This window comes from Enterobacter sp. A103, from assembly GCF_034427535.1.
GTDB classification, from domain to species: Bacteria; Pseudomonadota; Gammaproteobacteria; order Enterobacterales; family Enterobacteriaceae; genus Enterobacter; species Enterobacter asburiae_B.
Genome location: NZ_JAXQPQ010000004.1, coordinates 288,358 through 449,979, shown reverse-complemented (window position 1 = coordinate 449,979; position 161,622 = coordinate 288,358). Strand labels below are relative to the sequence as shown.

Sequence of the window (161,622 nt, the reverse complement as noted above, 5' to 3'; positions counted from 1 at the left end):
GTCGCCGCCCAGCACGATGGTCTGCGGTTTTAAATATTCGCCGTACGCGCGGCCAATGCGCCACGCGATGTCTTCATTCAGCTCTTCGCCCAGCTTGCCGCGAATATCGTAGGCTTTAAAACAGGTTAATTTTTCCATGATGACCCCTTTTTCAGGCAACAGTCGGCCCTGACCACGTAATGGCCAAATTGATTTTTTTGTCATTCGCAGGCCCGGTAAGCGCAGCGCCACCGGGCATAATGCAGAGTGCTACACCCGCCCGTAGCGGTCCTGGAAGCGCACGATATCGTCCTCTTCCAGATACGAGCCGGAGCGCACCTCAATTAAGTCGAGAGGAATTTTCCCCGGGTTCTCCAGGCAGTGCGTCGCCCCCAGCGGAATATAAATGGACTCGTTTTCACCCAGCAGTTTGACTTCACCGTCGATGGTGACTTTAGCGGTACCCGCAACCACCACCCAGTGCTCGGCGCGGTGATGGTGCATCTGCACCGACAGCCCCTCGCCCGGCTTCACGGTGATGCGTTTCACCTGGTAGCGATCACCGGAGTCAATGGAGTCATATTTCCCCCACGGACGGTAGACTTCGCGGTGAATATGGTGCTCGTGACGGCCATCGGCCTTGATCTGCTCCACCACTTTTTTAACGTCCTGCACGGCGTTACGGTCGGCAATCAGCACGGCGTCCTTGGTCTGGACAACCACCAGATCCTTCACCCCGACCGTGGTCACCAGGCCGGATTCGGCGTAGACGTAGCTGTTTTCCGTTTTGTGGCTAATAACATCGCCGTGGTGGACGTTACCCTCCGGGGTATGGGCGCTGATCTCCCACAGGGAGGACCAGGAGCCGACATCGCTCCAGCCCGCATCCATAGGTACCACGACGGCGTCCGCCGTACGTTCCATCACCGCATAGTCAATGGACTCTTCCGGGCAGGCGAGGAACGCCTCTTCATCCACGCGGATGAAGTCGAGATCCGGGTCCACCACCGCCATCGCTTTCTCGCAGGCGTTCAGAATATCCGGGCGGTATTTGCGCAGCTCTTCCAGGTAGCGTCCGGCACGGAACAGGAACATCCCGCTGTTCCAGTAATATTCACCGCTGGCGACATACGCCTGCGCGGTTTCCAGATTCGGTTTTTCAACAAACTGCGCCACGTCAAACGCCACGCTGTCGCCTTCACCCGGCGTCACGCTGCCGCGACGGATGTAGCCATAGCCGGTTTCCGGCAGATCCGGCACGATGCCGAAGGTCACCAGCTTGCCGCTCTCGGCGTAAGGGATCGCCGCACGCACCGCGTCGCGGAAGGCGTCTTCCTGCTGGATAACGTGGTCTGCCGCCAGGACCAGCATCAGCGGGTCACAATCCGGGCTGCTGCGTTTTGCCGCCAGCGCCGCCAGGGCGATCGCAGGCGCGGTATTGCGTCCGGCAGGCTCCAGGATGATGTTTTCGGTGAGCTTATTCAGCTGGCGCAGCTGCTCGGCAACAATAAAGCGGTGCTGTTCGTTACAAATCACCACCGGGCTTTCACACTCCACGCCGTGCAGACGGTTTACCGTCGTCTGCAGCATGGTGAGATCCCCTTTCAGGCAGAGGAACTGTTTTGGATAGAGCACGCGGGACAGCGGCCACAACCGGCTACCAGAGCCACCAGCCATCACAACCGGATACAAAGTGGTTTGACTCATGATTTATCCCCGTATATCTGCAATAAATTGGCTCAGCACGTTCTCTTTCTCGAGCGTGCGTTCGGCATATTCACGTGCCACCGTGTTCACTTTTGGCATGGCAAGTGCCTTNGCTCAGCACGTTCTCTTTCTCGAGCGTGCGTTCGGCATATTCACGTGCCACCGTGTTCACTTTTGGCATGGCAAGTGCCTTCTCAATTCCGGTTACCAGCGCCGGGACCGATTCCGGCTCCACGCACACGGCAATCCCCGGATAGCTGTCGCACAGCTGGCCTAATTCTGTTTCGGCTTCTGCCGTGATCACCGCGTTACCGCCCACTGCCAGAATGTTGGTCAGCTTGGACGGCAGCACCGCGTCCGCGGCGCCGCGTTTTTGCACCACCAGATGGCAGTCGCCCATCTTCAGCAGCGCAGGCAATGCCTCGTAAGACTGAAGCGGGAAAAATTTCACGTTGGTCAGGCCACGTTCCCCGGCCATTTTTTCCAGCCGCGCCTTTCCACCGCCCTGCCCGACAATCACAAACGTCCACGGATGTTCACTCAGCAGCTGGGCCGCTTCAATCACGCTTTCCAGCCCCTGCTTTTCGCCGATGTTGCCTGAGTAAAGAATGATTTTTTGATCTTCAGGCAAACCGAGCTGCGCGCGCAGGGCCTGAGCGTCTTGCTCAGTTACATCGCGAAAACGCGCCACTTCGGACCAGTTCGGGAAGAAGATCACCTTCTCTGCCGGAACGCCCTTTTCCTGCGCCTTGTTCATCATCGAGCGCGAGATAGTCGAGACGTAATCAACGTTGTGCAGGCCGCTGCGCTCAAACGCGCTGGCGAGCTTCGCGACCTTGCCGCCTTTACTTTTGCCTGCCATCCCCAGGCCCAGCATGGCGTCAACTTCGTAATCCTGTATGTGCAGCAGAGTGCGCGCGCCGGAGAGTTTGCCCAGCAGGCGCATGCCCGGCGTGCAAAACAGCGTCGGCACCACGCCGATGATGCGATCCGGCTTCCAGCGACGCTGCGCCATCAGCGGGAAGAAACTGCTCAGGGCAAAGCTGCCCAGATGAAGTAACCGTTTCAGCGTTGAGGGCTGCTTAGGCACATACAGCGGGCAGCGCCAGACGGTCGCTGCACCCTCTTCGCGACGGTAGCGCCAGCTTGAGTAGCGCTCCCCGACTTTCCACTCCGGGTAGTACGGCGGCGCGGTAATGACCCGCACGTCATGTCCCTGGCTCGCCATCCACTCGACCATCTCGCCGGTGTATTTCCCGATGCCGGTTAGCTCCGGCGAGTAGTTGATTCCGTACACTAAAATTTTCATAAGCCCGGCACTCCGGACTGACGATCGGCCAGGAAATAGGCACGACTGTTGTCATGCACATTGTCGCTGGCAAGCAGCGCCTCTGGCGTCTGCCAGCGGTAGTCGTCATGCTGAGAATCAGGCAGACGCAGGTCTGCCTCACTCACCTTCAGGCGGAACCCCAGCACGATGTAGTGCGTGGTGAACCCGGTGCCTGAAAAGTTATCGTCATAGAAGTGCTGCCAGACCCCGTAAAACTGGCCCGCTGCCATCGGCAGCTGCAGGCCCAGTTCCGCCAGAGTGAGACGCTCAAACGCATCGCTGAGCCACTCATCCTTCTGCACGCGCCCGCCGGGCACGAACCAGAAGCCCTGTGCAGGACGGTTGGTTCGTTTCCCCAGCAAGAACTCGCCGCGTTCGTTCTCCACGATCAAATCAATTGAGATGAGCGGAGTCGAACGCACTACCGTGGCAAAATCTTCCTGACTTAAAAACATCGTTACCCCCGGAAGCGGTGCTGGTTTTCCAGGAACCACTGGTAGGTACTGGCCAGCCCCTGCTCCAGTGACACCTCGTGATACCAGCCCAGCTGATGCAGACGGGTCACGTCCAGCAGCTTGCGCGGCGTGCCGTCCGGTTTCGTCGCGTCAAACACCACGCGGCCTTTGTAGCCCACTACCTGCGCGATGGTTTGCGCCAGCTCGCGAATGGTGCAGTCCACGCCGGTACCAACGTTGATGTGCGACAGCATCGGCTCGGTGTTCTCCTGCCACACCTCGCGATCCAGTTCCATCACGTGAATGCTGGCGGCAGCCATGTCGTCCACGTGCAGGAATTCACGCATCGGCGTACCGCTGCCCCACACCACCACGTCCGGCGCGTTCTCGGCGGTCGCCTCGTGGAAGCGGCGCAGCAGCGCCGGGATCACGTGCGAGTTGCTCGGGTGGAAGTTGTCGTGCGGTCCGTACAGGTTGGTCGGCATCACCGAGCGATAGTCGCGGTTGTACTGACGGTTGTAGGACTCGCACAGCTTGATCCCGGCAATCTTGGCAATCGCGTACGGCTCGTTGGTCGCTTCAAGCGTGCCCTGCAGCAGTTCGCTCTCGGCGATCGGCTGTTTCGCCATTTTCGGGTAAATACAGGACGATCCGAGGAACAGCAGCTTATTCACGTTGTGCAGATGCGCCGCGTGAATGATGTTGCTCTCGATCATCATGTTTTCGTAGATGAAATCCGCCGGGTAGGTGTTGTTAGCGACAATGCCGCCCACCTTCGCCGCCGCCAGATACACCTGGTCAATGCGTTCGTTAGCAAAGAAGTCCTGTACCGCGCGGCTGTCGAGCAGGTTCAGCTCGTCGCGCGTGCGGACAACCACTTCCACGTCACCGCGCTGCTCCAGCTGGCGAACAATCGCGGAACCCACCATTCCGCGATGACCGGCGACAAAAATACGTTGTTTTGTCATTCTCAGGACTCCAGCGCGATGGCAACCTCGTAGCCATGAGACTTGAGCAGGGAGTGTTTTTTCGCTGCTTCAAGATCTTTGGCTACCATCTCGGAAACCATTTCCTGCAGAGTGATTTCTGGTTTCCAGCCCAGCTTCTCGTGCGCTTTGGTTGGGTCGCCCAGCAGGGTTTCCACTTCAGCAGGACGGAAGTAGCGCGGGTCAACCTGGACAATCACGTCGCCTGGCTTCACGCCCGGAGCGTCGTGGCCGGTCACGGAAACCACGATACCTTTCTCTTCCACGCCGGTACCTTCGAAGCGCAGCTTGATGCCCAGCTGTGCCGCGGCCATTTCAACGAACTGACGTACGGAGTACTGCACGCCGGTCGCAATCACGAAGTCTTCTGGCTGTTCCTGCTGCAGCATCATCCACTGCATTTTCACGTAGTCTTTGGCATGGCCCCAGTCACGCAGGGAATCCATGTTGCCGAGGTGCAGGCAAGACTCCAGACCCTGCGCGATGTTGGCGATAGCGCGGGTGATTTTGCGGGTCACGAAGGTTTCGCCGCGACGCGGAGATTCGTGGTTGAACAGGATGCCGTTACAGGCGTACATGCCGTAGGATTCACGGTAGTTCACGGTGATCCAGTAGGCGTACAGTTTTGCTACCGCATACGGAGAGCGCGGGTAGAACGGCGTGGTCTCTTTCTGTGGGATTTCCTGTACCAGACCGTACAGCTCAGAGGTGGATGCCTGATAGAAGCGAGTTTTCTTCTCGAGGCCGAGGAAGCGGATTGCTTCCAGCAGACGCAGCGTACCCATGGCATCAACGTCGGCAGTGTATTCCGGGGATTCGAAGGAGACCGCTACGTGGCTCATCGCGCCCAGGTTGTAGACTTCATCCGGCTGTACTTCCTGCAGGATACGGGTCAGGTTGGAGGTATCGGTCAGGTCGCCGTAGTGCAGATGGAATTTCGGGTTCGCCGCGTGAGGATCCTGATAAATATGATCCACACGTTCGGTGTTGAAAGAAGACGCACGACGTTTAATACCGTGTACTTCATACCCTTTTTCCAGCAGGAACTCTGCCAGGTAAGAACCATCCTGCCCGGTAACGCCGGTGATGAGAGCGACTTTAGACATGTTTATATTCCTCTACTTATGAATTTAATCAGTTTCAACGCGTTCGCGTATCACCACTGCGGGGTTGCCACGGCAAATTTTATTTGCCGGTAGCGATTTAAAAACGCTGCTGCGGGCACCGACTACCGTGCCATCGCCAACAGAAACACCCGGTGCAACAAAAACATCCGTTGCCAGCCAGCATTTTTCGCCAATCACAACAGGCGAAGCGGTAATATCAAAATGCTGACTCATAAAATCGTGGCTGCCGGTGCACAAATAACATTTCTGTGAAACCACCGAATTTGCGCCAATCGTAATTTCGCCCAGGGTATATAACACCGCGTCATCCCCAACCCATGCGTAATCCCCCAGCGTTAATTTCCACGGATAGGTAATTTTCACAGAAGGTCGGATGACTACGTTTTTTCCGATTTTTGCGCCAAACAGGCGCAATAAAAAAGCTCGCCAGCGGTACATTATTTGCGGCGACCAGGCAAATAACGTTGCCTGAACGGCCCACCACAGCTGTACCTTAATACCGTTCCCGCCCCGAAAACCTTTCGGCACGGAGAAATCTTTTAAATCCTGCATTGCGTTTCCTTATATTCAGGCTTTGTTATATAAGGTTTTCGTTTTGCCTGTGGTACGCAGGCGTAATAAATAGGACAATTCCGCCCAGAACCCCGGCACGCGTAATATTTTACGCTGCACGTTTTTGGCATCCTGGCACAATTCCAGATTATTAGACGTTGACACGCCGCCCATGGAGAATTCAGACACCAGCCCTTTAATTCGACGGAACGGGTAACCTGATTTATACAGGCTGGCTGCCAGCGCATAATCGGAAGACACTTTATACTGCAAATCGTAAGGCTGTTTTTTCAGACCTTTTACCGGGAAGAAAATTGCCTGATGGCTGGCCGGCAGGCTGTGATAGATATACCAGCCTGGCTTCGCGCTGCGGCACACTTTATGTCCGTCGCCAAAATCGAGCAGCGCATCGCCAATATACATGGCGTCCTCTTTCTGGCGAGCCAGCTGACGGGCAAACAGCGCCACGTCTTCATGGAAAATGTCGCCCGAGTTCAGGAAGATGGCATAACGGCCTTGCGCCATGTTGATGCCTTTATTCATCGCATCGTAGATGCCTTTATCTTTCTCGCTGATGTAGCGTAAGTTGAACTCACCGTTGAGTTTTTCCAGAAACTCCGCCGTGCCATCGTTCGAGCCGCCGTCGACCACAATCCACTCAAAGGTGAGGCTTGGATCGCGCGCCAGGTTGCGCAGCGAGCGCCAGGTTTTTACCACCCCTTCGTAATTACGAAAAGCGACAGTAATGACGCTAAGAAACATAAATCACCTCATTTCGTCATACGTTCGTAATATTAAGCGCCTTGCGCAGAATAAACGGACAGACAATCAAGAAAGCATATTCCGGGCTAAATATTGACCCGGTAAAAAACAGCGACACCGGAGTAAACAGATAAAGCTGAACGCGAAAGTTCTGGTTATCACCAAACGCGTTAATCATCATTTTGAAAACTTTAAACAGATACCACAGGGTCAACAGTACGGCGAACCACGAAAAATAAATAATTAACAGATACAGACCATTGTCTATGGTTTTACCGACATCCGCACCGTTAAAGATTCCGAATGATGCAACATATTCGTAAAGTGAGCCGAATCTTACTACCCCATCAATATGGGTTAAGGAATAACCCACCATCACCAGTGGCCCAATGATGCGATAATAGGACGAAGACCCTTCCGTTCCCAAATCACCCAGACGTTCTGAGATGTACGGGAAGGCAAATATCACGCCTACCATAAATACCGTCAGGGAGATAATCGCCAGCGGCAGTTTTTTCTTAATCGCATCTTTGTTCAGGTACTGGAACGCCCACTCCAGCAGGTAAAACAGGATAAATGTCATTACCCCTGAGAACGATCCAGACAGAACAATTCCTGCAAGAATCATAGCATCGGTCTTAGGCGTTTTGATACCAAACTGTTTGATGCTGAGCCAAATTGAGATTAACGCCAGAGCGAAAAACGCCGGTTCAAAATAGAGGGCTGTAGTACGCTTCCCGCCAAACTTGATGAAGTTCAATACATAGCTGTTACTGTAAATGAGATATTTCGAAATTATCTCCATCAGGCTGCTGCCGCCGGTGAGAATAATTTGCGCCATTTCCAGCGCGGCAAGCATAACAATTAACGCAACGGCAATATAAAAGAACCTAAGGATTTTCCGATAATTGTGCGGAGAAATAGTTTTAAACCGAATACTCCAGACCATACCGATAATAATGACAATATAAACAAACAGCATGGTCGAGGTGACGTATTTACTGGCATCCAGCGACTGGCCAAAGATGTAGTTAAACAGCGTCAGGCCCGTGCCCAGCCCTAGGGCAATCATCAGCTTCTTGAGGTTGATTTTATCGACATACAGCAGAAGCAGAACGGGCAGGAAGGTCACGATGGTTATCGGGAAGCTTTCGCCGAGCTGGGCAATTTTGACGTTGACCAGCAGGTAGATCAGCGGCAGCAGCAGATAACTACAGATTCTGATAGAACGAGACATATTCCTCCAGCATCTGTTGTCCACTGTAGGCCTTGCGGCTGCGGTTGCGGAACGATTCCAGGTCAGTGCCAAAAACGATCTCAGCAATCTGCGCCTTCGGCAGCTGTACCAGCGGCAGGACCTCCTGCTCCGTGAAGGTTTTCCCGCCGGACTTTTCCAGCACTTCGCGCGCCGCATCGCTGTGGGTGGCGATCACCGGCACGCCGATAGAGAGCGCCTCGCAGAGGATCAGCGGGTAGTTATCCACGCGGGAGCTGAACACCAGCGCGTCCATTTCATTCAGCGCGCTCATCAGCTTGCGCTTGTCGGTTTCAAACCCGTGGTTCACCACGTTGGCCCCTTCGAACGGTGAAAACTTGCCGAAGGTGTGAAGCTCTATCTTGTCACCCAGCGCCATCATGTCGCGCACCAGCTGCTGGTTGGTTTTACCGTCGTAACGCAGGTCATGCGCAACGATGGCGATTTTCGGTTTGCCCGCGGTTTCCGCCACCGGGGTCAGCTCGGCAAGAATGGCTTCCGTCGCCACGTCGATGCCGTTGTTGATAATCTGACAGCGCCCTGCCCCGTACAGGCTGTTGAAGGCATCGGCCACGTGCTGGCTCGGGGAGATAAACGTACAGCCGAGCGAGAGCATGTCGCGGAACAGCTGACGCTTTCCGGCCACCAGCTGATGCGCGCGATCCACCTTCACCGGCGGGTAGTTGCTTAACGTCGGGCACTTCTGGCAGTTATCTTTCCAGCCTTCGCAGCCGTCGGTAAACGCGCAGCGTCCGGTCACGCTCCAGTGATCGTGCAGCGTCCAAACAAAGCGGGTGTCCGGCTTGTGGGCCTGCACCTTCTGGCAAAACGCCACCACCTCTTCCAGATTCAGCCAGTAGCTGTGCAGCACGTGAAAATGCAGCACAACCGGGCCCGCGGTGCGGGTAACCGTGCGGTAAAGATTGTTCAGATTGCCAAACAGATCGCGGTTAAACAGACGGAACAGCGCAATGTTGGCAATCGAGGTCAGACGCGGCGTGTGCTTGTGCACCTGCGGGAAGTTATCGTGGCTGACGCTTTTCTTGCCGCCTTTGCCGTAGCCGTAAATAAAGCGAGACTGAAGTCCTTTTTGCAGCGCGCGCTGGTGCAAATCCAGGGCCACGCCTGCCGCTCCGCCTTCTGCGAGGCGTACGTTAAATTGCAAAATGTTCATTTAATCACCTTCACGCGGGCTTTTTCTCCCACCACCAGCGCGTTATCCGGAATGCTGTCCAGCACCACGCTGCCAGCACCAATCGTGACGTTATTACCAATCGTAATGTCACCGATGATTACCACGTTCGCGCCCAGCTCGACGTTATTGCCGATGACCGGGCAGGCCAGGCTGTCAGGCCCGCGGTTGCCAATGGTGACCGCATGACGAATGGTGAAATCATCCCCGGCGACCACAAACTTGTTGATCACCACCGCATAGCCGTGATGGATGGTAAAGCGGCGGCCAATAGTGGCAGCGGCCTGAATTTCATAGCCAAAAAAGCATTCGGTAATGATGCGGTACAGCACCAGCACGGGCGCCGCCCAGATATTGTTCAGCACGTTTTTCTTACGCCACACCGAGCAAAAGTGCGCGATGCGGTACGCCAGAACCATGCAGCACGGACGCAGGCTCCAGCTGTTAGCGCGGCAATCTTCCAGAAACATTATTTCCCCCGAAGCCCGTCAGCCAGGCGCTTGCCGTTACGCACGGACAGCAGCGTCAGCAGCGTGCGCCAGTTCATGCGCTTGTTGCGGATCTGATAGAGGGTAAAGAGCTGATATTTACGGCTGGCACGGTCAAATTTGTCCTTGTGCTTGCGGTAAAAATGGAAGTAGCCGGAGAACTTTTTCGGCGAGGAGGTGATTTGCATCTCCCCGTGGTTGATGTGCAGGATCTGGGTGGCCTCTTCCACCTTCCACGGCTCGCCGTATTCCACCACCATGCGCAGGAAGATGTCGTAATCCTGCGCGGCCTTAAGTTCGGTATCGAACAGGCACTCTTTGAAGCGCCACGCCCAGGTGAAGACCTGGTTACCAATAATGTTGCGCTTGTAGAACAGGCGGCGAGAATACGGCGATTTCGGGTACAGCGGCAGACTCGCGGGCTGCGAGTAAACCTCGCCCTGACAGACATAGTCGTTGGCATACAGGAAAGCGTGCGTGACCAGCTGTTCTTTATGCGACAGGAAGATAGACAGGCGGTTCGGCGTCCATTCGTCATCGTCGTCGATCCCGGTCAGAAACTGCCCTTTGGCCTGCATAATCGCCTGATTACGCACCGCGCACGCGCCGGAGTTAATGGCGTTATGCGTATAGACCACCCGCGGGTCGTTGAGGTCAGTCACAAACTTTTGCAGCTGTTCATACGAGGAAGAGCAGTCATCAACGATGATCAGCTCCCAGTTATCGTAATCCTGTCGCAGGACGGATTTGATTGCGCGGATCGCCAGCTGCTGACGATTCCATGTCGGCATATAGATTGAAACTAAAGGGCGTTGTGTGGTCATCTTTTCCCCTCACCCCGGCCCTCTCCCCAAAGGGGAGAGGGTGAAAGGCAGCCAGTGGTTATCATTACGTTCGTCCCCCACATCCAGCACCGAACAGTCCCCTCTCCCCTTTGGGGAGAGGGTTAGGGTGAGGGGTGTGGGGTGTGTTTTGTTATTTACTGTCAGACTTATATTCGTACTCGTAATAGCCGTAATCCTGGTACCCGGTCGCGCGGCGGAAGATGGAGTTCAGGATCACCCCTTTCACCTCAATCCCGTTCTGCTCGAAGCGGCTCAGGCTGGTTTCCACCTCTTTCAGGGTGTTGACCGCGTAACGCGCCACCATCAGCGTGGTGCCAGCGTGGCGGCCAACAACGGCGGCGTCGGTCACGGCCAGAATTGGCGGCGTATCGATCAGCACCAGGTCGTAATTTTTGCTCGCCCACTCCACCAGCTCGGTAAAGCGTTCGCTCATCAGCAGCTCGGACGGGTTAGGCGGCACCTGACCGCGCGGGATCAGGTCAAATTTCGGCACCGTTGTGGGTTTCGCGCTCTGGCTGATTTCACCTTTGCCGAGCAGGATTTCCGACAGACCGTTCACGTTATTGGTGCCCAGCAGCTCGTGGGTGTAGCCCTTACGCATATCGCAGTCGATCAGCAGCACGCGCTTGTTGGTCTGGCTGACCACCGCCGCCAGGTTGGCGCAGACGAAGGTTTTACCGATTGACGGACTCACGCCGGTTAACATCAGGACGTTGTTTTTGGCCTGCATCATGGCGAAGTGCAGACTGGTACGCAGGCTACGGATCGCTTCGATGGCGAGGTCGGTCGGGTTACCCACCGCCAGAAGCTGGCTCTGTTTGTAACGCTTGACGCCCTTGATGGTTTTGACGCTGTCACGGGATTTTTGCCACTCGGACAGCGGAATGCTGGCATAGACGTTGATACCGCTCTCTTCCAGCACCTGCGGGCTTTCGATACCGCGGTTGAACAGGGAACGCAGCAGCACGCCCACGATGGAGAGCATCAGGCCGAGAATAATGCTGCCGAGAATAATCAGCGCTTTCTTCGGCTTCAGCACGCCAGGCTGGGTAATGGCCGGGTCGACGATGCGCACGTCACCGACGGTACTGGCTTCGGTGATTTTCAGCTCCTGCTGCTTGTTCAGCAGTTGCATGTAAACCTGCTGTCCGGACTCCACGTCGCGGGTCAGACGCACGATCTCCTGCTGCGTTTTCGGCATCGCGGTCACACGGTCATTGAGCTTCGCCTTCTCCTCTTCCAGGGTACGGCGTTTCTCCAGCAGCGTGCGGTAGGCCGGGTGACGTTTGGTATAAAGCTTGGAAATCTCCGCCTCTTTGAAGGTCAGCTCGTTGAGCTGCGCATCAATGTTGACCATCGAATCGAGAACCGATTTCGCCTCCAGCGGCAGGTCAACGGAGTCTTTATCCTGACGATAGGCGTTCAGCTTGTTCTCGGCATCATCCAGATGGGCGCGCACTTCCGGGAGCTGTTTGGCGAGGAAGGCCAGGCTTTTCGCCGCTTCCGCCGACTTACGCTCAACGTTCTGCTCAAGATAGTTGCGGGTAATGCTGTTCAGGATGTCGCGGATTTGATCCTTATCTTCACCAGTAAAGGTCATGCTCAGCACGCCGGTGTCCTTACCGTTTTCGGTGACGGTCAGGTTGTTTTGCAGATTGTTGATCATCCCCAGGGTGGAGAATTTGGTGACGGTGAATTCGCCGCCCTCCTGGGCGTTGATGGCGCTGACCATCATGCTGACGCCGTCTTTGGTCAACATCTGCCCCACTTCGCCGCGGGCGCTAAAACCTGCGTCGCTGGTTAGCTGGTACTGTTTCGGGCCTAGCACCGTCAGGGTAAACGTCTGATCGCCTGCCCCTTTTGGCAGCACGAAGTCAGTGACTTTCACCGTGTCGTTGTTGCGCCCCATCAGCCGATCCCAGCCGGCACCAAAGACTGGGAAGGTATTTTTGGTGACGGAGATATCGAGCCCGAGGTCGTGAACCGTTTTACCCAGCACCAGGCGTGACTGGATGAGCTGAATTTCGGCGTCGGATGCCGGCGGCTTGTTCGCCAGCGCGGAACCAATGTCCTGCACCAGCGAGTTGCCGGTATTCTGCTCGATCTGCACCAGCGCATCGGCGCTGTAGATAGGGGTGGCGAACAGCGTATAGACGACGGCCGCCGCGGCGAACACGGCGGTAATGCCCAGCACCCACCACTTTGCCTCTACAACAGTGCCGACCAGGCGCCCAATATCAATTTCATCACTGCCCGAAGTCGGGGCGGCAGAAGGTCTTGTTTTTTCTGTCATTGTTATCCCTGCTGAACTTTCAGTGCCTGCGCCCACTGTTGGGCAGACTGGTCAAGTAAGGTGTAAACCGCCTCAAAGGCCTCATGGCTTTTGCGATACGGATCGGGGATTTCACGTTCATTGTCCCAGTGACCAAACAGCATCACCTTGCCGCGCATCTCCGGAGCGATATCGCACAGCGCATGAATATGGCGTTTTTCCATCGTCAGGATCAGGTCATACTCCCGGCACATGCGGCCAGTGACCTGGCGGGCCACGTGGCCGTCGAGAGAGAGGTGATGATCCCGCGCCACGCTCGTTGCGCGCTCATCGGCACCTTTACCGACCAGTGCACCCAGCCCTGCCGAATCAACGGTCAGTTCGGGCTGGTAGTGTTTCAACAACCGTTCAGCCGTAGGGGAACGGCAAATGTTCCCCACGCATACCACCAGAATTTTGTTAAACATCGCGGATTACCAGGTATGAATGTCGCGCGCCGTATCCGTCATGTAGCGAACGCCACTGATGGTTGGCAGCAACTGGTTGATCAGACGGTTCCAGCGGGCAACCGGCGCGGTAGTGACATACACCACATCGTATGGCTGGAGACGGAACTCCGTTGCCATCACCAGAGAGGTCGCATCGGACATATCCAGCTGGTAGATGTTGGCAATCTTGCCTTTCGCACTGCCCTCACCTTTCAGCGGACGGATAACGAAGATACCGGTCGCGTTAGAGGTCGTCAGATCGATACCCTCAGCATTGCCCAGCGCTTCGGTCAGCGTCATACCGCTGAAGTCCATTTTGAGGGTGCTCTGTTTCTTCACTTCACCCATCACGAAGACTTTCAGATCGTCATTGCGCGGCACGTAGAGGATGTCGCCCGGATAGAGCAGGCGGTTCTGGGTCAGATCGCCGTTTTGCATCAGCGCCTGCAGCGAAATGCGCTGCTCCTTCCCGTTGTGGGTGAGCACCACGTTGCGCCAGTCGGCGCCGTCGGTTAAGCCGCCCGCGGCGTTGATTGCATCCAGTACGGTCAGAGGAACGTTGGTGATGGCCTGCTGGCCGGATTTGTTCACCTGGCCGGAGATATAGGCTTTTTGCGAGCGGAATGCGGCGATATTAACGTCCACCTGCGGATCGGCGATGTACTGCGCTAAGCGGCCGGTAATATCACTACGGATCTCGGCAAGCGTTTTGCCTGCAACATGGACTTTACCAATGTAGGGATAGAACATGGTGCCATCTGACTGCACCCAGTTACCGGTATCGCTTGAGCTACGGTACTGGCCCGCTGGCGTGGTCAGTTCAGGGTGGTCCCAGACGGTCACGTTGATCACGTCACCCGGCCCCACGCGGTACTGGTAGGACGCAATTTCCTGGTCCAGCGACATATTCGGCTGGGCAACATTCGGACGTGGACGTAATTGTTCGACCAGACGAGGCGTAAGTGGATAAACATTCACCATTTTGTCGAGATCAAAATCGGCATCCTGTTGCTTGATCACATCCTTACCCATTGTTGACATATTGCTGCCGGGAAAGACCGTGCAACCACTCATCAAGGTCACAGACACCAATAATGGCATCAATTTCATTTTGGATTTCATCATTGATTATTTATCACTTTGGCAGAGTAATTATCCTGTGCAATTTAAATAAGCTCGAGTCGTATTGGGTTTCAGCATGCAGTTAATCAAATAGAAATATAACTGGCATCAGTCCTAAAAAAAGCTTATTCATCCATTGGCTATTGACAGAATAATCGAGGCTGATTCACACGCTTTCAGGCACGCTACCGCCCTTGGCTTTCAGTTACCAATCCACTGACTAAACAATGTGTTATGGATAGACACCCTCTTGAGTAAGGTCTTCTGGAAATATATCAGTCGCTTGAGAAACCCGACGGATAATGAATAACCATCCCTGAAGACCGAACATTAATAGCAACACCGAGATTTAACATTTGATGCTGGGAGAATTGTTGCAGCTAACCTAATAGCAGGCAAGGAGACAACTGTCCTAATATCGGTTTTTAAGATTAATATTAAGAGCAAATTTTTGACCTTTTAGGAATTTCTTTATATTGACAAAATGAGAGTAAAAATCATCACCTGCGATATATCCTAAAATGCATTCCTTGTAATTAAATATACGTATTTCGCTTATTTACACCCTATTGAGAACGCTCTCTTTTTTACCCGTCGTATTAAGAGAAATCTCAGCCCGGCATTGCAATTTCCCCCAGCTTTATCCATGATCGAAGTGTGACATTCGTCATATAACAGAAGGTATTGCTATTACTATGGAATGGATTGCCGATCCCTCAATCTGGGCCGGGCTGGTTACGCTGGTCGTCATCGAGCTGGTGCTCGGGATTGATAATCTGGTCTTTATCGCCATCCTCGCTGAAAAACTGCCCCCTTCCCAGCGCGACCGCGCGCGCGTGACGGGTCTGCTGCTGGCGATGGTGATGCGTTTACTGCTGCTGGCCTCTATCTCCTGGCTGGTAACGCTCACTCAGCCTCTGTTCTCCATTCACGGCCTGAGTTTCAGCGCCCGCGATCTGATCATGCTCTTCGGCGGGTTGTTCCTGCTGTTCAAAGCCACGGTGGAGCTCAACGAGCGGCTGGAGGGCAAAGACAGCGAGAGTCCAACCCAGCGCCGCGGAGCGAAATTCTGGCCGGTGGTGGCGCAAATCGTGGTGCTGGATGCGGTCTTCTCCCTCGACTCGGTGATCACCGCCGTCGGGATGGTCGACCACCTTGCGGTGATGATGGCCGCGGTGATCATTGCCATCACGCTGATGGTGATGGCCAGCAAGGCGCTGACCCGCTTTGTGAACAGTCACCCGACCATCGTGATCCTCTGCCTGAGCTTCCTGCTGATGATTGGCTTTAGCCTGGTGGCCGATGGTTTTGGCTTCCATATTCCGAAAGGCTACCTGTACGCCGCCATCGGCTTCTCCGTCATGATTGAAGCGCTTAATCAGCTGGCGATATTTAACCGCCGCCGCTTCCTGTCCGCGAATCAGACCCTGCGTCAGCGCACGGCCGACACGGTTATGCGCCTGCTAAGCGGTAAGAAAGAGGATGCGGAGCTGGATGCAGAATCCTCCGCCATGCTGGCCGATCGCAGCGACGGGCCGATCTTCGACCCGCAGGAACGACGGATGATCGAGCGGGTGCTTAATCTGAATCAGCGGACGGTCAGCAGCATCATGACCTCGCGGCACGACATTGAGCATATCGACCTGACGGCACCGGAAGAGCACATTCGCGCCCTGCTGGATAAAAACCAGCACACCCGCGTGGTGGTGACCGGCGGTGAAGAGGAAGAGGAGCTGCTGGGCGTGGTGCACATTATTGACCTGCTCCAGCAGCAGCTTCACGGCGAGGCGCTCAACCTGCGCGTTCTGGTGCGCCAGCCGCTGGTCTTCCCTGAGGGGCTACCGCTGCTTTCCGCCCTTGAGCAATTCCGTAACGCGCGCACGCACTTTGCCTTTGTGGTGGATGAGTTTGGTTCGGTGGAAGGGCTGGTCACGCTCAGCGACGTCATGGAAACCATTGCCGGTAATCTGCCTAACGAGGTGGATGAGATTGACGCCCGCCATGACATTCAGAAAAACGCAGACGGGTCTTGGACGGCTAACGGCCACATGCCGCTGGAAGACCTGGTGCAATACGTGCCGCTGCCGCTGGATGAAAAACGGGAATATCACACGATTGCCGGCCTGCTGATGGAGTATTTGCAGCGTATCCCGCAGCCGGGAGAAGAGGTTCAGGTGGGCGACTATCTGCTCAAAACGCTGCAGATTGAAAACCATCGCGTGCAGAAGGTTCAGCTCATTCCGCTGCGGGATGAGGAAGAGCTGGATTTTGAGGTTTAGGTAAAACAAAACGGCAACCCGGTTGCCGTTTTTAGTGTTTGCGCCCTCTCCCGTGGGAGAGGGCCGGGGTGAGGGCATCAGGCCGCAACGCCACCCGGCGCAACGGACATCAAAGCTTATCCAGCAACTTCTTCACATCCTTACCGTCCTGTGAATCTTTATTACGATCCGCCCAGCCGCTAAGCCGACGTTTCGCTTCATCCTGCAGATGCTTGCGCAGGATCTGATCCACCTGCAGGCTGTAATTCAGGGCCTGCCATTTGCCGTATACGGTCAGCGGGACCGGCGTCTCTTTCAGGAAGTCGATGAGCTTGCTTTCACCCTGCCAGCCGGAAAGTACCCGCACGTTAAAGCGCGTATCCGCCGTCTCTTTCACCAGATCCAGCTTACCTTCACCGGTCATTGATAACAGTGAAGAGGCGCCCTGCATCCCGTCGAGAGTGAGTTGTCCGTTGTCCAGCGTCAGGTCCGTGGTGAAGCTGTCGAGGCGCGTGGCGCTGTCGTAGTTATCCTGGGCCTTCACATCGCTGCTGCGCTCAACCGCCTGCTGCACCAGCTGCTGGAAGTTAAGCCCTTCCATACGGGAATTCTTAAGTTCAAGATGCGCCTGCCCCTGCCACTCGTGGCGGAAAGCATCGGCATCAATTTTCGTGCCTGAGAAGTCACCCGCGAGCGTCAACTGCCCCGTCAGGGATATCGGATAGTTGAACGCGTTCAGGATGGTGCCTATCTCAACGTTGTCGAGACGCGGCTGGAATTCGGCGCTGGCAACGTCTTTACGGACGTCCAGCGTGCCGGGCAGCGAGAGGTTTCCTGCGCCCATCTTCCCGCTCAGTTCGGAGATCACCAGCAAACCGTTATGGTTAAACATCTGGCTGCTCACATCGGTAAAATCAATGCCGCGCCAGCGCAGGCTATTGGCTTTCAGCAGAATATCCGCCGTAAACCCGCGCAGGGCGTTATAGTCAGGCTGATCGAGATTAGACGAGATTACCGGACGTGATACCGGTGCCTGGCTTTGCCCCGTCTGCGTGGCATCGCTGTCCGTGGCGCTGGCGGGCAGAGGCGGCAACAGATTTTCCAGATTGAGCTTGTCAAACTGCAGATTCAGCACCCACTTCGGCTTCTCTTCGAGCGTGACGCTCGCCTGCCCCTTCAGGCTACTGTCATTTGCCTGCAGGTTGAGATTATCCAGCTCGAGCTGCTTTTGCTCTTCGCGCCACACGGCCTGCAGCGTTCCCTGCCCGGTTATTCCCTGGGAGGGGAGATCGGCACCCGTCAGCTGCCAGTTCAGCTGCTGGATGTCGGCCGTGAGCTGATGCGGGTAGTCCGAGGCGTTCACATTAGCATTCAGCGACAGGGTCAAATCGCGCTGATCGCGGTTCACGCGCCCGCTAAATTCCAGCGACGCAAGATGGTGAGCATCCTGTTCCATCTGCAGGTTAATGTTGCGAATGGTCACCTGCTCCTGGTGCTCATGCTGGAAAACCAACACGCTGTCGGCAACTTTCAGCTTGCCGATATCAAAGGACCAGCCGGTATCGGACGGTTCATCGGGCAGAGTATTTTCGCGCGGCGCAACCGGCGCACTGGCATCACGCACGGCTTCGGTTTGCGGGGTGAGCTGAATCACCGCGCCTTTCAGCATCACCTGCTTAACCTGCAGCTGGTGGGAAATGAGCGGGATCAGCGCCACATCGAGGCGCATGTTGTCTGCGGACACCAGCGGCTGGGACGCCCCCGGTGCCGTGAGCGACATGCGGCCAGAGAGAATGCTGAGCTGCGGCCAGACGTGCCAGCGCAGCGGCCCGTCAAGCTTCAGTTGATAACCACTGCGCGCCTCGACCTGCCGCACCATGTAAGCGCGGAAATCGTTGGGGTTAACCAGCAGAACCAACGCCGAAAGGCCAGCCACCAGCACCACCAGCAAAATCATCAGCGTCGTCAGAACTCTTCTCATGGCATCCTCAATGGACTAACGATCAGTCTTTATCAATACGGCTGGCAACCGCGCCCTGCTGGTCGCGATATTTTGCGTCCTGCCGACGGTTATAAGGACGATCTGCCGGACCTGACAGCGGTTCAAAGCTTAACGCGCCGATCATCATGCCCGGACGCAGCGCCAGCGGCAATTTACCGGCATTGAAGAATTCCAGCACGATACGCCCCGACCAGCCTGGATCGATACGGTGCGCGGTCACGTGAACCATCAGCCCCAGTCGCGCCAGCGAAGAACGGCCATCAAGCCAGCCAACCAGGTCCGGAGGCAGGGTGACGGATTCAAACGTCACCGCCAGGGCCAGTTCACCCGGATGCAGATAAAAAGCTTCGCCCTCGTCGATTACGATTTCGTCACTCATCACGCGATCGAGCGCGGCGCTGACTTCGTCCTTCGGCCCGCTGAGGTCAATGAACGGCGCAGTGTGGCCACTAAAGGTGCGGAATTTATTCCCCAGGCGGACATCAACGGTCACGCCATTGATACGCTCAACGGGTGGGCGCGGGGTAATAGACAAACGGCCTTCATCCAGCCAGGCTTCAATATCGCGATCGCAAAGACGCATGCCACTTTCTCCTTTCATGCATCGTACCCTGAGGCGGTAAGCGCTCAGGGTAAAACCAGGTTATCTCTGAACGGTACACAATTCACGCGGGTTATTCAAAAAACTGGCTGATTTTCGCTTTTAAGATATCAATAGCAATGCGGTTTTTACCCCCGCGCGGCACGATGATATCGGCGTATTGTTTGGATGGCTCAATAAACTGCAGGAACATCGGGCGGACCGTTTTCTGATATTGCGCCATGACGGAGTCCATCGAACGGCCGCGTTCGTTCACGTCACGCTTGATGCGGCGCATCAGGCAGATATCCAGCGGGGTATCGACGAAAATCGAGAAGTTCATGGATTCACGCAGGCGAGCGTCGGTCAGCAGCAGGATGCCTTCAAGGATAATGACCTTTTTCGGCTCGATGCGGATGGTTTCCCGGGTGCGGGTGTGTTCTACGTAACTGTAAACGGGCAGCTCAATCGCCTGGCCGCTCTTAAGCGCTTCTAAATGCTGGAACAGCAAGCTGTGATCCATTGCATTTGGGTGGTCATAGTTGGTTTTGACGCGCTCTTCCATCGACAGATGGGATTGATCTTTGTAATAGCTGTCTTCGGGAATGACGCCGATATGCTCATCACCTACTTGTTCACGCAGTTCGCGATAAAGCGTACTGGCAATTAGACTTTTACCTGAAGCCGATGCGCCGGCGATGCCTATAATGACGCATTGATGAGACTTATCAGTCATAAATTTAGCGACCTGATTAACCTGGATGTTAAGGAAGGACGACGCCGGAGCGTCAAACGCGGCAATTATAGGGATTTCGCGGGCGTGATACCAGTCGAAAGCACAGGTTCTGCGAGACTGGCCGAAAAGTGACGCCTTATTCCCTGAGTGAAATTTAAATGAGCGTTTTTTCAGCGTTTAACCGTTTTTTTTCACGGAGCCTCTATTTAATAAGTCTGTGGTGTCAAATTCTGAGCGGTCACCATATGAATTGTAAATTGTTTGTACTAGCATAAACCAAATTATTAAATTCACGCGTTCGGACATCTTCCCTGACGGCATGGCGTCTCTGGATAAAGCGGTAATGAATAAACAATACCAGCGGGTTTTGGTTACCACCCCACATCCTTTAATACGACTTGTCTGTCTGGGCCTGGTCACCTTTATCTTTACCTTATTTTCCCTGGAGCTTACCCGGTTCGGCACCCTGCTGGCCCCGCTCTGGTTCCCCACCGCCATTATGATGGTGGCGTTTTACCGCCATGCAGGAAAAATGTGGCCGGGAATAGCCCTGGCCTGTTCGTTCGGCAATATTCTGGCCACCTGGATGCTGTTTTCGTGGGGATCGATAAGCCTCACCTATACCTCGATTAACGTGGTTGAAGCCTTTACCGGCGCGCTATTGCTGCGCAAATTGCTCCCATGGTACAACCCGCTGCAGAATCTGAATGACTGGATCCGCGTGGCCATCGGCAGCGCGGTGATCCCGCCGCTGGTGGGCGGCTTGCTGGTGTCCCTGCTGGCTCCCGGCCCTGAACCCCTGCGTAATTTCTTCGTCTGGGTGCTGTCCGAAGCCATTGGCGCGCTGGCGGTGGTACCGTTGGGGCTGCTGTTTAAACCGCATTATCTGCTGCGCCACCGTAACCCGAGACTGCTGCTGGAAACCCTGACCACGCTGGCCGTAACGCTGGCCCTCAGCTGGGCAGCCATCACCTGGCTGCCGTGGCCTTTCACCTGCGTTATCGTTTTGCTTATGTGGAGCGCCGTGCGCTTGCCGCGAATGGAAGCGTTCCTGGTGTTTCTGGTCACCGTGATGGTTGTATCGCTAATGATTGCCCGAAATCCTGTGGCGCTGACAACCCAGCACGTCGGGGCGATGCTGAACGCCCCCTGGCTGCCGTTCCTGATGCTGCTCCTGCCTGCCAACGTGATGACCATGGTGATGTATGCCTTCCGCGCCGAGCGCAAACACATCACCGAAAGCGAGGAGCGTTTCCGCAATGCGATGGAGTATTCCGCCATCGGTATGGCGCTGGTCAGCATTGAGGGCAAATGGCTGCAGGCTAACAAGGCGCTGTGCAATTTCCTCGGTTACAGCCAGACGGAGCTCCAGTCGCTGACCTTCCAGCAGCTCACCTGGCCGGAAGATCTGCACACCGACCTGGAACAGCTCGAACAGCTGGTCAACGGCGACATCAATACCTATACCCTTGAGAAGCGCTATTACACCCGCAACGGGGAAGTGGTCTGGGCGCTCCTTGCCGTCTCCGTCGTGCGCCATGCCGACGGCTCGCCGCTCTATTTTATCGCCCAGATTGAAGACATTAACGACCTGAAGCAGACCGAGTGGGTCAACAAACGCCTGATGGAGCGCATTACGCTGGCTAACGAAGCGGGCGGCATCGGCATCTGGGAGTGGGATCTGGAGCCAGACATTATCAGCTGGGACAAGCGGATGTTTGAGCTGTATGAAATCCCGCCGCACATCAAGCCTACCTGGCAGCTCTGGCATGACACGATGCTGCCGGAAGATCGTGCCCACGCTGAGCAGGTGCTGCGGGACTCGCTGATTTCCCGTCTGCCGTTTAAGCTGGAATTCCGCATCCGCGTGAAGGAAGGCGTGCGCCACATTCGCTCCCTGGCGAACCGGGTGCTCAATAAGCAGGGTGAAGTCGAACGGCTGCTCGGGATCAACATGGACATGACCGAGGTGAAGCAGCTCAACGAGGCCCTCTTCCAGGAAAAAGAGCGTCTGCACATCACCCTCGACTCCATCGGTGAAGCGGTGCTGTGCACCGATATCAACATGAACGTCACCTTCATGAACCCGGTAGCCGAGAAAATGAGCGGCTGGCTGCAGACTGAGGCTATCGGCCAGCCGATCCTCAAGGTGTTGCACATCACCTTTGGTGAAAAAGGGCCGCTGATGGAGAATATTCACAGCGGCGATATGTCCCGTTCCGATATCGATCAGGACGTGGTGCTGAACTGCCGGACCGGCGGGAATTTTGATATTCACTACAGCATTACGCCGCTCAGCACGCTGGACGGGCAGAATATTGGCTCGGTTATCGTGATTCAGGACGTGACCGAGTCGCGCAAAATGCTGCGTCAGCTGAGCTACAGCGCCTCCCACGATGCCCTGACCCATCTGGCAAACCGGGTCAGCTTCGAAAATCATCTTAAACGGCTCCTGCAGACCGTTCGCGAAACGCGCCAGCGTCATGCCCTGGTCTTTATCGATCTCGATCGCTTCAAAGCCGTCAACGATACGGCAGGCCATGCGGCGGGCGATGCCCTGCTGCGGGAACTCTCCTCCCTGATGTTGACCATGCTCCGCTCCAGCGACGTGCTGGCGCGTCTGGGCGGAGATGAGTTCGGGTTACTGCTGCCGGACTGCAATATTGAAAGCGCGCGCTATATCGCCGGGCGCCTGATCCACACGATCAATGACTATCACTTTATGTGGGAAGGCCGCCTGCACCGGATCGGCGCCAGCGCAGGCATCACGCTGATTGATGAAAATAACCATCAGGCGTCGGAGGTGATGTCGCAGGCCGATATAGCCTGTTATGCCTCGAAAAACAGCGGGCGCGGCATGGTGACGGTTTACGAACCCCAGCAGGAGCGGGATCACAACGCGCGCAGCATGATGTCGCTTGATGAACAGTGGCACATGATTAAAGACAATCACCTGATGATGATCGCCCGCAGCGTCGCTTCCCCGCGTATCCCGGAAAGCAGTAATTTCTGGCTGCTGTCGTTACGCCTGTGGACCAGCCAGGGCGAAGTCCAGGAAGAGCATGCCTTCCGCTCGGGTCTGGCCGAGCCTGAGCTTTTGCACGCCCTTGACAGACGTATTTTTAATGAGTTTTTCCGCGCCTCTGCCGCACAGGTCGCCAGTAAAGGCATGGGGGTGGCGCTGCCGCTTTCTGAGGCCGGTTTAGCCAGCGTAACGCTGGTCGATGAGCTTCTCGCCCTGCTGGATAAAAGCCCCATGCCGGGCCGTCTCCTGCATCTGGTCATCTCTGCCGACGTGGTGTGCAGCCCGGATAAAAACCTGCAGCGGAGTCTGCAAAAGCTTCGCCAGGCGGGCTGCCGCGTGATCTTCAGCCAGGTGGGCCGCGACATGAACGTCTTCACCCACCTGACCGCCAATATGGCCGACTATCTGATGCTGGACGCGGAGGTGGTAAGCAACGTGTATGGCAACCTGATGGACGAGATGATGGTGACCATTGTGCAGGGCCACGCCCAGCGTCTGGGGATGAAAACCATCGCGGGTCCGTGCAATCAGCCCATCATGATGGATACGCTCTCCGGCATCGGCATTGATTTCATCTATGGCGACACCATCGCCGAGCCGCAGCCGCTGGATCTACTGCTCAACACCAGCTATTTCGCCATCAACTGACGGCGTCCAGCCGTCGGTATACCAGATGTGCAGCAGCGCGTAAGAGCGCCACGGCTGCCAGCGTTCGGCATAACGCCGAATCTGCGCGGGCGTCATCCCGGCAAAGCGTTGCTTAATCAGATAATCATCAGGCAGAAAGACATCTTTCGCCTGCCAGCCGCGCAGGGCCAGGTAGTTTGCCGTCCAGCGCCCTATTCCCGGCCGCTGCTGTAGCGCCTTCATCCCGGCCTCAATATTCTCGGGTGGGAAAAGCGGAAACGTCCCGTCGATGACCGACTGCGCCAGATGAATTAACGACTCCGCGCGTTTTACCGGCATGCCCAACGCTTTCAGCGCCAGCGGGTCCGCTGCCGCCAGCGCGTCCGGCGTGGGGAAACAGAGATAGCCCGGACAATCCGCGATCGGCTCACCGCACAGCGCCACCACGCGCGACGTCAGTTTCGCCGCCATCGCCACGCTCACCAGCTGCCCGAGGATCGCCCGGACGCCCTGTTCGTACGCGTCCATCGCCCCCGGCAAACGCAAGCCCGGCCGGGCAGCACCGAGATCCCCCAGCGTATCCGCGATGTGCTGCGGGTTGCACGCGAGATCGAACAGGCGCTCGATGCGTTCAAGGCACGTCTGCGCAACCGGAACTAACCCCGGAGTGAGCGTCACGGTCAGCGTATGGGTGGCGATATCCGGCGTTACGCGAAATATTCCCTGATGCCCTTCGCAGGCAAAACTGCGCTCGTAGTAGTCGTGGGTGACGGTTTCAATGCCCGTCACCGCACGCGCGCCGAGAAAGCCAAACATCCACTGCCAGTCGTAAGGGGGTTGCCAGTTCAGGGTGTACATCGTCTCTCCTTTTGGGTTCTCCACAGCATAAACGGAAAGGTCCTGTTTCGCCTTGCTTTCATATTCCTGTTGTCGCCATGCGGACATTTCGTTAAAGTCTCGCCCCTTCTCACTGGCATGGGGATTAATCGTGTTTATTGGATTCGACTACGGTACGGCAAACTGCTCGGTTGCGGTTATGCAAGACGGGCAGCCACAGCTTCTGAAAATGGAAAAAGAGAGCACGCTGCTGCCGTCAATGCTCTGCGCGCCGACGCGTGAAGCGGTAAGCGAATGGCTGTTCCGCCACCATCAGGTTCCGGCCACGGCGGCGGAGACCCAGGCGCTGCTGCGCCGGGCGGTCAGCTTTAACCGCGAGGAAGACATCGACGTTACGCCCTCCAGCGTGCAGTTCGGCTTCTCTTCGCTCGGGCACTATATTGAAGATCCTGAAGAGGTTTACTTCGTTAAGTCGCCAAAATCCTTCCTCGGCGCCAGCGGACTGAAGCCGCAGCAGGTGGCGATGTTCGAAGACCTGGTGTGCGCGATGATGCTGCATATTCGCAATCAGGCACAGACGCAGGTCTCCGATGCGATTACCCAGGCGGTCATTGGCCGCCCGATCAACTTCCAGGGGCTGGGCGGCGACGAGGCCAACCAGCAGGCGCAGGGGATCCTTGAACGCGCGGCGCACCGGGCAGGCTTCCGCGACGTGGTGTTTCAGTACGAGCCGGTTGCCGCGGGGCTGGATTTTGAAGCCACGCTGACGGAAGAGAAGCGCGTGTTAGTCGTGGATATCGGCGGGGGCACAACGGACTGCTCGCTGCTGCTGATGGGGCCGCAGTGGCATAACCGTCGCGACCGTGAAAATAGCCTGCTGGGGCACAGCGGCTGCCGCGTAGGCGGTAACGATCTCGATATCGCGCTGGCATTCAAAAGCCTGATGCCGCTGCTCGGCATGGGCGGGCAAACCGAAAAAGGCATCGCCCTGCCGATCCTGCCGTGGTGGAACGCGATTGCCATCAACGATGTGCCTGCGCAAAGTGATTTTTACAGCACCGCGAACGGCCGCTTCCTTAACGATCTGGTGCGCGACGCGCAGGACGCCGAAAAAGTCGCCCTGCTGTATAAAGTGTGGCGTCAGCGCCTGAGCTATCGCGTGGTGCGGACTGCCGAAGAGAGCAAAATTGCCCTTTCCGACCGCGCTGAGCATGCGGTCTCCTTGCCGTTTATCTGCGACGAACTGACCACCGCGATTTCGCAGGACGGGCTGGAGGCGGCGCTCGCGCAGCCGCTGCAGCGTATTCTGGAGCAGGTGCAGCTGGCGCTGGAGAACGGCAAAGAGAAGCCGGACGTGATTTACCTGACCGGGGGTAGCGCCCGTTCGCCGCTGATCAAGAAAGCGCTGGCGGAACAGCTGCCGGGCATTCCGATTGCCGGTGGGGATGACTTTGGCTCCGTCACCGCCGGGCTGGCGCGCTGGGCGCAGGTGATGTTTAGCTAGCATTGTTGCGGTGCGTTCTGGTGCCCTCACCCCGGCCCTCTCCCACAGGGAGAGGGAGAAAACACAAAAAACGGCAACGGATGTTGCCGTTTTGCGTTTACCTCCATTCAGACCATTCCTGACAGTCTTCCATATTTCCTCCATTTTTCCGCTGTGTTAGCTGACTAAACTAGTATCATTCCCCGAAGTCTTCAGGATGAGAACGTATAACGATGAAAGGCAGTAACAAATCCCGCTGGGCAATCGCCGCTGGCATCATTGTGGTGGTCCTTGCCGCCGCCTGGTACTGGCACAGTCAATCCGCGAACACCGCAGCCCCCGCCGGTGCCAATAGTCAGGCACAGCGCCCGGCAGGCGGAGGGCGTCACGGCATGCGCGGCGGCGCGCTGGCGCCGGTACAGGCGGCGACGGCAGTGAATAAAGCCGTTCCTCGCTATCTAACGGGCCTTGGGACCATTACCGCCGCCAACACCGTGACGGTGCGCAGCCGCGTCGACGGTCAGCTGATGGCCATTCACTTCCAGGAAGGTCAGCAGGTTAAAGCAGGCGATCTGCTGGCGGAAATCGACCCAAGCCAGTTTAAGGTCGCCCTCGCCCAGGCGCAGGGGCAGCTCGCGAAGGACAAAGCCACGCTCGCCAACGCTCGTCGCGATTTGGCCCGCTACCAGCAGCTGGTGAAAACCAACCTCGTGTCTCGTCAGGAGCTGGACACCCAGCAGTCGCTGGTCAGCGAAACGCAGGGCACCATCAAAGCCGACGAGGCCGCCGTCGCCAGCGCACAGCTGCAGCTGGACTGGAGCCGCATCACCGCGCCGATTGACGGGCGCGTGGGCCTGAAGCAGGTCGATATCGGCAACCAGATCTCCAGCGGCGACACCACGGGCATCGTGGTGATCACCCAGACTCACCCGATTGATTTAGTCTTTACCCTGCCGGAAAGCGAAATTGCGACCGTGGTGCAGGCGCAAAAATCCGGAAAGGGGCTGGTGGTGGAAGCCTGGGACCGCAGCAACAGGCAGAAGCTGAGCGAAGGTTCCCTGCTCAGTCTGGATAACCAGATCGACACCACCACCGGCACCATCAAGCTGAAGGCGCGCTTTAACAATCAGGACGATGCCCTCTTCCCGAACCAGTTCGTCAACGCGCGCATGCTGGTCGCCACCGAAGAGAACGCGGTGGTGATCCCTACCGCTGCGCTGCAGATGGGTAACGAAGGTAACTTCGTCTGGGTACTTAACAGCGACAATAAGGTCAGCAAGCACCTGGTGAAAACCGGTATCCAGGACAGCCAGACGGTGGTCATCGCCGCCGGCCTTTCCGCAGGCGACCGCGTGGTCACCGACGGCATTGACCGTCTGACCGAAGGGGCCAAAGTGGAAGTGGTTGAACCTGCTAAACAGGGAGCGAAATCCTGATGCAGGTGATGCCTCCAGGCTCTACAGGCGGGCCGTCACGCCTGTTTATCCTCCGTCCTGTCGCCACCACGCTGCTGATGGTGGCGATCCTGCTCGCCGGGATTATCGGCTATCGCTTCCTGCCCGTGTCGGCGCTGCCGGAGGTGGATTACCCAACGATTCAGGTTGTCACACTCTATCCCGGCGCCAGCCCGGACGTGGTGACGTCCGCCATTACCGCTCCGCTGGAGCGCCAGTTCGGCCAGATGTCCGGGCTAAAACAGATGTCCTCCCAGAGTTCCGGCGGGGCATCCGTCGTGACGCTGCAGTTCCAGCTGACGCTGTCGCTGGACGTCGCCGAGCAGGAGGTGCAGGCCGCGATTAACGCCGCCACCAACCTGCTGCCGTCCGACCTGCCCAACCCGCCGGTCTACAGCAAGGTGAACCCGGCGGATCCGCCGATCATGACGCTGGCCGTCACCTCCTCCGCCATGCCGATGACCCAGGTCGAAGACATGGTCGAAACGCGCGTGGCGCAGAAAATTTCTCAGGTCTCCGGCGTCGGCCTCGTCACCCTGGCGGGCGGCCAGCGCCCCGCCGTACGCGTGAAGCTTAACGCGCAGGCGATTGCCGCGCTGGGGCTGACCAGCGAAACCATCCGCACCGCCATCAGCAGCGCCAACGTTAACTCGGCAAAAGGCTCGCTGGACGGCCCCACCCGCGCCGTGACGCTCTCTGCCAACGATCAGATGCAGTCCGCCGATGAATACCGTCAGCTGATTATTGCTTACCAGAACGGCGCTCCGGTGCGTCTGGGCGACGTGGCGACCGTGGAGCAAGGTGCCGAAAACAGCTGGCTCGGCGCTTGGGCCAACAGGCAGCAGGCGATCGTGATGAACGTGCAGCGCCAGCCGGGCGCTAACATCATCGAAACCGCCGACAGCATCCGCACCATGCTGCCGCAGCTGATCGAAAGCCTGCCGAAGTCGGTCAGCGTGAAGGTGCTTTCCGACCGTACCACCAACATTCGCGCGTCGGTCACCGACACCCAGTTTGAGCTGATGCTGGCGATTGCGCTGGTGGTCATGATCATCTATCTGTTCCTGCGTAACGTTCCGGCCACCATTATTCCCGCCGTCGCCGTGCCGCTCTCGCTGGTCGGGACCTTTGCGGTGATGGTGTTCCTCGATTTTTCGATTAACAACCTGACGCTGATGGCGCTCACCATCGCCACCGGGTTCGTGGTGGATGACGCCATTGTCGTTATCGAGAACATTTCGCGCTATATCGAGAAAGGCGAAAAGCCGCTGGCGGCGGCGCTGAAGGGCGCGGGCGAAATCGGCTTTACCATTATCTCGCTGACCTTCTCGCTGATTGCGGTGCTGATCCCGCTGCTGTTTATGGGCGATATCGTCGGGCGTCTGTTCCGCGAGTTTGCCGTGACGCTGGCGGTCGCCATTTTGATCTCCGCCGTGGTGTCGCTGACCCTGACTCCGATGATGTGCGCCCGTATGCTGAGCCACGAGTCCCTGCGCAAGCAAAACCGATTCTCGCGCGCCTCCGAGCGCATGTTCGAGCGGATTATTGCCGCCTACGGCCGCGTGCTGGCGAAAGTTCTAAACCATCCGTGGGCCACGCTCGGCGTGGCGCTGGGAACCCTGGCGCTCAGCGTGATGCTGTGGATTTTCATTCCGAAAGGCTTCTTCCCGATCCAGGACAACGGCATTATTCAGGGCACGCTGCAGGCTCCGCAGTCGGTCTCCTTCGCCAGTATGGCCCAGCGCCAGCAGCAGGTGTCTGAAATCATCATGAAGGATCCGGCGGTCGAGAGCCTGACCTCGTACGTGGGCGTCGACGGCACCAACCCGTCGCTCAACAGCGCGCGTCTGCAGATCAACCTCAAGCCGCTGGATGAACGCGACGATCGCGTCAACGCCGTCATTGAGCGTCTGCAAAACGCCGTCGCGCGCGTGCCGGGCGTTGAGCTTTACCTGCAGCCGATTCAGGATTTGACCATTGATACCCAGGTCAGCCGCACGCAGTACCAGTTCACGCTGCAGGCCACCTCGCTGGACGCGCTCAGCACCTGGGTGCCGCAGCTGGTGAATAAGCTTAACACCCTGCCGCAGCTCGCCGACGTCAGCAGCGACTGGCAGGATAAAGGGCTGGCGGCATACGTGAACGTCAACCGCGATACCGCCAGCCGCCTGGGCATTACCATGTCGGATGTGGACAACGCCCTGTACAACGCCTTCGGCCAGCGCCTGATCTCCACCATCTACACCCAGGCCAACCAGTATCGCGTGGTGCTGGAGCACAACACGGAGAACACGCCCGGCCTGGCGGGGCTGGACTCGGTGCGCCTGACCAGCAAAGACGGCGGCATTGTGCCGCTGAGCGCTATCGCCACGGTGGAAGAACGCTATACCCCACTGTCGATTAACCATCTGGATCAGTTCCCGTCCACCACCATCTCCTTCAACGTGCCGGACAATTATTCTCTCGGCGAAGCGGTGGAGGCCATTCAGGCTGCTGAAAAAGAGCTCAGCTTCCCGTCCGATATTCAGACCCAGTTCCAGGGCAGCACGCTGGCGTTTCAGGCCGCGCTGGGTAACACCATCTGGCTTATCGTCGCGGCGGTCGTGGCGATGTACATCGTGCTCGGGGTGCTGTACGAAAGCTTTATCCACCCGATCACCATCCTCTCTACCCTGCCGACGGCGGGCGTGGGGGCGCTGCTGGCACTGATGCTGGCGGGCAGCGAGCTGGACGTCATTGCCATCATCGGCATTATCCTGCTTATCGGGATCGTGAAGAAAAACGCCATCATGATGATCGACTTCGCCCTGGCCGCCGAGCGCGAGCAGGGCATGTCGCCGCGCGACGCCATCTTCCAGGCATGTCTGCTGCGTTTTCGTCCAATCCTGATGACCACGCTGGCCGCCCTGCTGGGTGCGCTGCCGCTGATGCTCAGCACCGGCGTCGGCGCGGAGCTGCGCCGTCCGCTGGGTATCGGCATGGTCGGCGGTCTGCTGGTGAGCCAGGTGCTCACGCTCTTCACCACGCCGGTTATCTATCTGCTGTTTGACCGCCTGGCGCTGTGGACCAAAAGCCGCTTCCCGAAACGTGAAGAGGAGGCATAAGTGAAGTTTTTCGCCCTCTTCATTTATCGCCCGGTGGCGACGATTTTAATCTCGCTCGCCATTACCCTCTGCGGCGTGCTGGGCTTCCGGCTGCTGCCGGTGGCGCCGCTGCCGCAGGTGGATTTTCCGGTGATCATGGTCAGCGCCTCGCTGCCGGGCGCGTCACCGGAGACCATGGCCTCGTCGGTTGCCACGCCGCTGGAGCGCTCGCTCGGGCGGATTGCGGGGGTCAACGAGATGACCTCCAGCAGCTCGCTGGGCAGCACGCGCATCATTCTGGAGTTCAGCTTCGACCGGGATATTAACGGTGCGGCGCGCGACGTGCAGGCGGCCATCAACGCCGCGCAAAGCCTGCTGCCGAGCGGGATGCCGAGCCGCCCAACCTACCGCAAGGCCAACCCGTCCGATGCGCCGATCATGATCCTGACGCTGACCTCCGATACGTACTCGCAGGGGCAGCTTTACGACTTTGCGTCTACCCAGCTGGCGCAGACAATCTCACAAATTAACGGCGTCGGTGACGTGAGCGTCGGCGGGAGCTCCCTGCCCGCCGTGCGCGTAGGCCTAAACCCGCAGGCGCTGTTCAACCAGGGCGTGTCGCTGGATGACGTGCGCTCCGCCATCAGCACGGCCAACGTCCGCAAGCCGCAAGGGGCGATTGAGGACGGCAGCCACCGCTGGCAGATCCACACCAACGACGAGCTGAAAACCGCCGCGGAATATCAGCCGCTCATTATTCACTACAACAACGGCGCGGCGGTGCGCTTGAGCGACGTTGCCAGCGTCACCGACTCGGTGCAGGACGTGCGCAACGCCGGGATGACCAACGCTAAGCCGGCCATTCTGCTGATGATCCGCAAGCTGCCGGAAGCGAACATTATTGAGACGGTGAACAGCATTCGCGCCCGTCTTCCGGACCTGCAGGAGACCATCCCGGCAGCAATCGATTTGCAAATTGCCCAGGATCGCTCCCCGACCATTCGCGCCTCGCTTGAAGAGGTGGAGCAAACGCTGATTATCTCTGTCGCCCTGGTGATCCTGGTGGTCTTCCTGTTCCTGCGATCCGGCCGCGCGACGCTTATTCCGGCGGTGGCCGTGCCGGTCTCGCTGATCGGTACCTTTGCCGCCATGTACCTGTGCGGGTTTAGCCTCAACAACCTGTCGCTGATGGCCCTGACGATAGCGACGGGCTTCGTGGTGGATGACGCCATCGTGGTGCTGGAAAACATTTCCCGCCACCTGGAAGCGGGCGTGAAGCCGCTGCAGGCCGCGCTGCAGGGCACGCGCGAGGTGGGCTTTACGGTGCTCTCCATGAGCCTGTCGCTGGTGGCGGTATTCCTGCCGCTGCTGCTGATGGGCGGGCTGCCGGGCCGGCTGCTGCGCGAGTTCGCCGTCACCCTCTCCGTCGCCATCGGCATTTCGCTGGCGATCTCCTTAACGCTGACGCCGATGATGTGCGGCTGGATGCTCAAGCGCAGCAAACCGCATTCGCAGCCGCGCCGTAAAGGCTTTGGCCGTTTCCTGATGGCCATGCAGGAAGGCTACGGCAAATCGCTGAAGTGGGTGCTGAACCATACCCGGCTGGTCGGCCTGGTGCTTATCGCCACCATCGTGCTCAACGTCTGGATGTACATCACCATCCCGAAAACTTTCTTCCCGGAGCAGGACACCGGCGTGCTGATGGGGGGGATTCAGGCGGACCAGAGCATTTCGTTCCAGGCGATGCGCGGCAAGCTGCAGGACTTCATGAAGATCATTCGTGAAGACAAAGCCGTGGATAACGTCACCGGCTTTACCGGCGGGTCACGCGTTAACAGCGGGATGATGTTTATTACCCTGAAACCGCGCGGCGAGCGCAACGAAACCGCCCAGCAGGTGATTGACCGCCTGCGGGTGAAGCTCGCCAAAGAGCCGGGGGCAAACCTGTTTTTGATGGCCGTTCAGGATATCCGCGTCGGCGGCCGTCAGGCGAACGCCAGCTATCAGTACACGTTGCTCTCGGACGATTTAGCCGCCCTGCGCGAGTGGGAGCCGAAGATCCGCAAGGCGCTGGCCGCCCTGCCGCAGCTGGCGGACGTCAACTCCGATCAGCAGGACAACGGCGCCGAGATGGCCCTGACCTACGACCGCGAAACCATGTCGCGGCTGGGCATTAACGTTGAGGCCGCCAACAGCCTGCTGAACAACGCCTTCGGCCAGCGCGAGATCTCCACCATCTACCAGCCGATGAACCAGTACAAGGTGGTGATGGAGGTTGACCCGCGCTACACCCAGGACATCAGCGCTCTGGACAAAATGTTTGTGATTAACAACGACGGCAAGGCGATTCCGCTCTCCTACTTTGCCAGCTGGCAGCCTGCCAACGCGCCGCTGTCGGTGAACCATCAGGGCCTTTCGGCGGCGTCGACCATCTCCTTTAACCTGCCCGCCGGTTCGTCGCTTTCAGAAGCCAGCGACGCAATCAACCGCGCGATGACGCAGCTTGGCGTGCCGTCCACCGTGCGCGGCAGCTTTGCCGGGACGGCGCAGGTGTTCCAGGAGACGATGAACTCGCAGGTGATTTTGATTCTGGCCGCCATCGCCACGGTTTATATTGTGCTGGGCGTGCTGTACGAGAGCTACGTTCACCCGCTGACCATTCTCTCGACGCTACCGTCGGCGGGCGTGGGGGCGCTGCTGGCGCTGGAGCTGTTCGGCGCGCCGTTCAGCCTGATCGCGCTCATCGGGATCATGCTGTTGATCGGCATTGTGAAGAAAAACGCGATCATGATGGTGGATTTTGCCCTGGACGCCCAGCGCAACGGCAATCTGTCGCCGGAAGAGGCCATCTTCCAGGCCTGCCTGCTGCGTTTTCGTCCGATCATGATGACCACCCTGGCGGCGCTGTTTGGCGCGCTGCCGCTGGTTATCTCGGGCGGCGACGGCTCAGAGCTGCGCCAGCCGCTGGGGATCACCATTGTCGGCGGCCTGGTCATGAGCCAGCTGCTGACGCTGTACACCACGCCGGTGGTCTATCTGTTCTTCGACCGCCTGCGGCTGCGCTTCTCGCGTAAAAACAAAACCACGGTGACCGAGTAAATGACCGATCTCCCCGCTAACGTTCGCTGGCAGCTATGGATAGTCGCTTTCGGCTTCTTTATGCAGTCGCTGGATACGACCATCGTCAACACCGCCCTCCCCTCCATGGCGAAAAGTCTGGGGGAGAGCCCGCTGCATATGCATATGGTGATTGTCTCCTACGTGCTGACGGTGGCCGTAATGCTGCCCGCCAGCGGCTGGCTTGCGGACAAAGTGGGCGTGCGAAATATCTTCTTTACCGCCATCGTGCTGTTTACCACCGGCTCGCTGTTTTGCGCGCAGGCCAGCACCCTCGACCAGCTGGTGATGGCGCGCGTGCTGCAGGGCGTCGGCGGGGCAATGATGGTCCCCGTCGGGCGGCTAACGGTGATGAAAATTGTGCCGCGCGAGCAGTACATGGCGGCGATGACCTTTGTGACCCTGCCCGGCCAGGTAGGGCCGCTGCTGGGCCCGGCGCTCGGCGGCATTCTGGTGGAGTACGCCTCCTGGCACTGGATTTTCTTAATCAATCTTCCTGTTGGCATCATCGGCGCCATCGCCACCCTGACGCTGATGCCGAACTACAAAATGCAGACGCGGCGCTTTGATTTCTTCGGCTTTATCCTGCTGGCGGCGGGCATGGCCACGCTGACCCTGGCGCTCGACGGGCAAAAGGGGCTGGGGATTTCGCCCCTGACGCTCGGGCTTCTGATCGCGCTCGGCGTTACCGCCATACTGTGGTATCTGCGGCATGCCAGAGGTAACGATAAGGCGCTCTTCAGCCTGAGCTTGTTTAAAAACCCTACCTATCGCCTTGGCCTGTTCGGCAGCTTCGCCGGGCGCGTCGGCAGCGGCATGCTGCCGTTTATGACGCCCGTTTTCCTGCAAATCGGAATGGGATTTTCGCCGTTCCACGCGGGGCTGATGATGATCCCAATGGTGCTCGGCAGCATGGGAATGAAGCGCATCGTGGTGCAGGTGGTGAACCGCTTTGGCTACCGTCACGTGCTGGTAACCGCCACGCTGGGGCTGGCGCTGGTCAGCCTGCTGTTTATGGCCGTGGCGCTGATGGGCTGGTACTACGTTCTGCCGCTGGTGCTGTTCTGCCAGGGGATCGTCAACTCCATGCGCTTCTCGTCGATGAATACCCTGACGCTGAAGGACCTGCCGGACGATCTGGCGAGCAGCGGCAACAGCCTGCTGTCGATGATCATGCAGCTCTCAATGAGCGTCGGGGTCACCATCGCCGGATTACTGCTCGGCATGTACGGCCAGCACCACCTCAGCGTCGACACGCCGGTGGCGCATCAGGTCTTTTTGTATACCTATTTAAGCATGGCGGTCATCATCGCCCTGCCCGCTTTCATCTTCGCCAGAGTGCCGGATGATACCAGCAAGAACGTCGTGATTAGGCGCGGCAAAAGGAGTGGCTCATGAAATTCTGGCGTCCGGGCATTACCGGCAAGCTCTTCGTGGCGATATTTGCCACCTGTATCGTCCTGCTGATCACCATGCACTGGGCGGTGCGGATCAGCTTTGAGCGCGGTTTTATTGATTACATCAAGCATGGCAATGAACAGCGTTTACAGGGCTTAAGCGATGCGCTGAGTGAACAGTACGCCCAGCACGGCAACTGGCGTTTTCTGCGCAATAATGACCGCTTTATTTTCCAGATCCTGCGCTCGCTGGAGCACGATACCGGTGACGATCGCCCGGGGCCGGGCATGCCGCCGCACGGCTGGCGCACCCAGTTCTGGGTGATTGACCAGGACATGCGCACGCTGGTGGGTCCGCGCGCGCCGATACCGCCGGACGGCACCCGTCGGGCGATCAAAGTCAACAACGCGACGGTCGGCTGGGTTATCGCCTCGCCGGTGGAGCGCCTGACGCGCAACACCGACATCAACTTTGACCGCCAGCAGCGCCGGACGAGCTGGCTGATTGTCGCCCTCTCCACCCTGCTCGCCGCGCTCGCCACCTTCCCGCTGGCGCGCGGTCTGCTCGCCCCGGTGAAAAGACTGGTGGAAGGCACGCACAAGCTGGCCGCCGGGGATTTCACCACCCGCGTCGATACCCGCAGCCAGGACGAACTGGGCAAGCTGGCGCAGGATTTTAACCAGCTCGCCAGCACGCTGGAGAAGAACCAGCAGATGCGCCGCGACTTTATGGCCGATATTTCCCACGAGCTGCGCACGCCGCTGGCGGTGCTGCGCGGCGAGCTGGAGGCCATCCAGGACGGCGTGCGCCAGTTTACGCCTGAATCGGTGGCCTCTCTGCAGGCGGAGGTGGGCACGCTCACCAAGCTGGTGGACGATCTCCACCAGCTCTCCATGTCCGACGAAGGCGCGCTGGCCTACCAGAAGGCGCCGGTGGACGTGATTAACATTCTGGAAGTGATCAGCGGCGCGTTCCGCGAGCGGTTTGCCAGCCGCAACCTGAAAATCGACCTCTCCCTGCCGGACAGCGCGGTGGTGTTTGGCGACAAAGACCGGCTGATGCAGCTGTTCAATAACCTGCTGGAAAACAGCCTGCGCTACACCGACAGCGGCGGCGGGCTGCATATCTCCGGCAGGCAGGAAAACGGGCGCTTTGCCCTTACCTTCGCGGATTCCGCCCCCGGCGTGCAGGACGCGCAGCTGGAAAAACTGTTTGAACGTTTCTACCGTACCGAAGGCTCCCGCAACCGCGCCAGCGGCGGTTCCGGACTGGGGCTGGCGATTTGCGTTAACATCGTCGAGGCGCATAATGGCACGATCCGCGCCGCCCATTCGCCTTTTGGCGGGGTTAGCATTACAGTAGAGTTACCTCTGGAACGGGATTTATCGAGAGAAGTATGACCGAGTTACCGATTGACGAAAACACGCCGCGCATTTTGATTGTGGAAGACGAGCCGAAGCTTGGGCAGCTGCTGATCGACTATTTACGTGCGGCCAGCTACGCCCCGTCGCTGATCAGCCACGGCGATAAAGTGCTGGCATACGTGCGCCAGACCCCGCCGGATCTGATCCTGCTGGATTTAATGCTGCCGGGCGTTGACGGACTGACCCTGTGCCGGGAAATTCGTCGCTTCTCCGACGTGCCGATCGTCATGGTCACCGCCAAAATTGAAGAGATTGACCGCCTGCTGGGGCTCGAAATTGGCGCGGACGATTACATCTGCAAGCCCTACAGCCCGCGTGAAGTGGTCGCCCGCGTGAAAACCATTCTGCGCCGCTGCAGGCCGCAGCGCGAGCTTCAGGTGCTCGATGCCGAAAGCCCGCTGATTGTCGACGAAAGCCGCTTCCAGGCGAGCTGGCGCAGCAAGCTGCTGGACCTGACGCCTGCGGAGTTCCGCCTGCTGAAAACCCTCTCCCACGAGCCGGGAAAAGTGTTCTCCCGCGAGCAGCTGCTGAACCACCTGTATGACGATTACCGCGTCGTGACCGACCGCACCATCGACAGCCACATCAAAAACCTGCGCCGCAAGCTGGAGGCGCTGGACGCCGAGCAGTCGTTTATCCGCGCGGTGTACGGCGTGGGGTATCGCTGGGAAGCGGATGCGTGCAGGATAATGTGATTAACGATGATTTACAGCTATGTATAGTACAGTCACATATTTTTAAACAATACAGAAAAGAAGTCTGGTTCTATTTTTTCTTTAAGGAAATATCATGGCAGATAATCTTTTGGAAATGATCGTCTTTGGCCGACCAGCCACGGTTAACAGGAAAGGCCCTAAATCTTTGAAGGCAATCTGGCAATCGAAAGTTTTTAATTCTGCAAGCGCAGAATATACTGGCATGCAGGTTAAGTATAAGACAACTTTTAAAATATTTTATTTCCCACATAACAACTCTTATTCAGACGTAGACAATGGACTTAAATTTACCATTGATGCCCTGGCTCCGGTAGTCATGGAGAATGACAGGCAAATAACGCGCATTATTGCTGAGCGATTCGTGAAGGAGCCTGGGAAATCCCTTGTCGTTCCATTATCCCTAGCTCCCTCAATTGCTAAAATATTAGAAATAAGAGAAAACAACTCACCTGCAGAATATATGACCTTAATTAAACTTGAAAAATATAAATGCAATGAAGGCAAGCTATGGTAAACTACTATGATTATTACCATTACCAGGTTGAATTAATTAAAACAGAATATACTTTAAAAGAGTATATTGTTTATGAAGACTTACCAAGAACACCTTCATATAAAAATTTTCTATTTGATTTAGTTGCAATTAGCAAAGACAAAAAAGAAATTATAATCATAGAAATAGTAAATAAGCGTCACGGTGACCATTACCATAAGCGTATAAGAATGATGGAAGAATTAACCACCCATCCTTTTTTACATCACTATTTTAATGTTGATAAAGATGCTCAAATATTGGTTGACTTTAGATATATTGATAATCGAGAGAGTGAGCAATCGGAAATAAATGCTAAGATCCAAGAGAAATTTTCTGAGGATAATATAGCTATTATTCTTTCCGAAAGAATACCACCACTTTATCTTAATAATGAAAGCACTGCAACCAATTCATTTATTAGAGACTGGATTTATATAGCAAGAATGATTCGTTCCATGATCTCTTTTCACAGAACACAAAACAATCATAATCGAAACAAGAATTCAACCCTTGATTATCTTAACCTGATACTTTACGAATTTGAAATACATCCTCTGGAACAAATTAATGCAGAAGTGAGAGACCTTTACACACTATATTCAATTGTGCTAAGTGTTATCGAAGGAAATAAAGTATCAGAACTTGAAGCCAGAGAAATGAGATGGCATCTAAAATACCTACAGCAGCAACTCAAAATAAAAATTACATCAGAAAAAAATAAATAACAATGCAAATTTAGCCGTAATTAACTTTACGGCTAAAATAAATAATAATTCAATCTTTACCTCCCTGCCCCGCAGCGCTACAATGCCCGCCCTTAAAGTGGGGGATCTCCCCTTACCGCTGCACCTGGTGCACGCGGATCTGACCTGTCATCAGAACGAGAACAAACATGTTTAAACCGGAACTCCTTTCCCCGGCGGGAACGCTGCAAAATATGCGTTACGCTTTCGCCTATGGTGCCGACGCCGTTTATGCGGGCCAGCCGCGCTACTCGCTGCGCGTGCGCAACAACGAATTCAACCACGAGAACCTGCAGCTCGGCATCAACGAAGCGCATGCCCTGGGCAAAAAATTCTACGTGGTCGTGAACATCGCGCCGCACAACGCCAAGCTGAAAACGTTCATCCGTGACCTGAAGCCGGTGGTGGATATGGGGCCGGACGCGCTGATCATGTCGGACCCGGGTTTAATCATGCTGGTTCGGGAGAACTTCCCGGAGATGGATATTCACCTCTCCGTCCAGGCTAACGCCGTCAACTGGGCGACGGTGAAGTTCTGGAAGCAGATGGGGCTGACCCGCGTCATCCTGTCCCGCGAACTGTCTCTGGAAGAGATCGAAGAGATCCGCACCCAGGTGCCGGATATGGAAATCGAAATCTTCGTTCACGGCGCGCTGTGCATGGCCTACTCCGGCCGCTGCCTGCTCTCCGGCTATATCAACAAGCGCGACCCGAACCAGGGCACCTGCACCAACGCCTGCCGCTGGGAATATAACGTCCAGGAGGGCAAAGAGGATGACGTCGGTAATATCGTGCACAAGCACGAGCCTATTCCGGTAACCAACGTTGAGCCGACGCTGGGCATCGGCGCGCCAACCGACAGCGTGTTTATGATTGAAGAAGCCAAACGTCCGGGCGAGTACATGACCGCCTTTGAAGACGAGCACGGCACCTACATCATGAACTCGAAAGATCTGCGAGCCATCGCCCACGTCGAGCGTCTGACGCAGATGGGCGTGCACTCTCTGAAGATCGAAGGCCGCACCAAATCCTATTACTACTGCGCGCGCACCGCGCAGGTGTACCGCAAAGCCATCGACGATGCGGCGGCAGGTAAACCGTTCGATACCAGCCTGCTGGAAACCCTGGAAGGCCTGGCGCACCGCGGCTATACCGAGGGCTTCCTGCGTCGTCATACTCACGATGACTACCAGAACTACGAGCACGGCTACTCCGTTTCCGAGCGCCAGCAGTTTGTCGGTGACTTTACCGGCGAGCGCAAAGGCGCGCTGGCGGCCGTCGCGGTGAAAAACAAATTCACCAAAGGCGACAGCCTGGAGCTTATGACCCCGCAGGGCAACATGAACTTTACGCTGGAGCATCTGGAAAACGGCAAAGGCGAGGCGATTGACGTGGCGCCGGGCGACGGGCATACCGTATGGCTGCCGGTTCCGGAAGAGGTGGAGCTGAAGTTTGCGCTGCTGATGCGTAACTTCAACGGTGAAAGCACCCGAAACCCACACGGCAAATAGTTAATCAGGGAAATTTTTTCGCGCTGGGATAATTCTTAGAATCGGATCACATACCGCTTCGTTCAATACGGGTATTATCCCCCCGCTGAAAAACATAACCCATAAATGCTAGCTGTACCAGGAACCACCTCCTTAGCCTGCGTAATCTCCCTTACGCGGGCTTATTTTTTGCCTTCTCTCTCCTCAACCCAGGCAATAAGCTCGTCGATTTGCCCCTCAGAGAACACGGCTATCCCATGCTCTGCGAGCAACGATGCAGCCACACCCCTCCCCGCTTTATGGATCCCGCGAAAAGATCCGTCATAAATAAACTGACTGCCGCACGTGGGGCTGCCATCGGTTAATAGCGCTGCGCTACACCCCGACTCCTGAGCAGCGCGTAGCGCGAGCCAGGCTGCAAGCTGATACTGCTCAGTCACATCCTGCCCTGTATTTTCAGTAATTCTGGCTTGCCCGTGCATTACGTCTTTGCCATCAGCGGACATAATCTCTGCCGGAGGACGAGGGACAGGCATCCCGGCCGCAAGTTCAGGGCAGTGGATAACCAGACGTTGTTCCTGCTGCCAGCGAGCGAGCAGCTCGTTCATTCGCGCTTTTTCACTTCCGTTATAACGAACCTTAAAGCCCATAAGGCACGCGCTTACCAAAATTTTATTCATCATCACTTTCCTGTGATTACGTTACTACCATCGCTGGAGTGTAACGCGCTTTCGGGCATATTTTATTCCTTTCATCCTGTTCTTACCCGCTTTTTTCCTCTCTGCTATACACTCTTACTAACGCTAAAAAAGGGAGCAGCGCGGATGGCAACCTATCCAGACAGTTTATTGATTCTCAATGGCAAAAGCGCGGGCAACGATCTGTTGCGTCAGGCAATTCAGGGTTTGCGTGACGATGGCGCGCGCATTCACGTCAGGGTGACGTGGGAAAAAGGCGACGCGGCACGCTATATCAATGAAGCCCTCGGGCTTGGCGTCAGCACCATCATTTCCGGCGGCGGCGATGGCACCATCAATGAGATTGCGTCAGCGCTTATCGACCTGTCCCCGGCAAACCGGCCGGTGATGGGTATTTTACCGCTCGGCACCGCCAATGATTTTGCCACCAGCGCAGGGATCCCGGAGGAGCTGGAGAAAGCGCTCCAGCTGGCGATCCTCGGCAAGGCCACCGCTGTGGATATTGCGCAGGTGAATGATAAAACCTGCTTTATCAATATGGCGACGGGCGGGTTTGGCACGCGCATCACCAGCGAAACGCCGGAAAAGCTGAAGGCGGCGCTGGGCGGCGTGTCGTACCTGATCCACGGCCTGATGCGCATGGACACCCTCAAGCCTGACCGCTGCGAAATTCACGGCGAGGATTTTCAGTGGCAGGGTGATGCGCTGGTGATTGGGATTGGCAACGGGCGTCGGGCGGGCGGCGGACAGCAGCTCTGCCCGGAGGCGCTGATTAATGACGGTCAGCTCCAGCTGCGTATTTTCACGGGCGACGGCCTGCTGCCCGCGCTGTTTACTACGCTGACGCAGCCGGAAGAGAGTCCAAATATCATCGCCGGGAAATCGGCGTGGTTTGAAGTGAATGCGCCGCACGGGATGACCTTTAACCTCGACGGAGAGCCGCTGAGCGGAACGCAGTTCCGCATTGAGGTACTGCCCGGCGCGCTGCAGTGCCGGCTACCGCCGGACTGCGTGCTTTTGCGCTGATGTATCACACGGTGAGCAATGATGCCCTCACCCAACCCTCTCCCACCGGGGAGAGGGAGATGGAGCCGTCAGGCAATCGTGACTTTGCTGTCCAGATAGACGTCCTGAACCGCATTGATCAGCTTCACGCCGTCGGCCATCGATTTCTTAAACGCCTTGCGGCCAAGGATCAGCCCCATGCCGCCCGCGCGTTTGTTGATCACCGCCGTACGCACCGCGTCTGACAGATCGGTATCACCGCCCGCCGCGCCGCCGGAGTTGATCAGCCCCGCGCGGCCCATGTAGCAGTTCGCCAGCTGGTAGCGCACGAGGTCGATCGGGTTATCGCTGGTCAGCTTGCTGTAGACGCGATCGTCGGTGTAGCCAAAGTTCACCGCTTTATAGCCGCCGTTATTCTCGGCCATTTTCTGCTTCACGATATCCGCGCCGATGGTCGCCGCCAGGTGGTTCGCCTGCCCGGTCAGGTCGGCCGACACGTGGTAATCCACGCCGTCTTTCTTGAACGCGTTGTTGCGCAGATATGCCCACAGTACGGTGACCATGCCCAGCTCGTGCGCGCGCTCAAACGCCGCGGAGATCTCTTCAATCTGACGGCGGGACTGTTCGGAGCCGAAGTAAATCGTCGCCCCTACCGCCACCGCGCCCATGTTGAACGCCTGCTCGACGCTGGCGTAGAGGGTCTGGTCATATTCGGTTGGATAGCTAAGGGTTTCGTTGTGGTTCAGCTTCACAAGGAACGGAATGCGGTGGGCATAGCGACGCGAAACCGTGGCCAGCACGCCGTAGGTAGAGGCCACGCAGTTACAGCCCGCTTCAATCGCCAGCTCAACAATGTTCTTCGGATCGAAATAGAGCGGGTTCGCCGCAAAAGAGGCGCCCGCAGAGTGCTCTACGCCCTGGTCCACCGGCAGAATAGAGAGATACCCGGTGCCGCCGAGCCGCCCGGTGTTGTAGAGCGTCTGCATATTTCGCAGGACCGCAGGCGGACGGTTGTTATCGATCATCACGCGGTCAACGTAGTCATGACCAGGCAGATACAGCTGGTCGGCTGGAATGGTCATACAACGATGCTGTAAAAGGCTGTCGGCGTCTTTGCCAAGCAACTGCGCAATATCAGTCATGTGATACTCCCGTAAGTCCGACGTCGTGTCGGTGTGTGTTTATCCAGTCCCATCTTTTATGGGCAGACTAAGCCTGGTACCGACTTAACAGATTTTCCACTCTTTGCTTTTTTTTTCAGCACAATCTGCTGGCTCGATTCGTGTACAACAAAACTGTTACATTGATCAAACAATCGCCACAAAGGTATTTAAAAGGTATTATTGAGTGGTATGTTAAAGGCGTACCCTCTCTGACATGCAGGATTAAAAAATGAAAACGAAAGTCCAACTGTCATTCATGATGTTTGTTGAATGGTTTATCTGGGGCGCGTGGTTTGTGCCGCTGTGGCTGTGGCTGAGCAAAAGCGGTTTTACCGCCGGGGAAATCGGCTGGTCTTACGCCTGTACCGCTATTGCCGCGATCCTCTCCCCGATTCTGGTCGGCTCGCTGACTGACCGCTTCTTCGCCGCGCAGAAAGTGCTGTCAGTGCTGATGTTCGCCGGAGCCATTCTGATGTACTTCGCCGCGCAGCAAACCCAGTTCAGCACCTTCTTCCCGCTGCTGCTGGTTTACTCCCTGACCTATATGCCGACCATCGCGCTGACCAACAGTATCGCCTTTGCCAACGTGGACGACGTTGAGGCCGATTTCCCGCGCATCCGCGTGATGGGTACCATCGGCTGGATCGCCTCCGGGCTGGCGTGCGGTTTCCTGCCGCAGATGCTGGGCTACAGCGATATTTCCGACACCAACATCCCGCTGCTGATGACGGCAGCCAGCTCCGCCCTGCTCGGCGTGTTTGCCCTGTTCCTGCCGAATACGCCGCCGAAAAGTACCGGCAAGCTGGATTTCAAAGTGATGCTCGGGCTGGACGCGTTAATCCTGCTGCGCGACAGAAACTTCCTGGTGTTCTTCTTCTGCTCGTTCCTGTTCGCCATGCCGCTGGCCTTCTATTACATCTTCGCCAACGGCTATCTCACCGAAGTGGGGATGAAAAACGCCACCGGCTGGATGACGCTCGGCCAGTTCTCCGAAATCTTCTTTATGCTCGCCCTGCCGTTCTTTACCAAACGCTTTGGTATTAAGAAGGTCTTACTGCTGGGCCTGATTACCGCCGCCATCCGCTACGGGTTCTTTGTTTACGGCGGAGCGGAACAGTACTTCACCTACGCCCTGCTGTTCCTCGGCATTCTGCTGCACGGCGTGAGCTACGACTTCTATTACGTCACCGCGTACATCTACGTGGACAAAAAAGCGCCGGTGCACATGCGCACCGCCGCGCAGGGCCTGATTACGCTGTGCTGTCAGGGCTTTGGGAGCCTGCTGGGTTACCGCCTGGGCGGCGTGATGATGGAAAAAATGTTCGCATACAAAGAGCCGGTGAATGGGCTGACCTTCAACTGGGCCGGAATGTGGACGTTTGGTGCAATCATGATTGCCGTGATTGCCGTGCTGTTTATGCTGTTTTTCCGCGAATCGGATAAAGAGATCGCTGCAATTGCGGTGGTTGATGGCGATGCCGCGCTGACACAAGGGGAAGTTAAATGAAACAAGAACGTGTTCTCGGTGCCCTTTACGGGCAGGCGTTAGGGGATGCGATGGGTATGCCGTCGGAGCTGTGGCCGAGAAAGCGCGTCAAGGCGCATTTCGGCTGGATCGACCGTTTTTTACCCGGCCCGGCAGAGAATAATGCGGCCTGCTATTTCAAACAGGCAGAGTTCACCGACGATACCTCAATGGCGCTGTGCCTGGCGGACGCGCTCATCGAGTGCGACGGGGAGATTAACGCGGACGTTATCGGCAAGCATATTCTGCGCTGGGCGCTCGATTTCGACGCGTTTAATAAGAACGTGCTCGGCCCGACCTCCAAAATCGCGCTTAACGCGATTCGCGACGGCAAGCCGGTTAGCGAACTGGACAACAACGGCGTGACTAACGGGGCGGCGATGCGCGCCTCCCCGCTGGGCTGCCTGCTCCCGGCCACGCGTCTGGAACACTTTGTTGAGCAGGTGGCGCTGGCCTCCAGCCCGACCCATAAATCCGACCTCGCCATTGCCGGCGCGGTGGTGATTGCCTGGGCGGTTTCCCGCGCTATCGACGGCGAAAGCTGGCAGAACATCGTCGATGCGCTGCCGGGTATCGCCCGCTATGCGCAGGAGGCGAAAACCACCACCTTCAGCGCGTCGCTGGCGGCACGTATTGAGCTGGCGCTTAAGACCGTGCGGGAAGCCAACGGGGTTGAGTCCGCCAGCGAGCAGGTTTACCAGCTCGTGGGGGCCGGAACCAGCACCATTGAGTCCGTTCCGGCGGCCATTGCGATGGTCGAACTGGCGGGAACCGACCCAAACCGCTGCGCCATTTTATGCGCCAACCTGGGCGGCGATACCGACACCATTGGCGCGATGGCGACGGCCATCTGCGGCGCGCTCCACGGCGTGCAGGCGATTGACCCGGCGCTCAAAGCCGAGCTCGACGCCGTCAACCGGCTCGATTTCGGCCACTATTGCGAGAAACTGCTGCACTACCGGGAGCAAAGGGAGGGCGTATGAATTCATTTGCCCAACGTCTCGACACCCTGCACGCCGCGCGGCCGGTGACGGTGCTGGGCGCGGCGGTGATTGACGTCATCGCCGACGCCTACGCCCTGCCCTGGCGCGGGTGCGATATCGAACTCAAACAGCAGGGCGTGAATATTGGCGGCTGCGCGCTAAACATTGCCATCGCTCTGAAACGGCTCGGCATTGCGTCGCAAAACGCCCTGCCCGTCGGTCACGGCGTCTGGGCGGATATTATTCGCAACGCCATGGCGAAGCAGGATCTGCACAGCGCCATTGCGGCCGAAACCGGCGATAACGGCTGGTGCCTGGCGCTGGTGGAGCCAGACGGAGAGCGCACCTTCATGTCCTTTAGCGGCGTGGAGAACCAGTGGCAGCAGAGCTGGCTTGATGTGCTTAACATCCCGTCGAACAGCCTGGTCTATTTATCCGGCTATCAGCTGGCCTCACCGTGCGGCGAGCTGCTGACACGCTGGCTGGAGGGATTACAGGACGTGACGGCCTTTATCGATTTCGGCCCCCGCATCGCGGATATTCCCGACGCGCTGATGGCGCGGATTATGGCCTGCAGGCCGATCGTGTCGCTTAATCGTCAGGAAGCAGAGATCGCAGCCGAACGACTGGGCGTAGCGGCTGACAACCTGGGTGCGGAGTGGCAGCAGCGCTTCGGCGCCGCGCTGATTGTGCGTCATGATAAAGACGGTGCCGCGTGGTATGACGGCGACGGTGCGGGCGTTGTTCCGGCGTTCCCGGCGACGGTTGTGGACACCATTGGCGCTGGCGACAGCCACGCGGGCGGCACGCTTGCCGGGCTGGCGGCGGGATGGTCGCTGGCAGACGCCGTTCTGCTGGGGAATGCCGTGGCGTCCTGGGTAGTCAGCCACCGCGGCGGGGACTGCGCCCCGACTCGCGAGACGCTACTCCTCGCACACAAAGACGTATAGATCGCTGCGACAGTAGCTGATGCTGTACTCAATCGGCCGGTGCTGTTGGTCAAGCGCGACCTGCTTGATCACCAGCACCGGTATTTTTTCGTCCATCTTAATGTGCGCCTGAAACTCGCTGTCCGGCATGCGGGCGCTAACCCGTGAACGGGTGCGCTGCGGGAAAATATTCTGACTGCGGAAGTAGTCATACAGCGAAATGCCAATCGCATCCGGATCGGGAATGAGGCCAACCGGCACCCAGGACTCTTCAATCGATACCGCATCGTCATCCACATAGCGAATGCGCTTGAGCAAAAAGACCTCGCTGTCCGGAGGGACCGACAGATGGTTTGCGACCTCTTCCGGGCACTTCACCACCCGCTTGTTGACCCACAGCGTATTAGGCTTTTGGCCGCGCAGCACCACCTGCTGGGAAAAACCGCGCGCCTCTTTCAGCGAATATTCAAAGATATTGTTGATTTGCGTGCCATAGCCACGGGAGCGAGTGACCACGCCCTCTTCCTCGAGCGCCTGCATCGCCTTTCGTACGGTGATGCGCGACACCCCGGTTAACTGGCTCAGATCGCGCTCGCCGGGCAAAATATTCCCGTGCTCCAGCACCCCGCTGCGCACCGCGTTTTTTACCGTTTCGGCAAATTTCAGGTACAGCGGCGTGTTGTCAGGCGCGGCGATCCGTTCATTCAGTTGAGCGATTAACCGGGTATGCGCTTGTTCCATCTCTGTTTTCTCAGGTGTGGTGTTTCCTGCCAGTATACTGGGTTACCACCATGCATGAAAATGATGAACCGGCCCAATACCGTGACCCACTTCCAGAGTATCGGCTTTTGCCAGCGCCGCCGAGAGCCAGGTTTTCGCTTCGCGCACCGTATCGGCCCAGCCTTCATGCCGCGGGCGCAGCGCCGCCAGCGCGGCGGAGAGCGTGCAGCCCGTGCCGTGGGTGTTTTTGGTCTGCACGCGCGGCGCGGTAAAGCGTACTTCGCCGTCGCGGGTAAAGAGCCAGTCCGGGCTTTCAGCGTCATCCAGATGACCGCCCTTCATCAGCACCGCCCCGCAGCCCATCGCCAGCAGCGCGTTTCCCTGCGCTTTCATCTCGCGTTCAGTTTGCGCATGCGATGTGCCTAACAGCGCGGCGGCCTCCGGCAGATTGGGCGTGATAAGCGCCACCTGCGGCAGTAGCTTTGTACGCAGCGTCTCCACGGCGGAGGTGGAGAGCAGCGGGTCGCCGCTTTTTGCCAGCATGACGGTATCCAGCACCACGTTTTGCACCTGATAGCGTTTAAGCCGCTCGGCCACCGCCTCCACAATGTCCGTCTCGGCCAGCATGCCGATCTTGGTGGTATCGATGCGCACATCGCTGAATACTGAATCCAGCTGCGCGGCAACAAAATCCGGCTCAATACGGTAGACCGACTGCACGCCGCGCGTGTTTTGCGCCACCAGCGCGGTAATGACCGAGCAGCCGTACGCGCCAAGGGCCGAGAAGGTTTTGAGATCGGCCTGGATACCCGCGCCGCCGCTGGGATCGGTGCCGGCAATGGTCAAGGCGTTAATCCGCTTCATGCCTGCTCCTCCAGCGTATAGAGCGCATCCAGAAACGCGCTGGCAAAACTGCCAGGCCCACGTGACTGCGCAACGGCCACCGTTCCGGCCCGCTTCATCCATCCGCAGGCGGCAGCGACGTTATCCATCCGGTCGCCCGGCAGCGAACAGCTCGCCGCCACAACGGCAGAAAGCGCGCATCCGGTTCCGACTACGCGCGTCATCAGCGGATCGCCGCCCGTTACCGTGCGTGTGCGTTGTCCGTCGGTGATGTAATCCACCTCGCCGGTGACGACCACAACGGCATTGGTCTGCCGAGCCAGCGCCTGCGCAGCAGGCACCGCGCTGGCTGCGGTATCGGTTGTATCGACGCCGCGCCCGCCCGCGCTCATTCCGGCAAGGGCCAGAATCTCGGAGGCATTGCCGCGAATGGCGGCCGGTTTCAGGGCAAGGATTTGATGGCAAAAACGGGTGCGGAACGTCAGGGCGCCCGCAGCAACCGGGTCCAGCGTCCAGGGCTTGCCTGCCGCCACAGCGCTTTCTATTGCCCGACGCATCGACTGGGCGCGCGGCGAGGTCAGCGTGCCAACGTTAATCAGCAGCGCATCGGCAATCGCGGTAAACTGTTCAGCCTCTTCGGCCTCAATCACCATCGCGGGTGAGGCGCCAAGCGCCAGCAAAACGTTGGCGGTAAAAGTCTGTACGACATCGTTGGTCATACAGTGGGTCAGCGGAGAACGGGTTCGGAAGTGGTGTAAAACGTGTAAATCGAGCAGGTCAGGCTGCATGGGTTCGCTCCTGCCTTGCGTGAAGAAGCGATGACCGGGAAGGCATCTGACTTCCCTACGCTGGCATTATCCAGATCAGGTAATACGGGTATTTCTCAGCCTTCACAAAGAAGGGCACCCCGAGTCAAAATACTTTTAAAACATTGAGTTATGAAACTCATTAACGTTATGTAGTGTAACCGCGGCCCCAGGCCAGGCGCAAGGAGTTTCGATTTATCACGCCGTTGTCACCGCGGAAATCTCCAGGCGCTCTTTCCCGTCATTTACCTATATTTATTACGCTTTAGTTAATTCTGGTTCAGTAATTGTTAATACATTATTGAAAAACTTTATTACGTACTTTTGCTGAGACTATTATTTTTATTTTTATTACGTGCTCATTCCGCTTTTATAAGATAGATAAACTTCTTTCGCATGAAAGAATAAGAAAGTATTAATTTATTTAACTCTATTAAACATTTGTACTTTCATCAATAACTTAACGCTTCCCTTGATTTATCGCACAATCCATAAGTTAATGTATACATTAAATATACCTCCTCGATACAGCACCCTGCCCTTTCATTTATTCATATCATTTATGATTTAGATCAAAATCATAAATTTGAGTTTAATTGATAGTTTATTCACGCAATTAAAAAAGGTCCGGGCAATGAATGTCCTGTATTGAGATACAAAAATACAGACATCTTCATGCTCACTAAAGCCAAAACTGTTCTGCTTAAATTTGTTTTTTTAATACGTTAATGATGTGAGTCCTTCGAATGAAACTTTTCAATAAATCTGTTATTTCTGTTTTTATATTTGGGGTGGTCGCCGGTAGCGCCATGAATATTACCAACGCTGCTGCTGCCGTTTGGGATGACGCATCAATCACAGATATTGTGAATGACCATCAAGACCAAATTACGCAAAACAGGGTTGATAGTATTGCTCGCGATCTCTCAACTGAAAATCGCTTAACGCAGGTGGATAGCGACCTTCAATCCACTAAATTAGGTGTTTTGGTTATTGAGCAAGCCACAAATGACGCTTACCAAAAAGCCTTGCTTGCTGGTGCGCTTGCAGATACCGCCAATCAAAAAAGCGATGCGGCTTTACAGGGCGTTATGACGAACGGCACAGAAATTATCAATATGGAAAACGTTAACAAAGTGCAAGATAACCGTCTTGACAGCCTGGAAAATGCCCCTAAACCCACTAACGGCGTAGATGGCAAAGATGGCGTGACGACCACCGTGACGCACATGCAGGTAGACGCAGCAACACAAACTAAAGTGGCTAATAATACCCAGGCAGTTACCGCCACCGCACAGGATCTGCTGGCAACGAAACAGACGTTACAGGCAATGAATAACAATACCAACCAGCAATTTAAATCACTGCACGATGAAGTAGATAATAATAAGAAGCAAGCTAATGCCGGTATTTCAGGAGCCATGGCGATGGCAGGATTACCGCAGGTACAAACGAATCAGCATGTTATGTTCTCTGCTGGCGGAGCCACGTACAATAGTGAAAGCGCCCTTGCCGTTGGGGCATCCGTTAACTTTAGTTCACATGTGATCGCGAAAGTGAGCTTCTCTGATGATACCGCCAATAATATGGGAGCGTCAGTTGGCGTCGGAATGGGATTTTAACGAAATACAACTTAAGCATTATTAACTTACGCCATTAAGTTAATAACCTGCTTGCCTCCGGCAAGAATAGCGATGACAGAAAAAACATGCTCAGACATATCATTATTTCAGCGACCCTGTATCTGATGCTCATTGGCGTCGGTATTTGGATCGGCATGATGTACGTCTCCTATTATCTGTGCGTTTTATAAGGTGAACAAAAGTTTAGCCATGAAAACTCAATTAATATGGATTGCACTGATGTTGACGGTAGCGACAACACCGGCTCATGCGATTAACGCGCACTATCGTGCTCAATTAGAACGTTCAGGATGCACTGAGATGAACGCGAATGACGGCTCTTGTGATATCCACAAAACAAAAGCCCAAAATGCGGCGCAGCACGCAACAGCTGCGGTCCACGACCCTTTGCGTGAAGCCACTTTCACATCGGATGCGGTTAACGCCACGATTTCAAACGGCTTTTTTAACGCCACCATTAACGGCAAAAAGGCCACCGTGAAACGTCTGAATGCTCATTTCTATGAGATTCACGGTAATGGTTTTGTTATATCGCTAAGCCTTAATGAGAACGGCATTACGGCGGCGTCCTGGAATAAGACGACGGGGCGTAACCACGGCATTTTGCAGGTGTCGCAGAAATAAAGCGAACAAGGAGGCAGTCTGCCTCCTTTTCGGTCAGCGAATGGCACGATTTGTCACACTCTTTTTTATGAATTTACAGTCAGGGCAGAACACACGTAACATTCTGTTTTTCTTTACCATAAAGTGCAATTTTCTTTCTTAAAAAGGGGATATCCCCTCCCCTGAGCGCCATGTCACAAAACAGTAAACAAATTAACCATTGAGCCCCGTGGCAAAAGGCTCTATATTGGCGGCGTTTTTTTCAGGCCCCCATCTGTTTTTTAACTTTTTATTCAATCGTGGCTCATAACGAAGCGGCGGTTGTAGGAGTGATATGATGACGGATAAAGTCCGTATTGACACCGTAGATGCCCACAAAAGCAACGAAACCTATCTGGCCCGTCAGGCCGAGTTTGAATCTAACGTCAGGAGTTATCCGCGCAAACTGCCTTTAGCCATCACTAAAGCAGAAGGCGTGTGGATCACCGATGCAGATAATAAAGAATACCTTGACTGTTTAGCAGGCGCGGGGACCCTTGCGCTTGGCCATAACCATCCTGATGTGCTGAAAAGCATCCAAAATGTCATTACCAGCGGCTTGCCGTTACATACCCTGGATCTGACTACGCCTCTGAAAGACGCGTTTTCTGAATACCTGCTCTCTCTGCTGCCTGGTCAGGGCAAAGAGTACTGCCTGCAGTTCACCGGTCCATCCGGTGCTGACGCCGTTGAAGCGGCGCTGAAGCTGGCGAAAAAAGTGACCGGTCGTAGCGGTATCATCAGCTTCTCTGGTGGTTACCACGGTATGACCCACGGCGCGCTGTCCGTGACCGGCAACCTGTCTCCGAAAGAAGCGGTTGACGGTATGATGCCAGAAGTGCAGTTCATGCCTTACCCGCACGAGTACCGTTGCCCGCTGGGTATCGGTGGTGAAGCGGGCGTGAAAGCGCTGACGTACTACTTCGATAACCTGATCAACGACGTTGAAAGCGGCGTGCGTAAACCTGCTGCGGTGATTCTGGAAGCCGTTCAGGGCGAAGGCGGCGTGAACCCGGCTCCGGCTGAGTGGCTGCAGCGCATCCGTAAAGTGACTCAGGAACACGGCATTCTGCTGATCCTCGACGAAGTTCAGGCTGGCTTTGCCCGTACCGGTAAATTCTTCGCCTTCGAACACGCGGGCATTGAGCCAGACATTATCGTGATGTCTAAAGCCGTAGGTGGCGGTCTGCCGCTGGCCGTGCTCGGTATCAAAAAGCAGTTCGACGCATGGGCGCCAGGCCACCACACCGGTACCTTCCGCGGCAACCAGCTGGCGATGGCGACCGGCCTGACGACGCTGAAAATCCTGAAAGACCAGAACATCGCGGGCAAAGTTGCCGCTCAGGGCGAATGGCTGAAAGGCCAGCTGAAAGAGATGGCGAAACGCTATCCTGTTATCGGCCACGTGCGCGGTCTGGGCATGATGATCGGTATTGAGATCGTTAAGCCACACGAAGCCGCTGACCACATGGGCTGCTTCCCGGGCGACGGCGAGCTGTCTGCTCTGATTCAGAAGAAGTGCTTCGAAGCCGGTCTGATTCTGGAGCGCGGTGGCCGTAACGGTATCGTTCTGCGTCTGCTGCCGTCTCTGCTGATCAGCGACGAAGAACTGAAAATCTTCCTGGATAAATTTGAGCAGGCACTGCTTGCTGCGGGCGTTCGCCCGGCGTAACCGGAGTTATTGATTACGATGTCTGATTCAAACCCAATTTTGTTCTCCTCTGCGCAGAGCATTGAAGCTTACCAGCAGGCGATCGAACAAAGCACTCAGGCTGTGATGCAGTGGCTGAAACAGCCTGAGATGTACCAGGGCAAAACGGTCGCGGAACTGCGCGACCGTATTAAGCTGGATTTCAACCCGAAAGGGCTGGGCAACGAAGCGGCGATTGAACGCGCCGTGGAGTTCTTCCTGAAAGACAGCTTGTCCGTTCATCACCCGCAGTGTGTGGCACACCTGCACTGCCCAAGCCTGGTCGTAAGCCAGGCGGCGGAAGTGCTGATCAACGCCACTAACCAGAGTATGGACTCCTGGGATCAAAGCCCGTCCGCAACCATTATCGAGATTAAACTGATCGAGTGGCTGCGTACCCGCGTGGGTTATCAGGCCGGCGACGCCGGTGTCTTCACCAGCGGCGGCACCCAGAGCAACCTGATGGGCCTGATGCTGGCTCGCGATGCGTTCTTTGCGCGTCAGGGTCACTCCGTTCAGCAGGACGGCCTGGTCGGCGATTTGCGCAAAATTCGCGTACTGTGCTCTGAAAACGCACACTTCTCCGTGCAGAAAAACATGGCGCTGATGGGTCTGGGCTACCAGTCCGTCGTGCAGGTGAAAACGGACGAATTCTCCCGCATGGATCTGACCGATCTGGCGGCGAAAATCGAACAGTGCAACGCGAACGGCGAGCAGATTCTGGCGATCGTCGCAACGGCAGGTACCACCGATGCCGGTGCTATCGACCCGCTGCGTGCGATTGCAGAGCTGGCCGCGAAGCAGAACATCTGGGTACATGTTGATGCGGCCTGGGGCGGCGCGCTGCTGATGTCTGAGCAGTATCGTCACTACTTGGACGGCATCGAGCTGGTGGATTCCGTCACCCTGGACTTCCACAAGCAGTTCTTCCAGACCATCAGCTGCGGCGCGTTCCTGCTGAAAGAAGCGCGCCACTATGAGCTGATGCGCTATCAGGCGGCGTACCTGAACTCTGAGTTCGATGAAGAAGCGGGCGTGCCTAACCTGGTGTCCAAATCTCTGCAGACCACCCGTCGTTTTGACGCGCTGAAGCTGTGGATGAGCCTGGAAGCGCTGGGGCAGGAGCAATACGCGGCGATCATCGATCACGGCGTGACCCTGGCGCAGCAGGTTGCGGCCTACGTGAAAGAGCAGCCTGCTCTGGAACTGGTTATGCAGCCACAGCTGGCAAGCGTTCTGTTCCGCTTCCGCGGACAGGTGCAGATGGATGACGCGGGCATCGCCCTGCTGAACCAGAAAATTGGTGATGCGCTGCTGGAATCCGGCCGTGCGAACGTTGGTGTGACCGAGCACAACGGCGTCACCTGCCTGAAGCTGACGCTGCTGAACCCAACCGTGACGCTGGAAGATATTAAAATCCTGCTGTCTCTGGTTGAGCGCACCGCGCAGGAAGTTCTGGCTAAGTAATACAACACCCCTCTTCCGCCGGGAGAGGGGTTATTTTTATACGCCTACCCACCACATCCTTAATTTTAAACCCCAATAGCTCGTCCAGCCCGTCGTGGTGCTGACCACATTACCCTTCGACACAATGACCAGCGTCGGCGTGACGCTCACCTGCCACTGCTGCGACAACGCACCGTTTTCATCGTTGATCACCGGCATTTTCAGCTGTTTCTTTTCAACCCAGCGCGCAAGCTTTGCGTTATCGCCGGAACGCATGGCAATACTCACCACGTTCCCGCCTTCTTCTGCCAGCTGATTAACGGAAGGCGTCGTGTAACGGCATATGCTGCACCAGGTGGCCCAGACGTAAATCAGCAGCGGCCGTTCCTGGCTCAGTGCCGCGATATCGTGAATATTGGCGTCGATGCTCTGCATCGGTGTTGCACTAAAATTGGCGGGGAGTGTCGGTTTTCGATACCGATCAACCCCCCACACTACGGCCAGCGTCAGCAGAACGAATATGATCCCTTCCCGCGCCCAGCGGCGCAGTCGACTGATTTTGCGGTTATCCATTGTGACCTCATGTTTCAACGAAGGTCATCTTAACGGGCAAAACGCCATCACGCTGTAAAGAAGTGTCGCGCCAGGTTTACTCCTGTGTATAGCCGTAGTCGTAATGGCTATATCCCGAGTTGTAATAGAGCGCAGCCGATTTCACGATATCATTGAGGATCGCGCCATTCACCTGCACACCCATTTGCTGCAGACGCTTCAGGCAGTTCTCGATCTCCTTGACGCTGGTTTTACCAAAGCGGGCGACCAGAAGCGTGGTAGCCGCTGCTCTGGCTATCAGCAAGGCATCCGTTACGGCAAGCACGGGTGGGGTATCGACAATCACGATGTCATACAGTTTGTCTATCTGCGACATTACGGCCTGGAAGCGTTCACTCATGAGCAGCTCAACGGGATGTGGAGGTTGGGGTCCGCAGGTCAATACATCAAAACCGCCTTTCTCAACGCGTTGAATTGCTTCCTGCCACTCAACGGTTCCTCCAAGCACGCAGGATAATCCCCGATGATTGCTCAGTTTGAAAACATTGTGGACATATCCCTTGCGCATATCCGCATCAATAAACAGCACTCGCTGTCCGGCCTGAGCGGCAATCGATGCCAGTGAAGTACTGACCAGGGTCTTTCCGCAGTCCTGCGTGGGGCCAGACACCACGACGATCCGGTTTTTGGCATCCATCATGGTAAAATGCAGACTGGTGCGCAGGCCGCGCACCGCCTCGACAAACATATCTGCCGGACGGTCAACGGGAATAAAAGGTATATTCGACGTCCTGTGCTTCCATCGGGAAGCACACAGATTTCTTCTGCGCAGGTGCGTTTTTTTCCAGAGCCACGTCGAGCGTGGAAGCGTCGCCAGAAGCGGTATCCCCTGCACTTCGAGTTGTTCAGACGAGGTAATGCCCCGCTTAAAGGCTGAACGCACTAAAACCGTTCCTGTAGAGAGCATCAACCCCATCAGCATACCCAGTACAATAATGAACGCTTTGCGCGGTTTGATTGGATCTGGCTGCGTCACGGCCGGGTCAATGATCCGCACGTTCCCGATAGCGCTGGAGCGCGAGATACTCAACTCTTGCTGACGAGTCAGCAACTGCAGGTATATGGTACGCCCGGATTCAACGTCACGACTCAGGCGTAAGATTTCCTGCTGCGTGGAAGGCATGGATGAGACGCGGTTATTCAGACGCGCGCGCTCTCGCTCAAGTGTTTGTTTCTTCTCCCGCAAAGCACGGTAGGTGGGATGGTCCTTTTTGAAAAGCTGGGAAACCTCTGCTTCGCGGAACGTCAGCTCGTTAAGCTGGTTTTCCACGTTAACTACCTGATCGAGGACTGACTTCGCCTCCAGAGATAAGTCGACAGAATCGCGTTGCTCTCTGTAGGCATTCAGTCGCGCTTCGGCTTCATCCAGTTCCCGGCTGATCTTAGGTAATTGATCCTGTAAGAACGTGAGGCTGCGGGAATCTTTCGCTTCCTGGCGCGCAATATTCTGACTGAGAAAATTTTCAGCAATGGTATTAAGCACCATGGCGATCTTGCCGGAGTCTTCACCCGTTAACGTTAATGCGATCATACCGCTCTGTTTAGCCGACTCCACAACCGTAAGTCTCTTCTGAATAGCGTTGATCGCGTCAAGCCTTGTGACGGTTTCGAGGGTAAACTGGGTGCCAGGTTCCGCGCTGAGCGATGTCACCAGAATCGATATGCCGTCTTTAACAAGCGTTTTTCCCACAACGCCGTCTGCTACAAGCATTTTTCCCTCAAGACGATACCGCCCTTGCTCCTGTACGGTGAGTAAAAGCGTTTGTGGCTTACCTTCCAGAAGAGGAATAGTCAGCGTGCCAATCGTTATTTTATCGGATTTACGTCCCCGCACGTGTTCCCATAAAGACCCGATGACCGGGAACAGACGCCGCTTGACGTTGTACGTCAACCCTAACTGATCGACGGTCTCCCCCAGGATCATCCGTGATTTAAGGAGTAAAAGTTCTGGCGCGACATCTGGAGAGAGATCGGCCTCAAACGAGGTCAAGTTCTTGAGCAGCGAGTTTTTCTGCTTCGATTCAACCTGTACCAGGGCATCAGCCTGGTAAACTGGCGTGACGTTGAACGCATATATCCCCGCACATACCGTGAGCAGGAGTGTGATACATGCGATCGTTACCCGATGATCAAACATCTCAGCAAGCAACTGAAGAAGATCGATTTCATTATTCTGCGGTGTCGCAGCACTATATTTATCTGATTTAGAAGACGACATTACAGCTTCATTCCTTATTGACTCAAACGGCGAGCCCATTCCTGACTGGCTTTTCCCAATTGCTCAAAAACATATTCATAGGCTTCACGACTTTTGTGGTACGGGTCGGGAATGTCCCTGGCTTCCAGCCATTGTCCAAAGAGCAGCGATTTTCCCCTGTTCTCCGGGGCCATTGTGGCAATGAAACGGAGGTGTTCCGGCTCCATTACCAGAATCAAATCGGATTTTTGCAACAGGCTGCGCGTCACCTTGCGGGCAACATGCCCTTCCAGCGAAACGCCATGACGCCAGGCGACAGCCTGCGCAGCCGCATCCGCCGGGCGGCCTTCAAGTCCAAAAATACCTGCCGAGGTTACCTGCTTGCCGGGTAATTGCTGACGCAACAACCGCTCACCAATCGGTGAACGGCAAATATTGCCGGTACAGACTACTAAGATTGACTGAAACATTACTGCGGCCACGATCTGATGTAACGAACGGTTTCGGTCAGGTCATGGACGCCACTGATGGTAGGCACCAGCTGGGTGATCACGCGATTCCAGCGTGATAGCGGTGCCGTGGTGACGTAGACAATGTCATACGGTTCCAGCTGGAATTCCGTACCCAACACCATTGCTGACGCATCTTCGGCATTCAGTTGATAGATATTGGCAATTTTGTCCGTGTCGCCTTTTTTCGTTACCTGCCTGATAACAAAAATGCCGGTTGCATCGGCCATATTTTGGTTAAGCCCCCCGGCATTGCCCAGGGCTTCGGCCAGCGTCATGCCGCTACGATCCATCTTAAGCGTACTCTGCTTGACGACTTCGCCCATCACGAACACTTTCAGCGAGTCGTTCCGGGGAATAAAAAGGATATCGCCCGGATAAAGCAGTTTATTTTGGGTCAAATCGCCATGCTGCATAAGCGCATAGAGCGAAAGGCGGGAGTCCTTACCATCATGCGTCAGCACGACGTTGCGCCAGTCTGCATCAGCAGAAAGACCGCCAGCGGCGTTAACCGCATCCATCACCGTCAGCGGAATATTGGTTATGGGTTGCTGGCCTGATTTTTCGACCTCTCCAGTGACATAGGCTTTTTGGGAACGGAAGGCGGCAATGCTGACGTCCACCTGCGGGGTCTCAATGACTTTATCCAGTCGAGTTGTAATCTCTTCACGTACCTGTGAAACCGTTTTTCCCGCCACCCGCAGCTTACCGACGTAGGGATAAAAGAGCGTACCATCGGCATTGACCCAATTGCCGGCATCGCTCGCACTACGATATTGTCCTGCGGGCGTCGTTAATTCAGGGTGATCCCAGACGGTGACCGTCAGGATGTCGCCTGTACCAATACGGTATTCCCAGTTTTTGATCTGCTCATCCAGATTAGGATTTGCCTGAGATTTCGACACGGTCGGAAGTAGCTTTTCAATTAATCCCGGCGTCAGTGGAAAAATCTCCACGCGCTTATCAAGCTGATAATTGACCTCTTCCACAGAAACGACTTTCTTCCCGGACACACTTAAGTTCTGACCTGGGGAAAAAACACACCCCGTCAACTGACTAACAGTAAGAAATAACAGAGAAAATGCAGTTGTATTTTTCATTTATATAAATATTGGTTTTTTTACCGTTGCGTTCATTGTTAATTTTGCAAAAAAATATAAGCTAAGCTATTGAAATTTAATTTTTTTATTTCAGAAACATGCAGTTATAGCATAATAAAATGCAATCCATCCCATTTCTAGTAAAAACAATGAGAATACTCAGCCTTATAAAAACGAAAGTGAGCACGCCTCACCCGAAGTCAATATTAAATGTTGTTCAGTGAGAAAGCATCAATATAGAAGTCCAATTTTGACGTGGAAATTTATTTTTAGAATTGCTCAATGAAATGATAAATATTAAAAATACATAACACATATAACATTCACCACAATGATAAACATCATCCAGTTCGACTACACAAAACCGTCCACTTTTGTTACATTTTTTCTCAAACATACCCTGCGTTGATACTTAAAATGGACTGTCTGCTCCGCTTTGCACGACCTGCAGACGAAAAGTATCTGTAACGATATCACTGGAGAAAAAATGGCTAAGCGTAAATTGCTGCTTCTGGGTGTATTACTGTCTCTGGCGGGATCCGCATTCGCTGCCCCGCAAACGGCCGCTGCGCCATCCGGCATCAAGGCCTATGAAGAACAAGAGTTCATCGCTGACTTTACGAAATTCAAGATTGGCGACACGGCGCCGGCGCAGTATCAAACGCCGGAGTACACCATCAAACAGTACCAGCTGCGTAACCTGCCGGCTCCGGATGCCGGAACCCACTGGACCTATATGGGTGAGAACTACGTGCTGATCGGCGATGCTGATGGCAAGATCTACAAAGCCTACAATGGAGATATTTTCTATCACCGCTAACGCAATTCTGATTCGCCCCTGGCAGGAAAGCGACCGCCCTTTCCTGCGCACGCTCTACCTCCACGCCCGGCGTGAAGCCTGGCCATGGCTGGACAGCGCGGACTGGCAGCTTGAAGACTTTGACGCGGCAACCCGCGACGAAGTGATTTGGGTTGCTGTTCAGAACGGTCATCGCCTGGGTTTTGCCTCCGTCTGGACGAACGATAATTTCCTGCACAACCTGTTTGTCGATCCGCAGTATCAGAGCATGGGCGTCGGGCATGAGTTGCTTGAGCACGTACAGAAAACGTTTACCAGTACGGGTTCGCTTAAGTGTCTGGTGAAGAATGCGCGGGCTATTGCGTTTTACCAGCGACACGGCTGGCACATAGAGGCGACGGGTAATTCTCCGGACGGAGAGTATTATTTGATGCACTATCGGTTGGGTTAAAGTCGGGTGGCGGCTTCGCCTTACCCGACCTACGTGATGGTGCCATTTGTAGGCCGGGTAAGCGAAGCCACCCGGCAATTAGGAGCTGAGGAATTACACCGCGCGGAACGCGATTTCCCCAGGAATGATTTCACCCTGCCAGTAGAGCTGCGCCGCAACGCGTTCCGCCAGCTGGCGATACATTTCCGCAAATTCGCTGTCCGGACGGCTGACCACCGTTGGCTTTCCGCTGTCCAGATCTTCACGCAGGGTAATGTGCAGCGGCATCTGTCCCAGCAGCTGGGTGTGATACTTCGCGGCCAGTTTTTCTGCGCCACCCGTACCGAAGATAGGTTCGTGGTGACCGCAGTTGCTGCAGATGTGCATGCTCATGTTCTCGACGATACCGAGCACCGGCACTTCCACCTTCTCGAACATCACGATGCCTTTTTTGGCGTCGATCAGCGCGATATCCTGCGGCGTAGTCACGACGACCGCCCCCGTGACCGGAATGTTCTGCGCCAGCGTCAGCTGAATGTCACCGGTGCCCGGCGGCATGTCCAGCACCAGATAATCCAGATCAGGCCACATCGTCTCCTGCAGCATCTGCAGCAGCGCTTTGCTGGCCATCGGGCCGCGCCAGACCATGGCGTTATCGTCGGTCACTAGGTAACCGATAGAGTTGGTCGCCAGACCGTGCGCCATAATTGGCGCCATGTGGGTCCCGTCCGGCGAGGTGGGGCGCTGGTTTTCCGCGCCCAGCATGTTAGGAATAGACGGACCGTAGATATCCGCATCCAGAATGCCGACCTTTGCCCCTTCCGCTGCCAACGCCAGCGCCAGGTTAACGGCGGTAGAAGATTTCCCTACTCCGCCCTTGCCCGAACTGACGGCAATGATATTTTTCACGCCGTTCACGCCAGGCTGGTTTTTCACGCGCTTCAGCGTGGCGATGCTGTGGCTCAGCTTCCAGTCGATCGCCTTCGCACCGGTAATACGCAGCAGCTCAGAGCTGGTCTGCTCTTTCAGCGCGTCAAAGGCGCTGGTCCAGACGAACGGCATCTGCAGCTCAATGTGCAGGGTATCGTCCAGCCAGGCAACGTGGTGTAACGCTTTCAGCGTAGTGAGATTGTGCTTCAGGGTTGGATGCTGAAAGTTAGCCAGCGTCCCGGCGACCATTGCTCGTAAGGCTTCCGGTGATTTGGCCTGGGATTGAGAACTCATCCCGACTCCTTTGTTCTTGTGAATAAGACCTTAGATGAACAAGTTTACCTGAAAGGCCGTGGTTTGTGCTTACTTAATAATGCCCCTTTTGGTAATATCAAAAACCCTTTTCACAGTTAAAAGAAGTAATGCCTACTATGACTCAAGTCGCGAAGAAAATTCTGGTAACGTGCGCACTGCCGTACGCCAACGGCTCAATCCACCTCGGCCACATGCTGGAGCATATCCAGGCTGATGTCTGGGTCCGTTACCAGCGAATGCGCGGCCACGAGGTTAACTTCATCTGTGCGGACGATGCTCACGGCACGCCGATCATGCTGAAAGCGCAGCAGCTGGGGATCTCCCCGGAGCAGATGATTGCCGAAATGAGTCAGGAGCATCAGACTGATTTTGCTGGCTTTGACATCAGCTATGACAACTATCACTCCACGCACAGCGACGAAAACCGCGAGCTGTCGGAGCTGATCTACACCCGTCTGAAAGAGAACGGTTTTATCAAAAACCGCACCATCTCTCAGCTGTACGATCCGGAAAAAGGCATGTTCCTGCCGGACCGTTTCGTCAAAGGCACCTGCCCGAAATGTAAATCCCCGGACCAGTACGGCGATAACTGTGAAGTGTGCGGCGCAACCTACAGCCCGACCGAGCTTATCGAGCCGAAATCCGTGGTTTCCGGCGCCACGCCCGTCATGCGTGACTCCGAGCACTTCTTCTTCGACCTGCCGTCCTTCAGCGAAATGCTGCAGGCGTGGACCCGCAGCGGCGCGCTGCAGGAGCAGGTGGCGAACAAAATGCAGGAGTGGTTCGAATCCGGCCTGCAGCAGTGGGATATCTCCCGCGATGCGCCGTACTTCGGCTTTGAAATCCCGAACGCGCCGGGCAAATATTTCTACGTCTGGCTGGACGCGCCAATCGGCTACATGGGCTCCTTCAAAAACCTGTGCGACAAGCGTGGCGACACCGTCAGCTTCGACGAATACTGGAAGAAAGATTCCACGGCCGAGCTGTATCACTTCATCGGTAAAGACATCGTTTATTTCCACAGCCTGTTCTGGCCGGCGATGCTGGAAGGCAGCAACTTCCGCAAGCCAACCAACCTGTTCGTACACGGCTACGTGACGGTGAACGGCGCGAAGATGTCCAAGTCTCGCGGAACGTTCATTAAGGCCAGCACCTGGCTGAACCACTTCGACGCGGACAGCCTGCGCTACTACTACACCGCGAAGCTCTCTTCCCGCATCGACGATATCGACCTGAACCTGGAAGATTTCGTGCAGCGCGTGAACGCGGACATCGTCAACAAGGTGGTGAACCTGGCCTCCCGTAACGCGGGCTTTATCGCCAAGCGTTTTGACGGCGTGATGGCGGCTGAACTGGCTGACCCTGCCCTGTACAAAACCTTTACCGACGCGGCAGCCGCCATTGGCGACGCGTGGGAAACCCGTGAGTTCGGTAAAGCCGTGCGCGAAATCATGGCCCTGGCCGACCTGGCAAACCGCTATGTGGACGAACAGGCACCGTGGGTTGTCGCGAAACAGGAAGGTCGTGATGCCGATCTGCAGGCCATCTGCTCCATGGGCATCAACCTGTTCCGCGTGCTGATGACGTACCTGAAGCCGGTTCTGCCGCAGCTGGCAGCCCGCGCTGAAGCGTTCCTGAACACCGAACTGACCTGGGATGCCATGGCGCAGCCGCTGCTCGGCCACAAGGTGAACACCTTCAAGGCGCTGTACAACCGCATCGAGATGAAGCAGGTTGAAGCCCTGGTGGAAGCGTCTAAAGAAGAGGTTAAAGCGGCTGCGGCACCGGTGACCGGCCCGCTGGCAGACGATCCGATTCAGGAAACCATTACCTTTGACGATTTCGCCAAAGTCGACCTGCGCGTGGCGCTGATCGAAAACGCGGAATTCGTGGAAGGTTCTGACAAGCTGCTGCGCCTGACGCTGGATCTGGGCGGCGAGAAGCGTAACGTCTTCTCCGGCATCCGTTCAGCCTACCCGGACCCGCAGGTGCTGATCGGTCGTCAGACCGTGATGGTGGCGAACCTGGCGCCGCGCAAAATGCGCTTCGGCATCTCTGAAGGGATGGTGATGGCCGCAGGCCCTGGCGGGAAAGATATCTTCCTGTTAAGCCCTGATGAAGGCGCGAAGCCTGGCCAGCAGGTGAAATAACAAAAAAGCCGGAGATAATCTCCGGCTTTTTTTATGGTTTAGGGTGATGCACCCGGTGGGTCAGCCCGCGCAGGAAATTACGCAGAAACTGATCGCCGCACTCGCGGTAGTTTTTGTGGTCCGGCGCGCGCATCATGGCGGTCACTTCCGGCACGGATACGCGGTATTTTTGCTCGGTCATGATCGCCACAATATCGTCCGTTTTCAGCGAGAACGCGATGCGCAGCTTTTTCAGCACCGTGTTGTTGTTCACGCGACGCTCCAGCGCCAGCTCCGGCGCGGCCGGATCTTTGCCACGCTTATCGTAAATCAGGCCGTTCAGGAAACCCGACAGAATAATGTCCGGGCAGCGAACGAAGCCCTCTTCGTCTTCTTTGGTCATCCAGGTATCGAAACCGGCAGACGTGGATTCCATGTCCGACAGCGCAAGAATGCGCACCATGTCGTTGTTGTTTGCTTTCAGGGTGTAGCGCAGGCTACGAAGAATGTCGTTACTTAGCATAGAGCCTTCGAATGTCGATGATGCAATGGCGCGCAGTGTACCAGTTTTACAGGCCAATCGCCTCTTTCAAACTCTTGAGATAGCGACGGCTGACGGGTACCGTTTGCCCGGCACGCAGCACCAGCTCGGCCTGGCCGTTATCTTCCAGGCGGATCTCCTTCAGGTGCGCCATGTTCACCAGATACTGGCGGTGGCAGCGGATCAGCGGCGTGCGGCTCTCCAGCGTGCGCAGGGTCAGCTCGGTAAACCCTTCGTTCCCTTCCGCGCTGGTGACAAACACCCCGCTCAGGCGGCTGCTGACAAACGCCACATCATCCATCTGCAGAAGATAAATTCGGCTGTGCCCGGTGCAGGGGATAAACTTCAGCGGCTGCTGGTTTTCCGGCAGCAGCGTGACGTCCTGTACGGTTCGCTCCTGGCGTAAACGGGTGAGCGTTTTTTCCAGACGCTTCTCTTCAATCGGCTTGAGTAAATAGTCAAACGCGTGCTCCTCAAAAGCCTTAACGGCATATTCGTCGAACGCCGTCAGAAACACGATATAGGGGCGATGCGCCGGGTCGAGCATGCCGACCATCTCCAGCCCGCTGATGCGGGGCATTTGAATGTCGAGGAACAGCACGTCCGGGCGCAGCTTGTGCACCGCGCCGATGGCCTCAATGGCGTTCGCGCACTCCCCCACAATCTCAATATCAGGCTGCTCCTGCAGCAGAACGCGCAGGTTTTCTCGTGCCAGCGGCTCGTCATCCACAATCAGCACTCTTAACATGCGTTTTCCTCCAGCGGCAGTCGTACGGTAATACGGGTAAATCGGTCTGGCTCACAGGCGACGGTAATGCCGCAGTCGTCGCCAAAATGAGCGCGCAGGCGTTTATCCACCAGGCTCATCCCTAAACCGCCCGAGGCGGAAGGCTGATAAAGCCCGGCATTATCTTCAATATCCAGCACCAGATGGTGGTTGAAACGGCTGGCGGCAATGGTTATCTCCCCCGTTCCCAGAAGCTGTGACGTGCCGTGTTTAATGGCGTTTTCGACAATAGGCTGCAGGGTAAAGGCCGGGAGATGCTGATACGCCAGCTCGTCCGGAACGGAGAGCGACACCTGCAGGCGCGACTGGAAACGCGCCTGCTCGATCTGGAGATATGCATTCACGTGCTCAATCTCATCGGCGAGGGTCACGATCTCAGACGGCCGTTTCAGGTTCTTACGGAAAAAGGTCGACAGAAACTGCACCAGCTGCGCGGCCTGATCGCTGTCGCGGCGGATCACCGCTTTGAGCGTGTTGAGGGCATTAAACAGGAAATGCGGGTTGACCTGAGCATGCAGCAGCTTAATTTCAGACTGCGTCAGCAGGGCTTTCTGCCGCTCATACTGCCCGGCGAGGATTTGCGCGGACAGCAGCTGGGCTATCCCCTCCCCCAGCGTGCGGTTGATGGAGCTGAACAGACGGTTTTTGGCCTCATACAGCTTGATGGTCCCCATCACCCGCTGATTTTCCCCGCGCAGCGGAATCACCAGCGTGGAGCCCAACTTGCACTGCGGATGCAGCGAACAGCGGTAAGGCACTTCGTTACCGTCGGCATACACCACCTCACCGGTTTCAATGGCGCGCAGCGTATAGGCTGAGGAGATCGGTTTACCCGGCAGATGGTGATCGTCCCCGGTGCCGGTAAAGGCCAGCAGCCGCTCGCGGTCGGTTATGGCCACCGCGCCGATATCCAGCTCCTTGTAGAGCACCTGCGCGACCTTCATGCTGTTCTCTTCGTTAAACCCCTGGCGCAGGATCCCTTCGGTCGAGGCGGCGACCTTCAGCGCCGTGGCGGAAAACGCCGAGGTGTACTTCTCAAACATGGCGCGCTTGTCGAGCAGAATGCGCATAAACAGCGCCGCACCCACGGTGTTGGTGACCATCATCGGAGCGGCAATACTGCTGACCAGGTGCAGCGCATCTTCAAACGGACGGGCAATGAGCAGAATGATCGCCATCTGCGCCACTTCGGCCACAAAGGTAATGGCACCGGCGGTAAGCGGGCTAAAGACTTTATCCGGACGACCGCGTTTGATCATGTAGCTGTGCACCAGGCCGCCGAGCAGCCCTTCCACGATCGTTGAGATCATACAGCTCAGCGCCGTCATCCCGCCCATGGAATAGCGATGCAGACCCCCGGTTAAGCCGACAAGCCCACCGACGACGGGACCGCCCAGCAGCCCGCCCATCACCGCGCCGATAGCGCGCGTATTGGCAATAGAGTCTTCGATATGGAGACCAAAATAGGTCCCCATGATGCAGAAAATAGAGAAGGTGACGTAGCAGAGCAGCTTATACGGCAGACGTACGGTGACCTGCATCAGCGGGATAAACAGGCGCGTTTTGCTCATCAGCCAGGCAATGACAAGAAACACGCACATCTGCTGAAGCAACAGCAGCACCAGATTAAACTCGTACATACTCAAAACCGCACACGCTAAAAACGCGTAACATACACTGATGCGGGTTTACTTTCTTTGAAGCATCCCAAAAAAGCGCAAAATCGTGTCCGTTATCACACCTTTTTCTGAATATCGCGCATGCTTCGCATTGTTTGTTCAAAAATCAATCAATCCTTCCTGGTTCGCCAAAGTGGGTCTACAGTTAAGCTGGGAACGCGTAAGCCAGGGGGCGAATATGGCGCTTTACACGATAGGTGAAGTGGCACTCCTTTGTGATATCAATCCCGTTACCCTACGGGCGTGGCAGCGACGGTATGGATTGCTTAAACCGCAGAGGACCGACGGTGGGCATCGCCTTTTCAATGAGGCCGATATCGACCGCATCCGCGAAATTAAAAGCTGGATCGACAACGGAGTGCAGGTCGGCAAAGTGAAGTCCCTGCTGAGCCATGATGACCCGGACACGCAACACCTCTGGCGCGAACAACAGGAAACCCTGCTGCGGCTTCTGCAGGCGGGGAATCTTCAGCGCCTGCGCGCATGGATAAAAGAGCAGGGCCGCGACTATCCGGCACAGACGCTGATCAGCCATCTTTTCATTCCGCTCCGTCGACGTCTGCAATGCCAGCAGTCCACCCTGCAGGCGCTGCTGAGCATACTCGACGGGGTGCTGATCAACTATATTGCCGTCTGCCTTGCCTCAGCGAAGAACAAGGCCGGAAAAGATGCGCTGGTGGTCGGCTGGAACGTGCACGATACCACCCGCCTGTGGCTGGAAGCGTGGATTGCGACCCAGAAGGGCTGGCGCGTGGATGTCCTGGCGCACTCGCTGGCGCAGCTTAAGCCCGAGTTTTTCGACGGTCAGACCCTGCTGGTCTGGTGTGGGGAAGTGCCGTCCGCCACGCAGCAGCAGCTGCTGACGGAATGGCGAGAGAATGGTTACCCGGTTTATTCCCTTGGCCCGGATGAGCCATAACGGCATTTAATGGTTCATTAACAGCTGCGCTTCACCGTATAATTGTTCCGTTAACAACAGGAGCACATGATGAAGGCAACCAAACTGGCCATTATTACCCTTTTTGTCCTGATGGCCGTGAGCGGTATCGGCGGCGTGATGCTGGCAGGATACTCGTTTATTGTTCGCGGCGGTGTCGGCTGAGGTACAGCGCCAGCCGCTCAAAAAGGCGATCGACAACGATTGCCGCCAGCGCGACCAGCACCGCCCCCTGCACAATGTAAGCCGTATTAAACCCGCTCAGGCCGATAATAATCGGCGTTCCCAGCGTATTGGCACCGACCGTAGACGCAATGGTCGCCGTCCCGATGTTAATAATCACCGACGTGCGGATCCCGGCAATAATCACCGGTGCCGCAAGCGGCAGTTCAACCTTGCGCAGCCGCTGACCGCGACTCATCCCCATCCCTTCTGCCACGCTCAGCACCGACGCCGGTACCGCCGCGAGGCCCGCCAGCGTGCCCTGCAGCACCGGCAATACGCCGTATAAAATCAGCGCAATAATGGCGGGCTGCTGACCAAAGCCCATCACCGGCACCCCTATCGCCAGCACCGCCACCGGGGGAAACGTCTGGCCAATCGCCGCTATCGTCTCCACCAGCGGACGAAATTCTTTGCCCGCAGGCCGCGTGACCGCGATGCCTGCCCCAACCCCCAACACAACCGCGATGACGCTTGAGAGCGCCACCAGCCAGAGATGCGCCAGGGCGAGATTAATAAAGCTTTCCTGCTGATAAACCGGCCGCGGCAGCCCCGGAAAAAGGGCGTTAAACAGCGCCGCGCTGTGGGGCATCAGAAACAGTAAGGCGACAAAGAGCGCTACCAGCCAGAGGAGCGGATCACGCAGTGCCTTCACGCGTCACCTCCCCGGCCAGCAGATCGCGAAAATGTAAGGTTCCGCACGGCGTACCGCGGGAGTCCGAGACGGGCAATACCTCGCACTGGCGCGCGACAAACGCCGAGAGGGCATCCCGCAGGCTCATCTGCGCCTGCAGCGGTTCGCCGCTCACCGGTACCTCCTCCCGACGCATATAGTCGCTGACCGTCCGCAGGGAGAGCAGCCTCACGCCCAGCTCGCTGCGGCCAAAAAACTCGCGCACAAAGTCGTTCCTCGGCCATGTTAATAGCTCAAGCGGCGAGCCCTGCTGCACCACTTCGCCATGATCCATCAGCACCAGATGGTCGGCCAGGCGCAGAGCTTCATCAATATCGTGCGTCACGAGAACGATCGTGCGTCCGAGAATGCGGTGAATGCGGGTCATCTCCGCCTGCAGCGCCCCGCGCGTGACCGGATCCAGCGCGCCGAAGGGTTCATCCATCAGCAGCACCTGCGGGTTAGCCGCCAGCGCGCGCGCCACGCCCACGCGCTGCTGCTGGCCTCCGGAAAGCTGGTGCGGATAACGATCGCGCAGCGCGGGCTCCAGCCCCAGGAGCGACATGAGTTCATCCACCCGGTCAGCGATTTTTGCCCGCGACCATTTCTCCAGCTGCAGCACGGTGGCGATGTTCTGCGCCACCGTCCAGTGCGGAAACAGGCCGATAGACTGAATGGCATAGCCCATCCGGCGGCGCAGCTCCAGCACCGGCAGGCTGCGGATCTCTTCCCCGGCAAAGCGGATCAGCCCGCTGTCATGCTCCACCAGGCGGTTGATCATCTTCAGGGTGGTAGATTTTCCCGAGCCCGAGGTGCCAATCAGCACGGAAAACGCCCCCTCGGCAAAGTTCAGGTTCAGATGGCTCGCCGCCGGGCGTCCGGCAAAGGTTTTACTGACATCATGAAATTCAATCATTGGCTCTTCTCCTGAGCAGCGCGAGCCATAAGGCAAACAGCGCGTCGACGACAACCGCCAGCGCAATCGTGGGCACCACGCCCAGCAACACCAGATCGAGGGCACTGCTGAGCAGCCCCTGGAACACCAGCGCGCCAAAGCCGCCAGCACCAATCAGCGCCGCTATCACCGCCATGCCGACGGTTTGTACCGCCACCACCCGCAGGCTGCGCAGCAGCAGGGGCAGCGCCAGCGGGAGCTGAATTTTCCAGAAACACTGCCGCGCGCTCATCCCCATCGCATGGGCGCTTTCCAGCACATCCGGCGCGACCTGACTCAGCCCCGCGACCACGCCGCGCACCAGCGGCAGCAGCGCATACAGCACCAGCGCGATAAGCGCGGGCGTTAACCCCGTTCCGGCTATGCCGAGCGTTCCCAGCACCGGAAATGACTTCACCAGCCCGGCCAGCGGGGCAATCAGCAGGCCAAACAGCGCGACGGAAGGTATGGTCTGGATCACGTTGAGTACGGCAAAGATCCCGCCCTGGCGTGAAGGATGACGATAGCACCACATGCCGAGCGGTATCCCGATCAGCAGAGCCGGGATCAGCGTGCCAAAAAGGATCGTCAGGTGTTGCGCCAGGGCGTCATCAAACACCTCCTGACGGTTGACGTACTCTTTCAGCAGCGAGAGATTGTTCAGCTCACCGCTGAACAGCAGGAACAAGGGAATGCACCATATCTGCGCGTTGAGCACCCAGCGCCAGACGGCGCTGGAGATGAGTCGACGAATGGCATCGCTGCTGGCCAGCAGACACAGCGCCAGCCACAGCCAGAGGCCGCTGCCCACCGTGGTTCTCGCCAGCGGACCTTCCGCTGAGGCCATATGCGTCGCCGCCTGCCCGGCCCCCCAGAACAGGATGATAAACAGCCCTTCAGCGAGGAGCAGCGTCAGCCACTGCGCCGTGCGGCCTTGCCAGAGCGATAGCGCAACCCACGCGCCCAGCGCCGCCGCCAGCCACCACGGCGTGAACGCCCACACTTCCCAGAGATAGCGCCCTTCCCCTGACATCAGGCGGTTAGGGGCGACATTCACAAACGGCAGCGCGACTGCCGCGATGGCCACGCAGGCCAACAGCAGCAGTACGCGGTTATGACATTTTATTGGCACAGCCCTTTCCCGTTACTTCACAAGCCCTTGTTGTTTCAGGAAGTCGGCGGCCACTTTTTTGGCATCCAGCCCCTCGACGGCAATGCTGGCATTCAGCTGTTGCAGCGTTTTTTCATCCAGTTTTTCGAAGACCGGCTTGAGCCATTCTGCAATATCCGGATAGGCTTTCAGCACCGCCTCGCGCACGACCGGGGTCGGGGCGTAAATCGGCTGTACGCCTTTAGGATCGGTCAGGGTTTGCAGGCCGAGCGCCGCCACCGGGCCGTCGGTGCCGTAGGCCATTGCCGCGTTAACGCCGGAAGTTTGCTGCGCCGCCGCCTTAATGGTTACCGCCGTATCCCCGCCCGCCAGCGAGAGCAGCTGCCCCTGGTCGAGCTTGAAGTCGTAGGCTTTTTCGAACGCCGGGAGCGCGTCAGGACGCTCGATAAACTCTGCGGACGCTGCCAGCTTAAAGTCGCCCTTCTCTTTCAGATAGCGGCTGAGATCCGCAAGCGTAGTCAGCTTACCTTTCTCCGCCACGTCCTTGCGCACGGCGATAGTCCAGGTGTTGTTGGCCGGGGCCGGCGTCAGCCAGACCAGCTTGTTCTGTTCTGCGTCCAGTTTTTTGACTTTCTCATACCCGGCTTTGGCGTTTTTCCATGCCGGATCGTTTTCATCTTTGAAGAAGAATGCCCCGTTGCCGGTGTATTCCGGATAGATATCCAGCTCGCCGGAGGTGATCGCCCCGCGCACGACGGGCGTGGTGCCCAGCTGAACTTTATTGACGGTTTTCACGCCGTGGCTTTCCAGCACCTGCAAAATAATATTGCCGAGCAGCGCGCCTTCGGTATCGATCTTTGAGCCCACTTTTACCGGCTCCGCCGCCTGTAACGGCAGGCTTAGCGCCGCCAGCAGCACCGCAGATCCCAACATCCCCTTTGCAATCGTCATTCCGCTATCCTCATTTTTTTATCGCCTTTTTCAGAGGCTTGAGAGAAAAGCGTAGCTTAAAACAGCGGATTTACCCGGCAAAATGCCTTTTTAGCATAAGGTAAGACGCATCCCCCGGAAGCCGGGGGATGCAAAGAAGGGAAGGTTACAGCAGCTCGAACTCGCCTTTATTCACGCGGGCGGAATCCACCCCGATAAAGACGTTAAACTTGCCCGGTTCCGCATCGTATTTCATCTGCTGGTTCCAGAACTTCAGCGCGTCCACGTCAATCGGGAAGCTGATGGTTTGGGTTTCGCCAGGCTTCAGATTGACCTTCTCGAAGCCGCGCAGCTGCTTAACAGGACGGCTCATCGAGGCGGTGACATCCTGCACGTACATCTGGATCACCGTTGCCCCTTCGCGCTTGCCGGTGTTGGTCACTTCGACGCTGGCGGTAACTTTGCCGTCACGCTTCAGGGTCGGCGCCGACATTTTCACGTCAGAAACCTTGAAGCTGGTGTAGCTCAGACCGTAACCAAACGGATACAGCGGGCCGTTAGCTTCGTCGAAGTAACGGGACGTGTACTTGTTCGGCTTGTCGGCGTTGTACGGGCGACCGGTGTTCAGGTGGCTGTAGTAGACCGGGATCTGCCCGACGGAGCGCGGGAAGGACATCGGCAGCTTGCCCGACGGGTTGTAATCACCAAACAGCACGTCGGCGATGGCGTTACCGCCTTCGGTACCGGCGAACCAGGTTTCCAGAATGGCGTCAGCCTGCTGGTCCTCTTTCACCAGCGCCAGCGGACGCCCGTTCATCAGCACCAGCACCAGCGGCTTGCCGGTGGCTTTCAGGGCGGCGATCAGATCGCGCTGGCTCTGCGGAATGGTGATGTCGGTACGGCTGGAGGCCTCGTGCGCCATACCCTGCGCTTCGCCCACGACCGCAACAACGACGTCAGACTGTTTCGCGGTATTCACCGCCTCGTCGATCATCTCCTTCGGCGTGCGCGGATCGACCTTCACCGCTTCCTCGTACTGGTTGAGGAAGGTGACGATGTCTTTATCGTTGGTGACGTTCGCCCCTTTGGCGTACACCACTATCGCGTTATCACCCACGGCACTCTTAATCCCGGTCAGCACGGTCACGGACTGATCGGCCACGCCTGCCGCAGACCAGCTGCCCATCACGTCGCGCTTGCTGTCGGCCAGCGGGCCCACCACGGCAATGGTGCCGGATTTTTTCAGCGGCAGCGTGTCGAGGCGGTTTTTCAGCAGCACCAGGCTTTCGCGCGCCACGTCACGCGCTTCTTTGCGGTGCAGACGGCTTTCAGCGTTGGTATCTGCCGGGTCAGAATCCTTCGGCCCCAGATGGCTGTACGGATCGTTAAACAGCCCCATGTCGTATTTCACGTTCAGCACGTGGCGCGCGGCATCGTCCAGCTCCGCCATCGTTACCTTGCCGCTCTTCACCAGCCCCGGCAGGTATTTGCTGTAGTACTCGTCGCTCATGCTCATGTTGATGCCGGACTTGAGCGCCACGCGCACCGCGTCTTCCGGATCGGAGGCGGTACCGTGCTTAATCAGCTCTTTAATCGCGCCGTGGTCGGAAACGGTGATGCCCTTAAAGCCCCACTGGTCGCGCAGGACGTCTTTCAGCAGCCATGAATCGGACGTCGCAGGCGTACCGTTCAGTGAGTTCAGCGCTACCATCACCGCGCCGCTGCCCGCATCCAGCCCTGCCTTGTACGGCGGCATGTAGTCGTTGAACAGGCGCTGCGGGCTCATGTCGACGGTGTTGTACTCTTTCCCGCCTTCAACCGCTCCATAGGCCGCGAAGTGTTTGACGCTGGTCATCACCGAGTAGCGATCCGCCGGGCTTTTGCCCTGCATCGCTTCCACCATGGTTTTACCCATCGTGGAGGTTAAATACGTATCTTCACCAAAGCCTTCCGAGCCGCGGCCCCAGCGCGGATCGCGCGAGACGTCCACCATTGGCGCCCAGGTCATGTTCAGGCCGTCGTCCGCCGCTTCATAAGCCGACACGCGCCCGACGGTTTTCACCGCGTCGAGGTTAAAGGAAGAGGCTAAACCGAGGCTAATCGGGAAAACGGTACGCTGGCCGTGCACCACGTCATAGGCGAAGAACAGCGGAATTTTCAGGCGGCTGAGATCCATCACCTGATCCTGCATCTTGCGGATATCCTCGCGGGTGACGGTATTAAAGATGGCCCCTACCTGCCCGTCTTTGATCATCTCGCGGATGGCCTCTTTCGGATTATCCGGGCCGACGCTGATAAGACGCAGCTGGCCGATTTTCTCATCAACCGTCATTTTTTTGAGCAATTCCGTGACAAACGCATCCCGTGCTTCAGGCGTGAGCGGGTGATTACCAAACAAATCCTCTGCCAGCGCAGGTTGCAGCGCCAGGCTGACGGCGACACCTACAGAACATAGCCATTTCATGTCGTTTTACTCTCTCATCAATAACCGCCGGACGATCTCGGCCATACCGTGCGAAAAGCGCAGTGTGCCACAAACCCTCGAAACGTTGCAGGGTTATTCTCTGATTTTTCTCGTGAATACTCGACCGCTTAACAGTTAATCGCGCTATGCTTTACAGCGAGAAATTTGCCCCACCACAAGGAGTGGAAGATGACTTCTGTTCGAACAAACGATAACACGACTTTTATTAACGAACTGTCGCGCCTGGTTGGCTCCTCTCACCTGCTTACCGACCCGGCCAAAACCGCCCGCTACCGTAAAGGTTTCCGCTCCGGTCAGGGCGAGGCGCTGGCGGTGGTCTTCCCCGGCACGCTGCTGGAGCTGTGGCGCGTCCTGAGCGCCTGCGTCGCCGCCGACAAGATTATTTTAATGCAGGCCGCCAATACCGGTCTGACCGAAGGCTCCACGCCGAACGGCAACGATTACGATCGCGACATCGTGATTATCAGCACCCTGCGCCTCGACAAGCTGCACCTGCTGGATAAAGGCGAGCAGGTGCTCGCGTTCCCCGGCACGACGCTCTACTCACTGGAAAAAGCGCTTAAGCCGCTGGGCCGTGAGCCGCACTCGGTGATTGGCTCCTCCTGCATTGGCGCCTCGGTGGTCGGTGGGATCTGCAACAACTCCGGCGGCTCGCTGGTGCAGCGCGGCCCGGCCTACACCGAGATGTCGCTGTTTGCCCGTATTGACGAAAACGGCAAGCTGACGCTGGTGAACCATCTGGGAATCGATCTCGGCGCGACGCCGGAACAGATCCTCAGCAAGCTCGACGACGATCGCGTGAAGGACGAAGACGTTCAGCACGACGGTCGTCATGCGCACGATCACGACTACGTGACCCGCGTGCGGGATATCGACGCCGATACGCCGGCGCGCTACAACGCCGACCCGGACCGCCTGTTTGAATCCTCCGGCTGCGCCGGGAAGCTGGCCGTGTTTGCCGTACGTCTGGATACCTTCCCGGCGGAGAAAAAGCAGCAGGTGTTTTACATTGGTACCAATCAGCCTGAGGTTCTGACCGAAATTCGTCGTCATATTCTGGGCGAATTCACCCATCTGCCGGTGGCGGGCGAGTACATGCACCGGGACATTTACGACATCGCCGAGCGTTACGGCAAAGATACGTTCCTGATGATCGACAAGCTCGGCACCGACAAAATGCCGTTCTTCTTCACCATGAAGGGACGCACCGACGCGATGCTGGAGAAAGTGTCGCTGTTCAAACCCCACTTCACCGACCGCTTTATGCAGAAGCTGGGCAACGTTTTCCCGGCGCACTTACCGGAGCGAATGAAAACCTGGCGCGATAAGTACGAGCACCACCTGCTGCTGAAAATGGCCGGGGACGGAATTGCCGAAGCGCAGTCCTGGCTGACCGAATTCTTCAAAACCGCCGAAGGGGATTTCTTTGCCTGTACGCCTGAAGAGGGCAGCAAAGCGTTCCTGCACCGTTTTGCCGCCGCAGGCGCCGCCATCCGTTATCAGGCGGTGCATTCCGAAGAGGTGGAAGATATTCTGGCGCTGGATATCGCCCTGCGACGTAACGACACCGAGTGGTTTGAGCACCTCCCGCCGGAAATCGACAGCAAGCTGGTGCATAAGCTCTATTACGGCCACTTTATGTGTTATGTCTTCCATCAGGATTACATCGTCAAAAAAGGGGTCGATGCGCACGAACTGAAGGAGCAGATGCTCGCCCTGCTGCGTGAACGCGGCGCACAATATCCTGCGGAACATAACGTCGGGCATCTTTATAAAGCCCCTGACGCACTTAAGCAGTTTTATCGCGAGAATGACCCTACAAACAGCATGAATCCCGGCATTGGTAAAACAACACGGAAGAAATACTGGAAAGAGAGCGCGGACGCGGAGCAGCGCGTAACGCAAGCGTCTGATTAATTCCTATAGCCAAATTTGAGAGATTGTTTAGCGCGCCTTAATCGTAATAGAGTAACCGTCTGACGCCGGAGGAACGTTTCTCCGGCTTTCTATAACGAGGAGCAGGCACATCATGTCGGCTGTTGATGTTTTATCCGAGACCGAACTGGAAGTGCGCGATGCCCTTCCCGATGATGTGCATGCCATCGCCGCCATCTATGCATGGCATGTGCTGCACGGGCGCGCGTCATTTGAAGAAGTCCCCCCTACCATCGACGAAATGCGTCAGCGTATGAAAAGCGTGGCTGAGAGCGGTTTACCGTGGCTTATCGCGCTGTATCGCGGCATCGTGGTGGGCTACTGCTACGCCACGCCTTACCGTCCGCGACACGCCTACCGCTATACCCTGGAAGAGTCGATTTACGTGGATGCCAGCATAACCGGGCGCGGTTTTGGTTCGGCATTAATGGATGCGCTGATCGCCCGCTGCGAGCAAGGCCCGTGGCGGCAGATGATTGCCGTTGTGGGCGATGGCAACAATAATGCCGGCTCGCTGCGGCTGCATAAAAAGCACGGCTTCGAGATTGTCGGTCAGCTGCGCAGCGTGGGGTATAAGAAAGGCGACTGGCGGGATACGGTGATTATGCAGCGCTCGCTCAACGATGGGGACTGGACGCTGCCGGAATAAACGCAAAACGGTAACCTGGGTTACCGTTTTTAGTGTTTTTCCCCTCTCCCACAGGGAGAGGGTCGGGGTGAGGGCATCAGCGCGCACAAACGACTCAGTCGTTCTGCGCCGTCGCCATCTGTTCCGCTTTCTGCTTTTTATACGTCAATGCTGCGGCCGGAACGGGCTGCACTTTCCCGGTTTCAATCCAGGTACGCAGGCGGCTCGCGTCCGCGAAGTGGGTATATTTGCCGAAGGCATCCATCACCACCAGCGCCACCGGCTTACCGTTAAACACGGTGCGCATCACCAGACAGTGTCCTGCCGCGTTGGTAAAGCCGGTTTTGGTTAACTGAATATTCCAGTTATCGCGGTATACCAGATGGTTAGTGTTGCGGAACGGCAGCGTATAGGCAGGGTTCGCAAAGGTCGCCATCTCTTCACGGGTAGTGCTGAGCTGACCAATCAGCGGATACTGTTTGCTGGCAATCAGCAGTTTCGTCAGATCGCGGGCCGTGGAGACGTTGTTGATCGACAGTCCCGTCGGTTCAACATAATGCGTATTGGTCATCCCCAGCGCTTTGGCTTTCGCGTTCATCGCGCGGATAAAGACGTCATAGCCGCCCGGATAGTGGTGCGCCAGGCTCGCCGCCGCACGGTTTTCAGACGACATCAGCGCCAGCAGCAGCATATTTTTACGGCTGATTTCACTGTTCAGCCGCACGCGGGAGTAGATCCCCTTCATCTCCGGCGTGTGGCTGATATCCACCTTCAATTTTTCGTCCAGCGGCAGATGTGCATCAAGCACCACCATCGCGGTCATTAATTTGGTAATCGAGGCGATCGGGCGCACCAGGTCCGGATGGCTGGCGTAGATCACCTTATTGGTGTTGAGATCGACAATCATCGCGCTGCCGGACGCAATTTGCGGCTGAGCAGCAGCGGCGGTCACCGCGGGCGTTTTAGCGACAGCCGGCACGGCAGCGGACGCGCCCAGCAGCAGAGCCAGGCTAAGTAAAGAGACTCGGAATTTCAGCATGGTGAGACTTCTGATAATGATTCACGCACGTCATGACGTACACCGCCTGTATCAACGGATAAACACAGGCTGGCTTCGGCATCATAGCGGTCACCGGGCGTTGTCGCCAGCGGATAATCGTGAACAGATGCTGCATTGCTGGCATTTACGCCAGCAATGCAGTGAACTCAGAAGAGACGGTATCCGTAACCCCAAAGAATAACCGTCAGCGCCAGTAGCGCCTCCAGCACCAGCACCCCAATAGCGAGTGTTGAACTGGAAAAGCTCAGGCCTTCTTCTTTATTGATATTCAGGAAGGTTGGAACCCCCAGATACAGCAGATACCCGGTGTAAAAGAGGGCAATGGTACCGATCAGCGCGCACAGCCAGACCAGTGGATAGAGCGCAACAATACCGCTTAAGAACAGCGGGGTCGCGACATATCCGGCAAAGACCATACAGTGCGCCAGCGATGGACGTTGCGGGTAGTTACGCGCCATCCAGTGAATGACGCGCCCCATTACCGCCACACCCGCCAGCATCAGGCCATAAAAAACGATAGCCAGATAGAGGCCGGTAAACCAGGAAAGCTGAACCACGGTGCCGTCACCGAAGTTCCAGCCGATTTGTGTTGTTCCGATAAAGGCGCATATTACCGGCACCGCAGCCATCAGCAGCACGTGGTGCGTGTAATGATGCGAGACCGTTTCGTTCTCACTTTTAATGACATGCATTTCACGATCGGGATGGGAGAAAAGTCCCCAGACATGGTTCATAGCGCCCCCTTGTTGTCGGCCCGTCAGCGATACCTTAAGTATAATGCAGGCTTTAGATTATTTTATGTACAGTGGGAAATTTCCGTTGATTTCCCCGCTGTTGATTCATGGGGTATATGATTAAACGAGGTAAGCAGAGGGAGATAACATTCACGTAATGGATATTAACGCACTTATTGAACAATATGGATATGCCGCACTGGTCGTCGGTAGCGTGGCAGAAGGTGAAACCATCACGCTGTTAGGCGGCGTCGCCGCGCATCAGGGCTTACTGAAATTCCCGCTGGTCGTCGCTGCGGTCGCGCTCGGCGGAATGATTGGCGATCAGCTGCTCTACTTTCTCGGGCTGCGCTTCGGGCCCACGCTGCTTAAGCGTTTCGCAAAGCATCAGAAGAAAATCCGTCGTGCTCAACGACTCATTCAGCGTCATCCCTATCTGTTCGTCATCGGCACGCGCTTTATGTATGGCTTTCGCATTATCGGGCCGATACTGATTGGCGCCAGCCATCTGCCGCCAAAAATTTTCCTGCCGCTCAATGTTCTTGGTGCGATAGCCTGGGCGCTGATCTTTACGACGCTCGGCTACGTCGGGGGCGAAGTGATTGGCCCGTGGCTGCATAATCTCGACCAGCACCTGAAGCACTGGGCGTGGCTGATTCTGGTGGTGGTGGCGGTGATCGGGGTCAGGCTGTGGCTGAAGCACCGGGATAAGACGCGGGATGAGGAGTGAGTGCGGTCTCCTCCCCTCACCCCGGCCCTCTCCCAAAGGGAGAGGGTGTTTTTAGTTCCCTCTCCCTTTGGGAGAGGGTTAGGGTGAGGGAAAACTACCCCTCCGGCTTAAACTGTGGGTTCGCCAGCATAAAGCCCCCGTCGACAATAAACGATTGCCCCGTCGTGTAGCTGGCGTCGCTGTCGCACAGCCATGCCACCAGGCTGGCAATCTCTCTGGTGTGGCCCGGTCTTGCCAGCGGGATTTCCGGCATTGAGCCTTCCTTCACTTCGCTGTCGTCCATGTTGTTCATCGGTGTGGCAATGGCGCCCGGCGCGACGGCGTTCACCAGAATGTTGTGCTTAACCAGCTCCATCGCCATGGATTTGGTTAACCCGCCGAGCGCGTGTTTTGCCGCCGTGTAGGCGCTGGCCTCCGGCAGCGGCGTGTGCTCATGCACCGAAGTAATGTTCACAATCCGCCCCCCTTCCCCCTGCTTCACCATCTGTCGGGCGGCAATCTGCGAACAGAGAAACGCGCCGTCCACGTCGACGGTGAAAATGTTCCGCCAGTCGTCAAACGGCATCTCAAGGAACGGCGCTTTGGTCATCGCTCCGGCATTGTTAACCAGCACGTCCAGCCGACCAAAACGCGCAATCAGCGTTTCAATAGCCTTTGCGCCTTCCGGCAGCGTGCTTAAATCAAGATGGATAGCCTCTGCGCGCTGCCCCTGCGCTTCAACTTCGCGGCAGGTTTCCAGCGCCCCTTTTTCATCCGAGTGCCAGGTGACGCCAATATCAAACCCGCGCTCTGCGAGCATCAGCGCCGTGGTTTTACCAATCCCGGAATCCGATGCGGTCACTATCGCTACTCTGGTCATACTCACCTCCTGAAAAACTGCAAAGAGGTAAGTATAGATAATGACCATTTTTAGCCATGATGATAGCCGCCGCCCAGCGCCGACGTCAGCTGCAGCGTGGCGTCGACATACTGGCCTTTCAGCAACAATCCGGCGAGGTCTTCCCTGAGGGCCGGGATCCTGGCTTCACTGACCCGCGAGCCCGCAACAATCCCCGCGCTGAAACGCGCCTGCGCCAGCGCCACAACCCGCGCCGCATCTTTTTCAACCTGCTGCTGATGGCGGTTCTTCGCCGTCAGCGTTTCGACTTCACTGGCCGTGCGCGCCACCTGATTGACCGCTTCGACCACCGCTTTGTTGTAGTTCGCGACCGAGAGATTGTTCTGCGCCTGGGCGATATCCAGGCTGGCGTTCAGCCTGCCGCTGTCGAAGATCGGCAGCGTCAGCCCGGCGGTCACGCCCATCTGCTGCGCTGAAGCGCGAAACAGATCGCTCAGATGGAGGGCATCCTGCTGTAAGAACGCCATCAGGTTCACGTCAGGATAGAAAGCCGCTCTGGCGGCCTCCACCTCGCTCATGGAGGCTTCGATATACCAGTGCGCCTCCTGAAGATCGGGACGGCGTGCCAGCAGTTCATAACCGAGCGTCGGCGGTAGCGCGGCGTCAACCGTCGGCAGCGCATGCCGCGTAAGCGTTACGGAGGAAGAATTCGTCAGCGCGACCAGACGCGCCTCAACGGCTTTCATCTTCCCGTTGACTTCTGCCAGCTGTTCTTCGGTTTTGTTGGCGTCGATATCGGTTTCCACCCCTTCAACGGAGGAGGTGATCCCGTGCTGATACAGTTCGCGATCGGCGCCGATTATGTTGTCCTGCTCATGTTTGATCTGCGCGAGAACCTCCCCTGCGGCGGCCTGAGTTTGCCACTCCCAGTAAAGCCGCGCCACGCTGCTGGCCAGCAGCTGGCGGGTCTGCTCCAGCTCCGCTTTTTGCGCATTCACTTTGCCAATCCGGGCCTCGACCCGGGCGCGATTTTTTCCCCACAGATCGAGATCCCAGCCTGCGGTCAGCCCAAAGGTGCCGTTGGTGTACCACGGCCCGGTGGTGCCTGCAGCCGGGTCGGTAAGGGCGAAAGGCCCCATCAGCCCTTCGGCGGACATTTTCTGGCGTTCCGCATCGGCGGAAAAATCAATCTGCGGACCGTCAGCGGCCATTGCGGCTTTGGCCTGGGCTTCGGCAAGCGTAATGCGCTGACGAGCAATCTGCATATCCGGCGCATCGCTCAACGCTTTCGCAATCAGCCCGTTAAGCTGGGGATCGTTATACGCTTTCCACCACTCATTCTTCGGCCAGTCCTGATGATTCAGAACCGTATTCACCGACGCCGCAGCGGTTTGCGTTTTAATGGGAGACACCGTGGCATGTTCAGGCGCACAGGCTGCCAGAATAAAAGCGAAGGGTGCGCTCAGAGATAAAATAAGAGAACGTTTCATGACGCCATACACTCAAAAAAAATAAAGGCGCACGTTACGCTCGATATCGTTCATTTTTTTAGTAACGCGTGGCAATCCGCAAATTGTCATACATTTTAATACCCGGAAATTTATTCCCAAAAAGAATGATTAAATTCAATGCATTCACGCCAAATATAAATACGCTGCTACACTTATTCAGGACATACATGAGCGGGAGAAAGGAATGAAAATATTACTGTGGGTTATTTTAATTATATTCCTGATAGGGCTCTTAGTGGTTACCGGCGTATTCAAGATGATTTTCTGATCTATTTGCCCGGCTCAGAGCCGGGCAACGTCATTAATATCAGGCTTTCAGCGAAGCCCCTTTGGTGGCAATCACCTCTTTATACCAGTAGAAACTTTTCTTACGGCTGCGCGCCAGCGTGCCGTTACCGCTGTCATCGCGATCGACGTAAATAAAGCCGTAGCGCTTGGAGAGTTCAGCTTTAGACGCGCTCACCAGGTCGATTGGCCCCCAGCTGGTATACCCCATCACCTCAACGCCGTCGTCAATGGCTTCACGCACCTGCACCAGGTGGTCGTTAAGGTAGCTGATGCGATAGTCATCCTGCACCACGCCGTTGGCATCCGGTTTATCCTTCGCCCCCAGGCCATTTTCCACGATAAACAACGGCTTTTGATAGCGATCCCAGAGCACGTTTAACAGGGTACGCAGGCCGATGGGGTCAATCTGCCAGCCCCATTCGGAACTTGCCAGATGCGGGTTAGGCACCATGCTCAGGATGTTGCCGCGCGCCTGCTGGTTGAGGGCCTCATCCGCGGTGACGCAGCCCGTCATGTAGTAGCTGAAGGAGATAAAATCGACGGTCGATTTCAGCGCCTCGCGGTCGTCATCCGTTACCTCAAGCTGAATACCATTGTCGCGGAAGAAGCGCTGCATATACCCCGGATAGGCGCCACGGCACTGCACGTCGCCAAAGAATTGCCACGCGCGGTTTTCCTGCAGCGTCTCCAGAACATCTTCCGGCTTGCAGGTCAGCGGGTACATCAGGCCGCCCAGCAGCATGTTGCCGATTCTGGCATCCGGGATAATCTCGTGGCAGGCCTTCACGGCCAGCGCGCTGGCCACCAGCTGGTGGTGGATCGCCTGGTACACCTCACCTTTGCTGCTGGTTTCTGGCAGGCCCACGCCGGTCATCGGCGCGTGCAGAGACATATTGATCTCGTTGAAGGTCAGCCAGAGCTTCACCTTCTCCTTGTAGCGCGCAAACACGGTACGGGCGTAGCGCTCGAAGAACCCAATGGTCTGGCGGCTGCCCCACCCGCCGTACTGCTTCACCAGCCCCCACGGCATTTCGTAATGCGAGAGCGTCACCAGCGGGGTAATGCTGTGCGCGGCCAGCTCGTCAAACAGCCGGTCGTAAAACGCCAGCCCCGCCTCGTTAGGCTGCTGCTCGTCGCCGTTCGGAAAAATGCGGGTCCAGGCAATGGAGACGCGCAGGCAGCTAAAGCCCATCTCAGCGAACAGTTTGATGTCTTCCGGGTAGCGGTGATAGAAGTCGATGGCGACGTCCTTGATGCCGCTGTCGCCCGCCACGCGCTCAACCACCGGGCCGAAGACACCCTGCGGCTGAACGTCTGAGGTGGACAGCCCTTTTCCCTCCTCCAGATACGCGCCTTCTACCTGATTCGCGGCAACCGCGCCGCCCCATAAAAAATCGTCCGGGAAAGTTTTCATCACGTTCTCCTGTTATTGATGGCTTACGCTGAGTAACGGCGCACCGGCGCTGACGGACGTTGCCGCCACGGTCACCACATCGCGATACTCATCGCTGTTACTGATAATGATCGGGGTCGCCAGGTCGTATCCGGCATCGATAATCGCCTGTCGGTCAAACTCCAGCAGCAGATCGCCGGGCTGTACCCTGTCGCCCACCTTCACGTGGGCGGTAAACGGCCTGCCGTCGAGCTTCACGGTATCGATCCCCACGTGAATCAACACTTCAATTCCGCTGTTGCTGAGCAGGCCGATGGCGTGTTTGGTCTGAAACAGCGAGGCCACCACGCCGGCAAACGGGGCCACCACTTTGTTATCCGAGGGAATAATCGCGGCACCGCTGCCCAGCAGGCCGCTGGCAAACGTGGTATCCGGCACCTGGTCGAGCGCCAGAACGGTCCCGGTCATCGGGGATAAAACATCGTTTTCCCTTGCCATAACCGCAGCTTCCGCCTCTGCGCGTCCCGGCATACCTGCCACCAGCGTCAGGCCACAGCTCAGCACCAGCGCTACCGCGGTGCCGATCACGCCGCCCCACAGCGTGGCGTTTACCCCACCCGGCGGAATCATCTGGGCGATGGTAAAGATATTGGCGAAGCCGAAGGAGTAAACGTGGGTATCGCTGAAGCCGACAATCGCCCCGCCGATAGCCCCCGCCACGCAGCCAAAAATAAACGGGCGGCGCAGCGGCAGGTTTACGCCATAGACGGCCGGTTCGGTAATACCAAATATCCCGGCCGTGACCGATGAACCCGCCAGCATCTTCTGACGGGCGTCGCGGGTACGCAGGAAGATCCCCAGCGCCGCCCCCACCTGGCCAAACACCGCGGGCAATAGCATTGGCAGCATGGAGTCATGCCCCAGCACCGCCAGGTTGTTAATCATCAGCGGCACCAGCCCCCAGTGCAGGCCAAAAATAACGCAGACCTGCCACAGCGCGCCCATCGCCGCGCCCGCCAGCCACGGTGCCAGAACGTAAATGCTCTGATAGCCGTTCGCCAGCATCTGGCTCAGCCAGGTCGCCAGCGGCCCGATAACGAGGAAAGTCAGCGGCACGGTCACGCCCAGACAGATCAGCGGCGCGAAGAAGTTTTTCATCGAGGATGGCAGCAGCCTGGTGCTCTGCTTTTCCAGCCAGCAGCTGACCCACGCGGCGAGAATAATCGGGATCACCGACGAGCTGTAGTTAAACCAGGTGACGGGAATGCCCAAAAAAGCGTCCGATACCGCGCCCGGCTGCTGGCTGGCGTTAAACGCTGCAATCATCATCGGATGGGTGAGCGCCCCGCCGATGACCATGGTAATAAACGGGTTGCCGCCGAATTTTTTCCCGGCGGTGTAGCCCAGCACCAGCGGGAAGAAGAAGAACAGCGCGTCGCTGGCGGCGAACCAGATTTTATAGGTGCCGCTCTCGGTGCTGAGCCAGCCGCACACCACCGCCAGCGCCAGCAGCCCTTTCAGAATACCGGACGCGGCCAGAATGCCGATAAACGGGGTAAAGATCCCGGAGACAATGTCAATCAGGCGGCCCAGCAGATTCCCTTTTTCGCCCCTCTCTTCCACGACGGGCGCGTCATCGGTAAGGCCTGCCTCATGGCGCACCGCCTGCCAGACGTCGTGGACGTGGTTGCCAATCACTACCTGAAACTGGCCGCCGCTTTCGACCACCATGATGACGCCCGGGTTTTTCTTCAGCCCTTCCGCATCCGCCCGTTGATTCTCTTTCAGTTTGAAGCGAAGCCGGGTCGCGCAGTGTACAAGACTGACGATGTTCTCTTTTCCGCCAACGTGGCCGAGAATATCCTTCGCTAAAGCCTGGTATTCCATCTCGATTTCCTTACATCCGATGCCTGCAGGCACCTGTTGACTGAGTACAAAAAATAAAAAAACCCGAGAACGACCTTCTGACGAAGGCCGCGCTCAGGTTTTGCCTGCGTGATGCAGTAACAATCCTGTTTTGAGGCTTAGCGCCCCTCTTTTCTCACCCGTTCAATATGAATGGCGAGGAACATAATTTCTTCGGTTGTCAGCTCACGCTGATAGCTTTTGTTCAGGTGCTGGGCGATTTTCTCGGCGCATTTCCACGCTTTCGCGTAGTTGTCTTTTACTGCCGTATGCAGCGAGACATCGTCATCTTCCACCACGGTGCGGGTCAGCATCCGCTGGGCAAAAAACTTCAGGTGGGTGACGAAACGCTGATAGCTGAGCGACTCTTCATCATACTCAAGCTGCAGCTGATACTTCACCAGCTGCAGGATCTCCTGCATCACCCGCGTCACGTGCATCACTTCCGGCATTTCGCTGTTGAGCTGCGCGGTGACCAGATGCAGCGCGATAAACCCGGCCTCATCCTCTTCCAGCTCGACGTTCAGGCGTCTGGCAATAATGGCCCGCGCCTCCTGCCCTAATTCGAACTCCTTCGGATACAGCCGTTTAATATCCCACAGCAGCACGTTTTTGATGGCCAGCCCGTTCTTCTGCCGCTCAATCGCAAAGTAGCAGTGGTCGGTGAGGGTGATATACAAACTCTCCTGCAGCTTGCCCAGCCGCTGCGCCGCCAGCCCGATGATGCGGTCGCAGGTGGTCATCACCTCCAGCGGAATTTGACTCAGCAGCTCTCCGAGTCGACGCACCAGTTCATCGCTTTGTAACGCAAACACCTTTTCAACCAACGCGGTATCCAGCGCTTCGCCGACGCGCTTCTGAAAGGCCAGCCCGCGGCCCATCACCACCTGTTCGCGCCCGCGCTCATCCTGAACAACCACCACGTTATTATTGAGTATCTTGGCGATTTTCATCTGAACCCCAGAAACAAAAAAACCTGACCTCCGGCAGATGCCAGAAAATCAGGTTTTGCCTGCCTTAGCAGTAACAATCCAGTTCTGGCACTCTATCAGTTTCATTCATAGCCTCAATGCATGACGCATCAGAAACGTGACGCGGATCGAACTTGCTACGGTGATATCAGAAGCTCACCACCGTTTTCAGCTCGGTAACCCAGGCATCCTGGGTGCGACTGACCCCGCCGGGATGGTGCCAGTACTGAATGCCCGGCTGCAGCTCCAGCCACGACACCGGACGGAAGCGATAATAAAACTCACCGTTCAGGGAGTGGCCTGGCTCCGGGTGATACGCCGGATCGTTATAGTCCGACACGCCGCTCAGGCTGTTCATATAGCGCTGGTTGCGGGCGTACTGGCTGCTCATATCAATCCAGGTTAGCCCGAAGCCAATCCAGTCTTCCGGCCGCGCGTCAAACAGCCCGCGGTAGCGCAGCGAGGCGGCGTAAACCTGGTGCATGTAGTTGGTACTCTGATCCGCAAGGCTCATGCTGAAAGAGGTGCTCAACCCGCGATTCGGGTCATCCTGATGCTGCGTAAGCTGCTGGTTCAGCCCGGCGTACATGAACCAGGTCCGGCTGTGGGTATCAAAGCCGTTCGGGTCCGTCGCGCCCGCACCGCCGGATTTGCCGCGAAAGAGATCGGTTTGCGGCGCGTTGGTAAACACCACGCCCAGGTTGTACGCGCCCGGCAGGCCGTTAATCAGCGGACGCGCTTCGATTTCAACCGGCAGTAAGACCCCTTTGCTGCCCTTCGTCGACCAGCTCCACGCGTGGCTGCGGCTGGAGGCCTCGGGATTTTGCTCCATCACGCCACCTTTTAAGGTCAGCGTCGGCGTTAATTTATACGCAAGCGTGGTGCCCCAGGTGTGAACGTTCCAGTTGTTCCACGTCAGCGAGTTGGCTGACTTCCCGCCGCACTGCGAAAGCAGCTGGAAATCACAGGGGATGATTTGATCGAAGGTCTGTACCTTGTTCATCATCCCGATGCGCCAGGTCAGACGCCGGTCGTCAAAGCTGCGGGCAAAGGTCAGCCAGCCCAGGCGGGTAATCGACTGCCCGCCCCAGCTCTCCTGGGTCAGATCGTTAAAGTTAACGCGCGGGTCCTGTACGCGTTTGGTGGTAAGGTCGTCATTGTGGTTACGGTTGACGATGTTCCCTTCGATACGCGCGTCCGGGATACCGGTCCAGCGCTCAAGATCCTGGCTGAAGGTCAGCGCAAACTGGTCAATATAGGCCACGTGGGAGTCGTGGTTATAGCCACCGCCTCCGTTCCAGCCAATTTCATTCAGATATCCGAGATTCCAGGTAAAACCGTTATGGTTGAGGATTTTACGTATGCCGAGCATTTCGCCCAGAACAGGCTCCGGAGGAGCTTCAAAGCCTAATACCGTTCCGTTCCAGTCCTGCGCCACCGACAGCGGGGATATCGTCAATAAGGCGAGCGCATAGAGTTTATTTTTATATGCCATGATAACAACCTGTGATTGAGTATTTTGTGCGTAACCGGCCGCAGGAAATTTTTCTATTTCCTGTCGATATTTCATTTTTTTAAAATCAGTAAAAAGCGCTAAGCCAAATTTCTCTCCTGCGTAAACGAGAGGCAAAAAAAAACCTAAGCGCTCCACAGCGAAAATGCTGTGAAACGCTTAGGTTTTGCCTGTTAACCAGTAACAATCCTGCGTTGAAAACAATGGCACCTTAACACCGTCGCGCCACGTTTAAAACCAGAACGGTTTTCTGATTTAAAAAAGTGTGAGCAATTTAACGCTTATTATTTTGACTGAATCACCCGGGCAATATCAGACGAAGTCTGCAATGTCCGAATTTCCTGAAATAATCCCAGCGCTTCATCGTACTCTTTGCGTAAATAGCTCAGCCACTGTTTAATTCGCGCGACGTGATACAAACCGGTGTCGCCCTGCTTTTCCAGTCGGCTGTATTTTTGCAGCAGCGTGACGACGTCTGCCCACGGCATTCGCGGCTCGTTATATTTCACCACCCGGCTAAGGTTGGGCACATTCAGGGCACCGCGACCGATCATCACCGCATCGCAGCCGGTGGCGTTCAGACAGGCCTGCGCGCTCTCGTAATCCCAGATTTCACCGTTGGCGATGACCGGAATGGTGAGGCGCTTGCGGATCTCGCCGATCGCCTGCCAGTTAATGCGCTCGGCCTTGTAGCCATCTTCTTTGGTGCGGCCATGCACCACCAGCTCGGTGGCCCCGGCCTGCTGCACCGCATCGGCGATTTCAAACTGCCGCGCGTCGCTGTCCCACCCCAGGCGCACCTTCACCGTCACCGGCAAATGCGAAGGCACGGCCTCACGCATCGCCTTCGCGCCGCGGTAAATCAGCTCAGGATCTTTCAGCAACGTCGCCCCGCCGCCGCTGCCGTTAACCAGCTTCGACGGACAGCCGCAGTTGAGATCCACCCCGTAAGAGCCCAGCTCAACCGCGCGGGCTGCGTTCTCCGCCAGCCATTCGGGATACTGGCCGAGCAGCTGAATACGCACCAGCGTGCCGGAAGAGGTCCGGCTCTGGTTGTACAGCTCGGGGCACAGGCGGAAGAAGGATTTTACCGGCAACAGCATATCGACCACGCGCAGAAACTCCGTCACGCAGAGATCGTAATCGTTCACCTCGGTCAGAAGCTCGCGCACGAGGGAGTCGAGCACGCCTTCCATTGGGGCCAGTAAAACACGCATAACAGTACCTGTGAAAAAAGACGCGCTATAGTAGCCGCTCTCTATATCGCTGGGAAGCGCTTCTGTTCAGGGAGAAAGTCAGCCGGCGTTGCCCCCACAATGGCGCGAAACGCCGCCGCAAATGCCGCCTGCCCGGAAAACCCCAGCATCCAGGCCACCTGTTTAACCGGGTATCCGTTGGCGAGCAGGTCCAGCGAGGCACAAATCCTTGCGCGCTGTCGCCAGGCCCGGAAGCTAAACCCGGTATCTTTGATAAAGGCGCGTGAGAATGTGCGTTCAGACATCGCGGCCTGTTCCGCCAGCCTGTCCATTGAAACATCCCAGAGATTGCTGGCAATGATGTCACAGGCAACCCGATGTAACCGCTCATCCACGGGCATCGGTAATTCGGCCGAAATCTGCTGCGCCTCGCTGAGGATTTCGAGCAGCAAAACGGCCATGCTGCGCTGGCTGGCTGGCCGGTATTGCGCACTGAACAGCCCGGCGATCAGCTCTTTGAACAGCGCTGTCGCCATAATCACGTGAACCTCTTCTTTCCGTTTAAAAGAGCCGCATTGCGATATCAGCGTGGGGCTAAACCAGACCGCGCGGAGCTCCGTTGCGGATAACACGCTGTAGGTGTGTTCCTGAAAGGGAGGGATCCACAGCGCGCGCTGTGGCGGTATGACCCAACGCTTATTGCCGGTTTCGACCAGCATCACCCCTTTGATGGCAAACAAAATCTGCCCCTGTGAATGCCGGTGAGGGGGATCCACTTCGCCGCGCGTATAGCTAATTGCCCCTCGGGACCAACCGATGGCATCGTCGTGAATTGGCGTTTTATCGATAACGGTTGGCATTTCACATTCCTCCCTTCCTCTTATGATGCTGCTTGTACACGTAACCGGAGAGAGACGCAATGCACATTCATTTTATCATTCATGAACATTTCGAAGCGCCAGGCGCATATGAAATCTGGGGGAAAAATCGCGGCTGTAGTATGAGCTACTCCAGAGTTTATCAGGGCGATCCCTTACCCGAGGATCTGCAGAGCACAGACTTGCTTATCATCATGGGAGGCCCGCAGTCACCTGCCACCACGCTTCAGGAGTGCCCCTGGTTTGACGCGCAGGCGGAAATACGGCTCATCGGCCGCGCAATAGAGGCAGGTAAAACGGTGATTGGCGTTTGTCTGGGCTCGCAGCTTATCGGTGAAGCGCTGGGCGCAGCGTTTTGTCCTAGCCCGGAAAAAGAGATCGGCAAATTTCCCGTCAGGCTCACAGATGCAGGCAAGGCGAACCCGCTGTTTGAGGATTTTGGCCACGAGCTAAACGTCGGTCACTGGCATAACGACATGCCAGGGTTGACGCCGCAGACTAAAGTGCTGGCTTACAGCGAGGGCTGCCCCCGTCAGATCGTGCAATATGGAGAACGGGTTTACGGTTTTCAGTGTCATATGGAACTGACGCCGGAGGTGGTTGAGCTGCTGATTGAACATTCGCAGAACGATCTCCGCCGCGCGGCTGAATTTCGTTTTGTCGAAACGGCGGAAAAACTTCGCTCGCATGATTATCGCGAAATGAATCAGGTGCTGTTTTCTTTTCTGGATAAACTCGCCGCCCAACGCGAGGCCTGACTCAGAGGCATTTCTCTGGCTCGTCACTTCGCCACCGCACGCCCTTTCCTCTAAACTGTAGCCTGCCCCTGTGCGGTGATACCAGACGTTCCATTCTGGAATGTCTGGTATGCTCAAATTTCATGATGTGATCCATGGCACATTTTTGGGTTTAATTGTATGATGAATGCGTTTCAGCAAGGACTATCACCATGAGCAAATCATTGAACATTATCTGGCAATATCTGCGCGCATTCGTCCTGATTTATGCCTGCCTGTATGCCGGGATTTTCATCGCGTCGCTGCTGCCGATCGTCATTCCCGGCAGCATTATCGGTATGCTGATCCTCTTCGTTTTGCTGGCGCTGCAAATCCTGCCCGCAAAATGGGTCAACCCCGGCTGCTTCGTCCTCATTCGCTATATGGCGCTGCTTTTCGTGCCTATCGGCGTCGGGGTCATGCAGTATTTTGATTTGCTCAAGGCCCAGTTCGGCCCGATTGTGGTCTCCTGCGCGGTCAGTACGCTGGTGGTTTTCCTTGTGGTGAGCTGGAGTTCGCATCTGGTGCATGGCGAACGTAACGTGGTCGGGGAGAAAACAAAAAAATGATGGCCAATATCTGGTGGTCGCTGCCGTTAACCCTGGCGGTGTTCTTCGCCGCGCGCAAGCTTGCCGCACGCTTCAAAATGCCGTTGCTGAACCCGCTGCTGGTGGCGATGGTGGTAATTATTCCGTTCCTGCTGCTCACCGGCATTCCTTACGAACGCTACTTTGCCGGCAGCAAAATTTTAAACGACCTGCTGCAGCCTGCCGTTGTGGCGCTTGCCTTTCCTTTATATGAGCAGCTCCACCAGATCCGCGCCCGCTGGAAATCCATCATTACCATCTGTTTTGTGGGCAGCCTGGTGGCGATGATCACCGGCACCTCGGTAGCGCTGTTGATGGGGGCCTCTCCGCAGATTGCGGCATCGATCCTGCCTAAATCGGTAACCACGCCTATCGCGATGGCGGTCGGCGGCAGCCTTGGCGGGATCCCGGCCATCAGCGCGATGTGCGTCATTTTCGTCGGTATTCTCGGCGCTGTGTTTGGTCACACCCTGCTGAACGGGATGCGTATTCATACTAAAGCAGCACGGGGACTGTCGATGGGGACCGCCTCCCACGCCCTGGGCACTGCCCGCTGCGCGGAGCTGGATTATCAGGAAGGGGCGTTTAGCTCCCTGGCGCTGGTGATCTGCGGGATTATCACCTCCCTGCTGGCCCCGTTCATTTTCCCGCTGATTCTGGCGGTGATGGGCTAAAATTTGCGATGCGTCGCGCAAATTTCATTTTGATTTCATAAGTTGCATACATAATGAGAAGTGGATCACATATAAAGCCCTGACGGCTCCGTAAACTACCGATCCATTAACCTTTATGAGGCAAACGCCATGCACCCACGTTTTCAAGCTGCTTTCGCCCAGCTTGCAGAGAATTTGCAGTCAGCCCTGGCTCCCGTTCTGGCAGATGCACACTTCCCCGCCCTGCTGACCGCGGAGCAGGTCACGATGCTGAAACAGGCAACGGGACTGGAAGAAGACGCGCTGGCTTTCGCACTGCTTCCTCTGGCTGCCGCCTGCGCGCGGGCCGATCTCTCCCACTTTAACGTCGGGGCCATTGCGCGCGGCGTCAGCGGAACCTGGTACTTCGGTGGCAATATGGAGTTCCTGGGCGCGACCATGCAGCAAACGGTTCACGCCGAGCAGAGCGCCATCAGCCACGCCTGGCTGCGCGGTGAAAAAGCCCTGAGCGCCATTACCGTTAACTACACCCCCTGCGGCCACTGCCGTCAGTTTATGAACGAGCTGAACAGCGGGCTGCAGCTGCGCATCAACCTGCCGGGCCGCGCGCCGCACACGCTGGGGGATTATCTGCCTGACGCGTTTGGCCCGAAAGATCTGGAGATCAAAACGCTGCTGATGGACGAGCAGGACCACGGTTACGCCCTGTCCGGCGATGACCTGAGCCAGGCGGCCATTCGCGCGGCGAACAAGAGCCACACGCCGTACAGCAAGTCCCCGAGCGGCGTGGCGCTGCAGTGCCGCGATGGCCGGATCTTTAGCGGCAGCTATGCAGAAAACGCCGCGTTTAACCCAACTCTGCCTCCGCTGCAGGGCGCGCTTAACCTGCTGAGCCTGAACGGCTATGACTATCCGGACATTCAGCGCGCTATTCTGGCAGAAATTGCCGATGCGCCGCTGATTCAGTGGGATGCGACCGCCGCGACGCTTAAAGCGCTGGGCTGCACGACGATTGACCGCGTACTGCTTGCGTAATCCTTCCGGCGGGCAGAAATGCCCGCCAGTTTGCTGAAAAACCCCTCAGTTGAGTCGCTGTTTCTTGCGCTAACCAGGCGGGTAAAGTAGCCTGAGTTAAATTTCATCCACGAACGAGCCATCTCCATGTTAAAGCGCGTTTTTTACAGCCTGTCTGTCCTGGTCGGCATACTGCTGTTGATCGTGCTGGGTCTCGACCGCTGGATGAGCTGGAAAACCGCCCCCTACATCTTTGACGACCTGCAGGACCTGCCCTATCGTCAGGTTGGCGTGGTGCTCGGCACCGCCAAGTATTACCGCACCGGCGTGATCAACCAGTATTACCGTTACCGCATTCAGGGCGCGCTGAACGCCTACAACAGCGGCAAGGTGAACTACCTGCTGCTGAGCGGAGATAACGCGCTGCAAAGCTACAATGAACCGGTGACGATGCGTAAGGACCTGATTGCCGCGGGCGTGGACCCTGCCGATATCGTGCTCGACTACGCCGGATTCCGCACCCTGGACTCCATCGTGCGCACGCGTAAAGTCTTCGACACCAACGACTTCATCATCATCACCCAGCGCTTCCACTGCGAGCGCGCGCTGTTTATCGCGCTGCATATGGGCATTCAGGCGCAGTGTTACGCGGTGCCGTCGCCAAAAGATATGCTGAGCGTGCGCGTGCGCGAGTTCGGCGCGCGTTTTGGCGCCCTGGCCGATCTGTATATCTTCAAACGCGAACCGCGCTTTTTAGGCCCACTGGTTCCGATTCCGGCGATGCACGAAGTGCCGGAAGACGCGCAGGGTTACCCGGCCGTCACGCCCGAGCAGCTGCTGGATATGCAGAAAAAGGAGAAATAACAGGGCCGCCTTTATACTTTCTTTACGCCGGGCCTGACGCTTTTTATCCCCCCTTTACGTCGGCTCTTTTAAGCTGAGTTCACTGCCGCTTCGGCTTCATTGAAGAATGACTATGAACTCAATAATGAATGCGTTTTTCCTCAAAAGTCTCCGCCCGTATTTTAACTTTCCCGGTTTATCACTTCCTGGCGCACTCAATTCCGGTCTCTGGCTTGATGAAAAAATTGACGCCCTGCAGCACAACATTTCAGTGGAAGTGGCAGATTATCTGGAACGCTACCCCCAGACGAAACACATTGACGTTTACCTGAACGATATCAACGGCACGATGCGCGGCAAGCGTCTGTCGGTGGAGAGCATGCTGAGCCTGGAAAAAGGCTGTTATTTTCCCCTTTCGGTCTATTCGATGGATCAGAAAGGAAAAATCGCCGCCCCGCTGCATGATGAGCCGGACCGACTCTGCGTTCCTGTCGCCGGCTCCCTGCGCCCCTGCCCGCAAGATCCGCAGCACAACGCGCAGATCCTGCTGACGATGAAAGACAGCGACGACACCCCCTGCCCGCTTGAGCCGCGCGTGATACTGCAGAACGTGCTGGCCCGCTTCCACCAGCACGGCCTCTTCCCGGTGATTGCCCCGGAAATCGAGTTCTATCTGACGGGACATGACAATCGGGATCCGCAAAATCAGGGCTGTTTTCACATGGATACTACGACGGCGCATGCGGCACTGTTTGACGAGCTGGAACAGCTGGCGCACCTGCAGCGCATCCCGCTGTCCGGGATCGTGGCGGAAGCCGAGTCCGGTCAGTACGAATTAAACCTGAAGCACAGCCATCGCGTCGTTGAGGTCTGCGATAACGTGCTGGCGCTTCGTCGCCTGACCCGGTATGTTGCCGAAAAGCACGGCCTGCAGGCCAACTTTATGGCGAAGCCTTTCAGCCAGCTGTCCGGCAGCGGTTTGCACTTCCATTTCAGCCTGAACAATCGTCACGGCGAAAACGTCTTTGCTTCCCCGGTGAACGCGCTTAACAGCATGATGCGTTTGTGCATCGCGGGGCAGCTGGCGCTGATGCCCGCCTCCGTCGCCATTCTTGCGCCGGGCGTTAACGCGTTTCGTCGCCTGCGTAAAAACCTGACGGAGCCCGTATTTAACTCCTGGGGCTATAACACCCGCTCCGCCGCTTTGCGTATTCCCTGCTCGGATGACCACAACCGTCGTATCGAGTACCGGCTGGCCGGGGCCGATGCCAATCCCTATCTGGTGGCAGCAACTATCCTGACCGGCATGCTGTACGGGCTGGAAAACATCGACGACGAGGATTTGCCCGAACCGCAGCATGATGAACCCGCGCTGCCGCTGTTTCAGCAGGAGGCGATTGAGACCTTTGCCCGCTGTCAGTACCTCACCGACAGCCTGGGCGACGCTTTTTCCGAACAATGGGTCGCCTGCAAGTTCTCTGAACTCGACTGGTTTGAGCGCATCGTGACCCGAGAGGAGTCGCATCTGGCGTAGGGCATAAAAAAGCCCGCTCGATGAGCGGGCCGGATAACGCGAGGAGCAATTACTTCTTACGCGCGTACTTCAGTGAATCCAGCGCAACCGCGAAGATAATGATGGCGCCTTTGATGATGTACTGCCAGTACGGGTTCACGCCGATATAGGTCAAGCCGTAGTTGATGACGGTGAAGATAATCACACCGGTCACCACGCCCAGTACCGTACCCACGCCGCCGCTGAAGGAGACGCCGCCCACCACGCAGGCTGCGATCGCATCCAGCTCGTACATGAAGCCGAGGTTGTTGGTTGCAGAGCCGATACGGCCCGCTTCCAGCATCCCGCCGAAGGCGTAGAACACGCCGGACAGGGCATAAATGATGAGCAGGTTCAGGGCAACGTTCACGCCGGACACTTTCGCCGCTTCCGGGTTACCGCCGATAGCGAAGATGTTTTTACCAAAGCGCGTTTTGTTCCACAGGATCCAGACGAAGGCCACCGCAATCAGCGCATAGAAGGTGATATACGACAGGCGGAAGCTGCCCAGCGCGATGAACCCTTGCGTAAAGGTCGAGAAGCCGCTGTCAAAACCCGAGATTGGGGAAGCACCGACAAAGTCGTAGTACAGGGAGTTGATACCGTAAACGATGATCATCGTACCCAGCGTGGTGATAAACGGCGTCACGTTCAGGTAGGCGATAATGATACCGTTGATCAGACCAATCACCGCACCGATGGCGCAGACAATCAGGATCACCACGAAAATCGGCATGGTGGCCATTTCCGGGAAGACCTTGTTGGCATTTTCCATCGACTGCAGCAGGGTTGCCGCGATAACCGCCGCCAGACCCACCTGACGACCGGCAGAAAGGTCCGTCCCCTGGGTCACGATCAGGCCCGCCACGCCCAGCGCAATGATAATACGCACGGAGGACTGGGTCAGAATGTTACTCAGGTTCAGCAGGCTTAAGAACGTAGGGTCCTGGAAAATGATGATAGCCAGCAGTACTAAAAGAACAACGTAAATACCGCCTTCTTTCAGGTAAGTGAGAAAACTTTTTTTATTTAACGCACTCATGAGGAGCCCCTGATCTTAAAGGTGCAAAGACGCAAGACGCAAAATTTCGTTTTGCGTTGTCGTTTTGGTGTCAACAATACCGGCAACGAGACCATTGCTCATAACCAGAATACGATCCGTGATCCCTAACAATTCCGGCATTTCGGAAGAAATAATAATGATCCCTTTATTCTTTTTCGCCAGCTCGGCAATCAGCTGATAAATTTCAAACTTCGCGCCGACGTCAATACCGCGGGTCGGTTCATCCAGCATCAGAATTTCTGGCTGGGTTAATAACCAACGTCCGATAATGACTTTCTGCTGGTTACCGCCTGACAGCGAACCAATTTGGGTGCGGTGTCCTGGCGTTTTCACGCGCATGGAGTCAATAACCCATTGGGTATCGCTCTTCATGCGGGAGTTATCCAGCAGTCCGACTTTGTTTTTGTAATTGCGAATGTTAGAAATTAACGAGTTAAAGTTAATATCCAGATAGGCATAAATACCGGTCGAACGACGCTCTTCCGTCACCAGCGCAAAACCATTATTAATGGCTTCGTTGGCGTTGTGGTTGTTAATTTTCTTACCGTGCAGCGTAATAGTGCCTTCGGCTTTCTCACGGATACCGAACAGGGTTTCCACGATATCGGTACGTTTTGCCCCGACCAGACCGGCAATCCCCAGGATTTCGCCCTTATGCAGGTCGAAGGAGACGTCGCGAATAGACGGCTGACGCAACGAGGTCAGATTGCGCACTTCCAGGATCACTTCGCCCGGCTTGTTTTCTTTGTCCGGGAAGCGCTGGTTAAGGGAACGGCCGACCATCATGGCGATGATCTTGTCCATGTCCAGCCCTTCCAGCGGCTGCGTGGCAATCCACTGACCGTCGCGCAGAATGGTAATCTCATCGCACAGCTGGAAGATCTCTTCCATTTTGTGGGAGATATACACAATGCCGCAGCCGCGATCTTTTAGCTTACGAATAATGGTAAAAAGGTGATTAACCTCTTTTTCCGTTAATGACGATGTCGGTTCGTCCATGATGACGATTTTCGCATCATAGGAGAACGCTTTGGCGATTTCGATCATCTGCATCTGGGAGACGGATAATGTTCCCACGCGGGCGCGCGGGTCGATATCAATATCCAGCTCATCAAAAATCGCTTTGGTGTCGCGATACATTTTGTCCTGATCGACAAAGACACCCTTGGTTGGATAACGCCCCAACCACATGTTATCCATGACTGAACGCTGCAGCACCAGGTTTAATTCCTGGTGAACCATCGAGATACCGTTTTCCAGTGCTTCTTTCGCTGAATGGAAATCGATCTCTTTCCCCTGAAAAAGAATGCTGCCAGAATCTTTTTGATAGATCCCAAAAAGACATTTTAATAATGTTGATTTACCCGCACCATTCTCCCCCATCAGGGCATGAATAGAGTGAGGACGAACTTTTAAATTAACATTATCGAGTGCCTTAACGCCGGGAAATGACTTGTTGATACCGCTCATTTCCAACAGGTATTCACCGGATGACTGAGTATTTGTGCTGACCATAATTATACCTTGTTGGCCTCGCATATCGCGTTATAAAAGGGCGCAACGAATTGCGCCCAGTGGAGACAGTACCGCTAACTTATTTACCGATAAACTCAGCCAGGTTGGACTGGTCTACGCCCACGTAAGGTACGCGAACGATTTTGTTTTCAATTTTCCAGCTGGTGCCATCTGCAGCGCCTTTGCCATCGGCCAGGTTTTTCGCCAGATCGAAGGTCGCTTTCGCCTGGTTGTTGGCATCGTTCAGAACGGTACCGGCCATCGCACCGGATTTAACCAGCGCCAGCGCTTCTGGCAGTGCATCTACGCCGAACACAGGAATGGAGGATTTGTTGTGCGCTTTCAGCGCTTCTACCGCACCCATTGCCATCGCATCGTTGTTGGCGATAACCACTTCGATTTTGTTCGCGTTAGGGCCGGACAGCCACGCGTCCATCTTATCTTTCGCCTGAGCGGTATCCCACATCGCGGTATCTAACGCCAGCTGCTGGGTTTTCAGACCCTTGTCGTTCAGCTCTTTGATAACGTAGGTGGTACGGGCTTCAGCATCCGGGTGGCCGGGTTCGCCTTTCAGCAGCACGAACTGAATCTGACCGTCTTTGTTCAGGTCCCAGTTCGGGTTCGCCGCCCAGTGTTTCGCGATCAGATCGCCCTGAATAATACCGGACTCTTTGGAGTCAGTACCGACGTAATACGCTTTGTCGTAGCTATCCAGCGCTTTACGGGAAGGTTCTTTGTTGAAGAAGACGATTGGCACGTTCTGGCCGCGCGCTTTTTCAATAACCGTGCCTGCTGCAGCCGGGTCAACCAGGTTGATGGCCAGGGCTTTCACGCCTTTCGCCAGCAGAACGTCGATCTGGTCGTTCTGTTTGGACTGGTCGTTCTGGGAGTCGTTCATCAGCAGCTGAACGTCTGGCGCTGCTTTCGCATCTTTCTCAATCGCTTTACGTACAACAGACATGAAGTTGTCGTCGTATTTATAGATGGTCACACCAATACGGGTATCCGCAGCGTGCGCTGCTGCACCAAAAAGCATGCTTGCCATTACGGCAGACAGGGTCAACACCTTCTTATTCATGGTATCTCCGGTTTTTTTTATGCAGGGTAGTTCTTGTGAATAACGATCGGCGGGCAGGTGTTAATAAAACGTTACTGACAGCCGAAGTTCACTTATAAAATTTCTATCTTCCGTGTTCGGTAACGCTCCAGAAATGCGTTTTATTCGTTGTTTGCGGCACATTGGCTATAGTGAAAGTGAATAATCACCGTTACATAGCGTTTCAGCCCCTAAAACGCTGACATCATAGTCAGCGCCTTGTTAAGATACTGTGAATTTACTCACAGATTGAAAACGGTTACATCACCTCAAGTAATCAGTTAGTGATCGGAACCACAATTTGCCGGGCCGCGACGGAGTGCCGACGCACTAAAGTCGGCATGAAACAGTGCGTTGCGCCCGGATCCAGCAGCCCTGCCGCCCCCTGTAACGCCAGCTCAGTCGCCAGTTTCGCCATAGAGGCAATGGGGTAACGCACCGTTGTCAGCTGCGGGTCGGTGTAACGGGCAATCGGGATATCATCAAAACCAATGAGTGATAAATGCTGTGGCACCGCAATGCCGTTATCTTTCAGCGCCGTCAGGGCGCCTGCCGCCATGCTGTCGTTATAGGCAAACACCGCAGTAAGCTGCAGGTTGCGGCCCAGCAGCTCCACCATCGCCGCCTCACCGCCCTGCATGTCCGGTGTACCTGTGCCTGTCCAGCTTTCTGACGGCGTAATGCCGTGCTCTTTAAGGGCGTTTTGCCACCCCTCGCGCCGCAGGTCGTCATCTTCAATATGATGGCTGGAGGCCAGATAACCGATCCGCTGATGCCCGTTGTTGATGAGCATTTTCGTCGCCATCATGGCGCCGCTGACGTTATCCAGCCCGACGCAGCGATGGGCATAGCCGGGGACGATGCGGTTGATCAACACCATGCCCGGGATCTGATCCATAAAGCCGGTTAGCTCTTCATCGCTCAAGGCTTTTGAATGGACAATCAAGGCGTTACAGCGCTGGCGGATCAGCACTTCGATGGCATGGCGTTCCTTTTCCGCCTCATGATAGCTATTGCCGATCAGGACATATTTCTGATGCTGCTGGGCGACCACGTCGACCGCTTTGACCAGCGCGCCGAAAAAGGCATCCGATACATCCATCACCACCACGCCGATGGTGTCGCTGACCTGCGTCGCAAGCGCCTGGGCATTGGCATTTGGCCGGTACCCGAGCTGGGTCACGGCTTTCATTACGGTTTCACGGGTTTCAGGGCTGACCAGCGCGCTATTGTTCAGCACGCGTGAGACGGTAGCCACAGAAACGCCCGCCTGACGGGCGACGTCACGAATGGTGATCATATTCACCATCCTTCAAAGGATTGCAGCAACTCACAGACACCCCCTGTGTTTAGCAAGGTGGCTATTTTGGCAGCGAGAGAAAGGGGACTACGTGAAGAAGCTCACACTCATGAAAACGCTTACATCCGTTTTGTTAATGATTGTGATCCAGATCGTTATCTGGATGTGTTCCTCAATGATACCCCTGAAGCATGTGCGGTTAACTGACGCCACACCCACTCCAGCGGTCCCTGGCGGAAATAGCGTAGCCAGAGAACAGAAAACGCCAGGTTAATCACCCAGACCGGAATAACAAACGCCAGCAGCGTGAGGCGGTCGAATTTCATAAACAGGCCAAAGCGATAGAAAAGCGTGGTGCATATCAGCGTTTGCAGGAGGTAATTGCTCAGCGCCATGCGGCCCACGCAGGCGATAGCGCTGACGATCCACAGGCGGGAAAGCGTTGGCCAGTAGCCATAGATCAGCGCCGCGTAGCCGATGGTCTGGAACGGCGCGCTCAGTTCGCGCGGCACCTGGAGCAGGAACGCGCACCAGCGGTAATCCCAGTGGATATGCCACTGCGTGATTACCGCCGGGAGGTTAATCAGCACGCCGATCAGCACCAGCCCGACACCCGTTCGCCGATAGTGACGCAGGCTGAACTCCCCTTTCAGCCAGCCGGTGCGCATCAGTGACGCGCCCATCAGCATCATGCCCGCCAGCTGCCAGCCGTATTGCGCGCCCAGCGCAAGGAGGTTATCCCCCAGCATATCCGCGCGGTTGCTTATCGCTTCCGTACCGCCCTTCAGCTTCCAGTACTGTTCGTACTGCAGGTTAGCGGCATCCGGGATCCAGGAACGGTTCGTCGCCTCGCCGGAGATCATCCCCAGCAGCAGCAGGACCCCAAGCCCCATGACATAGAGCATCACGCCGGTGTTAAACAGGCTTTTTACGCTGTGCGCATCGCGAATCAGACGCCAGCAGATGAGCCCGACTAACCCATACGCGAGAAGAATATCGCCGTCCCAGAAGAACAGGCCGTGGATAAAGCCGAGGAGAACCAGCAGCGTCAGGCGCGACTGGATCCAGCGCGTACCGCGTTTGAGGAGGAGTTGCAGACCTGCACCAAACAGCAGGGCAAACAGCGTGAGGAATTTAACCTGTGCGAAGAGATCGAGGACAGCCCAAGTCCAGGCATCACTGCGCGTGATGTCGCCATACCAGGCAGGATTGAGGTAAGCCGCCTTCGGCAGGCCGAAGGCGCTGATATTAAGCAGCAGGATACCGAGAATGGCGACGCCGCGAACAAAATCGAGCGTGACGTTTCGCTCCATGGTTCCTGCCCTGTAAGACTTAGTTGTGGTGACGTACCGCGCGCAGGAACTCCTGACGGGTATTCTGGCTCGATTTAAACAGGCCGCCCAGCGAGGTTGTAGTGGTCGCGCTGGTTGCATCACGCACGCCGCGCGCCTTCACGCAGTAGTGAACCGCGTCGATAGAGACGGCCACGTTATTCGTGCCCAGCAGCGTTTGCAGCGCGGTCAGGATCTGCTGCGTCAGACGCTCCTGCACCTGCGGACGCTGGGCAAAGAACTGCACGATGCGGTTGATCTTCGACAGGCCAATCACCGTATCTTTTGGGATATACGCCACGGTCGCTTTACCGTCGATGGTCACGAAGTGGTGTTCGCAGGTGCTGGTCAGCGTGATATCGCGTACCGTCACCATCTCGTCCACTTTCATCTTGTTTTCAATGACGGTGATTTTCGGGAAGTTGGCGTAATCCAGCCCGGAGAAAATTTCGTCGACGTACATTTTCGCGATGCGGTGCGGCGTCTCCATCAGACTGTCGTCACTCAGATCGAGATTCAGCAGCTCCATGATCTCGGTCATATGACCGGCAATCAGACGCTTGCGGGTTTCATTGTCCAAATCCTGTACGGGCGGACGCAGTGGCGTTTCAAGACCGCGCGCAACCAGGGCTTCGTGGACCAGGGCAGCTTCTTTACTGAGTGATGACATTTTGTTCTCCTGCAGGTGTGGCGTCTTTTGCCCTCGTTGTGGCAAAAGTATGCGCTCATTGTGCGTGAGGCGGCGCACATAATCCAGTATTCACGACGATAATTATTGCAATTGCTGTTGCCTTTCAGCGTGACGATTCCAGACCAGCGCTCCGCCGACGAACAGCGCAACGCCCGCAAGCCCCAGCGCGGGCTCCAGCCTGTGGGTAAGCCAGGTTGATAACGCCGAGGTCATCGGGCCAATCAATTGACCAATCGCATACCCGGTGGTGAGCAAGCCTGCCATATAGCGCGTATGGTTTGGCGCCAGCTCGCGGCCGTATAAAAGAGAGAGCTGGACGGCACACAAAAAACCGCCGCCCACCAGCAGCCCGCCCGTCAGCAAACCGCCAATCCCCGGCAGCAGCCAGGCCGCCAGCACGCCAGCCCCCTGTAACCACAGCACGATAGCCAGCCTGCGGTTAGCCGTTGAGGTGTGGCGTAAAAGAATACTGAGCGCAATGCCCACCACGGCGGCGATACCAAAAATCGGCCAGACAAACTGGGCGAACAGGCTGCCGGGAAAACGCACCGCAGCCATTTGCGACAGGAATGTCGCCGGGAGGATATAGCCAAACCCGGCCAGGCTGTAGCTCCAGACCAGGCGCTTTAAATCCGCCGTCAGCACCAGCGGCTCCGGCGCGGTGCCGGGGCGATGGAGCTGCCCGGATCGCGGAAGGTAGCGCGCCACCAGCGCAATCAGCACCAGCGCCAGCACGCCGTAGATTTGCCATGCCGCCCCGGCCGAAAGGGATTTCGCCTGGATATAGACGGCGAGCAGCCCGCTCAGGGCAATGCCCGCCCCTGGCCCGGCAAACACGGCGGCGCTCAGGCCCGGTTTACCCAGCTGCCCCAGCCGTTCGTTGGTCCAGGCGGCAATGAGTACCATCGACCAGCCGCTCATGCAGCCAATCACGAAGCGCAGCAGGCCGTGCACGACGGCGTTATCCGCCGCCGCGGAGAGCAGCGTCAGCGCAACCGCGCCGGTGATGCCAAGCCAGAGGCGCGTTTCCACAAAGCGGTGCGCGCGCATGGCATCCCATGCGCCCACCAGATAGCCCAGATAATTCATCGCCGCCACCAGACCCGCGCTGGTCAGCGTAAGCTGCCCGGCAGCAATCATGAGCGGCACCTGAGGCGTAAAGGCAAAGCGCCCTATCCCCATCGCCACCACCAGAACGACAAATCCACTGAGCGCAATACGCAGCGCCATGACCGCTCCAATTGTTAAAGAAAAGTAAATTTATGATGCAGCATCTCGCCGTCTGGCGAAAGTGAAAGTTACTCACAGGTCAATGAAAAGGCTGTATTATGGTTTTTATGAATACGCATTCTCATTAAGGAGCCCTGCATGGAACTGCTCGAAGAGCACCGTTGTTTTGAAGGTCGACAGCAGCGCTGGCGGCATGACTCCACCGTCCTGAACTGTGCGATGACGTTCAGCATTTTCCTGCCGCCGACGGAAAATCCGCCGGTTCTGTTCTGGCTTTCAGGCCTGACCTGCAACGACGAAAACTTCACCACCAAAGCGGGCGCGCAGCGACTTGCCGCCGAGTTGGGTATTGCGCTGGTGATGCCTGATACCAGCCCGCGTGGTGATGATGTAGCCGACGATGCAGGATACGACCTGGGTAAAGGCGCCGGGTTTTATCTCAATGCGACCGAGCAGCCGTGGGCAGGCCACTACCGCATGTATGACTACATTCGCGACGAGCTGCCCGCGCTGATTCAGTCCGGGTTTGCGGTAAGCGACCGCTGCGCCATCAGCGGACACTCTATGGGCGGTCACGGGGCGCTGATCATGGCGTTAAAAAATCCGGGAAAATACGTCAGCGTGTCGGCATTTGCGCCAATTGTGAACCCAATGCAGGTGCCGTGGGGGCAGAAAGCCTTCACGAACTATCTGGGTGAAGATGAAGCAAAATGGCAGGAATGGGACAGCTGTGCGCTGATGCTGGCCAGCAGCTCGGCAAATGCGATCCCGGTGCTTGTCGATCAGGGCGATGCGGATCAGTTCCTCGCCGGGCAGCTACAGCCTGCGGTGCTCGCAGAAGCGGCACGCCAGAAGGACTGGCCGCTGACGCTGCGCATCCAGCCGGGATATGACCACAGCTATTACTTCATCGCGTCCTTTATTGAGGATCATCTCCGCTTCCACGCGGAGCATTTGTTTGGGTAAATGCGAGTGTGTGCGCTCTGATGCCCTCACCCTGGCCCTCTCCCACAGGGAGAGGGAACAAATACTAAAAACGGCAACTTACGTTGCCGTTTTGCTTTTACCCTGGCCGCATCAGAACTTGTAATCCACACCGACAAAGTAGCGACGGCCGTCTTCCGTATAGCTGTAATCGTCACGGCTCAGATCTTTATCCAGCAGGTTCTGCACGCCCGCGCGTAGCTTCACGCTTTTCGTCGCCTGCCAGGCGGCGCCGGTATTCCAGATGACATAGCCACCCGGCGTTGCTGCACTGCTGGTCAGCGCGCGTTTCTCACCGGTGTAGTTGCCCTGAACGTAGAACGACCAGTCCTGCGTCGCCTTCCAGTCAACGGTACCGTTGGCGGTGTGGAACGGCAGATCGGACAGCGGCTTGTTGCCGCCGTTGCTGATATCGCGACCATCGTTGTAGGTGTAGTTCAGGGTCAGTTTCCAGTCGTCCGCCAGCGGGAGTTTCAGCTCGGTCTCCACCCCGCGGATGCGCGCCTTGTTAACGTTGTAGTAGCGGAAAATCGGCTCACCGTCCGCATTCAGGCCAACGTAGTTAGGGTAGCCCTGCGCCTGTTTCGCATTGGCCGTACGGCTGATGCTGATGCGATCATCCACATTATTCTGGAAGGTGGTAACGCTGGCCTGCACGCCCTCTAACCAGCCCTCTTCCCCGCTGTAGTACAGACCGAATTCGAAGCTCTCGCTGGTTTCCGGTTTCAGATCCGGGTTACCGACAATCTCACAGGCACCGCGGCACGAGCCGGTGACCCAGTCCGGGCTCAGCTGGAGCAGTGACGGCGCTTTAAACGCGGTAGCCCAGCCCCCTTTCACCGTTACGGTATCGGTCGCGTTGTAAACCAGATAGGCTCGCGGGCTCCAGTGGTCACCGTAGGTATCATGGTCATCCATACGGATGCCGGTGGTCAGCGCCAGAGGTTCAAAGAGACGCCACTCATCTTCAAGGAACAGGGCATACTGGCTTGTCGAGGTACTGCTGCTGGAACCGCCCGTCAGGTTGACCGGATCTTTCAGCTTATCGTGACGCCATTCCCCACCGAAGGTCAGCAGCTGGTTGATTTCACCCAGCGGCAGCACGTATTTTCCGTCCACCGCGTTGCTCTCGGAGGTGATCGGATTGCTGTTACCCGGGTTTTTGTTATCCACCTTTTCGCCGTAAACCTTCAGCTCGCTGTTGCCGACGCCCCAACGGCCGTTGTGGCTGAGAGAGTAGTTCTGACGTTCAAGGCGGTTTTTGTCGAGGGAATCCGAGTCGCGATCCTGACGGTCGAAGCCGTAGCCCGCCGTAAAGTCGTGGTTTTCAGACGGTGTCCAGGCGAACTCCACATTCGCATCGCGGCTGGTGAAGCCCTCAATGCGCGGCGTTTCACCGCTCGCCGTGGTGGAGGACTTCTGCTGACCGTCTTTCTCACGCTTCGCGAGGCTACCGTAGGCTTTCAGCCCCAGCAGGCCGTCCACCAGCGGACCGCTGGTATAGAACTGACCGTTGTAGGTGTCTCCACGGTCGCGGTGCTCCTGAATTGTGGAATCGGCGCTCAGGGTGCCCGTCCACTTCTGGCCGATTTTTTTGGTGATAATGTTCACCACGCCGCCCAGCGCATCGGAACCGTACAGAGAAGACATCGGTCCGCGCACCACTTCGATTCGTTCGATGGCGTCAACCGGAACCCAGTTGAGGTCGAAATCATTATGGCGGAAAACCGCGTTACGCGAGTTAACGCGCTTGCCGTCGATCAGGATCAGCGTGTAACTGCTGTCCAGTCCACGAATACTTACCCCTTTACGGTTGTCCCCTTCGCTCGTGAGCTGAACGCCCGGCACCTCCCGTAACACATCTTTCAGATTCTGAACGGGTTTGCGCTGCAAATCTTCCTGGGTAATCACGCTGATGCTTGCCGGGGCGTCTTTCAGGTTTTGCTCGGTCGCGGAGGCCGTTACAACCATTGTGTCGCCGGATTCCGCTGCGATAACAGGCAGGGCCAGGGACATTGCGGACGCACAAAGTCCTCCCCTGACGAAGGGATTCAACCTAAACATTCCATATCTCCATGAGGTAAATACAACTAAATCAAATCATCATTGCTCACAGCGTCTTCCTTGCCGCCCACATCTGCGGTGGGTCGGTGACACGCTTATTTTCGATAACGATAAAGCAAACGATAATTATTATCAATTAAATTGTTAAGAAATATATCTTTGTATCAGAATGCGGGAATAAAAAAACCCGCTCGATTGAGCGGGTTAAAAGAGAGGAAGTGCGGTTATTGTTTAAATCGTTCCGGGAATTCCATTTCACTGTAGCGAACGAATTTTGTTCCTTTCGTCAGCTTGTAGCCAAACCAGATGACGAGGAACAGCGGAATACCAATGTAGGTCGCCGTCACGGCGCCCCAGTCAATGGTGTCCGCCAGGAACGCTTCATAGTTCTGTCCCAGCGTAATGATCAGGCACAGAATGAAGGCGAAAATAGGACCCAGTGGGAAGAAGCCGGAGCGATACGGCAGCGAGTTAATATCGTGACCCTGCTTGACGAAACCGCGGCGGAAACGGTAGTGGCTAATAGCAATCCCCAGCCAGGCAATAAAGCCCGTCATCCCGGACGTGTTAAGCAGCCACAGGTACACCGTCTGGTTGCCAAACATGGAGGTCAGGAAGCACAGACCGGCAATCACCGTTGTGGCGTAAAGCGCGTTACGCGGTACACCGCCACGGGACAGCTTCGCGAAGATACGCGGCGCCTTACCGTCGCATGCCAGCGTGTAGAGCATACGGGTGGACGCGTACATCCCGGAGTTACCGGCTGAAAGCACTGCGGTCAGGATAACGGCGTTCATCACCGCCGCGGCTGAAAGCAGACCGGCGTGCTGGAAGACCAGCGTGAACGGGCTGACGCTAATGTCTTTTACGTCATTACGCAGCAGGCTTGGATCGGTGTACGGGATGATCAGGCTGATAATCAGGATCGCGAACACATAGAACAGCAGGATACGCCAGAATACCTGACGGACCGCACGCGGAATATTTTTCTCCGGGTTCTCTGACTCACCGGCGGCGATACCAATCAGCTCGGTCCCCTGGAAGGAGAAGCCGACAATCATCGCCACGCCAATCATCGCCGAAAGGCCACCGGCAAACGGCGCATCGCCTATCGCCCAGTTACTCCAGCCCGCAGGTTCTGCGCCTTTGAAAATACCAACGATCATCGCCACACCGACGACGATAAAGATGATGACGGTTGCCACTTTGATCAAAGAGAACCAGTATTCCGCTTCGCCGAAACCGCGCACGGAGATGTAGTTCAGCAGGAAGATGACGGCGAGGAACAGGGCGCTCCAGATCCAGCCCGGCGTATCCGGGAACCACCAGTTCATCACCAGCTGTGCGGCGACAAGATCAACGGCGATAGTGACCGCCCAGTTGTACCAGTAGTTCCAGCCCAGCGCGAAGCCGAAGCCTTCTTCAACGTATTTTTGACCGTAGGTCGAGAACGAACCGGATACCGGCATGTACGCGGCCAGTTCGCCGAGACTGGTCATCAGGAAGTACACCATCAGACCAATCAGGATATAAGAGAAGAGTGCCCCACCCGGGCCGGCTGCCGAAATCGTTGCGCCAGAGGCAACGAAAAGACCTGTACCGATTGAGCCGCCAATGGCGATCATCGTCAGGTGACGCGCCTTGAGTTCACGACGTAGCGTGGGCGCTTCTGTGGTTTTAATTTCTGAAACCATATGAAAATGCTGTCCATTCAATAAATGAGGCGCGATTGTAGCAGACGATCCGCGTTCCTTCCGGCAGAAATACTCAGTTATAAGAGAGCTTCATGACTCGGCCAGGATTATAAGTAAAGCATAAAAATGTAGGGTGACAGGCGCGCGTAGCCCCGGTAAGCGAAGCGCCACCGGGGAACGTTAAATGGCGCAGTAGCGCAGAAAACGCTGCAGAGAGCTGGAAAGGTGTTTCTGACGATGATGGATGCACCATAGCGTGCGCACCAGTTTCGGCAACGGAACCGGGATTTCAACCAGCGACCCCGTCTCAAGCTGTTCGGCAATGACGCGCCGGGAAAGACAGCTGATCCCCAGGCCATGACGCACCGCGTGCTTGATAGCCTCAGAGTTCCCAAGCTCCATCCCTAACTGGAAATGCGGCAGATGGGAAAGCAGCAGATAATCGACAATTTCACGCGTGCCGGAGCCCTGCTCGCGCAGGATCCACTGCGCCTGCGCCAGGCGCTCCAGCGTCACCTCGCCCTGCAATAACGACGAGGCCGGGGACGCAAACACCACCAGCTCATCCTCCAGCCAGGGCTCGGCAATGATATCGACGTTATGGCAGGGTCCTTCGATGAGGCCGATATCCACGCGGAAATCAATCACCGCGTTGATAACGTCCTGGCTGTTACCCACGCTCATCTCCAGCGGCAGGGTCGGGAAATCCCGGCGGTAGCGGGCAATCACTTCCGGCAGAATGTAGTTCCCAATGGTGCTGCTGGCGTAGACGCGGATCGCGCCGTTGTCTTCGCGGAACAGCTGCTCGATTTCGATAGCCTGCTCCAGCAGCGCCAGCGCGCGTGGATAAAGAAGACGGCCGTGCTCGTTGACCACCAGACGCTTCCCTACCCGGTCGAAAAGCTGAACGCCCAGCTGTCCTTCAAGATCGGTCAACGCCGCGCTGACCGCAGACTGCGAGAGCGCCAGCATTTGTGACGCCTGGGTCGTCGAGCCGCTTTTCAGCACCTCGGCAAACACTTCCAGCTGACGCAATGTAATGTGCATGGTTGCTTACCACTTATATAGATTAATTATAAGTATATAATCAATTTTATTTTTAAGCCAGAGCGCCGTAACCTTTAGCCAGACAAAGGAGAAGGTTATGTCAGAAATCACCCTACAACATCATCGTACAGTGTGGCACTTCGTGCCGGGCCTTGCGCTTAGCGCAGCAGTGACCGCCGTAGCGCTATGGGGCGGCAGCATCCCGGCTATCGCGGGCGCAGGTTTCAGCGCGTTGACGCTGGCCATTTTGCTGGGCATGGTCGTGGGAAATACCGTTTACCCGCATATCTGGAAATCCTGCGACGGCGGCGTGATCTTCGCCAAACAGCACCTGCTGCGTCTCGGGATCATCCTTTACGGCTTCCGTCTCACCTTTTCGCAGATTGCGGACGTGGGCGTGAGCGGAATCGCTATCGACGTCCTGACCCTGGCCAGCACCTTTTTGCTGGCCTGCTTTATCGGCCAGAAAGTCTTTGGCCTGGATAAGCAAACCAGCTGGCTGATCGGTGCCGGGAGCAGTATCTGTGGGGCCGCGGCGGTGCTGGCAACAGAGCCCGTCGTTAAAGCCGAAGCCAGCAAGGTGACCGTGGCGGTGGCGACGGTGGTGATCTTCGGTACGCTGGCGATCTTCCTCTACCCGGCGATGTATCCGCTGGTTGCCCACTGGTTTAGCCCGGAAACCTACGGCATCTATATCGGCTCGACCATGCACGAAGTGGCCCAGGTGGTGGCGGCAGGACATGCCATTAACCCGGAAGCTGAAAACGCGGCGGTAATTGCCAAAATGCTGCGCGTGATGATGCTGGCACCGTTCCTGATTTTCCTCGCGGCTCGGGTTAAGCAGCTGGCTCCGGCAGGCGGCAGCGAGAAAAGCAAAATCACCATTCCGTGGTTTGCGATCCTGTTCATCGTGGTCGCTATCTTTAACTCCTTCCACCTGCTGCCGAAAGCGGTGGTGGATATGCTGGTGACGCTGGATACCGTGCTGCTGGCGATGGCCATGGCGGCGCTGGGGGTCACCACACACGTCAGCGCGCTGAAAAAAGCCGGTGCCAAACCGCTGCTGATGGCGCTGGTGCTCTTCATCTGGCTGATTGTCGGGGGCGGTGCGATTAACCTCGCGGTCCATAGCCTGATGGCATAAACCATTTCGTCCTTCTCCTGCTAACCCGCTATCATAAGCGTTTCGGGTTAGCAGGAGTTTTTTTATGAAATATGTTGGAGCGCACGTCAGCGCTGCAGGTGGCCTTGCGAATGCCGCCATTCGCGCCGCCGAAATCGAGGCGACCGCTTTCGCCCTGTTCACCAAAAACCAGCGCCAGTGGCGCGCCGCGCCGCTCACCGCTGACGTGATTGATGATTTCAAAGCCGCCTGTGAAAAGTATCACTACGGGCCAGGCCAGATCCTTCCCCACGACAGCTACCTGATCAACCTCGGTCACCCGGTTGAAGAGGCGCTGGAAAAATCCCGCGAGGCGTTCCTTGATGAAGTTCAGCGCTGCGAACAGCTTGGGCTGACGCTGCTGAACTTCCATCCGGGAAGCCATCTGATGCAAATCGATGAAGATGCCTGCCTGGCGCGCATTGCCGAATCCATCAACATCACGCTGGACAAGACCAAAGGCGTCACCGCGGTAATAGAGAATACCGCCGGTCAGGGCAGCAACCTCGGCTTTAGGTTTGAACATCTGGCGGCGATCATCGACGGCGTGGAGGATAAATCCCGCGTTGGCGTGTGCATTGATACCTGCCACGCGTTTGCCGCCGGATATGACCTGCGCACCACCGAGGCAACGAAAAACACGTTTGATGAGTTCGAGCGCATTGTGGGCTTTAAGTACCTGCGGGGCATGCACCTGAACGATGCGAAAAGTGCGTTCGGCAGCCGCGTTGACCGCCACCACAGCCTGGGTGAAGGCAATATTGGTCAAGATGCGTTCCGCTTCATTATGCAGGACGCCCGCTTCGACGGTATTCCGATGGTGCTGGAAACCATTAATCCGGACATCTGGGCAGAAGAGATTGCCTGGCTGAAGGCACAGCAAACCGCTGAACAGGCGGCATAAAAAAAGCCGGGTGCATAATGCAACCCGGCTTTTTTGTGGTTTATCGCTTACGCTGCTTTCGCCACAACTTCCGCTTCAGGACGTTTCAGCACTGCGTATGACAGACCCGCCACCAGCGTACCGGCAACGATGGCCAGCAGATAGCCCAGGACCGGGGTGATGGCGCCAGGGATCAGCAGCACGAACAGACCGCCGTGTGGTGCCATCAGCTTCGCGCCAATCGCCATGGAGATTGCACCCGTTACCGCGCCACCCGCGATACAGCACGGCAGTACGCGCATTGGGTCACGAGCCGCGAACGGAATCGCACCTTCGGTGATGAAACACAGACCCAGAACCAGCGCCGCTTTGCCGCCTTCCTGCTGTGCTTTATCGAACTTACGACGGGCAATGATCGTCGCCAGGCCGAGCGCCAGAGGAGGCACCATACCTGCCGCCATGATCGCTGCCATTGGCGCGTAGGTCTGGGTACTCAGCAGGCCAACACCAAAGGCGTACGCAGCTTTGTTCACCGGACCACCCATGTCGGTACACATCATGCCGCCGAGAATTGCGCCCAGCAGAACCGCGTTCGCGGTGCCCATGGTTTGCAGCCAGTGGGTCAGACCCGCCAGGATGCCCGCAACCGGCTTACCAATCAGGTAAATCATCGCCAGGCCGACCACCAGGCTGGAAATCAGCGGGATGATCAGAATCGGTTTCAGCGCTTCCATACTCTGCGGCAGCTTGAGCTTCGAGCTGATGAGCTTCGCGACGTAACCGGCCAGGAAGCCCGCGATGATACCGCCGATAAAGCCAGAACCGGTGCTCACGGCCAGCATACCGCCGATAAGCCCCGGCGTCAGGCCTGGACGGTCAGCGATGGAGAAGGCAATAAAGCCTGCCAGAACGGGAACCATCAGTGCGAACGCGGAACCGCCGCCAATCTGCATTAACGCAGCGGCCAGCGTGCCTTGCTCTTTAAACGCGGTAATACCAAATGCGAACGAGAGGGCGATACATAGACCACCCGCAACTACCATCGGCAGCATGTAAGACACACCGGTCAACAGATGGCGATAGGCGCCTGCAGACTCTTTCTTACCTTCCGTCGCGGTTTGACGCGCGCCGGTTGCCTGATACGGCTTCGCTTCCACCAGCGCTTTATCAAACTCCTGCGCGGTCTTTTTCAGCGCCAGGCCGGTAGACGTGCGGTACATTGGCTTACCGGCAAATTTCGCCAGGTCCACTTCGATATCCGCCGCCACGATCACCAGGTCGGCCTCAGCCACTTCTTCTGGGGTGATCGCGTTGCCGGCACCGACGGAGCCGCGCGTTTCAACTTTTACCCACCAGCCGCGTTTTTTCGCTTCGGTTTCAATGGCTTCAGCCGCCATAAAGGTGTGAGCCACGCCCGTCGGGCAGGCCGTCACCGCAACAACGCGTTTCGGCCCCGTGGCCGCAGCCGGTGCCGTCGCGACAGGCGCGCTATAGACAGACGCGTGCCCTTTCGCTTCGCTCAGGAACAGTTCCGGATGTGCCACCGCGCGATTAATATCGCCCAGCCACACTTTTTTGCCGTTCAGCGCACTGTCAGCCGGGATGTTGTCGCCCAGGACAATGACCAGTTCGGCATCGCCCGGGTTATCAATGATCTCGAGATGTGCTTTGTTCGCCGCCGCTCCCAGCAAGGTCTTCGCCATATAGGCGCGAGCCTGTCCGAGACCGGAGTCAATGATCAGCAGCGTTTTCATTATTCCTCTCCTGCTGTTAGTTAAAAGGTTTTAAGTCAACGCGCGCCATCATCGCGGCTAACTGGGTACGATCGGTAATACCGACATTGCTCTGGCTTACGGCCAGGGCAGCAACGGCAGTGGCAAGACGTAAAGTATGTTCACTGGATTCACGCATCAGCAGACCATAAATCAGGCCGCCAACCATCGAATCCCCTGCGCCAACGGTGCTGACAACGTCAACCGACGGCGGTTTGGCGATCCATTCGCCAGAAGCGTTAACCCACAACGCTCCTTCTGCACCAAGCGAGATAACCACGTGAGCGATACCCTGCTCGCGCAGCGCATGGGCAGCGTCAATCACATCTTTTAATTCCGGCAGCTTACGACCCGCCCAGATCTCCAGCTCGCGGCGATTCGGCTTCACCAGCCACGGCGAAGCTTTCAGACCGGCAACCAGCGCGTCGCGGCTGCTGTCAAAAATAATGCACGGGCACTGGCTGCGCAGACGCGTCATCCAGTCGGTAAACGCTTCCGGGCTCACGCCGGACGGCAGGCTGCCGCTGACGCAGACCATGTCAAACTGACCAAGCCAGGTCAGAGAGTCGTTAACAAAACGCTCCCAGTCAGACGGCGTCACTTCGAAGCCAGAAAAGTTCAGATCGGTCACTTCACCGTCTTTCTCCGTCAGCTTGACGTTGATGCGGGTGCGGCCCTGAACAACCTGAAAACGGTTGGCAATGCCCAGCTCGCTGAACAGCTGCTGGAAACCATCCTGGTTATCTTTACCGAGGAATCCACCCACGGTGACGTCGATACCGAGATCCTTGAGCACTTTCGCGACGTTAATCCCTTTGCCCGCTGCATGCAGGCCGGTGGTACGCACGAGGTTGACTTCGCCGCGCTCAATTTCCGGGCAAAATCCTACCAGGTCATAAGCCGGGTTCAGCGTAATAGTCGCAACACGTCTGCTCATTATGCGCCCTCCCCAAGACCTGCCGCGATGGCGTCGCCAATCGCTTTCAGCGCCTGTTCAGCATCAGCACCCTGCGCAGTGAAACGCAGACGGTGGCCTTTCTTCACGCCCAGCGCGACCACTTTCATCAGACTACGGCCGTTGGCCGGTTTGCCCGTGCCATCAAGATTCGCCACGGTGATCTCACTCTCGAATTGTTTAATGGTATTCACCAGCATGGTGCCCGGACGGGCATGCAGGCCGTGCTCGTTGCGTACCACGAACTCCGCGGTCTGCACGTCTTCGATCGGCGCATCATCACTGGTCAGCAGTGCCAGCACGGTGGAGGCATCAGCGTTCAGCAGTTTTTCAGCTTTGTTGTTCAGCAGCAGATCGCCAAGACGCTTCAGCACGGAAACCGGCTGCTCATCGTTCATTGCCACGGTCACCAGCATGGCCGCGCGCTCGCCTTCTACGTCAAACGCATTGGCCGCGCGGCTCACGGCGATAGCGCTGCGCAGGTTGCCTTCAGCACTGTCATTCAGCCAGATACCCTGACCCAGATTCAACGGCTTATCGTTAATCACGCGCGTCACAAACGTGGCATCCGCCGCGCCGGCTTCTTTCAGACGACCCGCGTTCAGCGCCTGCAGCGTTACCAGATCGGAGGCAACCACGTCCAGCGTCAGCGTTTCGTTATCCAGCTTCAGCGCTTCGCTCTGTTTTTCGCCCATCAGCAAGGCGCGCAGCTCTTCAGCTGTGGTCGCGGACTTCAGCTGTTCAGCCACATCGTCATCGCTCAGGACATGCGTCAGCTGACGCAGCAGACCTAAGTGTTCGTCGCTGCTGGCCGCGATACCGATAGCCACATACGCCACCTGACCGTCGCCCCAGAGCACGCCCTGCGGGAACTGATAAACCTGAACGCCGGTTTTCAGCACCTGATCGCGGGTGTCGGTTGTGCCGTGCGGAATGGCAATGCCATTGCCGAGGAAGGTTGAGGTCTGCTGCTCGCGGGCCAGCATGCCGTTTACATAGCCGTCCGCGACGTTACCCGCCTGCACAAGCGCAGCGGCAACCTGGCGAATAGCCTCTTCTTTATCCCCGGCCTGAGCGCCCGGGTGGATATCCTGAACAGATAACTGGAACATGGTTCTCCACTCCTGCTGAACTTGAATCGTTTCAGCTTTAATGAGAAAAAATGCGCTAGCCTGCTCCGTTTGTTAAAACAAGATAGCGCTGAAACGTTTCAAAAAGTCTTGCGCTTTCTGCAATGTCTTGCAAGTAAACTCGTATTTGCGATATCAGAATTTAGAGATACAGCACATTTCTTCTTCGTTCAGCTGAATTTTGCTGAAGTTCAGCAAGAAAGTTTCAGCTAAGGTCAGCCGGGTGGGACGGAAGTTGAAATGCCATTTTGATTTTTCGTGGCATCATTGACCGCACCCACTGTTTATTTTTTAGCTGACGGCGTAAACTCCGCCCCTCTCTGCTACTCGCTAATTATAAAACATGCATAACACCCCTGCGGCCGTCTCGCCGAAGCCCTTTGATTTGACCTCAGCGGCATTCCTGGTTGTTGCCTTCTTCACGGGCATTGCCGGTGCGTTACAGACGCCAACATTGAGCCTATTTCTGACAAATGAGGTTCACGTCCGCCCGGCAATGGTCGGCTTCTTTTTTACCGGAAGCGCCATCATCGGCATCCTGGTCAGCCAGTTTCTGGCGGGACGATCCGACAGAAAAGGCGATCGCAAAAGCCTGATCGTTTTCTGCTGTCTGCTCGGGGTCATGGCCTGCGTTCTGTTTGCCTGGAACCGCAACTATTTCATTCTGCTCTTCGTCGGGGTATTCCTGAGCAGCTTTGGCTCAACGGCGAACCCTCAGCTGTTTGCCCTTGCCCGCGAACACGCCGACCATACCGGACGTGAAGCGGTGATGTTCAGCTCTGTCCTGCGTGCTCAGGTGTCGCTGGCATGGGTGATTGGCCCGCCGCTGGCCTACGCGCTGGCGATGGGTTTTGGCTTTACGGTGATGTACCTGAGCGCGGCCGTCGCGTTTGTGGTGTGCGGCGCGCTGGTGTGGTTCTTCCTGCCGTCCATGCGCAAAGAGCCGAAAGTGACAACGGGCGTGCTGGAAGCGCCGCGCCGCAACCGCCGCGATGCCCTGCTCCTGTTTGTTATCTGTACGCTGATGTGGGGCACCAACAGCCTGTATATCATCAATATGCCGCTGTTTATTATTGATGAACTGCACCTGTCGGAGAAGCTGGCGGGCATCATGATGGGCACCGCGGCCGGGCTTGAGATCCCGACGATGCTCATTGCGGGCTATTACGCAAAGCGCTTCGGAAAGCGTTTTTTAATGCGCATCGCCGCCATCGCCGGTCTGCTGTTTTATATCGGTATGCTGACGGTACATACGCCGGGGCTGTTGCTGGTTTTACAGCTGCTGAACGCCATTTATATAGGCATTCTCGCCGGGATAGGCATGCTCTATTTCCAGGATCTGATGCCGGGCCAGGCAGGCTCTGCCACCACCCTTTATACTAATACCACCCGCGTGGGCTGGATTATCGCGGGCTCAATGGCCGGTGTCGTTGCAGAAATCTGGAACTATCACACGGTGTTCTGGATTGCGCTGGTGATGTGCATGCTGACGATTGGCTGTCTGGCGAGGATTAAAGACGTTTAGGGCGCGGTGAGCGCTTCCAGCTCAAGAAGGTACGTCATCGCCTGCCCTCGCGTGCTGCCACACATTTCGGCCGTGGGCTGAAGCCCGGAGCAGACTTTCGGGCGCAGCGGTGAGCCAAAGATCATGCACAGGTTCGTTTCCGAGAGCTGAACGCAGCGGGTATTGGCAGGCTTGCCCTCCGGCATTCCTGGAATGGGGCTTGAAATGGACGGTGCAGTACAGCACGCGCCACAATCGGGACGGCAATCCATAAATGCTCTCTTTCGCTGACGATCGCCCGCGCAGTCGGGCATCGCGCACAGTAACACCTTTTGCGTATTGATAGCAAAAGCCACGAATTCCTCTTGCCTGAAAGGCCGCGCGCGAGTAATTTGGCGCGATATTTTTTACCTCCCGTAAACAGGATTACTGCAATGCCAAGAGCGAACGAAATTAAGAAAGGTATGGTGCTGAATTACAACGGCAAACTGCTGATTGTGAAAGATATCGACATTCAGGCACCCAGCGCCCGTGGTGCAGCAACGCTGTATAAAATGCGTTTCGCCGATGTGCGTACCGGCCTGAAGGTGGAAGAGCGCTTTAAAGGTGACGATATCGTCGATACCGTGACCCTGACCCGTCGCTACGTTGATTTCTCCTACATCGACGGCAACGAATACGTGTTCATGGACAAAGAAGATTACACCCCGTACATCTTTACCAAAGATCAGATTGAAGAAGAGTTGCTGTTCATCCCTGAAGGCGGCATGCCTGACATGCAGGTTCTGACCTGGGACGGCGTGCTGCTGGCGCTGGAGCTGCCGCAGACTGTCGATCTGGAGATCGTGGAAACCGCACCCGGCATCAAAGGCGCATCCGCAAGTGCGCGCAACAAACCGGCTACCCTGACCACCGGCCTGGTTGTGCAGGTGCCGGAATACCTCTCCGCTGGCGAGAAAATCCGCATCCATATCGAAGAAAAACGCTATATGGGTCGCGCTGACTGATTGCGGCGTTTGTCGGGTGGCGGCTTCGCCTTACCTGACCTGCAAAAACACAAAAACCGGCTCTCAGGCCGGTTTTGTTATAGGCCCGGTAAGCGTAGCGCCACCGGGCAACAGCGCTTACAGAAGCTCCGGATACTTCGTCATCTTCAGCGCCAGCTCAACGCCGCGCACTTCCGCCATCCCTTTAAGCCGGCCAATCGCCGAATAGCCCGGGTTGGTTTTCTTACGCAGATCGTCCAGCATCTGGTGGCCGTGATCCGGACGGAACGGAATAGGACGCACATCGCCCGCCTGCTTGCGACGCGCCTCTTCCGCCAGAATGGCGTCTACCACCGCTACCATATTCACATCGCCGCCCAGGTGCGCCGCCTCGTGGAAGGTTTTTGGGTTCTCTTCGCGGCAGGTCGCACGCAAGTGCGTAAAGTGAATGCGATCGCCAAAGGTTTCAATCATCCGCACCAGGTCGTTATCCGCACGCACGCCATAGGAGCCGGTACACATGGTGAAGCCGTTATAGATGCTGTTTACCGTCTCTTTCAGCCACTGCATATCTTCAATAGTGGAAACAATGCGCGGCAGGCCGAGGATAGGACGCGGTGGATCGTCCGGGTGTACCGCGAGGCGTACGCCTGCCTCTTCAGCAACCGGCACTATAGCGCGCAGGAAGTACGCCATGTTTTCACGCAGCTGCTGCTTATCAATATCGCCGTATTCCGCCAGGCGCGCGCGGAACTGATCCAGCGTATACCCCTCTTCCGCCCCCGGCAGGCCCGCAATGATATTACGGGTCAGCTTTTCGATGTCTGCGTCACTGGCGGCGTTAAACCATTCGAGCGACTGCTGCTGCTCTTCCGCGGTGTAATCCGCTTCGGCGCCGGGACGTTTCAGAATGTGCAGCTCAAACGCCGCGAAGGCGATCTGGTCGAAACGCAGCGCTTTCGAGCCATCCGGCATCTGATATTCAAGATCGGTACGCGTCCAGTCGAGGATGGGCATGAAGTTATAGCAAACCGTATCAATGCCGCAGGCCGCCAGGTTGCGAATGCTCTGCTGATAGTTAGCAATCCAGGTCTGGTACTCCCCGGAATGGGTTTTGATGTCTTCGTGAACCGGGATGCTCTCTACTACAGACCAGGTTAACCCCTTCTCCGCCAGCAGCGCCTGACGCTGTTGAATTTCTTCAACCGGCCATACCTGACCGTTAGGAATATGATGCAGCGCCGTGACGACACCCGTTGCGCCTGCCTGGCGCACATCATCAAGAGAAACCGGATCGTTCGGCCCGTACCAACGCCAGGTTTGTTCCATTGCCTCACCCTCTTAAGTTGTTATACCAATATGCGTTACTGCAATGACGACTACCATACATGTTTACCGCTAAGGGTCAACATACCGCCACACATTGATTGATCAAACTCACAGAACGGGGATATTTACGGCTCACCAATTTTATTTGCTGTCATATAACTTTACACTGGCATTGTTAATTAATGGTTAATCAGGTGTGTATCTCATGAAGACAATTGCCTCCACCGCCCTTCCTGCCCAGGTTCAACAGCCTCGCTACGATCGTCAGCAACTGCGCTCCCGCATCGTCCATTTTGGCTTTGGCGCGTTTCACCGTGCGCACCAGGCATTATTAACAAACCGGGTGCTGAATGAAAAAGGCGGCGACTGGGGTATTTGTGAGATTAGCCTTTTCAGCGGCGACGTGCTGATGAGCCAGCTGCGCGCGCAGGATCACCTGTTCACCGTGCTGGAGAAAGGGGCAGAAGGCAATGAGGCGATTATCGTCGGTGCCGTCCATGAATGCCTTAACGCAAAGCTGGACTCTCTAACCGCCATTATTGAGAAATTTTGCGAGCCTCAGGTCGCAATTGTGTCGCTCACCATCACGGAGAAAGGCTATTGCATCGATCCCGCGACCGGGAAACTCGATCTGCACAACGCCCGGATAATCCACGATCTTGAGAATCCCTCAGAGCCACATTCCGCCCCCGGGATCCTGGTAGAAGCGCTTCACCGCCGCCGCGAGCGCGGGTTGCCTGCGTTTACCGTGCTCTCCTGCGACAACATCCCTGATAACGGGCACGTGGTGAAAAACGCGGTGCTGGGCATGGCGCAAAAGCGTTCCGCAGCGCTTTCTGAATGGATTGACAGCCACGTGAGCTTCCCGGGGACGATGGTCGACAGAATTGTTCCCGCCGCGACGGACGCCTCGCTGGCGGAAATTACCGACGCGCTCGGCGTTGAAGATCCGTGCGCCATCAGCTGTGAACCGTTTATTCAGTGGGTGGTGGAAGATAATTTTGTTGCCGGCCGTCCGGAGTGGGAAGTCGCGGGCGTTCAGATGGTGCAGGATGTTCTGCCCTGGGAGCAGATGAAATTGCGCATGCTCAACGGCAGCCACTCTTTCCTGGCGTATCTGGGGTACCTCGCAGGCTACGCCCATATTAATGAATGCATGGAGGACGCTGCGTTCCGCGAAGCCGCCCGTCGGCTGATGCTGGACGAGCAGGCGCCCACATTACGCATTAAGGATGTCGACCTCACCGCCTACGCCGATAGCCTGCTCGAGCGCTTTGCCAACCCGGCACTTCAGCATCGGACCTGGCAAATCGCGATGGACGGTAGCCAGAAGCTTCCGCAAAGAATGCTGGACGGGATCCGCGTTCATCTCGAGCGAAAAACACCGTGGTCGCTGCTGGCTCTGGGCGTGGCCGGCTGGATACGCTACGTCAGCGGTACCGACGACCGTGGCAACGCGATTGATGTTCGCGATCCCCTCAGCGATAAAATTCGCACGATGGTCAATGCCAGCAGCGACGGCGACCGCGTTAACGCCCTGCTGGGGCTGAGCGAGGTCTTTGGTCACGATCTCGCGCAAAACAGCGCGTTTGTGGAGGCTGTCAGCCAGGCATACCAGCGCATCACCCGCCACGGCGCGCGTCAGGCTGTTATCGAGACGTTAAATATTTAACGATTATTGCGCTTAACGCGAACAGATGAGATCTCCGTTCGCCCTCCCCCTTCTCACCGGTCACGTTTTTCGCCAGGATAGAGAGATTAGTGTTATAGCATCACCATTCTCATCTGGAGCGCACGTGACCAAAACCAACCTCATCACCGGTTTTCTCGGCAGCGGTAAAACCACCTCAATTCTCCACCTGCTGGCGAATAAAGATCCTGCCGAGAAATGGGCCGTGCTGGTCAATGAATTTGGCGAGGTAGGCATTGACGGCGCGTTACTGTCATCCAGCGGCGCGATGATTAAAGAGATCCCCGGCGGGTGCATGTGCTGCGTCAATGGCCTGCCGATGCAGGTCGGGCTCAATACGCTGCTGCGTCAGGGCAAACCCGACCGCCTGCTGATTGAGCCCACCGGGCTGGGCCATCCGAAGCAGATCCTCGATTTACTGACCGCCCCGGTTTACGAGCCGTGGATCGACCTGCGCGCCACCCTGTGTCTGCTCGATCCGCGTCAGCTTCTGGATGACAAGGCGGTGGCCAATGAGAATTTCCGCGATCAGCTCGCCTCAGCTGACGTTATTGTCGCGAATAAAGCAGATCGCGCCACGGCTGAAAGCCAGGCCGCGCTGGACGCGTGGTGGCAACATTTCGGCGGCAACCGCACGCGGGTGCAGACCACCCAGGGGAATATTGATAGCGCCCTGCTTGACCTTCCTCGTCTGAACCTCACCGAGCTGCCTGCCAGCGCGGATCATTCACACAGTCATCCGGTTAAGCAGGGTTTAGCCGCTCTCAGCCTGCCGGAACATCAGCGCTGGCGTCGTAACCTGAACAGCGGCCAGGGATATCTGGCCTGCGGATGGATATTTGATGCTGAAACCGTTTTCGACACCATCGGGATCCTGGAGTGGGCCCGACTTGCTCCCGTCGATCGCGTGAAAGGGATCATGCGCACGCCAGACGGGCTGGTGCGGATCAACCGTCAGGGTGACGATTTCTTTATTGAAACGCAGAATGTGGCGCCGCCTGACAGCCGAATAGAGTTAATTAGTGCGGTTAACGCCGACTGGAATGCCCTCCAGTCCAGCCTGTTGAGGATTCGTTTAAGTTCGGGCGGCTAACGTTGCCCCAGTTTTCACTCTATGCAGAACGTTATGACAACTCGATTTCCCCTGATATTACTGCTTAATGTCGCCGGTCTGGCGCTTTTCTTCTCCTGGTATATCCCGGCGGATCATGGTTTCTGGTTCCCGCTGGATTCTGCCATTTTTCACTTCTTCAACCAGGAGCTGGTGAAGAGCAACGCGTTCCTGTGGCTGGTGGCAATTACCAACAACCGCGCCTTCGACGGCTTCTCGCTGCTGGCCATGGGCTGCCTGATGCTCTCTTTCTGGCTGAAAGAGGATAAAGACGGGCGTCGGCGAATTCTCATTATCGGTCTGGTAATGCTGCTGTTTGCCGTTGTCATTAACCAGCTGGCAACCGCGATTATTCCGGTTAAGCGTTCAAGCCCAACGCTATTCTTCACCGATATTTATCGCGTCAGCGAACTGCTGCATATTCCAACAAAAGATGCGTCGAAGGACAGTTTCCCAGGCGATCACGGCATGATGCTGCTTATTTTTTCCGCAATTATGCTTCGCTATTTCGGCAAAAAAGCCTTTGCCATAGCCCTGATTATTTTTGTGGTTTTTGCCTTCCCGCGCGTAATGATTGGCGCTCACTGGTTCACCGATATTGCCGTCGGTTCGCTCTCCGTGGCGTTGATTGCGCTGCCGTGGTGTTTGATGACCCCACTGAGCGACAGGATAATAGCGCTGTTCGATCGCTATCTTCCCGGAAGAGCGCAACAACAATTAAACAAATAACTAACCTAAATTAACGTAAGCTATCGGGGATCGACATGATCCCTGATAGCGTTCTCGCCGCGATCTTTCCCCACTGTCATATTCTCGTCATCATATTCATGATAAAAATGAAGCAATTGCATACTGGCGCAGCGGATCCGTCGCTATTTTGAGCAATTCTATGTTTTTACTTTCTGTATCACATTTTCTTATAAAAAAAAGGCTTTTTTTTCTCGCAATACCCCAGGCAATCGGTTAATCTCGAACTCGTTTTGCCCCATAGAGATAATTATTTCACTGGCGAATAATTTTGTGCGCTGTGCCACAAATGTGACCAGAAAGAATTGTCTCAATGTGAACAGATAATTAGTCTCGTCACGTTTGGCATTTTTATAACGATATTTGTCGTTAAGGACTTCAAGGGATAATAAACAAAATGGTCAAATCTCAACCGTTTCTGAGATATATCTTACGGGGGATCCCGGCGATAGCAGTCGCGGTACTGTTGTCTGCATGTAGTACATCGAACACCGCAAAGAATATGCATCCTGAGACGCGTGTTGTGGGAATGGAAGATTCCTCGTCACTGCAAGCCTCTCAGGATGAATTTGAAAATATGGTACGTAATCTGGACGTGAAGTCCCGCATTATGGACCAGTATGCTGACTGGAAAGGCGTGCGCTATCGCCTTGGCGGCAGCACAAAAACAGGTATTGATTGTTCCGGTTTTGTACAGCGTACGTTCCGTGAGCAATTTGGGTTAGATCTTCCGCGTTCAACCTATGAACAGCAGGAGATGGGCAAGTCGATTTCACGTACTAAACTGCGCACCGGTGATTTAGTCCTGTTCCGTGCCGGTTCTACAGGTCGACATGTTGGCATCTACATTGGTAATGACCAGTTTGTACATGCCTCCACCAGCAGCGGTGTGACCATTTCCAGCATGAATGAACCATACTGGAAGAAGCGCTACAACGAAGCGCGCCGCGTACTGACCCGCAGTTGATATGACTATTGTATCGTTGGTTATCCCTTGGCTGACGATATGATGAAAAAAAGCACTGCTTCGGCAGTGTTTTTTTTTGCCCGTTACACTGAATACATCCAGCGGCATTTCAGGAATCACGACGTCTATGTTCACCCGCTATTTCTCCAGCAATCGCAAAATACTGATCCTCAGCATCATCACAGGCCTGATCGCCGCCCTGCTCCTGGGTTCGTTGCAATTTTTCTGGAGCTACCACAAGCGGGAAGTTAAATTCGACACCCTGATCCACGATGTGAGCATCTATATGGAGAGCTACTTCGATGAGTTAAAAAATTCTATCGATGTGCTCCAGCCGCTCACGTTAAACAACTGCCACGACGTCAATCAGGAACTTACCTCGCGCGCTGCCTTTAGCGTTAACGTTCGCGCATTCCTGCTTGTCAGAGACAAAATGGCGTTCTGCTCTTCTGCCACGGGGCCGATGAATGTTCCCATGGAGGAGCTAATCCCCGAGCTGCACATCGACAAAAAGATTGATATGGCGTTACTTCCCGGCACCCCCATGTTACCCAACAAGCCCGCGATTGCCATCTGGTACCGTAACCCGCTAGTGAAGGACGGCGGCGTGTTTACCTCGGTGAATCTCAATCTGACGCCTTACCTGCTCTACACCGCGCGCCAGGACGAATTTGCCGGCATTGCCATCATTATTGGCGATCATGCGCTGTCAACGCGGTCCAGCACGCTGGTCCTTGCGCATGATCTACATGAAACTCCGGCCCGTACCGCGACGCTGAAAGACGTTCCCCTGACCATCAATCTGTATGCTGACGCATGGACCAGCGATGAAATTCTCTACGCCCTGTTCTTCGGGCTGGTATGCGGCATTTGTGCCGGATCGCTCAACTACTATATCCTCAGCATTCGCCTCAACCCGGGTAAAGAGATTTTAAGCGCGATTAAGCGCGGTCAGTTTTACGTGGTTTATCAGCCCGTCGTCGATGCTAAATCGCTCCAGATGACCGGGCTTGAAGTGCTGATGCGCTGGAAACACCCGACGATGGGGGAAATTCCGCCGGACGCGTTTATCAACTTTGCCGAAGCGCAGAAGCTGATTGTCCCGCTGACGCTGCATCTCTTTGACCTTATCATTCACGATGCCCCCGTGTTACAAACCCTGTTACCTCCGGGAGCAAAGGTGGGCATCAACATTGCGCCGGGGCATCTGCATGCGGAAAGCTTCAAAGACGATATGCGCACCTTCAAAGCGCTACTGCCGCAGGATTACTTCCAGATCGTGCTGGAAATCACCGAGCGCGACATGCTCAATCATCGGGAAGCCAACAGCCTTTTCGAATGGCTGCATAACGAAGGGTTTGAGATAGCCATTGATGATTTTGGCACCGGCCACAGCGCGCTGATTTATCTTGAGCATTTCACCATGGACTACCTCAAGATTGACCGCGGTTTTGTTAATGCGATTGGCACCGAGACCGTAACGTCGCCGGTGCTGGATGCCGTCCTGACGCTGGCAAGACGACTGAATATGTCGACCGTCGCCGAAGGGGTGGAAACGCCGGAACAGGCCGCCTGGCTGCGCGAACACGGCGTTAATTTCCTGCAGGGATACTGGATTAGCCGCCCGATGCCGCTGGCGCAGTTCCGCGAATGGCGGCCTGATATTTCGCCCGAGGGCGATTAATTTCACATTGCCCGTGACGTCACTTATTATTCAGCTTAACCGAGCCGGTCTGTAAAAGAGGGAGCCGCCGCGAGATGCTTATGCGCTTCATGTTGCTGATGTTGGCACTAACGAGCCTGTCCAGCCAGGCGCAGGCCATCAAAGAAAATATCGCCTTCGCGGTGATTGGCGAGCCGAAATATGCGGTCAATTTTACGCACTTCGATTACGTTAACCCTGCCGCGCCGAAGGGCGGAAAGGTCACGCTTTCCGCCACGGGAACATTCGACAACTTCAACCGCTTCGCCCTGCGCGGCGTGGCGGCCGCTCGGACGGAATCGCTTTACGATACGCTCTTCGTCACCTCGGATGATGAGCCCGGCAGCTATTATCCGCTGATTGCCGAGAACGTGCGTTACGCCGATAACTTCGCCTGGGCGGAAATCTCGCTGAACCCGCGGGCGCGTTTTCACGACGGCACGCCGGTGAAGGCCAGCGACGTCGCGTTCACCTTCCATAAATTCATGACCGAAGGCGTCCCCCAGTTCCGCATCGTGTATAAAGGGGCTTCCGTCAGAGCCATCGCGCCACTCACCGTGCGCATCGAGCTGAGCGAACCGAACAAAGAGAATATGCTCAGCCTGTTCTCGCTGCCGGTGATGCCTGAATCGTTCTGGAAAAATCATAAGCTAAGCGACCCGCTTTCCACGCCGCCGCTGGCAGGCGGCCCATACCGCATCACCGACTGGCGCATGGGGCAATATGTCGTTTACTCTCGCGTGAAAGACTACTGGGCAGCAGACCTGCCGGTAAACCGCGGGCGCTGGAATTTCGACACCCTTCGCTATGATTACTATCTCGACGATAACGTGGCGTTTGAAGCGTTCAAAGCCGGTGCCTTCGATTTACGTGTAGAAAGCAGCGCTAAAAACTGGGCGACCCGCTATATCGGCAAAAATTTCGCCAAAGGCTACATCGTCAAAGACGAGCACAAAAATGAGTCTGCCCAGGACACCCGCTGGCTGGCGTTTAATATTCAGCGTCCGGTATTCAATGACCGCCGGGTGCGCGAAGCCATTTCCCTGGCCTTTGATTTTGAGTGGATGAACAAAGCGCTGTTTTACGGGGCTTATAGCCGTGCCAACAGCTATTTCCAGAACACCGAATACGCCGCGCGCGATTACCCGAAAGCCGACGAGCTGGCACTGCTGGCGCCGCTGAAAGCGGAGGTTCCGCCGCAGGTGTTCACCACCGTGTTTCAGCCACCCGCGTCGGACGGTGACGGTTACGACCGCGACAACCTGCTGAAAGCCAGCAAGCTGCTGGATGACGCGGGCTGGCACCTGAAAAATCAAAAGCGCGTGGATGCCAAAACGGGTAAACCTCTCAGCTTTGAGCTGCTGCTCTCGTCCGGGGGCAACGATCAGTGGGTACTGCCGTTTAAGCACAACCTTGAGCGGCTGGGCGTGACCATGAACATTCGCCAGGTTGATAACGCGCAGATCACCAGCCGCATGCGCAGCCGTGATTACGACATGATGCAGCGCCTGTGGCCCGCGCAGCCGTGGCCCAGCTCCGACCTGCAAATCTCCTGGGCCTCCAGCTACATTGACTCCTCATACAATGCGCCAGGTGTAAAAAGCCCGGCGATTGACGCGCTGATTGCGAAAATAGTGGCGGCGCAGGGGGATAAAGAAAAGCTCCTGCCGCTCGGGCGCGCCCTCGACAGGGTCCTGACCTGGAACTACTACATGCTGCCGATGTGGTATATGGGCGAAGATCGCCTTGCGCGCTGGGACAAGTTCTCCGTGCCTGCCGTGCGCCCTGTCTACTCCCTGGGCTTTGATACCTGGTGGTATGACGTTAACAAAGCCGCCAGACTTCCCGCTGAGCGGCGATAAGGAATCATCATGGGTGCCTATCTTCTCCGTCGTCTCCTGCTGGTCATCCCCACCCTGTGGGCCATCATCACGATTAACTTTTTTATCGTGCAAATCGCCCCCGGCGGCCCGGTCGATCAGGCGATTGCCGCCATTGAATTTGGCAACAGCGGCGGCATGCCCGGCGGCGGCGGTGAAGGGATGGGCGCGAGCCATGCGCGAACCGGCGTAGGGAATATCAGCGAAAGCCATTATCGCGGCGGACGCGGGCTGGATCCGGAAGTGATCGCCGAGATCACCCACCGCTACGGCTTTGACAAACCGATTCACGAGCGCTATTTCAAGATGCTCTGGGATTACATCCGCTTTGATTTTGGCGACAGCCTGTTTCGCAGTGCGTCAGTGTTAACGTTGATCAAGCAAAGCCTGCCGGTTTCGATAACGCTGGGGCTGTGGGGAACGCTGATTATCTATCTGGTCTCTATACCGCTTGGCATCCGCAAAGCGGTGTATAACGGCAGCCGGTTTGATATCTGGAGCAGCACGTTCATCATCATCGGCTACGCCATCCCGGCGTTTCTGTTTGCCGTCCTGCTGATTGTCTTTTTTGCCGGGGGAAGCTATTTCGACCTCTTCCCGCTGCGGGGGCTGGTCTCCGCCGATTTCAGCTCCCTGCCGTGGTATCAGAAAATCACCGACTATCTCTGGCATATCACGCTGCCGGTGCTGGCCACGGTCATTGGCGGGTTTGCGGCCCTGACCATGTTGACCAAAAACGCCTTTCTCGATGAAATTCGTAAGCAGTACGTTGTCACGGCCCGCGCCAAGGGCGTGAGCGAGAAACAGATCATGTGGAAACACGTGTTCCGCAACGCCATGCTGCTGGTGATCGCCGGATTTCCGGCCACGTTCATCGGCATGTTTTTTACCGGCTCGCTGCTGATAGAGGTGATGTTCTCGCTCAACGGCCTGGGGCTGCTGGGCTATGAGGCTACCGTGTCGCGCGATTATCCGGTGATGTTTGGCACACTCTATATTTTCACCCTGATTGGCCTGCTGCTGAATATCATCAGTGATATCAGCTATACGCTGGTCGATCCCCGAATCGATTTTGAGGGCCGCTGATGCCGCGTTTAAGCCCCGTCAACCAGGCCCGCTGGGCCCGCTTTCGCCACAACCGCCGCGGCTACTGGTCGCTGTGGATTTTTGCCGTGCTGTTTGCCTTAAGCATGTGTTCGGAGCTGATCGCCAACGACAAGCCGTTGCTGGTGCATTTTAACGACCGCTGGTACGTGCCGGTTATCGCCAGTTACAGCGAAAGCGACTTTGGCGGCCCGTTTGCGACACCGGCGGAGTATCAGGATCCGTGGCTTCGCCAGCAGATTGAGCAGCACGGCTGGGCGCTCTGGGCGCCGGTACGCTTTGGCGCAAACAGCATTAACTTCGCCACCACGACGCCCTTCCCTTCTCCGCCCTCCGCGCAAAACTGGCTGGGAACGGATGCTAACGGCGGGGACGTGCTGGCGCGCATCCTGTATGGCACGCGAATTTCTCTTCTCTTTGGGCTGATGCTGACTATCTTCTCAAGCGTAATGGGCGTCGTGGCGGGCGCCGTTCAGGGCTACTACGGCGGGAAAATTGACCTGTGGGGCCAGCGGGTTATTGAAGTCTGGTCAGGTATGCCAACGCTGTTTCTGATCATCCTGCTTTCCAGCGTGGTGCAGCCTGGCTTCTGGTGGCTGTTGGGCATCACCGTCCTGTTCGGCTGGATGGCGCTGGTGGGCGTGGTGCGCGCGGAGTTCCTGCGCACCCGCAATTTCGACTACATTCGCGCCGCGCAGGCGCTTGGCGTGAGCGACCGGGGGATCATCTTCCGCCACATGCTGCCCAACGCGGTCGTGGCAACGCTCACCTTCCTGCCGTTTATTCTGTGCAGCTCCATCACCACCCTCACCTCGCTGGATTTTCTTGGTTTCGGGCTACCGCTGGGTTCCCCGTCGCTCGGCGAACTGCTGCTACAGGGTAAGAACAACCTGCAGGCGCCGTGGTTAGGCATCGCCGCCTTTCTTTCCGTGGCCGTGCTGCTGTCGCTGCTGATTTTTATTGGCGAAGCCGTGCGCGATGCCTTCGATCCGAACAAGGCGGTATAAAATGACCCAGCCTCTTCTCAGTATTGATAACCTGTCGATTGCTTTTTCTAAGCAGGACGAGACGCGCACCGTGGTCACCGACCTGTCGCTGCAGATCCAGCCTGGTGAAACGCTGGCCCTGGTGGGCGAGTCGGGTTCAGGCAAGAGCGTCTCAGCACTCTCCATCCTGCGGCTGCTGCCTTCTCCGCCGGTGAGCTACCCGCAAGGGGATATTCTGTTTCACGGCAGCTCGCTGCTGCATGCCGACGAACATACCCTGCGCGGTATTCGCGGCAACAAAATCGCGATGATCTTCCAGGAGCCGATGGTTTCCCTCAACCCGCTGCACAGCCTCGAGAAACAGCTCTATGAAGTGCTCTCCCTGCACCGGGGGATGCGCAAAGAGGCCGCGCGGGGAGAAATTCTGGATTGTCTGGAACGAACGGGCATACGCAACGCGGCCAAACGGCTGAATGATTTTCCGCATCAGCTCTCCGGCGGCGAACGCCAGCGCGTGATGATCGCTATGGCCCTGCTCACGCGACCCGAGCTGTTGATTGCCGACGAGCCCACAACGGCGCTGGACGTGACGGTACAGGCGCAAATATTGACGCTGCTGCGGGAACTGCGTGACGAGCTGAACATGAGCCTGCTGTTTATCACGCACAACCTGAGTATTGTGAGAAAGCTGGCCGACAGCGTCGCGGTGATGCAAAACGGACGATGCGTTGAACAGAATAGCGCGTCCACGCTGCTGAGCGCGCCGCAGCACCCCTATACGCAGCGTTTGCTCGACAGCGAACCCTCCGGAGACCCGGTTCCCCTCAAGACGGACAGCACACCGCTGCTGCGCGTTGAGGATGTGTCCGTCTCGTTCCCGATCCGCAAAGGTATTCTGCGGCGCATCGTCGACCAGAATCCGGTGCTGAAAAACATCCGCTTCTCGCTGCGCCCGGGAGAATCCCTGGGGCTGGTGGGCGAATCCGGTTCGGGCAAAAGCACCACCGGTCTGGCGCTGCTGCGCTTAATTGCCTCCCAGGGCGAGATCCTCTTTGACGATATGCCGCTGCACCGCTGGAACCGCCGTCAGATGCTGCCCGTGCGGCCCCGCATGCAGGTGGTGTTTCAGGATCCCAACTCTTCGCTTAACCCCCGGCTCAGCGTGTTACAGATTATCGAGGAGGGTCTGCGCGTGCATCAGCCCGGCCTGAGCGCTCAGCAGCGAGAGCAGGAAGTTATGCGGGTGATGGCAGAAGTGGGCTTAGATGCCGGGACCCGCCACCGCTATCCGGCTGAATTCTCCGGCGGGCAGCGCCAGCGTATCGCCATTGCCCGCGCGCTGATCCTGAAGCCGGAGCTGATTATTCTGGATGAACCAACGTCGTCGCTGGACAGAACCGTTCAGGCGCAGATCCTGGCGCTGCTGAAAGGGCTTCAGGAAAAGCACCGGCTGGCCTATATCTTTATCAGCCACGATCTTCAGGTGGTGCGGGCGCTATGCCATCAGGTGATTGTGTTGCGACAGGGAGAAGTGGTCGAGCAGGGAGAGTGCCAGCGCGTATTTAGCGCGCCAACGCAGCGCTACACGCGCCAGCTGTTGTCGGCAGACTAGCGGTCAGAACGGGTACTGGCCGGAGAAAGGCTCCGCGATGGCAACGCCAAAATTCTTCAGACGGCAGGTGGCGGCAAACTCGTCCTGGCTCTTCACGAACAGGCACGGCTCACCTTCACACTCCAGCACGGAGCTGTCCACTTCGATATCCGTCAGGGCCTGACTGAGACGCTCCATCACCCGCCATGCATTTTCGTCGCTCGGGCTCAGCAGCTTGAGTGCCACCAGGCAGTTTTCACAGCCCGCGACGCTTTGCGGAATCGGTTCAACTTTCGAACCTGCAAAACCCGCCGACCAGCGATAGCTCTGGGGCAAGCGATGGACAATGGAGAGTTGTAATGTATTCACGTTCGTTCCCCGGAAGCAAATTTACTTCACAATTTATTTACATTTATAGTAACACATCATCGCCAGCCTGCACTATTCAGCGCTTTTTTATCGATATCCAGGCTAGCGTCGGCGCTATATGTACCCGTTTCTGCGATCTAACTCAACCTTTTTGAATACAATGATGTGACTTTTTACACAAATAGATTTTACATAAAATAAACAAACACGGAATAAACGAACGGGGGTTTGGTTGATATGCATCAACAAAAAAGGCCCTGCCGGGCCTTCTCTGTATTTTAGTGGGCCGCTTTTCGCGGTCGACTGGCGTAAAGATAGAAAAGTATCGAGCTGGTTGCGCAAAAAGCCATCGCCCACAGCATGGGCCATGCCGTCGTAAAGGTGGCCATCGAAAGCAACGCCCCGACGATAGCGCCAATACCGAAGCGGAACGTCCCCGCCAGGGAAGAGGCGGTGCCCGCCATATGCGGAAACTCATCCAGGATCACCGCCATCGCATTAGATGACACCATCGACACGCAGCCGACAAAGGCCGCCACGCCGACCACCAGCGCCCAGAAGCCCACGCCCAGAAACGCGCTCATCACCAGCCAGATAGCCATTACAAACTGGATCCACAGCCCGCCGCGGAACATGTTCAGCGCCCCCACCCGCCGGACAAAACGGCTGTTGATGATGGTCATGATGAACAGGAAGACGATGTTAAGCGCGAAATAGTAGCCGAAGTGCTGCGGTGAAACGTGATTCAGTTCAATGTAGACAAACGGCCCGGCGCTCAGGAAGGAGAACATCCCGGCGAAGCTGAACCCGCTTGCCAGCATATAGCTGAGCACGCGCTTGTGGCGAAACAGCGAGGCAAAGTTGCCTATTGTGGTTCGGATGTGGAATTTCTGGCGGCGCTCGACGGGAAGCGTTTCATCAATAAAGAAGAAGATCATCGCCGAGGCCAGCAGCGCGGCCAGGGCCAGGATCCAGAAAATCACATGCCAGCTAAACCACACCAGCACCGCACCACCGGCCATCGGGGCCACCAGCGGCGCAATCGTCGTCACCAGCATCACGAACGACATCATGCGGGAGAACTCTTCTTTCGGGTAAATATCGCGCATCAGGGCGTTAATCACCACGCTTGCCGCTGCCGCCGCCAGACCGTGGAAGAAGCGCATGATAATCAGATGATCGATGGTCTGCGCCAGCGCACAGGCAACCGCTGCGGCTGCAAAGACCAGCGTCCCGCCCAGAATAACGGGCTTGCGTCCAAGGCTGTCCGCCATCGGGCCATAAAACAGCTGGCCGAGGGCAAAGCCGAGAATATAGGTGCTGAGCGTCATCTGCGCGCTGCCCGCCGGAACGCCAAACTGCGCGGAAATGACCGGCAGCGCGGGCAGGTACATATCAATAGACAGCGGCATCAGCATGGCCAGCAGGCCAAGAATGAAGACGATTTTGAACGACGAGTGTGGCCTGGTGGTCACAGAGCTCTCCTGAAATTAGTGCGAAGGCAGACCGACGCTGGCGATCTCTTCTTCCGTTAACGGGCGATATTCGCCTGGCGCCAGGTCGGGATCGAGTTCGATCGCACCAATACGCTCACGATGCAGGCCAACAACGTGGTTCCCCACCGCGGCAAACATACGTTTCACCTGATGGTAACGCCCTTCGCTGATGGTCAGACGGACCTCCGTCGGCGCGATCACCTCAAGCACGGCGGGTTTGGTCAGATCTTTTTCATTATGCAGCTGAACGCCTTTCGTGAATTGCTCTGCCGTGTCATCCGACACCGGCGACTCCAGCGTGACCAGATAGGTTTTCTCGCAGTGGTGACGCGGGGAAGTAATGCGATGCGACCACTGCCCGTCGTCGGTCATCAGCACCAGACCCGTGGTGTCGATGTCGAGGCGGCCTGCGGCGTGCAGCTTGTGCGCCACCGGTTCGTCGAGGAAATAGAGCACCGTCGGGTGATCGGGATCGTCCGTTGAGCAGACGTAGCCTTCCGGCTTATTCAGCATGAAGTAGCGCGGACCGTGCTGCTGGGTCAGCGGATTGCCGTCATACTCCACCTGATGGTCAGGTTGCAGTTTGAACGCGCTGTCTCTCACAATGTCGCCATCCACGGTAACGCGGCTGGCGCGAATTTCGCGCCCGGCAATAGCGCGGCTTACGCCGAGTTGCTGAGCGATAAACTTATCAAGTCGCATGAAATCTTTTTAGCCTTAATGGTGCTGGAAGTCGGACAACAGGTCCGAAAAAAGAAGCAGTCTGGAACGGTTCAGTATAATGGTCTGGTTGCGCCACTCAAGGGAAAAAGTTTCGTGGCATACTATCTATACCCTAAATAATTCGAGTTGCATGACAAAACGCCTATAGCGTTTTGAACAGCGCTTGCGCTGGCCCCGTAGGGGCGAGGCCACAGGCCGAGTCACGCGGCAAAGGAGTGAATCCCCGGGAGCTTACATAAGTAAGTGACCGGGGTGAACGAGTGCAGCCAACGCACAGGCAACTTGAAGTATGACGGGTATATGTGCGGAATAACGAAACCGAGACCCTATGACTTTTACACTTCGTCCCTATCAGCAGGAAGCCGTTGACGCCACCCTCGCCTGGTTCCGTATGCATCGCGAGCCGGCGGCGATTGTGCTCCCGACCGGCGCAGGCAAAAGCCTGGTCATCGCCGAACTGGCGCGTCTGGCCCGTGGTCGCGTGCTGGTGCTGGCACACGTCAAAGAGCTCGTCGCGCAAAACCATGCCAAGTATTGTGCGCTTGGGCTGGAAGCCGATATTTTCGCCGCCGGGCTAAAGCGCAAAGAGAGCCACGGCAAAGTGGTCTTCGGCAGCGTGCAGTCGGTGGCGCGCAATCTGGAGCTGTTTCGCAGCGAATTTTCGCTGCTGATTGTTGACGAGTGTCACCGCATCAGCGATGACGACGACAGCCAGTATCAGCAAATCCTGGCTCACCTGAAAGCGGTGAACCCTCACCTGCGCCTGCTGGGCCTGACGGCGACCCCGTTTCGCCTGGGGAAAGGCTGGATCTATCGCTACCATTATCACGGCATGGTGCGCGGCGATGAGAAGGCCCTGTTTAGCGACTGCATTTACGAACTTCCGCTGCGCTACATGATTAAACATGGCTACCTGACGCCGCCTGAACGGCTGGATATGCCGGTGGTGCAGTACGATTTCAGCCGTCTGCAGGCGCAGAGCAACGGCTTATTCAGCGAAGCGGATCTCAACCAGGAGCTGAAAAAGCAAAAGCGTATTACGCCGCATATCATCAGCCAGATTGAGGAGTTCGCCGCGACGCGCAAAGGGGTAATGATCTTTGCCGCCACGGTTGAGCACGCGCGAGAGATCACCGGGTTACTGCCCGCCGGCGACGCGGCGTTAATCACCGGCGAGACCCCCGGCCCGGAGCGCGACGGCCTGATTGACGCCTTTAAAGCCCAGCAGTTCCGCTATCTGGTAAACGTGTCGGTATTGACCACCGGCTTTGACGCCCCGCACGTCGACCTGATCGCCATTTTGCGCCCGACCGAATCGGTCAGTCTGTATCAACAAATTGTTGGCCGCGGCCTGCGCCTGGCCCCGGGGAAAACCGACTGCCTGATTCTGGATTATGCCGGTAACCCGCACGATCTCTATACGCCTGAGGTCGGCGCGCCAAAAGGGAAAAGCGACAACGTGCCCGTACAGGTCTTTTGCCCTGCCTGCGGGTTTGCCAACACCTTCTGGGGAAAAACCACCGCCGACGGTACGCTGATCGAACACTTTGGCCGCCGCTGTCAGGGCTGGTTTGAAGATGATGACGGGCATCGCGAGCAGTGCGATTTCCGCTTCCGGTTCAAAAACTGCCCGCAGTGCAACGCCGAAAACGACATTGCCGCTCGCCGCTGCCGGGAATGCGACACGGTGCTGGTTGACCCGGACGACATGCTGAAAGCGGCGCTAAAGCTGAAAGATGCCCTGGTGCTGCGCTGTTCCGGCATGGCGCTGCAGCCCGGCGCCGATGAAAAAGGCGAGTGGCTGAAAATCACCTATTACGACGAAGACGGGGCGGACGTCAGCGAGCGCTTCCGCGTCCAGACGCCTGCCCAGCGAATGGCCTTCGAGCAGCTGTTTATCCGCCCGCATACCCGCACGCCGGGCGTGCCCCTGCGCTGGATTACCGTGGCCGATATCGTGCGCCAGCAGGTGTTATTGCGCCATCCGGATTTTGTCGTCGCCCGTAAGAAAGGCCAGTTCTGGCAGGTACGCGAGAAACTCTTTGACTATGAAGGTCGCTTCCGTCGCGCCAACGAATTGCGCGGTTAGCGGGACTTTTCATTGATGTGAGGGGCATTTAAGTATAAAATGCCGCCCGCTTCACATCCGTGAGGCAGAACACTCACCTGCTGCTGGGTCGCCTGTAGCAGGGTTTTAAATACAGAGAGAAATCAATGTTCACTATCGAAGCAGAAGTACGTAACGTGCAGGGTAAGGGTGCGAGCCGCCGCCTGCGTAACGCTAACAAGTTCCCGGCTATCGTTTACGGTGGCGAAGCTGCTCCAGTTGCAATCGAACTGGATCACGACAAACTGTGGAACCTGCAGACCAAAGCTGAATTCTACAGCGAAGTTCTGACCATCGTTGTTGGCGGTAAAGAAGAAAAAGTGAAAGTTCAGGCTGTTCAGCGTCACCCGTTCAAGCCAAAACTGTCTCACATCGACTTCGTTCGCGCGTAATCGCAAACACGTCGAAAAAAAACCCCGCTTCTGCGGGGTTTTTTTATGGCTGTTATTTCCCACCTGAGGTGCGGCGCTGAAGCTGATCGCGCAGGTTCGGCGGCGTACCTTTAATGGTCAGCGTATCGGTGGCCGGATCCCAGAAGATGCGCTCACCCAGCAACATCGCGTCAAAATTGATGGTTAACCCACCGCCGCTGCCGGCAAACTTGGTTAACTGACGCAGCGTACTGCGATCCGCCGGGAAGCTCTCTTCAAGCTCATAGCCTTTCTCCGCGGTGAATTCCTGGAAGCTGACTTCGCTGACGCCCGCCAGCTCTTTTGACAGGGACTCCAGCTCGATCTCCTCCCCTGCCTGCAGCTGTTCGTTGCAGTAGCTGTAAACCTGCTGGCGCACGGTCTGGCGCTCAGATTTATCGAGCTGCGCTTCAGCCGTGAAGTCGTCAACCGCCTGGAGCAGCCCTTTGTTCTGCGCTTTGGCGTTAAGACCTTCGCTGGCACCGAGGAAATCCATAAAGAAATCCGCCACTTTGCGGCCCACGCGCCCCTTCAGGAAAGTCAGGTAGCGGGTCGACTCCGGGTTGGTTTCCCACTCGGTTAAATCAATACGCGCCACGATATCCGCATGGTTGATATCCAGATAATGCGTTGAGCTGATATCCAGCTGCTCGTTCACGCGCATGCTGCTTAAGTTATTCAGCACGGTAACCAGCAGATACTCTACCGCCAGGTAGCGATAGTGGCAGAACAGCACGATCCCGCCGTCGGCGAACGGATATTTCGCCAGCTCATCGCGCAGACGCCCGGTGGCGGCACGGCTAAACGCCAGGAAATCCTCTTCGCCCTGACGCTGCAGGCGCAGGCTATCAGCCAGTTCACTCTCTTCGCTGAACAGGCCATAGGCTTTATTTTTGGCACTGTAGACGCGATGCAGCTCTGCCATCATCTCCACCACGGTCGCCGTGGGTTCCAGTAACGAATCGCGCAGCACCACTTCAAGGGTTTGCTCATCACGCTTGATAAGCTGGTGCAAGGCAATCTGGTTGATTTCCAGACTCATGATAAACTCTCCTTTTAGACCGGGCGGTATTCAACCACCACCAGGACATGTGTGCAACAACAGATAAAAAAGGGGAAAAAAAGCTGTTGCTACGGTAATATGTTGCCCTTTCATCAACAAACTGATTTTGATTTATGCCACAACATTCCCGCTACAGTGATGAACACGTTGAACAACTGCTCAGTGAGCTGGTCAACGTACTGGAAAAACATAAAACGCCGACCGATCTCTCCCTGATGGTTTTGGGAAATATGGTCACCAACCTGATTAATACCAGCGTTGCTCCGGCTCAGCGTCAGGCGATCGCAAAATCTTTCGCCCAGGCTTTACAGTCGTCCGTCAGCAACGACCCGGCCCATTAAGGGATACGAACAACAGTTTATGGTGACGAATCGTCAGCGCTACCGTGAAAAAGTCTCCCAGATGGTCAGCTGGGGGCACTGGTTTGCCCTGTTCAACATTCTGCTGGCGACGGTCATTGGCTGTCGTTATCTGTTTGTCGCAGACTGGCCAACAACGCTAACCGGGCGTATCTACTCCTGGATAAGCGTTGTCGGTCACTTTAGCTTTTTGGTTTTCGCCACCTATCTGCTGATCCTGTTCCCCTTGACGTTTATCGTCATGTCGCAGCGTCTGATGCGGTTCTTGTCCGCCATCCTTGCGACGGTGGGGATGACGCTGCTGCTTATAGACAGTGAAGTGTTCACCCGCTTCCACCTGCACCTCAACCCCATCGTCTGGGAACTGGTGATTAACCCCGACCAGAACGAAACGGCCCGTGACTGGCAGCTGATGTTTATCAGCGTCCCGGTGATCCTGCTGATTGAGATGCTGTTCGCCACCTGGAGCTGGCAAAAGCTCCGCAGTCTGACCCGGCGACGCCATTATGCGAAGCCCGTCGCCGCGCTCTTTTTCGTCTCCTTTATCAGTTCGCACATCATGTATATCTGGGCGGATGCGAACTTCTATCGCCCGATTACCATGCAGCGCGCGAACCTGCCGCTCTCGTACCCGATGACGGCCCGTCGCTTCCTCGAGAAACACGGTCTGCTTGATGCGCAAGAGTACCAGCGCCGTCTTATCGAGCAGGGTAATCCGGAAGCCGTCAGCGTTCAGTATCCTCTGAGTGACCTGAACTACCGCGATATGGGGCGCGGGCAAAACGTCCTGCTGATCACCGTCGATGGCCTGAACTATTCCCGCTTCGAGAAGCAGATGCCGGCGCTGGCCGCTTTCGCGAGTCAGAACGTCTCGTTTACTCAGCATATGAGTTCCGGTAACACAACCGATGCGGGCATCTTTGGCCTCTTCTATGGCATTTCAGCCGGCTACATGGACGGCGTCCTGTCTACCCGCACGCCTGCGGCGCTGATCACCGGGCTGAATCAGCAAGGCTATCAGCTAGGGTTGTTCTCCTCCGATGGCTTTAACAGCCCGCTTTACCGTCAGGCGCTGCTGTCCGATTTCTCACTGCCGACGGCGCAAAATCAGTCCGACGCGCAGACCGCCAGCCAGTGGATAAACTGGCTGCAGCGCTACGCCCAGGAAGATAACCGCTGGTTCTCATGGGTTGCCTTTAACGGCACAACGCTTGCCAACAGCAATAAGAGTGACTTTGCGCGCCGCTACGGTCGCGCGGCTGGCGATGTTGATGCGCAGATAGGCCGCGTGCTTGACGCGCTTCGCGAGTCGGGCAAGCTGGACAATACCGTGGTGATCGTGACCGCGGGCCATGGCATCCCGCTAGGTGACGAGACGAAGAGTATGAGCTGGTCTCGCCCGAATCTGCAGGTTCCGCTGGTGATCCACTGGCCAGGCACCCCGGCGCAGCGCATCAATATGCTCACCGAGCATAAAGATGTGATGACCACCCTGATGCAACGCCTGCTGCACGTCAGCACGCCAGCAAACGAGTATTCGCAGGGGCAGGATCTCTTCAGCGCCGCGCGCCGCCACAGCTGGGTGACGGCGGCGGGGAATAATACGCTGGTGGTGACCACGCCGAAGCTGACGCTGGTGCTGAACAGCAACGGGAATTATCAGACGTATAATCTGCAGGGTGAACGGCTGAAAGACCAGAAACCGCAGCTGAGCCTGCTGCTGCAGGTCCTGACGGATGAGAAGCGGTTTATCGCTAACTGATTAATAATAAACCAGTTAGCGACAGATTCCCTTGCATTCAAAACGGAATCGAGTAGTATTCTTTTTATGCGTCGGCACGTAGCGCAGCCTGGTAGCGCACCGTCATGGGGTGTCGGGGGTCGGAGGTTCAAATCCTCTCGTGCCGACCAAAAACATATTGAAAACCAGCCTGATGGCTGGTTTTTTATTTCGCCTCTTCCGGCGTTTTGCGCAGATACACAAGCGTAGCCAGACAAATCACCGCTCCGGCATAAAACGTATATTCCGCGCCAAACATTTCCCATATCGCGCCGGCTCCCACGCTGGCGATTAATAATCCCACGCCGCTGACCAGACTAAAAATACCGAAAGCCGTGCCGCGCAGATCGGGCGGTGCGGTTTTAGCGATCATTGCCGCCAGTAGTCCCTGGGTCATACCCATATGTATCCCCCAAAGCGCGACGCCTAAAATGACCCCCATCCAGTGGCTGCTCAGCGCCAGAACAACATCTGCACCAATCAGCACCATTAGCCCCCACTGCAGAAGCCGGGTGTGGCTCATGCCATCAGAAAGTTTGCCAAAAGGGTAAGCGGATAGGGAATAGAGTACGTTCATGACCACCATCACCAGCGGAATAAGGGCCAGAGGAACACCCGACTGCTGCGCACGAAGGACGAGAAAAGCCTCGCTAAACCGGGCAAGCGTGAACACCGCACCAAGGCCAATCACCCACCAGCACGCTCTACCCAGCCGCCTTAAATTCTCTCGTTTAATGGGATTAGTACGTTTATGTTCGAGGGGAGTTTTCGGCTCCTGAAGGCCAAAATAGAGCAAGGCAACTGAAAGCAGACCGGGGATAAGGGCTATCCAGAAAACAGTGCGAAAGTCATTGTCCAGCAACAGCATTAAGCTTACGGCCAGTAATGGGCCAAGAAATGCGCCTGTGGTATCCATTGACTGACGCAGACCATATGCCGCACCACGCATTTCCGGCGGCGTGACGTCTGCAACCAGCGCATCCCGCGGTGCGCCCCGTATCCCCTTCCCCGTACGGTCTATGAGACGTGCGCCTAAAACCATCCCGGAAGATGACGCTAATGCGAAAAGGGGTTTGCTTAGCGCCCCCAGACCATACCCTAGCAGGGCCAGCCCCTTACGTTGACCCAGGTAGTCGCTTATCGCCCCCGAAAAGACCTTAATAAAAAGCGCAGTGGCCTCCGCCAGCCCTTCAATCAGGCCGATAAACAGCACGCTCGTACCGAGGGTGGTCATCATAAAAAGCGGCAGCAGGCTGTGAATACTCTCTGACGAGATATCCATCAACATACTGACGCCTCCCACAACCCAGACGCCTTTGGGGATCTGGCTGAGCACTGGAAATCTGGAACGCATCTACCGCTCCTGCTTTAAAAACAGTTGCCTGAATGCTTACAGGATAGGATATCGCGGATTAAAAAAACCTGAGGAGAGTGGGATGAGACCATAAAAAAAGCCATCCGGCAGGATGGCTTAGTTATCGCAGGTCGTCGCTTAATGCTTCTCACGTCCGCCCAGGAAGAAAATGCCCAGCGGGATGGCCAGCAGAACGGTGAACACCAGGCTGTAGACGAAGATCATCGCCGACTGCAGGACATACATGCTGGTTGTCCAGGCAGAGAGGGGGATATTGTACTGTTCGATAACGCCAACAATGGTTGCCCGCCCCACGCACGCGGCGGCAATCATAAATACGACCAGCAGCGCCAGGAGGAACTTGCGGCCTTCAGGCGTTTTCAGTTTTGCACGAACCATCTCTCTTCCCTTTTACAGATGAATAACAATATATAGGGTCTAAAATAACACGAACTGGCACCTGACTCCACACCAGCATAAACAACCACTAAACAGGTAAATTAAAAGCGTATAACGCTACCCACAGTGAAAATGTAAGTAAATAACACCGGTCATTCATCGTTGTTATGTTAACCTGCGCAGGATCGTTTTGACATAAAGGAATGACAATGAAAAACGCACCTAAATTTGCCATCGCCCTCATCGCCGCCGCGTGCGTCAGCAGCAGCGCTTTCGCCAGCGAAACCCCAAAAGAGCAGCCGCTGGAAAAAGTGGCTCCGTACCCGCAGGCGGACAAAGGGATGAAGCGTCAGGTGATTCAGCTGCCGGTTCAGCAGGATGAAGCGAACTTTAAAGTGGAACTGTTAATTGGCAAGACGCTGGAAGTGGACTGCAACCAGCACCGCCTGGGCGGTCAGCTGGAAAGCAAAACCCTGGAAGGCTGGGGTTACGACTATTACGTCTTTGACAAAGTGACCTCTCCGGTTTCCACCATGATGGCCTGCCCGGACGGCAAGAAAGAGAAGAAATTTGTAACGGCGTATCTGGGCGACAACAGTCTGTTGCGCTACAACAGCAAGCTGCCGATCGTGGTGTATACACCTGAAAACGTAGAAGTGAAGTATCGCGTGTGGAAGGCAGATGAGACTGTCGGACAAGCGGTAGTACGTTGAAATTAAGTCGGGTGGCGGCTTCGCCTTACCCGACCCGGAAAGGGCGCGCTCTGGTGCCCTCACCCCACCCCTCTCCCACCGGGAGAGGGAGAAAACACTAAAAACGGTAACGGATGTTACCGTTTTGCTTTTACCTTACAGCGCGATATCCGCAACCGGTTTGTTTTCCGGCTGAGGCTTCAGCTCCGCTTTTGGCGCAGCATCCGCAGCCTGTGGCTTGATGTACTGCAGCTGCAGAACGCGGCTGGTGTATTCCAGCTCCTGCTCCGTCGCGCTCACGTTGCCGTTCAGCTTCGTGCCGTAGGATGGAATAATGGTTTTCAGCTTCGCCTGCCATTCCGGGCTGGCGACTTTATCTTTAAACACTTTTTCCATCAGGTGCAGCATGATTGGCGCAGCGGTAGACGCGCCCGGCGACGCACCCAGCAGCGCGGCGATGGTGCCATCCTTATCGCTTACCACTTCGGTACCCAGACGCAGCACGCCGCCCTCTTTCGGATCGCGCTTGATGATCTGTACGCGCTGACCCGCCTGCCACAGACGCCAGTCTTCTTTCTTCGCCTGCGGATAGTACTCTTTCAGCGCCTCGAAACGGTCGTCGTCAGAGAGCATCACCTGGCTAATCAGGTATTTCACCAGGTCGAAGTTATCCAGACCCACGTCCATCATCGGCTTGACGTTAGAGGTGGTCGTGGCGCTGAGCAGATCCCACAGGGAGCCATTTTTCAGGAATTTGGTGGAGAAGGTCGCGAACGGCCCAAACAGCACCACGCGTTTGCCGTCAAGCATACGGGTGTCGATGTGCGGAACAGACATCGGCGGTGCGCCAACGGAAGCCTGGCCGTACACTTTTGCCAGATGACGATTCACCACTTCCGGGTTATCGGACACCAGGAACTGGCCGCCCACCGGGAAGCCCGCGTAGTCGTCAGCTTCCGGAATACCGGACTCCTGCAGCAGCTTCAGCGCCGCGCCGCCCGCACCGATAAAGACAAACTTCGCCTTGATGACGTGCTCGGCTTCGTTGTTTTTCAGATCGGCGACGGTCACGCTCCAGCTGTTATCCGCGTTGCGCTTGAAGCCGCGCACTTCGGTGCTGAGCTGCAGGTTGAAGTTCTCTTTTTTCTTCAGAGACGTCACCAGCTGACGGGTAATTTCACCGTAGTTAACGTCGGTACCAATTTCGGTACGGGTCGCCGCCACTTTCTGGTTCGGGTCACGACCTTCCATGACCAGCGGAGCCCACTCTTTAATCTGCGCGTGGTCTTCAGAGTATTTCATCCCGCGGAACAGCGTGCTCTGCTGCAGAGCGGCGTAGCGCGCGCGCAGGAAGTTAACGTTCTGCTCACCCCACACAAAGCTCATGTGCGGCACGGTGTTGATGAAGGAGTGCGGGTCGTGCATCACGCCGCTGTTGACCTGATGAGACCAGAACTGGCGAGAAACCTGGAATGCTTCGTTGATCTCTACCGCCTTCTCGATACTAATGGAACCGTCCTTTTTTTGCGGCGTATAGTTCAGTTCCATGAGTGCCGAATGTCCGGTACCGGCGTTATTCCATCCGTTCGAACTCTCCTGCGCCACGCCATCAAGGCGCTCGACCATGGTCATAGACCAGTCCGGCTGCAGTTCTTGCAGATAGGTTCCCAGCGTGGCGCTCATGATACCGCCACCAATTAAAAGGACGTCCGTTTCCTGCTCTTTTGGTGCGTCAGCTTTCGCCGCCATGGAGACGGTGTTAAGCCCCACGGCCAGAGAAAAGAGCATGGCAGTCATTTTTTTCATAATTTATGCCTTAGTGTAAAAGTGCTTGATGCGTGGAAATTGCAGGTGAAAAAAGCTGCGGGGGCACGGTAACAACTTTTAAATATTGTTTAAAGGTTACGAAATTATTGTAATTGTGAAATTTAATGATGGATTGTTTGTGAGGAATTATCGATGCGTCTGGTAAAGCGCGGTTTTACTGGATAGTATGTTGCGTTTTGCGATCGCGCGCACGGAAGCCTGCCCTAACCAGCGAACTGTTATGTCCCTACCCCATTCTGCTGTATCTCCCGAAGACCGCGTAGCCAACGTGCTGCGTTCCCCAAAGCGGCTGACGCGTGAAACGCTGGCAGGCGTGATTACCGCCCTGGCGCTGATCCCCGAGGTTATCTCATTTTCGGTGGTGGCGGGCGTTGACCCGAAGGTCAGCCTGATCGCCTCCGTGGTGCTGTGTCTTGCCCTGTCTGTACTCGGTGGTCGCCCGGCGATGGTCACGGCTGCGGCCGGTTCCGTGGCGCTGGTCATTGGCCCGATGGTGCATCAGCACGGCGTACAGTACATTCTTCCCGCCGTGCTGATGGCGGGCGTAATTCAGATTCTGTTTGGCGTGCTGGGCATGGCAAGACTGATGCGCTTTATCCCCCAGTCGGTCATGACCGGATTTGTTAACGCCCTAGGCATTTTGATCTTCTTCGCTCAGGTGCCGCATTTCTGGAGCCGAAGCCCGATGATTGTGGGCCTGTTCATCCTGACGCTGCTGATCGTGCTGTGGGTGCCGCGCTATATCAAAAGCATCCCTTCCCCGCTGATTGCGATTGTTGTGCTTACCTTGTTCACCGTTTCAACCGGTCAAACCCTGCCGACCGTGGGCGATGAAGGCTCCATGAGCGGCGGTTTACCGGGTCTTACCGAGCTGCTGGTCCCGCTCAATGTGCAGACGCTGAGCATTATCTGGCCGTGCGCGCTGAGCATCGCGTTTGTCGGCCTGCTGGAATCCCTGCTGACGGCAAAGCTGGTGGATGAGCTGACCTCGACACCGTCAGGTAAACGCCGCGAAAGCATTGGACTAGGCGTCGGCAATATTCTGGCCGGATTTTATGGCGGGATTGCAGGCTGCGCGATGATCGGACAAACCATCGTCAACGTGGAGATGGGGAAAGGTCGAAGCCGCATTTCAACCTTTGCGGCGGGCATCGTGCTGCTGATCCTGGTGACGGCGCTCAGCGACGTGATGGCCAACATCCCGATGGCGGTGCTGGCGGGTATTATGGCGATTGTCGCCGTCAAAACCTTCAGCTGGCACAGCCTTCAGCCAGCCACGGTGAAAACGGCCCCGATAGCAGAAACGGTCGTCATGCTGGTCACCGTTGCCGCCACGGTATCAACCGGCAATCTGGCGATTGGCGTGCTGGGCGGGATTATCGTCATGGCACTCCTCCCCGCCCGCATTAAGCGTCGGGCTACAGAAGAAAAATCGTCGCCAGCCCAAGAAAAATAAAGAAACCGCCGGTATCGGTGATGGCGGTGATCATCACGCTCGACCCCACCGCGGGGTCGCGCCCCAGTTTGGTCATCGTCAGCGGGATAATGACCCCCATCATTGATGCCACCAGCAGGTTCAGCACCATCGCCAGCATCATCACGCCGCCCAGGGCCATATCGTCGTACAGCCACCAGGTGATGCCGCCCATAATGCCGCCCCACACCAGGCCGTTGATCAGCGCCACGCCCATCTCCCTGAAGATCAGAAAGGCGAAGTTACCGGGCTGAATGTTTTCCAGCGCCAGGGCGCGGACGATCATGGTGATGGTCTGGTTTCCGGTGTTGCCGCCGATTCCGGCCACAATCGGCATCAGCGAGGCCAGCGCCACCAGCTGAGAAATGGTGTGTTCAAAACCGTCGATCACGCGGGAGGCGATAAACGCGGTACACAGGTTAATGGCCAGCCACGCCCAGCGCGTTTTCACCGCCTTGCCGACGGAGGCATGGACGTCATCTTCGGCGCTGATCCCCCCGAGCGCGCGCAGGTCGTTGTCGGTTTCTTCGTAGACCACGTCAACGATCTCATCGATGGTCAGACGCCCCATCAGTTTGCCGACGGAATCCACGACGGCGGCACTCACCAGGTCGTCACGCTCGAAGGTACGCGCCGCTTTCTCCGCGTCGTCTTCCGGGGAGAAGACCATCGGCTCGTTTTCCATCACCTCGCTCACCTTCCGCTGGGTGCTGTTGAGCAGGATGGTTTTCAGCTCCAGCTCGCCAAGCAGGGTTTTATCCCGGGAGGTAACAAAGAGTTTATCGGTGTTGTCCGGCATTTTGCCCAGGCGACGCAGATAGCGCTGCACGGTACCGAGCGTGACGTCCGGTCGCACCGTGATAACGCCGAACTCCATGATCGCGCCGACGCTGTTTTTCTCGTAGTGCATCACCTGACGCACGCGCGCGCGTTCATCGGCAGGCAGCGACGCCAGCAGGCGACCGGTCAGGTTTCGCGGCAGGTGCTGAACGAGGTAAATCTGCTCGTCGATATCCAGGGTTTGCAGAGCGTCGAGAATATCCCGGTCGCTCATCTCGTCGATCAGGTCGTCCCAGACGTTTTCGGAGGCCTCAAGCAGCACCTGCCCGCGCTCGTGATCCTGCACCAGACGCCACAGGGCGTGGCGCTCTTCCGAGGGAAGCGCCTCAAGGGTATCCGCCAGATCCGGCGGGGGTAAATGAGCAACCAGCGCACCTACCTCAGCAATATCGTCGGCCAGGGTGCCGACATCATATTGCTCAGCCAGGGTGAGTTTGCCTAAAAGCGTAGAAGTGACCGCTTTATCGGTCGTGAGAAGCCAGATGAGTCGCGCGCGCTCCTGGTCACGCTGTCTGGCGCTGTTTTTCTTTAATACCGACATCAATCATAAATCCATTAAATGAGTTGGGGTTAAGCATAGCGCGGGGATATGTAAATAAGAATAAACAACGCGGCGGGATGGAGAAAAAAGCGGCATCGCGGCCACGATTTATCCCCTCTCCCAGTGGGAGAGGGCTAGGGTAAGGGCATCAGGCCGTGCGCGCTACCGCGTCACGCGATGCCGCATCGCGCTCTTCACCGGTCAGCTCGCTCAGCTTGCCGTCACGCATCTCCAGCAGACGGTCAGCATGAATGAAGTAGTGATCGTCGTGGCTGATGGCGAAAATGGTTTTGCCCATCTCCTGCATCAGCGGCAGCAGCACCTGATAAAACTCGCGGCGGAAATGCGGGTCCTGATCCGCAGCCCACTCGTCCAGCAGGATGATGTCACGCTCTTCCGCCAGCGCCAGCAGCAGCGCCACGCGCTTTTTCTGCCCTTTGGAAAGCTTCAGGTTGAGGATCTTCCCGTCCTGTAACTCCAGCTTGTGCGACATCTGCAGCTGCGCCAGCCATTTTTCCACCAGCGCAGGATTGGCCGGTTGCCCTTCCGGCCCCAGCAGCCGATCGAACAGCCAGACGTCGGTGAACACCGCCGAGAAAAGCTTGCGGTAATCCTCGGGCTTCTCCGCGCTCAGCGCCCTGCCATCCAGCAAAATCTCGCCCGACTGCGGCTGATAGAGTCCGGTCAGCAGCATCGCCAGCGTAGATTTACCGCTGCCGTTGCCGCCGATGAGGAACAGCAGTTCACCGCGGCGGAGCGTCAGGTTGACCGGCCCCACGGAGAAGGCGCTGTCCTGATAGCGAAACGTGACGTTACGCAGCTCCAGCGTCTGCCAGTTCGGGAAGGCCTGCGGACGCGGGAATTCGGCTTTAAACGGCGCGAGATCGAATTTTTTGAGCTTATTAAAGGCCACCTGCGCACTCAGCAGGGTGGGCAACGCACCGACCGCCGAGAGCAGCGGCGTGCGTAAAAACAGCAGCGTCAGCGAGTAGGTTGCCGCTACGTTAGTGTCCGCCCAGCCCAGGCCGTTCGCCATCCAGAATACCAGGCCAATGGCACCCAGCATCATGATGTTTGACCAGTTCACCGCGCTCAGGTGGAAGGTGTCGGCGCGAATAATATGATGACGGTATTCGCGCGCGTCCGGGATATAGAGATGATTAAAGATATGCTCGGCGCGTTCGCGGTTCAGGGTGAGCTCTTTGCGCCCTTCCAGCACCGTCTGGTAATCGTTGTAGAGCTTATCTTCGGTTTCGCGCAGCACCGCCATGTGTTTATAGACGCGCGACACCAGCATAAAGCCGCCCCAGATGGTAATGGCAATCCACAGGGCGGTCACCGCCAGCATTTTGCTGGAGAGCCAGGCGAGATAGGCAGCCGAGCCAAAGGTCAGAACGATCCCCTGCACCAGCTCCGGCAGCCGAACGAACGCGATGGTGATGGCGCGCACGTCGCTGGTCAGCCCCGCCAGCAGGGATGCGCTGCCGAGCTGCTCAACGCGCTCAACCTGAGTATCGAGGATCCGCTTGATAAACTCACTGCGCAAACGGAATACGAAATGGTGCCCGAGCGCGGTCAGCGCCAGCTGGGAACCGAGCGTAACCGCCATCAACAGGAGCAGCAGGCCGAGAAACTCCGGCAGAACGGAGAGCGAGGTATCGACCATTTCAATCAACCGCACGTTAATAAACGCGATCAGGCCAATACCCAGCGCGGCGCTGGCGAGGCTTAACGCCATTACTGCAATGAAGGGCCAGCGATACTGACGCCAGACGAGGAGAAGTAGTTGCATGCAGGCAATCCGGACAATAAAAATCAGCCAGCAGTGTAAACTGCCCTGCGTGTACATCAAGAATAATTCTTATTTTAGTTTACCGTGCCCCGCCTGACGGAAGGTCAGGTTATAACGGTACTCGCCCGTGAGCGGGTGAACCCCGGGTTTCAGCGGCTGAATGCCGTGATAATACAGCCGCGACTCCCTGCCCCACACCACCACATCGCCATGTTCCAGCATGATGCGCTTGAGCGGGTCGTTGCGGCGTAATCCCCCAAACTGGAAGACGGCATGCAAACCTAACGATACCGAGACGATAGGCGCGCGCAGATCGGGTTCATCCTTGTCCTGATGCAGCGAGAGCTTCGCGCCAACGGCGTAGCGGTTGATCAGGCAGGCATCCGGCCGGAAGTCAGGATACTGCGCTGCTACGGCGGCCTCGTGGCAGAGAGCCTGAAAAACCGCGGGCATCGGGGGCCACGGCTGGCCGGTAGCGGGATCGTTCGGGGCATACAGATAGCCCCGCTCGTTCGTCGCCCAGCCCAGTTCCCCGCAGTTGGCCATGGCTACTGACATGGTGTAGCCGCCCGGCGTCACCATATGGCGAAACGGCGAAACCGCCGTCACCTCGTCGATACCGGCCAGCAGCGCCGCCGCACGGGAGAGCGCAAAGCGGCGCAGGATCACAGCTCCCGGCGCAAGCGGCTCCTGCCAGGGTTCAGCATCCGCAAAAAGATCGAGCATTATCCCTCCTGGCGTTTCGCCTCTCGTTTCAGTAATAGCGCTTTTCGCGCCGTCCCCCAACGGTAACCCGACAGCGCGCCGTCGTTACGAACCACGCGATGACAGGGGATCACAATCGCCAGCGTGTTTGCCGCACAGGCTCCGGCAACGGCGCGTACCGCACTGGGCTGGCCAATCGCCTGCGCCACCTGCTGGTAACTTGCCGTTTCGCCGCAGGGAATGTTGCGAAGGGCCTGCCAGACGCGCTGCTGGAACGCGGTTCCGCGAATATCCAGCGGCAGCGCAAGCGGTACGTCGCGATTATCAATACTGGCAATCACCTGCTGGACCCGCTGCGCGAAATCCTCTTCCAGCGGCGCATGCGCTGCTTTTGGAAATTGCGCGGCAAGCTCTTCGGCTAATTCATCATCGCTGTCACCCAGCAGGATCGCGCAGATCCCCCGCTCGCTTTCTGCCACCAGACAGCGTCCTAACGAACAGTCGCTGATGGCATAACGCACTGCCGCATCCCCTTTGCGGTACTGCTTCGCCGTCATACCCAGCGCATCGTTGGCTTTACGATAATAGCTGCTGCTGTCGGGAAACCCAGCTGCCAGCACGGCGTCGGTAATTTTGTCTCCCTGTGCAAGCGCGGTGCGCAGGCGCTGGCCTCGCGCCGCCTGCTGCCAGGCTTTTGGCGTCATGCCGGTCACGGACTTAAACAGACGGTGGAAATGGAAAGGGCTCATGGCGACCTGCTGCGCCAGCCCCTCAAGGGTCAGCGTGGGATCCTGCTCCAGAAGACGGCAGGCGTGTTCCACTTTCGCCAGCTTCTGCTCCTGCGGATCGCGTTTGTCCGGCATGCAGCGCTTGCACGGGCGAAACCCTGCCTGTACGGCATGGTGGGCATCGGGATAAAAGCGGACGTTTTTACGCAGCGCGTGGCGGGCACGGCATGACGGACGGCAGAAAATTCCCGTCGTCTGCACGGCGAAGACAAACCGCTCGTCAGCGCGCGGATCGCGGGCCAGCACGGCCTGCCAGCGATCCTCATCGGTAATAAAGGTCGGGTTTCTCATTATCGGCTCCTCATGTAAGCATACATAGAGCGTGCCTGAGCGCCAGTGATAAAAAACCCGCAACCTTGCTTTTTAATTTTTGTCGTGCACCAGGAAACTCTTGAACTGCGGCGAGCTCCAGGTTTTGAACCCATCGCCCTCTTTGGTGATCATATAAACCGCCAGCCCTTCCTGACGAACCACCTCTTTGGCTTTTTCCGGGCCGAGAACCATTAATCCGGTATCCCAGGCATCCGCTTCCAGCGCGGTGGGGGCGATGACCGTCACCGAGACCAGGTTATGCGTGATGGGACGCCCGGTCTGCGGATCGATAACATGCGAAATACGCTTCCCGTCAAGCTCGTAATAGTTACGATAGCTTCCGGAAGTACTGATGCCGTGACCGTTGATATCCACTATCGCCTGCACGGCATTTTGCCGATCGGTCGGTTTTTGAATCGCTACGCGCCACGGCTTATCGCTGGCGTTCATCCCCCGGCTGACTAACGCGCCGCCCACGGAGACCAGATAACGGGAAATGCCTTCTTGGGCCATCAGCGCAGCAAGATGATCCGCCGCATAGCCTTCCCCAACCGTCGACAGATCGACAAACAGATCGGGGATATCTTTTTGCAGGTACTGTTGCCCGTACTGATTGATCACCGTCAGATGCTGCAGCCCTGTCCGGGCGCGGGCGTCATCAATGGCCGCCTGTTCAGGCGTGGTCATCGGCTGTTTGTTAGGGCCAAATCCCCAGAGGTTCACCAGAGGTCCGACGGTCACATCCATCGCCCCGTTGGTTTTGTAACCCACGCGTATGGATTCGGTCACGATATCGGCCATCGCTTCGCTCACCGGCCACAGGGAGGTACTGGTGGAGAGATTAAAGCGCATCAGCGCCGAATCATTTTTATAGGTTGAGAGCAGCTGATCGTCGGCATCCAGCTGAGACTGGATTTTGCCGCGAAGTTCATCTGTGCGCGTTTTATCGAGGTTCATCACGCTGACGCGCCAGAAGGTGCCCATCGTTTTGCCTTCGAGCACCGTCGCGGCGGGTGCGTCGGTTTTCGCCACGGGAGTGGGATCGTTACACGCGGTCAGGAAAAAAAGCATAGCCAGAAAGCTGGCGCGTAAAAAAGTCATGTCCATTCATTATTATCCTCATGCCAGGGCGGCAAGAGTACACCAAAACGGGTGAGTTGTGAGAATCCGGGAAGCACAAAAAAGGGGCCATCAGGCCCCTTACGTCACACGGTGAAGCGATTAGAACTGGTAAACCAGGCCCAGCGCGACGATATCGTCAGTACCGATACCCGCCTGACGGGTGAATTCATTTTCATCAACCAGGTTGATTTTGTAATCCACGTAGGTGGACATGTTTTTGTTGAAGTAGTAAGTCGCACCAACATCAACATATTTCAGCAGATCCTGATCGCCGTAACCTTCGATGTCTTTCCCTTTAGACTGCAGGTAAGCCACGGATGGACGCAGGCCGAAGTCGAACTGGTACTGAGCAACCACTTCGAAGTTCTGCGCTTTGTTAGCGAAGCCGTAAGCGGTAGTCGGGCTGCTGCCGTTAGAGGTACCGAAACGGGTTGCGTTGTAGGTCTGGGAGTACTGCGCTGCCAGATAGATGTTGTTGGCATCGTATTTCAGGCCGCCAGAATAGACTTCTGCGTTATCGCCATGACCGTAAACGCTTGCGCCGTTCTGATCGGCGGTACGTTTGGAGGAGGACATTGCGCCGCCCACGCTGAAACCTTCACCCAGGTTATAGGTCACGGATGCACCGTAGCCGTCGCCGTTCTGTTTCAGCAGGCTACGGCCACCTACGTTTTCACCGCTTACGCTGCCGTTTTTACCCTGATACTGCAGGGCAAAGTTCAGACCATCCACCAGACCGAAGAAGTCCTGGTTACGGTAGGTCGCTACGCCGTTAGCACGGGACTGCAGGAAGTTGTCTGCGCCGTAGGTATCGCCGCCAAATTCTGGCAGAACGTCAGTCCAGGAGGTTACGTCGTAGATTACGCCGTAGTTACGACCGTAATCGAAAGAACCCGCGTCACCGAATTTCAGACCCGCGAACGCCACACGCGTCCAGGCATCGTTTTCGCTTTCGGAGGTGTTGCCCTGGATCTGGTATTCCCACTGGCCGTAACCGGTCAGCTGATCGTTAACCTGAGTTTCGCCTTTGAAGCCAAGACGCATGTAGGTCTGGTCGCCGTCAGCACCCTTGTCGTCAGAGAAATAGTGCAGACCATCGACTTTGCCGTACAGATCTAATTTGTTGCCATCTTTGTTATAAATTTCGGCCGCATTTGCTGCGCCTGCCACCAGGAGTGCTGGTACCAGGAGGGACAGTACTTTAACTTTCATTTTATTAACCCTCTGTTATATGCCTTATAATTGCCACTGCTTACTGGTTAACCCTCATTAACCAGTCGGCAATTTCATTCTCCTCAAAATTACAGAATAATCCAATGCGAATATGATACGAAAACTTTGAAGATGTTTCATTTATCTATCAACATGTTTCAAAATGTAAATATCAAGGAACTTTTACAAAGCACAAATAGCTTAGAAAATTAGCACTTATAATCAAGCGAAAAAATCACCCCATAAACATCAGTAAGTTACAATAAAATCCGTTACAGCACTGAATGACAAAACAAGATCGCAGCTAATCTCTAAAATAACTCTCGCTATCATCATTAACTTTATTTATTACCGTCATTCAGTTTTGAATGTCTGTTTATCCCTAATTGAACCGGATGCTTCGCATTCGGTTTTTTTTTACCTTTCTTTACGTAACTTCTCTTTTTTTGTGCTACCGCACCGTAATTGTAACGACTATTAACTAAATTCTCTTCGGGTATTCTTCGAAGTCCATAAATTGGTACAAGACTTAATTTCTTGTTAATTCGTGCTATTTATTGACGGCGTGGGTCGATTATTTGTACGCGCATGGCGAGTTTGTACATGTTTTCTGCACTCCCTGCCGCCGATATTGTCCGGAGAAAAAGTCGCCTCTTCCCGGACAGTCGCGCTGGAAATTCAGTTATTACCCTTTATACTGCCCTATCGCCACAGAGCACGACCATAACGGGTTAAAGATATCAATGAGTCAGACTGAAACTACCGCCCCGAGCAAATTCTCCCTTCTCCCCGGGAGCATCACCCGTTTCTTTCTTCTTTTGATCGTTGTGCTGTTAGTCACCATGGGGGTGATGGTACAAAGCGCGGTTAACGCCTGGCTGAAGGATAAGAGCTATCAGGTCGTGGATATCACCCACGCCGTGCACAAGCGCATAGACACCTGGCGCTACGCCACCTGGCAGATTTACGACAATATCGCGGCTGCCCCGACCTCCTCGTCCGGAGATGGACTTCAGGAGACGCGGCTTAAGCAGGATGTCTATTATCTCGAAAAACCGCAGCGTAAGACCGAGGCCCTTATCTTTGGCTCTCACGACAGCGCGACGCTTGAGATGACGCAGCGTATTTCGACCTACCTGGATACCCTCTGGGGTGCCGAAACGGTGCAGTGGTCGATGTACTATCTGAACGGTCAGGATAACAGCATGATCCTGATCTCTACGCTGCCGTTAAAAGATCTCTCGTCCGGCTTTAAAGAAACAACCGTGGGCAGCATCGTCGATTCCCGCCGGGCAGAGATGCTGCAGCAGGCGAACGCCCTTGATGAACGTGAGAGCTTCTCTTCCCTGCGTCGTCTGGCCTGGCAAAACGGCCATTATTTTACCCTGCGCACCACGTTCAACCAGCCAGGGCATCTGGCGACGGTGGTGGCCTTCGATTTACCGATTAATGATTTAATTCCGCCGGATATGCCGCTCGACAGCTTCCGCCTGGAGCCAGACAGCAGCACCCAAAACATGCGTGCGGCGTCCGACAAAGAGGCCGCAGAGAGCGTATCGATCTCCTTTAACGGCTCGAAAATCGAAATTGCCTCATCGCTGAACTCGACCGACATGCGTCTGGTGTGGCAGGTGCCGTTTGGCACGCTGTTGCTCGACACCCTGCAAAATATTCTGCTGCCTCTGCTGCTGAATATCGGTCTGCTGGCGCTGGCCCTGTTTGGCTACAGCACCTTCCGTTTCCAGACGGGGCGTCAGAGCGACGCCTCTGCGGTTCCGGCCGGCACCAGCAATGAGCTGCGCGTATTACGTGCACTGAATGAAGAAATTGTTTCCGTGCTGCCGCTTGGGGTCTTAGTTCACGACCAGGAGGCGAATCGTACGGTGATGAGCAACAAAATTGCCGACCATCTGCTGCCGCATCTTAACCTGCAGAACATCACCACCATGGCGGATCAACACCAGGGGGTGATTCAGGCCACCATCAACAATGAACTGTACGAGATCCGTCAGTTCCGCAGCCAGGTGGCTCCCCGCACGCAAATCTTCATTATTCGCGACCAGGATCGCGAAGTGCTGGTCAATAAGAAGCTCAAGCAGGCGCAAAGGCTGTATGAGAAAAACCAGCAGGGGCGCGCCGCATTTATGCAGAACATTGGCGATGCCTTCAAGCAGCCGTTAAAAACGCTGGCGACCCAGGCGGCGGCGCTAAACACCTCTGAAAGCCACCAGCTTGCCTGCCAGGCCGATTCGCTGGTCAGAATGGTTGATGAGATCCAGCTGGCGAACATGCTGGAGAATGATTTCTGGAAGGGAACGCCAGCCCTCTTCTCCATTCAGGATTTGATCGATGAAGTGGTGCCGGAAGTGCTGCCCGTCATCAAGCGCAAAGGGCTGCAGCTGCTGATCAATAACAATCTCCCTGCGAATGACGAACGCCACGGCGATCGCGAAGCGCTGCGCCGCATTCTGCTGATGATTATTCAGTACGCCGTGACCACCACGCAGATCGGCAAGATCACCCTTGAAGTCAGCACCGAGGAGTCAGCAGAAGACCGTCTGACGTTCCGCATCCTGGACACCGGGGAAGGCGTCACAACGAGTGAAATTGATAATCTGCACTTCCCGTTCCTGAATGACACGCAGAGCGATCGCTACGGCAAGGCCAATGCCCTGACCTTCTGGCTGTGCGATCAGCTGGCGCGTAAGCTCGGCGGCCACCTGAATATCAAAGCCCGTGAATCCCTCGGCACCCGCTATTCTCTGCACGTGAAAATGGCGGCCAATCCGCAGGAAGAAGATGAGGAACGTCTGCTGGATGACGTCGTGGTGATGGTCGACGTGACCTCGAACGAGATCCGCAATATTGTCGTTCGTCAGTTAGAAAACTGGGGAGCGGCCTGCATCACGCCGGATGAAAGACTTGCAAGTCAAGAATTTGATCTGTTTTTAACTGATAATCCGTCTAATCTTACTGCCTCCGGCTTGCTTTTAAGCGATGATGAGTCAGGCGTGCGGAAAATCGGCCCTGGCCAGCTGCGCGTCAACTTTAATATAAGCAATGCGATGCAGGAAGCTGTACTACAACTAATAGAAGAGCAGCTGGCGCAGGAAGAGATAACGGAGTCACCGTTGGGCGGCAATGAAAATGCCGAGCTTCACGCCAGCGGATACTATTCACTCTTTGTTGATACAGTACCAGATGATGTTAAGCGGTTGTATACTGAGTCCGCTGCGAATGATTTTGCAGCGCTGGCACAGACAGCACACCGGCTTAAAGGGGTGTTTGCCATGCTTAATCTGGTTCCCGGCAAGCAGTTATGTGAAACGCTGGAACATCTAATTCGTGAGAAAGATGCCTCTGGCATTGAAAAATACATCAGCGACATTGACGCCTACGTCAAAAGCTTGCTGTAGCAAGGTAGCCTTATACATGAACAATATGAACGTAATTATTGCCGATGACCATCCGATTGTACTGTTCGGTATTCGCAAATCACTTGAACAGATCGAGTGGGTGAATGTAGTCGGTGAATTTGAAGACTCTACAGCACTGATCAATAACCTCCCAAAGCTTGATGCGCACGTGCTCATTACCGATCTCTCCATGCCTGGGGACAAATACGGTGATGGGATCACGCTCATCAAATACATTAAGCGTCACTTCCCGGATATCTCGATCATTGTTCTGACCATGAACAACAACCCGGCGATCCTGAGCGCGGTGTTGGATCTGGACATCGAAGGGATTGTGCTGAAACAGGGCGCCCCGACCGATCTGCCAAAAGCGCTCGCTGCGCTGCAGAAAGGCAAGAAGTTCACGCCTGAGAGCGTCTCTCGTCTGCTGGAAAAAATCAGCGCGGGTGGCTACGGTGACAAACGCCTGTCCCCGAAAGAGAGTGAAGTTCTGCGCCTGTTCGCAGAAGGTTTCCTGGTAACCGAGATTGCCAAGAAGCTGAACCGCAGCATTAAAACCATCAGCAGCCAGAAGAAATCAGCGATGATGAAGCTGGGCGTGGACAACGATATTGCTCTGCTGAACTATCTCTCCTCCGTTACGCTGAGCGCAACGGACAAGGATTGACCCGGACGGGTGTCTGGCCTGATGCCCTCACCCCGTCCCTCTCCCGCGGGGAGGGGGTGAAAAAACGAAAAGGCCCTTACGGGCCTTTTTTATATTCTGGTTTTTCTCACGCGATCCGCATAAATCGACAACGTCTGCTTCAGCACGTCCAGCGTCACCGGTTTCGACAGACAGCTGTCCATGCCTGACTCCAGACAACGCTGTTTCTCTTCCGCCAGCGCGTTCGCCGTTACGCCCACCACCGGCAGCGTCAGGCCCAGCTGTCGGATGCGCTGCGTCAGACGGTAGCCGTCCATGTTTGGCATGTTGACGTCGCTAAGCACGATATCAATATGATTTTTACTCAGCACATTCAGCGCATCCACGCCGTCATTGGCGGTTTTGCACTGGTAGCCCAGCGATCCAAGCTGGTCAGCCAGCAGGCGACGGTTAATCGGATGGTCATCCACCACCAGAATCATCATATCGTCATTCACCGACGCCAGAGACTCCGGTGACGGCAATCCGCCCGTGCCGTCGCGCTCTTCCAGCTCCACTTTGTAGATGCGCGCCAGCAGGCTCAACAGCTCGTGCGGCGTTGCAACACTGTGTACCCATTCCCCGGGCGCACGCTCGACAGGAATGCCGATGTGGCGACGGCAGAAGAGCACTGCCCCTCTCCCCTGCCACGGCTGCTCCGGCATCTCGTCGGCAATCAGCACATCGTCCACATCCGGTGTTTGACCTTCATAGAGACACACCCTCACGCCGCTGTGGGCAAGCAGCGCCGTCAGGTAGTCATTCAGCGAGGCGTTATGCACCGCCAGCCAGCAGCGCTTGTCGCTCAGACCGTCCAACGTCGCTTTTGCCGGATACTGCGCCGAATAGAGCGGAATACGGATGGTGAACTGGCTGCCCATGCCGGGCTCGGTATCCACAGAGATATCGCCGTCCATCATGCTGACGAGCTTCTCACAAATCGCCAGCCCCAGTCCGGTGCCCTGGAAGTTACGCTGCACGCCGGTCCCGACCTGGAAGAACGGGTCGAACAGGCGGACCACTTCCTTCGCCGGGATGCCGACGCCCGTGTCGCGCACGCGAATGCTCAGGTAATCCCCCGCCCGGCAGACGTGCAACACGATACAGCCAACGTCGGTGAATTTGATGGCGTTGCTGAGCAGGTTAGAAATGACCTGCTGCAGGCGCATCGGATCGCCGTGCAGCGTCAGCGGCACGTCAGGTTCAATAAAGCAGTAGAGCCCCAGCTGTTTACGCACCACCAGCGGCAGATAGTTGGCGCTGATGTGGTTCATCACCTCGCGCGGCGAGAACTCCCGCGGTTCGATTTTCAGCTGCTCAGACTCAATTTTAGAGAAGTCGAGAATATCGCTGATGATTTTCAGCAGCAGGCTGGAGGAGTTGTTCATTGCCGTCACCAGCCTGTCGACCCCTTTCGGCAACTCTTTGGTCTGCAGCAGGTCGAGGTTACCGATGATCCCGTACAGCGGCGTTCGCAGCTCGTGGCTGACGGTGGCAAGGAACATGGATTTCGACTGGCTGGCCTGCTCCGCGGCCTGCGCCATCTCCTGCAACGACTCTTCCATCTTCACGCGCGCGGAGACATCCACCAGCACGCAAATCGCCACGTTTTCATTGCGATAGCGGGAATGCACAAAGCTGATCTGCAGGTTGGTGTGCGTGCTGGTGAGCACGTCGACAAAGTTAACCTGCTGACCGCAGATAATTTGCGTCAGCCTCTGGCGGTCCTCGTGCGTCAGCATGTTCAGGTAGTTATGCGCCAGCTCGTTACTCAGGATGTTGGTTCCGTCCTGGGTACGCAGAATGCAGATCCCCACCGGCGCCGACGCGACAATCTTCCGGTTAAACTGCTCGTGTTCCTCCAGCCGCTGGGCGTCGCTTTCGGCCGGAATAAAGATTTTCCGCTCATACATGCGCGCCAGGGTAAACAGCGCCCCGCCCGCGATCAGGTTCAGCAGAATCGCATTCATGATGAGAATACGTATCCGCTCAAGCACCATGTCCACCGGCAGCGAATAGACAATACTCAGCGACGAAGGCGGCAGGCTCTTCTTCAGCACCAGCTCGCGGAAGCCCGAGGTATAGCCAAACCACGACCGCTCCTGCATCCAGTGCGGTTCGACGTTTAACCGGTTATCCGGCCCGGCGAGTGAGATCAGCTGATGACCGTTTTCATCCAGAATGGTCACCCCCATAGGCAGGCTGCCCGGAGTGAAAAAGTTTTCCATGCGAATGGTCTGCTCAATCCCCAGCAGCGCCTGCAGGCGATTGCCCAGATACACCGGCGTCAGGGCGTAGAAATAGCCCACGCCCGGTCGCGGGCCCTGGCTAACCCAGAAGATGTTATTCCCGCGCTCGTCCTGCGGCGCATTGCGGTATTTCACAATACGTTCATGCAGGCTTTTCAGCGCATCGTCACGCTCAACGGGCACGTCGCGCAGGCCAAAGTCAGCCATGCAGAGATTTTCACTACCAATCAGGAATACGCGGTTCAGGTCATAGGCGGCGGAGAAATTGTCGCGCCAGTAGCGCATAAACCAGGCAAGGGATTCCAGCGACCCGCGCCAGGTATTGCTCATGGTGGAGCAATCGGAATCCGGGAACAGCGGCTGGAAGTCCGGGACTTCGGTTTTGTCGTTACGCCCGCGAAGCGCAAGAATGCCGTTTTCCGCCGTCAGACGATTTTCGGCAATATACTTCAGCTCCTTCATCACGTCAGACGTTCGCTGAATGTAGCGCTGGGCCTGGTCGGAGCTTAAGTTAAACTCCTGGCGGATCTCCGCTTCTTTCTGGTGTAGCGCGTTAACGATGTAAAACACCGAGAACAAGGCCACCAGCAGCCAAAGCAAGAGCGCCAGCGCCCGAAACAGATAGCGAGAAACTTTCAGCGTAGTACGAAAGGAGACGAGGTATTTCAAGGGGGCGAGGCTCCGCCGTCGGGGTCAAAAGAATGTGGTTAAGGTAGCGGTAAACGCGCCAGGTCGCAACGTTGACTTATCTGCTTGTGCAAAAGAAAAGGGCCGGAATCCGGCCCTTTTTTGCATCAGGAGACATTACTCGTCAGCGTCATCCGCTACGTCATCGTCGGTGTCGGCTTCCGGCGCGATATCATCATCGCCTTCCGCAACGCTACCGTCGATGGAATCGAGCTCTTCGTCATCCACCGGCTCAGCAACGCGCTGCAGACCCACCACGTTTTCATCTTCCGCTGTACGGATGAGGATCACGCCCTGGGTGTTACGCCCCACCACGCTGATCTCAGAGACGCGGGTACGCACCAGCGTACCGGCATCGGTGATCATCATGATCTGATCGGCATCGTCTACCTGCACCGCGCCCACAACGGAACCGTTGCGCTCGGTCACTTTGATAGAGATAACGCCCTGCGTGCCGCGAGACTTGGTTGGGTATTCCCCTTCCGCCGTACGTTTACCGTAACCATTCTGCGTCACGGTCAGGATAGCCCCTTCACCGCGCGGAATAATCAGAGAAACAACGCTGTCTTCGCCAGCCAGTTTGATACCACGAACGCCCGTAGCGGTACGACCCATTGCACGAACGGCGTTCTCTTTAAAGCGCACCACTTTACCGGCCGCAGAGAACAGCATCACCTCATCAGAACCGGAGGTCAGATCCACACCGATCAGCTCGTCGCCTTCGTTCAGGTTCACCGCGATGATCCCGGCGGAACGTGGGCGGCTGAACTCGGTCAGCGCGGTTTTCTTCACGGTACCGCTGGCGGTCGCCATAAAGACGTTCACACCCTCTTCGTACTCGCGTACCGGCAGGATGGCGGTGATACGTTCATTCGCTTCCAGCGGCAGCAGGTTAACGATTGGACGGCCACGCGCGCCACGGCTCGCTTCCGGCAGCTGATAGACTTTCATCCAGTACAGACGACCGCGGCTGGAGAAGCAGAGGATCGTGTCATGGGTGTTCGCCACCAGCAGGCGGTCAATAAAGTCTTCTTCTTTAATGCGTGCCGCAGATTTACCTTTACCGCCACGACGCTGTGCTTCGTAGTCGGTCAGCGGCTGATACTTCACATAGCCCTGGTGAGACAGGGTGACCACCACGTCTTCGCGGTTGATCAGATCTTCAATGTTGATATCAGAGCTGTTCGCGGTGATTTCGGTGCGGCGCGCATCGCCGAACTGATCGCGGACCAGCTCCAGCTCTTCACGGATCACTTCCATCAGACGCTCTGCGCTGCCCAGGATATGCAGCAGTTCAGCAATCTGTTCCAGCAGCTCTTTGTATTCGTCGAGCAGTTTCTCGTGCTCAAGGCCGGTCAGTTTCTGCAGACGCAGATCCAGAATCGCCTGAGCCTGCTGTTCAGTCAGGTAATACTGACCGTCACGCACGCCGAACTCAGGTTCCAGCCACTCAGGACGCGCTGCGTCATCGCCCGCACGTTCCAGCATCGCGGCGACGTTACCCAGATCCCACGGACGGGAAATCAGGGCGGCTTTCGCCTCCGCCGGGGTTGGCGCACGACGGATCAGTTCGATGATCGGGTCGATGTTGGCCAGCGCAACCGCCAGCGCTTCAAGGATGTGCGCACGGTCGCGCGCTTTGCGCAGTTCGAAGATGGTACGACGGGTCACCACTTCACGGCGGTGACGCACGAACGCGCTCAGTATCTCTTTCAGGTTCATGATCTTCGGCTGACCATGGTGCAGCGCAACCATGTTGATACCGAAGGAAACCTGAAGCTGAGTCTGGGAGTACAGGTTGTTCAGCACAACCTCACCCACCGCGTCGCGTTTGATCTCAATCACAATGCGCATACCGTCTTTGTCAGACTCGTCACGCAGCGCGCTGATGCCTTCAACGCGTTTTTCTTTTACCAGCTCGGCGATTTTTTCAATCAGACGCGCTTTGTTCACCTGATACGGGATCTCGTGAACAATGATGGTTTCACGGCCGGTTTTAGCGTCCGCTTCAACTTCGGCGCGGGCACGGATGTAAATCTTGCCGCGGCCGGTGCGGTACGCTTCTTCAATACCGCGACGACCGTTGATAATCGCCGCCGTTGGGAAGTCCGGACCCGGGATGTGTTCCATCAGCCCTTCAATGCTGATGTCTTCATCGTCGATATAGGCCAGGCAGCCGTTGATCACTTCGGTGATATTGTGCGGCGGAATGTTGGTTGCCATACCGACCGCGATACCGGACGAACCGTTAACCAGCAGGTTCGGGATCTTGGTTGGCATCACATCTGGGATGCGCTCGGTGCCGTCGTAGTTATCGACGAAATCAACGGTCTCTTTTTCCAGGTCGGCCATCAGCTCATGAGCGATTTTCGACATACGGATTTCCGTATAACGCATCGCCGCAGCGGAGTCGCCGTCGACTGAACCAAAGTTACCCTGACCATCTACCAGCATGTAACGCAAGGAGAATGGCTGCGCCATACGAACGATGGTGTCATACACGGCGGTATCACCATGCGGGTGATATTTACCGATGACGTCACCGACGACGCGGGCAGATTTTTTATAGGCTTTATTCCAGTCATTGCCCAATACGTTCATGGCGTATAGTACGCGACGGTGTACCGGCTTAAGGCCATCGCGGACGTCCGGCAGCGCACGGCCAACAATGACCGACATCGCATAGTCCAGATAGGAGCTCTTCAGCTCTTCCTCGATGTTAACCGGTGTAATTTCTCTCGCAAGGTCGCTCATCTAACCGCTATCCCTCTACTGTATCCCGGATTCAAAGGTCGCAAATTATAACACAGCCGAGGTGATTGAGGTAAACCTATACGCTTTATTCACGGGGATTGCCTGATATACTCCTTTGTCTTGCTAAATAAGGAGTAAAAGCGCCCATGAATGCCGAAAAATCCCCGGTGGTTCACAACGTTGACCACGAAGAGATTGCCAAATTTGAAGCGGTGGCGTCCCGCTGGTGGGATCTCGAAGGTGAGTTCAAACCGCTGCATCGCATTAACCCGCTGCGTCTGGGCTATATCGCGGAGCGTTCCGGCGGTCTGTTCGGTAAGAAAGTGCTCGACGTCGGCTGCGGCGGCGGCATCCTGGCTGAGAGCATGGCGCGCGAAGGGGCGAATGTTACGGGCCTGGATATGGGCTTTGAACCGCTGCAGGTTGCCCGCCTTCACGCGCTGGAGTCCGGCATACAGGTGGAATA

The 161,622-nt window shown here is 56.4% G+C and carries 132 protein-coding genes, 1 tRNA gene, 2 pseudogenes and 1 riboswitch (1 of these 136 only partly in view); of the genes and pseudogenes, 58 read left to right on the top strand and 77 right to left on the bottom strand.

The features are described from left to right. From SPH27_RS14675 to SPH27_RS14605, 15 genes and pseudogenes are all read right to left on the bottom strand, one after another. Positions 1-138: pseudogene (locus SPH27_RS14675) on the bottom strand (phosphomannomutase CpsG); the annotation flags it as partial. Between the two features lie 111 nt (positions 139-249). Further along, entirely contained in the window at positions 250-1,686 is a 1,437-nt protein-coding gene (gene cpsB / locus SPH27_RS14670; protein ID WP_023336268.1) for a mannose-1-phosphate guanyltransferase, read from the bottom strand. Positions 1,687-1,756: 70 nt separating this feature from the next. Beyond that, entirely contained in the window at positions 1,757-2,995 is a 1,239-nt protein-coding gene (gene wcaI, locus SPH27_RS14665) for a colanic acid biosynthesis fucosyltransferase WcaI (protein WP_322435700.1), read from the bottom strand. Next, positions 2,992-3,471, bottom strand: a complete 480-nt coding sequence (locus SPH27_RS14660; protein ID WP_182072685.1) for a GDP-mannose mannosyl hydrolase — start codon at positions 3,469-3,471, stop codon at positions 2,992-2,994. Before SPH27_RS14660 ends, wcaI begins: the two co-directional genes overlap by 4 nt. Before the next feature lie 2 nt (positions 3,472-3,473). Then, positions 3,474-4,439, bottom strand: coding sequence for a GDP-L-fucose synthase (fcl, locus tag SPH27_RS14655; protein ID WP_013097874.1), 966 nt, complete (start codon positions 4,437-4,439; stop codon positions 3,474-3,476). Positions 4,440-4,441: 2 nt separating this feature from the next. Continuing rightward, positions 4,442-5,563, bottom strand: a complete 1,122-nt coding sequence (gene gmd, locus SPH27_RS14650) for a GDP-mannose 4,6-dehydratase (protein ID WP_014884502.1) — start codon at positions 5,561-5,563, stop codon at positions 4,442-4,444. 24 nt (positions 5,564-5,587) lie between these two features. Further along, positions 5,588-6,136, bottom strand: a complete 549-nt coding sequence (wcaF, locus tag SPH27_RS14645) for a colanic acid biosynthesis acetyltransferase WcaF (RefSeq protein WP_048980168.1) — start codon at positions 6,134-6,136, stop codon at positions 5,588-5,590. A gap of 15 nt (positions 6,137-6,151) precedes the next feature. Continuing rightward, positions 6,152-6,898, bottom strand: a complete 747-nt coding sequence (gene wcaE, locus SPH27_RS14640; RefSeq protein ID WP_033145980.1) for a colanic acid biosynthesis glycosyltransferase WcaE — start codon at positions 6,896-6,898, stop codon at positions 6,152-6,154. A 16-nt stretch (positions 6,899-6,914) separates the two neighbouring features. Further along, positions 6,915-8,135 (bottom strand): colanic acid polymerase WcaD, encoded by a 1,221-nt coding sequence (gene wcaD / locus SPH27_RS14635; RefSeq protein WP_029742034.1) that lies wholly within the window; start codon positions 8,133-8,135, stop codon positions 6,915-6,917. Further along, on the bottom strand, positions 8,110-9,327 hold the full coding sequence (wcaC, locus tag SPH27_RS14630; RefSeq protein WP_048980166.1) for a colanic acid biosynthesis glycosyltransferase WcaC: 1,218 nt from the start codon (positions 9,325-9,327) through the stop codon (positions 8,110-8,112). Before wcaC ends, wcaD begins: the two co-directional genes overlap by 26 nt. Then, on the bottom strand, positions 9,324-9,815 hold the full coding sequence (gene wcaB, locus SPH27_RS14625) for a colanic acid biosynthesis acetyltransferase WcaB (RefSeq protein ID WP_023312402.1): 492 nt from the start codon (positions 9,813-9,815) through the stop codon (positions 9,324-9,326). The genes wcaC and wcaB overlap by 4 nt, the downstream gene beginning before the upstream one ends. Then, on the bottom strand, positions 9,815-10,657 hold the full coding sequence (wcaA, locus tag SPH27_RS14620; protein ID WP_182072683.1) for a colanic acid biosynthesis glycosyltransferase WcaA: 843 nt from the start codon (positions 10,655-10,657) through the stop codon (positions 9,815-9,817). The genes wcaB and wcaA overlap by 1 nt, the downstream gene beginning before the upstream one ends. A gap of 151 nt (positions 10,658-10,808) precedes the next feature. Continuing rightward, on the bottom strand, positions 10,809-12,971 hold the full coding sequence (wzc, locus tag SPH27_RS14615; RefSeq protein WP_064672803.1) for a tyrosine-protein kinase Wzc: 2,163 nt from the start codon (positions 12,969-12,971) through the stop codon (positions 10,809-10,811). A 2-nt stretch (positions 12,972-12,973) separates the two neighbouring features. Further along, on the bottom strand, positions 12,974-13,417 hold the full coding sequence (gene wzb, locus SPH27_RS14610; RefSeq protein ID WP_023312405.1) for a low molecular weight protein-tyrosine-phosphatase Wzb: 444 nt from the start codon (positions 13,415-13,417) through the stop codon (positions 12,974-12,976). A 6-nt stretch (positions 13,418-13,423) separates the two neighbouring features. Continuing rightward, positions 13,424-14,563 carry a polysaccharide export protein gene (locus SPH27_RS14605; RefSeq protein ID WP_014170829.1) on the bottom strand — a complete coding sequence of 380 codons (1,140 nt, stop codon included), beginning with the start codon at positions 14,561-14,563 and terminating at the stop codon, positions 13,424-13,426. A 692-nt stretch (positions 14,564-15,255) separates the two neighbouring features. Between SPH27_RS14605 and SPH27_RS14600 the strand changes: the two genes are divergently transcribed. Beyond that, positions 15,256-16,839, top strand: coding sequence for a TerC family protein (locus SPH27_RS14600; protein WP_182072681.1), 1,584 nt, complete (start codon positions 15,256-15,258; stop codon positions 16,837-16,839). 109 nt (positions 16,840-16,948) lie between these two features. Here SPH27_RS14600 and asmA read toward each other — a convergent pair whose 3' ends face one another. The 3 genes from asmA to udk form a co-directional block, all read right to left on the bottom strand. Next, a complete protein-coding gene (gene asmA / locus SPH27_RS14595) occupies positions 16,949-18,799 on the bottom strand; it encodes an outer membrane assembly protein AsmA (protein ID WP_182072679.1) in 1,851 nt (616 codons plus the stop codon). 22 nt (positions 18,800-18,821) lie between these two features. After that, on the bottom strand, positions 18,822-19,403 hold the full coding sequence (gene dcd, locus SPH27_RS14590; RefSeq protein ID WP_023312408.1) for a dCTP deaminase: 582 nt from the start codon (positions 19,401-19,403) through the stop codon (positions 18,822-18,824). A 91-nt stretch (positions 19,404-19,494) separates the two neighbouring features. Then, positions 19,495-20,136: a uridine kinase gene (udk, locus tag SPH27_RS14585; RefSeq protein ID WP_033145985.1), complete on the bottom strand. Its 642-nt coding sequence runs from the start codon at positions 20,134-20,136 to the stop codon at positions 19,495-19,497. A 343-nt stretch (positions 20,137-20,479) separates the two neighbouring features. Between udk and SPH27_RS14580 the strand changes: the two genes are divergently transcribed. After that, positions 20,480-23,809, top strand: coding sequence for a diguanylate cyclase (locus SPH27_RS14580; RefSeq protein ID WP_182072677.1), 3,330 nt, complete (start codon positions 20,480-20,482; stop codon positions 23,807-23,809). On the opposite strand, the gene alkA is transcribed toward SPH27_RS14580, so the two are convergent. Next, entirely contained in the window at positions 23,774-24,646 is an 873-nt protein-coding gene (gene alkA, locus SPH27_RS14575; RefSeq protein WP_048980154.1) for a DNA-3-methyladenine glycosylase 2, read from the bottom strand. The genes SPH27_RS14580 and alkA overlap by 36 nt on opposite strands. Before the next feature lie 130 nt (positions 24,647-24,776). Between alkA and yegD the strand changes: the two genes are divergently transcribed. The 10 genes from yegD to yegQ all read left to right on the top strand — a co-directional run bounded on the left by yegD (position 24,777) and on the right by yegQ (position 40,089). Further along, a complete protein-coding gene (gene yegD / locus SPH27_RS14570) occupies positions 24,777-26,129 on the top strand; it encodes a molecular chaperone (RefSeq protein ID WP_182072675.1) in 1,353 nt (450 codons plus the stop codon). Positions 26,130-26,341: 212 nt separating this feature from the next. Continuing rightward, positions 26,342-27,544 carry an MdtA/MuxA family multidrug efflux RND transporter periplasmic adaptor subunit gene (locus SPH27_RS14565; RefSeq protein WP_048980150.1) on the top strand — a complete coding sequence of 401 codons (1,203 nt, stop codon included), beginning with the start codon at positions 26,342-26,344 and terminating at the stop codon, positions 27,542-27,544. Beyond that, positions 27,544-30,666 carry an MdtB/MuxB family multidrug efflux RND transporter permease subunit gene (locus SPH27_RS14560; RefSeq protein ID WP_045887872.1) on the top strand — a complete coding sequence of 1,041 codons (3,123 nt, stop codon included), beginning with the start codon at positions 27,544-27,546 and terminating at the stop codon, positions 30,664-30,666. The genes SPH27_RS14565 and SPH27_RS14560 overlap by 1 nt, the downstream gene beginning before the upstream one ends. Continuing rightward, a complete protein-coding gene (mdtC, locus tag SPH27_RS14555) occupies positions 30,667-33,744 on the top strand; it encodes a multidrug efflux RND transporter permease subunit MdtC (protein WP_207167568.1) in 3,078 nt (1,025 codons plus the stop codon). Next, positions 33,745-35,160, top strand: coding sequence for an MFS transporter (locus SPH27_RS14550; RefSeq protein ID WP_039263117.1), 1,416 nt, complete (start codon positions 33,745-33,747; stop codon positions 35,158-35,160). Continuing rightward, positions 35,157-36,560: a two-component system sensor histidine kinase BaeS gene (baeS, locus tag SPH27_RS14545; RefSeq protein WP_023312417.1), complete on the top strand. Its 1,404-nt coding sequence runs from the start codon at positions 35,157-35,159 to the stop codon at positions 36,558-36,560. The genes SPH27_RS14550 and baeS overlap by 4 nt, the downstream gene beginning before the upstream one ends. Then, on the top strand, positions 36,557-37,279 hold the full coding sequence (baeR, locus tag SPH27_RS14540) for a two-component system response regulator BaeR (RefSeq protein WP_047060489.1): 723 nt from the start codon (positions 36,557-36,559) through the stop codon (positions 37,277-37,279). The genes baeS and baeR overlap by 4 nt, the downstream gene beginning before the upstream one ends. Positions 37,280-37,373: 94 nt before the next feature. Beyond that, complete coding sequence (locus SPH27_RS14535) at positions 37,374-37,814, top strand: RusA family crossover junction endodeoxyribonuclease (RefSeq protein ID WP_182072671.1); 441 nt, start codon at positions 37,374-37,376, stop codon at positions 37,812-37,814. Continuing rightward, positions 37,808-38,560, top strand: coding sequence for a hypothetical protein (locus tag SPH27_RS14530; RefSeq protein WP_182072669.1), 753 nt, complete (start codon positions 37,808-37,810; stop codon positions 38,558-38,560). The genes SPH27_RS14535 and SPH27_RS14530 overlap by 7 nt, the downstream gene beginning before the upstream one ends. Before the next feature lie 167 nt (positions 38,561-38,727). Beyond that, entirely contained in the window at positions 38,728-40,089 is a 1,362-nt protein-coding gene (yegQ, locus tag SPH27_RS14525) for a tRNA 5-hydroxyuridine modification protein YegQ (RefSeq protein ID WP_023312421.1), read from the top strand. A 161-nt stretch (positions 40,090-40,250) separates the two neighbouring features. On the opposite strand, the gene SPH27_RS14520 is transcribed toward yegQ, so the two are convergent. Further along, a complete protein-coding gene (locus SPH27_RS14520; RefSeq protein WP_045887878.1) occupies positions 40,251-40,751 on the bottom strand; it encodes a DUF523 domain-containing protein in 501 nt (166 codons plus the stop codon). Positions 40,752-40,892: 141 nt separating this feature from the next. Between SPH27_RS14520 and yegS the strand changes: the two genes are divergently transcribed. Next, the gene (gene yegS / locus SPH27_RS14515) at positions 40,893-41,792 is read left to right on the top strand and encodes a lipid kinase YegS (RefSeq protein WP_182072667.1); all 900 of its coding nucleotides are present in this window, start codon (positions 40,893-40,895) and stop codon (positions 41,790-41,792) included. Positions 41,793-41,860: 68 nt separating this feature from the next. Here the strand turns inward: yegS and fbaB are convergent, their stop codons facing one another. Then, positions 41,861-42,913 (bottom strand): class I fructose-bisphosphate aldolase, encoded by a 1,053-nt coding sequence (gene fbaB / locus SPH27_RS14510; RefSeq protein ID WP_182072665.1) that lies wholly within the window; start codon positions 42,911-42,913, stop codon positions 41,861-41,863. 250 nt (positions 42,914-43,163) lie between these two features. Between fbaB and SPH27_RS14505 the strand changes: the two genes are divergently transcribed. Genes SPH27_RS14505 through SPH27_RS14495 form a run of 3 tightly spaced genes read left to right on the top strand, consistent with a single transcriptional unit; the run spans position 43,164 to position 46,392 of the window. After that, entirely contained in the window at positions 43,164-44,441 is a 1,278-nt protein-coding gene (locus tag SPH27_RS14505) for a nucleoside permease (protein WP_033145997.1), read from the top strand. Next, positions 44,438-45,442: an ADP-ribosylglycohydrolase family protein gene (locus SPH27_RS14500; RefSeq protein ID WP_048976174.1), complete on the top strand. Its 1,005-nt coding sequence runs from the start codon at positions 44,438-44,440 to the stop codon at positions 45,440-45,442. Before SPH27_RS14505 ends, SPH27_RS14500 begins: the two co-directional genes overlap by 4 nt. Next, positions 45,439-46,392, top strand: coding sequence for a PfkB family carbohydrate kinase (locus SPH27_RS14495; RefSeq protein ID WP_182072663.1), 954 nt, complete (start codon positions 45,439-45,441; stop codon positions 46,390-46,392). Before SPH27_RS14500 ends, SPH27_RS14495 begins: the two co-directional genes overlap by 4 nt. On the opposite strand, the gene SPH27_RS14490 is transcribed toward SPH27_RS14495, so the two are convergent. Genes SPH27_RS14490 through thiM form a run of 3 tightly spaced genes read right to left on the bottom strand, consistent with a single transcriptional unit; the run spans position 46,366 to position 48,722 of the window. Next, positions 46,366-47,112 carry a GntR family transcriptional regulator gene (locus SPH27_RS14490; protein ID WP_033146000.1) on the bottom strand — a complete coding sequence of 249 codons (747 nt, stop codon included), beginning with the start codon at positions 47,110-47,112 and terminating at the stop codon, positions 46,366-46,368. The two genes, SPH27_RS14495 and SPH27_RS14490, sit on opposite strands and share 27 nt — an antisense overlap. A 42-nt stretch (positions 47,113-47,154) precedes the next feature. Beyond that, the gene (gene thiD, locus SPH27_RS14485) at positions 47,155-47,955 is read right to left on the bottom strand and encodes a bifunctional hydroxymethylpyrimidine kinase/phosphomethylpyrimidine kinase (protein ID WP_039263125.1); all 801 of its coding nucleotides are present in this window, start codon (positions 47,953-47,955) and stop codon (positions 47,155-47,157) included. Further along, positions 47,952-48,722, bottom strand: coding sequence for a hydroxyethylthiazole kinase (thiM, locus tag SPH27_RS14480; protein ID WP_182072662.1), 771 nt, complete (start codon positions 48,720-48,722; stop codon positions 47,952-47,954). Before thiM ends, thiD begins: the two co-directional genes overlap by 4 nt. A 35-nt stretch (positions 48,723-48,757) precedes the next feature. After that, positions 48,758-48,854, bottom strand: a riboswitch (TPP riboswitch). 632 nt (positions 48,855-49,486) lie between these two features. On the opposite strand from thiM, the gene SPH27_RS14475 reads away from it, so the two are divergent. From SPH27_RS14475 to SPH27_RS14460, 4 genes are all read left to right on the top strand, one after another. Further along, positions 49,487-50,362: a YadA C-terminal domain-containing protein gene (locus tag SPH27_RS14475; RefSeq protein WP_233476952.1), complete on the top strand. Its 876-nt coding sequence runs from the start codon at positions 49,487-49,489 to the stop codon at positions 50,360-50,362. A gap of 210 nt (positions 50,363-50,572) precedes the next feature. After that, a complete protein-coding gene (locus SPH27_RS14470; protein WP_048979969.1) occupies positions 50,573-51,007 on the top strand; it encodes a hypothetical protein in 435 nt (144 codons plus the stop codon). Positions 51,008-51,320: 313 nt separating this feature from the next. Then, positions 51,321-52,697 (top strand): diaminobutyrate--2-oxoglutarate transaminase, encoded by a 1,377-nt coding sequence (locus SPH27_RS14465; protein WP_014884533.1) that lies wholly within the window; start codon positions 51,321-51,323, stop codon positions 52,695-52,697. 18 nt (positions 52,698-52,715) lie between these two features. After that, positions 52,716-54,182 carry a pyridoxal phosphate-dependent decarboxylase family protein gene (locus SPH27_RS14460; protein WP_023312433.1) on the top strand — a complete coding sequence of 489 codons (1,467 nt, stop codon included), beginning with the start codon at positions 52,716-52,718 and terminating at the stop codon, positions 54,180-54,182. A gap of 36 nt (positions 54,183-54,218) precedes the next feature. On the opposite strand, the gene SPH27_RS14455 is transcribed toward SPH27_RS14460, so the two are convergent. The 4 genes from SPH27_RS14455 to SPH27_RS14440 form a co-directional block, all read right to left on the bottom strand. Beyond that, positions 54,219-54,734: a protein disulfide oxidoreductase gene (locus SPH27_RS14455; protein WP_096151272.1), complete on the bottom strand. Its 516-nt coding sequence runs from the start codon at positions 54,732-54,734 to the stop codon at positions 54,219-54,221. Between the two features lie 76 nt (positions 54,735-54,810). Further along, positions 54,811-56,991: a polysaccharide biosynthesis tyrosine autokinase gene (locus SPH27_RS14450; RefSeq protein WP_182072660.1), complete on the bottom strand. Its 2,181-nt coding sequence runs from the start codon at positions 56,989-56,991 to the stop codon at positions 54,811-54,813. Between the two features lie 14 nt (positions 56,992-57,005). Continuing rightward, positions 57,006-57,440, bottom strand: coding sequence for a protein tyrosine phosphatase (locus SPH27_RS14445; protein ID WP_096151270.1), 435 nt, complete (start codon positions 57,438-57,440; stop codon positions 57,006-57,008). Continuing rightward, entirely contained in the window at positions 57,440-58,579 is a 1,140-nt protein-coding gene (locus tag SPH27_RS14440; RefSeq protein ID WP_182072658.1) for a polysaccharide export protein, read from the bottom strand. The genes SPH27_RS14445 and SPH27_RS14440 overlap by 1 nt, the downstream gene beginning before the upstream one ends. 487 nt (positions 58,580-59,066) lie before the next feature. Here SPH27_RS14440 and SPH27_RS14435 point away from each other — a divergent pair, with 487 nt between their 5' ends. Together SPH27_RS14435 and SPH27_RS14430 are read left to right on the top strand one after the other, a co-directional pair. After that, the gene (locus SPH27_RS14435) at positions 59,067-59,399 is read left to right on the top strand and encodes an RcnB family protein (protein ID WP_023336316.1); all 333 of its coding nucleotides are present in this window, start codon (positions 59,067-59,069) and stop codon (positions 59,397-59,399) included. Beyond that, positions 59,374-59,829, top strand: a complete 456-nt coding sequence (locus tag SPH27_RS14430; RefSeq protein ID WP_233476953.1) for a GNAT family N-acetyltransferase — start codon at positions 59,374-59,376, stop codon at positions 59,827-59,829. The genes SPH27_RS14435 and SPH27_RS14430 overlap by 26 nt, the downstream gene beginning before the upstream one ends. 93 nt (positions 59,830-59,922) lie before the next feature. On the opposite strand, the gene apbC is transcribed toward SPH27_RS14430, so the two are convergent. Beyond that, positions 59,923-61,032 carry an iron-sulfur cluster carrier protein ApbC gene (apbC, locus tag SPH27_RS14425; protein ID WP_182072654.1) on the bottom strand — a complete coding sequence of 370 codons (1,110 nt, stop codon included), beginning with the start codon at positions 61,030-61,032 and terminating at the stop codon, positions 59,923-59,925. A gap of 137 nt (positions 61,033-61,169) precedes the next feature. Between apbC and metG the strand changes: the two genes are divergently transcribed. After that, complete coding sequence (metG, locus tag SPH27_RS14420) at positions 61,170-63,203, top strand: methionine--tRNA ligase (RefSeq protein WP_112778304.1); 2,034 nt, start codon at positions 61,170-61,172, stop codon at positions 63,201-63,203. 31 nt (positions 63,204-63,234) lie between these two features. Here the strand turns inward: metG and SPH27_RS14415 are convergent, their stop codons facing one another. From SPH27_RS14415 to SPH27_RS14405, 3 genes are read right to left on the bottom strand one after another with little or no spacing between them, the layout of a single operon-like run. Further along, on the bottom strand, positions 63,235-63,705 hold the full coding sequence (locus SPH27_RS14415) for a DUF1456 family protein (protein WP_045888720.1): 471 nt from the start codon (positions 63,703-63,705) through the stop codon (positions 63,235-63,237). 46 nt (positions 63,706-63,751) lie between these two features. Beyond that, the gene (gene btsR / locus SPH27_RS14410; RefSeq protein ID WP_023312443.1) at positions 63,752-64,471 is read right to left on the bottom strand and encodes a two-component system response regulator BtsR; all 720 of its coding nucleotides are present in this window, start codon (positions 64,469-64,471) and stop codon (positions 63,752-63,754) included. Beyond that, the gene (locus SPH27_RS14405) at positions 64,465-66,150 is read right to left on the bottom strand and encodes a sensor histidine kinase (RefSeq protein WP_322435699.1); all 1,686 of its coding nucleotides are present in this window, start codon (positions 66,148-66,150) and stop codon (positions 64,465-64,467) included. Before SPH27_RS14405 ends, btsR begins: the two co-directional genes overlap by 7 nt. 217 nt (positions 66,151-66,367) lie before the next feature. On the opposite strand from SPH27_RS14405, the gene mlrA reads away from it, so the two are divergent. Together mlrA and SPH27_RS14395 are read left to right on the top strand one after the other, a co-directional pair. Beyond that, the gene (mlrA, locus tag SPH27_RS14400) at positions 66,368-67,108 is read left to right on the top strand and encodes an HTH-type transcriptional regulator MlrA (protein WP_029740179.1); all 741 of its coding nucleotides are present in this window, start codon (positions 66,368-66,370) and stop codon (positions 67,106-67,108) included. Positions 67,109-67,177: 69 nt separating this feature from the next. Continuing rightward, positions 67,178-67,291, top strand: a complete 114-nt coding sequence (locus tag SPH27_RS14395) for a protein YohO (RefSeq protein ID WP_008500895.1) — start codon at positions 67,178-67,180, stop codon at positions 67,289-67,291. On the opposite strand, the gene SPH27_RS14390 is transcribed toward SPH27_RS14395, so the two are convergent. From SPH27_RS14390 to bglX, 5 genes are all read right to left on the bottom strand, one after another. Beyond that, positions 67,266-68,003 (bottom strand): ABC transporter permease, encoded by a 738-nt coding sequence (locus SPH27_RS14390; RefSeq protein ID WP_182072652.1) that lies wholly within the window; start codon positions 68,001-68,003, stop codon positions 67,266-67,268. The two genes, SPH27_RS14395 and SPH27_RS14390, sit on opposite strands and share 26 nt — an antisense overlap. Continuing rightward, complete coding sequence (locus tag SPH27_RS14385; RefSeq protein ID WP_182072650.1) at positions 67,987-68,937, bottom strand: ABC transporter ATP-binding protein; 951 nt, start codon at positions 68,935-68,937, stop codon at positions 67,987-67,989. Before SPH27_RS14385 ends, SPH27_RS14390 begins: the two co-directional genes overlap by 17 nt. Beyond that, entirely contained in the window at positions 68,930-70,087 is a 1,158-nt protein-coding gene (locus tag SPH27_RS14380; protein WP_182072647.1) for an ABC transporter permease, read from the bottom strand. The genes SPH27_RS14385 and SPH27_RS14380 overlap by 8 nt, the downstream gene beginning before the upstream one ends. A 12-nt stretch (positions 70,088-70,099) precedes the next feature. Next, entirely contained in the window at positions 70,100-71,017 is a 918-nt protein-coding gene (locus SPH27_RS14375; RefSeq protein ID WP_182072645.1) for an ABC transporter substrate-binding protein, read from the bottom strand. Positions 71,018-71,162: 145 nt separating this feature from the next. Further along, complete coding sequence (bglX, locus tag SPH27_RS14370) at positions 71,163-73,460, bottom strand: beta-glucosidase BglX (protein WP_182072643.1); 2,298 nt, start codon at positions 73,458-73,460, stop codon at positions 71,163-71,165. A gap of 189 nt (positions 73,461-73,649) precedes the next feature. Between bglX and dld the strand changes: the two genes are divergently transcribed. Continuing rightward, entirely contained in the window at positions 73,650-75,398 is a 1,749-nt protein-coding gene (gene dld, locus SPH27_RS14365; protein ID WP_096150828.1) for a D-lactate dehydrogenase, read from the top strand. A 112-nt stretch (positions 75,399-75,510) separates the two neighbouring features. Beyond that, complete coding sequence (locus SPH27_RS14360) at positions 75,511-76,065, top strand: GNAT family N-acetyltransferase (RefSeq protein ID WP_033146016.1); 555 nt, start codon at positions 75,511-75,513, stop codon at positions 76,063-76,065. 94 nt (positions 76,066-76,159) lie between these two features. Here the strand turns inward: SPH27_RS14360 and pbpG are convergent, their stop codons facing one another. Next, positions 76,160-77,083, bottom strand: coding sequence for a D-alanyl-D-alanine endopeptidase (gene pbpG, locus SPH27_RS14355; RefSeq protein WP_182072641.1), 924 nt, complete (start codon positions 77,081-77,083; stop codon positions 76,160-76,162). A 167-nt stretch (positions 77,084-77,250) separates the two neighbouring features. Beyond that, on the bottom strand, positions 77,251-77,838 hold the full coding sequence (locus SPH27_RS14350) for a Yip1 family protein (RefSeq protein ID WP_023312454.1): 588 nt from the start codon (positions 77,836-77,838) through the stop codon (positions 77,251-77,253). A gap of 157 nt (positions 77,839-77,995) precedes the next feature. On the opposite strand from SPH27_RS14350, the gene SPH27_RS14345 reads away from it, so the two are divergent. Further along, positions 77,996-78,568, top strand: coding sequence for a DedA family protein (locus tag SPH27_RS14345; protein WP_126330772.1), 573 nt, complete (start codon positions 77,996-77,998; stop codon positions 78,566-78,568). Positions 78,569-78,662: 94 nt separating this feature from the next. On the opposite strand, the gene SPH27_RS14340 is transcribed toward SPH27_RS14345, so the two are convergent. The 8 genes and pseudogenes from SPH27_RS14340 to SPH27_RS14305 all read right to left on the bottom strand — a co-directional run bounded on the left by SPH27_RS14340 (position 78,663) and on the right by SPH27_RS14305 (position 89,043). After that, on the bottom strand, positions 78,663-79,427 hold the full coding sequence (locus SPH27_RS14340) for an SDR family oxidoreductase (protein WP_182071290.1): 765 nt from the start codon (positions 79,425-79,427) through the stop codon (positions 78,663-78,665). A gap of 50 nt (positions 79,428-79,477) precedes the next feature. Then, positions 79,478-80,896, bottom strand: coding sequence for a multidrug resistance outer membrane protein MdtQ (gene mdtQ, locus SPH27_RS14335; protein WP_087823021.1), 1,419 nt, complete (start codon positions 80,894-80,896; stop codon positions 79,478-79,480). Positions 80,897-81,224: 328 nt separating this feature from the next. After that, on the bottom strand, positions 81,225-82,619 hold the full coding sequence (locus SPH27_RS14330) for a glycoside hydrolase family 1 protein (protein ID WP_182071291.1): 1,395 nt from the start codon (positions 82,617-82,619) through the stop codon (positions 81,225-81,227). Between the two features lie 12 nt (positions 82,620-82,631). Continuing rightward, positions 82,632-84,598, bottom strand: a pseudogene (gene bglF / locus SPH27_RS14325) (PTS beta-glucoside transporter subunit IIABC). 24 nt (positions 84,599-84,622) lie between these two features. Continuing rightward, entirely contained in the window at positions 84,623-85,456 is an 834-nt protein-coding gene (licT, locus tag SPH27_RS14320) for a BglG family transcription antiterminator LicT (RefSeq protein WP_023616723.1), read from the bottom strand. A gap of 166 nt (positions 85,457-85,622) precedes the next feature. Further along, a complete protein-coding gene (locus SPH27_RS14315) occupies positions 85,623-86,969 on the bottom strand; it encodes a carbohydrate porin (RefSeq protein WP_182071292.1) in 1,347 nt (448 codons plus the stop codon). 302 nt (positions 86,970-87,271) lie between these two features. Continuing rightward, a complete protein-coding gene (dusC, locus tag SPH27_RS14310) occupies positions 87,272-88,204 on the bottom strand; it encodes a tRNA dihydrouridine(16) synthase DusC (RefSeq protein WP_182071293.1) in 933 nt (310 codons plus the stop codon). Positions 88,205-88,245: 41 nt separating this feature from the next. Then, positions 88,246-89,043, bottom strand: a complete 798-nt coding sequence (locus SPH27_RS14305) for an AraC family transcriptional regulator (protein WP_182071294.1) — start codon at positions 89,041-89,043, stop codon at positions 88,246-88,248. 59 nt (positions 89,044-89,102) lie between these two features. Here SPH27_RS14305 and SPH27_RS14300 point away from each other — a divergent pair, with 59 nt between their 5' ends. The 6 genes from SPH27_RS14300 (at position 89,103) to SPH27_RS14275 (ending at position 94,468) form a co-directional block, all read left to right on the top strand. After that, positions 89,103-89,819, top strand: coding sequence for a type 1 glutamine amidotransferase (locus tag SPH27_RS14300; protein WP_182071295.1), 717 nt, complete (start codon positions 89,103-89,105; stop codon positions 89,817-89,819). A 191-nt stretch (positions 89,820-90,010) separates the two neighbouring features. Then, positions 90,011-90,406, top strand: a complete 396-nt coding sequence (locus SPH27_RS14295; protein ID WP_023312463.1) for a CidA/LrgA family protein — start codon at positions 90,011-90,013, stop codon at positions 90,404-90,406. Then, the gene (locus SPH27_RS14290; RefSeq protein ID WP_029740398.1) at positions 90,403-91,098 is read left to right on the top strand and encodes a CidB/LrgB family autolysis modulator; all 696 of its coding nucleotides are present in this window, start codon (positions 90,403-90,405) and stop codon (positions 91,096-91,098) included. Before SPH27_RS14295 ends, SPH27_RS14290 begins: the two co-directional genes overlap by 4 nt. 129 nt (positions 91,099-91,227) lie before the next feature. Further along, complete coding sequence (gene cdd, locus SPH27_RS14285; RefSeq protein WP_112778299.1) at positions 91,228-92,112, top strand: cytidine deaminase; 885 nt, start codon at positions 91,228-91,230, stop codon at positions 92,110-92,112. 126 nt (positions 92,113-92,238) lie between these two features. Continuing rightward, the gene (sanA, locus tag SPH27_RS14280; protein ID WP_008500918.1) at positions 92,239-92,955 is read left to right on the top strand and encodes an outer membrane permeability protein SanA; all 717 of its coding nucleotides are present in this window, start codon (positions 92,239-92,241) and stop codon (positions 92,953-92,955) included. Positions 92,956-93,079: 124 nt separating this feature from the next. Further along, complete coding sequence (locus SPH27_RS14275; protein ID WP_182071382.1) at positions 93,080-94,468, top strand: glutamine synthetase family protein; 1,389 nt, start codon at positions 93,080-93,082, stop codon at positions 94,466-94,468. A gap of 49 nt (positions 94,469-94,517) precedes the next feature. On the opposite strand, the gene mglC is transcribed toward SPH27_RS14275, so the two are convergent. The 7 genes from mglC to SPH27_RS14240 form a co-directional block, all read right to left on the bottom strand. After that, complete coding sequence (gene mglC / locus SPH27_RS14270) at positions 94,518-95,528, bottom strand: galactose/methyl galactoside ABC transporter permease MglC (protein WP_008500921.1); 1,011 nt, start codon at positions 95,526-95,528, stop codon at positions 94,518-94,520. 15 nt (positions 95,529-95,543) lie between these two features. Then, on the bottom strand, positions 95,544-97,064 hold the full coding sequence (gene mglA, locus SPH27_RS14265) for a galactose/methyl galactoside ABC transporter ATP-binding protein MglA (RefSeq protein WP_023312467.1): 1,521 nt from the start codon (positions 97,062-97,064) through the stop codon (positions 95,544-95,546). Between the two features lie 79 nt (positions 97,065-97,143). Next, positions 97,144-98,142: a galactose/glucose ABC transporter substrate-binding protein MglB gene (gene mglB / locus SPH27_RS14260; RefSeq protein WP_023312468.1), complete on the bottom strand. Its 999-nt coding sequence runs from the start codon at positions 98,140-98,142 to the stop codon at positions 97,144-97,146. Between the two features lie 295 nt (positions 98,143-98,437). Then, the gene (gene galS, locus SPH27_RS14255; RefSeq protein ID WP_029740403.1) at positions 98,438-99,460 is read right to left on the bottom strand and encodes an HTH-type transcriptional regulator GalS; all 1,023 of its coding nucleotides are present in this window, start codon (positions 99,458-99,460) and stop codon (positions 98,438-98,440) included. Positions 99,461-99,615: 155 nt separating this feature from the next. Next, the gene (gene yeiB, locus SPH27_RS14250; protein WP_064672840.1) at positions 99,616-100,773 is read right to left on the bottom strand and encodes a DUF418 domain-containing protein YeiB; all 1,158 of its coding nucleotides are present in this window, start codon (positions 100,771-100,773) and stop codon (positions 99,616-99,618) included. Positions 100,774-100,792: 19 nt separating this feature from the next. Next, a complete protein-coding gene (gene folE / locus SPH27_RS14245; protein ID WP_023312471.1) occupies positions 100,793-101,461 on the bottom strand; it encodes a GTP cyclohydrolase I FolE in 669 nt (222 codons plus the stop codon). A gap of 102 nt (positions 101,462-101,563) precedes the next feature. After that, positions 101,564-102,712 (bottom strand): YbfB/YjiJ family MFS transporter, encoded by a 1,149-nt coding sequence (locus SPH27_RS14240; protein WP_039263162.1) that lies wholly within the window; start codon positions 102,710-102,712, stop codon positions 101,564-101,566. A 138-nt stretch (positions 102,713-102,850) separates the two neighbouring features. Here SPH27_RS14240 and fghA point away from each other — a divergent pair, with 138 nt between their 5' ends. Further along, complete coding sequence (gene fghA / locus SPH27_RS14235; RefSeq protein WP_182071296.1) at positions 102,851-103,678, top strand: S-formylglutathione hydrolase; 828 nt, start codon at positions 102,851-102,853, stop codon at positions 103,676-103,678. Positions 103,679-103,789: 111 nt separating this feature from the next. On the opposite strand, the gene cirA is transcribed toward fghA, so the two are convergent. The 3 genes from cirA to yieE form a co-directional block, all read right to left on the bottom strand. Next, the gene (gene cirA / locus SPH27_RS14230; protein ID WP_048979998.1) at positions 103,790-105,760 is read right to left on the bottom strand and encodes a catecholate siderophore receptor CirA; all 1,971 of its coding nucleotides are present in this window, start codon (positions 105,758-105,760) and stop codon (positions 103,790-103,792) included. Positions 105,761-105,984: 224 nt separating this feature from the next. Next, the gene (locus tag SPH27_RS14225) at positions 105,985-107,454 is read right to left on the bottom strand and encodes an amino acid permease (RefSeq protein ID WP_023336352.1); all 1,470 of its coding nucleotides are present in this window, start codon (positions 107,452-107,454) and stop codon (positions 105,985-105,987) included. A 180-nt stretch (positions 107,455-107,634) separates the two neighbouring features. After that, positions 107,635-108,501 carry a DNA-binding transcriptional regulator YeiE gene (gene yieE / locus SPH27_RS14220; RefSeq protein ID WP_023312476.1) on the bottom strand — a complete coding sequence of 289 codons (867 nt, stop codon included), beginning with the start codon at positions 108,499-108,501 and terminating at the stop codon, positions 107,635-107,637. 97 nt (positions 108,502-108,598) lie between these two features. On the opposite strand from yieE, the gene SPH27_RS14215 reads away from it, so the two are divergent. Beyond that, on the top strand, positions 108,599-109,645 hold the full coding sequence (locus SPH27_RS14215) for a YeiH family protein (protein ID WP_048979999.1): 1,047 nt from the start codon (positions 108,599-108,601) through the stop codon (positions 109,643-109,645). A gap of 64 nt (positions 109,646-109,709) precedes the next feature. Beyond that, on the top strand, positions 109,710-110,567 hold the full coding sequence (gene nfo / locus SPH27_RS14210; protein WP_182071297.1) for a deoxyribonuclease IV: 858 nt from the start codon (positions 109,710-109,712) through the stop codon (positions 110,565-110,567). 47 nt (positions 110,568-110,614) lie between these two features. Here the strand turns inward: nfo and fruA are convergent, their stop codons facing one another. The 3 genes from fruA to fruB are packed head-to-tail and all read right to left on the bottom strand — an operon-like array spanning position 110,615 to position 114,385. Continuing rightward, on the bottom strand, positions 110,615-112,300 hold the full coding sequence (fruA, locus tag SPH27_RS14205) for a PTS fructose transporter subunit IIBC (protein WP_087823036.1): 1,686 nt from the start codon (positions 112,298-112,300) through the stop codon (positions 110,615-110,617). Between the two features lie 16 nt (positions 112,301-112,316). Continuing rightward, a complete protein-coding gene (gene fruK / locus SPH27_RS14200) occupies positions 112,317-113,255 on the bottom strand; it encodes a 1-phosphofructokinase (protein WP_014170919.1) in 939 nt (312 codons plus the stop codon). Then, a complete protein-coding gene (fruB, locus tag SPH27_RS14195; RefSeq protein ID WP_182071298.1) occupies positions 113,255-114,385 on the bottom strand; it encodes a fused PTS fructose transporter subunit IIA/HPr protein in 1,131 nt (376 codons plus the stop codon). Before fruB ends, fruK begins: the two co-directional genes overlap by 1 nt. 361 nt (positions 114,386-114,746) lie before the next feature. Here fruB and setB point away from each other — a divergent pair, with 361 nt between their 5' ends. Continuing rightward, positions 114,747-115,928 carry a sugar efflux transporter SetB gene (setB, locus tag SPH27_RS14190; protein WP_182071299.1) on the top strand — a complete coding sequence of 394 codons (1,182 nt, stop codon included), beginning with the start codon at positions 114,747-114,749 and terminating at the stop codon, positions 115,926-115,928. Here setB and SPH27_RS14185 read toward each other — a convergent pair. Continuing rightward, positions 115,925-116,179, bottom strand: coding sequence for a YkgJ family cysteine cluster protein (locus SPH27_RS14185; RefSeq protein ID WP_023312483.1), 255 nt, complete (start codon positions 116,177-116,179; stop codon positions 115,925-115,927). The genes setB and SPH27_RS14185 overlap by 4 nt on opposite strands. A gap of 162 nt (positions 116,180-116,341) precedes the next feature. Here SPH27_RS14185 and yeiP point away from each other — a divergent pair, with 162 nt between their 5' ends. Next, positions 116,342-116,914, top strand: a complete 573-nt coding sequence (gene yeiP, locus SPH27_RS14180; RefSeq protein WP_008500940.1) for an elongation factor P-like protein YeiP — start codon at positions 116,342-116,344, stop codon at positions 116,912-116,914. A 117-nt stretch (positions 116,915-117,031) separates the two neighbouring features. Here yeiP and uxuA read toward each other — a convergent pair whose 3' ends face one another. After that, positions 117,032-118,222, bottom strand: a complete 1,191-nt coding sequence (gene uxuA, locus SPH27_RS14175; RefSeq protein WP_182071300.1) for a mannonate dehydratase — start codon at positions 118,220-118,222, stop codon at positions 117,032-117,034. Between the two features lie 205 nt (positions 118,223-118,427). Here uxuA and SPH27_RS14170 point away from each other — a divergent pair, with 205 nt between their 5' ends. The 9 genes from SPH27_RS14170 to yejF all read left to right on the top strand — a co-directional run bounded on the left by SPH27_RS14170 (position 118,428) and on the right by yejF (position 130,021). Beyond that, a complete protein-coding gene (locus SPH27_RS14170) occupies positions 118,428-119,894 on the top strand; it encodes a mannitol dehydrogenase family protein (protein WP_182071301.1) in 1,467 nt (488 codons plus the stop codon). 124 nt (positions 119,895-120,018) lie between these two features. Further along, positions 120,019-121,005, top strand: coding sequence for a CobW family GTP-binding protein (locus tag SPH27_RS14165; RefSeq protein ID WP_182071302.1), 987 nt, complete (start codon positions 120,019-120,021; stop codon positions 121,003-121,005). Between the two features lie 33 nt (positions 121,006-121,038). Then, on the top strand, positions 121,039-121,752 hold the full coding sequence (locus SPH27_RS14160) for a phosphatase PAP2 family protein (RefSeq protein ID WP_182071303.1): 714 nt from the start codon (positions 121,039-121,041) through the stop codon (positions 121,750-121,752). Positions 121,753-122,167: 415 nt separating this feature from the next. Further along, positions 122,168-122,737 (top strand): bifunctional murein DD-endopeptidase/murein LD-carboxypeptidase, encoded by a 570-nt coding sequence (mepS, locus tag SPH27_RS14155; RefSeq protein ID WP_008500946.1) that lies wholly within the window; start codon positions 122,168-122,170, stop codon positions 122,735-122,737. Between the two features lie 127 nt (positions 122,738-122,864). Beyond that, positions 122,865-124,421, top strand: coding sequence for a cyclic di-GMP phosphodiesterase (locus SPH27_RS14150; RefSeq protein ID WP_150182645.1), 1,557 nt, complete (start codon positions 122,865-122,867; stop codon positions 124,419-124,421). A 74-nt stretch (positions 124,422-124,495) separates the two neighbouring features. Further along, positions 124,496-126,301, top strand: a complete 1,806-nt coding sequence (locus SPH27_RS14145; RefSeq protein WP_182071305.1) for an extracellular solute-binding protein — start codon at positions 124,496-124,498, stop codon at positions 126,299-126,301. 9 nt (positions 126,302-126,310) lie between these two features. Then, entirely contained in the window at positions 126,311-127,405 is a 1,095-nt protein-coding gene (locus tag SPH27_RS14140) for a microcin C ABC transporter permease YejB (RefSeq protein ID WP_024908182.1), read from the top strand. Then, the gene (locus SPH27_RS14135; RefSeq protein WP_033146047.1) at positions 127,405-128,430 is read left to right on the top strand and encodes an ABC transporter permease; all 1,026 of its coding nucleotides are present in this window, start codon (positions 127,405-127,407) and stop codon (positions 128,428-128,430) included. Before SPH27_RS14140 ends, SPH27_RS14135 begins: the two co-directional genes overlap by 1 nt. Before the next feature lies 1 nt (position 128,431). Further along, complete coding sequence (gene yejF / locus SPH27_RS14130; protein WP_182071306.1) at positions 128,432-130,021, top strand: microcin C ABC transporter ATP-binding protein YejF; 1,590 nt, start codon at positions 128,432-128,434, stop codon at positions 130,019-130,021. Positions 130,022-130,024: 3 nt separating this feature from the next. Here the strand turns inward: yejF and SPH27_RS14125 are convergent, their stop codons facing one another. The 3 genes from SPH27_RS14125 to rsuA all read right to left on the bottom strand — a co-directional run bounded on the left by SPH27_RS14125 (position 130,025) and on the right by rsuA (position 132,567). Continuing rightward, entirely contained in the window at positions 130,025-130,369 is a 345-nt protein-coding gene (locus SPH27_RS14125; protein WP_028013883.1) for a YejG family protein, read from the bottom strand. A gap of 278 nt (positions 130,370-130,647) precedes the next feature. Continuing rightward, the gene (locus SPH27_RS14120; RefSeq protein ID WP_048975349.1) at positions 130,648-131,844 is read right to left on the bottom strand and encodes a Bcr/CflA family multidrug efflux MFS transporter; all 1,197 of its coding nucleotides are present in this window, start codon (positions 131,842-131,844) and stop codon (positions 130,648-130,650) included. A 15-nt stretch (positions 131,845-131,859) separates the two neighbouring features. After that, complete coding sequence (gene rsuA, locus SPH27_RS14115) at positions 131,860-132,567, bottom strand: 16S rRNA pseudouridine(516) synthase RsuA (protein WP_045354252.1); 708 nt, start codon at positions 132,565-132,567, stop codon at positions 131,860-131,862. Positions 132,568-132,916: 349 nt separating this feature from the next. Between rsuA and SPH27_RS14110 the strand changes: the two genes are divergently transcribed. Both SPH27_RS14110 and rplY read left to right on the top strand, forming a co-directional pair. Then, positions 132,917-134,677 carry a DEAD/DEAH box helicase gene (locus SPH27_RS14110; RefSeq protein WP_182071307.1) on the top strand — a complete coding sequence of 587 codons (1,761 nt, stop codon included), beginning with the start codon at positions 132,917-132,919 and terminating at the stop codon, positions 134,675-134,677. Positions 134,678-134,802: 125 nt separating this feature from the next. After that, positions 134,803-135,087, top strand: coding sequence for a 50S ribosomal protein L25 (rplY, locus tag SPH27_RS14105; protein ID WP_029740955.1), 285 nt, complete (start codon positions 134,803-134,805; stop codon positions 135,085-135,087). Positions 135,088-135,139: 52 nt separating this feature from the next. Here rplY and yejK read toward each other — a convergent pair whose 3' ends face one another. Then, positions 135,140-136,147 (bottom strand): nucleoid-associated protein YejK, encoded by a 1,008-nt coding sequence (gene yejK, locus SPH27_RS14100; RefSeq protein WP_008500957.1) that lies wholly within the window; start codon positions 136,145-136,147, stop codon positions 135,140-135,142. A gap of 134 nt (positions 136,148-136,281) precedes the next feature. Here yejK and SPH27_RS14095 point away from each other — a divergent pair, with 134 nt between their 5' ends. The 3 genes from SPH27_RS14095 to SPH27_RS14085 all read left to right on the top strand — a co-directional run bounded on the left by SPH27_RS14095 (position 136,282) and on the right by SPH27_RS14085 (position 138,438). After that, positions 136,282-136,509: a YejL family protein gene (locus SPH27_RS14095; protein ID WP_008500958.1), complete on the top strand. Its 228-nt coding sequence runs from the start codon at positions 136,282-136,284 to the stop codon at positions 136,507-136,509. Positions 136,510-136,528: 19 nt separating this feature from the next. After that, positions 136,529-138,289: an LPS biosynthesis-modulating metalloenzyme YejM gene (gene yejM / locus SPH27_RS14090; RefSeq protein ID WP_047060568.1), complete on the top strand. Its 1,761-nt coding sequence runs from the start codon at positions 136,529-136,531 to the stop codon at positions 138,287-138,289. Between the two features lie 72 nt (positions 138,290-138,361). Next, positions 138,362-138,438, top strand: a tRNA-Pro gene (locus SPH27_RS14085). A 35-nt stretch (positions 138,439-138,473) separates the two neighbouring features. Here the strand turns inward: SPH27_RS14085 and SPH27_RS14080 are convergent. Both SPH27_RS14080 and SPH27_RS14075 read right to left on the bottom strand, forming a co-directional pair. Next, entirely contained in the window at positions 138,474-139,661 is a 1,188-nt protein-coding gene (locus tag SPH27_RS14080) for an MFS transporter (RefSeq protein WP_182071308.1), read from the bottom strand. 138 nt (positions 139,662-139,799) lie between these two features. Beyond that, the gene (locus tag SPH27_RS14075; RefSeq protein ID WP_008500962.1) at positions 139,800-140,060 is read right to left on the bottom strand and encodes a DUF2534 family protein; all 261 of its coding nucleotides are present in this window, start codon (positions 140,058-140,060) and stop codon (positions 139,800-139,802) included. A gap of 209 nt (positions 140,061-140,269) precedes the next feature. On the opposite strand from SPH27_RS14075, the gene eco reads away from it, so the two are divergent. Beyond that, positions 140,270-140,773: a serine protease inhibitor ecotin gene (gene eco / locus SPH27_RS14070; RefSeq protein ID WP_182071309.1), complete on the top strand. Its 504-nt coding sequence runs from the start codon at positions 140,270-140,272 to the stop codon at positions 140,771-140,773. Between the two features lie 135 nt (positions 140,774-140,908). Here the strand turns inward: eco and mqo are convergent, their stop codons facing one another. Next, positions 140,909-142,558, bottom strand: coding sequence for a malate dehydrogenase (quinone) (gene mqo / locus SPH27_RS14065; protein ID WP_032646585.1), 1,650 nt, complete (start codon positions 142,556-142,558; stop codon positions 140,909-140,911). A gap of 187 nt (positions 142,559-142,745) precedes the next feature. Here mqo and SPH27_RS14060 point away from each other — a divergent pair, with 187 nt between their 5' ends. Then, positions 142,746-144,035, top strand: coding sequence for a SulP family inorganic anion transporter (locus SPH27_RS14060; RefSeq protein ID WP_182071310.1), 1,290 nt, complete (start codon positions 142,746-142,748; stop codon positions 144,033-144,035). Here SPH27_RS14060 and mgtE read toward each other — a convergent pair. From mgtE to SPH27_RS14030, 6 genes are all read right to left on the bottom strand, one after another. Continuing rightward, entirely contained in the window at positions 143,998-145,434 is a 1,437-nt protein-coding gene (gene mgtE / locus SPH27_RS14055) for a magnesium transporter (RefSeq protein ID WP_021241530.1), read from the bottom strand. The two genes, SPH27_RS14060 and mgtE, sit on opposite strands and share 38 nt — an antisense overlap. 148 nt (positions 145,435-145,582) lie before the next feature. Continuing rightward, entirely contained in the window at positions 145,583-147,226 is a 1,644-nt protein-coding gene (locus SPH27_RS14050) for a multidrug ABC transporter permease/ATP-binding protein (protein ID WP_182071311.1), read from the bottom strand. A 69-nt stretch (positions 147,227-147,295) separates the two neighbouring features. Further along, on the bottom strand, positions 147,296-147,952 hold the full coding sequence (alkB, locus tag SPH27_RS14045; protein ID WP_182071312.1) for a DNA oxidative demethylase AlkB: 657 nt from the start codon (positions 147,950-147,952) through the stop codon (positions 147,296-147,298). Further along, positions 147,952-149,010 (bottom strand): bifunctional DNA-binding transcriptional regulator/O6-methylguanine-DNA methyltransferase Ada, encoded by a 1,059-nt coding sequence (gene ada / locus SPH27_RS14040; RefSeq protein ID WP_182071313.1) that lies wholly within the window; start codon positions 149,008-149,010, stop codon positions 147,952-147,954. The genes alkB and ada overlap by 1 nt, the downstream gene beginning before the upstream one ends. A 72-nt stretch (positions 149,011-149,082) precedes the next feature. After that, the gene (gene apbE / locus SPH27_RS14035) at positions 149,083-150,138 is read right to left on the bottom strand and encodes an FAD:protein FMN transferase ApbE (protein ID WP_033146056.1); all 1,056 of its coding nucleotides are present in this window, start codon (positions 150,136-150,138) and stop codon (positions 149,083-149,085) included. A 114-nt stretch (positions 150,139-150,252) separates the two neighbouring features. Continuing rightward, a complete protein-coding gene (locus tag SPH27_RS14030) occupies positions 150,253-151,365 on the bottom strand; it encodes a porin OmpC (RefSeq protein ID WP_047060579.1) in 1,113 nt (370 codons plus the stop codon). A gap of 743 nt (positions 151,366-152,108) precedes the next feature. On the opposite strand from SPH27_RS14030, the gene rcsD reads away from it, so the two are divergent. Both rcsD and rcsB read left to right on the top strand, forming a co-directional pair. Continuing rightward, positions 152,109-154,781, top strand: coding sequence for a phosphotransferase RcsD (gene rcsD / locus SPH27_RS14025; RefSeq protein ID WP_322435698.1), 2,673 nt, complete (start codon positions 152,109-152,111; stop codon positions 154,779-154,781). A 16-nt stretch (positions 154,782-154,797) separates the two neighbouring features. Beyond that, complete coding sequence (gene rcsB, locus SPH27_RS14020; protein WP_003859405.1) at positions 154,798-155,448, top strand: response regulator transcription factor RcsB; 651 nt, start codon at positions 154,798-154,800, stop codon at positions 155,446-155,448. A gap of 89 nt (positions 155,449-155,537) precedes the next feature. Here the strand turns inward: rcsB and rcsC are convergent, their stop codons facing one another. Both rcsC and gyrA read right to left on the bottom strand, forming a co-directional pair. Beyond that, positions 155,538-158,384: a two-component system sensor histidine kinase RcsC gene (gene rcsC, locus SPH27_RS14015; protein ID WP_182071315.1), complete on the bottom strand. Its 2,847-nt coding sequence runs from the start codon at positions 158,382-158,384 to the stop codon at positions 155,538-155,540. A gap of 135 nt (positions 158,385-158,519) precedes the next feature. Continuing rightward, on the bottom strand, positions 158,520-161,156 hold the full coding sequence (gene gyrA / locus SPH27_RS14010) for a DNA topoisomerase (ATP-hydrolyzing) subunit A (RefSeq protein WP_039263204.1): 2,637 nt from the start codon (positions 161,154-161,156) through the stop codon (positions 158,520-158,522). A gap of 146 nt (positions 161,157-161,302) precedes the next feature. Here gyrA and ubiG point away from each other — a divergent pair, with 146 nt between their 5' ends. Beyond that, a protein-coding gene (ubiG, locus tag SPH27_RS14005; protein WP_048980024.1) for a bifunctional 2-polyprenyl-6-hydroxyphenol methylase/3-demethylubiquinol 3-O-methyltransferase UbiG crosses the window boundary here: on the top strand, positions 161,303-161,622 show its 5' portion. It continues 409 nt past the right edge of the window; 320 of the gene's 729 nt are visible here — the first part of the coding sequence; the start codon lies at positions 161,303-161,305; its stop codon lies beyond the right edge, outside the window.

What these genes read in the sequence shown, in the direction of transcription:
- SPH27_RS14330 (WP_182071291.1), bottom strand. Translation starts at nt 82,619, where the DNA reads ATGAAAACTTTCCCGGACGATTTTTTATGGGGCGGCGCGGTTGCCGCG.
- SPH27_RS14340 (WP_182071290.1), bottom strand. Translation starts at nt 79,427, where the DNA reads ATGACCAGAGTAGCGATAGTGACCGCATCGGATTCCGGGATTGGTAAA.
- fruA (WP_087823036.1), bottom strand. Translation starts at nt 112,300, where the DNA reads ATGAAAACGCTGCTGATCATTGACTCCGGTCTCGGACAGGCTCGCGCC.
- fruK (WP_014170919.1), bottom strand. Translation starts at nt 113,255, where the DNA reads ATGAGCAGACGTGTTGCGACTATTACGCTGAACCCGGCTTATGACCTG.
- SPH27_RS14605 (WP_014170829.1), bottom strand. Translation starts at nt 14,563, where the DNA reads ATGATGAAATCCAAAATGAAATTGATGCCATTATTGGTGTCTGTGACC.
- apbE (WP_033146056.1), bottom strand. Translation starts at nt 150,138, where the DNA reads ATGGACATGACTTTTTTACGCGCCAGCTTTCTGGCTATGCTTTTTTTC.
- SPH27_RS14560 (WP_045887872.1), top strand. Translation starts at nt 27,544, where the DNA reads ATGCAGGTGATGCCTCCAGGCTCTACAGGCGGGCCGTCACGCCTGTTT.
- yejK (WP_008500957.1), bottom strand. Translation starts at nt 136,147, where the DNA reads ATGAGTCTGGAAATCAACCAGATTGCCTTGCACCAGCTTATCAAGCGT.
- SPH27_RS14315 (WP_182071292.1), bottom strand. Translation starts at nt 86,969, where the DNA reads ATGGCATATAAAAATAAACTCTATGCGCTCGCCTTATTGACGATATCC.
- SPH27_RS14495 (WP_182072663.1), top strand. Translation starts at nt 45,439, where the DNA reads ATGAATTCATTTGCCCAACGTCTCGACACCCTGCACGCCGCGCGGCCG.
- SPH27_RS14385 (WP_182072650.1), bottom strand. Translation starts at nt 68,937, where the DNA reads ATGATTGAATTTCATGATGTCAGTAAAACCTTTGCCGGACGCCCGGCG.
- SPH27_RS14290 (WP_029740398.1), top strand. Translation starts at nt 90,403, where the DNA reads ATGATGGCCAATATCTGGTGGTCGCTGCCGTTAACCCTGGCGGTGTTC.
- SPH27_RS14550 (WP_039263117.1), top strand. Translation starts at nt 33,745, where the DNA reads ATGACCGATCTCCCCGCTAACGTTCGCTGGCAGCTATGGATAGTCGCT.
- SPH27_RS14475 (WP_233476952.1), top strand. Translation starts at nt 49,487, where the DNA reads ATGAAACTTTTCAATAAATCTGTTATTTCTGTTTTTATATTTGGGGTG.
- dld (WP_096150828.1), top strand. Translation starts at nt 73,650, where the DNA reads ATGACTTCTGTTCGAACAAACGATAACACGACTTTTATTAACGAACTG.
- SPH27_RS14185 (WP_023312483.1), bottom strand. Translation starts at nt 116,179, where the DNA reads ATGGATTGCCGTCCCGATTGTGGCGCGTGCTGTACTGCACCGTCCATT.
- gyrA (WP_039263204.1), bottom strand. Translation starts at nt 161,156, where the DNA reads ATGAGCGACCTTGCGAGAGAAATTACACCGGTTAACATCGAGGAAGAG.
- SPH27_RS14470 (WP_048979969.1), top strand. Translation starts at nt 50,573, where the DNA reads ATGAAAACTCAATTAATATGGATTGCACTGATGTTGACGGTAGCGACA.
- SPH27_RS14275 (WP_182071382.1), top strand. Translation starts at nt 93,080, where the DNA reads ATGAATGCGTTTTTCCTCAAAAGTCTCCGCCCGTATTTTAACTTTCCC.
- SPH27_RS14140 (WP_024908182.1), top strand. Translation starts at nt 126,311, where the DNA reads ATGGGTGCCTATCTTCTCCGTCGTCTCCTGCTGGTCATCCCCACCCTG.
- mlrA (WP_029740179.1), top strand. Translation starts at nt 66,368, where the DNA reads ATGGCGCTTTACACGATAGGTGAAGTGGCACTCCTTTGTGATATCAAT.
- SPH27_RS14345 (WP_126330772.1), top strand. Translation starts at nt 77,996, where the DNA reads ATGGATATTAACGCACTTATTGAACAATATGGATATGCCGCACTGGTC.
- rsuA (WP_045354252.1), bottom strand. Translation starts at nt 132,567, where the DNA reads ATGCGACTTGATAAGTTTATCGCTCAGCAACTCGGCGTAAGCCGCGCT.
- rcsB (WP_003859405.1), top strand. Translation starts at nt 154,798, where the DNA reads ATGAACAATATGAACGTAATTATTGCCGATGACCATCCGATTGTACTG.
- fghA (WP_182071296.1), top strand. Translation starts at nt 102,851, where the DNA reads ATGGAACTGCTCGAAGAGCACCGTTGTTTTGAAGGTCGACAGCAGCGC.
- cdd (WP_112778299.1), top strand. Translation starts at nt 91,228, where the DNA reads ATGCACCCACGTTTTCAAGCTGCTTTCGCCCAGCTTGCAGAGAATTTG.
- SPH27_RS14050 (WP_182071311.1), bottom strand. Translation starts at nt 147,226, where the DNA reads ATGCAACTACTTCTCCTCGTCTGGCGTCAGTATCGCTGGCCCTTCATT.
- SPH27_RS14430 (WP_233476953.1), top strand. Translation starts at nt 59,374, where the DNA reads ATGGAGATATTTTCTATCACCGCTAACGCAATTCTGATTCGCCCCTGG.
- SPH27_RS14300 (WP_182071295.1), top strand. Translation starts at nt 89,103, where the DNA reads ATGCACATTCATTTTATCATTCATGAACATTTCGAAGCGCCAGGCGCA.
- wcaB (WP_023312402.1), bottom strand. Translation starts at nt 9,815, where the DNA reads ATGTTTCTGGAAGATTGCCGCGCTAACAGCTGGAGCCTGCGTCCGTGC.
- baeS (WP_023312417.1), top strand. Translation starts at nt 35,157, where the DNA reads ATGAAATTCTGGCGTCCGGGCATTACCGGCAAGCTCTTCGTGGCGATA.
- wcaF (WP_048980168.1), bottom strand. Translation starts at nt 6,136, where the DNA reads ATGCAGGATTTAAAAGATTTCTCCGTGCCGAAAGGTTTTCGGGGCGGG.
- SPH27_RS14455 (WP_096151272.1), bottom strand. Translation starts at nt 54,734, where the DNA reads ATGGATAACCGCAAAATCAGTCGACTGCGCCGCTGGGCGCGGGAAGGG.
- yieE (WP_023312476.1), bottom strand. Translation starts at nt 108,501, where the DNA reads ATGCACATTACATTGCGTCAGCTGGAAGTGTTTGCCGAGGTGCTGAAA.
- uxuA (WP_182071300.1), bottom strand. Translation starts at nt 118,222, where the DNA reads ATGGAACAAACCTGGCGTTGGTACGGGCCGAACGATCCGGTTTCTCTT.
- nfo (WP_182071297.1), top strand. Translation starts at nt 109,710, where the DNA reads ATGAAATATGTTGGAGCGCACGTCAGCGCTGCAGGTGGCCTTGCGAAT.
- SPH27_RS14375 (WP_182072645.1), bottom strand. Translation starts at nt 71,017, where the DNA reads ATGACGATTGCAAAGGGGATGTTGGGATCTGCGGTGCTGCTGGCGGCG.
- mdtQ (WP_087823021.1), bottom strand. Translation starts at nt 80,896, where the DNA reads ATGAAACGTTCTCTTATTTTATCTCTGAGCGCACCCTTCGCTTTTATT.
- SPH27_RS14075 (WP_008500962.1), bottom strand. Translation starts at nt 140,060, where the DNA reads ATGGTTCGTGCAAAACTGAAAACGCCTGAAGGCCGCAAGTTCCTCCTG.
- wzc (WP_064672803.1), bottom strand. Translation starts at nt 12,971, where the DNA reads ATGACAGAAAAAACAAGACCTTCTGCCGCCCCGACTTCGGGCAGTGAT.
- udk (WP_033145985.1), bottom strand. Translation starts at nt 20,136, where the DNA reads ATGACTGATAAGTCTCATCAATGCGTCATTATAGGCATCGCCGGCGCA.
- SPH27_RS14535 (WP_182072671.1), top strand. Translation starts at nt 37,374, where the DNA reads ATGGCAGATAATCTTTTGGAAATGATCGTCTTTGGCCGACCAGCCACG.
- SPH27_RS14465 (WP_014884533.1), top strand. Translation starts at nt 51,321, where the DNA reads ATGATGACGGATAAAGTCCGTATTGACACCGTAGATGCCCACAAAAGC.
- cirA (WP_048979998.1), bottom strand. Translation starts at nt 105,760, where the DNA reads ATGTTTAGGTTGAATCCCTTCGTCAGGGGAGGACTTTGTGCGTCCGCA.
- SPH27_RS14530 (WP_182072669.1), top strand. Translation starts at nt 37,808, where the DNA reads ATGGTAAACTACTATGATTATTACCATTACCAGGTTGAATTAATTAAA.
- SPH27_RS14580 (WP_182072677.1), top strand. Translation starts at nt 20,480, where the DNA reads ATGAATAAACAATACCAGCGGGTTTTGGTTACCACCCCACATCCTTTA.
- baeR (WP_047060489.1), top strand. Translation starts at nt 36,557, where the DNA reads ATGACCGAGTTACCGATTGACGAAAACACGCCGCGCATTTTGATTGTG.
- SPH27_RS14440 (WP_182072658.1), bottom strand. Translation starts at nt 58,579, where the DNA reads ATGAAAAATACAACTGCATTTTCTCTGTTATTTCTTACTGTTAGTCAG.
- SPH27_RS14565 (WP_048980150.1), top strand. Translation starts at nt 26,342, where the DNA reads ATGAAAGGCAGTAACAAATCCCGCTGGGCAATCGCCGCTGGCATCATT.
- alkA (WP_048980154.1), bottom strand. Translation starts at nt 24,646, where the DNA reads ATGTACACCCTGAACTGGCAACCCCCTTACGACTGGCAGTGGATGTTT.
- wcaA (WP_182072683.1), bottom strand. Translation starts at nt 10,657, where the DNA reads ATGACCACACAACGCCCTTTAGTTTCAATCTATATGCCGACATGGAAT.
- yejM (WP_047060568.1), top strand. Translation starts at nt 136,529, where the DNA reads ATGGTGACGAATCGTCAGCGCTACCGTGAAAAAGTCTCCCAGATGGTC.
- SPH27_RS14110 (WP_182071307.1), top strand. Translation starts at nt 132,917, where the DNA reads ATGACTTTTACACTTCGTCCCTATCAGCAGGAAGCCGTTGACGCCACC.
- SPH27_RS14490 (WP_033146000.1), bottom strand. Translation starts at nt 47,112, where the DNA reads ATGGAACAAGCGCATACCCGGTTAATCGCTCAACTGAATGAACGGATC.
- dcd (WP_023312408.1), bottom strand. Translation starts at nt 19,403, where the DNA reads ATGCGTCTTTGCGATCGCGATATTGAAGCCTGGCTGGATGAAGGCCGT.
- wzb (WP_023312405.1), bottom strand. Translation starts at nt 13,417, where the DNA reads ATGTTTAACAAAATTCTGGTGGTATGCGTGGGGAACATTTGCCGTTCC.
- btsR (WP_023312443.1), bottom strand. Translation starts at nt 64,471, where the DNA reads ATGTTAAGAGTGCTGATTGTGGATGACGAGCCGCTGGCACGAGAAAAC.
- SPH27_RS14505 (WP_033145997.1), top strand. Translation starts at nt 43,164, where the DNA reads ATGAAAACGAAAGTCCAACTGTCATTCATGATGTTTGTTGAATGGTTT.
- SPH27_RS14395 (WP_008500895.1), top strand. Translation starts at nt 67,178, where the DNA reads ATGAAGGCAACCAAACTGGCCATTATTACCCTTTTTGTCCTGATGGCC.
- dusC (WP_182071293.1), bottom strand. Translation starts at nt 88,204, where the DNA reads ATGCGTGTTTTACTGGCCCCAATGGAAGGCGTGCTCGACTCCCTCGTG.
- SPH27_RS14170 (WP_182071301.1), top strand. Translation starts at nt 118,428, where the DNA reads ATGAAGACAATTGCCTCCACCGCCCTTCCTGCCCAGGTTCAACAGCCT.
- fbaB (WP_182072665.1), bottom strand. Translation starts at nt 42,913, where the DNA reads ATGACTGATATTGCGCAGTTGCTTGGCAAAGACGCCGACAGCCTTTTA.
- thiD (WP_039263125.1), bottom strand. Translation starts at nt 47,955, where the DNA reads ATGAAGCGGATTAACGCCTTGACCATTGCCGGCACCGATCCCAGCGGC.
- fruB (WP_182071298.1), bottom strand. Translation starts at nt 114,385, where the DNA reads ATGTTCCAGTTATCTGTTCAGGATATCCACCCGGGCGCTCAGGCCGGG.
- SPH27_RS14660 (WP_182072685.1), bottom strand. Translation starts at nt 3,471, where the DNA reads ATGTTTTTAAGTCAGGAAGATTTTGCCACGGTAGTGCGTTCGACTCCG.
- SPH27_RS14500 (WP_048976174.1), top strand. Translation starts at nt 44,438, where the DNA reads ATGAAACAAGAACGTGTTCTCGGTGCCCTTTACGGGCAGGCGTTAGGG.
- SPH27_RS14350 (WP_023312454.1), bottom strand. Translation starts at nt 77,838, where the DNA reads ATGAACCATGTCTGGGGACTTTTCTCCCATCCCGATCGTGAAATGCAT.
- SPH27_RS14600 (WP_182072681.1), top strand. Translation starts at nt 15,256, where the DNA reads ATGGAATGGATTGCCGATCCCTCAATCTGGGCCGGGCTGGTTACGCTG.
- SPH27_RS14415 (WP_045888720.1), bottom strand. Translation starts at nt 63,705, where the DNA reads ATGCTAAGTAACGACATTCTTCGTAGCCTGCGCTACACCCTGAAAGCA.
- licT (WP_023616723.1), bottom strand. Translation starts at nt 85,456, where the DNA reads ATGAAAATCGCCAAGATACTCAATAATAACGTGGTGGTTGTTCAGGAT.
- SPH27_RS14145 (WP_182071305.1), top strand. Translation starts at nt 124,496, where the DNA reads ATGCTTATGCGCTTCATGTTGCTGATGTTGGCACTAACGAGCCTGTCC.
- galS (WP_029740403.1), bottom strand. Translation starts at nt 99,460, where the DNA reads ATGATCACCATTCGTGACGTCGCCCGTCAGGCGGGCGTTTCTGTGGCT.
- SPH27_RS14150 (WP_150182645.1), top strand. Translation starts at nt 122,865, where the DNA reads ATGTTCACCCGCTATTTCTCCAGCAATCGCAAAATACTGATCCTCAGC.
- metG (WP_112778304.1), top strand. Translation starts at nt 61,170, where the DNA reads ATGACTCAAGTCGCGAAGAAAATTCTGGTAACGTGCGCACTGCCGTAC.
- asmA (WP_182072679.1), bottom strand. Translation starts at nt 18,799, where the DNA reads ATGAGAAGAGTTCTGACGACGCTGATGATTTTGCTGGTGGTGCTGGTG.
- wcaE (WP_033145980.1), bottom strand. Translation starts at nt 6,898, where the DNA reads ATGTTTCTTAGCGTCATTACTGTCGCTTTTCGTAATTACGAAGGGGTG.
- ada (WP_182071313.1), bottom strand. Translation starts at nt 149,010, where the DNA reads ATGAGAAACCCGACCTTTATTACCGATGAGGATCGCTGGCAGGCCGTG.
- apbC (WP_182072654.1), bottom strand. Translation starts at nt 61,032, where the DNA reads ATGAGTTCTCAATCCCAGGCCAAATCACCGGAAGCCTTACGAGCAATG.
- SPH27_RS14435 (WP_023336316.1), top strand. Translation starts at nt 59,067, where the DNA reads ATGGCTAAGCGTAAATTGCTGCTTCTGGGTGTATTACTGTCTCTGGCG.
- mgtE (WP_021241530.1), bottom strand. Translation starts at nt 145,434, where the DNA reads ATGTCGGTATTAAAGAAAAACAGCGCCAGACAGCGTGACCAGGAGCGC.
- SPH27_RS14080 (WP_182071308.1), bottom strand. Translation starts at nt 139,661, where the DNA reads ATGCGTTCCAGATTTCCAGTGCTCAGCCAGATCCCCAAAGGCGTCTGG.
- yeiB (WP_064672840.1), bottom strand. Translation starts at nt 100,773, where the DNA reads ATGGAGCGAAACGTCACGCTCGATTTTGTTCGCGGCGTCGCCATTCTC.
- alkB (WP_182071312.1), bottom strand. Translation starts at nt 147,952, where the DNA reads ATGCTCGATCTTTTTGCGGATGCTGAACCCTGGCAGGAGCCGCTTGCG.
- bglX (WP_182072643.1), bottom strand. Translation starts at nt 73,460, where the DNA reads ATGAAATGGCTATGTTCTGTAGGTGTCGCCGTCAGCCTGGCGCTGCAA.
- SPH27_RS14215 (WP_048979999.1), top strand. Translation starts at nt 108,599, where the DNA reads ATGTCAGAAATCACCCTACAACATCATCGTACAGTGTGGCACTTCGTG.
- eco (WP_182071309.1), top strand. Translation starts at nt 140,270, where the DNA reads ATGAAAAACGCACCTAAATTTGCCATCGCCCTCATCGCCGCCGCGTGC.
- mglA (WP_023312467.1), bottom strand. Translation starts at nt 97,064, where the DNA reads ATGGTCAGCACAAATACTCAGTCATCCGGTGAATACCTGTTGGAAATG.
- sanA (WP_008500918.1), top strand. Translation starts at nt 92,239, where the DNA reads ATGTTAAAGCGCGTTTTTTACAGCCTGTCTGTCCTGGTCGGCATACTG.
- mglC (WP_008500921.1), bottom strand. Translation starts at nt 95,528, where the DNA reads ATGAGTGCGTTAAATAAAAAAAGTTTTCTCACTTACCTGAAAGAAGGC.
- gmd (WP_014884502.1), bottom strand. Translation starts at nt 5,563, where the DNA reads ATGTCTAAAGTCGCTCTCATCACCGGCGTTACCGGGCAGGATGGTTCT.
- yegQ (WP_023312421.1), top strand. Translation starts at nt 38,728, where the DNA reads ATGTTTAAACCGGAACTCCTTTCCCCGGCGGGAACGCTGCAAAATATG.
- folE (WP_023312471.1), bottom strand. Translation starts at nt 101,461, where the DNA reads ATGTCATCACTCAGTAAAGAAGCTGCCCTGGTCCACGAAGCCCTGGTT.
- setB (WP_182071299.1), top strand. Translation starts at nt 114,747, where the DNA reads ATGCATAACACCCCTGCGGCCGTCTCGCCGAAGCCCTTTGATTTGACC.
- yegS (WP_182072667.1), top strand. Translation starts at nt 40,893, where the DNA reads ATGGCAACCTATCCAGACAGTTTATTGATTCTCAATGGCAAAAGCGCG.
- SPH27_RS14360 (WP_033146016.1), top strand. Translation starts at nt 75,511, where the DNA reads ATGTCGGCTGTTGATGTTTTATCCGAGACCGAACTGGAAGTGCGCGAT.
- pbpG (WP_182072641.1), bottom strand. Translation starts at nt 77,083, where the DNA reads ATGCTGAAATTCCGAGTCTCTTTACTTAGCCTGGCTCTGCTGCTGGGC.
- mepS (WP_008500946.1), top strand. Translation starts at nt 122,168, where the DNA reads ATGGTCAAATCTCAACCGTTTCTGAGATATATCTTACGGGGGATCCCG.
- yeiP (WP_008500940.1), top strand. Translation starts at nt 116,342, where the DNA reads ATGCCAAGAGCGAACGAAATTAAGAAAGGTATGGTGCTGAATTACAAC.
- SPH27_RS14160 (WP_182071303.1), top strand. Translation starts at nt 121,039, where the DNA reads ATGACAACTCGATTTCCCCTGATATTACTGCTTAATGTCGCCGGTCTG.
- SPH27_RS14225 (WP_023336352.1), bottom strand. Translation starts at nt 107,454, where the DNA reads ATGGTTTCAGAAATTAAAACCACAGAAGCGCCCACGCTACGTCGTGAA.
- rcsD (WP_322435698.1), top strand. Translation starts at nt 152,109, where the DNA reads ATGAGTCAGACTGAAACTACCGCCCCGAGCAAATTCTCCCTTCTCCCC.
- SPH27_RS14305 (WP_182071294.1), bottom strand. Translation starts at nt 89,043, where the DNA reads ATGCCAACCGTTATCGATAAAACGCCAATTCACGACGATGCCATCGGT.
- SPH27_RS14295 (WP_023312463.1), top strand. Translation starts at nt 90,011, where the DNA reads ATGAGCAAATCATTGAACATTATCTGGCAATATCTGCGCGCATTCGTC.
- cpsB (WP_023336268.1), bottom strand. Translation starts at nt 1,686, where the DNA reads ATGAGTCAAACCACTTTGTATCCGGTTGTGATGGCTGGTGGCTCTGGT.
- wcaD (WP_029742034.1), bottom strand. Translation starts at nt 8,135, where the DNA reads ATGTCTCGTTCTATCAGAATCTGTAGTTATCTGCTGCTGCCGCTGATC.
- rplY (WP_029740955.1), top strand. Translation starts at nt 134,803, where the DNA reads ATGTTCACTATCGAAGCAGAAGTACGTAACGTGCAGGGTAAGGGTGCG.
- fcl (WP_013097874.1), bottom strand. Translation starts at nt 4,439, where the DNA reads ATGACAAAACAACGTATTTTTGTCGCCGGTCATCGCGGAATGGTGGGT.
- SPH27_RS14135 (WP_033146047.1), top strand. Translation starts at nt 127,405, where the DNA reads ATGCCGCGTTTAAGCCCCGTCAACCAGGCCCGCTGGGCCCGCTTTCGC.
- SPH27_RS14445 (WP_096151270.1), bottom strand. Translation starts at nt 57,440, where the DNA reads ATGTTTCAGTCAATCTTAGTAGTCTGTACCGGCAATATTTGCCGTTCA.
- yejF (WP_182071306.1), top strand. Translation starts at nt 128,432, where the DNA reads ATGACCCAGCCTCTTCTCAGTATTGATAACCTGTCGATTGCTTTTTCT.
- SPH27_RS14450 (WP_182072660.1), bottom strand. Translation starts at nt 56,991, where the DNA reads ATGTCGTCTTCTAAATCAGATAAATATAGTGCTGCGACACCGCAGAAT.
- SPH27_RS14095 (WP_008500958.1), top strand. Translation starts at nt 136,282, where the DNA reads ATGCCACAACATTCCCGCTACAGTGATGAACACGTTGAACAACTGCTC.
- wcaC (WP_048980166.1), bottom strand. Translation starts at nt 9,327, where the DNA reads ATGAACATTTTGCAATTTAACGTACGCCTCGCAGAAGGCGGAGCGGCA.
- thiM (WP_182072662.1), bottom strand. Translation starts at nt 48,722, where the DNA reads ATGCAGCCTGACCTGCTCGATTTACACGTTTTACACCACTTCCGAACC.
- SPH27_RS14460 (WP_023312433.1), top strand. Translation starts at nt 52,716, where the DNA reads ATGTCTGATTCAAACCCAATTTTGTTCTCCTCTGCGCAGAGCATTGAA.
- SPH27_RS14030 (WP_047060579.1), bottom strand. Translation starts at nt 151,365, where the DNA reads ATGAAAGTTAAAGTACTGTCCCTCCTGGTACCAGCACTCCTGGTGGCA.
- SPH27_RS14060 (WP_182071310.1), top strand. Translation starts at nt 142,746, where the DNA reads ATGTTGCGTTTTGCGATCGCGCGCACGGAAGCCTGCCCTAACCAGCGA.
- SPH27_RS14405 (WP_322435699.1), bottom strand. Translation starts at nt 66,150, where the DNA reads ATGTACGAGTTTAATCTGGTGCTGCTGTTGCTTCAGCAGATGTGCGTG.
- mglB (WP_023312468.1), bottom strand. Translation starts at nt 98,142, where the DNA reads ATGAATAAGAAGGTGTTGACCCTGTCTGCCGTAATGGCAAGCATGCTT.
- SPH27_RS14240 (WP_039263162.1), bottom strand. Translation starts at nt 102,712, where the DNA reads ATGGCGCTGCGTATTGCGCTCAGTGGATTTGTCGTTCTGGTGGTGGCG.
- SPH27_RS14520 (WP_045887878.1), bottom strand. Translation starts at nt 40,751, where the DNA reads ATGATGAATAAAATTTTGGTAAGCGCGTGCCTTATGGGCTTTAAGGTT.
- mqo (WP_032646585.1), bottom strand. Translation starts at nt 142,558, where the DNA reads ATGAAAAAAATGACTGCCATGCTCTTTTCTCTGGCCGTGGGGCTTAAC.